This is a genomic window from Sorangiineae bacterium MSr11367 (assembly GCA_037157805.1).
GTDB classification, from domain to species: domain Bacteria; phylum Myxococcota_A; class Polyangia; order Polyangiales; family Polyangiaceae; genus Pendulispora; species Pendulispora rubella.
Genome location: CP089983.1, coordinates 13,295,588 through 13,520,851, shown reverse-complemented (window position 1 = coordinate 13,520,851; position 225,264 = coordinate 13,295,588). Strand labels below are relative to the sequence as shown.

Sequence of the window (225,264 nt, the reverse complement as noted above, 5' to 3'; positions counted from 1 at the left end):
CGGATCGACCACGCAAAGCTCGGTCCGATGGGAGCGGTAGCGAATGTACCGCCCGATGGTCGCCGAGGTGCCGCCCGTGCCCGCCCCGCACACGATGTAGCGCGGCACCGGGTGCGGCTCGCGCGAGAGCTGCTCGAAAATGGATTCGGCAATGTTGTTGTTCCCTCGCCAATCCGTCGCCCGCTCGGCATACATGAATTGATCCATGAAGTGACCGCCGCATTCGTGCGCGAGCCGCTCGGCGGAATCATGCATCTGGCTCGCGTCCTCCACGAAATGACACCGTGCACCGTACGACTCGATGAGGGCGATCTTTTCGGGCGAGGTCCCCCGCGTCATCACCGCCACGAAGGGCAGGCCGAGCAACCGAGCGAAATACGCCTCGGAGATCGCAGTGCTTCCGGACGAAGCTTCGATCACCGTGCTGCCCTCTTGGATCCAGGCGTTGGCGATTCCATAGAGGAACAGCGAGCGCGCCAGCCGATGTTTGAGGCTCCCGGTGATGTGGGTCGACTCGTCCTTCAGATAAAGCTGCACGCCTTCGAAGTGCGGCAGATCGATTTTCAGCAGGTGGGTGTCCGAGGACCGATTGAAATCGGCCTCCAGTTTGGCCATCGCCGCATACTGCCAGCTGGTACAGGCGCGTCTCGATCGTACGGGTTCGTCCATGCGATGTATTTTTGCAACAAAGTTACCGAACTGGCAATTGGGCAGTGATTGCACGTGGTTGGGCAGCCTTTGCTCAAGACGATTTCGCGGGACAATGCTGGGGATGGAAGCTAAGCCTCCGTCATGGTCAATCACAAATACGTATTCGCATTAGCCGCTTTGCTGGGTTGCAGCAGCGCCGATAGCGACGGTCCGCCCGCCAGTCCCGCGGCCGCGGGTGACGGTTCTCGACTCGGAGACGGCACCGGGGCGGGAACGCCGGACGTGGGAGCTCCCTCGGCGGACGCCGCAACGTGCAGTGGAAGCTGGAAAGAGGGCGTCAAGACCACCGCGGGCATTCCCGATCTGTCGGAGTCCTCCGGGCTCGCGGCGAGCAAAGACCACGCGGGCTGGGGATGGGTCATTCGCGATTCGGGCCGCCCCGCGAGCGTGTACGCCATCAAGGCGAATTCCAACGGTGTCTTCACCATCAACGAGCACAAGGTCGCAGGGGCCTCGAACAAGGACTGGGAAGACGTGGTCTACGGCGAAGAGAACGGCAAGGGCGTTCTCTACGTCCTCGATACGGGTGCCAAACTCGTTTACAAGCTCGCCGAGCCCGATCCCGACGGGTCGGCTGACGCCACGGTTCTTGCAAAATACAGCTATTCGTTCCCCGATTCGGCCAGCGGCACCTGCGGCCCCACCAACAATGCCGAATCGATGTTTCTCTTTCCACCGGTCACCGGCAAGCTTCACATCGTTCGCAAGAAGAGCAGCCCGGCGCAGGTTTACGTGCTCGACGACCCGTCCCCGAGCGGCGCCACGGCACTGAAAAAGGTGGGCGAGCTGGCCAACGCGAGCTGCATCTCGGTCGCGTCCATCACGCACGACGGCCTTTACATGGTGACCGCCGCGCACGAATCCACGCGCGTCCGCAAAGGCACGGGCTCGCTGGAAAGCCTGCTTTCCGGCCCCATCGTGTTCGAGTCCAAGGCTAGCGCCGGAGACAGCGTCGAAGGTGGCGACTTCTTCCCTTGGGGAAGCTGCGCCATCACCTTGGTAGCCGAGGGAAAGAACACCTTCGTGTTCAACCCCGCACCGTAACGCTACGGTCTAGGTTTACGTTTCGCGTCACACATAAGGTACGTCGCTCCGCGCATTTTCAGTAGGATCGAGGCATGGCGTCCTTGCCTCGAAGTGGTCTGGCGGGCTGGATTGCGGTGTACGTCGCCGCGGTGCTCGTCATTTGGCCGCTGCCGCTGGTGGTGGTCGCCGCGAGCTCCCAGGTGGGCGGGTCGCTCCACTTCTGGCAGCTGTTTCGAAATGGGGGCGTCTATTCGTACCTCTGTCTGGGCACGCACACGATCACGATGATCCTGCTCGGTGTGCTCGGCGCCTCGTACATCGCGGGGCGCCGCATACCGGGCTGGCTCCTGTACATCGTGGCGCTCGGCCCCTTTTTCGTGGGCGTCGCGGGGACGTCCGTGGGCCATCGCGCGACGCTGACCGTGCTGCAGGAGCAGGCGGTCCGCGGCTTTCAAGCGACGCGCATCTTCGCCGAGGGCATGGCCGAAGCTCGCTCGAGCACCATCCTGGGCAACACCATGACTGCGTTCGCGCTTACCTTGGTGGCGCTCGCCGCGCTCTTTCGCGTGGCCTCCCTCGACGGGCGCGCGATCGATCTGCGCAAGACGCGTCCCTCGGGTGCGGCCATGGGCATGGCGGGCGGCGTCGCCGTGTTCGGGTTGCTCGCGGGCCTCGGACTGCGCATCGCCTTGAAGGAGATCCATACGCTGCCCGGCATCCTCGTCTTGCTCGCGGCGGTGGCTGCCGCCATTCTTGCCGCCTTCCGCGCGCCGCTCGCAGCCCTCATGGACAGCGACATCGTGCCGACACTGCTCGTTCTCGCGCTCTCGACCAGCGCCGCGGCGCTCTTTCTCGCGAGCAGCGGAAGCTCGTTGGGCATCGCATCGAGCCTGCACGCCATCTCGGGCGAATCGGTCGACCCGGTTCAACGTGGCGCCATTCTGGCCCAGGGCGTCTCGGGTGCCGGCGCCTGCTGGACCATCGGCTTCGTCGATGCGTTGCTCCTGTTCGGGGCGCTGCTCGTTCCCGTGTTGTTCTCGGGCGCCGTACGTCGCGACCGCGCGCCAGGTGCGTTGGCGCTCTCGCTCGCGGCGTGGGCCGTGGCCATCCTCTTCCCCGTCGGGGCCACGGTGGCGTACGCCCATGCCTTCTCGCGGGACCTCGCCACGTATGCGCGGCCGAGAAACTTCGAAGCCATCGCCGGCTTGAAGCTCCCCACCGCGCGCGAGCGCTGGGAAAACGCCGACGGAGCTCCTGCGCTTTACATCACGCGCGACGGGCAGCTCGCCGTCGATGCCTCCGGCGGCTACGAGCCCCCGGTTCCCGCCAATGCCGATGTCCTCCAGCGCGCGTTCCGGCATGCCGACGACCACGCCGCGTTGATCGTCGACGCCGCAACGACGTACGCCGTTCTCCTTCGGACCCTGGCGCCGGTGCTCCAGGCGCAAAGCAAAGATGGCGGTTTTCGCGGCTACCGGCTCGTGCTCACCCCTCCCTCGCAAGAGCGCGCGACACGAAAGCTCCCCGCCCCATGGACGGGGCTCACCGGCGACGACCACGGCGCGATCGACCTGCAATTCGAACGCGCGGATGCACCGCAGCTCACCATCGTGCTGGAGGGAGCGTCGGCCCGTGCGCTCCGCCCCGACGGAAAGGGCCAGATCATGCCCACGGGTACGACGGATGCGGACGACCAACAGCGCCGCAACGTCTTCCGCGCACTCCTTCGCGGTGACGATCGCGTGACACGCCTCCTCGTCGTGCCGCGCGACGAGGATACGATGGCCACCGTGGTGCGCGTGCTGGATTCGAGCCACGATCTTCCGCGCTTCCTCTTCTCCGTGACCTTGGGCAAAGCGCCGCGCGCGGCCCCTCCGCCCGAGCCTCCTCCATCGCCGCCCACCAATGCCGCGAACGCAAATGCGAAACCGGTGGAGATGCACACGGGCAACATCGCCGTGAACGGCCGCCTTTCCGCGGAGGCCGTCCAGCGCGTCGCCCGTCAGGGTTATGGCCGCTTTCGTCTCTGCTTCGACAAAGGCCTGGCCGACAATCCCAAGTTGACCGGCAAGGTCGTGGTCAAATTCACGATTGCCGCCGACGGGGCCGTGTCGAACGCCTCCGACGCTGGCTCGGACCTCCCCAACGACGCCGTCGTTCAATGCATCGTGCGCAGCTTCAGCAGTCTGAACTTTCCCCAGCCGGAGGGCGGCGGCACGGTCACCGTCATCTACCCGATCCTCTTCTCCGCATCGAAATAGCTCTAGGGCGGAGGTTACATACTAGGCTGCCAGCTTCACTTGCTTGAACGCCTGAGTCACCGGCACGATGCGGTAACGCGCGCGCACCTGCTCGAGGGACTCGGGAAGTAGCGATTCCCAGTCGATGCCGAAAAGCGTTTTTGCGTACCGGCCCATTCCCCACCCCACACTGATCGCGTCCAGACGCCGCACCCGATCGTCCATGGCATAAATCGCGGTGTTCAACATTCCCGCGGACAGGATCGAAAGAGATAGCGCCGAACGCTGCTGCGCCAAATAGAACGCCTGCAGACCGAGCTCGCCCGCGACATCGATGTCGAAGCCCGTCAGCGCGTGCCAAAGGTCGTGCGTCTCGTACAAATGCGCGGCCACGTACTCGAATTCATCGTGCGCCGGGAGCGACGGCAGCGCCGCCGGATCGATGCCCGCCGCGCGCACGTGCTCGGCGAAGTGGCGTCCCAGCGAGCCCTCGGGAAGCGCGTCGAGCGCGGCGAAGTTCCACGGCGGCAGCCTGCGCAGGATCCGAAACGCGGTCCGAGCTTCCGCGCTTTGCGCCTTCAAGTCCGCAATCATCGGCGTGAGCATTTTCGGATTCGTGAACGATTCACGCAGCTGGAAAATCGGCTCCAGGCTGCTCGTGTCGCGGACCACGGTCACGAACGCACGAACCCCCTTGATGGTGGCCATCAGCTTCTTCATTCTTTCGAATATGCGAGTCTTCACTCGCATTTACTACTCGCATCCTGAACATCGATTTCCATGCCCAAGCGTCCCGCGATCGCCCCGAGAAAACAGCCAGTTCAAGCTCGATCCCACGCCACGGTCGAGGCCATCTTGCAGGCAACTGTTCGCGTTTTGGCCAAGGTCGGTTACGACCGCACGAGCACCAACAAGGTCGCCGAAGCCGCCGGCGTCAGCGTGGGCTCGCTGTATCAGTATTTTCCAAGCAAGGAGGCGCTCGCCGTGGCCCTGGCCGAGCGCTACCACGAGCGGCTCTTCACCGTGCTGTTCGAGCGCTTGCGCGAGGTGGCCACCTTGCCCATCCATGACGCGGTGCGCGCCGTCATCTGGGCCATCGTGGACGCGCACCGAGCCGATCCCGTGGTGCACCGCATCCTTTCCGAGCAGATCCCGCGCATCGGCAAGCTCGGCGAGATCCTCAAGGACATCGAGGTGCGTGCGACCCCCATCGTGCGGCAGTACCTCGAAGCGCGCCAACGCGAGATCCGCATCAAGGATCTCGATGCGGCCGCTTACGTCGTGGTCGTCACGGTGCAGGTTCTGGCCGACCGCATCTCCCACAACAAAGATCCGCTAGAGCTGTCACGTCGCGTCGATGCGACCTGCGAGCTTGTCAGCCGCTATCTCGTGGACGACAATGCCGAAAGGAAACGTTCCTGAAATACGTCGCGACTAGGATTAGCTAACAACAAGTGCGCTTCGATAACTACGACGCGGGCGGCTTCTACGACGAAATGTTCGAGGCTGGGGACCACCCACGGCCCGAAACGACGGTGCTAGCGAAGAAGCTAGAAACGTTGTCGCCAGAAAACCTACGTACGCGCCAAGTCGCGGCGGAGCGGGCGCTTTTGACGCGAGGCATTACCTTCAACGTGTACGGGAATGACGCGGGGCAAGAGAAGATCATGCCCTTCGACATCATTCCACGTGTGGTGCCCGCGGGAACGTGGGCCACCATCGAGAAGGGACTCAAACAGCGAGTCGTTGCGCTCAATAAGTTCGTGGCCGACGTGTATGGGGATCAGAAGATCCTCAAAGACGGCGTCGTTCCGGCCTCGCTGATTGCATCCGCCGCAGGCTACCTTCCTGCGTGCAAAGGTATCGTCCCGCCGCATGGCATCTACTGCCATATCGTGGGGACCGATCTGGTGCGCGATCGCGACGGGCAATTCTACGTGCTCGAGGACAATCTCCGCTGCCCCTCCGGCGTGTCGTACGTGCTGGAAAACCGCGCGGTGATGAAGAGGACCTTTCCGCAGGTCTTCAATCAATCGCGCGTCCGCCCGGTGGACATTTATCCGGGCAAGCTTCTGCAAACGCTGCAGCATTTGAGCAGCGCATCGTCGCCCACGGTGGTGGTGCTCACGCCGGGCGTGCACAATTCGGCGTACTTCGAGCACTCGTTCCTCGCGCAGCAGATGGGCGTCGAGCTGGTGGAGGGGCGCGATCTGGTGGTCCACGAGGGACGCGTGCACATGCGCACCACGAAGGGATTCCATCGGGTCGACGTCATCTACCGGCGCATCGACGATACGTTCCTCGACCCGCAGGCCTTCCGGCCGGATTCGCTCCTCGGTGTTCCCGGCATCATGGAGGTGTTCCGCAATGGCAAGGTGGCCTTGGCCAATGCACCGGGCAACGGTGTGGCGGACGACAAGGTCATCTACACGTACGTGCCGCGCATGATCGAGTACTACCTCGGTGAGCGCGCCATTCTGCCCAACGTGCCCACGTACCGCTGTGAAGATGCGCGCGACCGGCAGCACGTGCTGGAGAACATCGCGAACCTCGTGGTGAAGGCGGCCAACGAATCGGGCGGCTACGGCATGCTCATCGGGCCCAAGGCCAGCGCCGAGGAGCGTGAGGAGTTCAAGGGCCGCATCCAAAAGAACCCGCGCGAGTACATCGCACAGCCGGTGCTCGGTCTGTCGCGCGTGCCGACGATCATCGAGGACCGCATCGAGGGACGCCACGTCGACCTGCGGCCCTACGTGCTCTACGGCGAGGACATCTTCGTGCTGCCGGGCGGCCTCACCCGCGTGGCCTTGCGCGAGGGTTCGCTGGTGGTCAATTCGTCGCAAGGCGGCGGCAGCAAAGACACGTGGGTCATCTCCGACGAGAGCTCCCATTCTGCGCAGCAGATCCAGGGGGCTGGACACCAGTCGCAAACGCAAACGCAATCGCAATCAGGAACGGCCCTCCAAGCCGGGCCTGGGGCGCAGAACGGAAACCACTGAATGCTGAGCCGCGTTGCCGATGCGATCTACTGGATGAATCGCTACATCGAGCGCATGGAGAACGTCGCGCGCTTCGTCGACGTGAACCTGCACCTGGCGCTCGACTTCTCCGATGAAGACGCGCAATGGGAGCCGCTGGTGCGCACCACCGGCGATACCGAGTTGTTCGCGCAGCGCTACGGGGAACCTTCGCGCGACAACGTTCTGCGTTTTCTGACCTTCGACCGAGACAATCCCAATTCGATTCTCTCGTGTTTGAGCAAGGCGCGGGAAAACGCGCGCTCGGTGCGCGAGATCATCTCGTCGGAGATGTGGGAGCAGGTCAATCGGGCCTATTTGATGGTGCTCGATGCCGGCCGCGGCGACGCCGCGAGCGACGCACCGTACGAGTTTTTCGCGGCCGTGAAGCAGGCGGCGCATCTGTTCGTGGGCATCACCTACCTCACGATGAGCCACAACGAGGGATGGCACTTCGGGCGCATGGGCAGATTGCTCGAGCGCGCCGACAAGACGTCGCGCATCCTCGACGTGAAGTACTTCATTCTGCTTCCGTCGGCGGGCGACGTCGGCACCGCCGTGGACGAGTTGCAGTGGGTGGCCCTGCTTCGCTCGGCCAGCGCCTTCGAGATGTACCGCAAGAAGCACGGCGGCATCTCGCCCTCGAAGGTCGTCGACTTTCTCATGCTGAATCCCAAGTTCCCGCGCTCGGTGCGTTACTGCCTCAACAAGGCCGAGCGCTCGTTGCATGCCATCACCGGCGCGCCGCTGGGCACGTGGACGAACGCCGCCGAGCGCGAACTGGGACGCCTCACCGCAGAACTGGCCTACGCCGAGACCAAAGAGATCCTCGGGCGCGGCCTCCACGAGTACGTCGACGACCTGCAACAGCGACTCAACCACGTCAGCGACGCGGTGCACTTCACGTTCTTCACGATGAAGCCCCTCGCGGAGGAAGAGGAGCTGCTGCGCACCATGCCGCTTCCCCCGCTCTCGATGGCGAGACTCCCGGACCCCGAGTGACGCTCGATCATCGCGCGTCACGAAGTGAAGAAGAAACCGCCAGGACGCCAAAACAGAGGCGCCAGGATCGCCAGGTGAACCAACAATAAACCCACATTTGGTTTATTGCCGTTTCCCTCGGCTTCACTGGCGACCCTGGCGTCCTGGCGGTTTCCTCTTCATTCTCTCAGCGCACCTCGCCTTCGACCGTGTAGTGCGTGCCCTGCGCGTCGAGTTCGCGGAGAACTGCGGCGAGGATCTTCTTCTTTTCGGCGACGTCGAGCGGATCGTTTTCGTGGGGCGGATCCCATCCGCCGATGGCCGAGGCTTGAATGAGCCATCCCGGTGATCCCGGCACGTCCAAGTGCCCTTCGCCGGGAATCGTCAAACTGCGATTCCCCACTCGGACGAGGATTTGGCCCCGGGACATGCCGGCGATTCGAACGGTGGTCATAGCTTCGCTTTCAGGGTGTTTTGCTCTCGAATCCCGGCGGAATGCCGGGGGGATCCCCTGGCTTCCAGTAGGGAGTCTCTTTACCCGTCTTGGGATTGATGGCGATGATTTCCGTCACCTTGGGGTTCTTCTGCAGCTTCCCGAGCTCTTCGGTGTCCCAAATGTTGCCCTTCCGGCGGTTTTCCCCGAGCACGACGTAGACCTTCCCGGACGCCCCCGCAGCAAAGTTCTGCGACACATCCGTCCAAACTTTTACCGAGCCGGGCGACCCCCATGCCGGCATCTTGTTGTCTGGACTGTCGACGGGCTTTTTGTAGAGGCCCTTCCCCTCGAGGGTCGACTCCAACGTGTTCCCCCCGTTCTGTTGGGCATATTTCTTGGCGACGTCCTCACCGCCGACGCCGTCGGTGAACCCCGACCAAAAGTACGTCTTGTCCTTTGGGCTCGCGAGCGGGATGTTCGTCGCGTCCACCACTTTTCCGTCGGGTCCCAAGACGGCTCCCGAGGGGTGTTTCGTGTTGCCTCCGTTCCCGGGAGGAGACTTCGTATTGTCCGGTGGAGGCGACCTCGTACCGTCACCCCCTTTGCCGCCCTTCCCATTGTTGTTGCCCGGGCCACTATCTTTGCCCCCCTTGCCGTCTTTCCCGTTGCCCGAGCCGTCCTTGCCATCTTTCCCGTTGTTGTTGCCCGGGCCACTATCCTTGCCGCCTTTGCCGTCTTTGCCCCCCTTACCGCCCTTGCCACCCTTACCGCCTTTGCCCCCCTTACCGCCTTTGCCCCCGGGCAGTCCGCCGCCAGGTGAAAAATCACCCGGGTCGACGGGGCACTGGTTGTGGACCCACACGCCGGTGCGGCCCACGAAGTAGGTGTGGTCGGTCTCGACCTCGAGGTTGTAGACCATCGCCGACTGCGCAATGGGGACGACGCTCGCAACCTGCAGCTCGTGCCCTTGGCGATCGAGCAGCGCTTCGCTCGCAAACAGATCTCCCGCCGGCACCCAACCGCGATCGCGCGTGTAATACGGATGCTCGGGCGTCGAGCGAATCGTTTCCGCCGCCCCGTCCGCCGTGACGATGCGCACATCGACCAACGACGGTGCGCCCCGCGTGAACGTGCGAACGATGCGGCGCGGTGAGACCGTGTCATCCGCCTCGTTGCGCGCGAGAACGACATCGCCCGCTTCGAGGCTCTCGATGGAACGATCGCCGGAAGGCGTTGCCACGGGCGTGCCCGCGACGAAGCAGTTGCCTGGCCCGTTGCACCGGTGTGTTGCCGGATCGCACGAACTCGTGACATCCATGCCTTGCACGTCTTCTGCAGCTTCGAGCGCGGCGAGAGCCATGGCTCCACTGCTGACGTGACGACCATCGAAGAAGTACCCGATAGCCACCAGAAACAGCGTGGCCAAAAGGATGAACGGATACTTCCAACGGTTGAAAACCGAGCGAAGATCTCGGGCGAAGGGCACCATGGCATTGCTCCGTTGCGTGCTTCGTCTCGTACAAATCGAGGCCAGCGCAAACGATTGCACTGGCTTCGATTCATTCTTTAGCACGCCTCGAAAAGCTCACCGTAACAAACGGCTTTATTCGATAATCAAGTAGCGCAAAATACCGCAGAAGCTACCACACGCGCACACGAGCATTGGGCGCGAGGAAGAGCGCATCCGTCGGAGCAATCTCGAAGGCGGAATACCAAGCATCGATGTTTCGCACGGTAAATACGCGGTAGCGATCCGGTGCGTGCCCATCGGTCGTTAGGGCAATACGTAGGATTTCATCGCGATCTTTGCTTTGCCAACCCTGCGCATACGAAATGAAGAACTGTTGATCACCGGTCAGCCCGTCCTGGACAGGCGCAGGTTCACCTTTCAACGACGTGCGCCACGCATCGTAGGCCACGGCGAGTCCGGCCAAATCGGCGATGTTTTCGCTCAAGGTCAATTTGCCATCGATGGCTTTGTCCGGAAATGGCTTGTACGCGCTGAACTGCGTGGCGAGGGCCGCGCCCGACGCTTGAAAGTGGGACAGATCGTCGTGTGTCCACCAATCGACGAATCGGCCGCGCGCGTCGAACTGGGCGCCTTGATCGTCGAAGGAATGACTGATTTCGTGCCCGATGGTCATGCCGATGCTGCCGTAATTGGCCGCCGCCGTCGCGTTGGGATCGAAGAACGGTGGCACCAAGGTCGCCGCGGGGAAGTTCAAAGCATTGCGCACCGGCAGATTCACCGCATTGACCACGTGCGGAAGCATGGCCCACTCGTCCCGGTCAATGGGACGACCCAGTTTTTGCACATTGCGTCGGTATTCGAAAAGCAGTGCGCGGTCGAAATTGCCGAGCACGTCGCCGCGCACCACCGACAAACCGGAATAATCGCGCCACTTGTCCGGATACCCCACGCCCACCTTCAAGGTCGCGAGCTTCTCCTTGGCCTTGCGCTTGGTCTCGGGAGACATCCAGGTCAACGCATCGATGCGACGACCGAAAGCCTCGACCAGGTTGTGCACCAGGGTTTCGACCATGCGCTTCGTCTCCGGCGGAAAGTACTTTTCGACGTAGACCTTGCCCACCGCCTCACCGAGTGCCTCGTCGGTCGCGTGCGCCGCCCTCCGCCATCGCGGGGGCGGCGACTCGGTGCCGCGCAGCTCCTTCGCGTAAAAGGCGAAGCTTTCATCGACGAACGCCTTCGGAAGGTACATGGCCGCATGGTCGATGGCCCGCGCCGTGAGGTACTGCTTCCACGTCTCGAGCGATTGCGACTTCACCAACGCCGCGAGGCCGGTGAGCGCGCTCGGATGCCAAACGATGAACGAGGGCTGGCGATCGAGACCGGCCGCCGAGAGGAATGTGGTCCAATCCATTCCAGGTGCGCGCTTGTCGAATTCGGCACGCGGCCATGGATTGTTCGATTTGCCGACGTCCGCCGAATCTGCACGGCTTGCCTGCGATTCTGCGATTTTCTTTTCCAGCGCAAATACGTTCTTCGCCTTCGCCTCCGGATTGGCGATTCCGGCAAGACGGAAGTTCGCGGTCACGTGGCGCAGGTATGCCGCACGCAAAGCCTGCATGCGCGGCGCATCGTCCAGGTAATAGCTGCGATCGGGCATGCCCAGGCCACCCTGGAGCAAATACGGCGCATAATGCGAAGGATCGTTCAGATCCTGCTCCACGAAAAGGCCGAGGACCTGGTCGGTGTGAAAGTCGGTCGCATTCAACGGATCCACGTCCGCACGCAACGAGGCGCCGAGGTACGTCGCCAAGCTGCGCGCGTCACGAATCTTCGCGATGCGGTCGAACACGGGCGCGAGCGGGGTGACCCCCTGCTTCTCGATCGCGGCCTCGTCGAGGTAGCTGGCGTAATAGTCGCCAATCTTCTGCACCGCCGATCCGGGTGCGGCCCCCGGACGCGAGGCTTCCTCCAAAAGACCGCGCGACCGCTTCTCGATTTCTTCCGTGAGCCGGATGGAGACGCCCGCCGAGTTGCGATCCGGAGGGATCTGCGCCTTCGCATACCAACTGCCGTTCGCGTGGAGAAAGAAGTCCACGCCCGGTTTGACGGATCGATCCATCGCCTCGAGATCGATGGAGTAGCCCGAAACGGAGGGCGCGCTCGACATGGCGGACGCCGCGGACACGGGCGCAGGCGGCGCTTTCGGCGGAGCCCCATCCGAGGAGGCGCCAGAACCGCCGCAGGCAAGAAACGATAGGAGTGAGCCTAGAAGGACGAGACGACGCATCAATTCTTCCCCAATGTATTCGTGAGAGGACGCGGGTGTGGATCGGAGGGAAACGTGGATGCCGACAAAGTGGCGACATCCCGCGCGATGCGCTGGATCTCCTGGCGCGGGAGCTTGCCCGGGCCGATGACGCGATCGCAAAAGAAGGTGCGGCAGCCGAAGGGCCTCGAGGCATAGATGCGGCATCGCCCCGCGTCGGAAAGAAGCGGGCAGGCTCGCTCGGAGGCGGGAAACACGGGAAGGCGGCGCACCAGCGCGCGTTCGCCGCCGAGGGCGGCCACTGCGTGGTCGATTTCCGCACGCTCGACCGCCGTGGGGTACGGCTCACGGCCGGTGATGCCAAAGCGGCAACACTCCGTGCTCGCATCGCACGTGTACGCAGCGAGCAACGCATCGACCTCCGCATACAAGGCGAGGAGACGGGCGCGCGAGGCGTGGCTCTTCCAGTTGCTCGAACCGTTTACGATGCGCGGTCGTTTGGCAGGATGCCCCATGATGAATACCGTATACTCTGCTGCAACCTAATGAGCGAGATGGCCTTTCGACTCGAGGCGCTACTTCAAAAAAGAGGCGCGGAGAAGCCCCCCGAGTGGTCCAGCCGAGATCGCTTTCTCGCGGACTATTCGTCACTTTCGCGCAAACTCGGCAAAAAACCGCTCGCACTCGAGGAAAACGAGCGTGCCGTGCTACGCGCAAACGGCATTCCCTGGTCGCTCGAGGCCTGGGGCATCGACGAGTTGGGGCGGGTCGTCGCCCTCACACGCGCCGCGCGTGTCGTCGAAACGAACGACTTCCGCGAGCTCGTGGAGACGTGCTACGCGCAGGGCGACAATCGCGAACGCACCGCGGTGTTGCGCGCGCTCCCTTTTTTGCCAGACGGCGAGCTCTTCGTGCCCCTGGCCGTCGAGGCCTGTCGCTCCAGCGTGGATACGATCTTTCAGGCGATCTGCTGCGACAATCCCTTCCCCGCGCGGCATTTCCCCGAGGCGAACTATTGCCAGATGGTCATCAAAGCCCTCTTCACCGGCGCGACCGTGCCGCGCATCGTTGGATTGACGGAGCGCACTTCGAGCGAGCTCGTTCGAATGGCCAATGACTTCGCGTCGGAGCGGCGGGCCGCAGGGCGCGCCGTTCCGGACGATTTGGAGTACTTGCTCAACCTAGGCCGCGAGGTGAACCAGTGACGTTCTTCGATCCACACATCCACATGACGTCGCGGACGACCGACGACTACGAGTCCATGGCCGCAGCGGGCATCCGTGCCATCATCGAGCCGGCGTTTTGGCTCGGGCAGCCGCGCAACCACGTGGGCACCTTCGAAGACTATTTCACCGCGCTGATCGGCTGGGAGCGTTTCCGCGCCAGCCAATTCGGCATCGTGCACTATTGCACCTTGGCGTTGAATCCCAAGGAGGCCAACAATCCTCGCGTGGCCGACGACGTCATGGCCCTTTTGCCGAAGTATCTGGAAAAGGACGGCGTGGTCGCGATCGGCGAAATTGGATTCGACGATCAGACGCCGGCCGAGGAGAAATACTTCGCGCAGCACCTGGAGCTGGCCAAACGCTTCGACCTCCCCGTGCTCATTCACACCCCGCACCGCGACAAGAAGCGCGGCACGGAGCGGAGCTTGGCCCTGGTGCGCGAGCAACGTTTTCCAGAGGAGCTCGTGCTCATCGATCACAACACCGAGGAGACGCTCCCCCTGGTGCTGGATACGGGATGTTGGGCAGGGCATTCCATTTATCCCAATACGAAAATGGACGAAGTGCGCATGGCGGCGCTCGTCCAGAAATATGGCGCCGAGCGTATCCTGATCAACAGCGCGGCCGATTGGGGCATGAGCGACCCGCTGAAGGTGCCCAAGACGGCGGCGCACATGCGCAGCGTGGGCATCGCGGAAGAGGCCATCGCGCGCATCGTTTGGGCGAACCCCATTGCCTTCTTCGGGCAGACGGGGCGCATCGCCAAGGAAGATCTGGGCGAGCACCCTCTCGTCGATCAATCGAAGCTCTGGGAGGGTAACTCGGTGCTTCGCGGGCAGACGCCGCGGCGGGCATGAGCATGCGCCGAACCGTCGTGTTGGACGTGGTCGGCCTCGCGCGCGATCTCATCGGCGAGGCCACGCCGAACCTGGCGCGGCTCGCGCGCGACGTCGGCGTTCGTTCGCTCGAGACCGTGCTGCCGGCGGTCACCTGCTCCGTGCAATCGACGTTCACCACGGGGCTTTCGCCACGCGAGCATGGTTGCGTAGGCAACGGATGGTACTTTCGCGATTTGGCCGAAGTGTGGTTCTGGCGCCAATCGAATCATCTGGTGGGCGGTGAAAAGATCTGGGACGCCGCCAAAAAGCGGGACGCCGCGTTTTCCTGCGCCAAGCTGTTCTGGTGGTACAACATGTACAGCTCCGCGGATTTTGCGGTCACCCCGCGGCCGCTCTATCCGGCCGATGGCCGCAAGATTCCAGACATCTACACCGAGCCCGCCGAACTTCGCGAGGAGCTGAACGCACGCCTGGGAAATTTTCCCCTTTTCAACTTTTGGGGCCCCAAAGCGGGCATCGTCTCGAGTCAGTGGATTGCCGATTGTGCAAAACACGTTTTCGACACGAAGAAGCCGACGCTAACCCTCGTGTACCTGCCGCATCTGGACTACGATCTTCAGCGGCTGGGGCCGGACAATCCGCTCATGGCCAACGCGTTGCGCGAGATCGACGGCGTCGTAGGGGAACTGGTGGAGCACTTCCGGCGGCACGATGCGCGGGTCATCGTACTTTCCGAATATGCCATCACCAAGGTAAGGGGGCCGGTGCACATCAACCGCGTGCTGCGGAGCGCCGGGCTTCTGCGGGTGCGCGAGGAGCTCGGGCTGGAGAAGCTCGACGCGGGCGGTTCCGAAGCGTTCGCGGTGTCCGATCATCAAGTGGCCCACGTCTACGTGCGCCGCCAGGAGCGCATCGCCGAGGTGAAGCGCCTGCTGGAGGGCGTCGAGGGCATCGACCAGGTCCTGGGCGAGGAAGAGAAGCGCGCCGCCGGCCTCGACCACCCGCGCTCGGGCGAGTTGATTGCCTTATCGAAGCAAGATACCTGGTTTACCTATTACTATTGGCTCGACGATGGGCGGGCACCCGATTTCGCGCGCACCGTCGATATCCATCGCAAACCGGGATACGATCCGGCCGAATTGTTCGTCGATCCCGCGCTGCGGCTTCCCATGCTGCGTGTGGGGCGGCGTATCGCGCAGAAGGCGCTCGGCTTCCGCATGCTGATGGACGTCATTCCCCTGGACGCCAGCTTGGTCAAAGGCTCCCACGGCCGCATCACCACACAAGACCGCGCCCCGGTATTCCTCTCGACCGAGCCTTCGCTGGTTCCCGAAGGCCCGGTGCAAGCAGCCTCGGTCAAAGACCTGGTGCTGCGTCACATCTTTTCTTGATCGTCACGGCACGTAGGCGATGGCTTCCATCTCGACGAGCAACTCGGGCCGAACGAGCCGGAAGACCTGGACCAGGCTGCTGGCCGGCGCACGCCCCACGTCGATGTAGCGGTCGCGCACCTCGCGAAACACGGTGAGGGTCTCCGGCCGCACGTCGGTCATGAAGATGGTCAACTTGATGACGTGCCCAAAGTCGGTGCCGGCCGCGGCCAACGCCGCGCGGACGTTGGTGAAAACCTGCTCCACCTGCGCACGCATGTCCCCGACACCGACGACATTGCCCTTGGCATCGATGGAAATCTGGCCGGAAGTGTAAATCGTTCGGCCAGGCCCCACCTCCACCACATGGCTGTAACCGGGCGGCGTAACGAGCTCGGGCGGATTGATATGGCGTGCAGAAGACGCAGATGACGACATGGCCGAAGAGGTAGCAGGAACCGGCGCCGAAGCGCACCCCGCGACCCCAAGGAGCAACACGAAAGACCAAAGGCGCATACGGGTACTCTAGGAGAAATTCACAGGAAGACGGGAAGACGGGAAGTTTTTTTGTTTCAGTGACCTCACTGGGCCAACTGAAAACCCAAAACCAGCGTTCCGCGACGGGTCATGCCGTCAGTCCTTCCCGCCTTCCCGTCTTCCTGTGAATTCTCTCTCCTAGGGTATCGCGGGCTTAACTGGTCACTTGCAGGCGTCGTCGTTGCCGGTGTTCCACTGGCAGCCGTTGGCGCATTGCTTGATGACCGTGGTCGATACGCCGTCGGAGCCGCAGCGGTACAGTGTGTTGGCGTCGCCGTCGATCACGTCGCCGCCGCAGTAGGCGCTGCCGGCGACGCAGCGGCAGCTGTCGTCGGTCCCGGAGTTCACGCTGCAGCCGTGCGAGCAGGTTCGAATGAGGGTGGCCGATTTGCCGTCCGCATTGCACCGATACAGCTTGTTCGAATCGCCCGTGACTTTGTCGCCGCCGCAGTACCGCCCGCCGGAGACGCAGCTCGTCGAGCCCCCTCCCCCGCCGTTCTGCACGGCCTTCACGGCGTTGATTTCGGCATTGCTAATGGGGCAAATGTTGTCAATTGCGTTGTTCGCGAGACCATTTCGCTTTTGATAAAACGAATTGAGTTGGTTCTTCAGCGATTGCTTCAACACCGGAGTCCCCGCATACACCGCGTGGATATGCGCCCCGAACGCGGGCGGAACGCGCGACCATGCAGCGAAGCCCTCCATGCGGAGCTTGTGCACGCGCGTGCATGGCGCGGATGTCGACGTCACGTCGGTGGCCGCCGAATAGCCGGTTCCCGGCTCCGGGCAATGCGTGCCCACCGAGGCCTCGGCATCGCCGAACGTTTGAATGAGCTGCGAATCGGTCACGCCGGCCCGCTTGATGGCCGCATACGCCTTCGAATACATGTACGAAGGGGAACTCGAGTGTTTGCACGTATAGGGTGATGCACAGTAACACGTCGCCAGCGCACTCTCCCCCGTTGCCACGGCGTCGGCCTCGCCCATCTCTTCTTCCCCGTTTGCCGCGGGGTCGTTCTCATCGCGCGACGATGCACACCCCGCAGCCAGCGGGAAAGCGAGCAATGTCGCAACGACGCATGTCCAGATCTTCCTCATGGAATGTGGGTCCCTTCTCAGGTTCACGTCGGCCTCCGGCCTCCGCGGACCTCGGTGCTCGACTCGTGTAGGTGGAAGATGCTTATTCGCTGGCGCAATCAGCAGAATCCGCACCAAGCCGAGCAGAAGCGTGGGCCCACGCCATTTAGGACGTTAACGCCAACCGAGGGCACCGTACCTGGATCGTGCGTCCATCGAAATTTTGGTTCAATGGATCCAGGGATCGTGACGTTCTCTAGCGAAATTGGCTCCGCGATGAATCGCGATACCGTTCTACGTCGCGAGTAAGCAGGAATCGTGCGGGGCTTCGAGTCGCGCAACGTCGGAATGGTCCTCCAATGTCGGAATGAAACGTGCTCGTGCTAACTCCTACTTGCGATGCGGCACTGCTTCCTTGAAAGGACGATCCCACTCTCGCTCGCCGCCTTCGTGGTGCTGAGCGGCCGGTCGACCTACGCGCAGAACACCGTTTCGCTCGAGTGGAACGCGCCCCTCGCCGAGTGTGGAGATGGTGCCGCCGTCGAGGTGGAGGTGAATCGACTTCTCGGGGGTCAGCCCGTCGCCCCTGAAAAACGCGTTCGCGCGCGGGTGCGCATCGAGCGCGCGACCGATGGTGCGTGGCACGTCGATCTCGTCACGGAGCGAAGGGGCACGCGCGGGGAGCGGACGCTTTCGGCGGCGTCGTGCCGCGCGGCCGCCGATGCGACCGCGCTCATCTTGGCGCTGATCATCGATCCCACGCAGGTGGCGGCGACGCGCACGCCCACGGGCGCGGCCCCATCGTCGGACACGCCTGTCATGCCTGGGCGTGAAGCGCCGGCCACGGTGATGGAAACCTCCGCGGTCGAAGTGACACCCGCGCCATCGCCTCCCTCCGTTGCCGCGTCGGACCGCGCACCCCGGCCGCAAGCAACGGCGCCAAAAAAAGACGATACGACGGCGTTGGCGGCGGGCGTCTCTGGCCTCGGCGACCTCGGCGCACTGCCGACCGCCGCCGCGGGCATCGGGATCTTCGTCGCCTGGACGCCGGGACGCGCGCGCATCGAGGCTTCCGGCGTGGACTATCCCGATTCAACGACGCATGCGATGGGCGGGGGCGGCGGCAGCTTCCACCTGGCCACGGGCGCGCTCCGCGGATGTTACGCCGTCAACGTCCATTCGCCGTTCGAAAGCAGCCCCTGCGTCGGGTTCGAAGCCGGGGCCATGGGCGGCGACGGCTTCGGGGTGGCCACGCCGGGATCGGGTACGGCCTTTTGGGCAGCCAGCGTCGTGGGCGGCCTCTTCGCGTATCGCCTCACCCCCCACATCGCACTGCGCCTCGACACGGGCCTCTCGGTGGCCTTCGTCCGCCCGCGCTTCGTGCTCGACAACGCCGGCTTCGTGCACCGCCCTTCCGCCCTCGGCGGGCGCATGGCCTTCGGCATGGAAGTGCGATTTTGACCTCCGCCATCACAAAAGCCGAAAAGGCTGGCCACTCAGTCGAAGGAACACAGCATCGTATGCCGCTCAGTGTCACCGCGCCGCATTTGGTGGATGACCCATCGTTCCCGCCAGAACGTCGGGAACCGCAGGCGGCGATCCATTTCGACGGCGTCTATTCGGAGTACTTCGCATTCGTGTGGCGGAGCGCACGGCGGCTGGGCGTGAGCCCTTCGTCGATGGATGACGTGGTGCAGGAGATCTTTCTCGTCGTCCATCGCCGGCTGGGCGACTATCAGCACAAAGGTTCGATCAAGACGTGGCTGTTTGGCATCGTGCGGCGCATCGTCTCCCAACACCGGCGCACGGAGCGGAGAAAACCGTCGCACGCAGGAGCAAAGGAGGCGACCGATCTCGATGTCTTTCACGATCCAAAGTCGATCCCTCCCGATGCCTCGGCCGAACAGTCGCAGGCGATGCGCGTGCTCGATCGATTGCTCGACGAACTCGACGACGACAAACGCGAAGCGTTCGTCTTGTCGGAGCTCGAGGAGATGACCATCGCCGAAATCAGCGATGCGATCGACGTCAATCCGAACACCGTCGCATCGCGCATTCGGGCCGCGCGGCGCGCCTTCGAGGCTGCGCTCGAACGCTTCGAGCAAGGTGAGGCCCCGAGTCCGCGCAGCGAGCGGAGGCGCACGTGAGCAATCTGACGCCGAAGGCGCGCGCACTGCTCGAGCGCGCCGCCCGTGGCCACGAGCCCACGGACAACGATCGCGCACGGGTTCGTGCGCGGGTGGCGCGCAAAATTGCCCTCGGCACCTGCGTGGCGGGCGCCGCGTCGGCCACGTCCAAAACGCTGACCGCCGGCACGGGCGGGTTGTTGACGAAGACCGTCGTGTCCATCGCCATCGTGGGTACGGTGGGGGCGGGCGCCACGCACTGGGCCGCTTCCAGGCCGGAACCGAAAGCATGCGCCGTGGCCTCGGCGCCGCCATCGCATCCCGCGGCCGCGGCCGCGGCCGTCGCGAAACCGGTGAACAGGCCGGCCGAGGTGCCCGAGTTCCCCGCGGTGCCAGACGAGCCCGCGGTGCCAGACGTGCGCGCGGAAGCTGCGCCCGTGCCGCCGGCCCCCTCTTCTTCCGTCGTGATGACGCGAAAGCGCGCGGCGCCCGCCGCATCCGCGGCGCCCATGGCACCCGACATCGAGCCGGTGGTGGCGGCTCCGACGGAGCGCGCGGATCCGTTGGCCATGATCGACGAGGTGGATCTCTTGGCCCGCGCGCACGAAGCCTTGGCGCGGGGCGATGGATCGTTCGCCCTGCTCTTGGTGCAGGAGCACGGCCGCCGCTTCCCGAAGAGCGCGGTCGCGGAGGAGCGCGCAGCGGTGCGCGTGTTCGCTTTGTGCACGAGCGGGCGCGCGGCCGAGGCTGCACGCGAGGGTGCGCAGTTTCTCGAGCAACATCCGCGTTCGCCACTCGCCGAGCGCGTTCGCACCTCGTGCCCCGCGTCTTCAGGTACGTGGGGGGCTCCGCCGCCCCACACCCCCGAGAGGGGCGGCAATTTATGAGATGCATGGCGCTCACCTTCGCCTTGCTCGGATGCAGCGATCCCACTGTCTCCATCGGAAACGACACCGGACCGGTTCCCGTGGATCCGAGCACGGTCTCCGTGAGCGCCTCGCCCTGCCCCGGTGGCTACGAGCATGCGACCATCTGCTGCACGGGCGACAATGGGCAAAACGCCCCCGCGTGCATGCGCTACGTCGGCACGCCGTTTCATCCTTGCGCGGCCGGCTGGTCGACCTACCCCAACGAGAAGGTCTGCTGCTCGCTCGACAATCCGTCCGATTGCAGCACCGCCACCGGCCCAAAAAACACCAATGCCATCGTCGGCGCTGACGCGTGCGAGGGGCCACCGAAGTGCTCACCGGGAACGAGCCCGGACCCCTGGTGCGCGGGGTTCGGATGCTGGGCGTACGTGCCGGGCAGCAACGGAGAGCCGGCCACCCGCAAGGGCTTCTGCGACAGTGAAAAAACTCCGCCTTCCGCGCAGGACGGATTCCCCTCGTCGATTTGCGCGACCGACTGCCCGTCGATGTGGTTTCACTGGTCCGAACCGGGCGTGTGCTGCCGCCCGGACGACCAAGGCCGGGCGGAGATGTGCTTCGCGGCCACGCGCTACGTTCCACTCACGAAGCGCTGAAGCCACAGGGTGAGCGCGAAAGCCCCCACGGCAAGCGCGGCCGCGAACGACGGCCCCACGAGAACGGCATCGAGAAGCGAAATGCCTGCGATGAGCCGAACCACCGTGCGCGGAATGGCACCTGGAGCACCGCGACGTAGGTCCACCAAGGTAAAGACGATCCACGCCAGGAACGCGGCGTCGAGAAGCAACGCCGGTGCACTGCCAAAGGAACGGGGCAAGAGCGCGAAGAAGGGAATGAAGAGCAACGCCAGCGGCCAAAACCGGCGCAACGTGAACCGGGGCATTTTGCCCGCGAGGTACGCGCCCTCGTGCTTGGCCAAATACGTGAGCCCGATCAAATAGGACAAGAGGAGCGCCGCCCCCCCGAGCACCGGGGTCTCGCGGCGCAAGGTCACCGACAGCGCGGCGGTCACGTACACGAGAACGCGGCACACCCCCATGAGGATTGGGCCAATGGGATTTCCTTTGTGCCATGCATCGTAGAGAACGATGACCCCCGCCAGGGCCGCCGCCGACACGACGGGGAGCAGCCCCGCACCCGCCGCGAACGCATGCACCGCCACGGCGAGCACGCCTGCACCAAGCAAACCGAACCCGATGGTGAACACCTCGCGCGCCCCGATTTGGCCCGAGGGGATGGGCCGATCGGCGCGCTCGCGCGCGTCGATGTGACGGTCGAAGGCGTCGTTGAGAAACATGCCGCCGATGTACAGAAGCGAAAACGCGACCATGAGCACCACCACGCTGGCGGACGGCCACTCCGCTTCCGCGGCCTGCGCCAGGGCCACACCGGCCAAGGTGTTGCTCCAAACCGTGGGCAGGTTCGACACCCGCCCGAGACGCAGGTAAATCCGCCAGCTCACCGGCGCACGTCCAGCACGCCCAGCACCCAAAGCAACTCACGTGCAACGGCCTCGTCGACGTGCTCGTTTCGGTATTCGGGCGGGAGCACGTCCCAGGTGTACGTCTCCACCTCGAGGTGCGCGCTCACGGGCTGCTCGCGCTGGAGCAAAAGCAGCTCGCGCAGGTACGCTTGGGTGTTGCGAAATGGGCCGAGCGCCTCGCGGAAAATGGGAACATGAAAGTGCACGCGCAAATGGCGCGCCCCGGGCACCTTGGCCTCGAGCGCCTCGGGCAGGTCCAAATAGCGAATCAACCCGGTTTCACCGCGCTCGACGACTTGGTGCAAATACGTATCATCGACGAATCGCGCGAGCGCCAGCTTCGCCGGGTCCGCCTCACCGGAAAGCTGCACGTCCAATCCGGCGCTCAATTGGACTTTGTAGATGCCAATTCCCGCGTCGGCGAATTGCTGGGGCCCCACGCGTGGGTCTTCGAACTCCACGGCCATGTGGCACGCATCGAAACAGACGCCGACATGCTGGCGCACGGCCGCCTCCGCCTCGGAGGGCCCCAGCCGCGTCATCGTCCCGAACCGCGCGAGCGCATCGCGCGAGAGGACGTGCTCCTGGAAATACCGAATCGTCTCGTCCGTCGTTTCGAAATGGCAAAAAGGCTCCGGCTCTGCGGCCAGGCGCACCATTTTGCCCGTCGACGCGTGCAGCGCGTGGAACGACGCCGCCACGCGCAGCATATTGTTCGCCATCTGCGCGGCATCGGCCGACGAGGGCACGCGCGGCCGAAAGGCGCCCGGCACCGTGCTCACACTGCCGGTGACGCCCTCCGGAAGGAGTGCCGCGAGGATCTCCCCGAGCCGCTCGGTGTAACGAACCCGTTCCTCGTCGAACCAATCCGGCAGGTACACCGCTTCTTTGACGCGCGTGCCGTGGAATGGCCCGTAGGGAAAGCCGTTGATCGTAAAGACGTACGCGTCGTGTGCGCGCAGCCAGTCGCGAAAGGCGATGACCTCGTCGGGCCGGAGCGCGAGCTCCTCGGCAGCCTGCCCCGAAAGGCGCAAGCCCACCCCAAAGGCCCCCTCCCGCGCTACGCGCGCCTTCACCGCCAGAACATGTTCGACGACGTTGCGGCGGATCTCGCCCCATGTTTCGCCGGCATGGATGTTCGTGCAGTAGGTGAGGTGCGGCTCCCCCGTAATGGGCAGCTTCATCGGCGTGCCCGGGTTCGCAGGCGATCGAGCGAGGCGAGCATGCCCTCCTCGGAAATTTCGTGCACCTCCACCCCGTCGCCCGGGCCGCGTAGCAAGGTCACGCAAAGATCTCCGCCGAGGTGCTCGCGAAACTCGGCGAGGCCCTCGAACACGCGCAGCCGGCCGTCGGGCCCGACCATGGATAGGGCTTCGTCCCAAAGGGAAAAGCCCAATTGCTCGAGCAGTGCCAACACGGTTTCGGCAAGGCCCGGGGGCGCGAGGCCCACGTGCACCGAATACAAAGTATCGAGCGCCATGCCGATGGCCACGGCTTCCCCGTGGCGAAGGCGATACCCCGTTAGAGATTCCAATTTGTGCGCGGCCCAATGGCCAAAGTCCAGGGGGCGCGCGCTTCCTTTCTCGAAAGGGTCCCCCGATGTTGCGATATGGCGCAAATGCAATTCCGCACTTCGCCGCACGAGCTCCACCAGCGCCGCCGAGTCCCCCGCGCCCAGCGCGGCACCGTGCTCACGCATCCAGCTGAAAAATGCGGTATCGCGCACCAGGGCGACCTTGACCGCTTCGGCCATGCCGGCCACGCGATCGCGTGGCGACAACGTTGTCAGGAACTCCACATCGCAGAGGACACCATGCGGCGGGGCAAAGGTGCCGAGGAAGTTCTTTTTCCCAAAGGCATTGATTCCATTTTTCACGCCTACGCCGGAATCGGCCTGCCCGAGCACCGTCGTGGGAAAACGAATCAGGCGCACACCGCGATGGGCCACGGCGGCCGCATACCCCACCACGTCGAGCACGGCGCCGCCGCCAATGGCCAGCACGTACGAATGCCGATCGATGCGCAACTCGTGAATCTGGCGCAAAATGGCGCGGAACGTGGTCTCGTCGTTCTTGGCCGCCTCACCACCGGGCACGACCATGGGCGGAGCAATCAGTTCCAATCGATCGCCATGGGCCACGAAGTACGTCTCCATCGCGTGGGGGAGGTCGGGCCACGCCTCCATCACACCGCGATCGACGACCGCCCAGGCGCGACGGCGGCGAATGGCCGCGTCCGACTCGCCGGGGACTTCGCAAAGCATGGAACGTAGGAGCGGATTGTCGCTCGTGAAGACACGTTCCGTGAAGCAGACGCGATAGTCGAAGTGGACGTCAACGCGCTCTTCCATTTTCACCAGGAGTTTTACGCCCAAAGTGACCGAGGTCAAGCGTGGGAGAGGGTGCGCCACGTCACACGATCGTCACACGATGTTCACCCGGTCCCCTCCCGTGCTTCCCAAAGTGTGCGTCACACATGATCGCTTTAGCCCAGGCCAAGACGGAGCCTGCGAATGCATCCGTGAAGATGCGCGCGACCGACCTCTCCGTCCACTATGGATCGAAAAAGGCCATCGCTGGCGTGACGATCGACGTGCACGAGCATGAATCGCTCGCATTGATTGGACCGAGCGGGTGCGGAAAGAGCACCTTTTTGCGTTCCCTCAATCGGATGAACGACACGGTCGAAGGCATCCGAGTGGAAGGCACCGTCGAATTGGACGGCGAGCCCATCTACGCCGCCGACGTCGACCCGGTGCTTGTCCGGCGTCGCGTCGGAATGGTTTTTCAGCGTTCCACGCCATTCCCCAAGTCCATCTTCGAGAACGTTGCCTACGGGCTACGCATTGCGGGGCAGCAAAACGCCCGTGTCCTGGCCGAGAGCGTCGAGCGCGCCCTGCGCCGGGCGGCGCTTTGGGACGAGGTGAAAGATCGTCTCAGCGATTCCGGGATGGGACTCTCCGGCGGCCAACAGCAGCGACTCTGTATTGCGCGCGCGCTGGCCGTGGAGCCCGAGGTGCTCTTGATGGACGAGCCGTGCAGCGCGCTCGATCCGATTGCAACGGCCAAGGTCGAGGACCTCGTCTCCGACCTACGACATAGCGTGACCATCGTCATCGTCACGCACAACATGCAACAAGCCGCGCGCGTGTCGCAGAAGACCGGCTTCTTTTACATGGGGCGACTCGTCGAAGTGGGCGACACCTCCACCATCTTCACTCGGCCGCGGCATCGCGAGACCGAGGATTACATTACAGGGAGATTTGGCTGATGAATTCCATCGTGACGGCGCTCCGCACGGGCGTCCTTGGTACCTTGCCGCTTGCTTGTGCACTGCTTGGCGCGTGCGACAAATCGCAACCGCCCGCCCCTGCCGCTACCGCCGACGCATCCACGTCGACCAACAGCGCGGCCGTCGCCGACAAGAAGGAAGGGACCGTACGCGCGAGCGGGTCCAGCGCATTGCAGCCGCTGGTCAATGCCGCCAAGGAGAAGTACGAGACCGAGAACAAGGGCGCCAGCGTGGAAGTGTCCGCGGGCGGCTCGAAAAAGGGCTTGGCCGACGTCGCCTCCGGCGCCGTTCATATCGGCAACAGCGATATCTTCGCGCCCGATGATTTGAAATCCGGCCTGGTCGATCACAAGGTCGCCACCGTTGGATTCGCCGCCATGGCCAACAAAGGCCCCTACTCGGAAAAGATTGCCTCGCTCAGCGTGCAAGACCTGGCGAAAATCTTCTCCGGTGCGGTGAAGAACTGGAAAGAAGTGGGCGGTGAGTCGCAGCCCATCGTGGTCATCAACCGCGCCGCCGGCTCCGGTACGCGCACCGTGTTCGGCAACATCGTGCTCGGTGGCGACAAGTTCGTCGAGTCGCAGACGGAAGACAACTCCGGCGCGCTGGTCGCGAAACTCAAGCAAACCAAGGGCGCCATCAGCTATCTGGCGCTGTCCTTCAAGGACGACGAGCTGAAGACGTTCTCCCTCAAGGGCGACGGCGGCGTGGTGGAGCCCAACGCGGCGAACATCACCAGCGGCGCCTACCCGATCTGGTCGTACGAGCACATGTACACCAAGGGTGAGGCTGCCGGCTCGACCAAGGCCTTCCTCGATTACATTCTCTCGCCCGCTTTCCAAGACAACGTGCTCCCCAACGTGAAGGGCTTCATCGCCATCACGCAAATGAAGGTCTCGCGCGAAAAGGATTGAAGCGTGGCATCCAAGACCGCACTCGCTGCCGAAATTCCGCCATTCGTGCCCGCCGAGCGGTTGCGCGCGTCCGCGCGCCCTCGGTGGGGTGAAATTGCCATTCGCGGCTTCATCGCAGCGTGCGGCCTCTTCGTGGTGGTGGCGACGGCCGCCGTCATCATGTTCATTGCCCGGGCTGGCGTTCGCGGTATCCGCGACGTCGGCCTCGGTGCGCTTCTCAGCGGGGAAATCTGGAAGCCCGAGGCCAACGTCTTCGGCGGCTACCCGCTGATCTTCGGCACCGCCATCAGCGCGCTCGGTGCGGCGCTGGTGGGGGCTATTCCCGCGTTGCTCGCGGCCGTGTGGGTCTCCGAGCTCACCCCGAAGGGCGCGCGCTCGATCTACCGCCGCACCATGGAGGTCGCGGCGGCCGTTCCCAGCGTCGTGTACGGCTGGCTCGCGCTGGTGCACTTGGTGCCCCAGGCGGAATGGGTCGCGCACGCCCTGCACGGTGAAGACGTGCAGGTCAGCGGCGAGGGCCTCGCCTCCAGCGCGGTGCTCCTTGGCATCATGATCGCGCCCACGGTCTTTTTGCTCTCGCTGGATGCGCTTTCGCGCGTGCCGGGAACCTTGCGCGAAGCCAGTGCGGCGCTCGGCGCCTCGTCCTGGCAGACGGCGTTTCGCATTTGCCTTCCCGGGGCCGGGCGCAGCCTCTTCACCGCCGTGTTTTTCGGCTTCGCGCGCGCCGCGGGTGAAACCATGGCCGTGCAGATGGTCATCGGCGGCGCGCGACGCGTGCCGGCGAATCTGTTCTCGCCGACCACGACCATCTCGACGCAAATCGTCATGGATATGCAGAATGCGACGCCCAACACGACGGCGAGCAACGTTCTCTTTTCGATGTCGCTGGTGCTCTTGGTGCTGTCCGCAGGTGTGGTGCTGATTTCGCGCGTCGTCGGGCGCTGGGGGTCCAAGGCATGAGCACCCTGGCGGAGCTTCAGCGAACGCGCAGGCGGCATCGCCTCGTCGAAACGGTGCTCGAGCGCGGCCTGGCCACGGGCGCGCTCGGCCTGGCAGGCCTCTACATTTTGGGCCTCGTGGTGCTCGTCTTCCGCGGCGGGCACAAGGTCACGAGCTTCACGGTATTCCCCTCCCCGCTCCTCGACGTGCAGGGCGAGGACGTGGTGCGCTTCGTCATGGCGGCCTCGATCTTCGGGAGCCTCGCTTGGGGCATCACGGCGCTGGCGCGGCGTCTTTTTGCCACGGCGCTCGCGGCGCATCGAAGCAAACTGCGCATCGGCGTCGTGGTGGTGGCCGTCGCCTGTGCGGCGCTCTTCCGCGATCACCTGCCACGGTTCCTCATCGCGCTGCCGAGCGACACCACGGCGGGCGGTGGCGTCGGGCCGGAGATCTTCAACACGCTGTACGCGGCGGTTCTCAGCACGGCGATCACGCTTCCCGTCGGCATCGGCGCGGCCGTGTATCTGGCGCGTTTCGCCGGCGGCGGGAAGTTCGTGGCGGTGGTGCGGATGGCGCTCGATACGCTCGCGTCGCTTCCGAGCATCGTCTACGGCCTCTTTGGATTTCTCGTGTTCGTGGTGGAGATGCGCGCCGGCTATTCGCTGCTCGCGGGCGCGTTCGTCCTGGCGCTGCTCAATCTGCCGCTGGTCGTGGGCGTCGCCGAAGAGAGCATCCGCTCCGTTCCGGGAGAACTGGAAGATGCCAGCCTAGCCCTGGGGGCGACGCGCGTTCAGACGACGCTGCGTGTCACCATTCCCTATGCGTGGCCGGGCATTCTCAGTGCGCTCGTGCTGTCCATCGGCCGCGTGTTCGCGGAAAGTGCCCCGCTGGTCATGACGGCGGGAACCACCATTTCACGGGCCGACGCGTATTCGCTCAACCCGATGCGCGGCGGTGAAACGCTCGCGGTGCACCTCTGGTACGTGAATTCCGCGGGTCTCAGCCCCGACCGGGCCGATGTGAGCGCCGGCACCGCGGCCGTGCTCATCGTTCTGATTGGCGCTACGAACTTTCTGGCCTCGCGTCTGGCCCATTTTGGTGGAAGAAAATGAGTGTACCTTCCGTACCCCCTCTGAAGATGCACAGCTCACACACCAGCCGCGATTTCGAGGCCGAGCTCCGGGAGCTTCGGGCGCATACGCTCGCCATGGGCGCGCGGTGCGAGCGTAGTTTGCGCCTGGCGCTGGAGGCCTTCTGGGAAAACTCGATGAAGCTCGCCGCGGAGGTCGAGGAAATCGACCGCCACATCGACCGCGACGAGATGGAGATCGACGCGTTGGTTCTGCGCGTGCTCGCGCTGCGCCAGCCCGTCGCCTACGACCTGCGCTTCCTGGCGACGGCCCTCAAGCTGGTCACCGACTTGGAGCGGGTGGGCGACGAAGCGGTGAACATCGCCGAGCGCGCGAAAGAAGGGCACGGCGTGGCGAAGGATCAAGTGCGCGTCGCCCTGAAAGAGATGGCCGATCAAGCGCAGCAAATGCTCCGCGACGCGCTCGATGCCTTCGTCGAGGGCGAGGCCACCCGCGCCGCCCAGGTGCTCGAACGCGACGACACGGTGGACAACCTTTACGGCGGCATCCTGGGCTCGATGATGGAGTTCATGGCCACCAACCCCGCCGAGATCCCCGCGGCCATCCGCGTCATCAAGGTGGCCAAGTACCTCGAGCGGGTCGCCGACCACGCGACGAACATCGCCGAAGAGGTCATCTTCATGGTGCGCGGCGAAGACGTCCGCCACGTGCGCACGCATCCGCCGCCGAATGCGCGGTAGCGGCTAGTCCGAGCTGTTGAAAAGGAGAGCGACCTCGAGCTCCACTTCGTCGAAGGGCTCAGCGCGCACTTTCTGGCCACGCCCGGCGGTGAGCGCAACGAAGTAGCCTTCGTGCCCCCATCGGTGAACCATCAGCACTTGATGCTCGATATCGATGATCCAGTAGTGCGACACGCCGGCGCGGTGGTACCCGAATAGCTTTTCGTGAAGGTCTCGGTGCGCGTTCGACTTGGAGAGCACCTCCGCGACCCAATCGGGACGGATGCGCACGGGTCTTCCGGGGGGCATCTTCGGAACACGGTCTTTGCGCCAGCCGGCGAGGTCGGGACGGTACATTTCCTGGGTCTCGAGCTCGATGTCGATCTCGGCTCCGATCCACCATCCGCCGGGACCGCCACGCCCTCGCTGATACGGGCCTTTGAAGATCTCGATAACGGTCGTCTGTGCGTCGCCGTGCTCCCAAGTCGGAGCCGCCTTCTGCACGACCTCGCCGCCGACAATCTCGAGCCGATCCTCCTCGGGCCGATCTGCGATGTCCGCCCAGGTCGCCCCGTGAGTCCGCCGTCCCGCCGTGCTCATGGTGCTATCTTACCGCAACGTGGTTCTGCGCGCCCCAATCGGAGGTGCGGAGCTGCACCGTGAAGGTGGAGCCCTTTCCAATCTGGCTCTCCACGGAGATCTTGCCGCCGAGGGCCTCGGTCAGATGCTTCACGATGGAGAGGCCCAGGCCGGTGCCGCCGAGCTCGCGCGAGCGGCTCGCGTCGACGCGGTAGAAGCGCTCGAAGAGGCGCGGCAAATGTTTCTCGCCGATGCCCGGGCCCGTGTCCTCCACGGCGATGCGAACCATCTCGCCCTTCGTCTCCGCACAAAGCGTGACGGAAGAACCGGCGGGGCAGTATTTGACGGCGTTCTCCACCAGGTTCGACAGGATTTGTTCCAATGCACGTCCATCCGTTTCCAAGGTGGGAGCCGGATGGGAAATGCGCATTTCCAGTCGAATCTGTTTGCGCTCGGCGCGATCGCGGAAGAGCCCCACCACGATGTGGAACAAGCTCGTGATGTCGACCCGCTCGCGCTTGATGCGAAATTCCTTGGATTCGATGCGCGACAAATGCAGCAAATCCTCGATGAGGCTTTGCAGGCGCTGCGCGTTGCGCTCGATCATGTCGATGAAGCGGACCGCCGCATTCGGATCGGACACCGCCCCGCGGAGCGTCTCCGCCGCCGAACGAACCGCCGCCACCGGCGTGCGCAACTCGTGCGAGACGTTGGCCACGAAGTCGCGACGCAGCGATTCGAGCCGGCGCACGTCCGTCACGTCCACGATGACGGCGATCATGCCCTCGTCGCCCTCGTCGTGAAGTGCCGTCGCACCCACGAGAAGGCGCCGCGGCTTGATGCCCGGGAGCTCGAGCTCCCCGGACGATTGCCCATCCGCGCGTGCCATTTCCAGCAGCATGTGCAGCTCGGCGTGGCGCACCACCTCGACCAGCATTTTGCCGACGGCGTCGGCGGGCAGAAGCAGCATCTCGCGCAACGCATGGTTCATGGTGACCACGCGCGCCTCGGCATCGAGAACGAGGACGCCCTCGTGCATGCCCTCCAGAATGCGCCGCTGCAGATCGCGCTCCGTCCGCAGCTCGGCCAGCGTATTTTCCAGGCTTCCCGCGAGCTGGTCGAGCGCGTGCCCCAGCTCCGCGAGCTCGTCGGAGCCGGAGATGTGCGTGCGCACGTCGAGATCGCCCGATTTCATGCGGCGTGCGGTCTCGGTGAGGCTTCGCACCACGGCGGACATGCGCTGCGCGGCGGCGCTCGAGAGGAACACCGCAAGGGCCAGCGCGATGATGAAGGCGAAGAGCACGATGCGGTGCACGGCGCCGATGGCCTCGTCCACCATGCGCAGCGGCTTGGCCACGCGGGCGACACCGGCCTCGCGCCCATCGCGCGCGAAGAACGGAACGGCCGCGTACATCATGCGTTCGCGCACGGTGGCGCTCAGGCGTGTGCTGCGTCCGTGGCCATTGGCGAGCGCGGTGGCCACCTCCTCGCGCGTCGCATGGTTCTCGAGCGCGGAGATCTTCGCCGCGTCCACCTCTGAATCACCGAGAACGCGCCCGTCGCTGGCCACCAAGGTCACGCGGCCATCGGCCACGCCTCCGAAGCGGTCTGCGAGATGGTCCCACGCTTCGAGATCCCCCTCGGCAATCGAGGCATTGCCCGCCTCCAATGCGACGAGCTTGGCGCGGACGAACAGATCCTGCTCGATGTCGTTGGTGAGGTACCGATCGATGGCATGCGTGAGGTACGCATCCCCAATCGTCACGGAAATGGCGATGACGGCAAACGAGGCGAGAAATAGCTTGAGGCGAACCCCTAGCCTCAATGCTCCGCTTCGGGGAACTCGGAGAACCGGTATCCCACGCCCCGCACGGTCTCGATGTACTGCCCGGCGTCACCCAGCTTCTCGCGAAGGCGCTTCACGTGGGTGTCCACCGTGCGAGACATGATTTCGGCTTCGATGCCCCACACGTCGCTCAGCAGCACCGAGCGAGTCTGGACACGATTCTTGCGATCGAAGAGCGCCACCAGGAGCTTGAACTCGAGGGCGGTGAGCGTGACCTCTTCTTCGCCGACCCACACGCGGTGTGCGTGGCGATCGATGCGCAGCACGCCGAAGTGGCTATGTGGAACCGTCGCCGTGTCGGTGCGGCGGAGGACCGCCTGCACGCGCAGGAGAAGCTCCCGCACGCTGAACGGCTTGGTCACGTAATCGTCGACGCCGAGCTCGAAGCCCAGCACGCGATCGATCTCTTCGGATTTGGCGGTGACCATGATGACCCGCACGTCTTGCGTGGAGGGCATCTTCTTCATTGTCTTGCAAACCTCGATGCCCGACACGTCGGGAAGCATCAGGTCCAGCAGAACCAAATCGGGTGGGGTGGAGCGCACGGAGCGCAGGCCTTCGGCGCCTGTTGCGGCAACCTCCACCGAATGCCCCGCCTGAGCGAGGTTGTACTCGAGGATGTCGCGCAAATCGGCTTCGTCTTCGACGACTAGAACACGGGCCATAGGGTTGACCTCGAGTACAGATGGGAGAAGTCGGGATGATGCGGGCCGTGTGACAGTTGCGTGACAGTCTGTTCTATAAGACCTTTCATCACACGAAGCGAGCTCCTGAGCGAGGGGTGGATCTTCGCGCTTCCGTCTTCGTAGAATGAAAAAACCCGATGCACCATCGTCGATTGCTTTCTCTTCTCTTCTTGGCCCTGGTCGCAACCGGCTGCGGTGCAGCCCGATCGAGCGAGGCCCCTGCCCCCATGGCCACGGCCCCAGCCGAACCGGAGCCCACCACGTTGCAGGAAGCGCAGGCCCAGTTGGAGCGCGCGAAAGCTCAGCTCGGCGTGGCCAACGCTCCGTCGGCCGATGCGAGCGGGGCCAGCGCCGCACGCGCGCCGTCGTCGGCCCCGCCCCCGCCTCCGTCGCCGCAACCCGCACAGGCTCCCGCGCCGAAGGCCGCGCAGCCGTTGGAGTCGAAGGGTGGGGCCGCCGCGCAGTCCTACAAGGCCGAGGAAGCCGCGGTCGATCCCTGCGCCGATTCCTGCCGCGCCCTTGCATCGATGCGCCGCGCGGTGGCCGCCATCTGCCGCATCGCCGGCGATTCCGACGCGCGCTGCACCGACGCCAAGGCCACCCTGGCCACCGGCGAACAGCGCGTTTCGACGTGCCGTTGTCCTTAATCCGGCAAGAGCCGCATCGAGAGGTAGCGGACGTAGCGTTCGCGGGCGGAGGCCGTGGGCAGTTGGTCCGGGGCGATGCGCGCCATTTGGACCAGGCCCAGGTACGCGGAATAGGCGAGGAGCGCCGCGGAGCGGGCGTCGGCCGGGGTGAGTCCCGTGCGCCGGTAGGTGTCGACCAGGTATTCGAGCCGGCGCGATGCGACGCGTGCCACCACGGGTGCGACGGCAGGGTGCTCGGCGGCGGCGAGAACGGCCATCTCGATGGGCGCGTACGTCTCGTTCTCGGAGAACACCGTCATGAGCAACTGCTGCAGCCGATCGCGCGGGCGCTCCAGTGCCTCGAGCCGCTCGATGATGGCCTGGGTGCAGATCTCTTCCCACCGCTCGAGCGCCGCCCGGACCAGCGCGAGCCGATCTTCGAAGTGCCAGTAAAAGCTGCCCTTGGTCACGCCAAGCGTGCGCGCCACCTCGTCGATGGTCACCGCGGCGAGGCCGCTCTTGCCGATGGCCCATAACGCGGCATCGGCCCAATCGCGCGGGGAAAGGGCGCGGTTTTCGGGACGGCCGGGACGGCGGCTCGGAGCTCGAAGGGGAGCGGTGGCGGCGGAGGCTCGGGCGCGTCGAGGCATGGCGTTGTCACGGCTTGGGGGGAACGAGTTCGGCACCGGGCGTGTCGAACGTGTTCGACGCTCCGCCCGAGGTCACCACGTAGTCTTTGCCGTTGATGTCGACCACGTCGACGATCACCTCGACGGAAACGTTGCCCGCCTCGTACGTGCGCAACCCGAGGTCGAAGCCGACCATCGCAGGGATCGTTTTCGGAATGAGGGGCGAGACCACCGGGTCGAACACGCTGGAGCGGTTCTGCAGGTTGAAGATGCGGTTGATGATCCCGTTCACGTTGGCGCCAGCAGGCGGCGCCGCAATCACGGCCTGGGCGGTGGCCAGGTCCGTAGCCAATTCGACGGTGTCGTCGGGCGTGATGATGCCCTCCACACGGGATTTCGGCCCCACGATGAAGAACTTGTCGAAGCCGCTGAAGTCGGGGGTCACCTGCTCCTCGTTGACCACCTGGATGCCCGGCTTGTAGCGAACGAATTCGTTCCACGGGTCGACGAGGAGCTCCACGCTGTGCTTTTGGTCGTCGAGGTTCGATATCGTAAATCGAATTTCGATCTGCAGGTCCCCCGCCACGATGCCCGACGCACGCCGTATCGGGAGACGAACCGGCGTGCCAACTTGGTAGATGCGGGACTCGCCGTCGTCGTAGAGCGGTGGGAGCTCGCGGGTCATTCCGACGACCACCGGCTCCACGACGACGTGATCGCCGCTGGCGCACGCCGCCGCCCCTAGCAAGAGGCCGAACGAGAGCTGGCGGCAAGAGAACGGGGCCCGAGGATTCACGATGGGCTATGGTAAGCGATCGACATGCCAGGGAACCAGCCGCCGCTCCTCGAAGCGAAAGATGTCCGCCTCGACGAGCAGGGTACGCCGCAGGTGGACGGGCTGTCCTTCGCTACGCAGGGAAATCACGTGGTGATCCTGGGCGCGCCGCGCGCCCTGTTCGAGGCGGCGGCGGGAATGCGGAGCCCCGCGTGCGGGGAGCTCTCCCTCCTGGGCACCCCCTGCGCGAACGCGCTGGCATCGCGGCATGTGGCCGGCGCCCCCCTCGATCCGGCGCTTCCCCCCAAGTGGACACCGCAGCGCTACGTGGAGTGGAGCGCGCGGCTTGCGGGGCATTCACGCTCCGAGGCACGCACACATGCGCAACAGGCCTTGCAGGCGCTGGAGCTCACGGCGCTGGCCCAGGCTCCACTAGGTCCCGCCCCGCTCGCAGCCCGGCGGGCCACGGTGCTGGCCGCGGCCATGGCGACGCAGGCGCACGTGCTCGTGTTCGAAGATCCCACGCTGGGATTGCCCGAGGCCGGCTATCGGGCGCTGAGCCGCATTCTCGCCCGGGCATTGCATTCGCGCCCGTGGTTGCTCTTCGCCGCCCGCGCCCCGCTGGACACGCCGCTTTGCCTCGACGCCGACGAAGCGGTGGTGCTTCTAGGTTCGCGCGTGGTGGCCCAGGGCCTCCCTTCCGAGCTCGCCGCACGCGGACGTACCTACGCCGTGCGCGTGGCCGGCGACGTGCCCACCTTCGCAAGCCTGGTCATGGCCCGCGGCGCACGCGTGGAGGCCTCCGGCTCCGAGCTCACCTTGGAACTGGGCGATTCACTCGGCACCCGCGATCTCCTCGAGCTCGCGAACCAAGCCCGCTCCATCATCGTCGAACTCCGCCCCCTCGCCCGCGCCTTTGCGTAGGGCTCGACGCGACGTAGGGCCGAGCGTACACTTTTGTACAGCCCGAACGAGGGAGACGGTATCGAGTGGGATGAGAAGCTCCTTCGGTACCACGAGCTCGGGGTTCGTGAGCTCATACGATTCGACCCCGAAGATCCAGCCGGGGCGCGCCTTCGCGCGTGGCTCTGCGCCTTCTCGATGCCGACGGGAATCTGGTGCTGAACGAACCCGAAACCGAAGGGCGAGGCGGCTGAAGTGGTAACGTAGGGGCATGGACCCCCTCTCGAAGGACAAGGAAGCTCCGGTGCGCCTCGTGGAAAAAGATGCGCTCGGTGCTGGGCGAATCGGCGTGTACACCGCCATTGGAGGGGGCATTGGCTTGGTGCCGCTGCCGTGGGTTCCCGATTCGATTGCGCGGCGCGTGCGCGGCGCGCTCGTGCAGGACGTGGCCGCGCGCCATGGATTGTCGATTACGCCGGAGGCGCGGGCGGCGCTGGCGGAGCCCGATGGGCCGGATGGCTCGCGCGGGATGCTCGCGCAGGCGATGAAGTTCGCCACGCAGAAGCTCCTGGTTCGGTTCATGCCCCTCGGCTTCTTGCCTCCGCTCCGCTCCGCGGCGACCACGTTCGCCCTGGGACACTTGTTCCATCGTTATTTGCAAAATGCGCGCAATGACATTTCGATCCGCATCGACGTCGATGAAGCGCGGCGGGTGCGCCGGGCCATCGATGCGTCCGTCTTCGCGGCCTTCCGCGTCGAGGTGCCCGATGGGGCAAGCCGCAAGATTGCGCCGGAGGACCTGCGCGACGACATCACGCAGTTCGTCGATGGCCTGATCATTGGCGCGGCGAGCCTTCCCGATCTGATCGTGCGCAGGCTCGACGCCGCGTTCGACGAATGCCTCAAACATGGCTGACCGCGACTTCATCAAACAAGCGAGACGTGTCGTCATCAAGCTGGGATCCAGCACGCTCGCGGGCGATCCCTCCGTTTATTCACGCCTCGTCGAGGCGGTCCACACCGCGCGCGAAGGTGGACGCGGCGTGCTGCTCGTCTCGAGCGGGGCGATTGCGCTGGGCACACGCAAATTGGGATTCCGTACCAAGCCCAAGGAAATGGCCAAGCTCCAGGCGGCGGCCGCCGCGGGCCAGAGTTTGCTCATGCGCTCCTACGAGGAGGCCTTCGCCGCGCGCGACATTGCGGTGGCCCAAGTGCTCCTCACGCATGCCGACCTCGCGGATCGCGTGCGCGGCAACAATGCGCGCGCGGCACTTGGAGCGCTGCTCGAAGCCGGGGCGGTGCCCATCCTCAACGAGAACGATTCGGTCAGCGTGGAGGAGATCAAGTTCGGCGACAACGACCAGCTCGCCGCGATGGTCACGTCGCTCGTCTCGGCGGATCTCCTGTTGCTGCTCTCGGACGTCGACGGATTGCTCGACGAAGCGGGGCAGCGCATCTCGCGGGTCGAGGATGTCGCGGACGCGATGCGCTACGTGCGCAAGTCGACCGCGGGCGTGGGCACCGGCGGCATGGGCAGCAAGCTGCAAGCCGCGCGGCTCGCCACCCTGGCCGGCGCCGACGTGGTGATTGCCGACGCACGCCGGCCCCAGGTCATCGAAGACGTTCTCTCCGGCGCCGACGTCGGCACGCACTTCATGGCCTCGGCGTCGCGACTGAGCGCGAAAAAGCACTGGATCGCCTTCACCCTCCGTCCCCGCGGCGACATCGTGCTCGATCCGGGCGCTGCCGTCGCCGTGCGCACGCGCGGCAAGAGCGTGCTCTCCATCGGAGTCCTCGGGATCCGCGGCGACTTCCGCTCCGGCGACGCCGTGCGCCTCCTCGAACACGACGGCACCGAAATCGGCCGCGCCCTCGTGCGCTGCGCCGCCGAAGACGCCGTCGTCGTCGCCGGCAAGGCCCAAGACGAACTCCCCGAGGCCCGTGCCGCACTCGCGGAGTTGATTCATCGGGATGACATGGTCATCTGGAAAACCTAGCCCACGCATTACTCTCAAACCTCAACCTCAAACCTCAACCTCAAACCTCATACTCTAAACTCGCACTCGCACTCGCACTCGCACTCGCACTCGCACTCGCACTCGCACTGAGCTGCGATCGACGGAACGAGGGCGGATGCGATGCTGGGAGATAGTTGGCCGGCAAGCGAACCCAATGAATGCGAGTGCGAGTGCGAGTGCGAGTAGGAGGCTAAGATCGAGGTTTGAGGTTTGAGGTTTGAGGTTTGAGGATTTGCGGAATTACCTCACCAAATTTCGCAGCGCTTGTCCCCGGTGCGGGACATGGGGCTGCCCTCGCGGCATGCGAAGGCACTGGCGAACTCGGTGAAGTTCGACAGGGGGCCGTTCACGCGGAATTTGGACGGCGCGTGCGGGTTCGTCGTCACCTGGAGGCGCAGCATCTCGGGGCGAATGTTTCCGCACCAGCTCTGTGCATAGGACAAGAAGAACTCCTGCTCGGCGGTATAAGCATGCGCGCCCTTGGGGATCTCCTTGCCCTTTTTCATGTTTTCAAAGGCGGCATAGGCCAGCTTGATTCCGCCGAGATCGGCAATGTTCTCGCCCAAGGTCAGCTTGCCGTTGACGTGTAGGTCGTCGACTGCGACATACCCGTCGAATTGCGAAACGACGCAGGCGGCGCGGCGGTCGAACTCCTTGCCCACGGTGGGGGACCACCACTCTTTCAAGTTGCCCGAAGCGTCGAATTCACGGCCCTCGTCGTCGAAGCCGTGGGTCAGCTCGTGCCCCATCACCATGCCGATAGCGCCGTAATTCAGTGCGGGAACGGCGTCGGAGGCAAAGAACGGATATGCCAGGATACCCGCGGGGAAGACCATCTCGTTCAGGGATGGATCGTAATATGCGTTTACCTCCGGCGGCGTCATTTGCCACTCTTTCTTGTCCACGGGCTTTCCAATCTTGGAGAGCTGCCGCTTCACCTCGAAGGCCCGCGCACGCAACGCATTGTCGAAATACGAATCACGCTGGACTTCGAGGCCATCGTAATTGCGCCACACGTCGGGATAGGCAATCTTGTTGTTGATCGCCATCAGCTTCTCCAGCGCCTTCTTGCGTGTCGCATCGTCCATCCACGAGAGCCTCTCCAGGCTGCCCTTCATCGCGGTTTCGATGCCCCCAATGAGCTCGAGCGCCTCGCCCTTTCCTTGCGCGCCCAACCGCGTTTTCACGAAGGGCTGCGCTAGCGCCTCACCCATCGCTCCGTCGGTGGCGCGCACGCACCGCTTCCAGCGCGGAAGAAGCTTGGGCGCACCGGTGAGGGCGCTGCGGAACTTGAAGTCCTCGTCGACGAAGCGCGCGGGCAGCATCGCGGCATCGCTATGCAGAATGTGCCATTTCAAATACGTGCGCCAGTCGACCAAGTTCTTCCCGCCCGCGCGTAAGCCCTTCGCCACTTGCCCCACGGCCTTGAAGAACTCGGGTTGGGCCACGTTGATGGCGGTCACCTGGGCAAAGCCCACCGCTTTCAAATAAGCGTCCCACTCGAAATCCGGGGCGAGCTTCTTCAGCCCCGCGAGCTCCAGGCGATGGTAAACCTTGTGCGGATCGCGGAGGTCCACCTTGGTCATCGACGCTTTGGCCAGCTCGATCTCCAGCCGCAAAACCGTTCTCGCCCCGGCCTTCGCCGCCTCCGGCGTCTCACCTGCAAGACGCAACATCTCGCCGATGTGCGCCTCGTACTTGTCGCGAATGCTTTTGCTCTTCGGGTCGTCCTTCAAATAGTAGTCGCGGTCGGGCATCCCCAGCCCGCCCTGCTGCACGGTGCCGATGACCTGCGTGGCGTCGGCGAAATCCTGCTCCGACGTGAATGCAAAGAGAGCCCGTTGCCCCGTTCCGTGCAGCGAGGCGATCACGTGCGCGAAGGTATTCGCATCTTTCACCGCCGCCACCTTGGCCAGCTGCGAGGAGAGCGACTTGTCGCCCGCGGCCTCGATGCCTTTTTCGTCCATGCAAGCGGCGTAATAATCGCCGAGCTGCTTCGAATACGCCTCGTTCGAGGGCGGGCTGCTACCATCGCGCACGAGGATCTCGCGCAGCAGCTTTTCGTTGTTCTCGGAGATGACGTCGAAGCTGCGATCCCACGCCGCTTGGTCGTCGGGAATCTTGGTTTCCTTCATCCAGCGCCCGCAGGCAAACTGATAAAAATCGTCGCAGGGCCGAACGCGTTCGTCGATGATCTTCGGGTCGATGGACACCCGCTCCGGCGCCGGTGCGGCGGCGTCGCTGCGCACGGGCGAGATGCCCACGGGTTGCGCGGGCGGCGCCTCGGCTTCGCCACCACCGCATGCCATCACCAAGGCCACACCGGAGATACCCACCGAAAGAGACAGAAGAGGCAAACGAGACAGACGCATGCCCCTATGTCGCACTCTTTTTTTCGCCGTGCAATTACGGTCCTTCGACCCGACCGCGCGCCGATGGGGGCACGTTCAAATCGGTTGGCGGCGCTGCGCGCGAGACGGTATCTGACGCCTGTGTAAGGATGTCCGGCTGCACGGCGACATCGACGGGGCGACCGCTCACCGAGCCGTGGCAGCCGCCGCAGAGACCATCGAAGAAGCCGCGCTTGAACGATTGATGCGCATACTCGCCCGGCGCGAACACCATGCTTTCGCGCTGCATGCGCGGAATCTGGCGAGCACGCGACGCCGCCGTTTCCGGCAGCTTGAACGCGATGGGCAGCCCTCCCGGCACCCGAAAATGCGCCGACCCGTCGGAGCCGAGCGGCACGGAGCCGAGAAGCCGGCGCTTCACGAAGACCTGGCCAAACGCATCCTTCGCCACATTGGCCCCGCCCACGCCGAAGCTGGTCATCTCGAGCGGCGGAGGGAGCTCTTCGAAGATCTCCACGCCGTTCAAGCCATCTTCGAGGCTGCGCCCGGTCGGCGTATTTTGAAATAAGAGCGAGGCCAGAAGCGGCATATCCAGCACGTGGATATCCGCCTCCAATTTGCCCGGAAGAATGCTGGTGAAGCCATTGGGCTCGTCCAAGGCCGAGCCGAAGATCCCCCGAGGCACGCGGCCGAACACCGCCACCGCGTCGACCTCCGCCACCCCCGCATCGCCGAACAGCTTCCGTTTCGCGCCGGTGGCCGGATCGAGCTCGTACACGTCGTAATCGCCGCCGAACGTCGCCGCATCCGACGCCGCGCCGAAGCTGACGAGCATCTTTCCGTGGGGCAGCGCCGACGGCGAGGTAAACAATCCGCTGGTGGGCGCGTTTCCATGCGCGTTCACGCCCGGATCGACGAAGCCCAGCGAACGCAAAAAGAACGAGGGCTCCGGCGAGGCGGGCGCCGCCGGGTCGATGACCGAAGCATCGATGGGATAGTCCGCCGCGTTCGGGCTGGTGAAATCGACACCGAGGGATCGATTGAACACGCCCAAAGCTCCGCCGCCGTGGGTCGCCGCCGGATCGCTGAAGATGGCCGCGAAGTTCTTGTCGGCGAGCTCCACGACCTGCGTGGCCTCGCGGTAGCCAATGCTCCCACGCTGCGCGAACAAGGGATGGTAATCACCGCCATCGAGGTTGATACGCCGCAGCGCCAATTGATAAAAGTCCGCGGCGCGCTTTTCGGCCGTAAAAATGATGCGGCCGTCCTGCATGAAACTCGGATACCGCTCGAGGTTCAAATGGTACGTCAATTGGCGAATTTGCCCATCGGGTGCGAAGTCGTACAAGTTCGCATTGGGCTTCGCGGGATTGGCCGGCGTGCGCTGCGGGCCGCTGTAATCGTAGGCACCGCCATTCAAATTGCCGCGCGTCGATGCGAAGACGAGGTGCACGCGCCCGGCACCGTCGGGCGGGCTGTAGGCCGGGTCGAAGTTGTGAATCAAGAGCCCATTCTGGCTCGCAGGCCCGCCGTTGATGGCCGCGTGCTTCTGGCATCCGCCCCCGTCGGCGTTCATCTCGTAGATCTGCAGTGGCTCGCCCGCCGAGCTGCGGGCCGCAAAGGCCACACGCTTTCCGTCCCACGACACCGCCGGCCGGCGAATGTCCGCCGTGGCCCGCGTCAGGCCGCAGCCTGCACCGAGCGCGGTATCACCCGACACCGAGAGCTCGCCCGCCGCGCTCAAGCTGGCCTTGGCCAGGTGGATCTCCACACCGGGTGCGTACACGTCGAAATCCTGAGCCCGATCCGGCCCCGTGCCCGGCGTGCGCTGCACGTACACGATGCCCTCGAGCGGAGCGGGGGCCCGGGCCGCACGCTCGCGGCGATGCCACTCGCGCACCATGCAATACGCGGGAACCTTGTCGACGGGATCCGTATCGTATTGGTACTTGCCATCGTCGCAGGCCTGGCTCGACGCCGGCGCGGATTGGAAATCCTCGAAAAGCGGACCGCCGCGGTGGGCAATGCCCGGTGAGCCGGGGATGATCTCGCGCCGGTACAAATTCTTGCGCACCAGGCGGCTCGCCTGGACGTCTTCGCTCTCCAGGGCCAATTGTGCCAACGAAAAGTCGTAATTCCGGCGCGTGGCCACGAAGGAAAAGCTCCCGCCGGAACCACCGCGAAGTCGGTAGTCGTGAAACTGCGCCGCCGAATGGCACGAGAGCATCATGCAGCCTTTTTTCACCAGCACCGGCTGCACGCGGTGGGCGAAAAATGCAAAATTCGGGTCGATGGTGCCAAAGTCCGGCGGCCCATGTTGGCGTGCCCAATCTAGCAACGCGGCGTAATCCGTATCGGAGGCACTCTGAAATACGACGCCGCCTTCGTGGAACGAGCCACCCTGCGACGGGGCCAGCGGGCGCCGCGCCAACTCGCTCTGCTCGGGCGTCTGAGCCAAATACTGCGAGGCCGCAAAATAGTTCCACCGCACCTGCTCGGGGCTGTCGCCGCAGGTCAAATAGAGATCGTTCGCCGTCGTTCCATGGCAATTGCCCGCCGCGCAATTGCGCCGCACGGCAGGGTTCACGCGATCGCGGAACGTCGCAAAATCGGCCCGTGCGGGGTCCGCCGCCAGGTCGAAGTTCGGTGCCGCCGGCACGAACGTGGAACACGGCAACCGCACCGACGACGCGGGCGCGGGGCCGGTGTTGTTGCGGGTCGCGCCGTTTTGAATCCAGCGGCGCAAGGTTTGGTAGGCGCCCGCGGCCGGATCCAGAATTGGCCCGCCAGCGTGCTTGATGTCCGTGGTCACCGCCGTGCGCTGGCCATCGAACGAGCGCACCTCGACCTGGAAATCGGGGATGTTCTTCACCAGAAACGACGCCTGCCCGTACGGCCCGTAGTCGGCGAGCAAGTCACGCCGGCGGTTCACGCCGTCGAAGCTCGACGTGTCCAAGTTGCCGAAGGCATTCCCCTTGGGCGTGGCCACGTGACAGCCGGCCCCCGTGTTCGTGCGCACGCACGACGTCGTCAGAATGGGCGAGATGGTTCGATCGAAATACGACGACTCCGCAGGGTCCTCCTTGGAGCACCCCGCCACGAGCACCGCGATCGCGAAAGCCGTTACCGTGCGCACGATGGCAGATTACAACCGCCGGAGGGCGATGCGCGCTTGATCGCGCACGAAGGTGCTCGAATCGCTCGCCGCGATTTCCTCGAGCACCGGTCGCGCCACCGCATCGTGGAAGGTCCCCAGTGCGTGGCACGCGGAAAGGCGCACCTCGGGATCCGGGTCCGACTTGGCCAGCAAAACGACGCTGGCCACGCTCTCTTTGGCCTGCAAGGTGTCCAGCACCTGCACCGCCCGGCGGCGCACGAGCGCATCCGCGTCCGTCGTCAACTTGGCCACCGCCGGTGTGCCCGTCCACCCGTTGATGCGCGGCGCCGCACCGAGCACCGCGATCTTCACGCGCGCATCGGCATCGCCCAACGCCTTGCCCAGCGCACCGCCCGCGTCATCGTGAAGCCGCCCGAGCGCCCCGGCAGCCGCTGCGCGCACCGTCGGATCCGAATCGCCCGTGAGCGCCGCACCGCAGGCGGCGATGCCCGGTTTGGCCAAAAATTCGCCGAGGGCCTCCGCCGCGTAGGCGCGCCGTTTCGGATCGGCATCGCCCTGGAGCGTCTTCAAGGTCTGCTCGTACACCTCGCCCGGGCCGAACACGCCGAAGATGCGCCGGCGCAGCCACCACGCGGCGATTTCACGCGTCTCGGCGTTCCGGTCGTAAAGCAGCGGCGCGATGGATGAAATGCACTCGAGGCACTCCACCTTTTCGCCGTGCTCCAGCGTCTCCCAAATGGCCGCCGGCGAACCCGAGGAGGCGATGCTCTTGATGCGCTCGGGCGACGAGAGAAACTCGATCTGATCGGGCGGGATGTTCCCGTACACGGTCGCCGCATTGGCCGGACCGGGCGAGGCGTCGCTTCGCGCATCGCGCCCGCTCATCAACGCCGCGCACGCGACGAAGGCGCCCAACATGGTCGCGAGGATTTTCGGTCGCATCGTCATCCCCTAGTACTTGGTGCCCGGCGCGACCGGGTTGCCCGAGGTGAAAGGTACGAATCCCGTGTTTTGCCGCGCGAAGTATTGCCCACCGAGATCCATGCTCAAAATGAGCACCCGGCGCTCCTCGTCGGTGAGCGTGGTGCCCTTGTCCTCCGGGTGCAACGGCGTCGGCCACGCGGTCGAGCCATCCTTGGCCTTCACGTTGATCTTCGCGATCAGCTGGGACTCGCGGGCGCTGCCCGGAACGCCCCACATTTTCGGCACCTGCCCCTTCACGGTGACGCGCCCCATCTCCATGGCCGAAGGATAGAAAATGGACACGTACGACGCGTTCCACTCCTTCACTTGCTGATCGTAATACGCGGTAATCTTGGTATCGCTCAAATCCAACACCGGTATCTTGTACGGCGTCGTCTGTCCCGTCCCGGGATCGGTTCGCGATACTTCGTAATACGTCGTCGTGGACGCATTGTGGCAGCTCGCGCATTTGGCGCTCAGAATCTGCTGCACGTAAGGCTTCGACGCCGTCTCGTTCTTGTCCCACGGGAGCTCGAAGCGGTCGCCCACCGCTTGCACGAAGTTCAGCGCCTGGCGCTGCTCGGCAATGGTCGGGTTCTGCCCGTTGCGCGGCACGCCCTGGCCCGTGCGGCTCTCGTGGCATCCCACGCAGCGCCGATCTTCGCCGGGCACGCCCTGGATCCAAAGGCCCTGCGAGCGAATCGACATGCCAAATTTGTCGACGGGCTGCACGTGCACCGGAATGTACGGCGGCACGTTCGCGAGCCAGCTCCCATCCTGGTAAACCGGCGCCTCGCCCAGCACGGCGGCGCCCTCGTGCATGGTGAGCCCGAACATGGTGACCCCCTTGGCCGCCTCGCTCGAGAATCCCTCGATGATGCGCACGGCCACGGCATCCTTCAGCGCCGTGCGCAGGGGCGTATCCTTGAATTGGCCGCCGGAGACTTTGTCCTCCAGGCTCGTTTGCGTCACGTCAATCGACCCCATACGCACCGGCAAGGACGTATCTTGCCGCCCGGCCAAGTCCCCAATCACGGGGGGTTCCGCCCGCGCCACCACGGGCACGGCTCCGAGATCCCACGTGGCGCGGTCGTTGTACAAAAGCTGATTCCGCCCCGACGCGGCATCGTAAAGGTAAATCCCGAAATCCGGCGGCGTCTCCGATTGCTCGGACAGGTCGTTCACCGGCCCGTCGGCCCACGAAACGAGGAATCGCCCGTCGGGGAGCACCGTCGGTTCGCGGTAGCGGCCTGCCGGCGACGGTGTGCTCATGGTGGGAACGTCGGGCGTGAGAACCGTGTAGATTACATGTTCCTCGTCGAGGCACGCGTGACCGGCTTGGTTGGCCTTCGCATCGAGGCACACGGGATCGGCCTGGTTGCGCGCGTCGATCTTGATCAGGGCCCCTGCGTGGATGGTGCGGTTTCGCGTGGTGGCGACACCGATCATCACGTTCGGCTGGTACTCGCGGACGTTGATGAGCGAATTGGATGGCTTTCCGTGCTCGCCGGCGATGGCAATCATGTTGGTGCCATCGGGGTTCGCCGTGAAAAGCTTCACGTCGTTCACCGCGCCCAAATGCTCCCAGCGCGAATACCCCAATTTGCCGTCGTGGCGGAGGAAGGGGGAAACCGTATGCGACAGGTTCTGCGAAAAGAGCCTCCGGTCGGCATCGCCGCCGTCCACGGAAATGGTGGCCAGCTGGGTCACCACGCGCGCATGCTCGTATTCGTCGGAGCGCGTTCCCATTTCCGTGTACATCTGATTGGTCACGAAGGCGATGCGCCGGCCGGCCAGATAAATGGGATTGATATCGTCGTAGTCGCCCGCGGTAAGTTGGTGAATTTCGTAGTTCTCCCCCTCGGAGAGCTGCGCGGTATAGAGGTGATACCGGTCGTCCTTGTCCTTCTTCATCGAGAAGACGGCCTGGCGCGCATCGAACGAGACATCGACCCCGTTGAGGTCGGCCTGGGGGAAGGCGGCGGTCAGGTTCACCAGCTTGCCGTCCGCGCGCGGGGGCGTGAGAAGGGCGAGGCTGCCGCCGGGCTCGTAGCGCTCGTAGTCGATGACTTGGCCGTTGCCGCCGGAGACGTTGATGCGCACGCCCTGCCCGTCCGCCACGGTGTGCACGCGCTTCATGAAGACGATGGCACCGACGCCGGTGTCCGACTTCGAATCGCTGGTCGACGTGCAGGCGCTCGTCCCCAACGGAGATAGGCTCGCGGCCAAGGCCACGAGGGCGAAAAATCTTAAGCGGGGTGAAGGCATGCGTTTCCGATTTTATCGTGGAGCATGCTTCGGGCCAACCGGACGCGCCTCGCTTTTGTAGGCCTTTTTCTCGAGAAACCGGGGGCGTCCGGCGTCATTTGGGGGCCGCACCCCCTAATGGGATGCGCGTGCCCCGTACCAGCCGACTTTCGGCGGTGACGAGGATGAGCTCGACGCTCTTGGCCGCCTCCAGGTCGGTGATCTCCGCGTACACCATGACGTCGTGGTGGCCCGAGAGCGGCGAGATCGAACCGTCGTTGTGGTTCAAACGCTGACCGTTCTCCGTCAAAACGAGGCCCGGCGTGCTGTCGCCGTGGCTCGAATAGAGGCCAGAGCCCTCGGGGAACTTGTCCGAGCCCGTCAGGGTGTCCCATTGGCCAATCGGCTTGCCGTTCGCATCGTTTGCAAGGAGCACGACGCCGATGGCCGGACCGTCGATGCCCACATCGAACACGGCGTCGGGGATGCCGTCCGGATCGAGCGAGCCATCGCTGCCGCCTACCTTGTCGACCTTGAAGGCATCCGGCGCCAACGCGAACCGCGTCACACGCGTGCTGCCATCACCACCCGGCGAAGCCGCCGGCTTTCCACCACCACACGCCACCAGTGTGGCCATCGAATAGGCGAGTACGAGGACCGCTCTCATGCAAAACGCAGCCTAGCGACTGCCCGCCGCGAATGGTATTCGTTTTGACGCAATGCCTTCCCTCGATCCCGAACAGCTCGATCCCTATACGTTCGGAGAGTCCCAGCCTTGTTTCGGGTGCAGCCCGAATCATCCCATCGGGTTTCGGCTGCGTTTTTCCAAGATTGGCGACGATACGGTCCAAACGACGTTTCTGCCGGGCGAGGTGCATCAAGGGCCGCCCGGCATCATGCACGGCGGCCTCGTCACCACCTTGGCCGACGAGATTGCGGCGTGGGCGGTGATCGGCTGTCTGGGCAAGTTCGGTTTCACGGCCAACCTGCAGGGCAAGTTCCACCATCCCGTGCGCATTGGCGCGCCCATCGAGGGGACCGGGCGCATCGTGCGCAATGGCCATCGGGTCATCGTGGTCGACGTCGAGCTCGCGCAATCGGGGCTGAAGCCGTACACCGGGCAGTTCACCTTCGCGGTGCTCGACAAGGCGGGTACGGAGCGCCTTCTGCAGCGGCCCCTGCCCGACGGCTGGGAGAAGTTCGGCCGCTAGGACGCCATTTTTGGCCATTGTGCGCGCATCTCGTACCCTATGAAGGATGCGCGGCCGGGAGTATGCCGTCGTTTTTCTCGTGCTATCGGCCTGCGGCGCGCACACGCGCCATGCGGTGCCGCGCATTCCACGTGACGTAGGGCCTGCCCCACGCGGGGACGCGCTCCACGCCGCCGCCATCGTCGCAGGGCGCGAGCATGCCTGCGCGCGCACGGCGGAGGGGAAAGTCGTGTGCTGGGGGGCGAACACCTCCGGGCAGCTCGGCGATGGCACGCGCACGATGCGGCCCCGTCCCGTAGCCGTCGTAGGGCTGGACGACGCGGACATGTTGGTCGCCGGCGACGAGCACACCTGCGCCCGGCGCGCGCGGGATCAATCGCTGCTCTGCTGGGGGCAGAACGCGCACGGAGAGCTGGGCGACGGCACCACCGAGGGGCGACCCACGCCGGCCGTCGTCACCGATCTCCACGCGGTCCTCTCCGTCAGCGCGGGCGGCCACATGACGTGCGCGCGAAAGCCGAATCGCTATGTCCTCTGCTGGGGCGAGGTGCACGATCCGGGGTCGGCCGTCAAAGCCCCCACCCCGGTGTTCGGCATGACCGAGACCGAGGAAGTCGCCACCGGCGCCCTGCACGCGTGCGCGCGCCTGTCCGAGCCGGCGTCGGGCCGCAATGTCCGCTGCTGGGGCTCGAACCGACTTCGCCAACTGGGCGTGCCCCACGTCGTCGATCGCGGTCTCCCGGTCGACGTGCCCCACCTGGAGACGGCAACGCAGCTCGCCCTGGGCCACGAGCATAGCTGCGCGCGCACGGAACAGGGCGCGGTGCGCTGCTGGGGTGGCGGTCTGCGCTGCGTCCCGGGCGAATGGTTCGAGGGCAAGCGCGTCGCCGTGAAGCCCGGGGCCATCCCGGGCATGGAGAACGTCCGCCTCGTCGCCGCCGGCGGCGATCAGGCATGCGCCATCTTGCCCGACGGCACCGTCGCCTGCGCCCGCGAAAAATCCGCCACCGGGGACCGAAGCTGCGTCTCCGCCCCCGTCGCAGGCCTCACCTCGGTCACCGCCCTCGCCCTCGGCGAAGCCTTTTCCTGCGCCCTGAAGGACGACGGCACCGTCTGGTGCTGGGACAAAAACGAGCCCCCCACGCCGGTGCTCCGATGATACCCGCGTCGATCGCCAAAGCTGGAAGCCGAGAAAATTGAACAGGGAGGGGGGGAGGCGGGGAGGGAAACGACGCGAATCCCACCGCGTGCCTAGGCTTTTTTGGGTTTCAGTTGGCTCACGGGGCGAACTGAAAACCAAAAAACTGCCCGCCTCCCCGTTCAATCCTCTCGGAAGGCTAGAACGAGACGAACGCGTCGGGCAGAAGTGCGGAAAGCGAGGTGTCGCGGCGCACTTCGTGGCCGTCGTCGGTCACCGAGACAAGGATGACGGGCATGTCGCGGGCGAATTCGACGAGCACCTGGCGACAGATGCCGCAGGGGGAGCCAGGGCTCGCACCGCCGGTGGCGACGGCGCAGGCGACGGGCTTATCGTCGCCCAAGGCGATCATCTGGGCGATGGCGGAACGCTCGGCGCAGATGGTGGCGCCGTACGAGGCGTTTTCGACGTTGCAGCCGGTGTAGATGCGGCCCGTCGCCGTCGCGAGCGCGGCCCCCACGCTGTACTTCGAATAGGGCGCGTACGCGCGGGCGCGCACCAGCTTTGCCTCGGCCACGAGCTGGTCCAGCAACGCGGGCGACACCGGCAACACCGACGATGCTGGCGTCACGAGAGGCGCCCCGCGGCTTCGATCCAACCTTCGAGCATCGTTTGGAGCTCTCCGCGCTTGGCGCGGGCGGTCTCCTCCACCTCCAGGTGGTTCGGCGGATTCCCCTCCGTGCCGCCAGCCACGTTGGTGATGCAGCTCAACGCCCCCACGCGCACCCGCATGTGCCGGAGCGCGATGCACTCTTGCACCGTGCTCATGCCGGCGACGTGCGCGCCGAGGATCTGCAGCATGCGCACCTCCGCGGGGGTCTCGAAACACGGGCCGGTCAGCCCCCCGTAGACGCCCTCGCGCAAGGTGATGCCCTTGTCCCTCGCGATCTGGTGCGCGGCCGCGCGGAGCTCGGGGTCGTACGCTTGGCTCATCTCGGGAAAACGCGTGCCCAGCGACTCGTCGTTCGGTCCGATGAGCACGTTCTGACCGGTGAGGTTCAAATGGTCCGACACGACCATCAGATCGCCCACGCCCCACGTCGGAACCAGGCCGCCCACCGCGTTGGTGAGCAGCACCGCCGACACCCCGAGACGCGCCATCGTGCGCACCCCGTGCACGACGGAATCGAGCGAGTGCCCTTCGTAGAAGTGCGCACGCCCCTGCATGCACACCACCTCGACCCCGCGCGCCTTGCCGAAGCAAAGGTTGCCCGCGTGCCCGAGCACGCGCGACGCCGGCAGGTGCGGCAACTCGGAGTACGAAATCTTCTGCAGCCCCTCCAGCGTGTCCGCGAACGGCCCCAGGCCGCTCCCGAGCACCACGCCCACGCGCGGTTTCGTCGAAACGCGCTTCAAAATCGCATTCTTCGTTTCTTCCAACCGCGCGGAGACCGTCATGCTTTTTTCCCGTACTTCCCCTTGAGGGCGTCGACAACCACCGCGGGAGCATATCGGCTCACGTCGCCACCGTGGCTCGCGATTTCGCGGATGAGCGACGCGGCCACGAAGCTATGTTTCGTGCGCGACGGCAAAAAAACCGTGTCAATGGTCGGGCAGAGGTCCGCGTTCGCGTGGGCGATCTGCAGCTCGTACTCGAAGTCCGTCACGGCGCGCAGACCGCGCACGATGACCCGCGCGCCCACCTGCTGGCAGTAGTCGATGAGCAACCCGTCGAACGACTCCACCCGCACGTTGGGCAGGTGGCTCGAGACCCTGCGGATCAAATCCATCCGCTCCTCGAGCGAGAAGAGCGGATGGCGGGTCGGATGCACGCCCAAACCCACGATGACATCGCTGAAGAGCGCCGAGGAGCGCTCGATCAAATCGAGATGACCGAAGGAAACGGGATCGAAGCTGCCCGCGTAAACCGCGAGGCGTGCCACGGCAGGATGGGACGTGCTCATGTCGTGCTCATTTCTTGCCTCATTTTTTATCAGCTGAGGCGGGTTTGGCCGGTTGTCCGGGCACCTTGGCGGCGTCCGGTTTTCCTCCCCCCGGTGCTACGCCTTTGGGAGGCGTCAGCTTGAACGGCTTGTCCGCGGGCTTGTCGCCCGGCTTGGTCACGGGCGGCGCCGGCGGCGCGCCTTCCGGCGGTGGTGCGGAGGGCGGAGGTCCCGCCTTCTGCGCATTCGGGTTCATCGCCGGATCCGGCTCGAGCCACGCGTAGCGGCCCTCGTCGCTGAACGTGACGCGGAAGACCGCGATGAGCCCTGCACCGAGCACGCCGCCGAGGTCCACGTCCGTGGCGCCCTTCGTCGAGTCGTTCGGGATGCCCTGCACGGCGGGCAGCATGGGCAGGTCGAACGTGCCCAACCGGAACACCGGCAACGAGCCGGTCTTCATGTTCTGCAGCTCCGGCTCGGGGCGGATCGTCTTGGCGTCCACATTGGCTTTTTGCCACGCGGGGTTGTTCAACGCCACGAGGTACGACTGCGACGAGTCCACCAACAGCAGCGCGTTGCCATCTTCCTTGGGCGACACGGTGGCGCGCATCAGAAGCCCGCCATCGGGCACGTACCAAAGCGGCACGCGGGCCGAATCGGGCGGCGCCGTGGCCTCGTGCCGGCGCACGACGAACTGGTCGCCGCGCCGATCGAAGGTCGCGTGGGCGTGGCGCAGAAGGTTCGAACCGAGCAGCGCCTTGATGGGCGCCCCGAGCTGCCGCGAAAGCCCGCTCAAGTCCTGCGTACGCGCGGGCACGTCCTTGATGTCGACGCCGTCGAAGGAGAGATTCACCCACGCGGGCTCGCGGCGCGACGTCGAGTCGACCACCACCTCGCCGTTGGCCGTGGCCACCATCGCCAGAATCTGCTCGCCCTCGAGCTCGCACGGCACGATGAGCGCCGAGCCCGCGCGCGGCATCTCCACCTTGCCGATCAAGTTTCCATCGAGCGAATACGGGTGGCGTCCCATCCCGCGACGCGCCAGCGACGCCACGTCGCGTGCCCACGGATCCTTGACCGCAGGATCGCGCAGCGCCGTCTCGAGATCGTCCGCCGCGGCCTCCAGGTTTCCTGCGTACCAGTTCGCGCGACCGCGAAGGCCGGCCGCCTCGGTCCCCGCCACGCCCTGAAGCATCTTGAGGGCCTCGGGGTAGTCGAGCCGCATGAGCGCGATGCGCGCGGCGAGCACACGGACCTCGGTATCGTTCGGCGCCTCTTTCAGCGCGGATGCGGCCGACTGGCGCGCATCGTCGAAGTCTCCGTTCTTGTAGCTCACCTTGGCCCGCTGGAACCATTTGTCGGCCATCGGGGCCCGTGCGGACTCTTGCGCACCTCCGCAACCGGTCGCCCCCACAGACGACATCGTTCCGAGGGACAAGGCCAGCAACGTGAGGGCACTTCGCAATCGCATAGTCAAAATCTCCATCATGAAGTCGCGGTATCTGCCGGAGCGGGATCGATTCGAAGGATGCGATCGGCCCGAAGCTCGCGCCGGCCGCGGCCCGGAAGCTGATAGCCGATCACCCGCGGCGGGTCGAGATCGGCACGTATTTCCGTCAAGACCATGAGCAGGGGCTCGGGCTTACGACGGCTGGGTCGGTAGGTCAAAAGTACCGTATTTTCATGGAGAACGGCCTCTTCGCACGCCGCCACGATGGCACTTCGCGCCCGACGGGCCGCGACGCGCACCTCCCACAAATCGCGCGCGCTCACCGGAGCGAGCTCGGCGACACACTTCTCGAACACGCGGCGCATGGCCCGCACGTCCGGCCCGGCACGATGCGCCTGCCCGTGGTCGATGCCCAGCGACACCGCGAGGTTCTTCAGCGAGTAGCTCTGAAGCGCGAGCGCCCGCCGCGCGAGGATCAAAGTGTCGACGGGGTGCATCAGTGACACAGGCGACGGCCGGCCCGCGCGTTCCAGCTCCATCTCGAGGAAGGCCACGTCCCACTCCGCCGCGTGGGCCACCACCACGGCGCCGTCGAGCAGCTCGATCGCGCGCTCCGCGATGGCATCGAACGACGGGGCCCCCGCGAGGGCTTCGGCGTCGATGCCGTGAATGTGGACATTTCCAGGCGTAAAATCGCTGGGCAGGACGAGCGTCTCCAGCACGCCCTCGGGCTCGGAGTCCGCGTCGATGCCGCGCACGCGCTCGATGCAGATCTCGAGCACGCGATCGCGCGACGGATTGAGACCGGTCATCTCCAGGTCGACGAACGCCCAGGGAACTTCTTGCGGCGGCAGATCCCAGGGCGGCCCGGGCGGCGGGGCAAGAAGGGGATGGTTATTTCGCGTGAGCGACACCGTCCTGCCAAACGTAGAATCCTTCGCCAGTCTTCTTACCGAGCTTGCCCGCGCGCACCATCGTGCGCAAAAGCGCCGGGGGCCGGAATTGCTCCCCCACCTCTTTGTGCAGGTGCTCGAGGATCGCCAGGCGCACGTCGAGGCCGACCAAGTCGGTCAGCTTCAGCGGGCCCATGGGATGGCGGTAGCCGAGCTCCATGCCGCGGTCGATGTCGGCCGCACTCGCGACGCCGGTTTCCAGCATGCGGATCGCTTCCGCGCCGAGCAGCACGCCCAGGCGGCTGGTGGCGAAACCCGGGGAATCGCGCACGACGATGGGCGTCTTGCCCAGGTGCTTGGCCAAGTCGAGCGCGTGCGAGAGCGTCTCGTCCGAGGTGCCGATGCCGCGCACGATCTCGAGCAGCTCCATCACCGGCGGTGGGTTGAAGAAGTGCAGGCCGATGACCCGCTCCGGCGCACCGACCTTGGCCCCAAGCTCCGTGAGCGAAAGCGACGACGTGTTGGAACCGAGCAGCGCGTTCGGTGCAACGTCGAGCACCTCGCGAAAAAGGGCGACCTTCAGCGCGATGTCCTCCGGCGCCGCCTCGATGACCACGTTGCAACCGGCACATGCCTCGCGAAGATCGGTGGCGGGCGTGAGGGACTCGATGGCGCGCTCGCGGGCCGCCTCGGTCAATTTGCCCTTGGTGACGAGCTTCTCGAGCTGCGCGACGATGTTCGTGCGCGCTTGCTGCGCGCGGGCCGGCGCCGCATCGTAGATGCGCACGCGGTAGCCATTTTGCGCGGCCACCTGCGCGATGCCCTGCCCCATCGTTCCTGCGCCGAGCACCGCGACGATGCCGGGCATGGCGCCGGCAGGAAGGGTGGGCGAGACCAGCGAATCCGGACGCATCGTCATGCGGACTTCTCCTTCATTTGCGGCATGGGGGCGCCACACGCGCATTTCTTGGGGACGTAATCCTTGTGATAGACACGCTCACAGCGCGTGCAGATGCGCGCGTCGGGCTCGTAGGCGATGGTCCGGTTGCTGGCCGCACATCGCTTGCCGACGACCTGCAGCGCATCCATGGCTTGGATGTCCGTAGGGTCGTCGATGGCCTCCGGCACGGAGACATCTTCCGGCACCGAGACGAGATCGGCGATGCGCTCCCGCGCCTCTTTGAGGATCCACGCGGCGGCCTGCGGCTGCGAGGCTACGCGGGCGGCCACGGTGAATTCCTGGTCGGCCTCGTCGCGACCTTTGACGACGACGCTCTTTTTCTCGGAATCCCAGGTGATGCCCGTCACAGCGTGCCAAGCGATGCGGCGGATGGTGCCGCGATCGGTTCCCACGCCGCCGTCACCGACGCGCAGCACGGAATCGCCGCTGGTGCCGAACCAGATGGCGAAACCAAAGAGCCCCGCCCCCGCCGCCAGCAGCCACGGCGTGGCCTTGAAGGGCTCCGTCGCAAAGAGTTGTCCCCACGCTCCCGCGCCGAGCGCCATCGCCCCCACGCCGCCGATGACGCGGACCAGGACGGGGTTGGCCGAGCTCTGGGGAAAGAAGCGGCGTTCGTGCCGTGCCGCCTGCCGTAAGCGTTTTTTCGCCATGGCTCCTTATAGTGCGGGGTCCAGGCGGAAGAAAAGCCGGGGGATATTTTGCCTATTTGGCCAAAAGGGCGAGCGCTTCTCGGACGACCTCGGTCAGGGGGGCCTTGTCGGCCTTGTCACCCAGGGCATTGACGGCGCGCTCGGCCTCCGTTTGCTTGTACCCCATGCGGGTCAGCGCCGAGATGGTGAGCTCGGCGGTGCTCAGCGCGGGGGCGGCCTGCGGTGCGCGGCCTGCCGTCGGGGCGCCGTCGGTCGGGGGGACGACGCCCGCCAGCGCGATCTTGTCGCGCAGTTCGAGCAGGAGGCGCTCGGCGGTCTTTTTGCCGATGCCCGGCACCGACGTGAGCTTGCTCACATCCTTCGCCGAGATGGCCCGCGCCAGATCCGGCGCGGGGAGCGCACCGAGAACCGCGATGGCCGTTTTGGGACCCACGCTCGATACGCCGATGAGGGTCCGAAAGGCGACGCGATCGCCGATGGTCGCAAAGCCGAAGAGGACCAACTGATCCTCCCGCGCGTGGGTGTGGACGTACAGGGTCGTTCGTCCCGTGTCGTCCGTCGACGCGCGCCCCACGGTTCCGAGGGGCACCGTCACTTCGTACCCGACGCCCGCGACATCGACGACGATCGCGCCGTCTTCCTCGTGTGCGAGCACTTTGCCGGTGAGCCGTCCAATCATCCTAAGGGTGCGGATGTATCACGGCTCACGGCGAGAGTTCGCATTCTTCGCAAGAAGAGCGCTACCTCCCTACGGACTTGATCCACTCGTCCACTTGGCGCTCGGCTTCGTCCTTCTTGTAGCCGTAACGCTGCTGCAAGCGTCCGAGGAACTCGTCACGCTGCCCTGCGATCTGCTCCAAATCGTCGTCGGTGAGCTTGCCCCACTTTTGACGAACTTGGCCCTTGAGAACCTTCCAGTCACCTTTCAGGCTATCCCAATTCATTGTTTCCTCTCCTTTTTCTCGGGTTTGATTCATTCGGGCCTGAGGCCCTCATGGCCTCATCGGCCATCGCCTACTCAGTCTGCGCTCGGTTCGCCGGCGAGTTGGTAGGCCCTCGTGCAGTGGGCGTGCCGACGCAGTGAGCCAATTTCCGCGTACTTGGAACCGGGCGAGACGGCGCGGATTGCCCCGCCGTGGCGATCAGGATGCAAATCTCGAGTGCTTCAGGGCGCGATGGCGATCCCGGCGCGCAAACCGACGAAAAGTCCATCGGGACGGGCCACGACGCGCTGATCGGCGGTCGCGATGAGACCGCGCGCGTAGCCGGCATCGGCGTCGAAGGTTGCCCAAGCAACGTCGCCGATCCGAACGCGCGCCTCGAACCCGAGGGCAGCGTCGAGGTAAGGCTCGCGCGAGCTTCGGCCCGTGGCGCGGGCGTTGGCCGTGGCGTCGGCGGCAATCACGCCGGCGGATGCGCGTGGGGCGAGGACGAACTCGAATCGCCCGGCGGAGAGCCGCCATACTTCGAAGCCGAGGCTTCCGTAGACCAGGGTGAGATCGGTGCGTCCGAGTGCATCGCCAGCGCTGCCGCGCAGGAGAGCGATACCGCCGCGCACACGGTGGAAGCGTCCGCCGAGGCTCGCCCCGAAGAGCGCCGTGGGCGCCACGAGAAAGACGCGCCCCTCCGCCGCCGCACGCACGTCCCACGTGATGGTACGCGTTCTCGTCGGAGGAGCATCCACCTTCGCGGGCGCTGGCGAAGGTGGCGAAGGTGGCGGTGGAGGCGGCGGCTCCTCGGGCTTCGGTGGTGGGGCGGGCGCGTCATGGCCGCTTCGCGCCGAGCGCACCAATTCCGCGGCCACCACGGCGATGCCGCGCGGCCTTGCCCCGGTGGGCAAATCGCCGATGTCCATCCTGCGCACGGCCGCACCGCGCACGCGGATTTGCACATGGCTTGCGCCTTCGCATGGCATGTCCACGTCGACGGTGCTCTCCGCGGTGCCGACAACCACGGGATCCGGCGCCAATTCGACGCGCAGCACCTCGGTGAACTCCTCGTAGTCGAACGGCGCCGTAGCACACGATGGCAACCGCACGCGCACTTCGTTCGTCTGCGCCACCCCGGCCGTCCCCCACAGCGTCACCGCGAGCCACGCGGCAAGCCCTCGTTTCAAGGACGCGCCCAGCGCCGAACCTCCTCCCCGCGCGTTCCCTCGGGAAAACGGCGCTCGTATTCCGCCGCGGCCGCCCGAGCTTTCTCGGGATCGCCTGCCCGCGCGTAGGCTTCCACGCACCGCGCGCGAACGTCCTCCTCGAGCCCGCGGGGAACGCCCGCATCGAGCATCGCCGCCAACGCTGCCGCCGCCGCACGCGGATCGTCCTCCATGGTGAGCCGCGCCAGCGAAAACGCGGCAAACGCTGCACGCGGATCCCCATGCGCCTCGCGCACCACTTTGTGAAGAACCTCCGCCGCGCGCTTCTTGTCCCCCGCCTTCTGCGCTCGATCCGCCTCGCGCAGCATCCCCCCGACCTCGTCCACCACCGGCGCCACCTGCTCGTGCTCGTTCACCTGCCCGTGTTCGTGCTCGTGCTCGTCGACGTGCGCGGGCTCGGGCTCGGGCTCGAAGCGCCGCACGGTCATCTTCATCTCGAAGCCTCCCCCATCCTCGGCCGCACCGGCATCCACCGCTTCCTCTTCCGCAGTCGCCGCAACCCGGATCCGCTCCCCCGCCGTCAACCTCCGCTCGCGGCCCGGAACCAGCTCCCCGCGCACCGACACGATGCCGCGCTCCACCACCACGTCGACCTTGTCCCCATCGCGCTGAATCGAAAACGCCGTCCCCACCACCTCCACGGTCGCGAGCCCGCACTCGATCACCCACCGCCGCGAGCCACCCGGCTTCACGTCGAAGCTGCTGCGCCCCCGCCGCAGCGCCGTCACGAACGCATCCCCGCTGTTCTCGAGCACCTCCAGGTGCGTATTCGGCGCAAGCGTCACCCGCGAGCCATCCGACAACTCCGTGCGCACGGTCTGGCCCGCCCCGGATGCAGCAAGCTCGCCGGGAAGCGGCCCCGCCGCCAACCGCAGCGGCCCCGCCGACGTCCACCGCACGCCCGAAACCCACAACACGAGCACCGCCACACCCACCACCGCCACCGCGGCAAAGGCCATCGACCAGGTCGATCGCTTTGACCTGAGCTCCTGATGCACCAGGCGCCGTTGCACACCGCGCCAGTTCCGTTGCACGTCGGCCTCGTCGAAGCCGTCCTCGAGGTGTTTCCGAAGGGGAGTCTTGAGATCCGCCACGTTACGCCTCCTCCATCTTTACGTGCTTTCGAACCTCGTCTTCCGCCGCCACGATGCGCCGTTTGACCGTGGCCAGCGAACAACTGCATGCCGCCGCGACCTCCTCGAGCGAGCCCCCTTCCACGTAACGAAGCATCCATGCGATGCGTTGGGCCGGAGCTAGACGCGCCAGCACCCGATCGACCTTTTCCAACTCGGCGCGCACCTCCGGCGACGTTCCTTCGTGGGCGAGCAGCTCGAGCGAGGCGTCGTCGATGCTGCGGTCGAGCCCCAAGAGACGCCGCAGTTTGCGTCGCCGAAAGCGCCGGTGGGTCTGGCGCACGGCAATTTGCATCAGCCAGGCGCCGACGGCCTCGGGGCGCCGCAGGCTCTCGAATTCCGTCAGCGCGATGGCGAACGTGTCTTGCACCACGTCCTCGGCATCCGCGCGGTTGCCCAAGAGCCGGAGCACCACGGCCCAGATCCCGCCGAAATACTTGCGATAGAGCGCTTCCTTGGCCCAGCTGTCGCCTGTGCGGATGCGTTCGACCAACTCGCCATCGCTGGGCGTGGCCACCACGGGCACCTCGTAGCGCGAGCCGAAACTCGCAGACTCATCGGATTCGTGACGGGTGGCGCGGCGCATCCTCTCCGAAAAGAGCCTCGACCCTGCCGAACCGGCTCACAATAGATAAAAATGTGTGAGCTCTTTTGCCGCCGAGGCGGCTCTCCCCCTCGATGACCCGTCTGGCGCGCGTTGCCGCTCTGCTCTTCGCAACCTCCGCCGCTGCGGCGGGATGCAGCCCCGAGCGTGAAATTCTGTCCACGCTCGACGAGAAGGAAAAGCCGCAAGAGCCGTTGCCGCAGAAGCCGGACGGCGAGGCCCCTCCGTCACCAGCCGCGTGCAAGACGCACGAGACGTGCGCGTTGGGCACGCTCTGTACCCAGGCCCCCGATGAGAAGTTTGCGACGTGCAAGCCCTGCGCGAAGATGGATCCCTCGGAGGGCTGCAAAACCTGCCCGCCCAACGCGAGCAAGGTGTCCGACAACGTGAACGGCTGCACGGTGTGCAGCTGCGGGCTACCCAGCTCGTGCTTCGAGGACGCGCAATGCAACAAGGGGGAACGCTGTTACATGGGCCAGACGTGCGACCCCGGGTGCACGAGCAGCCCAAAATGCTGCCATGGCAACTTATGCGCTGCCACGGGTTGCACCGATACGACGGGCCTCGATTGCACCTTGGTGGGTTGCCCGACCGGGCTCGTATGCGACAGCAATTGCTCGCCGCCGAAATGCTTTTGCGACGCCACATCGAAACAGTGGAAATGCGATGGCGGCTGCAAAGCCACCTGCGTCTATCCCAAATAGACCCGAACGGCTGCAGTCCATTCGGGTCCACAATCAAGATTCGACGCGAGGCTAAGGCTTGCCCGGAATCGGCTTGGGCTCGGTGGGCTTGGGATCGCCCGGCTTGGGCTCGGTGGGCTTGCCCGGGCCCGGCTCCGCGACGGTTACACAACTGTAATAGCCGTCGAGGCCATCGCTCGGTACGGGCTTGCCGGGCGGCTCCTTGCCAGGATCTTTTCCTGGATCCTTGCCAGGATCTTTTCCTGGATCCTTGCCAGGGTCTTTCCCGGGATCCTTCCCAGGGTCTTTCCCGGGATCCTTGTCCGGAATCGGCTTCGGATCGGTGGGTTTATCCGGTGGCTGTGATACGTCGCCGAAAACGATCCTGCACGGCTTACCGCGGGCGGGCTCGTTGGGAGACTCATCGCCCTTCCCCCCGCCTGATTTAGGATCTTTCGGGTCGACGGGAACGGGTTTGTCGTCACTGGGAAAGCATCCGCAGACGAGGCGGTAATCGGGTTTCGTCGGCGGCTTGCCTTTCCCCTCGTTCACAGCGGCTTCGGTCGACGTGGTCGGCGTATCCTTTGTATCCTCCGTGCTAACCGGATCTCGCGAAGTACCGTTGTCGTCACTGGAATTGCCATTGCTGCCGGCGCATCCGGACAAAACCATGATGGCTACGATGGCCCATTTTCGCATGTGCATCCTCCAAGTCGACCGCGCGCGGCGCGGAATCGCGCGACGCTGTGCCGTCGTTTTCTGAGAGGGCCCTCAGCATCTCATTTCGGCTCACACCAACATGCGATTTCGCACCTGCAGCGAAGATGGAAACATCTTAGCCGAACATACAAGTTACGAAGTCGCCCCACCTAAATGACTTACGGATGACGTTTCGCCCCGCAGGGTCGCGAAGCTCGGCAATTAGGGTGGTGGGAACCCTCATTTCCGGGAGGTATCGATCCATGCACAAGAGCCTCGTGATCATTTTTGCCGTCGTTGGATTGTCGGGCACCGCCTTCGCTTCCGAGGATTCGGACGATGCGGCCAGTGCCTTTCTCGGGCATTGGACCTTCCAGTCGGGCAGCAAGGTCACGTCACCCTGTAGTTCGGATGTCATCGATCAAACGGGAAAGACGTTCGATGTCACGGCAGGCGCCGCCGCCGGCGAAATCCTCACCAAAGTGCAAGACTGCCCACTGACCTACATCCAAACCGACGCCACCCACGCGAAACTCAAAGAGTCGACCGCGTGCACGCTCTCGGGCGGAAGCTCGCCCATCAACGTGACCTTCACCTCGGCCACCATGGTCCTCAACGGCACGACGTTGACGACGGAACTCACCGGCCGCAGCGGCCTTTGCACCGTGACCCTGAAGGGCACCGCCCTGAAGTAACCGACTCCATGGACCGTTGAACACCCGCAGAAGAAGGTAATCGCCAAGAGCGCCAGGGATCGCCAGGATCGCCAGCGGGAAACGATTTTTTGTTTGTCACTTCGCCAGTGTTGCGAATTGAAAACCAAAAAAATCAGGGCCCAGAACCGTTTCCGTTGGCCCCCCCTGGCGACCCTGGCGTCCTGGCGGTTTCCTTCTTCGGTTCTATTTCACCGTGACATTGTCGACGTAGTCGCGGAATTGGCCCGTGCTTTCCGGCTGGTCGTACGCGATCAGAATGCGATCGATCGTCTTGCCGGCGGCCACCGTGCCAATCACGGACTGGATGTGCGTCCATGCGTTGAGCGCCAGGTGGCCGCCGCGACCCTGTGAGGTGGGGTGGAGCTGCACGCCGAATTGGTCCACGGCGCCCGAGTCGCGCAGGCTCGAGCCGTCGGTGAAGATCAGGTCGATGGCCACGAAGGTGCCATTCTGCTGCTGCGGAAAAATATCGTACGAAAGCGTGGTCGTCGAAAAGACAGGGATCGAGACGTCGAATACCTTGTTGTACGTGTACGAGATGCTCGCCGAGTCATCGTTGCCCGAGAACATCAGCGCGCCCACGCCGGACTGCGCAGTCCCTTGTCGAATCGAGGAGAGGGCCTGGCTCACGTTCGAACTCCAGTCGACGGTATCGACCCACGTTGGCGGCGTGTCCGCCGCTTCGAACCCCGAGCTGAACATCACACCGCCCGCGGGAAACAACTGGCTCGCCGGCACCACCGCGCGCGCAGCCGAGGGCGGGGTCCATTCCAACTTGGCCGCGGCCGCGGCCTGGTCCTGGAAGTACTCCAGCTCGATCGCGTAGCGCTGGCCTTTGCTCAGTAAGACGTCCGCGCTCTTCGTCGTGGTGCCCTGAACGACCCAATTGTCGATCAGCAATTGCCCATCGACCCGAAGGCGCACGCCGTCGCTGGCCGTCGTATGAAAGGTGTGTCGCCCGGTGGCTTGCGCAAGCAATTGCCCTTGCCATCGCGCCGAATAGGTCGTCGCCGCCATCGACGCATCCGGGGAGCGCCCCGTCCAATCGAAGTCGATCGTGGGATCCGTCCGGGTCACCTTGAGCGCGCTCAAATCCGCGTTGTCGTAATACTGCCCGCGCAACCCCGTTCCATTGCTCGGCGGGTTGGCGCTGGTGTCCACGGCAATTCGAACTTGGGCACCGTTGGCCGAAAGGCCGTCCACCGTGATATGAATACCGCTCAGCGAATCGTCGAACGTCTGCCCCGCGGCGAGCGTCGCGTCGGCGAAGTTGCGCTTGCCCTCGGAGGTCTGCGTCGTCGGCGTCGTGTCGATGAGACGCGGCTTTTCGTTGCCCTGCAGGTGATCCTGCGCCAGGCGAATCGTCACGCCGTTCACCACCGGATCGGTGGCCGCGAAGTTGTCCCAGTGCCCGTACGGCCGGCGGTATTCGAGGTAGTAATACCAGGCCACACCGCCCAGCACTTCTTTGAGAATGCGCAGCGACTGCGAACCATTCGCATCGGACGACGGTGAAAGCGTGAAGGTGCCGCTCTGCTCCACCGTGGAGATGGCCGCCGAACGCAAATAGCCGAGGCGAGCCTTGCTCCACACACTGGGAAGATGCCCCGGACCGCCCATGATGTCGAAGGCGTCGCCATATTCCCAATCACCACCGTGCTCGCATCGATTGGAAATCGATACCCATTGGCCCGCATCGTCCGTGCACGCGTACGCGCTCGCGTGGTTCAAACCGAAGTTGTGCCCCAGCTCGTGGTACGACGCTGGAAGGTACCAGCCCGCAGGAAGCCAAGTCTTCTGGCCGCCAACCTCACCCCAGGCGGCACCGCATTCGGCGGCGAACACGAAGGAGATGTGATCGTACCCCGAAAGATCGACCCCTGCGGCTTGGGCGCGCGCCAGGGTTTTGTCGCCCCAGCTCGCGAAGTTGGCGCCGCAATCGGTATTCGGTACATCGAGCGTGTAATACCCGTACACGTCGCCCGAAGGGTCGACTTTGCCAATCAGCTCGTCGTAACCGAACGAGGCCTCTTTCCAAAAGGCATTGGCGGAATCCGCCCCCGTGAAGAAGCCCGCCTTCGCGGCGGCGACGGTCACCGGCGTGTCCGACGGGTTGTTGGAAAAATTGGCCAGGAGGACCGCGGTCTTGCGGGAACGATGCACCGGATCGGCATCCAGCGCGCGCGTGGTGAGGCGGCGCTGCGCATCGAGCGACGTCACGGAGAATTGCTGGTCACCCGACCACGTGCCGCGCACGGTCACGGGGACGCCCGACGTCCACGCTTCGCTGTCCGACGTGCGGGGCAGATGAAGTCGAATTCGCCCCTGCGGGGTCACCATGAAATACTCTTCGCCCGAGCGGCGATTCTGGAAATCGTCGTAGTGGACCACTTCCAGTGTGCCGCGGAGCTCGCTCGTGGCGCCAGTTTGGCGCGGTGTCGAAGCGTCGCTGCAGGCCGAGAGGAGAAATGTGCCGGCCAAAAGCCCAAGACCTACTCGGCGAAGGATATCCATGCGTCGCTGGTTAATACGATAACCGGAGGGCGACTATTAAGCCCGACGCATCGCCGGCTTGCGCAGTCCGGCAACGGCCAGGATGCAAAGCACCGGTGTAACCACCATGTGATACCGATCTTCGCCGAAGAAAACGGCGTGGGCGAAGACGGTTGTCGCCAGAAGAGATACCGGCAAAAGCAAGGCGCTCGACCATTCGGAGCGGCCCGGTATCGGAAGCCATGGCACGAGAGCGCAGGCGACGGCCAGCGGCCAGAACGTCGGCGACGGGGAAGTCACGGCCACGTAGACCAGCAAGGCGGAAAGCGCGGCCAGCAGGCCCTGCGCGAACACGGGCCGCCGGCCCTTGCGCACGAAGGCGATGCACCCGAGCAGCGCGGCGATGAGCAGAAAGCGATGCACGGCGGTGAGAAGCTCGCGCGCGGCAACGCGGCGGGTCTCGGGCCAATCGTGAGGCCTGGCCTCGCGCAGGTATTCGACGGGAAAGGACTCATGGTCGAACGTGAATCCGAGTTTCGCCGGAACGAGGGAAAGCCAATGAATCGGGTGTTCGCGGATTTGCTCCAATCCGTAATGAAGCCAGCACCGGTCCTGTTGCACTTGGCCGGTGACCTCGCGGCATCCATCGCTCGCGCGCAGCGTCTCGAAGCGCCCCGTCGCGCGGGGGAAGGCGCCAATGGCCAGGTTCCAGCCCGCGTTGGTGCTGACTAAGGCGCAGCCGTCCATCACGCGGCAATTGCGCGCCGTCCAGGGAAGCACGGGAACCAGCGCGAGGGCGCACGCGAGCACGGCGGCCACGAGAAGCTTGCCCCATACGCGCCATTCCCCGATTCGGAAAGGGGTTGGCGTTCGGGCGTCCCAAAGGCGCAATGCCAAAAAGGGGGCCACCAGGAGCGCTTGCGGGCGCACCAATGCGCCGACGCCCAGCATGAGCGCCCCCAACGCGATACCTCGTTTCGCATGGGGATCGCGCACGGTGATCCAAAAGGCCATCAAGGTCGCCAAGGCTGCCAGAGGCTCGGTCATCACCAGCGCGGAGTACAGAATGAGCCCCGGGTGAATCGCCACCAGCGCACCGGCAATCCGCGCCCGCGTTTCGCTCAGGCCCTCGCGCGCAAGCGCCCAGGTGAACACCGGCAGCAGCGACGATACCGCGGCATTGACCACGTTCGGCACCCATGCCCGCTCGCCAAATACGAAATAGAAGAACCCCAGGAATGCGCTGTAGCCAACGGGGTAATGGCACCACGGGTGCCACACCGGCGCGCCGCCGACGTGCACGTCATCGGAATAACCGAGTCCTTGCGCGATGCGGTGCGCACCAAAATCGTAATAGTGCCCGTCCCAAACCGGCTCGCCTGCCAGGAAATGCGCAATGAGAATGCGCGGAAGGAAGGCGGCGACGAAGAGAACGAGCGCCGTTCTCACCCCGTGCCTTTGCCGCTCGAGATCGCCAAGGCCTCGCGCACGCGGCGCAAATACGTCTTTTGGACCTGCGCGGGATCCAACTTCAGATATTTGGCCAGCTCGGCCACGAAGCCGCGCACGTACACGATGGCGGGCAGCAAACCGAAGTTCTCTTCTTCGATGGCAATCAAGTGCGCTTTGGCAATCTTGGTGCGTGCGCTGATCTCGGCAATTTCGATGGCCTGCGATTCACGAACCTTGCGCAGCAGCGCACCGGTGAACTCCGTCTCCGGGCCAATTTCGCGCGCGAGCTCGTTCTGCAGCATGATCTGCTCGGCCGCCAACGCCGGGCGCGTCGCGCGGGCCGCCAGCGCATCGGGCTCCTCGTTGTCGGGGAACGTCGACAGGTCGTACGCGCGCCGGCGCACGGGATCGAGCAAGGTGTCGTACGCCTCGTCGAGCCGCGCGCGCTCGGCCTTGAGTTGCTCCTCGCTCAGCAGCGACGCCGTCGCCAGGCCGCCCTGGGCGTAGATCTCCTTCTGGCGCTTGTACGCACGGCGCACTTCTTCGTCGCTGGCCGTGCGCGTGATGCCCAAGCCTGCATAAAGCGTGGGCATTTCCAGGGGAAATGTCGGCGGCGACCCGCCCTTTTCGTTCCGCGCGGCCAGCAGCGCCACCACGCGTCGGGCGATGCGCTCCAAGTTGCGTGCGGCTTTGCAGGTGGGGCTGTCGATGAGCAGCGGCTTGTTGCGCCGCACCGTGAGCCACACCGTGTCGTCGTGCTCGATGTAGCCCAGCTCGTCGAGCGGCACGCCGTAGTGGCGCGCCGAGAGACCGCTCATCCACGTGCCGAGCTCCAAGTCGGTGCGGACGCGCGTCTGATTGACGATGAGTTGCAGATGCATCCGGTGTGCTTCCACCCAGGCCATGGTGGCCAGGGCGCGGTCGGTGCGGATGACCGAGCGCACCAGATCGAGCGGCCCGGGAAGGCCGCCCAAGTCGTTCAGGGCGCGCTGCAGAATCGGCAACCGGAAGCGGTCGCGAAAGAGAGCGCGCCGCAAACGCCGGACGAAAGCGGCCCGGACGAATCGATAGGTCGCCTCGATGGCGGGCGGCTCGGGAACCGTCACCACGATGCCCACGTCGGAGGCGAGCATGACATCGAGCGCGAAATGGCCGTGCCCAGGCCCCACGTCGATGACCACGAATTCCACGGGCAAGGTGCGAACCTTGGCGATCCACCGCCCCTTGCGCCCTGGGCGCTGGATGGAGGGCGTCTCCATGGAATCGTGCGTGGCGGGCAGGAGGCTGAGGCCCGGCACGCTGGTCGGGATCAACGCACGCTGGAAGCTTTTGACGTCGTTGGGGTCCAGCGAAGGCTCGCGCTGCGCGGCCGCAAGACCGAAGTGTGCGTGCAGGTTGGCCCCCGTGGCATCGGCGTCCACCAGCACGACGGCCTTACCGAGCTGGGCCAGGTAAATGGCCAAATTCTGCGCGAGCAAGCTCTTGCCAACGCCACCGCGCCCGCCGCCCACCGTAATGAGGCGCAGGGGGGCACGCTGCGGCTTTTGGGACTCGCTTTGCTCTTCGTCGGAATTCATCGAGGTTCGGTGCTCTTCTAGGGGCTCTTCCAGGGATCTTCCCGTGCGCGGGTCCTGGGCGGGCGCCGGCGGACTATATAGCCCCTACGATTTTGCTGCGACAGCGACTAAGCTGCCCGCCGCCTATGACTTTCGCACATTTTAAGGCAGGCCTTCTTCTCGTGGCGGCGCTCGGTTCGGTGATGCGGACGTCCGCATGCCATGGGCAGCAGTCGGCGGGTGGTGGTGGCGAAGCGGCCAAGGATCCGCAGACCCCCGCGAACGTCGACCTGCCGGGCGTCGACACGAGCGTCCTCACCCCGCGCGAGAAGACGGAGTGGTCCACGTACGTGAACGAGTTTCTCTCGCCGTGCGCCGACACGCCCGTTCCCATCGCGCAATGCGTGAAGGAGAAGCGCGCCTGCACCAAGTGCGCACCGGCCGCGAAGTTTCTGGTCAAAGGTGTCCGCGATGGGCAATCGCGCGATCAGATCGAGAAAGCGTACAAGAACCGCTTCGATGCGACGGCCATCAAGAACGTGCCGCTCGAAGGCTCGCCGTCGCGCGGGCCGGAGTCGGCGCCGGTGACCATCATCGAGTTCGCGGACTTCGAGTGCCCGTTCTGCGCGATGTTCGCCCCCATCCTCGACAAGACGGTGGAGGAGAACTCGAGCAAGGTTCGCTTCGTGTACAAGTTCCTCCCGCTCTCCGGGCACCCCCACGGCGAAATCGCCGCGCGCGCGGGCTTTGCCGCGTTCAAGCAGGGCAAGTTCTGGGAGATGGACAAGAAGATGTTCGCCAACCGCGAGCACCTCGAGCAGAGCGACTTGGATAGCTACGCCAAGGAGCTCGGGCTCGACATGGCCAAGTTCAAGGCCGACTCGAACTCCGCCGCCGCCACCGAGCGCATCACCGCCGACAAGAAGCTGGCCGACCAGCTCCAGGTGAAGGGCACGCCGACGATCTACATCAACGGGCGCGAGTTCGATGCGCGCACCGCCGAATCGGGCCTGAAGGAGTGGATCGCGCTGGAGCTCTCCATCGCCGGCGTCGAGCCCAGCAAGGCTACCGCCGCCCCGGCGCCGTCCGCATCCGCAGCAGGACTCGACGCTTCGCGAGACGCCAAGAAATGAGGCTCGCCACATGAGGACAGTCGCCGACGGGTGCGGCTGCTTTCCCACCGGACGACACTACGCGGGCATCGCGCACCTACTTCGCGCGGTCGTGCGCGGCCTCGCGGAGGAATTCGCGGGCGACGTCGATTGGTCCGAGATCCCCGTGGCCTGCGTCGACGTGGAAACGACGGGGCGCGACGCCTCGGTGGATCGCGTGGTGGAGGTGGGCGTGGTCGTCGGCCGGCATGGCGACGTGATCGCCCGCTACAATTGGCTGATCAACCCGGGCATCCCCATCCCGGAAGAAGCGCGGAACGTTCACCACATCAGCGACGACGACGTGAAGGACTCGCCGCGCTTTCACGAGATTGCGCACGAGATCGCCGCGTCGCTCGCCGGCTGCATTCCCGCGGCGTACAACGCAGCCTTCGACCGCGCCTTCCTCGTCAACGAGTTCGGGCGCGCCGGGCAGCAGCCGGCGGCCGACGCGAAGCCGTGCCCCGCCCTCCGGCGCGACGTCGACTGGATCGATCCGCTGGTCTGGGCGCGCGAGATTCATAAAGAGGAGAAGTCGAAGGCCCTCGGCGAGGTTGCGCAGCGCCTCGGCGTGGCCTTGGAAAATGCGCACCGTGCGAACGACGACGCGGAGGCCGCGCTTCGCGTTCTCTACCGGCTCGCCGCCGATCCGCGCGTGCCGAAAGCGTACGGCGCGGTGATGCAGGAGCAGCGGCGCCTCGCCTTGCTGCAGTCCGACGAACGGCGCTTCTGGAAGAACTAGCGTCGGATGTGGAAGCACGTCGTTTGCGCATCGGTCGTGTGCCTCATGGCCTCGCCGCATCTGGCGTGGGGCGCGGACAATGCACCGCATGAAACCGCGCGATTGACGTACGAGACGGGCGACACCACCGGCTGCCCCGACGAGACGTCGTTCCACAATTTGGTGGCGGCGCGACTGGGCTACGATCCCTTTCGCGCCGATGGGCAGCATGCGGTGAGCGTCTCTTTCCGCAAGGAGCGCGGGAAAACGCGCGCGCGTGCCGAGGTGCAACGCGGAGGCCCCGCCGCCGGCACACGCGAGTTCACCGGCGAGGGGTGCGAGCCGCTCGCCGCGGCGCTGGCGACGACGGTGGCCATGGCGCTGGATCCGCTGCATGTGAGCGCGCCCGCCTCCGAGCCGCCAGTGCCCGCGCCGGCGCCGCGGGCGGAATCGTTGCCGACGTTGCCAGGCGAACCTGCGCCCGCACCCCCTCCGCAGGTCGTCTTCGTCGAACGGCGCACCAGCAGCCCGGCCCCCACGCGCACGAGCGAACCCTCGGAGCCCGTCGCCTTCCTCGGATCCGTGGGCGGCGTGGCCTCGTTCGCGCTCGCGCCCACGATGACCCTGGGCGGTGCGATGGAGGTCGGCTTTCGCTACGGCGTCTTCTCGCTGTCGGCCGAGGGGCGCGCCGAAATCACGCCCACCACGACGCGCGTCGATTCGGGCGATCGCGTCAATGCCACGGTGTACTCGGGGGCGCTCGTTCCGTGCCTTCACTTCGGTTCGTGGCTCGCGTGCGGGGTGGGTCGCGTCGGCGCCTTTCAAGGTCGCGCGCCCGATGTCGTGCATCCGAGCCTGGGCACGTCCGCCTTTGGCTCCGTGGGGCTTCGCGGCGGTTACATGATTCCGCTGACCAAGGTTTTGTCCGTCCGAGCTTCAGTCGAAGGCGCCGTTCCCTTGGTGCGGACGACGCTGGTCATCGACAAAGACGAGGTGTGGACAGCACCGCCCGTCACGGCTGGGCTGGACTTCGCGTTCGTCGTGACGCTGAAATGAAGGCGGTGCAACCCCCGGAGGCTTCGGTACTCGCTCCCTCGTTTCGGAGCCTGTTCGAGGCGGAGTTCGGCTTCGTATGCCGATCGCTCCGGAGGCTCGGCGTTCGCGAAGCCGATCTGCAGGACGTCGCGCAGGAGCTGTTCGTGACCGTCCATCAACGGCACGCCGAGTACGATCCCTCGCGGCCCCTGCGCACGTGGCTCTTCTCGTTCTCGCTGCGCTTCGCGGCCAACTACCGCCGCCTCGCCCGGGTGCGCGGCCACGTCTCCGACGACGTTCTCGAACGGCGCGGCGCCTCGAAGAACCCCAACGCCGAGGCGCGCGACTTGGTTCTACGCGGGCTCGAGGCGCTCGACTTCGACCGGCGCACGGTCATCGTCATGTGCGATCTCGAAGGCTTCGCCGCCCCCGAGGTCGCCGAGCAACTCGGCATCCCCGTGAACACCGTGTACTCGCGCCTTCGCCTGGCACGCGAGGACTTCCGCCGCGCCGTCGCGGCGCTCGACACGCCGCAGCCTGCCCCGGTCGCGCAGAAAGCAGGAGGTGCGCGATGAGCGACTTCGAGCCCCTGCCGCCGGATCTCGCGGCGCTCTTCGAGCGCGAGAAGCAGTCCTACGACGACGACGCCGGGCTCAAGGCCCGCGTGCTCTCCCACGTCGAATGGGCCGTCGCCCTCGGCGGGCCTCCTGGCGGTGGTGGAGGCGGCGGAGATCCCAGCGGCGGCGCGGGTCATGGCGGCGGCGACGCGCCTGCCACCGGAGACGGAGGTGCGAGCCTCGCGAGCGGCGGAGCCCACGCCGCGGGGGCCATGCACGCCGCAGGCGCGGCCTTCGGCTTGAAAACCGTGGTCGCCGCCACGGTGTCGGCCTTCGTCGCCGGAGGCGCCGTCGGCGGCACCGTCGTCAAGACGGTCGCCCCATCCCTCGAGCCCCACGTCGCCGTCTCCGCGCCCGCGCCCTCGGACTTCCGCGGTGCGCCGCGACCGACCTTCATCGCACCACCGCCCATCGCCACGCTGGAGCAGCCCGAGGAGCCCGCGGACCTGCCCCCGCTGGATCCCGAGCCTGCCCCCAAGGCCTCCTCCAACGCACACCTGGAACACCCCGGCGACATCACCCGCGAGCGCGAGGTTCTCGATGCGGCGCGCGCGGCACTGGCTCGAGGACGCCCCGAGGATGCCATCGCCGCCGCCGAGCGCCACGCGCAGAAATGGCCCCGCGGCTACCTCGTCGAAGAGCGCGAGGCCGTGCTCATTCAGGCCCTGGCCCTGGGCGGCCGCCGCGACGAAGCGGAACGACGCGCCAACACCTTCCGCAAAGCGTACCCGCAGAGCATCCTGCTCCCCGCCATCGACGCCGCCCTCACCTCCCCGTGACGGATCGCGACGGCCGGCGACAATGCGAGGGCAGAGATCCTCTTCCCTTGGCGTAATAGGATAAACCGACCCATGAAACGAACCTGGCTGGCTGGCCTGGCCGTCGCACTTTTTCTCGTGCAGGCCGCATCGTGCACGACGCAACAAGACCTCGGCGATCGCCCCGGCGGAGACGGCGATGGCGGCCCGCCCAATGGAGACGGCGGCGGCGATGGGCAGCAACCCGCCGCGCCCATGCGCGTCTTCGTGACCAAGTCGACCTACACGGGCAACCTTCGCGAGGCCGCCCGACGCCCCGGTGGCCTTGAAGCCGCCGATGCGCTTTGCCAACTCTCGGCCGACGGCGCGACCCTCGGAGGGCATTGGGCTGCGTGGCTCTCCGACAGGAACATGGACGCCATCGATCGCATCGACAACGATGGCCCGTGGGTCAGCCTCCCGAGTCGGTACGGCAACGGCAAGAAGAAGATCTTTCTCGACCGTGCCGGCATCGGCGCAGGCCCCATCGAATCCTTCACCGACGAATACGGAAACGACGGAGCGGGCTACGCCGGCAGCTACCGAACCGGCTCCTCCCCCAGCGGGCGCGCGGACGGAAACGACTGCGCGTCGTGGAGCTTGGCCAGCACGGGCACCTACGATGTCTGTGCCCTCGACAAACTCCTTTGCCTCGAGCAGAAGGTCGCCGGATACCGCAAACGCGTGTTCGTCACCTCGAAGAGCTTCGCGGCGGACTTTGCAATCGGTCACTACCCCTTCGAGTCCGCGGATGGCCTCTGCGGAGATGCGGCAAAGGCAGCCAATCTCGGAGGGAAATGGCGCGCGTGGATTTCCAGCTATTCGAGCGGGACATTTCGCGCGTTCGATCGGCTCGGGGGCCGCGCCGACTCGTGGACCCTCGTCGATGGATCGACCGTCGCCTTTTCGTCGCGCGCCCAACTCGCGACGGGCCCCGAACATGGGATCGATCGCGACGAGTTCAATCACGCCGTCGATGCCGCGTCGCCCGTCTGGACAGGCACCCCTGCGCAAGGCACCACGTCGACGTCGTCGAATACCTGCTCCGACTTCGATTCCAAGTCGAACGGCATCTTCGGCATCGTTGGCATCGTTGGGGAAACGTCCGCCAAATGGACGGAGTCCACACCGCTCACGTGCGACAAGACCGCGCGACTTTATTGCTTCGAGCAGTGAAGGATCGCGCGACCTGAGCACAACCCGAGGGCATGAGCTTTCGTGCCCTCTTCGTTTCGCTTCCTCTCGTCGCCATCGCCTCCAGCTACGCATCGTCGGCAAGCGCGGACAGCGCCTGCTTTCCCGCCTGCCGCAGCGGCTACCTCTGCTCGGCCCAAGGCACGTGCGTGAGTCGCTGCAACCCGCCGTGCGGCCAGGGCGAGAGGTGCCTCGCCAACGGCGAATGCGAGGTCGCGTCTTCCTCGGCTTCCTTGGCTCCCTCTTCTTCCTCCTCGGACGAAGAACCCACCACGAAGCTCTCCCTCCACGGCGGCGCGCTCTTTCAAAGCAGCAACTCGCGAAGCGCCGCGGGCTTCCTCACCGCCTTCCAAGTCCTCATCGGAACGCAGCACGCGGCCGTCCTCGGGGCGCGGTTCGGAGTCCTCTTTTACGAAGGCCACACGACCCCGGAGGTCGGGCTCGACCTCGGCTACCGCGCCCGCTTCGGCAGCGGCGACCTTCGCGGAGGTCCTATGATCCTCGCGCAACCGCAATTGTGGTTCGGAGATGGCGCGACCGCGATCCACCTCGGAGGGGCGGTTGGCGGCTTCATCGAATACAAGCAGCTGATCGTCCAGATTCCCGTCGGCGGAGGCGCCGTGCGCTCGACCGCGTACAACGGGCAGTGGAACGGGGTCTTTACGGTGGCCCCGACCCTAGGTGTGCGTTTCTAGGAGCGGTTACGCCTGGCGCTCGTTTAAGCTTTTCACTATGCTCCTGACGCGATAGGTCATTGCTGCGCGCGTGCCGGAGTCGAATATGGCGCGACGCCTTAACCACCGGAGGCCGCCGTGTCCGAGAAGGTCGAACTCAAGGTTAGCGACACAGTGAAGTTCGAAGCCCCCATCGTGGTGGGGAGCGAAAACGAGAAGGCGATCGACATCGCCAATCTGCGAGCCAAAACGGGACTGGTCACGATCGATCCCGCGTTCATGAACACGGCCTCGACCAAGAGTGCCATCACGTACCTCGACGGCGAACAGGGAATATTACGCTACCGCGGCATACCTATCGAACAGCTCGCTGAGAAGTCCACCTTCGTGGAAACCAGCTATTTGCTGATCTACGGGCACCTTCCCGACAAGGCTGAGCTGACCCGCTTTTCTACGTTGCTCACCCGCCACTCGCTCATCCACGAGGACATGAAGCACTTCTTCGACGGCTTCCCGTCGACGGCGCACCCGATGGCGGTGCTCTCCTCGATGGTGTGCTCGCTGTCGAGCTACTACCCGGACGCGTTGGACGTCGACAACAAAGACCTCATCGACATCACCATCGCGCGCCTTCTGGCCAAGGTCCGCACGATTGCGGCGTTTGCCTACAAGAAGTCCATCGGCCAGCCGTTCGTCTACCCGCGAAACTCGCTCCGGTACTGCGCGAACTTCCTCAACATGATGTTCAGCGTCCCGGCCGAGCCTTACGAGATCGATCCGGAGATCGAGAAGGTGCTGAACATCCTTCTCATCCTGCACGCCGACCACGAGCAAAACTGTTCGACATCGACCGTGCGCCTCGTGGGCAGCTCCAAGGCGAACCTCTTTGCCTCGATTTCCGCGGGTATTTGCGCCCTCTGGGGTCCGCTCCACGGCGGCGCGAACCAGGAAGTCATCCAGATGCTGGATGCCATCCAGCGCGACGGCGGCGACGTCAGCAAGTACGTGGCGATGGCCAAGGACAAGACGTCCAACTTCCGCCTCATGGGCTTCGGCCACCGCGTGTACAAGAACTTCGACCCGCGGGCGAAGATCATCAAGGCCTGCGCCGACCAGGTCCTGGCCAAGAAAGGCCACGATCCGCTGCTCGACATCGCCAAGGGCCTCGAGGAAGCGGCGCTCAAGGACAGCTACTTCGTCGAGCGCAAGCTGTACCCGAACGTCGACTTCTACTCGGGCATCATCTACCGCGCCCTCGGCTTCCCGACGAACATGTTCACCGTCCTCTTCGCCTTGGGCCGCCTCCCCGGCTGGATTGCCCACTGGAAGGAGATGATGGACGATCCGCAGACCAAGATCGGCCGTCCGCGCCAGGTCTACACGGGACCGACGCTGCAGAACTACGTCCCGCTCGATCAACGCTCGGCCAAGTAGGCCAACGTCAGTACTCCGGGGATATCCAAGCCAAGAGGATATCCCCGAGGAACAGATACTCGAGGATCCCCAGGATCAAAAAGGGCCCGAAGGCGATCGGCGATTGGCCGATCCCCTCGGGCTCTTTGCCGAGGGGGTCTTCGTCGAGGAGCTTTTTTGCCTCCTCATCGCCCTCGTCGGCGGCGCGCATGAGCTCTTCGCGATCTTGCCGCACCGCCTCGGGCTCCTCGATTTTGCCGCGCACCAGGTAGACGATGCCCGCCCAAACCGAGGCCTGGATGGCGCCGGCGAACAGCACGAAAAGCGTCGTCGGCGCGCCGAACCATGCGCCGGCCAGTGCGAGCAGCTTGGCGTCACCGAGCCCCATGCCGGAGCGACCGCGCACCAGCTTGTAGATCACCGTGAAGGGCAGCCACGCCAGGAGAAAGCCGGCGACGGCGCCGATGCCCGAGGAGAGGTACGGCAGGCCGTGAAGCGGCGCGCTGACGAGCGCGAGCGCGGTGCCCCCCAAGGTGACGGCATCGGGGAGATACATGTATTCCGCATCGATGAAGGCCGCCGCCAGGAGCCCCAGGCAGAGCGTGAGGTCCACCAGGTACACGGCGCTCGCGTGCAAAAGCGAGGTGTCCGCGGGAAGGGTGCGCACCACCAGCTCGAAAATGGCGAGCGAAAGCGCCCCGGCGAGGGCTTCCACGAGCGGATAGCGCGGGCTGATCTTCGCCCCGCAGCAGCGCGCGCGACCACGTAGGACGAGATACGACAGCACCGGCACGTTGTCGTAGGCGGCGATGGGCTTTTCGCACTCGGGGCAACGCGAGCCCGGACGCACCACGCTGAGCTCGCGCGGAACGCGGTGGATGACGACGTTGAGAAAGCTGCCCCAGAGCAGGCCGAATGAAATGACCGACGCCCGGGAGAACCACAGAGGGATTTCGTTCAACGTCATCCGCTTACATGCTTATCATGCGCCGCGATGTTGCTCGAGATCAGCCCCGACCATCCAGAGCCGCGCAAGATCCGGCGCGCCGTCGAAGCGCTGGAGGCCGGCGAGGTCATCGCCTACCCCACCGACACGGTGTACGGCCTCGGGTGCGACTTAATGAACAAGCGCGCGGTGGAGAAGCTTTATTCCATCAAGCAAATGGACGCGACGCACAAGCTCGCCTTCGTCTGTCCCGACTTGAGTGAGATTGCGCGCTACGCCGTCGTGGAAAATCAGGCGTATCGCATCCTTCGGCACTATTTGCCGGGGCCGTACTGTTTCATTTTGGACGCGACCCGCGAGGTGCCCAAGCTGATTCAATCGAAGCGGAAGACGGTGGGCATTCGCGTGCCGAACCACGAGGTCATTCGCGCGATCACCCGCGAGCTGGGACGCCCGGTCATCTCCACCACCGCGCAGCGCGAGGGGGAAGATCCGCACATCGACGCGCGGGAGATCCGCGATACCTTTCACGGCCTGGCCTTGGTGATCGACTCGGGCGCGGGCGGGATGGTGCCCAGCACGGTCATCGACTTGACCAAGCTGCCACCGGAGATTTTGCGCGAGGGCGCCGGCTCGATCGAGGACTTCGTCTGACGGTCGACGTTCCAGGTCTGCAGGAGCGCGGCCGCGTGGGCGCGCTTGGCCCAGCGCACCGCCTCGATGATTTCGCGGTTTTCCGGCGCAATGCCGCGTGATTTGGCGGCCAGGCGGCCCGCCACGAGGGACGCGAGCACACAACCGCCGCCATGCAGGACGAGGCCGGGGATGCGGCGCATCGGAAAGAGATGCACCTTGCCGTCGATGGCCAGGACGTCGACGGCCTCGGGCCCTTCGAGGTGACCGCCCTTCACGAGGGCCGCCCGCGCGCCCATGGCGCAGATCGCGTGGGCGGCTTGCGTGGCGTCGTCGAGATCGCGGATGCGGGTGCCGACGAGGGCCTCCGCCTCGGGGACGTTCGGCGTGACCAGGACCGCGCGCGGCACGAGAACGCGGCGCAACGCATCCAAGGCGGCGGGGTCGAGCAGGCGCGGGCGGCCGCGGGTGGCAATCATCACCGGGTCGACCACCGCCGGGATGTTCGGGTGCCGCAGAAAGAAGCGGCCGACGGCGCGGACGTTCTCCACGCTGCCGAGGGCGCCCGTTTTGAAGGCGCGCACGCTCTGATGTTGGGCGACCTCGCGGGCTTGGGCGATGACCTCTTTGGCATCGAGCGGGCGGGCCCCGCGAAGGCCGGCCGTCGATTGGATCGTGATGACCGCGATGGCGGCGCAGCCCATGACGTCGGCGGCGACGAAGGCGCGGAGATCGGCCGCGAGGCCGGCGCCCCCACCGGGGTCGAGCCCCCCGATGGCCAGGGCACATGGTCGATGCGTAAAAACCTGAGGGCGACGAGCGCGCATGGGGCGCGAGATTGACACCTTCGCGGCCGTCCTGCTACCTCAGGATCGAACATGCGCGCGGGGACCGGAAGTGCGGTGAGCCTCCTGTCCATGCTCGTCGTGACGAGCGCCGTGGTGAGTATCGGCGGGGAAGCCCGCGCCCAGTCTCAATGCGTCGACGACGAGCTGAAAGCGGAGCTCGTCGGTGGCCGGCACTACCGCGGGGTGCAGGACCGGCTCTTCACGAAGGCCTTCCGGCACGAGTTTTCCGGCATGGCAGGATATTACGCAGCCGACCTGTACTCCTCGAACTGGGTCGCCGGCGGGGCGTACACCTTTCACTTCTCGGAAGACCTGGCCCTCGAGGCGAGCGTCGCCTTCACACGCTTCCGCACGGACGTGACGGACAGCTACGAGCGCCGCTACCCGCAGGTCCAGGTGCAGGACCGCAGCGACAAGCCGGGACGGCTCTACTTCGGGCACCTCCTATGGTCCTTCGCCTACGGCAAGGTGCGATGGGCCGGGGGCGGCATCACCCGGTTCGACTTCAACGCCGCACTCGGCGCAGGCATCACCGACGATACGACGTCACGGGGCATCACAGGGAGCTTCGGATTCGGCACGAAGTGGTACTTTGGAAAGTGGTTTGCCATCCGCCTCGACGTTCGCGATCACATTTTGAGGGAGGTGCTCGTGGGTGAGGAGCATCTGGTCAATGACATCATCGTCACCGTGGGCCCGAGCATTTTCTTTCCGTTCGGGGGATAGATGCACACGGGGCGGTGGATCGCGGGGCTCGTCGTGTTGGCCACGTGCAGTGCGGCGTGGGGGCAACCTGCACCCAAAGCGTCTCCGCTCAATCCGCCGGCCAACGAGTTCGCCGGGGCCACGCCGGCGGCCGCGAATCTGGATGCGTTGACCGGAGAGCTGGCGCTGCTGCGCGCGCGAACGAGTCCCTTTCCGAAGACGGTGCCGGTGCAGTGGCGGCTCGAGGACGTGCGGATGCGCGCGGCCGAGGGCGAGGAGCTGCTTTACGCCGGCCGCATCGACGAGGCCATTGCGCGGCTGATGCCGGTGGTGGAGCACCCACGTTTCAGCGCCTTCGAGGCCGACGACGCGGGGCGGGCGGCGGTTTATTTGCTCGGCGACGCGTTTGCGACCGCGGGGGCGTATGCGCCGGCGCGTGCGTATTTGACCCGGGTGCTGAAGACGCGCGGGACCTGGAACGACCGCGGCACGTACGCGCGGCGGGCGGTGCGCCGGCTGGTGGAGATGGCCATCGAGTCGCAGCGGTATGCGGCCTTCGCGGAGGATCTGCGGGAGGTGCCGCCGCAGGCACCGGAGGAGACGCGCGGTGAGGTGTGGTACCTGACCGCGCGGGCCAGAGAGGCCGCGGGCGATACGGAGGGTGCGCTGGCCGCGTACGCGCACGTGACGCAGCGGTCGCGCTTTTGGGCGCAGGCGACGTACCTGCAAGGGCTCATCCAGGTCGAGCGGGGACGGTACAAGGAGGGCGAGAACTTCTTTTGCAAAGTGGCCGATCCGTCGCGGCAGTCGAACACGACGCCGGTGTTCGCGGACGAGCGCTACTTCGCGGTGCGGGATTTGGCACGTCTGGCCTTGGGGCGCATCGCGCACGAGCAATACCGGTTCGACGACTCGCGGTATTATTACTATTTGGTGCCACGCGACAGCGATCGGCTGGCAGAGGCGCTCTACGAGGGTGCGACGGGGCGCTACGAGAAAAAGGACTACGAGGGCGCGCGCGAGCTCTTGGACGAATTGAAAGCGCTGCGCGTGCACCACGCCTACGAGGACGAGGCGTGGATTCTCGATGCGTACGTGGACCTCGCGCAGTGCAAGTTCGCGACGGCGGATGAAAAGCTCATCGCGTTCGTGCGGCGTTACGAGCCGGTGCGCGAGGTCGCGCGGCGGGCGATGGTGGACCCGGGCGGAATGCAGTCGCTGCTGGCAGCCACACGCTCCGGGGCGGCCACGGACGCGCAGCGCACGATTGCAACGTTGTTGCGGTTGGACAATGGCTACGGCATCGTGTCCCGGCAGCGGGCGGTGCTCGAGCGTCAGGCGGAGGGGCTTCGCATGGACGCTGCGCTCGTCGGCCGCGTCGATGCTGCTCGCCGCGAGCTTGGCGACGCGGAGACGCGCCTGGCGAAGGACTCGCTCGCCCGACTCGATCTGCGGTTGTCCCGTTTGCTCCGCCGCGCGCGCCTTGCGCGCATCGAGTCCGTGCTCGGAAGAAAGCGCGCGCTGGAAGTGGAAATCGAGGCGATTCAAAGCGGAATTCTGCCCGCGGGCGCGCTCGATTCGCTCGACGCCGCGCGTTACCTGAAAGACAGCGAAGAATACTGGCCCTTCGAAGGAGACGACTGGCCCGACGAATTCGTCGGCAGCGAAGGCGCCCGATGAGGATTCGTTGTCTCGGGGTGGGGGGGAGTCTGCTGCTCCTCATTGCACTTCATGCAGATGCAGCTCCACGCGAAGGCGTAAAGCCCGCCGCCGAACGAACCGTGGTCGTTCGAACCTCCCCCACCCCAACCCCGACGACCCGCCGGGAGCCGGGACGTCCCGTCATAAGGGGTACCAGGGTGCCGGAGGCGATGCGGGCGCAGTTGCATGCGCAAATGGAGGCACGCATCGATCGCAACTTGGCGCAGATCAAATCGCTGCGCGAGGAGGCGGTGCGCCTTTTGACGACCTTCGTCAAAGAATCGCCGCGCGAGTCGCCCGAAATGCCCGAGGCGCTGTTGCGCCTGGGCGAGCTCACCTGGGAAACGGAACGTGACACCTTCATCGGACGGTTCAAAACCTGGGAAACCCGCCCGCCGGACCAACGCGGCCCCGTCCCGCAGCCGAATTATCAAGTTGCGCGCGACCTCTTCGGACGCGTGCTGCGCGACTACCCTCGTTATTCGGATTACGACCTCGCCCTGTACGTCGACGGCTTCCTCGCCACCGAACAGGGCAAATCCGACGAAGCCGTCGCACGCTTCGAGCGCATTCTCAAAGAATGGCCCCGATCCCGATTCACGCCCGACGCCCACATGGCCAAGGCCGAATCCATCTTCTACGGCAAATACGATTATCCGGCGGCGCTCGTCGAATACGAACAGGTCCTCCGCTTCAAGGACAGTGATCTCTACGGCCTCGCCCTCTTCAAGAGCGCGTGGTGCTACTGGCGCATGGGCAACAGCGACGAGGCGGCACGCCGGTTCGTCAGTGTCTTCGAGGTCACCGACAAACGCGGAAAGGCTGCCACCACCGCGCAGCGCAAACAGCTCGACGAGCTGCAAGGCGAGGCGCTCAAGTACCTCGTCGAGGTCTTCACCGAGGACGAGCGCAATACCGCCGCCGACGTGCACGGATTCCTCACGAAAATCGGCGGTGAACGCTTCGCCGGAAAAGTCGTGCGCGCTCTGGCCGAGACCTTCTTCGATCAGGCCCATTACGAACGGAGCATCGAAGCCTACGAGCTCCTTCTCAAGCTCGAACCCACGAGCCGCGAGACCGGCGGCTGGGTCCTACGCATTGCCAGCTGTTACAGCATCCTCGAGGATTACCCCAAGCTCCGCGCCACCTACGAGCGCGCCCTCGCCGGCTATCCGTCCGAATCGGCGGCCATCGAAAAGCAACTTCGCGAGCACGCCGTCAACCTTCACGGCAAAGCACAACGGGACAAAACGAGCCGCGCCGAATTCGAAGGTGCGGCGGCCCTTTACGAGGTTTACCTCTCCCGATACGCGACCGCCCCGGCCGCATACCAGATTCACTTTTACCTGGGCGACATCTATTTTTATCACCTCGACAAGAACACCAACGCGGCCACGCACTACATGTTCGCCGCGCGCAAGATCCCGGACGCGGAGGCCGCCCGTGAGCCGCTGAAGACGATGCGCCACGATGCCATTTACAATGCGCTCGCGGCCCTCGAGCGGGTTCGATACGCGAAGAAATCCGGCGGCGCAGCCCAAGAAACCGAGGCCGACAAGAAGTTCGCCGAGGCGCTCGACCTCTATGCGCAGCTCTATCCCAACGATCCGGCGTTGCCCGAGCTCTTCTTCCGGCAAGGGAAGCTGTATTACGACGATGGCAACTTCAACCCCGCAGTGAAGATATGGGGTGCGCTGCTGGAGCGCTTTCCGCGCAGCCCTTCGGCGCACGATGCGGGGGAACTCATTTTGGATTCCTTCAATCGATCGAAGGATTACGAAAACATCGAAACATGGGCGCGCCGGCTCAAAGCGGCGCCCGCGTTTCAGGATGCGCAGACGCAGAAGAAGCTCGATGCCCTCATCGTGCAGGCCGTGTTCAAACAGGGCGAGCAGAAGGTCGCGGTCGGGGACCACGCCGGCGCCGCCAAGGCGTACCTGCGTGCTGCGCGGGAATTTCCGCGAGATCCGCGCGCTGCGCAAGCGTGCGTCAATGCGGAGTTGGCCGCGCAGAAGGCGGGCGACTTCGCCACCTTGAAGGAAGCGGCGGTGCTGGTCACCGGGCGTGACTACAAGGACAAGCCCGGGTCGCCGCTGGGCGCATGGACGGCGGCAACCACGTTTCAATCGATGGGGCTCTATTCGGAGGCGGCGGAGTTCGACGAGGTGATTGCCAATTCCAACACGCGCGAATATCCACATTACCAACGCTTCGACCACGCCAAAGATGCCGCGCACAATGCCGTCGTGCTCCGCGCTGCGCTCGGTGAGAACGACAAAGCCGTCGCCAACGGGAATCGCTTTTTGAATCAGTACCCTACGGCGGCCGGTTCGGAAGAAATCGTGTTTCTCACGGCGCAGGCCCATCAAAATGCGGGGCGCCACCGCGAGGCGGCGGGGCTCTACCAGCGGTATTTGGCGAAGTCGAAGAACAAGGACCGGCGCGTTCAGGGGTACGTGCTGCTCGCGCTCGCGCAGATACAAGCCAATGAGCGCGGTAGCCTCCCCTCGGGGGACGAAAGCGGCGCGGAGAAGTCGCTGAAGGAAGCGGTCACCCTCGGAAAACGTTACCGCGGGGAGCTCGGGCCCGATGGACGCTATGCGGCGGCGCGTGCGCGGTACCTCGAGGGGGAACGCATTTTGAGCCGCTTCGACAAGATTCAGATTCAGGGTGATACGAAGCAGCTGTCCGCGCGCTTGAAGGAAAAAGCGGAGCTTCTAAAGCAAGCCTCGACGGTCTTTCTCGATACGGTGTCCCTCGGCGTCGCGGAGTGGACGACGGCGGCCCTTTACCAAATTGGCCACGCGTACGAAGCCTTTGCCAAGGCCCTGCGCGAAGCACCGGTGCCTCCACGTCTCACGGGGGCCGACAAAGAAGCGTACAGCCAAAAGATCGAAGAGTTCGTCGTGCCGATGGAGGAGCGAAGCATCGACAGCTACGAAAACGGCTGGAAGAAGGCGCTCGAATTGGGCATCTACAATCGGTGGACGGCGAAGATGCGCGAGGCCCTCGGGCGTCTGAATGGCGAATTGTATCCACCGCTCCGTGAAACGGGTTTGGACGTGCGCACCGCTTCGCCGTCGCCCCTTCCGCCGCTGTTCGAGGCTCCTCGGCGGGGTGACAAATGACCAAGCGCGGCATCGTTTGTTTGGCACTCGCCATCCTGCCCGCCTGCGGGGGCGGCGGCGGCGCCTCCAAGCCCGTCGCGACCGCCGCCACGCCGAAAGCCGCTCCGCCGCAGTCGTCGGCGGTGACCAAAATGGTGCAGGGTACCTTGGCCGCCAAAGAGGCCAATGGCCGCGAGCGCGCGATTCAGCTCTTTCGCGAGGCCGTTTCGCTCGACCCGAACCTGTGGGAGGCGCACTACGATCTGGGCGTGGTGCTCGCGCTCACCGGCGATCTCGCGGGTGCCGAGGACGCGCTTCGCAAGGCGCAGCGGCTTTCGCCGGACACCCTCGAGGTGGTGATGGCCCTGGCCGAGGTCGCGGCGCGGCGCGGGGAGAACAAGGAAGGCGCCGAGATCCTCGGGGACTACCTGCGGCGCCATCCGCAGGCGGCCGACGTGCAGGCGCGGTACGTCGCGGCGCTGCGCGATTCGGGGCAGGTGGACAAAGCCATGGCCCAATCGCGGGAGCTTCTCGCCAAGCGCCCCGGCGATGCTTCCGCGCTGGCCGAGCTCGCGCTCTGCCACCTGGCCAAGGGCGAGCGCGACATGGCATCGTTGCTTGCGCAACAAGCGCGGACGGCCAACCCGAAGAGCGCCATCGCGGAGCGCATCACCGGGCTCGTTCTTCTGGCGGCGGGCGACGACGCGCGCGCGTTCGGCGCCTTCGCGAAGGCCGCGCAGCTCGATCCGCAGGACACCACGGCGCGCCTCAACATGGGCAGCGTTCTGCTCCGCGCGGGCGCGTACCCAAAGGCCGAAGAGCAGTACCGCGCGATCCTCGCGGTCTCGCCCGAGGACGGCGACGCGAAAATCGGGCTTGCCGCCGCACTGCGCGGCCAGGGCAGCCGCGAGCGTGCGGAGAAATGGAACGACGCGCGCACCGTGCTGGAGGGCCTGCTCGCGCGCGAGCCGCACAACGTGGCGGCCCTGTTCAACCTCGCGGTGCTGCATGTCGAGTTTTTGAAACGGCCGGCCGACGCGCGCCCGCTTCTCACGCGGTTCCTCGCCGATGCACCGGGCGATCACCCGGCGCGGGCCGACGCCGAACGCTACCTCGCGACCTTGAAGGAGACGCCGAAATGAGACGCGGCACCAGATGGGCGCTCTGGGCGATGCTCACCGTCGCCATCGCGCTTTCGAGCCTTGCGCTCGCGGCGGGCCCCAAGCCCAAGGGAGGCGGCAAGGCGGGCGGCGGCAAAGCGCGACCACGCGTCGCCGTGAAAGACGCCGGCGCCGGGCCCACCGCGAGCGATGCAGCTTCGGATCTTTCCGCTGGCGATGGCGGAAGCGGATCGCCAGGACCAGCGGCGGATGTCAAAACGCTGGATTCGGGTGCGCGTGTGCTTCGATTTGGCGAATTGGAGATCGAGGGGCGCCTCCGCAGCCCGCAAATCGTCTATTTTCTAAGGCGCGTGCGCGCCGAATTCGCCGCGGAAGATCTGGGACATCGGACGTTTTTACGCGAGCTTTCGGAAACGCGAAAGGAACCGAATTTCTAATCGCTCTTTGCTATTCTTGAGAGCCTCGACGAATATGGCAGTAGCGACAATTCCCCAGCATCTGCGCGTATCTCTTACATGGGGTACGACCGTTCTCTCGGTGAAAACGTTGGCGCTGGGCCAATCGTTCGAACCCACGGAGATCCCCGACGGGCTCGAGATGAGCGCCGTGCCCGTGCGCGGTGTGCCCAGCGGTTGGGAAATCGATGCGCGCGGCGCGCGCTCGGGCTTCGTGAGGCTGCGCGGACGCGACGAAGACGCGCTGTCCATCGCCCGAAGCGGAGTGCCCATTCCCATCGTGCCGGGCGACTATGGCGTCCTGCAGTACGGGCTTTTTGCGCTCTTCTTTCAATACACCGACGCGCCCGCCAAACGCATCAAGGGCGGTTGGGGCGTCGAAGCACTGGTGCTGCTCGCCATCTTCTCCAGCGTGGTGCTGCACGCGGGCGGCATCGGCTTGGTGCGCGCGCTCACCACGCCGCCGCCCATCGCGAAGCCCATCGAGCTGACGAGCCCCGAGGAACTCGCGGCCCGCTTCGGATTGCGGCGCGCACTGCAAGCCGAGGCTGCGCCCTCGCCATCTGCGGCGGACTCGGGCGGCGCATCGGGTGTCAAAGATCCGGGCGCGCACGACAAGAAGAGCCAGGGCGGTGGACGCAAGATCGCGGGCACCGAGGGAAAGTTCGGAAAGAAGGGCCCGAGCGATCGCACGGAGTTGGACGGCGAGGTGCACCCGCGCGCGAACTTCGGTGGCTTGAGCGAGGTGCTCTCGTCGGACACCGGCGAGGAGATCAAGCGCACGCTGAAAACGATCAACACGGTCTCCGACGCGCTCTCCGGCTTGAATGCGAGCAACGTCCAGCTGGGCGGCGGAACGGGAACGAACCTGAAAGGCACGGGCGGCGGCGGTGGTGGCTATGCCGCCGCGGGCACGTTGTTCGGCGCGGGCACGCTCAACACCGGCTTCGGCGTGGGCAACGGCGGCGGCGCAGGCCCGGGCGGTGGCGGCGCGGGGGGCGCAGGGGCGGGCGGACGCGGTCCCGGCGGACAAGGGCGCGGTGCGGGTGCGGGCCCCGGCGCGGGCGCGGGTGGCGGCGGCGGAGAAGCGCGCGTCGCATCGGGTGGCAACGTCGCCTCGCACGGAGGCCTATCCCCCGAGCAAGTGCGGCGCGTCGTGGAGGCGCACATGGGCGCGCTGCGTGCGTGCTATGAGAGCGAGGCGCAGCGCAATCCCAACTTGCGCGGCGGGCTGTCCGTCTCCTGGCAGATCGATCCCACCGGCGCCGTGCCGAGCGCTTCGGTGGCCTCGACCACGCTCAGCAACGCGCGGGTCGAAGGCTGCGTGGTGCGGCAGGTCCGCGCGTGGAAGTTCCCCACCAACGATTCCCCGACCAACGTGAGCTATCCGTTCAAATTCGGCGTCGGCGGCTGAGGATGTGTACTACAACCGTGCCGCATTGAGCACGGTTGGAACGAACAGGGATCTGCGCCGGGTTGCGCTCGTGGGGCACGGCATCATGGGCCGGCGCCATGTGCGGGCGCTTTTGGCCTTCCCCGATAGGGCGACGCTCGCCGGCATCTATGATCCGGATCCCGCGGCCGCCTCGAACGCCGGAAGCCTGCGTTGCTACGCGTCGGAGGCCGAGGCCATCGCCGATGCGGACGTCGTGTTCGTGGCATCCCCGATCGCCGCCCACATGTCCACGGTGCTGCGGGCCCTGCGGGCGCGGCGCGATGTCTTCGTCGAGAAGCCCATCGGCGCCACCGGCGACGAATCCGCCGCGATGGTGGAGGCGGCCGAGCGCAGCGGGCGACAGCTCTTCGTGGGCCACTCCGAGCGCTTCAACCCGGTGGTTCGTGCCCTGCGCCGTGTGCTCGACCCCACGCGCATCCGCACCATTTCGTTCTGCCGCGTCGGCGCCCCGCGGGCAGGAGGCTCGGCCGCCCAAAGCGGCGGACCTCGACCGCGCGCACGCGACGTACTGCTCAACCTGGGCGTGCACGATCTCGACCTCGCGTCGTACCTGACTGCCTCGCGCGCCCACGTGCACGCGGCATTCGGGCGCGAGGACAACACGGACGTGCTCCTCTCCACCGGTCGATGCCCGGCGCGCGTGCGGGTTTCACGCGAAGGAGAGCGCGAACGGCGCATCCTCGTCACCACGGACGACGCGCGCTACGAGGGCGATCTGCTGGGTTTCCGCCTCACCGTCGACGAACGCGAAGACATCGCGCTCGACACGGAGGAGCCCATCATCGCGCAGGCGCGCGCGGTGTTCGACGCGCTCGACGGCCTTCCCTCGGACATCGCCAAAGGCCACGAGGGCGCCCACGCCGTCCGCCTCGCGGAAAAGTCGCTGGCCCTCCTGCGAAAGCCGCTCACGCACCCCACGCTGACGGAATACGTCGACTCCGCCGAGTAAAGCCGGCTGTCAGCGCTTGCGCACGCCGCCGCGCGACAGGTGGGCAATCGCCTCGCCGAGGCCGTCCAGCGTCATTTGGTACATGGGAAAGATCTGCGAGAGCGCTTCCGCCGTGCCGCCCTTCCAATATTGCGGCGGATCCGGATTGAGCCACGCGCTCTTGCGGAAGTGGTCCGCCACGAGCTGCATCCAGCGGATGCCGGGCATCGATTTCTCGCTCGGGTGGCTCGAGTAGTACGACCAATCGCCACCGCCGAGCAGCTCGCCCGGGTGCATCGCGGCGTCGCCCACGATGACCAGCTTGTAGTCCGCGTGGCACTGATCGAGCACGTCGCGCACGCGGATCGGGTCCACGAATCGCTCCGTCGCGTACAAATTGCCGTAAATGCAATTGTGGAAATAGTACGTCTTCAGCTCGCGGATGTTCGACGCCCGCTTGGCCGCGGAGAACAGCAGCGACACCGTGTGGGCGTGCGGATCCATCGAGCCGCCCACGTCCATCAAGAGCAACACGCGCACGTTGGAGCGCTTCGGCGGGCGAAGCACCAACTCCAGCTCGCCCGCGTTTTTCGCCGTCTCGGCGATGGTCTCGTCCAGGTCGAGCTCCAGCGCGTCCCCTTCCCGCGCGAACGCGCGCAGCTTGCGCAGCGCCACCTCGATCTGACGGACGTCGAGCACCAAGTCGGATCGGTACGGCTTGTAGCGCCGCGCATCGGCGATGCCCAGGGCACTGCGCCCGCCACCCATCGGCCCCACGCGCAGCCCCGACGGATGCGCGCCCTGCGCACCGAAGGGACTCGTCCCGCCGGTGCCGATCCAGCGATTGCCGCCGTCGTGCCGCTCTTTCTGCTGCCGCATGCGCTCTTCGAAGAGCTTTCGCAGCTCCTCCATGTCGAGCGACTTCAGAAGCGCGAGCTCCTCCTCGGACAATTCGCGGCGCTCCCGCGCATCTTTGAGCCACTCTTCGAGCTCGTCGAGCAGCTTCACGCTCGCCGTTTCGATGCCGCGAAAATGCGAGAGAAAAGCCTGATCGAACGCGTCCAAATCGCCCTCGCGGTGAACGCAGACCGCGCGGGCCACATGGTAGAAGCCATCGAGCGAGCTGTCGTGCAGCCCCATGGCGAGGGCGCGCGCCAGGGACATGGCCTCCTGGGCGCCAATTTTCACTTTGCGCGCGCGTAGCTCGAAGAGGAAGGGGACGAACATGGCTTGCCGTTACTTAGTCGTACGCTTGGATTGAACCTCGGCAAGCTCGCGCAGCAACGCGTCGTGGATTTTGCCGTTGGTGGCCACCAAATCGCCGCGCATGGCGTTGAACGGCTCTCCGCCGTACGTCGAAAGCCGGCCGCCCGCACCGAGGACGATGGCCGCCCCGCCGGTGATGTCCCACGCGTTGAGTTTCTTTTCCCAATAGCCGTCGTAGGTGCCTTCGGCGACGAAGCAGAGATCCAACGCGGCCGACCCGCAACGGCGCACGGCCTGGCACTTCTTCTTGATGGCCACGAAGGCGTCGAAGTTGTTGTCGTCGCTGATGCGCCGATCGTACGGGAACCCCGTGGCCAACAAGGCCGCGCTGAACTCGGTCGCCGTGCTCACGTGGCAAGGTTCGCCGTTGCGCGTGGCGAATTTCCCCGCGATACCGGTGAACTCGTAGCGCAGGGCGGGCGCCACGATGGCACCGAGCAGCGGCTGGCCGTTGGCGAGCAAGCCCACGGAGACGCAAAAGAAGGGATGGCCGTGCACGAAGTTCGTCGTGCCGTCGATGGGATCGACGTACCACTTCGCCTCGTCGGACGCGCGACTCAAGTCGGCGCCGCCTTCTTCGCCCACCACGGTGAACGGCGTGCGCGCATGAAGCCGGTCGCGTGCGAGTTCTTCGCTCGCGCGATCGAAGTCCGTCACCAGATCGACCGGGCCCTTGAGATCGACGGTGAACTTCTTTCGCCAGCCCGAGAGCACGAGCTCGGAAGCCTCCCGAGCTACGTCCAGCGCGATGGCGAGGAGCGCGCGTTGATCATTTTCTGCGTGAACGTCGAACGACCGTGTCATGGACCGAACCTTCCGAGCAGACGTCTGTGAAGCCCCCCGAAAGCACCATTGGAAAGCAGGACGATGGTGTCACCCGGGCGCGCCTCGGAGGCAAGCTGCTCGAGGATGGAGTCGATGCTGGGCATCGCCTGGGCTCGCTCGCCGATCGCGCGGGCGAGAAGCTCGAGGTCGAGTCGCTCACCCTCGGGCACGTTGGAGCGACCAAGCGGCGCGAACAGGACGCGATCGGCCGCGCCGAAGGCGGAGGCGTACGCCTTTTGATGGAGAGCTCGGCACGCGGTGGCGCTGCGCGGTTCGAAGACGGCCCAGAGCCGACCCTCGCGGTGCTTCGCACGAAGCGCGGCGAGCGTCTCGTGGACCGCCGTCGGGTGGTGCGCGAAGTCGTCGTACACGCGGACACCGCCCGGGGTGCCGAGCAAGTCCTGCCGGCGGCGCACGCCCTCGAAGCTCGCGAGCGCGGCGCGTGCGCGCAAGACGGGCACGCCGAATCCGTCGGCGCAGGCACAAAGCGCCGCCACGGCATTGCGCACGTTATGGGCGCCCGGGGTGTGCATGGTGAAACGCCCGCAGGACATGCCGCCGACGAACAGGTCGAACGGCTGCATGCCGCCCAGGTCGATGGGCGCATACGCCGCGAGCCAGGTGGGCGTGATGTCGCCCGTGTCGTCACCCTCGAGCGCGTAGAACGCGACCCGCGCCCGAGCATTTTCCGCGATGGCTCGCGCGGCCGCGCGCTGGCTGGCGTCGCACACGATGAGGCCCGAGGCGGGCACCTTGCGGGCCAGCGCCTCGAACTGCGCGACGTAGGTTTTCTCGTCGGGGTAGATGTCCACGTGGTCGTGCTCGACCCCCGTCACGATGACAACGTCGTCGTCCCCCACGCCGACGTAGTCGAAAAACTTGGGCTGCTTATGCCAATACACCGCGTCGTACTCGTCCCCCTCGACGACGAACGGCGTCGGCGGTGCGGTGGCGCCCACGATTTTCCGGCGCAACGAGCCGACGGCGGCGCCCGACGGCAGGTTCTTCGGCAGGCCACCGATGAAGTACCCCGGCTCGAGCTCGGCGCTGCGCAGGAGCCACGCGCACATGGCGCTGGTCGTCGTCTTGCCGTGGGTGCCGGTGACCACCAGCGGGCGCCGGCCGGCGAGGAAAAACTCGCGCAACGCGCCCGACATGGAGAGCGCACGCACGCCGCTCTCCGCCACCGCGAGGGCCTCCGGGTTGTCACGCCGGATGGCGTTGCCCACGACGATGAAGTCCAAATCGCGGGTGATGTGCTCTGCGGAAAAACCGCGCAAGCACCTCACACCGGCCGCCTCGAGCGCCGGCCCAATCGGCGGATCGAAGCTCGCGTCCGAGCCCTGAACGTCGTACCCGATTTCGCGGAGGAGAATCGCGAGGGCCCCCATGCCCGTACCGGATACGCCAACCATGTGTACACGACGAGACATCCGCGTTAACCCTTTTCGAAGACGAACTCGTCCCCCTTCACATCGACCTTCACCACGCTGCCCGAGGCATATCCACCGGCCAGAATCTGCTCGGCCAGCGGGTCCTGCAGCCGCTTCAGAATGGCCCTGCGCAGCGGCCGCGCGCCAAATGCAGGCTCGTAGCCTAGCTCGACCAGGTTCATCTTCGCGGCCTCGGTCAAATCGAGTTTGATCTCCCGATCGGCCATCAGCTTTTCCAACCTGCGTAGTTGGATATCGACGATGCCGCGCAAATCCGTTTTGCTGAGCGGACGGAACACGACGATGTCGTCGATGCGGTTCAAGAACTCGGGCCGCAAGAAGTTGCGCAGCTCCTCGCGAAGCACGTCGCGCAGGGCATCGCGTCCTTCCTCGGTCTCGAACAGGTTCGGCGACGTCTCCAGGATGCGCTTCGACCCGATGTTGCTGGTCATGATGACGACGGTGTTGGAGAAGTCCGCCGTGCGCCCGCGCCCGTCGGTGAGCCGCCCATCGTCGAGCACCTGCAGGAGCAGGTTGAACACGTCGGCGTGGGCCTTTTCGACCTCGTCGAAGAGCAGCACGCTGTACGGACGGCGGCGCACGGCCTCGGTCAAGAAGCCGCCTTGTTCACTGTCGACGTAGCCCGGCGGCGCGCCCACGAGGCGCTGGGCCATGTGCTTCTCCATGAATTCGCTCATGTCGAGGCGGGTCATCGATTGCTCGTCGTCGAAGAGGAACTCGGCCAGCGCCTTCGCGAGCTCGGTTTTTCCAACGCCGCTCGGGCCGAGGTACAGGAAGGAGCCAATGGGCTTGCCCGGATCGCGCAGGCCCACACGCCCGCGGCGCACCGCCCGCGAGACCGCGCGCACCGCCTCGGTTTGCCCGACGACGCGCTGGCCGAGGCGCTCTTCCATTTTGAGGAGCTTGTCGCTCTCGGCCTCGAGCATCTTCGCGACGGGGATGCCCGTCCAATCGCCCAGCACGATGGCGACGTCCTCCTCGGTCACCACGTTCGAGGTGCGGCCGCCGTCGTCGCGTTTCATCGCGGTCTCCGCCGCGTCGAGGCGGCGCTTCACGTCGGGGATGGACACGTGTTCCAGCTCACCGAGCCGCGCGAAATCCTGCCGGCCCCGCGCCTCGTTCAATTGCTGCTCCAGCCGGTCGCGCTCCGCACGCAAGGCGTTGACCGCGGCCAGTGCACCGCGGCGCGAATCGAGCCGCGCTCGCAGGTCGATGACCTGGGGCTCGAGCGCGGTCATCTCTTTTTCGAGCCGTTCGCGCGTCTTGATGCTCATGGCATCGTCGTCGTCGAGCAGCGACTGGTGCTGCGCTTTGACGGAGGCGAGCCGGCGGATGGCATTGTCGATTTCGGCGGGGACGCCATCGAGCTCGACCCGCTTGCGCGCCGCCGCCTCGTCGAGAAGGTCGATGGCCGTATCGGGGAGCGCACGATCCTGCAGGTAGCGCTTGGCCAGGTGCACCGCGCCGACGACCGCGGGGTCGCCGATTTGCACTTTGTGATGCGCCTCGAACTTCGTCGCGAGGCCGCGCAGCATCTCGATGGCCTGCTCGGGCGGCGGCGCATCGATGGTGAGGATGCGGAAGCGACGCAGCAAGCCCGGATCGCGCTCCTGCATCTTGCGCAGGCCGTCCGGCGTGGTCGATGCGAGCAGACGCACCTCGCCGCGGGCGAGCATCGGCTTGAGGAGATCGCCCACGCCGCTGCCGGCGGCCCCCTGGCCGAGGAGCGAGTCGATGCCGCTGATGTAGAGCACGCGCTCGCTGCCGGCGTTGCCCTTCATGGCACCGATGACTTGTTTCAAGCGCTCCTCGATTTCGCCACGCAAGCGCGCACCGGCCACGAGCGCGCCGGTTTCCAATTCGAGGATCGAGAGCTGCGCCAGGTTCTGCGGCACCTCTTTGGCGGCGATGCGCATGCAGAGCGCGCCGACGATGGCGGTCTTTCCGACACCGGGATCGCCCACCAGGAGCGGGTGGTTCTTGTGGCGCCGCTCGAGGATCTGCAGGAGGCGGCGGACCTCGGCATCGCGCCCGATGACCGGATCGAAGCCGCCTTGGCGGGCGCGTTCGACCAGATCCTGGGTGAACCGGCCGCCGTTGTCGCCCCCGACCGTAGACGGGGAGGCCGCGGCCCCGGGCGGATCGCGCGGAACGCTGCGAAGGGCGGCCATGTGCGGGCGAAACGAACCGGGCCCAAGGGCAAAAGCCTGAAGAACCACGGCCGCCGCGCCGCGGATTTCCTGCGAGAGGGCGTTGAGGAGGTGTTCGACCTGGACGGTGCTGCCCGTGGCTTCTTTTTCCGCGCGGCGGAGCAACTCGAGCATCGCGTTGGAGAGGTACGCGAGGCCGCTGGTCGTCTTTCCGATGCGAGAAAGTGCTGACTCCGCCTCGACGGCCACATCGGACGGGTCCGCTCCGGCTTTGCGGAAGACCTCGGCCACGCCCCGATCGCGGTCGATCGCCCGGGCGAGAAGGTGGATGGGCTCGACTTGAGCGTGTTTGCGCTCGTCCGCGAGCGTTTGGGCCCCTGCAACGAGCGCCTTGGCGTCCGCCGCGTAGCGCTCGAGGTGAATGGTTTGCTCGGCTGCCATCGGCTGGCCAAGGTAACATCCCCCGAGGCTCTTCGCTTGCGCCGGTCCGCCCCTGACCCTACTTTCCGCGCAGTACGATGACCACTCCCTCCGCCGTCCAAGTCTACACGACGAACTACTGCCCCTACTGCACCCGCGCCAAGCAGCTCCTGACCAAGCGGGGCATCGCCTTCGAGGAGATCGACGTCAGCGAGGACGACGAAAAGCGAGCCTGGCTGGTCAAGACCACGGGCCAGCGCACCGTCCCCCAAATCTTCATCAACGGCACGCCCATCGGCGGCTCCGACGAACTGCACCAATTGGACCGCAGCGGCGAACTAGCCAAACGCCTCGCCGCCGCCTGATCCGCCTCGTTGCTCAGAACTCGAAGGCCAGTCCCGTGACCCAGGTGCTCGTTCCCACCCAGAGGACGTTGGACTGGCCAATGCCGCGGTAGTTCGCGAACATCCACTCGCCATAGAGATACGAGTGGTTGATCCCGAGGGTCTGGTCGAGGTTCTTCGCGGTGTAGCGATCGATGACGTCCAATTGAAACGCCAGGCCGACGGCCAGGTGAAGTCCCCACGTTTGGCCTTTGCCGTGGACGGTGCCGTCGGGGGTCTCGGAATAGGAAGTACCGCCCTCGGTGAATGTGCGCCAGGGCACGTAGCCGATTCCCGCTTTGCCATACGGCACGAAGGGAATCCCCATTTCGCGCATGAAGACGTCGGCGCGCAAAACGGCGATGGCGTACATCGGGAAGAGCTCGAGGGTCGTGTTCGAACCCGAGGGCTCGTTGTTCAGCGGGGCAGCCGGATCGAGCTTCGGCGCCTTCGCGCTCATACGCGTGTAGCCGATGGACGCGCCGGCCCCGACGGTCCCTATGTACGGGAGACGGAAGATTTGCCAGTCGAATTCGAGGGCAGCTAGGAGCCGTGCGTTGTCACGGAATGTGTCCTTCCATGGCGTATTGCTAACGCCCAGATCGGGATTCGCGTGCAACGCCGGGTCGTCGTCGATTTGCGGTTTGTAGGGCGCAAAGCGAAGCTCCAAGTAGAAGTGCTGCGGCGACTCGAATTGCTTGTGGCGCGGCCTCAGGATCAAGTCGTCGTCGGCAGCGGAGGCCGTGGTCGACGCCAACCCGATTGCAGCAAACGCGAAGACAGCGCACGCGGGTGCGAGTCTCATGAACGCTTTCCTTTCCGACGCCGTCGCACGAGCGCAAGTACTGCGGCTGTTGCGCCGCCAATCATGACTCCGTCCGTCAGAGGAGCGCCTTCGAGGGCACATCCTCCAGCAGGTCCACCTGCCTCGCGGTACCGCCAGAAAAAGTCCTTCACCGGCCCCGGCATCGCGCACGCCGCCTTGGAAAGCTCGCCCGGGTTTCGGCCTTTGTCGTAGGCGGCCACCGCACACGCGTATTCGACGCCGTTCGTCAAACCATCCACGGTCGTGCCATCCGAAACCGAACTGCCGACACTTCTGACGATGGGGGCGTCGAGTCCGGGCGAGGGGCAGTCGCTGGGTTGTCCGCCATCCGGTACGTTGGGAACCTGCGTGCAGCCACCGTCGATGGGCTGACCCGGGATGGGGTTACCGGCATCGTCGACGCCCCCATCCGTGAACCCACCGTCCTGACACTCCGGGTGCGTTCCGGCATCGCCGGCATCGACCGGAGGAGGGGCCGCGTCGAGCCCGTCCTTCGGAGCGCAATACACGGTGTAGCCGCTGATGTCGGAACCCGAGCTCGATTGGGGGCTCCATTTCATCACGATCACGCGATCGCCGTCTCCGGCCGTGACGTTGGTCGGTCCAGCCGGACCTTTCGTGTCCCAGTTGATCGCTTGTTGGACGTTGGAATCCGAATTGTTTCCGGGTACGCCGTACAGGAAGTAGACATTGATGGCGCTGGCGCCCACCGTCGGCTGCGAGCTGCAGGTATCGAGCGAACCTGTCTGGACGCCTGGCTGCTTCGTTGCGTTCCCCAACTGGCTGGCGATGGTTTGAGCGGGGATATCCACGACGATGGTGCCGTTGCGGACCGTTTGATTTCCCGCGATTTGCCAACACGTGGCCCCGGCCGTGCCGTTCTGTCGGCTCGTGATCTGCGTGCAGTCGCCACCGGTCGACGCCCAAACGTCCAAATTGCGGCCCGAATCCACGGTTCCCGTCACCGTCAACGAGAAGCGCTCGATGACATTGGCCACGCAATCGGCACGGGTGATGTCGGTGGTCTTGAGCCCGTTAGGCCGATTTGGCAGACCGCCCGAGCCCTTGATCCGATCGACCTTGGCAATGGCCAGCGTCAGCGACTGCGCGTGCGCGGTGCCCGAGTAGCTCCACAAAAAGCCGCCGAGGCACACGGCGAGGGTGGTGCGAAGAAGTAAGGAAAAGAACGTAGGCATACGATGGTCACCTTGCGGCATGGGGCCGCTCGCGGGGTCCGGAGCATAGTACATGCCATGCGGATTTTCGCGGATCGATGATGGGAAGGCGGACCAAAGTCGGCCAAGCTGGCACCTGTTCGGGGCTTCACCCTACGCGCCACTGACAAAGTGGCATACAAACCTGCGAGCCCCTTCCCCACCAACCCCTGCGCCTCGGAGACGCCGTGATCCACCTGATCCCTTCGCACCGCAACCGACCGTCCGATGACCCCATTTTTTCGCTGCATCGTGAGGCGACCGCACGCAAGGCGAAGGGGGATCGCATCATCAACGCCACCATTGGCGTCTTGCTCGACGACGAGGGCGCCCTTGCCGTGTTGCCCACGGCGGCGCGCGTGGTCCACGAGACGAAGGTCGACGACTGGGCGGCGTACGCCCCCATCGCGGGACACCCGGCGTTTCTCCAGGCGGTGCAGAACGACCTTCTCGGCGGCGAGCCGCGACTTCGGGCCACCAGCATCGCGGTTGCCACCCCCGGAGGCTCGGGCGCGCTGCGCCATGCCATCGTCAATTTCCTCGAGGCCGGGCAGGCGCTCCTCACCACGAGCTACTTCTGGGCGCCCTATTCGACCCTCGCGGACGAGGCGGAGCGGAAGGTCGCCACGTTCTCGATGTTCACCAGCGACGGCAAGCTCGACCTCGATGCGCTCGACCAGGCCGTGGCCACCCAAATCCAGGATCAGGGACGCGTTCTGCTCTTCATCAACGATCCCTGTCACAACCCCACCGGCTACTCGATGCACCGTGACGAGTGGAAAGCCCTCGTGGCGCGGCTCCTGCCGCACGCGGAACGTGCACCGCTCACGTTGCTGGTCGATGTCGCGTACGCCGCCTACAGCGCGGGCCCGCCGTGGGATCACCTGCCCGAGCTGGTGCCGCTCCTCGGCAAGGCCGGCCTTCTGTTTGCGTGGAGCGCGTCGAAGACGTTCACGCACTACGGCCTGCGCGTGGGCGCGCTCGTGGCGTGCATCCCCGAAGAAAAAGAACGCGCCGCCACCGACAACGCCCTTTCCTACTCGTCGCGCGGCACGTGGTCCAACTGCAACGCCGGCGGCCTGCGCGCCATCACGCAGCTGCTCACCGATCCGGCCTTGAAAGCGGCCGCCGACGCCGAGCGCGAGGTCACGCGCAAGCTCCTCGCCCACCGCGTGAACATCTTCAACGAGCTCGCCCACGCGAAAAATCTCCGCTACCCGCGCTACGACGGCGGCTTCTTCGTCTCCGTCTTCACCGACGAAGCCGCCGAAAAAGCCGCCCGCATGCGCGATCGCGGCGTCTACGTCGTCCCCATTCGCGGCGCCCTCCGCGTCGGCCTCTGCGCCGTCGCCGAACAAGACATCCCCGCCCTGGTCGACGCCCTGGCCACGACCTGACGACCTGTCCAATGCATCATAGACTGTGCATTATCTTCGATAGTGCCCACTTTATGATGCCTGATCACTCCATCATCGCCACGAGCTTCTGCACGGTGTTCCAGTTGCGCATGGTGCTCGTGGTGGCGAGTTTCGCGTCGAAGTAGGCGTTGGACAGCTTCGTCTGGCCAACGCCGTTCGGGCAAAGCAGAAAGATCTCGCGGCCCAGCACCGCGAAGGAATCGGGCGGGGAGCGCTTGGCGTCCAAGGAGCTCACCCGCGCGGAGTCAGGCTCCGCTGCCAAAAAGGCGACGTGCAAGGTCTTCCCGTCCGTACCGCGATCCAAGAACGGGTTCACCCGCAGCACTTGGCGCAGCTCCGCCTCCGTGCGCAAGATCACCGGGACGTCGTAGCCGAAGTCGGGGGCGATGTGCTTCGCGATCCGCGCGGAAAGGCGCGCGGCCACCGTGGCGAGCGCGCGAAAGACGATGTTGCCGCTTTGGATGTAGTGGCGCACGTCCGCACAACCCGCGGCCTCGAACATGGCCACCAACGCCGGCATGGGCAGCCGATTCGAGCTGCCCAAGTTGATTCCGCGCAGCAAGGCCACGCGGAACTCACCGGCGCGCGCCGTCACGAAGGGCGCGCACCCAGAATGCCGAACACCGAGCCTTCCGTATCGCGCACCAGGGCGAAGCGGCCCACCGTGGGAAGGTCGCGCGGAGCGGCCACGATCTGGCCGCCCATCACCGCGGCGATGCGCGCGGCCCAGTCGCAGTCGCGCACCGAGAAATACGCAATCCACGACGGCGGCGTCCGCGGGGCGGGCTTCTTCACCAAGCCGCCCACCGCCTGCGCGCCCACGCGAAACTCCGTGTACTCGCGCCCGAGCTCGTGCGACGTACGCGCGCGCCAGCCGAACAACTCCGTGTAGAACTGCTGCGCGTCCGCCGGATCGTCCGCCGACAACTCGTGCCAACAGGCCGTGGACACCTCGCCCGCCGGCCGCGCGCGCAGGGTGGCCGGGAGCGCCTGCGATTGCCACACGCCGAACGTCGCACCGTCGCGATCCTCGATGGTGGCCATGCGCCCGAGATTCAACAGGTCGTTCGGCGCCGAACGCACGCGCCCGCCGAGACGCGTGGCACGCTGCACGGCGGTGTCGACGTTGTGAACCGAAATGCAGAGCGTCCACCCTGCCTCGCGACCCACTTGCCGAAACGCGGCCACCTCGCGGCCACGCACGCGACAGCGCGTGTACACGTCGCCGGCCGGCAGCCGCACGTCGTCGAACGTCCAGCCAAACAGCTCGTTGTAGAAGATCTTCGCGCGCTGCACGTCGCGCGTTGCAAGTTGGCTAGGACAAAACGTGGTGGGCTGGTGCTGGTCGATCTCGGGCATCGCTCTTCTCGCCTCCCCGCTAAAACGTTCCAAAAGGGTTGTCGAGCGTACTACGGAGCGGTGCGGCCGGGGTCCGCCGTGTGAGGCCGCACGGTCAAAACTGTCGCGTCGAGACGCGCGACGGTGCGGTCCAGCAGATCCATGGCTTCGCCATGACTGAACGTCAGTTCCTCGTTCGTGAGCTTCTCGTAAAGCTCGGGCGCAATGTAGTGGAACGCACGTCGCGCCAGCGCGAGCACATCGCGCGAGCCGCCCCCCACGCGCACGATGGCACCGAGCACGCTGAAGCGCGCCGCGCTCTCGCTTCCCACCGGGCACCATCGCCCTTCGCGATCTTGCGCGAAGCCGCGGGGGATCCACCGGTCCTCGCTCGAGATGAGCGCGCGCGCCTGCCGCAGCGTCCGCACCAACGTCGTCGGAGTGAACGGCGTCGTCACCAGCGTGCGCAAGGTGCTCGGACGCCGCGCCGAAACCGGGTTGCCCTCGCGGGTCTCGTCGACGCCCCACACGTACACGCGATCGCGCCCGGCATTCTTCGCGCGGTAGAGCGCCACGTCGGCGCGCGCGAAGAGATCTTGCCCGAGGAACGACTCGTTCGGAAGCACCGCCGCGACACCGCCGCTGAACGGCACCGGATCGGTCGTGCCATCGGAGAAACGAAACGGGTGCTGCTGCAGATGCAGCCGCATCCGCGATGCCACGTCCCGCGCGCGGTTCGCATCGCACGCGCGTAGAAGCAGAACGAACTCGTCGCCGCCGTAGCGAAAGGCCACGTCCTCGCCGCGCGAGATCGTCTTCAACGCGCCGGCGAAGTGCGCGAGCAAACGGTCGCCCTCCTCATGGCCGAATCGGTCGTTGATCGTCTTGAACCGATCCAGATCGAGGAGCAGCACCGCGAACGGCTCCTTGTGGCGCTTGGCGTAGGCGCTCTCTTCGAGGATGCGCCCCTCGAACCCGCGCCGGTTTCCCAGCCCCGTGAGCTCGTCCACCGTGGCGTTTTTCTGGGCAAATTCGAGCTCTTTTTGCAGTTTGCGCACGAGCTTGACCTGCTCGCCCGCGGCGCGAAGCTTCGCAGCCAGCGCCGTCGGCGACGAGGGCATCGGCACGAAATCCGTCACGCCGTGCTCGACGGCGCGCTGCACCTCGGTCTCGGTCAGCGGGCGCCACGCGAAGGCGAAGATCGGAATGTGCGACGTCGATTCGGCGCGGCGCAGACGTCGGGTCATCTCCAGGGTCGACGGCCGCGCCTGCGACACGTCGAGCACCAGCAGATCGAACATGGTGTCCGCCGCGTCCATTTTGGCGAGCGCTTCCCACGCGTCGGCCGCTTCGACGACGCGAAACATCCCGGGTGGCAAAGCGCGGCGCAGGTTCGCGCGTGTCTCCTTGTCACCGTCCACGATCAACACGGAGCCTTTGGGCGCCTCGCGGACCATCATGCTTCGTCCCTCATCGATTCCTCGGAGGGCTAAGCAAAAAGCGGGCTCGTAAAAACCCGCCGTCTGAGCGCTACCGCTCGTCGCAAATGCGCATCGTGTCGCTCGAAGCCGAGGCAAAACGTCACAGATGGCCATCAAGCGCGCGCAACCGCACGCCGACCTATTTCACGCGGGCACGCGCTAGGACGACCGGCCCACCGCGAGGTAGACGATCTCGTAGCGCGTGGCGTCCACCTTCTCGTCGCGCATCGCCTCGCTCACCAGGTTCTGCATCTTCTCGAGCGCCTGCTGCCGCGAACGCGCGACACACGTGCAGCCAGGCAGCATCAAGCATTCGGCCTCGTAGGTGCCGTCGTCTTTCGGACGAAGCATGACCGGGATGTTGCGCGATGCGTTCACCCAGGCATTGTCTCCCTGCCCGAGCCACCGTCAATGCTGCTGGGGTGCATTTCGCGGTTATGGCCGCTCAGTGATGCCGATGTGACGCGGCTGTGACCGCACCCGTTCGAGCCATGCGAGCACGTGAGGGTAGAGCGAGAGGTCGAATTCGCCTTCCCGCGCCACGTGCGTGTAGGCGTACAGCGCGATGTCCGCGATGGAATACGTGCCCGCGAAAAAATCGTTGGCGCGCAAATGTTCATCCATGACGGAGAGCGTCTTGCGCCCCTTCTCCTGGCGCTCGCGCAACTCTCCTTCTTTGCCGCGCGGGATCCCCGCGTAGCTGACCCAGTTGCGGGCGACGGCGATGTAGGGCTCGTGATCGTACTGCTCGAAACTCATCCACTGCAGCACACGCGCGCGTTGCAGCCGATCGCCAGGAAGGTATGGCGTGCCCTCGGCGAAGTACCAGAGGATGGCCGGCGACTCGGGAAGGAACGCGCCGTCGTCGAGCTCGAGGGTCGGGATGCGGCCGATCGGATTGATCTTGCGATAAGCCGGCGTGCGCGTCTCCCCACCCAGGTAATCGACATCGACGAGCTCGACCGGGATGTCCAAGTGGTGCAGGAGCAACCTGATCTTGTAACAGTTGCCCGATGGGTGAAATTGATGGAGGCGCATCCTCCCCTTATCGCACGCTCGCTTACGAGTGTGTGCCCTCGAATGACAGCGCAACCTTTCCAAAGTGGCCGCCCTTGTCCAAGTGACGAAGCGCCTCCCTTAGCTCCGTGAAGTGGAAGGTGCGATCGATCACCGGGCGGATCTCGCGGTGCAACTCTGTCGAGCGCGCGAGTGCCTCGAGGCTCGCGCGGTGCCCTCCCGAGACCGCTTGCAGGCGCACGCGTTTCGTGATGGCCGGGAGCAGCGCGAAGTTTGCGTTCAGGCCCGCCACGAAGCCCGTGACGTACACGGTTCCGGCGATGCGCGCGGCCTTGATGGATCGCGTGAGCTCCTCGCCGCCGGCCACGTCGATCACGTGATCGGCACCGCGGCCGCGCGTGATCTCGCGAACGCGCACGTCCCAGTCCGGCGTCGTGCGGTAGTTGATGACGTGGTGCGCGCCCAGTGCTTTCGCCCGAGCGAGTTTCTCGTCGCTGCCCGAGGTGACGATGACCTCGGCCCCCGCAGCGCGGGCCAGCATCAACGCGAAGAGCGACACGCCGCCCGTGCCCTGCACGACGACCGATTCGCCGAGGCGCAAATGGCCATGGGCGAACAACATGTGCCACGCCGTGAGCCCGGCCACGGGCAAGGTCGCGGCCTCGACGTCGGAGAGATGCGCCGGTGCGTGCACGGCGCCGTCTTCCTGGATGACGACGTACTCGGCGAAGGTGCCGTCGAGCGGACCGCCGAGGCGGCGCATGTTCTCTTCGGGCGGCGCGCCGTCGATCCAATTGGTGATGTACAGGAGCAGGACGCGATCGCCGAGGGCGAACTTGGTCACGCCCGCGCCGACGGCGACCACCTCCCCCACGCCGTCCGAGCCCATGATGACCGGCAGCGGCAAGGACGCGTACTCGCCGCGAAGGACGCTGAGGTCGCGGTAATTGAGCGCCGCGGCGCGCATGCGCAGAAGGAGCTGCCCCGGGCCGGGTGAAGGCTGGGGGCGCTCGGCGAGGCGCAGACCGTCGTAGCCGTACTGCGCGAGTTCGAAGGCTTTCATGTCCCCAAAGGTGAGGCTTTCGCTGCCCGTGCAGAAGTACCCATGGTTGCATGTTCGTCGTGCAAGAATGCAGGGCATGGTCTGGGACGATCTCCGCATCTTTCTGGCACTGCGCCGGCAAGGGACGCATGCCGCCGCGGCGCGCTCGCTGGGCGTGGATGCCACCACGGTGGGGCGAAGGCTCGCGGCGCTGGAAGCGACATTGCGCGTGCGGCTCTTCGAGCGGACGCCGGCGGGGCTCGTGCTCACCGAGGCGGGGCGTACCCTCGTTCCGCGCGCCGAGCGCATCGAGGGCGAGGTCGTTCACGCGGAGCGAGAGCTCGGCGGGGCCGATGCACGCCTCGAGGGCACGGTGCGGCTCACCGCGGGCGACGGGCTGCTGACGTTCCTCGTGGTGCCGCGCCTGGCGGGCTTTCGCGAGCGGCATCCGGGCATCGACCTGGAGCTGGTCGGCGAGACGCGCGAGCTCGACGTGCTACGTCGCGAGGCCGATGTGGCCCTGCGCCTCTCGCGCCCGCGCGAGTCCTCGCTGGTCGCGCGCCGGGTGGGGCGCTACGACTATGGCATCTACGCGGGGCAGTCCTACATCGGTCGGCGTCCGCCACCGCGCAGCCTACGCGAGCTCGCCGCGCACGAGTGGCTCACCTACGACACGTCACTGGACCACATTCCGGAGGCGCGCTGGCTTCGCGAACATGCGCCGCGACCCCGCTTTGCCTTGCGGACGAACCGAACGGTAACGCTGGTGGCGGCCTGCGCCTCGGGGCACGGGCTTGCGATCTTGCCAACCGCATTCGAGGCCGCCGACCCTCGCCTGGTTCGCGTCCTGCCGCGCACCCCCCTTCCCACACGCGACGCTTGGATGGTCTTCCACCGTGACCTTCGCACCAACGCGCGGGTAAACGCGTTGGGCGCATGGCTCACGGAACTCTTCGCAACTTAGTCAGCCCTCGACGGCGGGCTCGCAAACGGGCGGGCCCTCGCGCCAGGGATCTTCCTCTTGGTACGAAGAGATTTCAGCGTCCATCTTGATCTCGATGGCCGTCGGCTTTTCCCACGTCACGGATGTCGAAGTCGTCATGTTCTCTCGCTCCTTTTTGCTTCGTGGACTTGGTTAGCTCGCCGAAAACATATCGCAAGCGCGAGCGATGTATTTAGTAAACATTCTTAACAAAGGCCAGTACGGATAGTATCGGTCGGAATGATGCGGCTCACAGTACTTGGTTCGGCCGCCGGCGGCGGCTTTCCGCAATGGAATTGTGGTTGTCCCCAATGTGTTGCAGTTCGGGGAAACCACGCAGACTTTCAAGGACGCACACAAGACTCCGTCGCGGTCACGCGCGATGGGGAATCGTATGTCGTCGTTAATGCATCGCCCGACGTGCTCGAGCAGATCAAACGCACACGCGCCCTCTGGCCGCGGGCGCCGCGTCATTCTCCGATTCGAGCCATCGTGCTCACCAACGGGGACATGGACCATGTGCTCGGGCTCTTTGCGTTGCGGGAATCGTACCCGTTCGCGCTCTATGCGACCGAGGCCGTGTGGCGCGGGCTCGAGGCCAATGCGTTCCTGCGGACGCTGCAACGCTTCGAGGGGCACGTGGTCTGGCGCCGGCTCGAGATCGGGCACGACATGGAAATTCGCGACGCCGCGGGCGAAAGCACGGGCGTTCACCTTCGTGCATTCGCGGCGCCGGGCAAGCTGCCCGTGCACTTGATGGGCGGCACGCCGAGCCCGGAGGACAACGTCGGCCTCGTGTTCCACGACGGTAGCGCACCGCGGCGAAGCGCAGTCTACCTAACGGCGTGCGCGCACCTCGAGACGCGGAGTGACTTGGAAGGACACGCAGCACTCCTGTTCGACGGGACGTTCTACCGGGAGGACGAGCTCGTTCGACTCGGCCTGTCGCAGGCGGTGGCCAAGGACATGGCGCACGTGCCCATCACGGTAGACGATGGCCGAGGCAGCCTTGCGCGGCTATCGTCGTTGCCCGGTCGTAAAATCTATACGCACATCAACAACACGAACCCCATCCTCTCGAAGTCGTCCGAAGAGCGGCGCATCGTGGAGGCGGCGGGATTCGAAATCGCTTTCGACGGAATGGACATCACGTTATGAGCGCACTCTCCAAAGACGACTTCGTGGCGCGGCTGCGGCAGGAAGGCGAAAAGCGCTATCACGATCATCATCCGTTTCACGTGCGTATGCACGCGGGGGAGCTTTCGCGCACGCAGATTCAAGCCTGGGTGCTGAATCGGTATTACTATCAGACGCGAATACCGATTAAAGACGCCATCATCTTGTCCAAATCGGACGATCCGGCGTTTCGCCGCTCGTGGATGCAGCGCATCGTCGACCACGATGGGAAGGCCGAGGGCGAGGGCGGCCTGGCGCAGTGGCAGCGGCTGGCGGCGGGGGTGGGGCTCGACGTCGAGGAGGTGAAGAGCCTTTCGCGCGTGCTGCCCGGTGTGCGCTTCGCATGCGATGCGTACGTGCAGCTGGTGCGCGAGCGTCCGCTGGTCGAGGCGGTGGCGTCGTCGCTGACCGAATTTTTCTCGCCGGACATCATGACGCGCCGGATCGCCGCGTGGGAGACGCACTATCCCTGGGTGGATGGCGCCACCTTGGCGTACTTCCGTGGCCGGGTGACGCGCGCTCGGGACGATTCGCGGCAGGCCATCGACTACGTGCTCGCGCACGCGACGGGCCGCGAGCAGCAGGAGCGGTGCATCGAGGCGCTCATCACCAAGTGCCACATTTTGTGGGCGCTGCTCGACGCGGTGAGCAAGGAATTTCCGGCATGATCTCCGCGACCTCCGTTCCCAAGCTGGCGAAGAAGGCGCGGCTTCGTTTCGATCGGCACCAGGGGCAGCACATGCTGCTCTATCCGGAGCGGGGTCTTCTCTTGAGCGCCTCGGCGGCGGCCATTGCGGAGCGGTGCGATGGAACGCGCACGGTGAGCGAGATCGTGCAGCAGCTCGCCGCGGCCACCGAGGGGGCCTCGGCGGAGCGCATCGAGCGCGACGTGGTCGAGTTCCTGGAGGATCTCGCCGCGCGGGGCCTTTTGGAGCCGCAGCCGTGAGTGCGCCGCGGCCGTACACCCTCATCGCCGAGCTGACGTACCGGTGCGCGCTCAAGTGCCCCTATTGCTCCAACCCGACGGCGCTGCGCGATCACCGCGACGAGATGAGCACCGAGCAATGGCTCCGCGTCCTGACGGAGGCGGAGGAGCTCGGCGTGATGCAGGTGCATTTCACCGGCGGCGAGCCGCTCGCGCGCAAGGATCTCGAACCCATCGTGCGGCGCGCGCGCGAGCTCGGGCTCTATTCGAACCTGGTGACCAGCACGGTGCCGCTCACGCGCGAGCGCCTGGTCGGGCTGAAGGAAGCGGGCATCGACCATGTGCAGGTGAGCATGCAGAGCACGCGCCCCGAGCGCGCCGACGACATCGCCGGCTACGAAGGGCACGCGCACAAGCTCACGGCGGCGCGCTGGGTGAAAGAGCTCGAGCTGCCGCTGACCATCAATGTGGTGCTGCACCGGGCGAATCTCGACGAGGTGGAGGACATCGTCGCGCTGGCCGAGGAGCTGGGCGCCGACCGCGTGGAGCTCGCGAACACGCAATACCACGCGTGGGCACTGCTCAATCGCGACACGCTGTTGCCGACCCGGGAGCAACTCGAGCGCGCGTCGGTGGTGGCGGCGAAGGCCAAGGCGCGTCTTCGCGGCAAGATGGATGTGCTCTTCGTGAAACCGGATTACTTCTCGACGAAGCCAAAAGCCTGCATGGATGGATGGGCGCGGCGATTCGTGCACATGACGCCCGGCGGTTTCGTTCTGCCGTGCCATGCCGCGATGCAGATCACGGGGCTCTCGTTCGACAGCGCACGCGATCGCGCGCTGGGCGACATCTGGGAAAACTCGCCGGCCTTGCGCGCGTATCGGGGGGATGCCTGGATGCCCGAGCCCTGCCGCAGCTGCGAGCGCAAGGAGGTGGACTTCGGCGGGTGCCGCTGCCAAGCCTTCGCGCTCACGGGCGATGCATCGGCAACCGATCCCGTGTGTTCGCTGTCGCCGCAGCACCATTTGATCCGCGACGCTCGGACCACCGCCGCGCCGAAGCGATACCTTTACCGTGGCTGACGCGCGGCTGCGCACCCGCACGGTGATCGCATGCGGCGTGGGCTCCTTCATGGCGGCCCTCGGTACGAACCTGGTGAACATCTCGGCGCCGGTCATCGCGCGCGAGTTCGGGCTCGGGCCGGGGGAGATCAGCCCGATCTTCACGGTGTACCTGCTGGTCATCACGGTGCTCTTGCCCGTGTTCGGGCGGGTGGGCGATACCTTCGGCGCGAAAAAGGTGTTCGTCGCGGGGTTCTCCGGGTTCGGAGTGACGTCGTTTCTCTGCGCGCACACGCATTCTCTGGCGGCGCTCGTCGGGGCCCGGGCCCTTCAGGGCGTCTGCGCCGCGATGCTCATGTCGATGGGGCCGGCCATCGTGCTCGGCGTCTTCCCGCCCACGCACCGCGCGCGGGCGCTCGGCCTTCAGCTTTCGCTCACGTACCTCGGTCTGGTCATCGGTCCGACCTTGGGCGGGCTTCTCGTGGGCTCGCTCGGTTGGCGGTCCATCTTCCTCGCGCTGTGCGCGGTCGCCTTCGTGGGAACGGCGCTGGCCAGCGTGTGGCTCTCGAGCGGCGTCGGCTCCATCACCCGCCGGGGAAGGGCTGGGGAGGGGGAGCGTCCTCTCCTACGGCACCCGCCGTTCCTCCTGGGCCTGGCCGGGGCCCTGCTCCTCTACACGACGACGTTCATGCTGTCGTTCTCCCTGCCCTTTCAGCTCCAGCATGCGCGCGGCATGTCCGCCCGTGATGCGGGCCTGCTCCTCACGCCGCAACCGGCCATGATGGCCATCGTTGCCCCCATCGGGGGATGGCTCTCGGATCGCTTCGGCACGCGTTGGCCGTGCGCGCTCGGCATGGTCGCCATTGCGGGCGGCTGCGTGCTCCTCGCGTACGTCGCGGACGGTTCGCCCATGGCGATGGCGCCGGTGGTTGCCCTCATCGGTCTCGGCGCCGGGGCGTTCATCGCTCCGAACAACGCCTCCATCATGGGGGCCGCGCCCAAAGACCGCCAAGGCGCGGCGGCGGCGGCGGCGGCCATGGCGCGCAACATCGGCATGACGTGCGGGGTCGGCCTCGCCGGCGCCCTGCTTCACCGCGCCGGCAGCTTCACGGCCGTCATGTTCGCCGCCGCCACCCTGGCGCTCAGTGGGGCCTCGCTTGCGTTACTGCGCCGTTGAGCGAGGCCATCGGGCGTGGAGCAGGAGCGGGTGCGGGGATTTCGAGGGCGGGATTTGGTTGGTGGGATTTGGGATTTGGTTATTGGGATTTGGTGGGTTAGAGCCAGCCGTTCTCGCGGTACCACTTCACCGTGAGTCGGGTACCCTGTACCCAGTCGATTTCGGGCTTCCAGCCCAACTCGGCAATCGCGTCGTCCGTCGTGCAGACCCAGTAGGGCATGCCCAGCATGTTCGCTTTTTCGCGCGTGAGCATCACGGCTTTGTTGGCGACCTTGCCGTAGGTCTCCACGCCGAAGGCCACGGCGCTAATGATGCCGAGGGGCAAGCCTTTGCGCACCAGGGCGCGTTTGCCGATGGCGCGTTCTACTTCTTCCATGGCTTCGCGCTGCACGTAGACCTTGCCGTCGGTGATGAAGTAGGTGCGGCCGCTCGGGATGTCCGCCAAGATGGCGCGGATGACGGCCTTGGCGCAGTCCGTTGCGTAGGTGAACGTGACCTTCGAGCTGCCGTCGCCCGTGATGGGAAGCACGCGGCGTTGCACGGCCTTGAAGACCTCGAAGATCTCGATGTCGCGGGGGCCGTAGATGCCCGTGGGACGCAACGTCACGACGGGGATCTCGTCCTTGATGGCCAAGATGGCCTTTTCGGCGGCCAGCTTCGAGCGGCCGTACGCGGTGACCGGGTTCTCCTGATCCACGCGGACCGGCGTGTCCGTTTCCGACGGGCCGCACGCCTCGAGGCTCGAGATGTACACCAAGCGGCGAATGCTCTTTGCGCGCTTCTTCGCGGCGGCGATCACGTTCACCGTGCCGCCCAGGTTGATCTTCTGGAACTCCTCGCTGCTTCGCGCCTTGACGATGCCCGCGGCGTGCACGATGGCGTCCACGCCCTCGACGGCGGCGTCCACCTTGTCGGCTTCTTCGACGGCACCGTAGGCCAGCTCCACGTTGGGCAGCGACTCCAAGAATTTGCGATTGGAGCTCTTTCGCACCAGCGCGCGCACCTGATGGCCCGCGAGCGACAGTTGTTCGGCCACATGGCTCCCGAGAAAGCCGCTGGCTCCGGTGATCAGTACTTTCATGTCCCCAGGCTCTTTTCGTAAATCCGGTACGTCTTGTAGTTCTTCCCGCCCATGACCTTGATCCCGGCGTTCACCGCGCCGTTGTCCTCCAAGGTCCACCCAAGCTCTCCCCACTCGATGCCGATGCGCTTCCCCGACAGCGCCAGCTCGCCATACAAGAACGCCGACAGCCCGGCGTATTTGCGCACGTTCCGGTACTTGCGCCGCACGCCCAGAATGATCAGGCGCGCGCTGCGCGGGCCTTGCACCTTGAGGCGATACAAAAGCTTGGCCCACCCGAACGGGAACAGGCTGCCGCGCAAATCGGGAATCATCTCGTTGAGGTTCGGCAAGGTCACCGCCACCGCCGCCGGCTCCCCGTCGATGGATACGATGCGGGTGATCTCCGGCTGCAGGATCAATTTGAAGTCCGCCGCCATCTTGCGCACTTCGTTGCGCGTAAAGGGAACGAAGCCCCAGTTGTCCGACCAGGCGTCGTTGAAGACGTCCACGAAGATGCCCACGTCGCGCTCGATGTCCTTGAGCGATCCCATGCGCGAGGTGACCTCGGGCAGTGCGCGGATCTCGTCGTGGCCGCGCTTCACGCGCGGGGTCATGTCCGAGACCATGTACTTCCACCCGAACAGATCTTTCGCCTTCGCGTAACCGGCCTGCTCGATGAGGCCTCCCTGGTACGGGCGGTGGTGCGAGCACAGGAACACGGGCGGCGTGTCGAAACCTTTGACCAGACAGCCCGACTCCTCGTTGATGCTCAGCGAGAAGGGACCGCGTGCGCGCTTGATGCCGCGGGCCTTGAGCCACGATTCGGCCTTGTCGATCAGCGCACGCGCCACGTCGGGATCGTCGATGGTGTCGAGGAAGCCGAAGAAGCCGGTGTCGTCCTTGTAGCGATCGAGGTGCTCACGATCGATGCTCGCCGAGATGCGGCCCACGCACTCGCCATGGCGGTGCGCCGTGAAGAACGCCGCCTCGCCATGCTCGAAGAAGGGGTTCTTCTTCGTATTGAGCTGGTCTTTCACGAACATGTCCAGCGGGCGGATGTACTGCGGGTCGCCCGCGTAGATGGAATCCACCACGTTGAGAAAGTCGGAAAGGTTGCCCCCCTCGCCGATCTGTCGAACCTCGATCATGCGGCAACGGGTACCCCGCGGCACCGCCACCGTCAATTCCCCCCGCAGGGGGAGCCGTCAAAGTTACTTCTTCAACGCCGCGTAAAACGACGATTCCCGCCGCTTCACGCGAAGAAGAAGCTGCCCATCGGCGGCGGCCTGCTGCACCTGCGACGAGGTAGGCTCGGAGGTGCCGTCCACCTCGACGATGACGTCACCCACCTTGAGGCCCGCACGATCGGCCGAAGATCCGGGGGAAATGCCCGTAATGAGGGGCAACGCCTTGGACGGCAGACCGGCTTGGCTCGCTTGCTGCGGGGTCAGATCCCGCACGGTGAGGCCAAGCCCCGGCTGCGGGACGCCTTGCTGCTGCACCGGGATGGGGGGCACGGCCGGCTCCGGGCGCGCCGCCAAGGTCACCTTCGTGCCATAGCGCTTTCCGTCGCGAAGGACCTCGAGCTCCAGGGTCTGCCCCACGTCGTGGGACAGGACCTCCCGGGTCAAATCGTGCGAATCGTGAATCGGCCGCGCGGCCACCGCCGCGATGACGTCGCCCGGTTTGATCTGCGCGCGCTTGGCGGGCGAGTTGTCCCCCACCGCGTTGACCAGGGCGCCCGCCCGCGGATCGACCTTCATCACCGTCGCCAGCTCCGGGGAGAGATCCTGCGCGCCCACGCCGATCCATGCGCGCTCGACGCGCCCGCTCTTGAGGATTTGCTCCGCCGCGCGGCGGGCCATGTTCGACGGCACCGCGAAGCCGATGCCGCTGCCGCGACCCACGATCATCGTGTTGATGCCGACCACGCGGCCCTCGAGATCGCAGAGCGGGCCGCCCGAGTTGCCCGGGTTGATGCTCGCGTCGGTCTGGAGGTAATCCTCGATGAGGTTCATCCCGAGCTGCCCGCGACCTTTGGCGCTGAGCACGCCGGTGGTGACCGTGTAGCCGAGGCCGAACGGCGAGCCGATGGCCACGACCCACTCGCCGACCTTCATCGCATCGCTGTCGGCGAACTTCGCGGCCACGAGGCCCTGCGTGTCCACCTTGATGACCGCGAGATCCGTCGCGGGATCGCGGCCGACGAGGCGGGCGGGCAAGAAGCGCCCGTCGCGCAGGTGGACGTTGATGGTGAGCGCGCCCTCGATGACGTGGTTGTTCGTCAGGATGGCCCCGTCGGGCGTGAAGACGACGCCCGAACCGGTGCCGCGCGCGACCGGGGAGTCGCTGCTGCCGCGCCCGATCCAGCGCAAAATTTGGTCGGCGTTCTCGTCACGGGCGGTGACGTCGATCTGGACGACGCTGGGGCTCACCCGCTCGGCCACGTTGACGAAGGCATCGGACAGCTTGCGCGCCTCGGCCTGGGAAGCTTGCACCTGCGCAGGCGATGGCCCCTGCGCTTGCGCGCTCACCTTCTCCTTCTGGGCTTGCGCCAACGCGGGCGCGGACAATCCGAGGCAGGCCAGGACAACCAAAGAGCGAAGGGTAAGGGGACGCATCTCTGCAACAGATTTCCACAATGCCGCGGTTCAAGCCAATCTTGTGACGATGCGCGACCACGGGTGCGCGCCAAGGCTCAGGGTGGCGTCGTAAAGCGGGGTGCCCGGAAGGGTCAGATCGGTCAGCTCCATGGTGGGAGCTTCCGCTGCGATCGCAAATCGGCACGCGAGCGCGATGAGCGGGGCCAGCACGGGAAGAGGTTCGCGCGCCGGGTCGATGGCGAAGCGGCCGAGAATGGTACGCCGCGTCCGCGCAAATGGCGGATCCAGGGGCGAAATGACCAGGCTTGCCGCCGCCCGGACGTCGCCGCGCGCATCGACGGTGACGAGTTCGTGCGGCTCGCTGGCATCACGATGCCGGCGCCCGAGGTGGGCGGCGATGGCCCCGACCAAGGTGGCATCGATGGCCCGTGGCCGGTCGAACCGCTCGTCGTGGGCGGCGCGCCTTCGGGCGGCCAGCATCGACTCCAAGACGGCCAGGGCCAGCGCATCCTGCGGCTCGGCGGGCCGGGCCACGAACTCGCCCGCGCGCACCCGAGGCTCGTGCGAGACGACCATGCGCGAGCTCCAGGCCACGGGCCGGTACCCGAGCCGCTCGTAAAAGCCGTGCGCCGGGTTGGGCTCGAGCACCTCGGCGGCCAACACCGACGGGGCGCCCCGCGCAAGCTCGTGGGACATGCGCGCCAAATTCGTCAGCAGCGCCTTCCCCGCACCGAGCACCCGCGCCCGGGGGTGCACGATGAGCGAGCGCACCTCGCACGTGTACGGCGTGCGCGCCTCGGCACCGTGGCGTTCGAACCAGCCTTCCACCTGGCCGCAAACTTGGCCATGGATGGCCGCCACCAGGTGAATGTGACGCCCGAGCACCGGCTGCCCGCCGCGAACGCGCGCGTCCTCGTCGAGCCGGTTGGCCAGCCGCGCGTAAACCCGCTCGTCGCGCGTGCCCGGGTAGCCTCCCCAGCGCTCGTGCGCATCCCAGAGCTCACGCCACAATCCCGCGATTTGGATGCCCTCCCCCGGGGAGGGCGCTCGTACCAGTATGCGCTCACGAACGGTTACTGCGGCCATGGCTCCCCGACCATTTCACTAGGTAGGAGAAGATCGATCGACTCGAGCGTCAAGCCATGGCCGGGTGCCGTCGCACCAGAAAGACGCCGGTCGCGCCCCTCCAGCGCGCGGGCGATGGTCCCCTCGGGCAACTGCCCACGGGCCACGTCCACCAAGGTGCCCACCAAAATGCGCACCATGTTGTGGAGAAAGGCGTTTCCCTCGATGACGATGCTCAGGATCCGCCCGTGCAGGTCGAGCCCATGCAGGTCGTCCGGCTCGATGGCCACACGCGTCACCGTGCGCACCGTTTCCTGCCGCTCGTCGTGGGCCGAGCGAAAGGCTGCGAAGTCGTGTGTCCCCACGATGGACTGCGCCTCGCGGCGCAGCTTGTCGAGGTCCAGCTCGAAGCCGATGCGCCACGCCCGGTGCATCACCAGCGGGTCGCGGATGCGGTCGAGCACGAGCCGGTAGCGATAGCGCTTTCCCTTCGCGGCAAACCTCGGCACGTACCCGGGCGGGATCAGCCGCGCGGCGCGGACGCACACGTCATCGGGCAAATGCTGGTTGATCGCGAGCACCCAGCCGCGCGGCGGCAAGGGCAAGGTCGCGTCGAAGGCCACCATCTGCGCCTCGGCGTGGACGCCGCTGTCGGTGCGGCTCGTTCCGCGCGGGGCACTCGCACGGGCATCGACCGCCATGATGGCCCCCTTGAGCGTCTCCTCGATGGTGCGCTCCCCGCCCTTTTGTGCGGCCCAACCCCGGAAATGCGTGCCGTCGTAGGCCACCTTGAGAAGTACACCACCGGGATGCTCGGACATGTCGTTCCCGAGACTTTACACGAGCAAACGCCCCGAGCGGACCAGGGGCACACCGTCGAGGTCGACATCCGACGTGCTCGCGGCCGCCGTGATCTGGGCCCTCCCACTCCACGTCGCGCCCGTGTGCTCGGGGTACGTGGCGCCGAATCCCAAGTGAATCCCTGGCAAATTCTGGTCCGAGGTGACCTCGCCGGTGGCCGCATGGATGCCGATGTTCGTGCCCAAAATGGCCAGCCCCACTCGGTCCAGGCTGGCCTCGCGGCGCATGAAATCCATGAGGTGTCGGTCCAGCGAGCGGTCGTCGCAGCGCACGGCGCGGCAGAGGCCTTGGTCGATTTCGAAGCGCACCGGCGCCTTGTCGAGCAGCCCGACGTTGGCCCCGGCCTCGGTGCCGATGGAAGCATCGGCCACGAACACGCCAGAAACCGATGAGGGACTCGTCACCAGGCTGCCCGACGGAAGATGCTCCCAGCGCCCCGGGCGCAGCACCCCGACGAACTCCGCCCAGCGGAGCGAGGGCGCGCACCGCACCTCCAGATCGCTCCCGGCCACGCTGCGCACGCGCAGCACCGACTCGGGCCGCAGCCGCATCCGCACCGCCCGCGTCGCATCCAGGATGCGCGAGGGGTCCACGGAAAAGCCGCCAATCATGGACTTCCGCGAGATGCCAACCATGTGCGCGTGGCGCAAATTGAGATGGCGCACGCGCGCGAGAAGCTCGTAGCGCAGGGCCATCTCACCGTCGTCGAAGCCCGCCAGGAAGACGCTCGCCTGGGCGTCGGTCAGAGCCTCCTGAAGCGACGACGGGATGTGCCGCATGGGGCGGTCGCCGTATTCCTCCAGCGAGAAAATCGCGGCCCGCGCCCCGATGTTCCGGGCCGCATCGGCCAGCGAAAGACCGATGTCCCGCCGCGCGCGATCCACGAGAACCACCACGCGCTCGCCGGGAACGACGCCGAGCGCGCCCTCGAGGATGCGCCGCGCGGCCCCCATCAGGTCGAAGTCGATGCCCGACAATCGAAACGCCGTGGAGAGCTGCGGCGGTCGCGTCGAACGGGCTGGCGCACCCGTTCGGGACGATGGCGGAACTTCGCTTGGCCGCGAGGGCCGCGAACTCGGGGGTGCACTGCTCCCTCGCTTCTTCGGATCCTCGTCGGCCATAGCACCCGGTTGGATGTCGCCCGCTCGGGCGGGGAGGTGGGTAACGAACGCGGCTAGACGAGACTACCGGCCGCCGGGGACGAACGAGATGGGGACCGCCGTGTCGACGCAACCGCCCTTGGGCGCGGGGAAGTGCCCGGTGGACTTGAAGTACCCGGCAACGCATTGCGCAACGGCGGGGGTGCCCATGTCATTGGCGGTCACGCCGGCCGAGCACACGCCTCCGCTCGGGGCGATGCGCAGGGTGATCTGCACCTTGCCCTGAAGCGTGTTGTCCTGCGTGAGGGCCTGGTCGTAGCAGCGATGGGCCTGCTTGGCGCGAAACGCCAGCGCCGTCTCCAGATCGGACGTGATGCTACCGGCGCACGTTTTCACCTCGCAGCCGGCCAGCGAATTGTTGGTCGACGCCACTTTTCGCGGCGGACCTGCATCGGGCTCGGGCGGAGGAGGCGGCGGCACCTCGTCCACCTGGGATTGGCTGAACGTGGTGGCGGGGGGGGCGCTTCCGGGTGGCGGAGGCGCAACGGCCGCGGGGGCGGGCTTGTCGAGAACCATCTTCCACACGAAGAGGCCAACGATTCCGAACAAGAAGAGAAGCCCTAAGGCGATATACTTGCCGTTCCCATGGGTGGGCGGCGGGGGTGTGCTCGCGCTCATCGACCGTTGGCTCACTCGGCTGGACGCCGCGCGCCGAATATACATGCTCTAGAGATTGCGGGGAGACAACATGTCATATTCTGCTCCGGTAGAGGTACAGGCTAAGGGTGGTGTCGCCGTAACGCCGTGACTCGAGCAGCTCGAGATCGCTGACGCTTGGTGGCGGATCGGCACTCGCGTGTTCGACCACCACCGTTGCGTCTGACGCAAGACCGCCCGAGTGTACAATCGGCGTGAAGCTCTGCACAAATTCCCCACCCTGGATCAGTTTGTATGGCGGGTCGGCGAACACCAATGTGTAGCGTTCCCCCTCCGGTGTGCGCACCAGCGTACCAGCTGCGCGTTCGACCGACATCGGCAACACTGTCGTCTGCGCCCCGACATCGAGCTGCTCGATGTTGAACCGCAACGCCGCAAGCGCATCGCGTCCCTGCTCCACGAACGTCGCATGCTCGGCACCGCGCGAGAGCGCCTCGAGTGCCAGCGCACCGGTGCCAGCGTAAAGGTCCAACACGCGGTCGCCCGAGACATCTCTCAAGATGGAGAACAACGCCTCGCGCACGCGATCGGAGGTGGGGCGTGTGCGATCCCCCTTTGGGGCGCGAAGCGAACGCGAACGATGGCTACCTCCGGTGATGCGCACAGGATAATCTCTTGGGCATGCGTCTAGCCTATGTGTGGCTTCTCGCGACGACGATCCTGGTTTTCGTATCGCTTTTTACTCGCAGCGCGCAGGCGCAAGGGGCACGGAGCGGCTTGCCGCTGCACGTGCTGCCGCTCGACTCGGAGGATGCCGACGAGCAAGCGGAAGCCCTCGGCGTAGCGCTGCGCTCGCGAGCGCGCGAAAAATTGAGCCCGGTGGCCGATACGTCACCGTCGCTCGGGATGTTGCTCGCGGCCCTGCGTTGCCCATCGCGACCCGACACGACATGCCTTCAGAAGATCGCCGATCAGTTGAAGACGGACCGCTTCATCTACGGGCACGTCTCGAAGATGGGGCCGAGCGCACGCGGACAGCTGACGGCGGAGATCCATCTCTTCGTGCGCGGTAAGCCCGATGCGTCGGTCAAAGAAGTCTTCAGCGACAATCTGAAAGATCAGAACGACGAGTACCTGCGCCGCATGGCCGCACGCATCGTCGATCGCCTCACCGGCACGGCCCCGCAGAATGCGACCATCACGCTGCGCGCCGGGCGCGCGGACGGCGAAGTCTGGGTCGATGGCACCGAGAAAGGGCGCCTCGAGAACGGACGCGCGAGCTTGGACCTGGCCGCGGGCCGCCATGTCATCGAGGTGCGCGCATCGGGGTATGCGACGGCACGCAAAGAGGTCACCGTGGTCGGAGGCGTCGATGCCGACGTCGTCGTGCCGCTTGCCGTCGAAAGCGAGACGGCGCCGAGCTCCACGGAAGGCGGCGGCTCGAACACGCGGGCCATTGCGGGTTGGGCGCTCGTGGGCGTGGGCGCGGTGGCGGGGGGCTTCGCGATCTACGAAGGTGTCCACTTCCTGAGCCTGAAGTCAGAGACGGAAGACTTTCGCGACGCCCATCAGATCGACGGGCAGAAGCCGAGCAAGGAAGCCATCTGCCAAGCGGGCCGCGGTGAGCCGGCGCCGTGGGCGGGCTCCGATGCGGGGGCCGCGCAGGGCATCTGTGACAACTACGATTCGGCGAAGACCGCCTCGCTGCTCGGACTCGTGGGCGGTGCCGTGGCCGCGGTCAGCATCGGCGTGGGGACGTACTTGCTTCTCACCGATACCTCCACGAAAAAGGACGCGCCCACATCCGCCCGAGCACCGCGCCCGCCGCGTCGAGCGAGCCTGCAATTTTTGCCGCACTTTGCGCCCCGCGAAGGCGGTATGCGCGCCGGTTTCGACGTACGCGTCGTTTTCTGATGCAGTTTTGGCCCCCTTCTGATGCAAAGTTACGGTCCTTGAACCCCACACGCCGCTCCCTCGCCCCTTTCGCTTTGCTCCTCGGACTCGCGTTGCCTGCAACGGCGTCGGCGCAGACACCCTTGGGACCTGCGACCACGCAGCCCGCACCGCAGGTGAGGCCCGCGCCCCCGCCGGCCGCATCGGGATCTGCGACCACTGTGCGCACGGTGCACGTTCTGGGGTTCGATTCGGACAATGCCGACGATCAGGTCGAGGCGCTCACCACGACGCTTCGCACCCGCGTGCGTGCGATGTCGAATTGGACGCTCGGCGGCGTCAGCACGTCACTCTCGATGGTGACGGCGGCGCTCAAGTGCCCGCAGCGCCCCGACACGGCGTGCACCCAACGCATGGGCGACGAGTTCAAGGCCGATCGCGTGATGTACGGCTGGGTGAATCGCACCAGCCCGCGCGAGGTCACGGCGGAAGTGCACCTGTGGGTGCGCGGCGACCGCGAAATCGTGGCCAACGAGACGTACCCGGACACGCTGACCGACGCCAAGGATCCCAAGCTGCAGGCCGTGGCCGATCGTCTGCTGGAAAAGCTGCTCGGCGAGCGGCCGCCGCCGCCGGTGGTCGCGCGCCCGAAAGAGCCGGTGATCGAGAAGAAGAAGGAAGAAGAGCCGAAGCCGCCCCCGTCGCGCGGCGTGTCGGCGCGCACGGTGATCGGCTGGTCGCTCATCGGCCTGGGCGCGGGTGCCGGAATCTTCGGTGCGGTCGAGGGCGTGCGCTTTCTCTCGCTCCAGTCGGACAACAAGGACGACGCCGCAGCGCCCGGCGCCCCGGCGGACTTCTGCAATCCGCGAAGGCCTCAGTGCGACAAGCTCGAGGATGCGAAGACAGCGCGCACCCTGGAGTTCATCGGCATCGGCGCCGGGGTGGCCTTGGTGGGCACCGGCGTGATCCTTCTTCTGACGGACCACAGCAAAGAGGCGCCGCGGGAAAGCGCCGCGAGCAAGAGCAGTGCACGCAAATGGCAGGTCGCGCCGAGCGTGGGCCCGCGCGGCGGCAGCGTGAACTTGAATATGGCGTGGTAGCCCAGACCTAGGGGACCGCGCTGCCGACGAGATGCTCCATGCCGTAGTGGCCGGGGGGCTGCGTGGCGAGCCACTTGGCCGCGCGCAAGGCGCCGCGGGCGAAGAGATCGCGGTTCGTGGCGCGGTGGGTGAGCTCGAGGCGTTCGCCGTCTCCGAGCAAATACAGCGTGTGATCGCCGATGACGTCGCCCCCGCGGATGGCGTGCATGCCGATGTCGCCGGGCGAACGCGCCTCGCGCACTTCGGGACGCCGCCCGTGAACGAGCGATGTGCCGGCCCTTGCGGCCTGCGCGATGGAGGCGAGCTTCAACGCGGTACCGCTCGGCGCATCGACCTTGCGGCGGTGGTGCGCTTCCACGAGCTCCATATCGAAGCCCGGACCGAGCATCGCAATGGCGCGCTCGATGAGGACCCCGAGCACGTGCACGCCGATGCTCATGTTGGCGGCGGTGAAGACGGGCACCGTGCGGCTTGCCGCGTCGAGGGCGCGCACCGCCACATCGTCCAGGCCCGTGGTGCCGCTCACGATGGAGACGCCCGCGCTGGGTGCGATCTCCGCCAATGCACGCGTGCCCGCCGGGCTGGAAAACTCGATGGCCACCGCGCCGGGAAACGCGGCGAGCGCACTCATCGCGTCGCCCTGATCGAGGACGGCGACCAACTCGCACTCGGGATCCTCGTTGGCGAGACGCACCAACGTTTGCCCCATTTTTCCGGCCGACCCGACGATGGCCACGCGCGTCCGCGGCGCGCTGGTCATGCCGCGGATTCCCGGAGGTAGGCGTCGATGGTGGCGACGACGGTGGCGCGCGTGCTCTCGCCCACCGGTGCGAGCGGGCTGCGAACCACCTCTTTGATCTTCCCGCGTGCGGCGAGGGCCGCTTTCACGGGGCCGGGGTTCGCCTCGATGAACATCGACTCGTGCACGGGCAGAAGCGCGAGGTGCGCCGCACGTGCCCGGGCCAGATCGCCCGACAGCGCGAGCGACGTCGCCTGCGCGACTTCGCGCGGGAGCACGTTGGAGGTGACGCTGATGACGCCCCGGCCACCGGCCGCGATGATCGGCAGGGTGAGCGCGTCGTCGCCGCTGAGGATGGCGAAGCGCGGCCCCAGGCGGCGGGCCAACTCCTGCGTGCGGAGCACGTTGCCGGTCGCTTCCTTCGCGCCGATCACGTTGGAGGCTTCCGAGGCGATGCGCACCATCGTATCGGCGCTCAGGTCGATGCCCGTGCGTGACGGGATGTTGTAGATGATGAGCGGCACCGAGACCGCCTTGGCCAGTGCGAGGAAGTGGCGGCGGAGCCCTTCCTGCGTGGGCTTGTTGTAGTAGGGCACGACGCCCATCACCACGTCGACCCCCGCGCGTTCGGCGGCACGCGCGAGGTCGATCGCCTCGCGGGTCGAGTTGGAGCCGACGCCGGCAATCACCTGCGCACGTCCGCGGGCGCGCTGCACGGTGCGGGCGATGACTTGCTCGTGCTCGTGGTGCGAAAGCGTGGGGCTTTCCCCGGTGGTGCCGCAGGGCACGAGCCCCTGAACGCCGCCCGCGATCTGCGCTTCGATCAGCTCGTCGTACGCCGCCCAGTCGATCGACTGCTCTTCGTCGTCTTTGAAGGGCGTAATTACAGCCGTGTACGTGCCCGAAAGTTCGATTGTGGCCATCTTCTTGTCTCTCTCAGTCGAATGCCGATCTTAAGGTGTCGCTCTCGAGCTGGTGGAAAAAATTGTCGCGAGCCGACACATCCGACAGCCACGCGGCATCCGCACCCTCGATCACACCGGTCTGAACCAGGTGCCCCAAACGACGCAGCCGGTGCACGTGCGAGCGGATGCGCGATTCCGCGTACTTCAGCGACGTGCCCGTCTTGATGATGAAGTTCCAATCGCTCGATTGGAGCAGCAAGAGCTCCTGAATCGTCTGGTCGAGCGCGCGGCCCCGCTCACCGTCCACGTTACGGTGGTTGCGCACGAGCCACGATACGTAGCGGGTCGCATGGTGGACATGACGCCACGACCACGCCGCCTCGGGCCCGACCCACACTTCGCCGTAGCCGCCTGCGCCCCACGAGGACGCCGCCGGGGTGGCCTGCACCGACACGGGATGCCGCTCGAGGTAGCCACGCAAGGTGATCGCCTCCACCTCGCCACGCGTGTTCGGCAGTTGCCGGAACACCGATTCGAGGAAGCGCGGCCCTTCGTACCACCAGTGGCCATAAAGCTCGGCGTCGTACGGCGCCACGATGATCGGCGCGGGGATGCGCGCCGACAGGTGCTGCAGCTGCAACGCGCGGTTGAAGACGAAGTTGCCCGCGTGCTCCCAGGCGATCTGCTTCGCGATGCGGGGATCGTACGGCTCTTTGTGCGGAGTCTTGCCGGTGATGCGGTGGTACTTGATGCCGGTCATCAAGCGCGAGCCGTCGCCGGCAACCTCGCCCATCAACTCGCTTTCCGGCAGGTCGAAGCCGATGTCGCGGTAGAAGTCGCGGTAGTGCGGATCGCCGGGGTAGCCCTCTTCGCGTGACCACACCTGACGGCTCGACTCGGCGTCGCGTGCGAAGAAGGCGACGCCCGACGGCGAGACGATGGGCGCGTGCACACCGAAGGCGGGGCGCGGACGCGCGAACGTCACGCCGTGCGTGTCGACCAAGGTGAAGCCAATGCCCGCGGCGGCGATCTCGTCGTCGAAGCTCGGGTGGTAGGCGCACTCCGCCAGCCACATGCCCGTGGGCTTTCGCCCGACGAGCTTCTCGAAGCCGCGCACGCCCAATTCGAGCTGCGGGCGGATGCCTTCGCGCGCCGGAAGCATGCCCGGCAGGTAGCAATGCGTCGCGGCGCACGTGATGAGCTCGATGCGTCCCGCGTCCCAGTGCCGCACGAGCCCGCCGATGACGTCGCCGCGGTGGCGGTCCCACACGCCGCGAATGCGGGTGAGCTCCTCACGGTAGAAGGTGGCGACGTGGGCGAAGCGTTCGTCGCCCCAAAGCCGCTTCATCTCCCGATCGGTGAGCGCTTCGAGGCGCGAGAGATGGCCTTCGAAGCGCTCGCAGAGCAGCGGGTCGCGCAGCATCGAGGCCAGCGGCGGCGTGACGCTCATGGTGAGCGCGAAGTGCACGCCGTCGTCGGCCATGCGGTCGAACGCGTCGAGCAACGGCAGGTAACATTCGATCAGCGCTTCGTAAAACCAGCGCTCCTCGAGATGCCGAGCGTGCTCGGGATGTCGGACGAATGGGAGGTGCGCGTGCAGTACCAGCGCGAGGTATCCGTTCGGCATGGCTCTGCGATGACGAGTAGCACGCCCGGGCGCGCATTTGTGGGACTACGGCGCGATCCACACCTTCTTGGTCGAGCCGCCACCATGGCAGTTGCCAGCCTTCGAGCAGGCGCCATCCGCGTTGGAGAGTTGGTTGGACATGGGGCTGACTCCCTTGCCGTTGCGAATGGAGACGTAGGCTTGCGCCGGGAACGTGTCGTTGCCGAGCTTGATCCGGAAGTTCCCGTACTGATCGGTGTATGTGGATTTTGCGTAGGAACCGTCGAGGCTTCGAATCCGAACCTCCACACCAGCCCCTGCGGGGTTCACGCCCTGGTCATTCTGGTAAATCGTGCCCCCGATCGCAAAGGTGGGGCCGTTGCCGCCAGCGCCGTGGCATGGGCCGTTGAAGCAATTCTCTCCGACGGGATTGTTCCCCTGCAACGTGGAGTGCCCGCCCGGGCGGATCGAACTATCGCCGTCTATCTTCGTGTAGGCGGGCTGATCCGCGAAAGGATCGGTGGACCCTTGCGAGCCGCCATCGCCTCCCGGGCCAGCATCGGGGCGGGGCCCCGGTTGCCCAGCATCAAATTTCCCCCCCGGTGGCTTGTCTGGATCGGTGTTACCAAGCTCCCCTGGATCGGGCGCGCTGCAGGCCCAACCAGCGAGCCCGGCCGCCGCAACCGCCATTCCGAGAGGGAAAATCTTCGAGAAGAGACGCATTTTCATATCGTTCTCGCCGAGTTAGAGGAGGTTTCCCGACCTCATGAGCAAGGCTCGGGCCGGCCTGAGCGGGCTTCCTTTTTCGCGAGCACGACGTTGCTTTACAAAGGGACGTCCATCCGTATACTCCCGCGTCCCCCAATCCCCCGCCGCTGTCCGCCCCTTCTGCTCGTCGCAAAAGGGACCAGGATCGTCGGCTTTTCAAGAGGGCTACAGCATGTATGCGGTGATCAAGACAGGCGGAAAGCAGTACAAAGTCGCCCCCGGCGACAAGCTCCGCGTGGAGAAACTCCTGGGCGAAGTCGGCGACACGGTGACGTTCGACGAAGTGCTGCTCATCGGCGGCGAAGCCCTCAAAATCGGCCAGCCGCGCGTCGAAGGTGCGAAGGTCGAGGCGAAGATCACGGCGCAGGATCGCGCCAAGAAGATCATCATCTTCAAGTTCCGCCGTCGGAAGAACTATCGGCGCAAGTCCGGCCATCGCCAGCCGTTCACCGCTTTGGAAATCACTGGAATCACGGGAGGCTGAGAGACCGCCATGGCACACAAAAAAGGCGCAGGCAGCACGCGCAACGGGCGCGACTCCAACTCGCAACGGCGCGGCACCAAGGTCTACGGTGGTGAGAAGGTGACCGCCGGCAGCATCCTCGTTCGCCAGGTCGGCACGACCATCGCCGCGGGCAAGAACGTGGGCGTGGGCAAGGACTACACCCTCTTTTCGCTCATCGATGGCGTGGTGAAGTACGAGTTCCGCACCAACACGCAGAAAAAGGTTTCCGTCTATCCCGCGGCCGCCGCCGCGGAGTGAAATCTTCGCCGAAGCTCATCGCCGTCGACCTCGACGGCACCCTCCTGGACGCGCACGGGAATCCGCATCCGCGTGATGCCGATGCTCTCCGTGCGCTCGTCGAGCGAGGAACCCACGTCAGCATCATCACCGGGCGCCTGTACTCAGGCACCCGGGCGAGCGTGCTCACCCTCGGGCTCTCCGGTCCTACCGGATGCGTCGATGGCAGTCACATGGTGAGCGCAGCTACGCACACGACGCTGATGCATCACGGCATCCATGGCCCGCACTGCGAGTCATTGCGGCGCATTTTCGAGCGCGCCGCCCCGGCGACCTTCGTGTTTGCGCGCGATGCCATCGTGTACGACGAAACGGGCGATCCATACCTGGGGTATGTCGCCACCTGGTCGAGCGATGTCCAGCGTTCCGTGCGCGTCGTGGAGCACGCGGTGTGGGAAGAGCGTGAGGGCATCACCGCGGTCGTGGCCGTGGGTACCGCCGACCAGATTTCGGAGGCGGCTTCGGGCATTCAAGACGAGCTGCGGGACGTTGCCCAGGTGGCGATGTTTCCGATTCGGCGCATTTTGGGCGCCTGGGGCCTCATCGTGCGGGCCCTCGGCGGGAACAAGGGTTCTGCGCTGGAGTGGATCGCCGAACATCACGGGATCTCGATCGAAGAGACCGTGAGCGTCGGGGACTGGTTGAACGACATTCCGATGCTCACCAAGGCGGGCCGGTCGTTTGCCATGGGGCAGGCCCCCGACGAAGTGAAAAATGCCGCCACCGACGTGCTCCCCGAGACGAGCGACGAAGGCGGCGGGGTGGCGCGCGTGGTCGAAGAGGTCTTCGGCGTTCGCGTCTGAGGCAATGGCCTCGGGCACGGTCACCTGACGTAAGGTAGACTCGAGGCTCATGTCCGAAGATTCATTCGGGCCTCGCGGCCCTCATAGGCCTCATCTGCCATCGAGTCCTCAGTCTGCGGCCGGTTCATCCGGCGCACCGAAGCCACCGCTCCGCGGCACCGTGGCCATGCCCGCGCAACCGGGCCAGCCGCAGTATTCGCAACAGCAGCACCAGCAGCAAGGCTACGCGCCGCAGGGTTACCCGCAGCAACAACAAGGGTACTACCCGCCGCAGCAGGGTTACGCGCAGCAGCCGCCGTACGGGCAAGCGCCGCAGCAGAGCTACCCGCAGCAGCAGGCCTATGGGCAACCGCAGTACGGACAGCCGCCGTACGTGCAGCAGCCGTATCCGCAGCAACAGGGTTACGACGCCTACGCCCAGCAAGGCTATGGCGCGGCGTATCCGCAGCAAGCGCCGTATCCGCAGCCGGGTTATGGCGCCCAGCCATACCCTGGATCGCAGGCGCACGCGATGCACCCGTACCGAGAGCACGGGAGCAGCGACTTGCTCCCTTGCCCTGCATGCGGACAGCCGTCGAACAGCATCAAGCGGTACACGTACGCCAATTGGTTCGTGTTTCTCTTCGTCTTCTTCTACATGCAGCGCCGTACGGGCATCGCATGCCCGCCCTGCACGCGCAAAGAGCTGCTGACCCGCGCGGCGATGAACATCGTTCCGGCCAACTTCGTGTGGCCCTTCATCGTGCTCCCGTGGCACCTGGTGCTCTTTTGCGCCTCGTACGCCAAGGGCCACTCGGCGGGCGTGCAGAATCACTTTGCCGCCACCGCACAAAATCCGCCGCCGATGCAGCCATAATCGCCTACGGTTTTGGCGATGAGCAACGCGCCGCCGACCCCTTTCGACACGATCCCCGATCTCACGGAGGCCACCACCGATCCGCTCGATCGAGCGCTCGCACGCGAGCCCGTGCTGCGCGATCTTCCGTCGGTGCTCCGCGACCCCATCAAGGACGCGCTGAAGACCTTGGACGAAACCCTGCTGGCCCACGCCATCGATGCACTCGATACGGATGCCGAAGCCAAGCCGGCCATCACCACGGCCGCCATCGCGCTCCTCAAGCTGCTGAAGGGCGAGGGTCCCGCCTACCCCATCCCCTCCCCCTTCGAAATGCCGCCCTCCGTGGCCCCGCCCAACCCCGTGGCGCCGGGCGAGACGCTCCTCACGCTGCCCCCGATCAAGTTTTGATTAGCTGCCCGTGAAGAAGATGCCGCTGATCTGGTAGACGAGGAACGCGGCCGCGTAGGCGATGGCGTACGTGTAGCCGATGACGAACAGCGGCCAGCGCAGGCTCTTGGTTTCGCGGCGGATGGCGGCGACGGTGCTCATGCACTGGCAGGCGAAGAGGAAGAACGCGAGCAGCGCGAGACCCGTGCGGACCGTGTAGGCGGGGGCGCCGTCGGGCTTTTTCGCAGTGCGCATGCGCTCGGAGAGCGGCGCGGGATCGTCGCTCACGTCCTCGATGCCGTAGATGATGCCCATCGTGCTGACCATGAGCTCGCGCGCACCGAAAGAGCCGATGAGCCCTGCGTTGACGCGCCAATCGAAGCCCAGCGGCGACGTGATGGGCTCCAGGCTGCGGCCCACCATCGCGCCGACGCTGTGCTCGAGCGTCATCGTGCGCGCCGGCACCGACGGATCCTCCACCGCGGCACCGCGGGGGCCGAAGGGAGCGGGCACGGTGAGCAAAACCCAGAGCACCGCAGAGGCGGCCAGGATCGTGGTTCCCACCTCTTTGAGGAAGCGGCCCGACGCGCGCACCGTCTGACGGAGCAGCACGCGCGGCTGCGGCGCGCGGTAGGCGGGCATCTCGAGCACCAACGGCAAGGTGCGGCCGCTCGTGGCCGTGCGGCGCAGCACCAGCGAGGCCACCAGGCCGGAGAAGATGCCCGCGAAGTACAGCCCCACGAAGATGCACGCCTTGAAGAGGGCGCTGCCCCCGGGGAAAAACGTGGTCAGCACCAGCGCGTATGTCGGAATGCGCGCCGAGCATGTCATGAGCGGCAACACGAGGATCGTCGTCAGCCGCTCGCGCGGATCGCGCACGATGCGCGTCGCGGAGATGGCGGGGACGGCGCACGCGTGGCCCATGAGCAGCGGCACGAACGAGCGACCGCTCAACCCGAGAAGGCGCAGCAGCCGGTCCACGAGAAACGCGCCCCGCGCGAGGTAGCCCGTCGCCTCGAGCAGCTCCATCGCCACGGTGAGGATCACGATCTGCGGCATGAACGCCAGCACCGTGCCCGCACCGCCCAACACGCCGTCGGCCACGAACGACGCGAGAAGCCCTTCGCCCAGTAGCTTCGACGTGCGCGCCCCGAGGGCGCCCATCGCCGCATCGAGCAAGTTGGTCGTGGGATCGGCCACGAGGAAGACCGAGGCGAACACCAGCGCCATGATCGACAGAAAAAGGACGGGCCCCAGCACCGGGTGCAGCAGCCAATGATCGGCACGGGAGGTGAACTCACGCCGCCGGCGCGCCGCCGCGCTCGCGGACTTCACGTCGGAGACCGCCTTGGAGGCGACCGCGTCGGGCTCCCACGATGGCTTGCCCCGCCATGCCCCGTCGCCATCGCGCTCCAGCTCCTTGGCCGCGGCCTCGCGGACCTTCGCCGACGTCGCAGGATCGCGCGCGCTAACCGCGAGCACCGGCAGCCCGATGGCCTCGGAGAGCGCGTGCACGTCGAGCGTGCGGCCTTGGGCATCGAGGACGTCGCTCTGGGAGACCACCACGAGAAGACGGAAGGGGCGCGCGGAAAGCTCGCGTGTCAGCCGCAGGCCCAAGGCGAGCTGCGTGGCGTCGATCACCTGCACCACGAGCAGGTGCCGCTCGTCGGCCGCGGCGCGATCGAGAACGCGGCGTGCGATGCCCTCGTCGGTCGCCGGGTCGATGACCGATTCGAGCGTGTAAAACCCGGGAAGATCGGCCATGGACACGGCGAGGCCGCCGGGAAGCGTGATGTCGGCCTCCAGAATGTCCACGGTGATGCCTGGAAAATTGCCGACGTGGGCCCGGGCACCGGTCACCGCATTGTAGAGCGACGACTTGCCCGAGTTCGGCCGGCCCACCAGCGCGACCAACGGCTTGCCGTGCGCCGCGGCGGTCGCGTCCTTGGAGCCCACGGCCTCACCGTGGCAAGAGGACTGCGTTGAAAGTCGGCCGTCGCGAGCGACGGGCCTCCGGGCGCTCATGGCTGCGCCTCCTCGACGCGGATCGAATGCGCGAGCTGCCGGTTCAACGCGAACTCACCCCCGGCGCCGGTGCGCACGTGAATGGGGCCGCCGAACAGAGCGCGGCGCAGCACGGTCACGAGGACGCCCTCGTGGATGCCCACGGCGCGAAGCCACTCGACGAAGTCGTGCTCCAGGTCCAACGCGACGACCCGTACCGTCACGCCCACGTGAGTCTCGCCGAGAAATAGGGGGGGTGCGACCGTCATGGGAGGCTGTTGAAAACCGCTTTCAATAGCAAAAAGGTAGTCCCGCGGTCCTATCACGGCAAGGTCGTCGAGGCATCTAGCGACGACTCTTCTACTGTTCGCACTCTTCGCCGAGGAAGGCCTGCAGCGGGACGACGGGGAGCTGCGCGTCGGTGATGGCGGCCAGCACCGCAGGCAGGGCTTTCACGCCGGCCGGTTCGTGGGTGCCCCGCTCTGATGCGTCGTGCAAAAGAACGATGGCACCGTCACGCAGCCCACGACGGATGCGGCGAACGACCTGCTCGGCATCGGCCCGCGCGAGCCCGTCGTGTCCGCTCACGCTCCATCCAACGACGGTGAGATCCATGGCGTCGGCCACGCGCGCGATGATGGGGTTCGTATGGCCAATCGGCGGACGAAACAGCATGGGGGACTCGCCGAGGATGTCGGCGAGCACTTGCATGGAGTGCGCGAGATCGTCGCGCACGTGCCGCTCACTGCGCAGGGAAAACAGGCGGTCGTGCGCGTAGGAGTGCAGCCCCACCGAGTGCCCGCGCGCGAGGATCTCGCGCACCAGTTGGGGGTGCTGCTCGGCTTTCTTGCCGATGACGAAGAACGTCGCCACCGCGTTCGAGCGCTCGAGCATGTCGAGCACGCGCGGCGTCCAATCCGGATCGGGCCCATCGTCGAAGGTGAGCACCACACCGCGTGCACCCGGAGGGCCGTCGATGATCGCGTCCACGTACGCGCGCAAGCGCAAGACGAAGACGCCGCCGAGGATCAATCCGACGTACGTGAGCGCGAGGCACGCCGAGACCCAGAGCGGGGGGGTGGCGATGAGCACGGCGCGCACCGAGAACAGCACCGCGCCGAGGCTCGCCGCGTAGAGAAGAAGCCGAAACGGCGGCATCAGAGGCACTCCGGCTTGACGCGCCGGATGCCGTTGGCGTCGATGGTGAACATGGGATCGCAATCTGGCGACCTCTCGGGTCGCGGTGCGGCGCTCGCCGAAGGGCGCATGCGCGGCGGCAACGCCGAAGGAGGTGGCACCGCTTTGGCGGGTGCCGTCGGCGCTTCCGCGTCGGGGGTGCGCGCAGGCACCGGGTCATGCGGCGGCGGGGCCTGCGGGGCGGATGCCGTGAGCACGGGGGCCGATGCCGCCGCGGTGGCGGGCGGATTCGACTCGCGCGAGACGGGGCGATCTCGCAGCGCGAAGGTCGAGATGCCCACAATGCCCAACACCGCGACCGAAACGATGGCGATGGTGCGCCCGCGCTTGGGTTTGCTCTCGGCGGGCGGCGGCTCGAACAGCGGCGTCTGCGCCGGCGGCGAGTGCACCGTTTGGGTGCCCGCCGTCTCGGAGACGACGGGGGATGACACGGCGGGCACGCCCGCGTCCGCCCCCGCGTCCTCGATTTGCGCAATGCGGGCCGCGCGATCGCGAAGCAGATTCCCCGCGTGCTCGCGCACGTACTCGGCCACGGCCTCCGGCTCCGCCGGCGGCAGAACGGCGCGAAGGGCCGAAGACATTTCCCCGCACGAGGGGAACCGCTCGTCCGGATCGCGCGAGAGCCCGCGCAGCACGAGGGCCTCCAGCTCCGGCCCGATCGCGGACGAGAAGCGACTTGGCGCGATCACCACGCCCTCGAGAACCTTGGCCACGATGGCGCCTTCGCTCGAGGCATCGAAGAGGCGCTGCCCGGTGAGAAGCTCCCAGAGCACCACGGACGCGGCGTATACGTCGGTCCGAGGGGAGACGCTCTGGTTCAACACCTGTTCCGGCGCCATGTACCGGAGCTTGCCCTTCACCCTGCCCTCACGCGTCGTTTGCAGGCGCACGGCCGCCTTCGCGATGCCGAAATCCAGCACGCGCGAGCGGCCATCGTCGCCCACGATGACGTTTTGTGGAGAGACATCGCGGTGGACGATGAATAAAGGCTCGCCTTCTTCGTCCGTGGCATCGTGGGCAGCCTGAAGGCCATCGAGCACGTCGATCAAAATCGTGCTCACCATGGACAAAGGGATCCTCGAGTCGGCGTCGCGGACGCGCGACTCGAGAAAGGACAGGGAGACGCCGTGCACATACTCCATGACCAAGAGCAGCTCGTGCCCGTGCTGGGCCGCGGCCAATGTCGTGACGATGTTCCGATGGCGAACTCGTGCGCTCAGGCGCGCTTCGTCCCTGAACATGTTGAGCGCCCCGCTCATCTCCACCACGTGCGGGTGAAGCCGCTTGATGGCCACCGTGCGCAAAAGACCATTTTCCTCGACCATTTGGCCGAGGTACACGGATGCCATCCCGCCGGAGGCGATCTTTTCATGGAGCACGTACCGGTCGATACGCCTCACAATTGGTACCCTATCACGCCATGAGCCAATCGACGACGCTCACCCTTCTCGACCGCCGGCGGGCCAGCCTGCCGTCGCTCGTCTTGGTGGCCAACATGGCGAGCACGCAGGAAGTGTCGCGTCCGTTCGGCCTGGCACCCATTGTCGTAGGGACTGGGAACGATTGCGATCTCATTGTGACCGATCCTGCGGTGTCCCGGCGTCACTGTCTCTTCCGCATAACGCCGCAGGGCATACTCGTCCGCGATCTCCAAAGCAAGAACGGGACATTCGTCAGCAACATCCGCGTGCAGGAAGCCCACGTGGCACCGGGCCACGTGCTGCAGATCGGCGGTGTGAGCCTGCGCATCCGCGTCACGGGCGAGCCATCGGAAATTCCGCTCTGGCCCGAAGCGAGCTTCGGCGGCGCGCTCGGGGGTTCGACGGTGATGCGCGCGCTCTTTCATCGGCTCCATCAAGCCGCGCAGTCGCCGGAGGTGGTGCTGTTGCGCGGTGAGTCGGGGACGGGCAAAGAGCTCCTGGCGCGGGCCATCCACGACGCGAGCCCCCGCGCGGATGGGCCGTTCGTCATCTTCGACGCGGCAGCGATCACGCCGGCGCTCTTCGAGGCGGAGCTCTTCGGTCATGTGCGCGGAGCCTTCACCGGCGCCGATGCCGACCGCACGGGCATGCTCGCCACCGCCGACGGCGGCACGCTTTTCCTCGACGAAATTGGCGAACTTCCGCTCGATCAGCAGCCCAAGCTGCTCCGGGTCCTCGAGTCGAAACAGTACCGTCCCGTCGGTTCCAATGAATGGCGAAGCTTCGATGCCCGGATCGTTGCAGCGACCCATCGCGATCTTCACGCGGCCACCGCCGCCGGCGAGTTTCGGCAGGACCTGTACTTTCGCCTTGCGGTGTTCGAATGCGTCGTGCCCCCGCTGCGCGAACGCAGCGACGACATCGAGCTGCTCGTGGAGCGATTTCTCGCGTCGGACATTCCGCCGCGCACTGTGCTCGACCTGCCGCACGGTGCCTTGGAAATGCTGGCCAGCCATCATTGGCCCGGCAATGTGCGCGAGCTGAGAAACACGGTGTCGCGGCTCCTGCTCTTTCCGCACATGCGCGAACGGGCGCTGGAGTTTCACGGGGTGGAGGGCGAAGCGCGGCGCGACTTCGACGCGCTGCTCGGGCTGTCGTGGCGTGATGCACGCGAACGCGTGATCGATCGGTTCGAGGCGAGCTACCTGCGCGAAAAGCTGCACGCGCACGACGGCAACGTGGCCAAGGCGGCCACGGACATGGGCATCTCGCGTCAGTTGGTGCACCGCTTGATGGTGCGCCACGGGATTCGGTGACTCAGCGAAACGGAACGGTGAGCGCAACGGACGGCTCACGCGGCCAGAGGACGATGGCCACGCCGATGGAGGTCGCGCCGGCCACGGCCACGCCGGCGGCGACCCACCACAACGTGCGGATCGAGTCGATGTCCGATTGTTCGCAGGTGGGCGCGCACGAGTCGCGCAAGGATGCGCGGTCGGCGTAGCCTTTGAGGGCGAGCCCGCCGGCCGTGGCCAATGCGGCCAGGCCGATGCCACCGAGCACGTACGACGGCGTGCGGCTCGCGCGCGGAGCAGGCCGCGGCGCCGCCCCGAAGCTCGTGCGCGCGGCCGAGGCCTGGACGGGCGCGATGGAGGCAAGGACCACGTGCACCACGTGATCGCGTTCCCCGACGTGGAACTCGGAGCGCACCTCCGCAGGGAAATAGCCTTGGCGCTCGAACCGAAACACGTGCCGCCCCGGCTCCACGAGCACCGAGGCTTCGTCGGCGGCGCCGTCGATGGCATGCCCATCGACCGCGACACGAACGCCTCCAAGCGGCCGTCCCTCGGCATCGCGCACGAAAAAGCGCGCCGTCGGCATGAGGTGCGCGAGCTCGCCGCGCCACTTCGCGCAATCCTCGGCGAGCTTCTCCGGGCACGTCTCCTCGCAGACGAGAAGCTCCGCCCGGGCCGCGGAAAGCCGCTCTTCGCGGCGCAACATCTGGGCGGCTTCGTACGACGCGGCACACCGCGCTTTGGCGGCATCGCCCGGCTCCGCGGCGCGAGCGACCGGCGCGGCGGGAAACGACGCCAGGATCGCTCCGACGCACACGCTCCACCTGCCGACGCCCGCTCGCATTGAGCCGGGCATCCTAGAGCAGTGCTCGGACCCGACTCTATCGTTTCGTGCGCTTTCCCGGCAGAACGTCGGCGGCGTCGTCCTCGTCGTCCTCGCTGGAGGCCACGCGCATCTTGTTGCCGGCGCCCTCTTTCTTTGCAGCCAGGCGGGGCTTCGACTCCGTCTTGCCATCGCCCGCGGCCTCCGGTGTGTTGTCCGCCGAATAGAAACCGGCCAGGACGGCGGCGATGAGCGGGAGCGACGTGGCAGGCAGCTCGGACAGCGACCCGGCGCCCGCCCCGAAGGAGGAAAGGTCCACGTCGAGCTGAAGCCACCTGCGCATGGCGTACATGAGGCCCGCGGCGACCAAAGCGCCAAAACCGGCCTTGAGGCCCGCCTCGATCTGACCTCCCTGCGCCCAGATGGGCTTGCCCGCCACGAGCCCGACGATGACGCCGGTCGCCGCGGCGAAGACGTACGCCAGCGCCGGCGAAAACGAGGTCAAACCGAGCCCCTTCACCACCACGGCGGCGACGAGCGAGCCCATCACGAGCCCGAGGACGAGGCCGACCAAGAGGCGTTTGATCATGGCGATTCTCAGCGTGACCAGCGTTGGCCGGTGCGTCAACCGCGAAGACGCGCCTGGAGGCGCGTTCGGCGTTCTCCGCGGCGATCTTCGGCCAGCGCGAGCGAAAGCGCGCGCGGATCATGCACCAGAACGACGAGGCGTTTGCCACGGGTGACCGCTGTGTAAAGAAGATTGCGCGACAACATGACGAAATGCGCGGTGACGAAGGGCAAAACCACCGCCGGATATTCGCTCCCCTGCGATTTGTGGATGCTCACGGCATACGCCAGCGCGAGCTCGTCGAGATCGCCGGCTTCGTATACGACTTTGCGCTCCTCGTCGTAACGGACGGTGAGGGTCTCTTGTTCCGCGTTGACCTCGATGACGATGCCGACGTCGCCATTGTACACTTCGCGGTCGTAGTCATTGCGCAACTGCATGACTTTGTCATGCAACCGGTACGTGCGGGCACCGCGCGTGAGTTGCGGCCCGCTCGGATTGAGCGCCGCCTGCAGGGCCTCGTTCAGGACGATGGTGCCCGCCGGCCCGCGGTGCATCGGCGTCAGCACCTGCACGTCGTGGCGCGGATCCATGCCGAAGCGCCGCGGAATGTGCTCGGTGAGCAGTTTGACGATGGTGTCGCGCGCCGCCTCCGCCGAGCTGCGCTCGACGAGGAAAAAATCCGCGTCGGGGCGGTTCGAGGCGACGGGGGGCTCCCCCATGTTGATGCGGTGGGCGCTCTGCACGATGAGGCTTTGCTCGGCCTGGCGGAAGATCTGCGTGAGCCGGACGCAGGGCACCGCGCCCGAGGCGATGACATCGCGCAGGACGGCGCCGGGGCCCACGCTGGGGAGCTGATCGACGTCGCCCACGAGGATCAAACGCGTCCCGTCGGCCAGCGCCTGCGTGATGGCATCGGCCATGGGCAAGTCGATCATCGAGGCTTCGTCGACGACGAGCGCGTCGCACTCCAGCGGGGTGGCGCGGTTTCGCTTGAACTCGCCGCGTTTCGGTTCGAACTCGAGCAGGCGATGCACCGTGGAGGCGCGCTGCCCGGTGGATTCCGCGAGGCGCTTGGCCGCGCGGCCGGTGGGGGCGCACAGGTGCACGTCGAGTTTTTCGCGATCGAGCACCGATAGGATCGCACGCACGATGGTCGTCTTGCCCACGCCGGGGCCCCCGGTGACCACGAGCACGGGGTTTTCGGCGGCGCGCGACACGGCATCGCGCTGCTCGGGCGCGAGCTCGACATCGGCAGCGCGCTCGAACTCGGTCATGGCCTGCGCGGCACCGCCGAGCCCGCGCGCGTTGGCCCGCGTGAGCTCGAGCAGGCGCCGCGCCACGCGCACCTCGGCGGCGTGCATCTTGGTGAGGAACACGAGCGGCTCGCCGTCTGCGAGCTCGGCCACCGCATAGCGCCCGCGCACCAAGGCACGCAGCGCCTCGCGCACGTGCTCGGCCATCGACGCGTCGTCGGGATCGAACCCGAGGAGCTGCATCGCTCGCCCGACGGCTTCATCCACCGTCACGCACGTGTGGCCCGCCTCGAGGGCGTCGTTCAAGGTCTGCAGGAGACCGGCCTGCATGCGCGCGGGCGAGTTGCTCCCCACCCCGAGCTCTTGGGCGATGCGATCGGCCGTCTTGAAGCCGATGCCCCACACGTCCATCGCGAGGCGGTACGGCTCGGTGGAGACGATGCGCACGGCATCGGCGCCGTAGCGCTTGTAAATGCGGCCCGCGAGCGCGCCCGAGGCGCCGTGGGCCTGCAGAAAGACCATCACGTCGCGCACCGCACGCTGTTCGCGCCAGGCCGTGGCCACCGTCTGCGAGCGCTTCTTGCCAAGGCCGTCGACCTCCGCCAGGCGGTCCGGCTCTTCGTCGAGCACGCGCAAGGTATCCATCCCGAAGTGCGCGACGATCTTCTTCGCGTACCCTTCGCCGATGCCCTTGATGAGGCCGGAGCCGAGGTAGCGTTCGACACCGACCAAGGTCGTGGGCAGCAGCTCGGTGACGGAAAGCGCGCGCAGCTGCTCGCCATGTTTGCGATCGCGCTCGAAGCGGCCGCGCACGCGAACGCGGGTGCCGGGCGTGACCTGCGGGAAGGTGCCCACGACCGTGAGCGGTTCCGCCCCCTCCCGCGCGAGCTTGACCACGCGAAAGCCGGAGTCCTGGCTCTCGAAGGTGACGCGGTCGATATCGCCTTCGAGGGTGACTTCGTCGCCTCCGCCGTGCGATGCGGTCAGCGCTGCGCCACGCGCTCGAAGCGGCATCGTCACGGGTTTCGCCACGCCTTCATCTTCGGCGAAATGCCGGGGCTTTGACGAGACTTCGTCTACGGGGGTGCATTTTTTCAGACTTGGCACTATTTGAGGCGGCGTGGCGCTCGCGACCTATGCTTTGCTCTGTTTCGGGTCGCTCTTTTCCATCATCGACCCCTTCGCGGCGCTCCCGGTGTTTCTCGCGCTCGTGGGCGGCCAATCGCCCGAGGCCCAGCGCCGCACGGCGCTTCGTGCATCGCTCACGCTGCTCGTCCTGCTCGTGACGTTCGGGCTCGCCGGGACGCTCATTTTCAAGTTTTTCGGCATCACGCTTTCGGCCTTCAAGATAGCCGGCGGCATCGTGCTCTTCGGCCTCGGCCTGGAGATGATGCACGCCAAGGATTCGGACTTGCGCAGCACGGAAGAAGAGCGCACCGAAGCCGAGACGAAGGCCGACGTCGGCGTCATCCCCCTGGGCATTCCGCTCTTGTCCGGCCCGGGCGCCATCGCCACGACGATGGTCCTGGTGGGCAAAGCCGAAGGCCTTGCGCAGCACGCGGCCATCTTCATCGCCATCGGTGCGGTGGCGCTCATCACCTTTTTGGTCCTTCGCTCGGCCCCCGTGGTGGCGCGCGTCCTCGGGCGCACCGGCATCAATTTGATTGGCCGCATCATGGGCCTCATCCTCGCGGCGCTGGCCATGCAGTTCATTCTCGACGGCCTCCGGGAAGCGTTTCCGAAAATCCTGGGGTAGCCGCCCCTATGTCCGGGCGGTTCGTTCGTTCCATGCTTTGTGAATCTCGTGGCGCTGGAACGAATCGACGTGGACCTCTGGAACGAGCTCATCGCGAGCCACGATCGGTCCGTCTTTCTGGCGCTTCTCGCGATGGGCTTGGCGCCCGATCGGGCGCGTGACCTCGCCCAGCGCACCTGGCTGACGCTCATGGAGCGGCATCGCGAGGGCAAGTTGGCGAGCCTGGAGCTCCCAGGCCTCGCGATCCGACAGGCGCAGTTCCTGGCGCGCGACGAGGGCCGGCAGCAGGTGCGCCAGCGGACATTGCTGCGCGACTGGCCGGGCCCCGAAGGCTACGAGGACGAGCCGCGCGTGCTGGCCCGCGAGGACGTGCGCACCGTCGAACGGGCGCTGCGTGGGTGCGCACCGGCGGCGCGGCGCATCTTTCTCGCAGTCTACGAGGAGTCGGCGACGCCGCATGCCGAGATGGCGCGGCGCCTGGGGATCTCGCTGCAGCATCTGCGGCAGACGCTGTGCGACGTACGCCGCGTGCTTCGCGCGGCCTTGGAGGATGGCCATGATTGAGGCCCATGTCACGGCGGAGGAGCTGATGGACTTCGTCCAAGGTCAACTCGCGCCGGTCGAGGAACGACGCATCGAGCAGCACGCGAACGGATGCAGCGCCTGCGCAAAACGGCTTTCCGCCGAGGCGTACCTGGAGCTCGCGATCCAAGGGGCCACGGTGAATCTGCGCCAGAAACGAGCGCGCGGGCCCTGGCCGTGGCTCGCGGCGGCGGCGATGGTCGCCGTGGTGGGCGGCGGCGCGATGTGGAAGGTCGCCGGCGGGCCGGAGGCGATTCGAGCCGAGTCCGAGCTCGGCGCGGCAACGAAGAATCCGTGGCACCTCCTCTACACGGACGCGGACGGCGCAACGCGTTTTGCGACGGCGACGGATCCCACGGTGCTCTTCCGGGGTTCGCCGAGCCGCGTGCTTCGTGGGGAGCCATCGGCACGCAGCGACGGCGCACGCCTGGCGCAGAGGTTTCAGGCGACGAAGTACCTCGGCAAGCGGGTGCGACTTTCGGCATGGCTTCGAACCGAAGGTGTTACGTACGGCGCCGGCCTCAGCGTCCAAGCGCAGAAACTCGGCGAGACATGGGACAAGGCCAAGTTTCGAGGCGCGGAAGGCATACCGCCGGAACGCGCGATCAAAGGAACGACCGACTGGGCTCCCTATGAGCTCACCTTCGACGTCTCGGCCGACGCGAGCATCGTCATTGTCGACGTCTTTCTCGACGGCGGCGGCCGCGTATGGGTCGCCGAGCCAATGTTCGAGATCGTCGGCCCAACCTCGACGCAGCAAACCAGCGAGGTCCCGGGTCCGGTCGATCCGAGCCTTCCGGACGATTTTCGTCGCTAGGGCACGGCGCGCGGATCGCGGAGGATGGCCTCCGTGAAGCTCGGGCGCAGGTAAAAACCACGCGGGACGGTCGCAATCGGCTCGCCGTCGGGGCCGTGCGCGATGGTGCGCGCCCGACCATTGGCCGCCTTCGGACGCACCTGGAGCCAGCGACCGATCCGCGCCGTGAGTTGCTCGATTCCCCCGCTGGCGATGATCCCCATGACGTCGTCGAAGTCGCCTTGGAAAACGGCATCTTGCTCGCGCGAGGGGCGCCAGAAGACCGGCTCGAGCACGACGCGCTCGTTCCACGCCGCGTGCTCGCGCGTGAGGATCGGCAGCCAGAGCACGTGCGAGAGCTTCGTGCGCACCCACGAGCCGCGCCACTCCATGGCATCCGCGTGCCCGAGTGGAAGGGCGCACACGAAGGTGGACTCACGCGGCCGCCCGCGTTCGTCCACCGGCACCGTTTTCAGCTCGATGCCGAGGTGCGGAAAATCGAGCAAGCTCCGAGGATCCCCATTGGAAGGCGGCCCCGCCACCGCACCGGCACCGAGCGCCCGCTCCACGAGCTCCCCCGCTTTTCCCTTGGTATGCAACGCCGCCTGCCCCAACGCGAAGCGCAGCTCCCGCGCGAGATCGCCCAAGGTGCGCCCCGTCAGACAATGCGCCCGCACACGCAGATCGTGTTCGTCACGCGGAGGCGGCACGGGAGACGGGGGCATGCGTGCGACTATGGATCAGACGTACGATTTCTGGACGGCGAATCGACCAACCCCGCACGAAGTTGCGCGAGAAAGCGCACAAAATCATCGATGCCAACCGGTGGCATAGCACGACGCGGGTGTCAGAGTCCGACGACTCGAGAAAGCTTTCAGCGTCTCGAATCACGACGCGGCACACGAGGTGCACTCTTCTCAACCGCATCACGAGAAAACGAAATGACGCACTCTTTAGCTTCCTTAACCTGCACGTTCTTTATGAGCGGGACGTTTCTCCTCGTCGCAGGCTGCTCGAGCCACGACGATGCCCGTAGAGCGCCGTCGCTCGAAAACCCCGGCGAGACATCCACCAGAGGCGAGGCGCCGCCTATCCAACCACCGCCAGGTCCGGACGACGTCGTGGGCCTGGTGCGAACGCGAAGGGATGGGCCGGTCGCCGGCGCGACCATCTCGAGCGGCGAAATCGTCACCACGACCGATACGTGGGGTCGTTTCGTTCTGCGAAACGTTCCACCGAAGTATGACCTGATGTCCACGCAAGACGGTCGAGCCCAAATCTTTCATGGTCTCACGACACGAAGGCCGACGATTCAGAATCACAGAAACGATGGGTGGTTCAATACCACCCCCGTTCATATCGACTATTCCGACGCCACGACGATCGGCTCCGAGCGCATCACCTTTGCCGTGCGCGACGACCTCGGCACGGAAGAGATCTTTTATGGGGCAATGGGCCCCAACACCTTGGATTCGACGATCTTCTGGGCGGGGCCGACATCCGAGCTGACGGGGACGTTCCTGTCCCTGGAATACGAGAGACCAAATCGGTACGGGCCGCCACATTATCTCGGTATCGCGACCGCGCCTATGCGTCTATTGCCGGACCAGAAAGCCAACTTCCACCCCATCTATTCGCCCATTGCAAAGACGACGACGATCACGGGCGTCGCGAGAGCCGCTCCCGGAACGACGATTTACAATAGCTACTTGCGACTTAGCTTTGGCGGCCTTTACTCCATCCTCGACCGGACCCACTCGATTTACACGCAACCCGAGCAGTTCATCGTGCCCGAGATCGCAGGAGCCTCGTGGGCGATCGAGTACGAGGCCTATACAACAGGAGCGCCCGACTCGAGTGGTGGCGCGCGCTCGGCCATGATCGTACCCGTTGGCGCGGACGGCTCGGTGCCGGAAGTTGACCTGCCAGCACCGCCTCGAATCATTTCGCCCGCCGAGGGTACCACGGACTTCGGCGTCGGCTCCGAAATCGTATGGCAAGGCGAAGGCGCGTGCACCGTGAGCATGGGTGATACCGACTACAAGCACTCCGTCAGCTTCACCACGCTCGAATCCCATCTCACGATGCCTGATCTTTCGGCCGCGGGCATGCCACTCGAACACGGCCGGCAATACCGCATTTTCGTGTGGTGCCATCGCCGATCCAACCGCGCGCCGAGCGATGATCCGGTGCTGGATTTCACGGACTACTACCTCGGGAGCCCCGCCGGGACCTCAGGGTATGCCCGCAACTTCGTCGTCACGGCCCGCTGACCGCTCGACGCTCAGGTACATGCTCATCAACCTCGGAAATCGCGCCATGACGTTCTCGAACATCACACGGACGACACTCGCATTGGGCGGAGCCCTCCTCCTCGCCGGCTGCTCGGCCCACGACGATGGGGCTTCCAGCGACCGTGATCCAGCCACGAAAACCCCAGCCGGAAAGCCCTCCGGGAATGAATCCCCCCCCACCGAGGCCCCTCCCATCGATCCACCACCCGGCCCCAACGACGTGGTGGGCGTGGTTCAGGGTCGCCTGGGCGGACCGGTCCCCGGCGCGACCATTGCCAGCGGCGACGTCATCATCAAGACCGACGCATGGGGGCGCTTCGTGCTGCGAAACCTGCCGCCGAAGTACGATCTGCAGTGCGGGATCGATGGCCAGGGGGAAGTTTATTATGGCCTAACGACCCGAAACCCCACGATTCAGAGTTATGCCAATGGCTGGTACAACCGCGCACCGATTCATCTCGACTACTCCGAAGCGACGTCGACGAATTCGCGACGGCGGTCTTTCACGGTAGGGGACGATGGCTCCACGAGAAACATCCTGGCCCCGAGCGCCCCACCCGATGCAGTCGACACATCGCTCTATTGGGCCGGACCGACCCCTGCTCTCACGGGCAGGTTTTTCTCGTTGGAGCATGACACGTCGACGTCTGGGCCACCCACACGCTACCTCGGTTACGCGTTCTCTCCGATGCGCCTCTTACCGTCGAATCGAGAGACGACGACCTTCAAGCCGACATACTTGCCAATCACCACGACGTCGACGGTTACGGGTGTCGCTCGGCCGCCGCCAGGGGTAAGCGGTTACGAGACGTATTTGCTCGTTCACTTCGGTGGCCAGTACGACATCGTCAATTTGGATCATCCTAGTCACGCGGTCCCCGCGGAGTTCGTCGTGCCCGAGGTTCCGGGGGCCTCCTGGGCGCTCCAGTATCGGGTCTATGGGCCCGGACTTGGATTCGAGGGCGCAAGCTCGAGTGTCATCGTCCCCATTTCGACGGACGGGTCCGTCCCGGATGTCGATATTCCCGTCGCTCCGAAGATCATCTCGCCGGCCGACGGCGCAGCGGACTTTGGCGTAGGTTCCGAAATCGCATGGGAAGGCGGCGAAGGCGCATGCACCGTAAACGTGTTCTTCAAGGGAGTTTCTTGGGCAATTAGCCTGACGACGCTTACGTCTCGGTTCACGATGCCCGATCTGTCGGCGGTGGGCGTTCCCATCGCGCGTAGATTCCAATACACGATCAACGTGCAGTGCAGCCAGCGAGCCAATCGACCACCGGATGCCGACCCCGTGCTCGATGCCGCGCGGTACATTGGCGGGCAGTACAATCTCGGAACTTCCGCGAAGAGCCGCAACGTCTCAGTCACTTCGCCGTGATCCTCACGGGCACGTGCTCATCGATGTGATCCAGCCGTCGATGAGCTTCGTGCCCTCCGTGTGAACGACCTGGGTGGCCAGCGGTGGCATGCGGATGCCCAAATCCGTCGCGTGCATGCGCAGCGAGACGATGGACTTCGACGGATCGCCCGGGATGAGCAGCTTGGCGCCTCGAATGTCCAGGTCCCCGGAGAAGGGCTCGGCGTTGCAAAACCCGGCGGCGCCGGCGGTTTGCGAAAAGCGGAAGTCCATGGGACCGACGCCGCCGCCCTCGGGACGATGGCAATGGGAGCAATTGATATGCAAATAGGCGCGCGCGCGAAGTTCGATGTTCTCGGTGCCATCGGGCCGCGGGTAGCGCGGAAGTGAAGCCATCTCGCCGAGCGGCGCGGCGAACATGCCAATGTGCTCGAGGGTGGCGAGCTGGTTCGCCGTTCGCTGCGTGCTCGGATAGAACATGTCGCCATTGAGCTGCGCATTCTCCAGCCCCAAGGAGCGGCCGGCCGCCGCCGTGTGGCACTGCAGGCAGTGCGTGCGACCCGGAATGGTCCATTCCTGCGTGCCGACGGTCTTCGTCTTGATGGCCGGCAGCAACGTCGCATCCGACTGCGTATCGTTCCACTCGTACGTGTAACCGGCCCAATCACCATCTTGGTGTCGGACGAAGAGCCGCGTTTCGACGAGCTTGTCCCCCAAGGCAAATTGCTTCATCAGCACGGTGCCATTGGGAAAGTCCCAATCGCCGTCTTGCTGCACGGTGATCTTCGAACCGTCGGGGATGGCCAACCACCGCTTTTTGCTCGCCCCGTCCGACCAGAGCGGCGCATTGACGTCGAAGGGAACGAGGCCCGCCGCGGGCTCCTTCGGATTCGACGCGTTCACGCACCCTGTCGCGGACAGCGTCTGCGGAAACGGCTGCGAGCCGCCCGGCGCGGCGTCGATGCGGAAAAGCTGCCCGTGCAAATAATCGATGACGTAGAGCTCACCGTCCGCACCTTCGGCGAGCGAAGACACGTTGAAGCCCGCCATGGCCAAGTCTTCGATGGCCCGGGTCTCCATGTTCATCCGCGAAATGCGGCCCGACGACAGATCCGCGAAGACGTACGACCCCACGAGAAACGGGATGTTCTTCCCGCGGTACACGTACCCGCCAATGATGCCGCGGTCCCCATTGCCATGCTTGTATTCGGCATACGGATCGACCAGCCCCGGCTGCGGGCAAGGGTATCTACCCGTGCAGTGTGAGCCTTCTTTGATGCGCCACCCGTAATTCCCCCCGCCCTCGATCTTGTCGATCTCCTCGTACGTATCGTCCCCCACGTCGCCCGCCCAGAGCACGCCGGTTTCACGATCGAAGCTGAATCGCCACGGATTGCGAAAACCACGGGCCCACATCTCCTTGAGATCGCCGTTGGTATTGTGGGCCCAGGGATTGTCGTCGGGGATGAGGTACTGCTCGGTATCGGTGGGCTTGATGCGGAGAATCTTGGAGAAGAAGCCTTTCGTATCCTGGCCTTTCTCACCGCTCTCTTCGCCGCCGTCGCCGAATCCAATGTAGAGATAACCCTGCTTGTCGAACACCATCGCCGAGTTCTTGTGTTCGATCGCCGGCGCATCGAAATCGAGCGGCTTGCCCTCGGGGGACACCAAAGTCCGCTCCGTGGTGCGATCCAGCTCGTTCACGTTCTCCTTGCGCTTGATGCGCCTGACCACCGACTTCATATCGACGGGGCTGGAAGCGCTGTGCGTGGTGTACGAGAGGTACGCCGTGCGATTGATGGCATAATTGGGATCGAAGGCAAATCCCAATAGCCCGCCCTCGTTGGAGGGTAAACCCGAGGTGACCTCGTTGGGCTCGAATCGAATGAAATCCTTTTTGGCGGCGACGTCTTGCCGATTGTCGAATACCTGAATGGACGCAGCCGGCCCACCGTCCAATCCCTGCTCCACGACGTACCATTTGCTCGCGTCGCCAGGTGCTTGCACCATGAACAGCGGAAGCTCGAAGTCGAGGTCGGGAAAGGCCCTGGTGAGCTTGATGGTCCCCGCGGGTCGGTCCGGGGCCAAGCACGTCGTGTTCGACGGGCGCGCATCGAGCCCGAAGGGACCGGGAAGGCCTCCCGCATCGGGCGAAGAAGAGGAAGAACTGGAGCAGTCGGTGGCGCCCGCGGCCACGAGCAAGATGGCCGCGGGTGTCAGGCGCCGAAGGGCATGCATCACATCCGTTGTATACGCGACCTCCGGTCGTGGTGGATATTTACATTAGTGTCTCGACGGATATTTCCACCAAGCAGAAGCGTTCTCTATCGGCGCAAACGCCGAAGCCGTCGTGCCGCGAACAGCGCCACCATCATGATGCCCGTGCCGGTCGTCCAACTCGAGCCGCGCGCCATCGCACATCCACTGCCCGACGGCGCGCCATCCGTAGCAGCCTCGATCGTACCGCTGCGGAGCGACACGCGTTTGGCGCGCGCCACAGGACAGGCCTGCGCGGGGCCTTCGCCGCTGGCCATCAGCGCCAGGTGGTTGCCCACGGTGCGCTCACGCCCGTCCGTTGGATAATTGAGCACGCCTTCGCCTTCGAGCCACATGGTCGAGGAGCCGCCGCCATCCAGATTGAGCGCGTCGTGGGCACCGAGGTCTTGCATGAGCTCCCCCAGCTCGGTGCACGTCATGCCCACGCGCGTGGTCGCACGGCCATCGACCACCGCGATGAAGAGCGTGCGCCGATCCTCGGACAACCCGATGGCCGTGCGCGGATTGCGTTTGCACAACGTCGCATGGCCCGAGGTATCGGGAATGGCCCCTTCGCGGAGCACCGTGGGCCTGCCGCCCACGACCTCGTGCATCCAATCCTCCGTTTCCTGAACGACCCAATCGGGAATGAGCTCCAGGCGGTTTTCACCAATGGCCACTTGGCCCGTGCTCGGGTCGTCCGGGATGTTCGACGGCGGCCACGGCTCACCATCGCCCACGGCGATTCCTCGTTCCAGACCGAAGCCTGACACGAAGAAGTCACCGTTGACGGCGGCTTGGGCCTCCACCGAAGAGCCAAAGTCGGACGTGCGCTGCCCGCGCTCATCGAACTTCGTCGCACGGAACGAAATACCGTCTTGGCAGAGGTCGACCTCCAGTACATGGATATTTTGATTCGGCTCCGTCGTCACCCGATGCAGGTGGCGAACGCCGGGAAACGGATCCGTCCAGGTGTCTTCCGCGGCAGCGGTCCCAGCCGACGCAAGGCCAACGGCGACGAGGGCGGGGATGATTAGGTATTTCACGGTACACCTCCCTGTGAAGGCGCCCGATAATAGGACATGCGCAGAGCGCGGGTGTTGGCGGTGATGATCCTTTTTGCATCGTGCCGGCGCACACCCGCCCCGCAAGGTGCACCGCCGGAGGTGCCGGTCGACGCGGAAGCGATCGCGGATGCCGGCGATGCGGGGACGGACGCCACTGCGGAAGACGCCACCACTGGCGCATCGGATCCCATGCAGCTCCATCGCGAGACGCAGGACGAGCTGCTCGCCTTGTTCGACCTCCGGCGCCTCACGCCGGCGGAGAAGCGGCACATCCAGCCGGACCGCTTTCTGCGCAGCGAAATCGGCACCGATGGCCCGAGCCGGATGAACCAAGGCAACAAGGCCATCGCGAGCCATCTCATTTCACGCGAGCAGTGCCTCGCGGGCCTCCGTGGCATCACCCTTCAAACCGAAAAGCAGCACGCGACGTGCGGCGCGGAGAACATGGTGCCGATTTGGAAAAAGGGAAAAGCGCCGTCGTTCTGCATCGACGTGTTCGAGTTTCCGAACAAGGCGTGCGAGCTTCCCTTCGTGTGGGCGCCGCCCACCTCGGCGAAGAAGGTGTGCGAGCTGCAGGGCAAGCGTCTGTGCTCGGACACCGAGTGGAACATGGCCTGCCGCGGCGATCCCGAGGGCGGCGAAGACTGGCGCTACGCCTACGGCTCGAAGCTCGACCTCGACGTGTGCAACGATCAGAAAGGGCACATCCGCACGTGCATCGTGCGCGATGCGAAGACGGCGTGGGCCACCTGCGCCACGGAAACGGAGCCCTCGGGCTCGTACCCACGTTGCCGTTCACGCTTCGGGGTCTTCGACCAACACGGCAATGTGGCCGAGGTGATGATGCGCCACCAAGGCGATCACGTGGTGACGCAACTCAAAGGGAGCGCCTGGTACTACAACGAGCTCGCGAAGGAACCGCGCGAGCCCCCTCCGGCCTCCACGCCCAACAAGCGAGACGCCTACCCGGATCATTGCAACTTCGACCCACGCTGGCACGTGGAGCCGATCGACAGTGCGTACCATGTGAATTACCACCTCGGGTTTCGCTGCTGTAAGAGCGTCACTCCAAGTAGCTCTGCAAAAGAGCGGCACGGCGGGTGAGCTCGTCGACCTCGCGGTGTTCCGGATCGAAGAGGAAGCGGGAGAGCTTCGCGGGGCCTTGGCGGTAGGGTGAAATATGGAATCGGCCATCGAGGGTGGCATTTTCCTGGCCGTGGCAACCGTCGCAGGTCCCCGCCGCGAAAGCGTGGCGCAGAGGCTCGTCGATCCCAGGCAGGGTCCACGGGCCCGCTCCGAGCTCGATGCGATCGGCCAGCATGTCCGTGGGAAGCTCGTAGCGATCCTCGAGGATGGCCTGGCGGTGCGCGGAGACGAAATCGCGAAGGGCCGTGCTTCCGTCCATCGCGTGCGCCGGCGTGCGCCGTAGACCGGCCGGCATCAAACGAGGGGACGCGGACGATGGGTCGATGTGGAACTCGCGCACTACCGGAGGATCGGAGCGGGCATCCTGAAGGCGCACTTGCGCTAGGTGCTCGGGGCGGACGAAGTCGTCGATGAGCGCGGAAAGGCTTTTCATGTAGTCTGCATCGAACGATGGGTGCGCGCCGAGGGCATGCCATCGAGCCGCCCATTCCGCTCGTGACCCGGGGAGACGAAACTCGAGAATGAGCGTGACGGGCCGATCGGCGGCGCCGAAAACGAGGCGGCCTTCGCCCGCACCGGCGGCTTGCTCCGAGAGATCGATGCGGTTGGCCACGGCCAGCGGGCGCATGGCGCCTCCCAGCGTGTCGTCGGGCTCCAGGCCGAGGCGATCCATCACGTGCTCGAAGGCGAACACGGGGTGGGTCATCACGGTCTCGTCCACGATGAGCAGCTCCTTGAAGGGGTCCACCGGAGGCTTGTCGCCCTCGGTGCCCGACGTGATAGGGCCGCAGGCCGCCGCGGCGAGAACGAGCGCACGAAGCGCCTTCACAGGGCCCGCACGACGCCGAGGGTGAACGCGAAGGGCGGGCCGCCGATCCACTCGGACCCCGCGGGGCGGACTCCGCGCAAGATGAGCATCGCGTCGGCGAATACGGTGGTTCGGTCGAACACGGAGATGGCACCGCCTGCGCCTACGGTGTTCCAGATACCCCATGGGGTATCGCGCTCCACGACGCGTCGATTGTTGTACGTGACGACCATCTCACCGCGCTCGTCGCGCGAGGGAAGCCCCAGTGCCGCAATGGCCCCTGCCCCGACCTGCGCATAGAACGACTCACCGAAGCGGCGCTCGAGACGAAGGCCCGGCTGCGCGAGAAACCACGGGGGACCACTGCCGAAAAAGCCTTCGCCCGTGGGGTAATAGAGGAGCGGCGTGACCAGCGACACACGGGTGCCCGAGGCATCGAGCGGAAGCCCCACGCGCGGACGCAGACCGGCGCCGAATACGAACGGCGTGATGCCGACGATGGCCCCGATGGCAAATCCCTCCGTGGGCGCATAGGCCAGCTCGCCCATGCCGACGAAAGGAACCCCCGTCGCAACGCCCACCGAGCCATGGTGTGCACCGGGGAAGACCGGATCGGCGGCGGAGGCACGCCCCGGTGTCAAAAGCGAAAGAGAAACGAATGCAATGGGAACGATAAGGAACCGCATACGTGCTTGCCGGAGCACGCGTCATTCCATGCGAGAAATACGGAGTATCGGCTATTTCGCCGGAGACGATTGTGCAATGCGCTTCACAAGCGGCACGAATCTGCGCAACCCAATGAGCGTTGCGCTATTGGCAATTCTCGGTCACGGTCGTCGAGAAGGGTGTCCGCGAAACGGAGCCCGTGCACGAGGCCGCGCGCTTCTTTCCGGAGAAACGATAGGCAAACGGCCCTTGCAAGGTGACCTTGACGTCCCAGAGGCCGCGCTCGGCGAGTTCCGCGCGCACGGCGGCATCGTTCCCCGTGATGAAGAAGACCACGCCCGCCGCAGCCGCGACGAGGCCAATGACGTAACCGGCCAGGGTGACGAACCACGGCCGTCCGCCCCATGTCGTCGTCCGGCGTATCTTGAGGGTGATCTCCGGCTGTTCCTTGGCGGGGGCCGGGGGAAGCGAGGTGCGTTCTGCGTCGTCCATGAAACCTGGCGCGGGGTATTGCAGCCGACGTGCCGACGACATCGCGCAGGAATCACACGATTTTCAGCGAGAATTGGCGCACGAGCGCGGAAAGATCACTGGTACACCCCGCGTTCGTGCTGGTACACGGACGGTACGGCTGTCTCGAATGCCTCCGCCAGTTCCCGCTTCGGCCTCTCATGGCGACCCCTTGCCGGATGTCATCGCGCACGAGCTCGATGTCTTGTTCGTGGGCATCAACCCGGGGTTTGCATCCGCGCGGGCAGGGCATCACTTCGCCAATCCCGCGAACGGCTTTTGGCGCTTGCTGCACGAGAGCGGTTTCACGCCGAGGCGGTTCGTGCCCAGCGAACAACGCGAGCTTCTCACGCTCGGCATTGGCATCACGAACGTGGTTTCGCGCGTGACGGCGGGCGTGAAAGACGTCACACGCGAAGACTTTGCCGAGGGTCGTCTTGCATTGGCGCAGAAGATTGCGCACTGGAAGCCCAAGTCCGTCGTCTTCGTGGGCGTGACCGCCTACCGCGCATTTCGAGGCACACGGGGCCCCATCGCTTGCGGCGAGCAAGCGGAAGGCTTGGGCCGTGCGCGCGTATTCGTGTTGCCCAATCCCAGCGGGCGAAATGCGCATTACAGCTACGCCGACATGCTCGAGCTCTATCGCGGTGTCGCGCGGGCGCTCGAATGACCCGAGCACAAGCGGGCGATTGCTCGATGCTCATCCGATTCGGTCCTGCCCTCCCGCCGAGAACGAACGTACGATCCACGCCATGCTGGTCGGTCATCGCGATCCTGGGTGGCAATTGCTCCACGATTGCCTGTCCGATCTCGCGGGCGCCTGCCGCGGGAGGGCGGCCGCCGTCGTCGACGAAGGCAACGGCCTCTGGTGCGTGGCCTGTGCGAAAGGCCGTCATGCGGGCGCCGCGGAAGACTACGCGGCGGACCGCTTCTACCACGTAGAGATCGCGCCACATGCCAAGGAGATGCGCCGCGGGATGCACCTCTCCATCGAGAGCCGCAACGGCGATGATCTCTACGTCGGCGAATCGTTCGCGGCGCTCTACGTCCTCGTCGTGTGGTTCGACGCTCCTTTCGCGCCCGAGTTGGTGCACGCCCGCCTGCGCCGGGCACTCCCGAAGGTCGAAGCCCTGACGCTTTCCCTTCCTCCCGAGAGCGTGGTTTAGACAAAAAAGAAAAGCCCCGAGCGGTGACCGCCAGGGGCTCTCTTTTTTTCAGTTCACGTCAGACTTCGATCAGAAGTCGCCGTGGCCGTGACCCGCGTGACCGCCGCCCGCCGGAGCCTTCTCCTCCTTCGGACGCTCGGCAACGAGGCACTCGGTCGTGAGCATGAGGCTCGCAACGGAGGCCGCGTTCTGCAGCGCGGTGCGGACGACCTTGACCGGATCGATGACACCCTCGGAGAGGAGGTTGCCGTACGTGTCGGTCGCGGCGTTGTAGCCGAAGTCGTCTTTGCCTTCCTTGACCTTCTGCACGACGATCGAGCCTTCGAGGCCCGCGTTCGCCACGATCTGGCGGAGGGGCTCCTCGATGGCGCGACGGATGATGTTCACGCCGAACTTCTGCTCGTCGCTCACCTTGATGCCGTCGAGGATGGCCTGGGCGCGAACGAGCGGCACGCCGCCGCCGGCCACGATGCCCTCTTCCACGGCCGCGCGGGTCGCGTGGAGCGCGTCTTCGACGCGGGCCTTCTTCTCCTTCATCTCGGTCTCGGTCGCAGCGCCGACCTTGACCACCGCAACGCCGCCAACCAGCTTGGCGAGGCGCTCCTGGAGCTTCTCGCGGTCGTAGTCGGACGTGGTGTTCTCGATCTGGCCACGGATCTCGGCGATACGGCCCTTGATCTTGTCCTTGTTGCCGGCGCCGTCGACGATGGTCGTGTTGTCCTTGTCGAGCGTGACGCGCTTGGCGCGGCCGAGGTCACTGATGGTGACGTTCTCGAGCTTGAGGCCGAGATCTTCCGCGATGACCTGACCGCCGGTGAGGGTCGCGATGTCCTTGAGCATCTCCTTGCGGCGATCGCCGAAGCCGGGGGCCTTGGCGGCGGCGCAATGGAGCGTGCCACGGAGCTTGTTGACGACGAGCGTCGCGAGAGCCTCGCCCTCGATGTCCTCGGAGAGGATGACGAGCGGCTTCTGCTGACGGGCAATCGCCTCGAGAACGGGGAGAAGATCCTTCATGTTGGAGATCTTCTTCTCGCTGATGAGGATGTACGGATCGTCGAGGACCGCTTCCATGCGCTCCGGATCCGTGACGAAGTACGGCGAGAGGTAGCCGCGGTCGAACTGCATGCCTTCCACGACGTCGAGCGTCGTCTCGGCGGTGCGGCTCTCCTCGACGGTGATGACGCCTTCCTTGCCGACCTTCTCCATGGCCTCGGCGAGCTTGTCGCCGATTTCCTTGTCGCCGTTCGCGCTGATGGCGCCGACCTGGGCGATCTCTTTCGGATCCTTGGTCTGCTTCGCCTGCTTCTTGAGCGCGTCGACGATCGCCTCGACCGCCTTGTCGATGCCGCGCTTGATCTCCATCGGGTTGTGGCCCGCGGCGACGAGCTTGCTGCCCTCGCGGTAGATCGCTTGCGCGAGCACGGTGGCCGTGGTGGTGCCGTCGCCGGCCACGTCGCTCGTCTTCGAAGCGACTTCACGGACCATCTGCGCGCCCATGTTCTCGAAGCGGTTCTCGAGCTCGATTTCCTTCGCAACCGTGACGCCGTCCTTGGTCACCGTCGGCGAGCCGAAGCTCTTCTCGATGACGACGTTGCGCCCCTTCGGTCCGAGGGTCACCTTCACCGCGTCCGCGAGTGCGTTGACGCCCGCGAGAATGAGGTTCCGCGCCTGCTCGGTGTAAACGATTTCTTTCGCTGCCATTTTTAGCCTCTTCGTATCTTTTCAGAGAATTTTCGGTGAACCCGCGGTCACTTCTCGATCACGCCGAGGACGTCGTCCTCGCGGATGATGAGGCGGTCTTCGCCGTCGATCTTGACCTCGGTGCCGCTGTACTTGCCGAAGAGCACGCGGTCGCCAACCTTCACGTCGAGGGGCTGCAGCTTGCCGTCGTCGAGACGCTTGCCGTTGCCCACCGCGACCACCTCGCCCTCAATCGGCTTCTCTTTGGCGGTGTCCGGGATGATGATCCCGCCCTTGGTCTTCTCTTCTTCCTTCACGCGCTTGATGAGAATGCGATCCTGGAGCGGACGAATGTTCGACATGATGATCTCCGTTGGTGTTTCAGGTAGACGGGGGCTACACCTACCCCGCCGAAACTGCTGGGCCGGTCGATTGCTGGCACTCGTCTGAGGTGAGTGCTAACGGGCCGCGCGCAAGATAATCGCGCTCCCCATTGGGTCAAGGTCCATGCGGCTCGAAATGAGTGGGCCCCCAAAAATGCGCTACATGCCTGAGATTCAAGTACATTTGGGGATGAGCCGCTGGGCCCGTCGGTGTCGCCATGTGTAACACAGTGTGAGCTGTCACACTACCCCGGCGAGTGCTTGTTTCCGCTAGAAGTCTCGACCATGCGCATCACCATGAAATGGCACGACTTCTTGGCGGAAGTTAGCTTTCAGGTATGTCCATCGTGGCAACCGTTTCCATCTCGGGCTTCTTCCACCAGATCGTAGAAGAGGCGATTCGGACACGGGGGGTAACCGTCACCGCGGGTGCGACGACCTACGTCGTCGGGCTGCTCGCGGACTTCGCCAGGCCGGATGGCCGCGCCGAGGAGACCATGGATCGGCCTCTGGCGTTCCTCCTCGACGAAGCTCTGCACACGGCGGCGCCCGCCGAACGGTTCGAGCGGCTGCGCACGCTGGGGGACGGGGTGCTCTACGCGAGTGGATTTTTCGGAGACCACTTCGAGGCGCGCGGTGTGGAGCAGAGCTACCTCATCGGCATCGGGAAGACCGCCTACGGAACGGCGAGCTCGATGCTCCACCGAGGCCCGGCGGCCACCGACACCAAGAAGGACGCGCCGCCGGACATCTTCGGCGAGCTGTCCGACAAGTTCGCGACCTTGGTGACCATCATCGGCGAGGTCGCCGACGATACGATTGCCAAGGGCGCGGCGGGGTCGAAGGGCCTCCTCAAGTTGTACGAGCGCTGGCTCAAGACGGGCAGCGGCAAGCTCGCCCAGGCTCTCAGCTCCCAAGGGCTCGTGCCCACGCGCGGCCCCAAAGGGGTTCTTCAGTGAGCGAGCGGCAGCTCGTTGGCAACGGCGTCGATCTGGTGAGGGAACGGGCACTCGCGCGTACGGTGCAGCGCGCACTGGAGCGCCTTTACCAGATCGAGGACGGACCCGACGTGCACGCGTTCGTGCAGCCGGTGTGCGAAGGCGAGCGCGAGTCCTTGCGCCTTCGGCAGGGCGAAGACGGCGTGCTCGAGATCGCGCTGCACCTGCCCTCATTGACGTCATCGCTCGATGCGCTCTGCCAGCTGATCGAGGGCGTGAGCCACTTCGTCTACGTCGCAGAGCGGGCGCGTGTGAACCGCGGGACGACGCAACTCGAGCTCGAGCTCCAGGCCGAGATCGACAAATACGTCGTGCTGCTCGCCGGGACGCCGTCCGTGGCGCACAGCGAGTCGCTGCGCGAGCGCTTGTACGAGCATGTTCGCTTCCAGCACGCGCCGGGCAGCGAGCCTGGAGATCGCTACCGCGTCGCGAATGCCACCGCGGCCAAGTTCGCGCGGCGGCTCGAACGCGAATTCATCGCGCCACGCCGACTTTTGCCGATGCGGGACGAGCTTCGTCGCTTCTTTCGTATGGGACAGGCGGACAAACTTCGCTTCGCGACGGCCTCGTAGGGGGCAATTGCTCGAAGGACTCGAGTGCGGCCACCGGCACGTGGTACTTGCGCGCGATGAAGCGCTCTCGGTAGGCGATGGCCGCGGTGCGGGCCACACCGCGCATGAACCAGGCATTGTACACGGCCGCGCCGATGGCCATGACGACCGGGCTCGCGCGCACCTTCTTCGACTGCAGCACCTTGCGAACCGCGCCGCGGACCATGTCGAAGACGCCGGCAAACCGTGAGACGCGCTTCGCCGCGTTCGTCACCGCCGATAGATGGTCCGGCCCCGCATCGCGCGGCAACAAGCGCGGGCACAGCGACGCGACGAAGATCTGCGTCGCGAAGGTGCGCTCGTGCGGATCGCTCAGGTCGAACCCGTAGCGCCGGCCATACTCGCTGATCTGGCGCATCGCGAGCCACGTCACGAGCGGCTTGCCGACCATGAGCCCGCGAAGCCCGAAACCCGCGGTGCCGATCCCGAGCAGCGCCCCCATGATCGCGTACTTCGACTCGAGCCATCGCGCCGTCTCGTCGACCTCCCACAGATCGAGCCGTGCGATGTCCGCGACCGAACGCATCGGCCGCATGGCCAGACGGCGCAGGTCACGCAGCCGCTCGCTCGGGACGGTGCGCGACGCCAAGTCGGTGGCGGCCGCGAGGAAGCGCCATATGCCGCGGGCCATCATGTCGGGCTCGGAGTCCGACACGGGTCCGTTCAGCACGTGCACCAACGTCGAGATCGGCGTTCGGTACGGCGACAGCGACGCAGCGACGACGTCGTCGAGCGCGGACTGTTCGTAGGGCGTGAGCTGCGATCCCGAGGGAGGCGGGAAATCGTGCGGTGAGTTCACGGCGTTCTCGATTCGTTGGAGGGGGACGAAACTTCAAGCAGCCGGAAGAGGGAGCTCGGGAGGCGTCGGCAAGAACGACCCTCGCTCCGCATGCGCCGAGGCGACGCGAACCGTGCGACCGAGGTGGAGCGCCTCGCTGGCCGCGATGCGCTTCATATCGACGATGGTTTCATGGGTAGTGCTGCGGTCAGCCGCAAGCAGCAGCTTTCCTTGAGGGCGCGCCGCACGCGCGAGCGTCTGCACGAGCGTGCGTGCGAGGGTGGCGCGAGCGCGCTCGCTGTGCTCGTCGATGCGGCGCGATGCCACGAAGAAGACCGTGGGCGGAAGCCGCTTCACCAAGGCCAGCGCGGCGGTGCGTTCGCGCACGCGCTGGGCAAAGTTCGACGGCGACTCGTGCGAGCGCTGGATGATGACAGCAAGCGACACCCCTGCATCGGCGAGTCCGCTCATCCATCGAGCCCAGCGGGTGCCATGCTCCGCCACGAGCAACACGTCACAAGGGCGCGGCGGATGGACCTGGCTTGTCATGCCCGTAGAGGCAGCAAGACGCACGCCAATACCTACATAGAAGCCTTATATCGCCGAATGAGAGGCGAACACACTGGGGGTCGGACGATCCGTCTTTCCCGATCCCGTTTCCGAGCTCCGGCGCAGCCACGCTGGCCATGTATCTCTCTGTGACACGGGGAAAATCGCCACGCGCTCGTCGGGCGCGATCTTGCACCGCATTCCCCTTCCGCACGAAGCCCGTTGTGCGGAGCACTCGCTCACCGCGTCAATGGCAGTACGGGCATGTGGCTTGCTGAACGAGATCGTAGAACGATGTCCCGAGATAACGCCTCGTGCCGACTACGTTTTTTGCGCAGTCGTCGCGATGACGCAACAAGATCACCTGCTACTGTAAAGAGGATGCGCTGCATCGTTGCCATGGCAGCAGCCATACTCGGCCTCAGCACCGTCGCCAGCGAGGCGCGAGCTGAACCGGGGGATCTCGGCCGCGGATTCGATCTAGGCAAGCTGATCGATCAAGGCGTCCACCTCTTTTACCAGTCGACACAAACGCGCGGCACCAACACGCCGAGCGATGTCACCACGCGACTACGAGCGCCCTCCCTGGTCGAGCTCGAAGCGATGTTTCCATCGCGCGATCCCGCCGTTCGGGACGGATTGGTTCGAGCGGGTACACTCGAATTTGCACACGTCGGAACCATGGGGACGCCCGCCGGCGTCGACAAGGGGACATCGAACGAACACGATCCCAAGAAGAGTGCGTTTCAGCCCGCGCTGAGGCTGTCACTCATCGCGCGCGACTGGAAGGGGGCCATCTCCCTGGTGGGTCGAGGGGCGGTGCCTTCGGATCAGATTCGCCTGACACGCTCGAGCCGCATGCTCATCGGTCGCGTCACTGTCGGAACCGGACCGCTCGTGCCGTTCGTGCACGTCGGGGCGGGCGAGTGGCGCTACGACCCGGATTTGCAGCCGTTTACTCCGCGCAACCAGGAGTTCGCGACCCAGTTCGGTGCCGGCGTCGCGGTGCGAATCTCGAAGCACATGTCCTTCGCGTGGGAGACCGATTACGTCATCCTCTGCCGTGAGCGGCGCGAACCGCAGAACGTACCCAATCCGTACATCATCGGTTCGTTCGGCGTTTTGAACGTCGAGTACTAGGCGTACGTTCTAAGCGTACCGGTCTAGACGTACTCACCTCCGGGAGGGATCTCCATGCGATCATTCGTACCGCTTCTTGCGTTGTGCGCTCTGACGTTGATGGCGTGCTCGAAGGAAGAAGAGAAACCCAAGGCATCGACGACGACGGCATCGAGCGCGCCCGTGGCGCCGCCGCCCGCGCCCGAGCCTCCGCCGCCAACCCCACCACCCGCGCCCGCGGAAGTCGAGACCAGCCCCGAGATGAAGGAGTTTCTCGCGGGACTCGACGGCACGCCTGCCGGCACGAAGAAGGCGCTCACGAAGCACGGCGGCAAGACCGTGCAGGCCAACCCCATCGCGACGTTGGGGCTCAAGGATCCGAAGGTCACCAAGTCGGAAAAGCTCGGCACCCTGCAGTGCTACAACGTGGAAAGCACCGCGGGGGCGACGAAGCACGACAGCCGATTCTGCTGGGATTCGGCCGGGAAGATCGCGCAGATCACGGACAAGAAGGAGTAAGCCATGAGCGACACCATTCACGAGTCCGAGAAGTTCGGTCGCATCGATCTCGCCACGACCGCGGGCGTTCAGACCGCGCTCAGTTTCCTCAGCTTCGATCCGGGCGAGGTCGATGGCCTCGACGGTCCCAAGACACGCGCCGCGCTGAAGTCCTTTCAGGAATCGGTGGGCATCGCCGCCGATGGCCTCATCGGGCCCAACTCACGGCGCGAGCTGCTCAGCGCCCTGCAGACGGCGGCGTCTGTCGCGTAGCCGTAGCTACTCGTGCAGCGCCGTGAAGAGCGCCTGCAGCATACGCCACGTGAGACCCCAAACGACGCGCTCCCCCACGCGGTAACCGGGGAAGGTCAGCATGGTGTCCTCGTGCAGGTACTCGAACGTCGTCACCGTTTCCCCACGCGCCAGCGGACCGAGAGGCGTCCAGATGGCCTCGGCGACTTCGACGTTGGACACCAGGTTCGTGAGGTTCGTTTCGGCGCGCGGGAGCTCGAAGACGAAGGCCGCCACCGTGAGATCGGTGATCTTGCCCCGCGCGGTGGCGGCGCGGTTGGGAAGGCGATGAAGCACGGTGCCGTGCGCGGCGAGGTCGAGACCGACCTCCTCGCGCGTCTCGCGGATGGCCGTGTCCACGATGGTGCGATCCACCACTTCGCGGCGACCCCCGGGAAAGGCCATGTGGCCCGACCACGGATCCCGCAGCCGCTCGGCGCGCCGAATCAGCAGGATTTCCGCGTCTTCGCCGTCGGGCCCGTCACGCAAAATGGCCGCGACGGCCGCCATGCGACCCTCGGTTTCGGCATTCATGGGACCGTGGGGATGCCGGGCAAGTCGCTCTCGAACGGTGGGGAGATCGTAGGAATCTAACATCGGGTAGGCGATGCAAGTAGTAGCATCGCTCGGCATGAAGCGGCGGGCGGCGTTCGGCATGGCGGCGGGCATTCTCATGACCCTTGGGGTGGCGCCCGGCTGCGGCGATCCCAAGGTGGCCATGGGGCCGGGCACCCGCGAATACGTCGCGTCGGACTATCCGCAGGTGCTCAAGCGCTGGACGCGCAACGCCAGCCTCATCGTGCTCTCGGAGCTGGACGACCTGCTCACGGTGACCGCCACGTACCAGTCGTGGGACTTCCGCTGGGCGTACGTCATCCGCTACGCGCAGGACTTCCGCCTCACGGTCGACCAGCGGCGCACGCTCCTGGAGACGACGCTGAACGAGACGCGGGAGACGCATTCGTTCTACATCGCGCTCTACGGCAGCAACCGGCGCTGGACGGATCTGACGAAGCCGAACAGCGCGTGGATCGTGCGTCTCATCGACGACCAAGGCAACGAGACGGCACCGGTGAACATCGAGTTGATCCCCAAGCCGGGCGCGCTGGAGCGGACGTATTTCCCGTACACCACGGTGTGGCGGCAGGCATTCCGCATCAAGTTCCCGCGCTATTACGGAAACGGGCGGCCATCGATCGCGCCCGATGCGAAGTGGTTCGGTCTGCGTTTCGCCGGCGCCGAAGGGAATGAAGAGCTGCATTGGGACATCGACCCCAACGCGCCGCAGACCGCCTTCGGCGACGGCCACGTGGTGAAGTTCTGATGCGCCGAGGTGTGTGCGCTTTGGTGGCGGCCGTGGGGCTTTTGGCAACGCAGCCGGCGAATGCGCAGCAACCCGATACGGTGACGGCGCAGGCGCTTTTCGACGACGCCAAAGGCTTGATGAAGCAAGGGCGCTACGCCGATGCGTGCGCGAAGTTCGAGAGCAGCCACCGCATCGATCCGAAGGTGGGCACGGTGCTGAACCTGGCCCATTGCTACGAGCAGACCGGGCAGACCGCGAGTGCGTGGGCGCGCTACGTGGAGGCCGCAGAGCTGGCGATGCGCGCGCAGCAACGCGAGCGGCAGGAGTACGCGCGCGAGCGGGCACGTGTGCTTTCGCAGCAGCTGGCGCGGCTGACCATCAAGGCGGAGAGCTTGCCGGCAGGTGCCATCGTTCATCGCGACGGCTTGACCGTGGACCGCACGGTGCTGGGCGCGGCGGTGCCGATCGATCCGGGTGAGCACGCGCTGGAGGTGGTGCTGGGCGACAAGCCGCTATGGTCGACCCACGTGACGGTGGCGCCCAGCAAGAGCATCGAGGTGGTGATCCCCGCGTCGTCCTTGCAGCGTGCGGCGGCGGGAGAAGCGCCGGTGGAGCAACCGCCGATCGTGACGCCGCTGCCGGTGAAGCAGGAGCAGGCGCCTCCCCCCTCGGAATCGGGCCGCGAGAACGCGTGGTCGGGGCGGAAGACGCTGGCGGTGGTGGCGGCCGGCGTGGGCGTGGTGGGCCTTGGGGTCGGTACGGTGTTCGGGCTGAAGGCGATCTCGAACTGGTCCGATGCCAAGGACAAGTGCACCCCCGACGGATGCCCCGACGACGCCATCGAACAGGGTCGCGACGTGAAAACCGAGGGAGCCATCTCCACGGTGGCCTTCATCGCCGGCGGCGCCGCCCTGGTGGGGGCCGGCATCCTCTGGTTCACCGCCCCCCGTTCCTCGACGCCGTCGCAAACCCGATGGCAAGTGGTCCCCTCGGCCGATCCGCGCTCGGGCAGCGCATGGCTCACGGCCAAGGGAACGTTCTAGTGCGGGCGAAGTGGGCAGTCCTTGGGACGACCGCGGTCAGTGCCCTGGCCTGCTCGTCATTGTTGGACGTAAAGGATCTTCCCGCCCTATCGAAGGACGCCGGCGTGGATGCGCCTCCGCCGCCACCGAGCTTCTGTCAGAAGTTGCCAGCCCCCGTCACGTTCTGCCGCGACTTCGACGACGGGAAGTTGTTTTACGAAGACTTCACCCGAGTATCGGACTCGCCAAACCGACTCACGGTCGATGAGACGAATGTCGTGTCCCCGCCATTCGCGCTTCTATCCGAAGTTTCGGCCCCGGCAGACGAACGCTCGGTGATGGTCCGGAAATTTCAAGGCTTGCTGCCGAAGGAGCTCCGTCTCTCGTTCGAGCTCTTCATCGAAAAGGGCCCCGTCAGCCCCGTAAACGCGTCCATCGCGCACCTCGACTTCGCACCGGACACTGCGAATCACCACAGCCTCGAGTTCAAAGTGACCACCAACTCCGGCGAGGTGTCGGAGTATCTAGGCACGGCGGGCTATGCAAACTCGCCCTTCACCGGCCCCCAACCCGTAGCGGGCAAATGGCAGCACTACGACATTCATGTCGATGTCGAGAAGCGCCATCTCACCATAGCCCTCGATGGTACGACCACCGTCGATACGAACCTCGAGGGCCCGTGGCCCAAGTCCGAGGTTTGGCTGAGCGTGGGCATCTTTTGGGTGAAGGAACAGAACGTCAACGTGATCGTTCGCCACGACAACGTCGTTCTCGATTTGAAATAGCTCACTGACGCGTTTCGAGAAGGCTGCCCACTGAGGGGGGCTCCTTCTTTCCGCCGTCGGGCGATCGGGCGCGGCCCGATGTCGAGGTGGTGGGCTTCGTCGTCGGCTTTGTCGACGGCACGGCAGGCGCCGTGGCGGAAGGGGGCGCGGGCGCACGGATCGTTGCGACGGGGAGGGCTGCGGACGTCGAGGGTGCAGGCTCCGAGGCGACGGGCTTGGGCTCGGGGGGAGCCTGCGTGCGGTGACGCATGGATACGATGGCGCCGCCGGCGCCGGCGAGAAGCAGCGCGCCGAGGATGAGAAGCCGACGGCGCGATGAGCGGCGTCCCCTGTCGATGCTCGTCGTATCTTGGCCGAGAAGGCTCACCGCGCGCTCGGCGCACGAGGTCCATTGGCCGGTACCGAGGGGGGTCAGGGCGACGGCGAGATCGGCCACCGAGGGAAAGCGCTCCTCGGGCTTCTTGCGCAAGCAACGGGAGACCACCGCCTCGAGTGCCGAGGGGATCTCCGGCCGCAGCGATCGCATCGGAGCAGGATCGTGCTCCAGCACCGCAGCGAAAACCTCGGCCTCGGAGCCGCCCCGAAAGGGACGACGTCCCGTGAGCAGCTCGTAGAGTACCGCACCAAGGGACCAGATATCGCTTCGCGCATCCACGTACTTCGGCGAGCGACACTGTTCGGGCGATGCGTAGGCGGGCGAGCCGAGAAAGGCCGACGTCACCGTGATGCCGGGGCGATCGGGATCGTCGGTCACGTCTTGGAACTTGGAAATCCCGAAGTCCAATAGCTTGATGATCGGCTCGCCCGATTCACGCTTCGTCAGAAAGAGATTCGCCGGCTTCAAGTCGCGGTGCACGATGCCGTGCTTGTGCGCCTCGGCGACCGCGTCGATCGCTTGGAGAAGGTAGTCGACGGCGCGCGGAACCGGCAACGGCCCGTCGTCGGCGATCAGCTGCTTCAAGTCGTTGCCCTCGAGGAGCTCCATCACGATGTAGGGCGAGCCGAAATCGACGCGCCCCACATCGATCACCTTCGCAACGTGCTCGCTTCTGAGCTTGCCCGCGGCCCTCGCCTCGCGCGTGAAGCGCTCGACCGAGCTCGGACTGCGCTGGCTCTCCGACGTCAGAAACTTGAGCGCCACCCGCTGGTCGATGGCGAGGTTCAATGCGGCCACCACCACGCCCATTCCGCCACGACCGAGGATGCTCTCGATCCTGTACTTTTGCATCAGGACGATGCCTGGCTTCAGCGACTCGAGGGCAACGCCGGCGAACGACACCCGGCGCTCCACCTCGAGGGTTCCCGAATCACGCGATTCCGGATCGCTCACATCCCCGCCAAAACTTCGAGCAGGGGAGGACACGTGAGCAGCAGTTCGTGCGCCACCATGCGCTCGCCAAAGAGAACGATGGTGCCTTCCGACGAAGCGCGCGCCGTTGCAGGTGCGGCGCCGCCTCCCAGGATCGAACTCGAGAAGAGGAACTGGCCCGCCGAAATGCGTTCGATGACGGTGCCATCGTCGCGCACCACTTCCAAGTAACCGGTGCCCACCAGCACCACACCGGGTACGGGCTGGCCTTTCGCGACCAGCACGTCACCCGGTTCGAGCGGGCGCACGTCGAGGCGGTCCGTGATCTGCTTGCGAAGCATCGCATCGAGACGCTCGCCGAGAGGCCCCATCGTCGCGCCCACGAGCGCGTGCGTGCGGTTCGCGGCGGCGCACAGATCGTTCTCGACCCATGGGCACGTGCGGAATGCTTCCTCGACGGCGTCGATGTTCCACGTGGCCACCTTGGCGCGCTCCGACGCGCACACGAAGCGTGCCGGTACGTCGGGCCCCACCGAGCCGCGCATCCGGAGCACGGCCCCCGCACCGAGGCGTTCGCCCGAGGCTTCGGCGATGGTTGCGCATACATCGACTTCGCCGTCGATGACGACGGCCAGGGCGAAGCCGGCGGCCTCGTCGTCCGCGTGAAGCTCGTGAACGTAGGCCGCGGCCGCAAAGGCCTCGCGCGCATCGTCGGGCAAATCGGCAAATGCCTCCAGCGACGACAGATCGATCGGCGGGGGCGCCGTTTCGGCCACCGCGAGCTCCGGCCCCGAGGGCAACGATGGAGCGGGCGGCAACGAGGCCGCGGGGATGGCCGGCGATGGCGGTGGCACGTTGTCATCGGCCACCGAGCGGCGCGCCGACACGTCGAGTGCGCGCAGGTCGGCCTTGATCTTCTGCGTCACGCTGTCGAACACCGCAGCGTCCGTCGGCAGGTCCGGGTCGGGCTCTGGCTCCGCCTCGGGCTCGGACTCCGTCTCCGGTACGGGTGCCGGCAGGAAGGTCAGCGCGGAGGAAGGGGCGGGCTCCGCCTCCGACTCGGGTTCCGGCTCCAACGAGGGAACCAGCGCGGGCTGGAACGCGGCCGGACGGCGCGGTGCTTCTTGCGTCGGGACGGACTCGATCTCCTCGTCCTCGTCCTCGATCAGCTTCAAGTTGGCGCTTGGCAGAAGCTCCTCTTCCTCGACATTGATGGTCGGCTCCGGCAAACGCGGGAGGACCGGAGGGGGAGGCGGCGGCGGCGGTCGGCGCGGAGGAAGAGGAGGCGGTGCGGCCCGACGCTGCGTCGACGATGGCGTGCCCACGCGCTTTGGTAACTCCAGGCGCTCGCGTTCTTGGGAAGCGCCTGGATTGTTCGCATTGTTCACCCCGAACCCGCTTGCAGGGGCGCTGGGATGAGACACGGTGGCCGCGCGCAGCTCGGCGGGGACGAGCACTTCTCCGCTGATGGCCGCAAGCGACCGGGCGCTCGCCACGCGGGAGTTGGTGACCACCTCGTCGTCGAACTGAATGGGCTCTACCTCCTCGGCCGCGAGCTCGTCCGTTTCGGGGCGGCTCGCCTGGCGAGGTGGTGACGGATTGCGGGCAATGAACTCCGAAAGCTCGGCAGCCGATCGCGCGAGGCTCAGGGCCCGATCATCGTTGTGCGATTCGGCAGCGGCTTGCGCTGCCCTTCGCAACCACACGATGGCGTCGACCCTCTCGTGCCGCTTCCAGAGAGCGTCGGCCGTCTGGAGGGCCCAAACGACGTCCTCCGCGTCGGTTTTTGCGGCAGGCGGGATGCCGTCCATGACTGACACGTTACCTTCTGATACGCGCTAATGCGCAGGGGCGGCAAGTAGGTACACCATTCCATCATCGGATGGGACGACGAGCGACCCGTCCCGCAGCAGCGTGAGCGGTGCATCCACGTCCGCTCCCGTTACAAAACGCCAGCGTGGTTTACCAGAGCGGTCCACCGCGTAGGCCGCATCGTCCTGTCCACCGAAATAGAGGGTGCCATCGTCATCCTCCAAGGCGCCGCCGTGGACCCCGAAGTCGCGCGCGCCCGTCCCCGCCACGTCGAAGGCTCCGAGCAGCTTGCCGCTGGCCGCCGCCACACGCACCTGACGCGGCAACGGCCCGTAGACGCCCGCGAGCACGTCACCATCTCGACCGATCGAAAGACCACCGCGCACGTAGCCGCCCACGCGGGCCCGCCAGACGATTTCTCCTTTGACGCCAAGCCGCACGATCTCGTCGGCGTCCGTCCCGAAGTACACGGCGCCGTCGTCCCCGATGGCCGGTGCCCCGTCGACATCGGCCCCGAGATCGACGGACCAGCGGACTGTACCGTTTGGCGCCAGTGCGTACGCACGGTGATCCTGGGCGCCCACGTAGATGGTTCCATCCTCGGCGACGGCAGGGGCGGTGAACACTTTTCCCTTGGCCCGGAAGCGCCAGGCGATGCTCCCCGCGGAGCCTACCGCGTAGACGGTGCGGCCCGAGGCAAAGACGATCGTGCCATTGGGGGCGAGGGCCGGCCCGGTGTCGGCGTCGGACTCGGTGTCGAGCTTCCAGCGCACGGTGCCGGTCGGTGACACGGCGTAGAAGGTTCGGGCGTCGCTGCCGACGTACACGGACCCGTCGTTGCCGACGCAAGGTGTACTGTACACGCGTCCGTTCAGGTCGACCTTCCACGCGATGCGGCCGTCGCGGCCAAGGGCGGTCAGTGTTCCGCCGAGGGAGGCGACGTACAGCGTCGATTCATCCGCCGATGCGACGACCTGCGCCTGGATGGGTCCACCGACCGGCGTCTTCCACACGACCTTCGGTTCGACCGGGCCATGCCCATGCGCGCGGTGCGTGCGACGTGCATCGCCGTGGTGCATGCGCGCGGTCTGTTCCGGCACCCGCGCCGTTGCCGCGGAAAGCGGCACAGCCTGCAGCGAGTGCCCCTCATCGAGCGAGGCGTCGGCGGCCTGCGACGCCTTCGTTGGCGCGGTCGCACTCCCCGTGCCGACGCGGCGAAGGCGCACGAGCACGAGTGTGGTCACCAAGGTGACCATCAGCATGAGAGGAACGGCGGAAAGCGCTGGCCGCCGCCCGCTCGGCCTGGATGCGATCAGCGGCTCCGACGGCGGGCAATCCGAAGAGTCGACTTCGGAGATGCCTGCGTCTCGGGCCCGCAGTCCCGCTCGGGGGACCGATCAGGACAGAGCTCTTTCACGGCGGTCACGAGCCGCCGCTCGGACTCGCGCGCCTCGGCAACGCCCAGCGCGTGCGGCTTCTCACCGGGCATGCGCCGCGCGAGCCAGCCGATCAGCGTGAGGCCGGCAGTTCGGGTACTTTCCGGCGTCGCCGGCTCCCGAATCACACGCGAAATTTCACCGATGAGCCTCGTGCGATCAGCTTCGTCAGCCACTCGCCATCCTCCGATTGCACCGCTGCGGCGGAGCTGCGCGTTTTGGGGGTCCTGCTCGTACGCGACAGCGTTTTTCATGCTCATTGCCATGTCGGTCACAAACGCCGGCAGAGTCTAGCGTCTTTTTTCCACCCGTCGAGGGTTTCGAAGGGTGTCTTTACAATTTTTGTAGACGTCGGGCGAATTTTTTACTAGGGAGGGCGACTTATCGCGCCGTCCCGTTGAGCATATGGCCGGGTGGCGCAGGTTTCCCACACGCATCTCATCATCGTCGACCAGGTACAGCCTTCACACTGGCGATGGCTTCGTCAAATGGGATCGATGAGGACTTCGCGGTCTTTTGCGCCGTTGGCCGGACCGACCAGACCGCGCCGCTCCATCATCTCCACGATGCGGGCCGCGCGGTTGTAGCCAAGGCCGAGTTTGCGCTGAAGCCATGACGTGGAGCACCGGCGGGTATCGGCCACCATGCGCACGGCGTCGTCGTACATCGCGTCCTGCTCGGCGTCCTCGACTTCCTCGCCGCCACCCTCGTCGTCGCGCGGCTTGAGGATGTTCTCGTCGTAGACCGGCTCACCCTGCAGGCGCAGAAAGTCCGTGATCGCCTGGACTTCTTCCTCGGTGATCATCGGGCACTGGACGCGCTTGGTCTCGTTCGTGCCATTGAGCTTGATGAGCATGTCGCCGCGGCCGAGGAGATGCTCGGCGCCTTGCTCGTCCAAGATGGTGCGGCTGTCGACCTTTTGGGCGACGCGAAACGCAATACGCGTCGGGAAGTTGGCCTTGATCATGCCCGTGATGACGTCGACGCTCGGACGCTGCGTCGCCAGGATGACGTGCATGCCCGCGGCGCGCGCCTTTTGCGCCAGACGCGCGACCGCGGCCTCCACATCTTTGCCTTGCTGCATCATCAAGTCGGCAAATTCGTCGACCACGATGACGATGAGCGGCAACTTTTCGGGAAGCGGGGCCTCCCCCTGCTCGCCGCTGGTGAAGTCGGGGTTGATGGCCTCGGGCAAGCCATTGTGGTCCTTGGCGATGACCACTTTGGGGGCCGGGTTGCGAGCCTCGCCGCGGTGCACGCGGTCGACCCATGCATTGAAGGTGCCGATGTTCTTCGTGCCCGCGTCGGCGAATAACTGATAGCGGCGTTCCATTTCGTCGACGGCCCACTTCAGGGCCGTCGCGGCTTGCTTCATGTCAGTGACCACTGGCAGGAGCATGTGCGGAATCCGATCGAACGGCGCGAGCTCGACGACCTTGGGGTCGATCATCAGCAGGCGCAGCTCCTCGGGCGTGCGCCGATAGAGGAGCGACGAGAGCATGACGTTGAGCCCGACGCTCTTACCGGCGCCGGTGGCACCGGCCACGATGACGTGGGGCATGCTCGCCAAGTCGGCGTAAACGGGAGCGCCGAGGATGTCGCGACCGAGGACGACGGGCAGCGGTGCATCGAGCGTTTGGAAGCGGCGATCCTCGACGAGGTCGCGCAGGCTGACGGGGATGCGGCGCTCGTTGGGGAGCTCGAAGCCGATGCGGTTCTTGCCCGGGATGGGCGCGACGATGCGGACCTTGCGGGCAAGGGCCAGCGCCAGGTCGTCGGCGAGCGAAGCGACCTTGGAGACTTTGGTGCCGGCGGCGGGGGAGACTTCGAAGGTGGTGACGGTGGGGCCCGGGAGAATGTCCTCCACCTTGCCGCTCACGCCGTAGTCGCCCAGGGTCTTCACCAGGAGCTCGGCGTTCTTGAGCAAGGTCTCGTGATCGATCGCCAGGCTCGGGTCCTGCTTGGAGGCGATGAGGAAATCGATCGAGGGCAGGCGGAAGCCGGATCCAAAGGCCGGAACGAGCTTCGGCGGCTTGGGGGCAGCCGGCGGCGGGGCCGTCGGGGCTGGGGGGACGATCGTGGGCTCTTTCTCTTTGGGCTTCGCGGCGGCCGCCGGAGACGGCGCGGGCGAGACAGGAGCGGGTGCCGGAGAAGCCTCGAGCTCGGGAACGGGGGCTTCGCGGGCGAGGGCCGCGGAGGTGTCGACGATGGTGGGGCCGGCAGATGGTTGTTCGGCCCCCCTCCCCTGCCCTCCTCCGGGGGGGGAGGGAGCTCGCTTTCGGCGCGAGCCCTTCGTCTCGATGTTCTCGACGACTTCCGCATCATCGCTGTCGACGTTCGTCTCGACCGCGCTGATCTTGTCGTCGGCGACGGCCGTCGGCCCCCTCCCCCGACGCCGGAGGTCCGCTTGCGGCCGACTTTCCCCTCCGAGGGTTGGGGTGGGGGAGCTTTCGGCCTCCACAGCACCCGCAGCGGCGACCTTCGGTGCGCGCGGCTTGCGCTGGCGGCGCTTCGGGGCCTCGGCGGGGTCGATGGTCATCGCCTCGCCAATGTCGAGTTCCGCAGGCAACGCGGGCTCGCTCGAATCGGCGGCCGGCTCGATGCCCTCGTCGTCCTCCGCCTCCTCGGGCAACACGGCGATGGTCGCCTCGGCCTCCGCCGCAGCGCCGATGCGCGGAAGTTCCGCGAGGCGCGCCTTCTCGGTTTTTTCGCGCTCGATCTGGCGGGCCGTTTGCCAGGCCTCTGCCACGCTCTTGGCACCCGAGGCCGTACCGCGCGCGCTCTTTTCGCCAAGACGGACCAGCCACCGAATGAGCGCGATGAACGAGAACGACGCGCGCCCGATCAAGATGAGCCCGAGGAAGGCGAACCCCACCAAGAACGAGCCAATGGTCGAGAACAGCGACCGAGAGAGTTCGCCGAACAACTCGCCCACCACGCCGCCGGCCACGTGATGGCCAAACGCAAGACGCCCGGGCCACCCCACTTGAATCATCGCCGCGGCGGTCAACGCGATGAGCGCGTCACCGGCCAGGCGCGCTGGCGTGATCGTGCTCTTCTGCCCGCGCACGAACGGGATGCCGAGCAACGCGGCCTCGAGCGGAACGGTCCATGCCACCAGGCCGATGAGGGTCACCAAGCCATGGGCGCACGCCGCACCGACGGGGCCGACCCAGTCCTCACCGGTGCTCTGACCCGTGGCCGGATCGTGCTCGTACGAGGCAAGCCCCAGTACGAGGAACACGGCGGTGGTCCATAGAAGGAGGGCCGAGACTTCCCGCCAGCGTGGCTGAAGCACCGCGTCCCTCCCCAGGAACGAGGACGCACGCGTGTTTTCGGGTAACCCGGTCGAGCCTGCGCGTCGCGGAGCGAAAAGAGGGAGCGCCATTTCCGTACGTCAGCCTACAGGTAACCCAATGAGGGCCTAGGTGTCCAGAAGCCGTGTGACCCCTAGGATCTTTGCCCCCACTGGATTAGCATCCACGCCGGACCGTAGCTTTCTCATGGAGCGCTGGCTTCTGGCTGGCGGGACGAGGCGGGATGCCGAGGACCGGAAGAATGAAAAAGTGGGTCGCGTCGTGGGCGCTCGTTGCGGTCGCGGCCGGTGTAGGCCTTTCGGGGTGCGCAGTCAGCGAAAGCGACGTGCACCGTTGGGAAGGCACGGAACAGGGACCGCGCAAGCTCTACGCCGTGGCAACCCACGCGAAGTACGCGTGGCCACTGCGCGTCGAGGCCGCGCTTTCCCTCATCAAGATGAAGCCCCGCGGGGGCAAGCTCTGGGCGATCCCGTACCTGGTCGACGGCTACGTCGACGAGAACGGCGAAGGCCGCGAGGGCGCCATCGTGGCGCTCAACGCGGAAGAACGCAAAAAGATGCTGGAATCGATGGTGCCGGAGCTGGTCAACCAGATCAAGCAGCCGCTCCCCTCGAAAAAAGAAGACGGGACGACCCCGGCCGATCCCAGCGTTCCCTTCAAAGACGTGGCGTTTGCCCTGCTCTCGCACGATCCCCCGCTGGTGACGGATGACGCCGTGCGCGCGCAGCTGGCGGGCGCCCTCACGGAGTGGGCCACGTCCAACCTGGAGGCCCGCCTCGATTACACCGTGCAGCAGTACGGCATCGAGCAGATGTTCCGCTACCTGGGCGCCAACTCGGTGAAGACTTTGCCGGGCTTGCTCAAAGAGGAGTCGTCCAAGACCGACCGCATCGCGGGCCTCATCGCCGATCTCGGCGACGCCGAGACGAAGCAGAAGGCCAGCGTGCAGCTCGTCACCATCGCCAAGCAGATCGACTCGCAGGCGTGGATCAACAAGCAAACGCCGCTCGTCGAGGAAGCCAACAAGCGCGCCAAGGCGAACGTCAGCAAAGAAGCGCAGACCGAGCAGGTCAAGAAGTACCAGGAGCAAGAGCTCATCAAGGTCTTCACCGCGATGAAGAAGGTGGGCGGCCGGCCCATCATCGACTACGCGCTTGGGTTTGCGGCGAAGGGCGACAACAGCGAGGAGCGGCGCAAGGCCGCGCTGGCGGCACTCGAGGGGCGGGTCGACAAGAACAACACGGCGGACATCGAGAAGCTGTTCGACATCGCCAAGAACGACGACACGCCGGACGCGGTGCGGGATCTCGCGTTCACCCGCTTGGGCGAGCTGCCCAAGGAAATCGCGGTCCCGAAGATGTACGCGCTCTTCGACGCCTCCAAGAAGTGGAAGGTGCGCTGGGTCGCGGCCTCGCTCGTCCTTCGCACGATGACGACGAAGGATCTTCCCGAGTTCATGAATCGGCTGCCCAAGAACCCCGGGCAGAAGATGGGGATGACCGAACCGATCTCCTACGGTGGCCTCATCACCAAACTCGATGCCCCCGCCGGCGAGAAAAAGCCGCGTGAGGCCATTACTCCATATCTGAAGAGCAACGAGCTTGGGGCCAAGCTGTCGGCACTCGGATTCTTCTACGGAGGGAAGAAGGCCGACGTGGCGACGGTGGCGGCGCTCGAAGGCGACAACCAAGCCGTCCCCAAGTGCGACAAAGACGACGAGTGCGGGTGGTCTTGCGATGTTGCCAAGGCACCCGGTTCGGCGGAGAAGGAATCGAAAGAGATCCACACCGTCGGCGAGTTTGTAAAATTCTGCATCGTTCCCTCGATGGAGGGCGGCGGCTCCTAAATGCTAAATTGTCCGGCTCCCTATGCATACACGCCCCTCCACCCTAGGAGTGGGTTAGGATGCGGGGGCCGGAGGACTACGGGAACGTTGTCATGAGCTCGGATCCGAACAAGAAGAGCGGCCGAACCTTCCAATGCCGCGACGTGCTTTGGGAGACTTTCGAGCAGATGGCGCGCGAGCTCGAGTGCAGCGTCGATTACCTCATCAACGAGGCGATGAAGCAGTACGCGCGGCAGCGCAGCTATGGAACGGGAGCGCGCCCGCAGTTTTCGAGCACGCCCAGCGGCTCGCCCACGTCCGAGCGCGGAGGCTATCCGCCGCCGCCTCCCCCACCGCGTGCGGGAGGTCTGCCGCCCCCGCCGGCGCGTCCGTCGCGTCAGACACCGGGACCGCTTCCGCCGCCCCCTGCCCGCACGCAGGGTGGCATGCACGGGCTACCCGCACCGCCCCCGCGCGGTCCGAGCGGGCAAATGCCTGCGGTCCCGCGCTCCGTGCCGCCGCCGGCCCGCAGCGTACCGCCGCCGATTCCCCGCGGTGGGCCGCCACCCATGCAGGGGCACCAGATGCCCATGGGGCCGGGCGGGCATATGCAGCAGCCGATGGCGTCCAACGGCTACCCGCCGCAAGTTCACGCCGGGCCGCAGCTCTGCGTCATGTACCAGGGCGAGAAGATCCCCATCAACAAGGACCGCTTCGTCATCGGCCGCGGCAAGCAGTCGAGCGATCTGACCCTGAAGGACCCCAACGTCTCGCGGCAGCACGCGATGATCGAGTTCCAGAACGGGATCTACTTCATGGTCGACATGGGCTCGACCAACGGGGTCGAGTTCAACGGCCAGCGCATCGCCCGCAAGCAAATCGCCGAGGGCGATCTCTTCAAAATTTGCGACCACGATCTGCGCTTCACGTACCGCTGAGGCCCTGATGGGATAAGTTCGGGGGGGTTGGCCTTGCACGTTGCCATCGTCGGCGCGGGTTCGCTCGGGTCGGTCTTCGGGGTCCGCCTGGCGTGCGGGAAAGATCCCGTGCGCGTGTCGTTCGTCACGCGCTCCCTGCCCGAAACGGTGAATCCGCTGCGCATCGAGAAGGTCGACGGCGCCGGCGGGACGCTGCTTCTGGAGGAGCCGGTGCGGGTGACGTCGGTTCCGCAGAATGCGGACATCGTTCTCGTGTGCGTGCGCTTCGAGCAGATCGACGCGCGGCTGGTCGCGCTGCTCGCATCGGTGAAGGCGCCGGTGGTGACGATGACGCCGATTTTTCCTCAGCATCGGGCCTATTTGGATGGGGCGCTGGGTCCGGGGAGGCTTTTTCCAGGCATGCCTGGGGTGGTGGCCTACGAGCGGGAGGGGACGTTCCGCTATTGGCTCCCGCGGATGGCGGCGACGTTGATTGAGCAGCCGGAGCGCCGGGTGCCGGTGATCGACAAGCTGGCGCAGGCGTTCGAGGCGGCGGGCATCGGCAGCCGCGCGCAAGCTGGGGTGCATGCGACCAACGTGGCGACGACGTTCACGTTCGTGCCCGTCATGATGGGCATCGACGTGATGGGCACCATCGACGAGCTGCTCGCCGACAAAGACGCGCTCGATCTGGTGCTGCGCGCGGCCGACGAAGCGCGGCAACTCGGGCACGCGTATGGGAAGCCCACGATTTGGGCGGAGTGGTTCGTGCGCTTCACGTCGCGATCGATGCTGGGTTCGTGGGCACCGAAGAGCATGGTGGCCAATTCCCTGAAGATGGCGGTCGCGTTTGCGCGGCGGCGATCGCCGGAGGGGGTGGCGTACGTGGAGGAGCACTTCGGCCGAAAGCTGCGTGCGCAGAATTTGGACATGGCCGAAAAGATGGTGGAGCTCTTTCGGGAGAGGGAACGGCCGCACGAGGCGATGGCGGAGCTGCGCGATCGACTGCGCTCGGCCGGTTCGGTGGCATGATGCGCCGTAACCGATGAAACGACGACCCGATCAGCGGCCGATGAAAGCGCTGCCCCTGCTGGAAGCGCAGCGCGGGGCGCTCGAGAACTGCGTGTTCTGCCCGAAGTTGTGCCGGAGCGCCTGCCCGGTGTCCAACGCGGAGCCGCGCGAGACGCTCACGCCGTGGGGCAAAATGTCGATGGCCTACTTCGCCGCGCATGGCGACGTCCCGCGCGAAGCCTCCTATGCCGCCCCGGCGTGGGCCTGCACCGGATGCTACGGGTGCCGCGAGTCGTGCGATCACCGCAACGACGTGACGTCGGGACTCCACGCCGCGCGGGCGGCATGGTCCGCGTACCGGATCGCGCCCGAGGGGGCGGTGCGCACGGTGGCACGGTTCGAGGAGCACGAGGCGCGCACGCGCGCGGCGGCGGCGCGCCTGGGGAATGGACGCCATGGGGCGCGCACGGGATTGCTTGTAGGGTGCACCTATTTGCACAAGGCGGGGGACGAGGCGCGCGACGCGCTCGAGGTCGCGCGGGGCCTGGCCGGGGAAGACGTGGGCGTGGTCGACGGTTGCTGTGGAATGCCGCTGCTCATGGCCGGAGATGCACCGGGCTTCGCGCGCGTGGCGGCCGAGATGGGCGAGCGATTGCGGCGCTTCGAGCGCGTCACCGTGGTGGATGCAGGGTGCGGGGCTGCGCTGCGGATGCACTACCCGGAGATCGGCGTGCGGGTCGAGCCGAAGGTCGCGCTGCTCGTGGAGTGGGCGGCGCGGGAAGCGACGCGCTTTGCCACCTTGGGGAAGCCTGCCACCGAATCAGTGCGATGGCACGACCCCTGTAAACTGGGACGGGGGCTTGGGATCTACGAGGCTCCGCGCACGGTGCTCACGCGCATTTTGGGCGAGGCCCCCGCGGAGTTCGACACGCGGCGCGAGCGCGCCACGTGCGCAGGCGCCGGTGGGCTCTTGCCGGTGACCATGCCGGAGCCGGCGCGCATCATCGCGAAGACGCGGCTCGAGGAGCATGCGCGCGCGGGCGGCGGGCGCGTGGTCACCGGCTGCGCCTCGAGCCTGCATGCGCTGCGGCGCGCCGGAAGCGGCGATGCGGCGGTGGACGACATCGTCACGTGGATGGCGCGCAGCCTGCGGGCGGCGCAAAAGGGACCTGCGTGATTCGGAAGAGCGTCGCCCCGCCCCGCAAGACGATCGCGACACGCGTGCTCGCGTCCTTCGCGGTGACGGTGGTGGCTTTCGCCGTCACCGTGGGGTGGAGCGTGGTCGCCCAACGCCGTGCAGCGCTCGACAGCGAGGAGCTCGCACGCGGGTACCTGCCCGCGGCGCTCGCGCTGGGGCAGCTCCGCGCGAACCAGGGAACCTTGGCGGCGTTGCTCGACAGCATTCCCGACGAGCGCAATCCGCTATCCGCCCGCGAGATGCTGCGGGTTCTCTCGAATGCACGCCCGCAGGCCTTCGCCAAAGCACGCGAGGGGCTCGCCGTGGGACTCGCCGGCGTGGGGAGCCCGAGCTCGCAGGCGCTCGCCGCCTCGTTGACGGCGACCTTGGACTCCATCGAGGCGGATCTCGAGGACGACAAAGAGCAGTTCTCGCAGTTGTTTGCGGCGCTCGATTCGGGGGACAAAGATGCCATCAATCGCATCCTGGTCGAGACGGGCCCCCGCGAGCACACCGCCGAGCGGCACGTGCGCGATATCTCCGAGCGGGTGCGCGTCTCGATGGACCATATCTCCGAGGACGCGCAACGCCGCGAGCAGCGGGCCATCTACGCGCTCATCGCGCTCGCAGTGCTGACCCTGGGCGTGGGCGTCGCGGTGTCGATCCACACGCGGCGCTTGCTCGCGCCCCTGGCGCGCGTGACCGAGCGGGCCCAAGCCGTGGCCCATGGAGATCTCACGCCGCAGGAGGTGGTCCCCACCGAGGACGAGATCGGCGACCTGGCGATGGCCTTCGAGCGCATGGTCGGCGCCGTCGCGAGCGCGCAGGCGCAGGCGCTTTCCAACGAGCGCCTCGCGGCGATCGGCAAGATGGCGGCGCACGTCACACACGAGATCCGCAATCCGTTGTCCTCGATCGGTCTGAACATCGAGCTCCTGGAAGAGGAACTCGCTTCCCGCGCCGATGCCCGCGGTGAGTCGCGCGCGCTGCTCCAGGCGATTGCGCGCGAGGTGCAGCGGCTCGAGCATCTGTCCGAGGAGTACCTGCGCCTGGCGCGCCTCCCCTCCCCGCGCATGGAGGCCGAGGACATCGCCGGCGCGGTGAACGAGGTGGTGAGCTTCTCCCGCGCCGAGAACGAACGCGCCGATTGCCACGTGCGGGTCGACATCGCCGACAAGCTGCCACCGGCGTTGTTCGACGAGGCCCAAATCCGGCAAGCGCTGTTGAACCTACTGCGCAATGCGCGCGAGGCGATGCCCCAGGGCGGCAACATCGACGTGGTCGTGCGCGCCGAGGGGTTGAGCGTGGTCGTTCGGGTGAACGACCGCGGCGGTGGCATCCCCGACGAGATCCGTCCCCGCGTGTTCGATCCGTTCTTCTCGACCAAGGGCGAGGGCACCGGTCTGGGCTTGGCCATCACGCGCCAGATCGTGGTCGCCCACGGCGGCGCCATCACCGCCGAACCGCGCGATGGGGGTGGCACCAGCTTCCGCATCGCGCTTCCGATTGCACCGGCCCACGCCTCCGAGCCGCGCGGCAACCGCGGCCGGGCTCAATTGATTTCGAAATAGCGAATACGTATCTTGTCGCATTCGTCGCAGACGACGCGCGCCGACGTGATGGTGCGCCCGTCGAACAAGACGGCGCTCCACGAGCTGTCGGGAAGGGGCCCGGTGAACCGCGCACCGCAATGGCACTTGGGACCGAGGACGAGCTTTTCCGCTGCGCTGCGCGAGAGGACCCACGTGGCCGTCGCCGCGGTGTCACCATCGCCGCTGCGCCGCTCGCGGGGCTCCGCGCTACGAGGACCGCGCGACCAGCGCGTTCGCAGCCAAGAGAGCGAGCCGTGGCGAATCATGACGATGAGGCCGACGATGCCGAAGAGGGCACCGATGGCCGAAAGCAATGTCAGTGGTGTGGACGTGCCTTTGCGGGGCTTGTTCGAGGGGGTGAACGAAAAATAGGTGGCGTCGCGAATGCGGTCGACCAGGGCCATGTGCTCGGCGACCTCGTTCGGCGGGACGAAATCGCGGAGGGTGCGCACTTCGAAGTCGAGGATGGCCCTCTTGTCGTGCGTCTCGGAGCGAACCGTGAAGATGAGTGCCGAATCTTGAAAGGTGTCGTCGGGTGGATCGGGGAAACGGATCCCATCGTCCGTGTAGAGCTCGATCTGGTGATGTTCGAACGCCGGATACTCGATGCCGAGGGGCGCGTTGCGCTTGGCCGACTGGGTCGCTCCGACGATGTCGGCGATGCCGTGGGCGCGCACCGAGAAATCGCCCTCCTTCACGACCTTGAGCATCACGTAGTGCTCCCGAAGGACGACGGCGTCCTCGTCGGGCCGGTCTTCCACCGTCATCTCTTCACGCACTTCGATGGTCGGATACATGGTGGCGTATTCATCGAGGTAGCGCTTTTGAATCTTGGCCCGCGGTACTCCGGCAAGGCGATGGCGAATGGCCCGCGCGTCGGCGTCGCGGAAGGTACGCACCACGTCGAGGCGCCCGTCGGTATCGCCGAATCGAAAGGACTCGAACGTCACGACGGTGGGGTCTCGGGGAAAGGGCGCCTCGATGGTGGAGAGGGCGTTGGTGTCACGCGCCGCGACCAACGCTTTTCCGTACCGCAACGGCGCAGCCCCGAGGGGACCACGTTCCAAGGAGCGCGTCGGGTCGACCCAGATGGGTTTCCCCTCGAGGAGGATGCGCACGACGGCGTGGTTGAAGGCATACGGCGAGGGCAGCTCGTTTTCGACGTGCTCGCCGAGGACCGTGTCGACCAGGACGGCGTGGGCTTCGATGCCCAGCGCGGTGAGCAAGGCGATCAGCAGGACCGACTTGTCTTTGCAATCGCCGAATCGCTGTTTCAATACGTCGCTCGCCGGGTGGGGCCGATGCGAATTCGCCCCCATCTCGATGCCAAGGTAGCGAACGTCGTCCTGCACGAACCGCAACGCGGCAAGCGCACGCGCCGCCGGGGTGGCATGCTTTTGCGCGATGTCGTTGGCCGCCGCGGTGACCTCCACGGTGGGACGTCCGGCCTCTTCGAAAAGCGGCACGGACCACGCAGCGACGCTGCGCCACGAGTCGAACTCGCTCACGGTGAGCCTGGGGCGCTGGAAATACCAGCTTGGCGCGCCCCGCTCGTAGACGGGTTCGGGCACGTCGCGCCGCTCCCACGTGAGCTCGCGCATGCCATCGGCCGTGCGGGTAACCGGCTCGAGCGTCATCCCGGAGGTACGCGATGCGAGCGTCCGCGATGGCGGTGCGAGAATGCGCACCCGAAGGTACTCCGTGGGATGGGAGGTCGCCAGCGGCTCGATGGTGACGAAGCGTCCCCCCAAGACGGGATTCTGCCCTTCGACGGTGTAGTCGTAATCGACGACGTCACCGACGCGCAAATCGTGAATGAGCACGTGGGCCGAGCGTCGACCATTGTACACGCGCTGATCGGCCTCACTCTCCACATCGGTCACGCGAACGGTCGCCATCGTCAACGCGTCGATGCTGGCCGCACCGCGAAGGATGCTCACATGGTGCAGGGTCAGGTGCTCGTAAATCGGGTCGAATTCGATCTGCACCTGCCCGACTTCATCGACCCCCGCCGCCGAGACGATGCGCTTCACGCGGTGCGCATAGTGTTCCACACTGGCGTCCACCCGATATTGATCATCGACGACCTCGTCGATCACGCCCCCCTGCTCTGCCACCTCGTTGCCCGGCGCATGCTCCCGCCGTTCCACAGCGGACACCCATGACGGAGCCTTCGCCACAGGCACCGTACGCTCGGCATCGGCCTGCGCGTTCTGCGCGAACCCGAGAACGGCCGTAGTGACCATGAGCGCGAGGAGGAGCGGACGCCCCTGGTAGGTCGCTGGCCTGAATCGATGGTGTTCGACAAGCATCAGCGTCCGCCTTTCATTGGGGCGCAATATGAAACTGGAACGTGTACGTCACATCGACAGGAGCGCCGTCGAACATGGCAGGGCTGTAGCGTCGCGCGTAGAGGTTCTCGAGTATGGCTTTGTCCGCGATTGGATGCGAGCAAACGAAATTGCAATCGGAGATATAGCCTTCCTTGTGCAATGTGCACCGTGCGACGATGTAGAGCTCCAAACGACGGACGAGCACCTCCCTGGGAAGGATAGGCGTCGCGCTTCCAGCAATGAGCGTAGGCCGCGTCATGGGCTTGTTCGGATTGGGCGGCGCCCCCTCGGGGTGCGGCACCAACAATGGCAAGTTCGATAGCTTGGCAAAGCACTCCGGTTTGGCGCCCGGCGTCGTGACGAGGCCCGAGGTTCCCGGAAGAGGCTCGGGCAGCGGTGCGGCCGAAAGTAGCGGAGGGGCGGTTGCCGTTTCGCCTCCGCAAGCCGCGAGCGCAATGAAGACAGTGAGAGTGAAGATCCGCCGTCGGTGCATCAGCGCCCCGCCTCTCATGGGGCACTCGTAATATGAAACTGGAACGTATATGTCACATCCACCGGAGCGCCGTCATAGATGGCGGGACTGTACCGCCGCCCGTAGAGGTTCTCGAGTACCGCCTTGTCCGCGATTGGATACGAGCAAACGAAGTTGCAATCGGAGATATAGCCTTCCTTGTGCAACATGCACCGTGGGACGATGTAGAGCTCCAACGAGCGCACCATCACCTCCCTGGGAAGGATAGGCATCTCGCTTCCGGCGATGAGCCTAGGCGGCGTCACGGGCTTATTCGGATTCGGCAGCTCACCGTCGGCGCGCGGCACAAGCTTTGGCAAATTGGATAGCTTGGCAAAGCACTCCGGTTTGACCCCCCGCCTCGTGACGAGGCCCGAGGTTCCCGGAAGGGGCTCGGGCAGCGGTTCGGCCGTTGCCGAGGGCGGGACGCGCTCCCATCGAAGTACATACAGGGTGGGCGGGGGGGCGGTTCCCGTTTCTCCCGCGCAGGCGGCCAGCGGGAGGAGAACGGCGAGAATGCGGGCGGCGCGTTTCATGGTCCGAGAAGGCGGTAGGTGAAGGTGGAGACGAGTTCGATGGGGCGGCCTCGATAGGTCGCGGGCACGTAACGCTGGGTGCTCAGCTTTTCGAGGACGAGCGCATCGTAGCCAGGATGAGAGCAGATCATGGTGCAGTCCGAGGCGGTGCCGTCGGTGTGGATGGTGCAGCGGGCGGCGAGGTAGACGGGGCCCTCGGGTAGCGCGGCAGGAAGCGTCGACTTCATCACGCGCGTAAGGGCGGGGACCTCACGCGGCGGCGTGATCTCGTTTGCAGGAATCTCCTCGCCCGACTCGGTTCGAGGCTCTGGGTGCGGGGGCGCATTGGCCAAGCACGCCCAAGGGCGCGTCGAAGGGGGCGGGGCGGTGGCGGTTTCTCCGGCGCACGCGGCCGACGCGGCAGCGAAAGCCAAGGCGGCGGCGACGCGGTGGCTCGATTTTTCGGTTCCCATGGCCCTTGGCGTCTTATTCGGCACGGCGTGCGGGGCGGTTGCGCGAAATCGTGTGGCGCCGGGTCGTGCCTACGTAGGTGCTCGTGCGACAGGGCGGTGTCGGCGATGGACGCGGGGCGCGTGGCTCGCTAAGTAGGGGCCATGCGACCCGATGCTCGTGCGCTCGATGCGCTTCGCCCCGTGGAAATGGTTCTCGGTTTTCATCGTCCTTCGGAAGGGTCGGTGCTCTACCGCGCGGGGGGCACGATTGTGCTGTGCACGGCCTCGGTCGAGCCGAAGGTGCCCGCTTTTCTCGAGGGCAAAGGCAAAGGATGGCTCACGGCCGAGTACCAGATGCACCCGCGCGCCAATCCGCCGCGGCGCGAAAACCGCGATGGACGCGGCAAGGCGCCGAGCGGAAGGACGCAGGAGATTCAGCGCCTGGTCGGGCGAGCCCTGCGTGCGGCCGTCCTTCTAGAGAAACTCGGCGAGCTGACCATCACCGTCGACTGCGACGTGCTCGAGGCCGACGGCGGCACGCGCACCGCCTCCGTCACGGGTGGATTCGTGGCGCTGGCACTGGCCGTCGCCAAGTTGCGCGAGCGCGGAACCTTGAGCGGCCCCGTTTTGCGCGAACCGGTGGCGGCGACCAGCGTGGGGTTGCTCAAGAATGACCAGCTCGCGCTCGACCTGATGTACCTCGAGGACTCCGCCGCGGAGGTCGACCTCAATGTCGTGGCCACCGCGTCGGGCGCGATCATCGAGGTGCAAGGGACCGCCGAGGGTGCACCGGCACCGCGGGCGCGCATCGATGCGATGCTCGACATGGCGCTCACCGGCGTGGCCGAGCTCACGCGGCTGCAGCGTGCGGCACTGGCCGGCGCGGGTGTTTCGCTCGATGCGTTGATCGTGGGCGGCCGGTGAGGCCGTGAAGCACACGCTCGTCTTGGCAACCCACAATCGCAACAAGGTGGAAGAGCTCCGCGGGCTTCTGGCGGGGCTTCCGCTCGACATTGTTGCGCTACCCGACGTGCTGCCGCAGGCGCTGCCCGTCGTGGAAGACGGGCGGACCTTCGTCGAGAACGCGGTGAAGAAGGCGCGCGCGGCGGCGCATGCCACGATGATGCTGGCCCTTGCCGACGACTCGGGGTTGGAGGTCGATGCGCTCGACGGACGACCCGGCGTGTATTCCGCACGCTTCGCGCATGAGCGCGCGACCGACTCGGAGAACAATGCGGCGTTGCTCGACGAGCTGGAGGCGCTGGGCGATCCGGTGTCGGCCGCGCAAAACAAGAGCTACGTGGCGCGCTTTCGGTGTGCGCTGGCGTTGGTGGACCCGTTTGCGAAAGATGGGGAGCCGAAGGTGGTCGAGGGAGCCTGCGAAGGGCGAATCACCAGCATCCCGCGCGGGTCGGGCGGGTTCGGCTACGATCCCCTGTTCGTGCTCGCCGGCATGGACAAGACGATGGCCGAGCTCACCGAGGACGAGAAGAATCGGGTGAGCCATCGGTCGAAGGCGTTTGCAGCGATGCGACCCGTGATTTCGGAGCTGATCGTCGCGCGCGAGCAGCAAATTCGCGGAATTTGCGAGTAAACCGCGGAGCCTTAACGGCGGATGCCGGCGGTGGCGAAGGTGGCCATGGAGAGTTGGAGTTCGACGGCGGTGCGAACGAGATCGACGGCGAGAACCGCGCCGGTGCCTTCGCCGAGGCGCATGCCGAGGTCGAGGAGGGGCGTTTTGCCGAGGGCGGCGGTGGCCAGGGACGCGCCTTTCTCCGCGGAGACGTGGGACGCGAGAAGGTAGGGCGTGACCCCAGCGTCGAATGCGGCGGCAACGACGGCGGAGACGGTGGCGAGAAAACCATCGAGGACGACGGGGATGCGGCGGCGGGCGGCGGCGAGAAGGAAGCCCGCCATGGCCGCGAGCTCCAGGCCACCGACGGCGGCAAGGACGCCGAGGGGATCGGCGGCATCGGGCGCGTGAAGGCGCAGGGCCGCCTCGACGATGGAGACTTTGTGAAGGCGGGTCGAATCGGAGATGCCGGTTCCCACGCCGACGGCATCCGAGGGTGACGCGCCGGTGAAGGCACAGAGAAGCGCCGCGGCGGACGTGGTGTTGCCGATGCCGACTTCACCGACCGCGAGCAGCTGGTAGTCGTCGGAGGCGGCACGATGGGCGAGCTGCTCGCCCACGTCCATGGCCTCGCGCGCCTGGGCGCGTGTCATCGCGGGCTCGCGGGCGAAATTGGCCGTGCCCGCACGCACGGACGCGCGGTGCAATGCAAAGAGCGGGTTCGTGGGGACGGCGGAGAGATCGCCCGAGACACCGACGTCGACGAGCGAAAGGTGAATATCGAGACGGTGGGCCATCACGCTGATGGCGGCGCCGCCGGCCATGATGTTCGCGACCATGCCGGCGGTCACCGAGGAGGGGTAGGCGCTCACACCTTCGACGGTGACGCCGTGGTCGGCGCAGAAGACGGCGACCAGTGGGCGTTCGGGACGGGGCGGGGGAAAGCGGCCGTGGGCGCCGGCGTACCAGGCGGCGATTTCTTCGAGGCGGCCAAGGCTGCCGTGGGGCTTGGTGAGGAGAAGCTGGTGTTCGAGGGATGCGCGCTGGGCGACTTCGCAGAAAGGGGGGATGCTGAGGCCTTCCCTTTCCCTTTCCTTCCCCAACCCTCCCTCTGCGTTGAAAGTCGGCCGCGGCAAGCCGCGGACCTCCGAGGGGGAGGGAGCTGGAACGGCGGGGTCCGAGGAGGGCCAGCGGTCGCGGTGGATGACGGAGGCGCGGCGGGGGCGCCAGCCGTTTTCCTCGAGGAGCGGGCGCTCGCGGAATTCTTCGGCGTGGCCGACGCAGAGGTAGGCGATGGGCTCGACACCGCGCGGAAGGGCGAGCTCTTCGCGCAAGACGGAGGGCTCGACGATGCTGACCCAACCAATGCCGATGCCCTCGGCCCGTGCGGCGAGCCAGAGATTCTGCACGGCGCAGCACACGCTCGCGCGCACCGATTCGGGTTGCACGGTCGTGCCGAGGATCGCTTCGTCGCGCGGACGCAGGTCGGCGAGCACGCAGACGTTGAGCGTCGATTCTTCGATGCCCTCGAGCTTGAACTCCAGGTACGTCTCCCGGCGGTCCGCGGGAAAGCGCGTGGCCTCCGCCTCGCGGCAGCGGAGAAAACTCTGACGGATGCGCGCGCGAATCGCAGGGTCGCGAAGGACGATGAAGGCCCAGGGCTGCGAAAAGCCCACGCTCGGCGCAAGCTCCGCGGCACCGAGGATGCGCGCGAGCACGTCGTCGTCGATGTCGCCGGGACGGAAATGACGAATGTCGCGACGCAGCTCCATGATGCGGTACAGGGCCGCACGTGCGTCTTCGTCGAAGCGCACCGGAATCATGATTGAACCAGCTTCTCGAGAAGGTCCATGTTCACGTGCTGGCGAACCACGTCGGCGAGGCGGTCGTACTCGTCCCTCGGTCCGACGGTGGTCTCGGGCGGCGGGGCGGAAAGGCCTTTCGCGCGGCGAAGATGCGTCAACAAGGTGCGGCGCACGGAGGCATTCTCGAAGAGACCGTGAATCATCGTGCCCACGACGGTGCCGTCCTCGGAGACGTCGCCATCGAGCTCGTGAACTTCGGCGCCGTTGCGCGCGAGGATGCGAAAGCTCGACGAGGCATGGGCGTGCCGTTCGAGGCGCCCCATGTGAATCTCGTAGCCGAAGAGCGTCTCCTCGGCGGCCGCCGCGTCGGTGAGAAAGCTCGCGCGGGCACTGCGGGCGCGCACTTGGCATGTGCGCTTTTCCGGCCCGAACCGCGTCTGGAACGCGAGCAGCCCCAGCCCGGGTGCAAACTGCTGCGTGGACTCCACACCGTGCGGATCCTCGATGCTCTCGCCGAGCATCTGGCAGCCGCCGCAGATGCCCAGCACCGGCAGGGCGCGGGATGCACGGGCGGCGATGGCGTCGGCGAAACCCGTCGCGTGCAGCCATTCGAGATCGGCCATGGTGGCCTTGGTCCCGGGCAAAATGACCAAATCGGCGCCTTCGATGGCGTCCGCGTGCTCCACGAAGCGCACCACGACGTCGGGCTCGTATTCGAGCGGCTGAAAGTCGTCGTAGTTCGAGATGCGCGGAAGGCGCACCACGGCAATGTCGATCTGGTTCGCCGCTGCCCGCGGCCGCCCGCGCCGCTCCTCCAGCGAGACGGAGTCCTCGTCGGCCACGCGAAGCTGTTTCACGTAGGGCAGCACCCCCAGCACCGGCACCTGGGTGCGATCCTCGAGAAAGCGCAGGCCGGGCTCGAGAAGCTTCACATCGCCGCGAAACTTGTTCACCAGGAACGCCCCGACGCGGGCGCGCTCGTGCGGCTCGAGCAACTCCATGGTCCCGACGAAGGCCGCGAAGACGCCTCCACGGTCGATGTCACCGACCAGGACCACCGGCGCTTCGGCGATATGTGCAACATACATGTTCACGATGTCGCGATCCTTGAGGTTGATCTCGGCCGGACTGCCCGCGCCCTCGATGATGACCAGGTCGTGCGTGGCGCGCAGCCGGTCGAGCGAGGCGTGGACCATCGTGCGGAGCTCGGGCTTGCGCATGTGGTACTCGGCGGCGCCCAAGCTGCCGATGCTCTTGCCCAGCACGATGACCTGCGAGCGGGCGTCGCCCTCGGGCTTGAGCAGGATGGGGTTCATATCCACGGTGGGCACCACGCGCGCGGCCTCGGCCTGCACCGCCTGGGCGCGGCCGATTTCGCCGCCGTCGGGCGTGACGAAGGCGTTGAGCGCCATGTTTTGCGACTTGAAGGGCGCAACGCGAAGGCCCCGCTGCCGAAAGAGCCGGCAGAGCGCCGCACAGACGATGCTCTTTCCGACGGAGGAGGCGGTTCCTTGAATCATCAGGGTGCGGGCGGTCATGGGCGAAGCTCTTGGCGAAGGGCGGAGACGAGCAGTTCCGCATCGGGTTGCGGGCGGGCGGCCAGGCGGATGTGCCCGGGCAACCCGAAGGAGGTGGCATCGCGCACCAGGACGGCATGCCGCTCGAGCAAGGTGCGGCGCAATGGCGTGGCGAGGCGGCGGCCCCCGAGATCGACGAGCACGTAGACGGTGTCGCTCGGATGCGTGCGCACGTCGAGGTGGTGAAGCCGGGCTTCGAGCGCAGCGCGATCCTGGAGAAGCCGAACGCGGCTCTCGTCGACGAAGCGGCGCGCCTCGGGCTCGAAGGCGGCAAGGATCGCGGCTTGCGCGGGCGCGCCGATCGACCATGGCGGCCGCTCGGCCTCCATGCGCGCGACCAGAGACTCGGGGGCCGCGGCGTAACCAATGCGCAGGCCCGGCAGCGCATGATCCTTCGTGAGCGAGCAGACCCACGCGATGCGGCGCGAACGGCGCACGGCGGCGTGGTGCGTGCTGAGCGAGAGGAACGAGACGTCGCACACGAACAAGGTGTCCGGGTGGCGCTCGGCCAGGTCTTCGAGGGCCTCGAAGGGCGTGAAAACGCCCACGGGATTGGAGGGGGTGCAGACGTAAACGAGCCGCGGGCGGGCATCGCGAAGCTGCGCATCGAGCGCGGTGATGTCGATGGCGAAGTCGTCGCACGGGGAGGTCCGGTGCTCGAGGATGCGTGCCCCGGCCTGCATGGCCGCACGCTGCATTTCGGAGAAGGTCGGCTCGACGGCCAGGGCGAGGTCGCCGGGGCGCAGCCACGTGCGGGCGAGGAGCCAGAGGAGATCGACGGCGCCGTTTCCGAGGATGATCCGGCCCTCGGGTTCGTCGAGGCGGGCTGCGAGCGCACGGCGCGTGGGTGCCGCTGAAGGGTCCGGGTAACGGTCCAGCGGAGCCTCGGCGATGGCGCGCACCACGCTCGGGCATGGTCCATAGGGATTGACGTTGACGCTGAAGTCGAGCACGTCGCCGGCGCGCAGACCGAGTGCGGCCAGCTCGTCGTCGACGGGACCACCGTGCGCGGGGCTATCCATGGAGGTACCTGCTCAAGAGTGCGCTGGTGACGAGAGAACCGAACGCCGCCAACGAGGCGATGCGCCATGCCGCGGTGATGTGCGACGGCGCGAGGGCGTGCACGGCGTCGCCCAGGGCGTAGTGACCGGCCTTGGTGAGGCGCACGCCGAGCAGCCCGGCCATGGTGGCCATGGGCCAGCCCGCGTTGGGGCTCTCGGTGCGGGAGCCATCGCGTCGGAGGATGGCGATGCCGCGCCCCACGCGCGCTCCGGTGAGTGCGCCGGCGAGCAGCAAGAGCCACGCGGTGAAGCGGGCGGGCACGAGGTTCGCGAGATCGTCGAGGCGCGCAGCGGCTTTTCCGGCGTATTCGAGGTGCCCGTGGTAGCCCATCATCGCGTCGAGCGTGTTGACGGCGCGGTAGAAGACCGCGCCCTCCAAGCCGAAACACGCGAAGAAGAGCAGCGGTGCGACGACGCTGTCGGAGATGTTCTCCGCGATGGACTCGACGGTCGCGGCGACGAGGGCCTCGTGCTCCAGGTCGTCCGCCTTGCGGCTGCAAAGGCTGCCCAGGCCGCGGCGCGCCGATGCGAGATCCCCGCGCTCCAGGGCGTCGCGCACGGCGTAGGCGGCATCGCGCAGTGCGCGTACGGCGAACATCGGCTTGAGCAAGAGCGCGGTGCCCACGGCCCCGAGCCAGGTGGAGGGCCCGAGCGCGCCGACGAGGACGTGGGCCGCGACGGCAAAGGCCGCAGGGATGGCCAACGCCACGACGGCCCCGCGGGCGAGCTGGCCCCAGCGACCCGCGCGCGTTTCATCCGAGCCCAACGCCCAGCGGCGCGCGCGGGTGATGACGCTGCCCATCCACGCCACCGGGTGGAGCCGGTTCGGCGGCTCACCGAAGGCGCTGTCCAAGGCATACGCCGCCGCGAGCGCGAGGGGCGCCATCATGGCTCCGCGAGCTCCACGGGCCCAGGGCGCAGACGCAACACCATGCCGAGCGCGGCGAGGTACACCTCCGAGGCGGAGCGTGCGAGCCGCTGGTGGGCGCGCCCGCTGATGTCGCGGAAGGCGCGCCCGAGCGGCGTTTCGGGAACGAGGCCCATGCCCACTTCATTGGTCACGAGCCAGGTGTGAAACGGAGCCGACGCGAGAACCTCCGCCAATGCGTCCACGCGGCGCTCGATGGCCTCGTGGGGCAGATCGGCCAGGAGCAGATTCGAGAGCCACAGCGTGAGGCAATCGACGACGACCACGTCGGGCCGTGTGGGGGGGAGGGCCAATCGTCGCATCACCTCGTCGAGATCGTGCGGGGCCTCCAACGTCGTGAAGTCGCTCCCGCGCTCGGCGATGTGTCGGTCGATGCGCGCCCGCATCTCGTCGTCGAAGGCCTGCGCGGTGGCGATGAAGATCCGCTCCGGTCCGCGCTGGAGCGCGCGACGAAGTGCAAACGCGCTCTTGCCGGAGCGGGCGCCGCCTCCGATGAGGGAAAAGCTCATCGCATGGCCTCGTTCCAGCGGCGTACGCCCTCGACGATGGCGCTTTCGACGGCGCCTCCCACGACGGAGCCAATGGCCGTGTGCTTGCCAGCGTACGGCGCGCCGCGCCCGTTGGAGCGCGCGCAGGCCACCACGGTGCAGTCGGTGCCCGTCCCCGTCGCGGGGCGATCGCTCAACCGGCTGCGGACGCCCGCTTCCAGGACGGCCGCACACTTGGCCTCCGTCGCGATGGCGCTGGCCTCGAGCAAGGCTTCGTCGGTGAGCGGCGTGTCGACGTAGACCATCGTGTTGATGGTGCCGACGCGGCACGCGAGCCAGGGCGGATCGCCAGCGCGAAGGGCGTTGCCCAGGCCGACGGTGGCCAGGCACCGCGCGGTCACGCCGCCGTGTTCGGCCGTGCAATCGATGTATTGTGCAATATTGGCGCTGGTGAGGAGGCCGACGGCGAAATGGAGGCCGCGCGCGTGAAGGCGCTCGGTGAGCATGCGGGCGGGGTCGACGGAGGGGCGAAGATCGCCATTGCGCACCTCGAGCCAGGCGACGTGCTGCACGTCCACGAAGCCACCGCCAACGATGGCCCAACTGCAGGCGCGCACGGTCTCGGGAAACGATGCAATGAGCCAGCGATCGCGCACGGTGAGGGTGAGCGTCACCTCCGGGGAAGCGCCGAGGCATCGGGCCGGGGAATTCATGGCGTGCGCGCCTTCCGATGCGAGGCGCAGCTTTCGACGAAGGATGCGGCGATGCGCGGGTTGGAGGCCCAGTGCGCGTGGACGTACGACGCGACCACGTTGCCGATGCGAAAGCCTTCGCGCGTGGTCTCGTCGCCTCTCCGACGGCGGAGAGAATACACGCGCTCGATGCTCGGCGGTGGCTCGGGGTCGAGCTCGGAGTAGCGAAATTGGTGACCGCGGAAGCGGGAGCCGGCGCCGCCGAGGATGGTCTTCGTTTGCGTTTCGACTTCCACGTACCCCAGGGCCTGCAGCTTGCCGCACATGCGGGCCTCGGTTGGAACGAGGCCCACCATGGGGTGGCGATGGCCGTCGGTGGTGACGATGGCCTGCGTGAGGTACATGAGCCCTCCGCATTCGGCGTAGATGGGGCCTCCGGCCTGGGCAAAGGCGGCGATGGCTCCGCGCATGGCGGCATTGGCCGAGAGGGCCGCGGCGTGGACTTCGGGGTAGCCTCCGCCGAGGTAAACGCCGTCGGCATCCGGCAAAGCGGTCTCGCTCACCGGAGAGAACGGGACGAGTTCGGCGCCAAGCGACTCGAGGCGGCGAAGGTTGTCGGCGTAGTAGAAGTGGAAGGCGGCATCGCGCGCGATGGCGATGCGGGGACCGGCGCTCGCGCCCACCCTCGCCGCCCCTCCCCCACGAATCTCTGATTCTATCGTCAAACTGGGAGCACTCGTCGCGAGCGCCAGAAGCGCGTCGAGGGAGAACCACTCGGAGGCCTGTTCGGCCCAGTGATCCAAGAGGGAGGACGGCAGGGAGCTGTCGTCGGCGGTGCGGAGGCCGAGGTGGCGTTCGGCGAAGGCGTGCTCGGGATCGCGGGGAAAGCCGCCCAGGATGGGGGGTGTGCGCAGGGCCCGGCGCAGAAGATCGAGGTGCCCGCGGCTGCCGACCCGATTGGCGACGGCGGCGGCGACGTGCAGCTTCGGATCGAACGACGCGTAGCCGCCCACGAGTGCGGCGATGCTGCGGGCCATTCCGCCGGCGTCGACCACGAGGACCACCGGGGCGTCGAGCCACTTGGCGATTTCGGCGGTGGAGCCTTCCTCGCCCGTGGGGCTGGCGCCATCGTAGAGGCCCATCACGCCTTCGATGAGCGAGATGTCCGCGTCGCGCGCAGCGTGGGCGAAGGTTGCGCGTACCGCATCGTGGCCCATCATCCAGCCATCGAGGTTCTGGGAAGGCGCGTCGATGGCCCGCGCGTGGTACGTCGGATCGAGGTAGTCGGGCCCGCACTTGAAGAGCGCCACCCGAAGACCGCGCGCGCGCAGGGCACGCGCCAACGCCACGGTCACGGTGGTCTTGCCCACGCCACTCGACGTGCCGGCGATCACGAGGCGCGGAAATGCAAGGTCGCTCATGTCAGAAGTCCACGCCAATCTGCGCCTTCACGCCCGCGGTGAACGGATGCTTCACGGCGACCATCTCACTCACCAGGTCGGCCATCTCGAGCAGCGCCTCGGGGGCGTTGCGTCCGGTGATCACCACGTGCACGTGCGCGGGGCGCGTGCGCAAAGCCTCGAGCACCTCCTCCAGCGGCAGGAAGTCGTAATGGAACGTGTACGTGAGCTCGTCGAGCACCACCAGATCGCGTTCGCCCGAGGCGATTTCCTCCCGCGCCGTTTCCCACGCCGCGCGCGCCGCGGCCTTGTCGCGCGCGAGGTCGTCGCTTTCCCAGGTGAAGCCGAGGCCCATCACGTGAAACCGCAGTTGGGGCAGGGTCTCGGCAAAGAGGCGCTCACCGGTTTTCCATTTGCCCTTGATGAACTGCACCACCGTCACGCGAAGGCCGCGCCCCAGGGCGCGAAAGACCATGCCCAAGGCCGCCGTGGTCTTGCCCTTGCCGTGCCCGGTGTAGACCACGAGCAGGCCACGCGGCGGTTGTTTTTGCTCCGTCACGAGGTACCTCCGCTAGTAGGGCGCACGGCACGGCGAAAGCGGTGGCTGAACTCGGGATCGTAGAGTTTCGAATTGGCGAAGTGCGTGGCCGTGAGCACGTGCCCCACGAGGATCATCGATTGCGACTTGATGCCGGCCGCACGCACCTTCTCGCGAATGTCGGAGAGGGTGCCTCGCACGATCTGCTGATCGGGGCAGCTGGCCTTGTGCACCACAGCCACCGGGCAGTCGGCGCCGTAGGAGGGGATCAGCGACTCGGTCACGTCGCGCAGTAGGGTGATGCTCAAGAAGAGGCACAGCGTGGCGCGGTGGGCCGCGAGCTCCTGGAGCTTCTCGCGATCGGGCATGGGGGTGCGCCCTTCGGCGCGCGTGAGGATTACAGTTTGCGAGAGCTCCGGCAGGGTGAGCTCGCGCCCCAAGGCCGCCGCCGCCGCGGTGAACGAGGAGACCCCAGGGATGATCTCGTAGGCGATGCCAAGTTCCTCCATCTTGCGCATCTGTTCGGCGGTGGAGCCGAAGATGGCCGGATCGCCCGTGTGCACGCGCGCCACGTCATGACCGGCGTCGCGGGCTTCGACGATGACCTCGAGGATCTGGTCGAGGGTCATGCCCGAGGAATCGAGCACCTTGGCCTCGGGGCCCGCCATGGCGACGACCTCCTTGGGCACGAGGGAGCCCGTGTACAAGACCACGGGGCACCGCGCGATGAGCTCTGCGCCGCGAAGGGTGATGAGCTTGGGATCGCCGGGGCCGGCACCAATGATGTAAACGCGCATGGCTAGGGTTTAGGGGTTAGGGGTTAGGGGTCAGAGGCAACGGAGGACGGTGTCGCGGACGATTTGCCAGAGGGGGGCCGGGATTTCGCCGAGCCAGCGAGCGTCGATGTCGGCGTCCGGGATGCCCTCGGCGTCGGCGTCGCCGCGGTGAAGGACGAGACGCCAGAGGCGCTCGCTCACCGAGCCGTTTCGCTCGATGAGGAAGCGTTGGGCCAGGGCTTGGGCGAGGGGTTCGCCTTCGAGATTCATGGTCAAAGCTCCCCCACCCCGACCCTCCCCCAGAGGGGGAGGGGGCCGTAACGGCGAGAGTCGAATGTAAGGATGCTTTAGGGGATCGAGCTCGCCCGGATGCTCGAAGCCGGCGGCGGCCCAGTCGCAGGGGGACTTCGTGTTTCCAATCAGGAAATATTCCCCGTTGGACTCGGCCAGGAGGGCGCCGGAAAGACGCGTGACGCGCGCCATTACTCGCCCTCCGGCAGCACCAACGACCGCCCCGGGGTTTGCCCCGCGATGGCGTTGCCATCCCACGTGTACTTGTTCGTGTACCCGCGCGGGGTCACCATGTAGCCCTCGAAGACGAAGGTGTTGCTCGAGCCGACGAGCACCGTGGTCAGCATCCCGATCTCGAACTCCAGGAAGTGATCGAGGTCCGTCAGCACGGCGTTCTCGAGCTTCCGGTATGCGCTCTTTACCAAGGCGACGGGGGTGTTCCCGGGGCGGTAGCGCGCGATGATGTCGTGCGCCTCCACGATCTGGCGCGTGCGCCGGCCGCTCGCAGGGTTGTAAAGCCCGATGACGAAGTCCGCGGAGGCGGCGGCCTCGATGCGGCGGGTGATGACCGGCCAGGGCGTGAGCAGGTCCGAAAGCGAGATGGCGCAAAAGTCGTGACCGAGCGGTGCCCCCACCAGCGAGGCGCACGAGTTGAGCGCGGTCATGCCCGGGATGATGCGCAGCTCGGGCGAGTCGCCGCGCTTCCAACCGATCTCCTGGAGCACCTGGAAAACGAGGCCCGCCATGCCGTACACGCCCGCGTCGCCCGAGGAAATGATGGCCACCTTGGCACCGTCACGGGCGCGCTCGACGGCGGCGCGCGCGCGGCCGATCTCCTCGGTCATACCGGTGCGCACCACGTCCTTGCCCTCGATGAGGTGGCGCACCAACTTGATGTAGGTGATGTAGCCGACCACTACCTCGGCCGATGAAATGGCCTCCAGGGCAGCGGGCGAAGTGTGCTGCGATGCGCCGGGCCCGATGCCGACGATCGAGAGCACGCCTTTTGCTGGAGTATCACCAATGACATCACTCATGACTCGATCTCCTTCCGCTGCGAGAACGGAATGCGCGCGACGGCGAAGGTCATCGACCTCCCGGCGCCTTCTTCGGTGTACGTCTGCTTGGGCACCAACAGCTTCTCCGCCCCCGCGGCGAGCAGGGCAGCCGGCTCGGCCACACCGCGTGCGCCCACATAGCGTTTCACGGTCTCCGAAGGGTTCTCGATGCCAGGAACGACGTCGAGCTCCTCGGGGGTGAAAATGCGGAGCGGCCACTGGCGGCGTTCGCTGAGGGCGAGAAAGGCCTCTTCGTCGCCCTTCTTGTCGATGGTGGCGATGGCCTTCACCGACTTGGGCGACAGGCCGTGCTCCTTCAAGAGCGCGTCCACCCCGCGCTCCACCATGTCGATCGACGCACCGCGATCGCAACCGAGGCCCACGACGAGGCTCTTGGGCCGGTACACGACGGAGTTCTCCCACGCCGCAGGGTCGATGCGCGTGCGATCGCTCGCGATGAGCAAGATTTCCCAGGCTGCGGGATCGACGCCCTCGAGGCTCGTCGCGTAGCGGACACCCTCGGGCAGCGCGCGGTCGAGGGGCCACCAATTGGGCTCCCCCGTTTCCTGGACGAAGAGCACCGGGGTGGCATTCACCACGGCCGCGCAGCCGCGGGTGACGTTGCGATCCATGTCGTCGAGCGTCCAGCCCAGGTCGCGACCGAGGATGTCGACGGTGAGGGTACCGATGGCGTCGGACGCGGTGGTCACCACGGGCGCGGCGCCCAGAATGGAGGCCACGCGCTCGGTGAAGACGTTTCCACGTCCCACGTGGCCGGAGAGCACGCAGATGGAAAAACGGGCCGCGTCGTCGACGCACACGATGGCCGGGTCGACCTTCTTGTTCTCCAGGAGCGGCGCAACCATGCGCACCACCGCACCGACGCTGATGATGAAAATGTGCGCGTCGTACGCGGTGAACGTCTCCTTGAGCAGCGGTCCCATGGGAAGGGAAAAAAGCTTCGCCGTCGAAGGTGCGAGGGATGCCAGCTTGGCGGAGACGAAGAGGTCGGCCTCGGGAAGGGCAGCCATGAGGCGTTGCGCGATGGCGATGCCATGGCGTGTGATGGCGTAGACGGCAAAGGGGCGGCGTGTGGCAATCATGATTCGCTCCCAAGAAGCACACCGCTGCGATCGCGGCGTTTGACGATGAGCATCGAGAAGCAGCCGCCGTGCTCGTCGCGTACCTTGCGCACGTCGGGCTCGAAGCGCTGTTCGGCCATGGTGGCCTTGTGGACGAAGAAGGCGCGGTCGGTGAGGCCCGTCTGCTCCAAGGCGGCGAGGATGATGGGCATCTCCGCGCCAAGCTTCATGAGCACCACCGTGTCGAAGCGGTGAAGCAAGTCGACCAAGTCATCGACCCCGTAGGTCGCGGGCACGATGGCGACGCGCTCGTGCCCATCGGCGAGCGGCACACCGCCGATGGACGCCACCGCCGTGATGGAGGTGACCCCGGGCACGACCTCGACCCGCAGCTCGGGCCATCGTTTTTGCGCTTCCTGCCGCACGTAGCCGAAGGTGCTAAAGACGGAAGGGTCGCCCTCCGTCACGAAGGCAACGGAGCGCCCCTCCACCAAGTACGCGCCGATGGCCTTCACCGCGGCTTCGACATGAGGCCGCACGCGCGCTGGGTCTTTGCTCATGGGAAACGTGAGCCGCAGGCGCGTTTGCGACGGCGGAAGTTCGCCCAGCACGGGCGCGATGATCTCCCACGCGACGGAGGCGCCGTAGTCGGAGCTTCGCGGAAGGGCGAGAACGTCGGCCGATTTCAGGACGTTCACGGCACGCAAGGTGAGCAGGTCGGGCGAGCCCGGGCCTGCGCCCACGCCGTAGAGGGTTCCCAGCGTGGTCATGGTTTTTGCACCGCCATGATGTGGATTGGGTTGAGGGCTTCGTAGCGGCGGTAGCGCGCGAGTGGGACGCCGCGGGAGATCTGCACCAGGGTGACGTCGGGATCGAGCTCGCGGGCGCGCAGCACTGCGTATGCCTCGGCGACGTTCTCCAAGGTGACGGCGTTGACCACCAGGCGGCCGCCCGGGCGAAGCGCATCGAGCGACGCAATGACGATGTCGGCCATGCTTCCCTTGCTGCCGCCAACGAACACGGCGTCGGGCGCGGGTAGGCCCACGAGCACCTCGGGCGCCCTTCCCTCGATGACATGCACGTTGTCCGTGCCGTGCGTGCGCACGTTGTCGAGGCAGATGGCCACGCCCTCGGGGTCGACCTCGATGGCATAGACGGCACCGCGCGGTGCGAGCATCGCCGCCTCGATCGAGACGGAGCCCGAGCCGGCGCCGATGTCCCACACGACGGCATCGGGCGTGATGGCCAGCGACGCGAGCGAGAGCAAGCGCACTTCACGCTTCGTGATGAGCCCATTCTTGGGCATCCGCTTGGCGAAGGCGTCCTCGTGCAGGTACGGAATGGCCGGCGGCGTGCGCCATGCCTCGTCGCTGCGGACGAGCAAGAGCACGTTCAGTGGGTCGATGTCCGTCTCCGCCGCGAGATCGCCCAAGGTGAATCGGCGCACGCGCTCCTCGGGGCCCGAGAGGCGCTCGCACACCCACGCGTTCCACGCGCTGTCGCCGTGCTCGATGAGCCGCGCGGCCAGCCGCGCCGGCGTGTTCTCGGCGTCGGTGAGCACGGCCACCTTGGCGCTGCGGCGAAGGCGCGCCACGAAGCCATCGAGGCTGCGGCCGTGCACCGACACGATGTCGGCGTCCTCCCAGGCGATGCCGGTGCGCGCGAAGGCCCACTGGATGGAGCTCGGCGCGGGGAGAAACTCCACGTGCTCCGTCCCGAGCCGCTTGGCAATCATCGGCCCCACACCGAAAAAGAGCGGATCGCCCGAGGCAAGCACGCACACGTGGTGCTCCTCGGCGAGCTGCGCGGCGCGATCCAGTGCAGCCCCGAGGCCGCCCTTCAGCGCGATGCGCTCCCCCGTGAACTGCGGAAAGAACGCCAGGTGGCGCTCCCCGCCCACGAGCACTTGCGCACGCGCCACCGCATTGGCCGCGCGGCTGGTCAAGCCGGCGCACCCGTCATCCCCCATGCCGATCACGGTCACGGCGCGTTGCTTCACGACGTCCCCTCCCCTTGCGCGGAGAGCAACAACAAAGCATGCACGATGGCCACCGCGATGGGGCTCCCGCCCTTGCGTCCGCTGGCCGCGATGAAGGGTACCCCCTCGGACGCGATGAGAGCGTCCTTCGACTCGGCCGCGGACACGAACCCCACGGGCACGCCGATGACCAACGCGGGGCGGGCACCTTCCTCGCGCACGAGCCGCAACACCTCGAGCAACGCGGTCGGCGCATTGCCGATGGCCACGATGGCGCCGTCGAGAACGCCGTTCGCGTGAGCCTTGCGCATCGACTCGATGGCGCGGGTCGAGTTGTTCGCCTTGGCGGTGGCGATGACGTCTTCGTCGGAGATGAACGAGTGCACCTGGCAGCCATACGAGGCGAGGCGCTGCTCGTTGAGGCCGACGGCGATCATCTTCACGTCGACCACCAGCGGGCACCCCGCGCGAAGGGCGCGCACGCCCGATGCGATGGCGTCGCTGCTGAGGCGCATCAGCGTGCGAAACTCGAAGTCCGCGGTGGCGTGGATGACCCGCCGCACGACTTGCCATTCGGCGTCGGGGAAATCGTGGGCGCCGACCTCGGCGTCGATGATGGCGAAGCTCTTGTCCTCGATGCCGCGTCCGAGCGCGGTCATCTGTCGCATGTCCGTCATGAAGCCTCCGAAACATCGGGCGGATATCGCCCGAGCACCGTCCCGTTGAAATCGACCAGCACCGCGTGAACCTGAATGGCGCCGCCGGCGTGCCGCCCCAGGTGCCCGACGACGCGCTCGCAAATGGCGGTGCACACGGTGGTGATGCCCTCACGCGCGGCGATCTCGAGGACATGGCGCGCGGTGTTCGCGCCGCGGATCTCCTCGACGATGGCGTCTTTCGCACCGAGATCGCGCGCAATGCCAGCGAGCAGCTCCATGTTCACCTCGGAGCCCGCGGCGTGGGTCATCGTTTTGCCGTCGGCCATCTTGGAGAGCTTGCCGATCATCCCGACGACCACCGCGCGAAGCGCCCCGCGGCGCGCGCAATGCCTTACGCCCACGCCGACGAAGTCGCCCACCTGCACGAAGGCTTCCTCGGCGAAATCCGGATAGAGGCGCATGGCATACGCCTCCGACTTGCCGCCGGTGGTGAGCACCAAGACGTCGATGCCGCGCTCGCGGGCGACGTCGATGGCCTGCACCACGCTGGCCTTGTAGGCGGCCGTCGAATACGGCTTCACGATGCCGGAGGTGCCCAGGATGGAAATACCGCCGATGAGCCCCAGGCGCGCGTTGATCGTCTGCTTCGCCAGCTCTTCGCCGCCGGGCACGGAAATGGTGACCACGGCGCCGCGAAAGGCGCTGCCCGCGATTTCCTCGAGCACCATCTGCGTGATGTTGCGGCGGGGTACGGGGTTGATGGCCGGTCCGCCGACCTCGAGCCCGAGGCCGGGTTTCATCACCTGTGCCACGCCTTCGCCGCCGCGCAGCTCGATGCCCGGCTCCGCGCGAAGGGTCACCCGGGCCACGATTTCGGCGCCGTGGGTGCAATCGGGGTCGTCGCCGGCATCCTTGACGATGCTGCAGCACGCAACGTCACCCTCGCACTCGCACCGCTCGAGCACGAAGGTGTGACGCTGACCATTGGGCAAGGTCGTTTCGATGTCCACCAAGTCCCCGCCACGGAGCAAGAGACGCGCAGCGGCCTTGGCCGCGGCGGCCGCGCACGCACCCGTGGTGAAGCCTTCGCGCTGTCCCTTCGGATTGCGCGGGGGAACGACCGTGCGGAGCGTGCGGGGGGCTTCCGTCATGAGCTCAGGCGATTTTCTTCTCCGGGTTGTGGAAGAAGCACTCGACGCGAACTTCGCGCACCGCGGGCACCAAGCGCGTGCGCAGCGGATGGATGATGGCGCCGTCGCCCGACGCCAGCACGACCTCCGCCCCGGTTTCGGCGACACGCGCTTCGACGTGCGCCCACGCTTCGTTCACGCGCGCGGGATCGCTCGCCGGCAAAATGGTTGCGCACACATATTTCACCCCGGCCGCTTCGATGCGGTGGCGCACGTCGTCGACGTCCAAGAACGTCTCGCCCTCGCCGCGGAGCCAGAGCACCTCCACCACGCGGCACGTCGACAGCGTGCTCGCCTGCGTGGCCAGCCCGATGGCCGTGGTGATGCCCGTATCGGTGGCCACCACCAAGGTTCGCGGCGGCTCACCCGGCTCGGGCAAAAGCTTGCCCCACGGCCCGCTGAAGGAGAACTCCGCGCCCAGCGGCGCCTCGTGCAGCGCGCTCGAACCGGCGCCGAGCTTCTTCACGATGAGGCGCGCGCGATGAGCCTCCCCGTAGGCCGACGTCAGCGAATACGCGCGCTTGACCGGCTTGTCGCCCGCCATCACCCCCGTGTTGACGATGATGTACTTGCCCGCCACGGGCGTGAGCGGACTCGCATCGACGGTCTCGATCTCGAGCACGCGCGCGCAGTCGCCCTCCGAATGGGCCGCCACGACGCGCAGGGTCTTCGGGTTTGCGGCCATAGGTTATTCCGCCGGAAAGAGCTCGTGCACGAGATCGTGCATCTCTTCGAGCTCGCGGTTCATGCGGCCCAGGCCCTCCACATGGGCGCGCAACTCCAGCTCGACCTTCTTCGTGAGCACGACCAAGCTTCGCAAATACGGCAGCTTGGGATCGCCGGCGGGCGTGCGCGAGACCTTCTCGTTCAAGTCGACCAGCGACGTGGAAAAGAGCTTCACCAGCCCGTCCAGGTCCGAGGCCACGGTCAGCGAGGCAAGCGGTCCTGGGGTGCGCGCAGCCTCGCCCAGCTCCGCGAGCTCATGCGCCTTTTCGGCTTCGTCATCGATGCCGAGGATGTTCATCAGTCCCAGACGAAGTGCTGCAATCTCGTGGCAAGCCATCGTATTTCCTATCGGGTTTGGGTTTTTCGAATCGAGAACCGGCGAACGAGGCGGGACAACAAGAGGCCCGCACCGCTCATGGCCGCCATGGCGGCGAGGAAGCCGACGATGCGTAGCGGCCAATGCGCCGGACTATGACGGTCGACGTAGCCGAGTACGTGGATGGACCAGAGGACGTCGAACGCGCGCCATGTTCCGTTGCGCCACCACGCGATGTCGCCGGTGGTCGCGTCCACGGCCACGTCGGTGGCGCGTGCATCGTCGAGGTGCACGACCCAGACGGCCTTGCCGTCGTCGTCTTGGCGCTCGATGCCGCGCGCGTGCGCATCCCCACGGTAAGCTTTGGCCGCGATGCGCGAGGCGCGGGCCTCGTCGATGGAGACCGCGGTGCCGTCGGCCGCGTCGATCAGCCGCGGCTCACCGGCGACGCTGACCTCGTACACCGGACGCGCGTCGAGCATCTTCAGGCGCACCGATTGAACGTCACGCGCGTCGGGGACGAGTTCGCCCGGGCGCAGACGCACCGAGGCGAAGTCGAGCGCCACCACGGGCGCGCGATCGTCCGTGCCTCGCACCACGCGGAAGTCGAACAAGGTAAAGGCAAACCCGGTGAGCGCCCAAGCTACGAGCTGCACACCGAGAATGGCCGTCGCCATGAAATGAAGCTTCCGCGTGTACAAGACGAACCGCGACATGACCGGCGCCTCAGTGGCAGTAGTTCTGGCCCTGGGGAATGGTCACCGTCCAGGGGTAGTTGCCGACGTTGTCGAACGTCTTCACCACGGCGTTGGTCACCGCATCGATGACCACCACGCGGTTGGCGCTGCTCACCGCGGCGATGACGTACTTGCCGTCGGCCGTGGTGGACGCCGTCTCGGTGTTGCCACCGACGGGGATGGTCGCGGTGCGCTTCTTCGTGCGCGTGTCGATGACCGCGATTTCCTCGCGCATGCGGTTCATGACGAAGGCCTTCCCCGGATCGAGGGGCGTGTAGTTCACGCCGTACGACTCCGGTTCCTCGGTGACGATGGTGTCCGCCGACGCGGTCTGCAGCTGGTGCAGAAGCGACACGCTGCGATCGCGATGGTTCGGAACGATGCGCGCCTCGATCCCCTTGAACGGGTGCTCGGCGTACACGATCCACGGGTTCTCTCCGGCGCGGATCTCGGGCAGCTTGGTCCGCGTCTTCGTATCGTAGAGAAGCACTTGCCCGGTGCCGGCATGCGCCGCCCAGAGCACGCCGTTCTCGTCGATTTGCGCGTCGGCAAAGCCGAACTCCTCCTTGCCGGCTGGCGCCACCGGCGGGCCCGCGTGACCGTCGAGCGCGATCTCCCCGTCGATGGCCAGCGACGGCAGGTCGACGCGCGTGATGTGGTACGCGCCCATGTTGGCGACGTACGCGTGGCGGTTGTCCGCGGAGAAACGCACGAAGTGCGGCGTGTAGAAGCCGGAGAGGCGCTTGACCTCGACGTCGGTCTTCGGGTCGATGAACGACACGGCGTTGTCCTTCTCGTCGACGACCGCGATGAGCGATCCATCGCGGCTCAAGCTCAGATGCGACGGATCGGCACCGACGGAGATGCGCTTGCTGACGTTCAAGGAGCGCGCGTTGAGGACGTCGATTTTGCCGTTGTCCGTGCTGGACGCGTAAATCTTGGTGAAGTCCGCGCTGAGCTCGGCCATGTGGTAGCCGCGGCTGCACGTGTTGGCGGAGCCCACGATTTCGAGCGTGTCGAGGTCGATGACCGTGATGTTGCCCGAGTCACGGCTCGCGACGTACGCGCGGTTCTTCAAGTTGCCCGTGTTGCCCTGCGACGTGACCGTGTAGCTCTCCTGGCACCCCGGCCCCGGATCCGACGAGCTGCTGCAGCCGGCCAACGTGGACAGAATCGCTGTGGTGACCACCCCTAGAATCGTTTTCATGATGTCGCTCCCGTTGGAATTCACTGCAAAATGTCGTCGACCAGCCGCCCAACCAGCCGATCGTTGAGAAGGTGCTCGTGCACCATTTCTGCGGCGTCGGTGTCGCGCACGCCGCGGTACCAAACACCGTCGGGGTAGACGGCCACCGTCGGCCCCTCCCCGCAGCGGCCCATGCACGACGTGCGCGTGACCTTGATCTCGCGCGCGCGTCCACAAAGCTTCACCTCGCGCCGCAAGGCCGCGAGCACGGCGGTGCTTCCGCGATCGACGCAGTCGGCGTTGAGGCACACGAGCACGTGCTTCTTCAGCGGACGGTGCACGTGCACCGGCATCGACGCCTGCGCATGCGTGAGCGTGTGCCGCACGCTGTAGAGCAGCGCCCGCAGCCCGCCCACCTGCTGCTCCAACCCGGGAAGCGCCGTCCGGTATTGGCAGGTGTCGCAGGGCAACAACGACTCGCCCGCAAGCGCCTGACGGGCGCGCTCGTCGATCAACGCGAGCAACCGCTCGTCGTATCCGAGGTGAGGCGCCAAGGATGCGCGGATCCATGGATGGCGCGTCGCAAAGGCCTCGACCTGCGCCGCGAGCCGCTCCACCAGGCGCCCCGCGAAGAGCAGGTAGGGCAACACCACCAGCCGCTCGGGCCGCACGCGCGCCACGCGATCGAGCGCGGTCTCCACGCTCGGGCCCGTGATGCCCATGAAGCAAGGCTGCACGTCGAACAGCCCGCGACCTTCCCCGAGAAGCCGCGCCAGCTTGCAAAATTCCCCGTTGGCATCGGGATCGCTCGAACCGCGCCCGACCACGAGCAACAAGGTCTTCGCCCGCGTGGCCGCATCCTCCCCGAGCTGCGGTGCGGCGCGATCGTAGGCCATGGCGACCAACGACGGATGCACCCCCAGGTGCGGCGCCACCGCGATTTGCACCGATGGGAAGCGGAGGCGCGCTTCCGCGATGGCCAGGGGGAGATCGTTTTTAACGTGCCCCGCCGCAAACAAGAAAAGCGGAACCAACGCCACGCGCCGCGCCGATTGGGCGGCCAAGGCGAGGGCGTCGGACACGAGCGGTCGGGCCAGCTCGATGTAGCCAACCTGCACATGCCGCCCCGTCGCGCGGTACACCTCGGCCAGCGATTCGAACTCGACGTTCGCCTCGGGATTTCGGCTTCCATGGCCGACGAGCAAAACGCACGTGTCGATCGACGGGTCGGTGGCCCGGGTGAGATCCGCACCCGAACGCCACGCAGTAGAGTGCATGGCGCACCTCTCGCGTGAAACCCCGGGTAGGTCTCCTGGCTCGTGGGTTCAGCAGCTGTTCGAAGGCTGCAGCGCCGTGCTCCCCTTCCCCGTTCTCAATAGCGAGATCGAGTGGCTTCGAAGCACGACTCCCCACATACAGTGGCGGCACCGCGCCGGCTTGTCACCGGCTTCCCTGTTGTGCCCTTGCGGGCACCCGAGGCGATTCAATTGTCAACGGCGCGCATGCTCGTCGATGCGCGCGTCCGATGTCAAGTGTGCCCCAAGCGAAACGGGACCCACGCGAGATGCTCGACGGCACGCCCCATCGCATCGGGCCACGGGCAGCCCTCGAGCACGACATACAGCGCGCGCACGACGCCGGCATGGGCCACGAGCCCATGCGATCGCTCCGGCTGCTCCATCGACAGCGACGTCAACCACGTCCGCACGCGCCGCTCCATGTCCTGCGGGGCCTCGCCACCGGGCGGTGCGACGTGCTCCCACTCGCGCATCCAGCGCGCATACGCCGCGTCATCCCGCGCGCGGATGTCCGTCCACGGGACGCCGTCCCACGCGCCGAAGTCCATTTCGTACAGCGCCGCGTCCACGCGAAACGCCGCACCAAAGTGCCCGGCGAGGTGTTCGGCCACCGCCGCGCACCTCGACACGGGGGACGTCCACACCGTGTTCGGCCGTGGTTCACCCGAGGGAAACGACTCGGCCAAGAGCGCCGCCGCGCGATCATGCGGAACGGTGACCGCGACATCGGTGCGGCCGTAACAGCGCTCTCCGGGGCTCGCGATCGGCGCGTGCCGGGCAACCCATAGGCGCCGCGTCAGCCCCTCGGTCACGGTGGGCCGCCGCGCACGATGGCCAAGGTCAGCAGCATCGCGCACTCGCTCAATTGTTCGGCGGCACCGAGGAAATCGCCGGTGATGCCGCCCACGCGGGCCTGAAAGCGAAAGGCGCAGAACATGCCCACCGTGGCTGCCGCCGCCAAGGCCGAGACGACCTCGAAGACGTTGAGCGCGTCCATCAAGCAGAGCGCGGAGCCCACGATGAGCACCCACCCCGTGGCAACCGCCACCTGCACGCGCCCCGCGGCCACGATGGATCGGCTCTTGGCCACCGACTCGTCGGTGACATACGGCAAGGTCGCCATGAGCCACACCGGCACGAGACGCGCCGCGCCGTGCGTGAAGACCAGCGCGATCGGCGCCATGAGCCCGAGTCGCTCGAGCAGGGCCACGCGCAACAGCAAGGTCACGGTCAGCGCCGCCGCGCCGAAGGCCCCGATGCGGCTGTCCTTCAGGATCGCGAGCACCCGCTCCCGCGTCGTGCCCCCGCCCAGCGCATCGGCGGTGTCGGCCAATCCATCTTCGTGCATCGCCCCGGTGATGAAGAGCGAGACGCCCACGGCCATGACGGCGGCCACCAAAAGCCCCGCGCGCACGGTGAGGATCCACACACCGGAAAGCAGGGCCCCCAGCATGGTGCCCACAAGCGGCAGGTACGCGGCGGACCAGCGCCAATCCGCATCCGAATAGGGAAACCCGCCGACGGGAACCCGCGTGAGAACCGTCACCGCGGCCCGAATGCCTCGCAGCCACGAAGGAGCGTTCCCCAACCCATCAACGCCGACCGCTGTCGACATGGGTTTGCTCTAATTCATTTTCCGAAAATATCAAAGTGAGCTCCGCAGCCAATACCGACTACGACATAGCTCCTTCCCGATTGGATATTTTGGCCGTCGACGAACGTCGGATGAAACGGTGGCCGAATGTTCGAATTCGAAGCTGCCGCGGCCGCATAATCGCGCGAGCCGTTGGCGCTGAAGGTCACGCTTCCATCGCTATCGTTCATCGCGCCGCTGGAGATGTGGGCCATCGGTGAAATGGTAAACAACTTCGAAAATCGGATTTCCGCACCGAGGCCGAGGCGAAAAAGCTCCCACGTCGACATTTTGAAGGTCTCGTTGCCGTTCTTCACGGTCACGGTGCGCAGACCGATGGATAGTTCGGAGAGAAAACTCGCGCGATCCACGTTGCCGGCGGCGTAGCGAAATCCGAGGCCTACGAGGTCACTCGACGAGGTGGCATCGGTTCCGTCGAATCGATGACCTTGTCGCATGAACCCGTGTTCCCAAAAGAGGAATGGGATGTAGTGCCTGCCGAGCCGCGCGCCCACGTCCACTTCGACGGCGGCGCCTGGACCGAGGAAGTTACCGGTCGTCTCCTCGCGGCCGAGCTCGTTCGTATAGAAATAGCCACCAAAGCCCAACGCGCGCAGCGAGGCGCCCGTGTAGAGGGAATAGTTTGGCGCGTGAACGGGCTCAGGCGCGGGCTCGTATTCGATCATCGGCGGGGGCGGCGGAATGTCCTGCGAGATGTACGGGCCGCCGGGGGTCGGCGCCGGCTGCGGCGATCGCGGCGGGGGCGCCGGTTGCTGGGCCGGCTGCCCCGGGTACACGTACGGCGGCGGAGCCGCGGCAGGTTGTTGCGGCGTGGGTGCCGGCAGTGGAGGCAGCGGCCCCGCGGGTTGTTGCTGCTGCGCCGAGGCCAAGGTCGATGTCAGCGCAACAGTAAGAAAGACACCGATTTCAAGCTTGGGCATACCGCGCATGATAGAGCCCGCCGCTTCGGGCTGCCTGTGAAAAGTCCGGGCGTCGTGGAGCGCCGGCGTCGGCTAGAATGTCGTACACGTGAAGCAGTTCGGACGATATGCCGCGGTCGGGTTCGAGTTTTTCGCGCTCATTGCCGCGGGCTTTCTCGGAGGGCGTTTCCTCGACGGACGCCTCGGCACGGGCTACCTCGTGTGGATCGGCCTGATGGTCGGCACGTTCGCGGGCTTCCGCTCCCTCTTCCGCATGGCCCAACTCGAACAGCGCGCACTCGAAAAAGAAGACCGAGAGAACGAAGAAAGGGATCGCCATGGCCACGGATGAAAAGGACGGCTCGCGCATCCCTGCGCTGCGTCCCGTTCTGATCGTGGGCGCGGTGTTCACCTTGGCCGCGGCCATCTTGTTCGGTGTTCACGCCTCTGTGTCGACGGCCGCAGGGGTCGCCGTCGCGGTGCTCGACCTTTGGGTGATCACCCGCATGGTCAGCCTCATGACGGGCATCGATCCGTCGCAGCAGGGCTCCCGCTGGGCCCCCATCGTCCTCGTTAAGTTCCTGGTCCTCTTCAGCGGGGTCATCATTCTTTTGTCGCTGAAAGTCATCCTTCCCCTGCCGTTTTTGACGGGACTTGGGGCCCTGCCCCTGGGCATCGTCATCCAGGGTCTCTTTCGCGGGTGAAATTGTTCTCTCCTTAGTGTAGAGGGGAGGCCGACATGCCGGAGCACACCTCCTTTTTCACCTACCTGATCGCGAAACTGCCCTTCTTCAAGGACTTCGCCCACGCCCTGGGCCACACGGCAACCGGGCAGGAGGTGACGACGCACACGATCGAGCCGTTCGTCGTGAGCGTTTTCATCGTGATCCTGCTTTCGCTGGTGGCATTTGCGGCCAAAGCCAAGATCGTGGCGCCGAAGGGCATCGCGGACGAGGCGATCGTTCCGGAAGACAAGCTGACCTCGCGCACCTTCCTCGAGCTGTTCGTGGGCTACGTCTACGACACGATGAAGGACGCCATGGGGCCGAAGCGCGCCAAGAAGTACTTCCCCGTGGTGGGCACGGCGGCCATCTTCATCTTCTTCGGCAACCTGCTGGGCCTCATCCCGGGGTTCGCGCCCCCCACCTCGTCGTGGAACATCACGCTCGGGTGCTCGCTCGTCGTCTTCTTCGCCTTCAATTACTACGGCTTGAAGGAGAACGGCTTCGCCTACATCAAGCACCTGGCCGGTCCGGTCTGGTGGCTCGCCTTCCTCATCTTCCCGCTCGAGGTGATGAGCCTGATCATCCGGCCGATCACCTTGTCGGTTCGTTTGATGCTCAACATGTCCGTCGACCATCTCCTGGTCGGCATCTTCCACACCCTCGTGGCGCTGGTGGTGCCGGTGGCGGTCATGCTGCTCGGTACCTTGGTCATCGCCGTCCAGGCCTACGTCTTCACCCTGCTGGCCACCGTTTACATTTCCTTGGCGACGGAACACGACGAGCACATCGAGGACCATCAGCCCGGAAAAAAACATGACATCACCCGGGTTCCCGTGCAGCCCCCCGCGTGATAAAGGCCCCCTCGCTGCGCGCCTGCTCTCCCCTGCTCAAAAGACGCTCTTGCGCGGACCGGGTGATTCCGACTAAACGGCTCGCTCGCAAACGCACTCACACCGCTGACCACCGTTTTGCCCCCGCAATCCCGCGGGGAACCTCCTAAAGGAGCCCCAGAAGATGTCGACCTCGAAGAAGCTCGCTCCCGTACTCGCCGCCCTGGCGACGCTACTCATCTCCTCCGCCGCCTTTGCCGCCGAGACCGCTGACAAGTACGCCGTCGATGGCGACGTCCGGAAGTGGGGCACGATCGGCGCCGGCGTCGCGATCGGACTCGCGGTGCTCGGTGGCGGTCTCGGTCAGGGTCGCGCTGCCAGTGCAGCCCTCGAAGGCATCGCCCGCAACCCGGGTGCAGCTGCCCGTATCCAGACCCCGATGATTCTTGGTCTGGCGCTCATCGAGTCGCTGGTTCTCTTCTCGCTCGTCGTCTCGCTGTTCATCCTCGGGAAGATCTGAGCCCCGCGTCTCGCGCGCTGCATCTGCCAGCCGCGAGGCACCAAGACTTTCACCCCCCAGTCTTTCACCCGTGGTGCGTGAATCACGTGCCGCGGGTGCTTATTTGTTTAAAGCTTCTTCGGACCGCGCCACAGATCGAGCACGGTGTGGGCGAGCCACACCACGCCGGCGACGACGAGCATCGCTTGGGCGAACACTTCGTGGACGCCGCGCGAGAGCAGCAAGGAACCGCTGGTGATGAGCGCAGCGAGGATGGCGCCGGTGAAGATGCGCCGCCCCAGGCGATCCGTCGCGCGCGGCATCTCCGGGTCGATGGTGCGCAGGGCGAGGCGTCCGAGGCGGAGATCTTCGAGCACCTCGCCGACCTGCATCGGCATGTCGTAACCGGTGCGCGAGAGCTGGCCCACGCCGCGGAGCAATTCGCTGCCGAGCTTCTGCGGTGAATAGCGAAGGCGCAGAATCTCGATGAAGTGCGGGCCTGCGCTGCCGAAGACGTCGAGATCCGGATCGAGCTGCTTGCCGATACCCTCGATGGTCATCAGCGCTTTGCCGACGAGCATGAAGTCGGTGGGGATCTCGATGCCGTACTTCATGGCGCCCTGCACGAGGTCGCGGATCATCGCGGACATCTCGATTTCGCGGAGCGGGCGGCCCAGGTACTTCTCGGCGAGCATGGCCGCTTCGGCGCGGTACTCGCGCATGTCGACCTTCTTCGTGGGGCGCCCGATTTTGTAGAGCGCGTCGGCCACGCCGTAGGAGTCTTTGCGGTACGCGGCGACCATGAGGTCGACGGTGTAATCGCGCAGCTCGGGCGAGAGGCGGCCGACCATGCCGACGTCGATGAGCCCGATGATGGGCTGCTCGGGCGTGCCCATCACGATGACGTTGCCCGGGTGCGGATCGGCGTGGAAAAAGCCGTCCTCGAAGGCCATTTTGATGACCACGGCGAGCGCTTCCTTCGCGATGCGCGGGCCGTCGAAGCCATCGGTGACGGCCTTGTCGACTTTGCGACCGTCGAAGAACTCGAGGGTGAGCACCGTCTTCGAGCTCACGTGCTTGTACACGCGCGGAAAGCGCGCCATGGGCTTGGAGGCGAAGTTCTGCGCGAAACGCTCCGCGTTGTCCGCCTCCACCATGTAATTGAGTTCGTTGGTGATGGAGCGATCGAACTGCTGCACCAAGCCGATGGGCGAATAGATGCGCGTCTCGGGAATGGCTCGCTCGACGGCGGCAGCCATGATGTGGAGCAGCTCGAGATCGCGCGCGACGGTGGCGGCGACGCCGGGACGCTGAACTTTGACGACGACGTCCACGTTGCGGGTGATGCCGTTTTCCGTGCTCTCGAGCACCGCCCGGTGCACCTGACCGATCGACGCGGTGGCGAGCGGCCGCTCGTCGAAGGAGACGAAGAGGTTCTCGAGCGGCGAGGAAAGGCTCGTCTCGATGGCCGTCTTGATGTCCGAGAACGGGATGGGAGGAACCTCGTCCTGGAGCTTCTTCAGCTCCGTGATGAGCTCCTCCGGGAGGATGTCGCCGCGGGTGGAGACGATCTGCCCCAGCTTGATGAACGAGGGGCCAAGGTCCTGCAGCACCAGGCGCAGGCGTTCGGAGGTGGAGATGCGCTTCTTCTCCTCCTCACCGCGAAGCAACTCGGCATCGGGGATCTCCTCCGCGGTGCCCTCGGCAAGCGGGGAAACCTGGGAGCTGCCGTTGCCGTCGGTGACCGCAGCGTCCTCGCGCGGCCGCTTCTTGCCGCCGCCGAAGCCGGCACGGGTGACGATTTCGCCGAAGCCGTGGCGAACGAGCACGGTGGAGATCTCGCGCAGGCGGCCTAGATCGCGGATAGCGGAGACGACGCCGATCACCCCCGTACGGTATCCCGATTCGTGCTCAACGCAAAAGTCGATTGATTCGTGGCAAGCGCGCGAGTCATTTGCTGGCGAGCAGCGGCAGCGGGACAACCCCGGCGAGGCCGGCGCCCTCGTCCATTCCTGGCGTGAGGATCGTCAAAGGTCACGGCGATCCTGATTTTCTGGCGCCATGCATCGCGCCGGTCCCGCCGGTTCATCACGCTGCCGCGGTTCTTGCAGAACGAAATGCCGAACGGACACGTTTCATTCGGCCATGACCTCTAGCAGCAAAGTCGCACGTGCGCCTTCCTCGGTGCGGTCGACCTCGGGGGTCGCCTTTCCCGTCGCGAGGAGATTCACGATGATGAGCGACTGATTGAAGTCGTTGATGCCGCAGGCCAGGGCGCGCGCGTAGAGCTGGCGATAATTGCCCAGGATGTAGCGATGGAGGAAGTCGATGGATACGGACTGCCCGTGTGCATCGGAATAGAACTCACGCTTTTGCCGCCCATCGCAAGGGCGGAGGTCCAAGCCCGATACGAAAAGATATACTGGCTTATCTTTTTGTATCATTTCACCAGGGTTGCAAAATTCGCAACGTCGCCGAAATATCGCCGCCGAAAACCATGAGATGGCTCGTTCGCACGTTGGCCGCATGCGCGGTCGTTCCCTTCCTCGCTTGCAGTGATTCCGAACCGGCCCCGGCGCCTCCTCCGGAGCCCGTGGACATCGCGCCTTTTGCCGAAGGCGATTGGCACGCAGGGGTGGCACTTCGCCGTGTGGGCACCGCCTATCAAGAGAAGGTGCAGCGTTTGGTCGCACTCCCCAGCGGCGGCGTCGCGGTAGTGCGCTTTTCGAAGGCCGCGCGAAATCAGCTGGACGCGACGAGCATCGTCGAGACGTTCGACTCCGCCGGGGCACGCCTTGCAAGCCTTGCCGTGCCCGAGAAAACGGCGGTGGTCGACCTCACCGTGCATCCGAGCGGCGAACTGACCCTCGTCGAGGCACGCATGGGTGAAAAGTGGGGATACGGGCAAGTGTGGCTACGTCGCCTCGCCCCCGATCTGCGCGTCCTTGCGGAGGCTCCCCTCCGGGATCGCCCCTCGGAACACGAGCGCCTTCTTTACCGGTTCGCGAGGCAACCCAATGGCGGCCTCGAGGTCATCGACAAAGTCGAAACGATGACCGTCCCCGAGGACGGCATCGTCCCCACCTGGTATGGCGCCTGGCACAACGGGCATTTCCTGCTGGCGCCGCAGGGCGAGGACATCGTTCTCAGCGCCTGGAGCTATGGGACGAAGGTCTATGCACTCGGTGCGGACCTTGGGGTGCGTTGGTCGCGCCAAGTGATGCCGGAGCACTCGTGGATGACGACCGGCTCCCCCTCCGAGGGCCTGGTCGTCGATCGAGCGGGAGGCGTCACGGTGGCCGTCCCCATTGATGCGGAGACCGTCCAAGCCTACGACCGACACTTCGGCCGCGCGCCCGTCGTATGGTCCGGCTCCAAGTTTCAAACCTTGGTCACCCGCATCGCCCCGGACGGACGCGAATCGACGGCACGCATCTTCGGCCACACCGAAAATGGACATTGGTCCGCCGCGGGAATCGGAGTGCACGGCGACGACGTCATCCTGTGCGGGTCGCTGCGCATGGGCGACAAGTTCAAGGAGCCGAATCACACCATGGAATGGGACCTCGGCTGGTTCCGCGGAAACATGACCGACGGCACCGTCGAGGCGCACGTCATCGATTTGCAGCGAGACGATCTCGCCAATGCGTGCAAGGTGGATGCAGACGGGAATATCGTTTTTGCGGGGGTCAACGATTTCGTCCAAGTAGACACGAACAGTTGGGTACAATTCGGCCAGGCCTTCTTGTATGCCATCGATTCGGGCGGAAACGAGATTTCGCGCCACATCCTTCGTGGCCCGCGACATACGGGAATCGAGGCCTTCGATGGGAACGTCCAGGGCAAGGTCTATTTCGGCGGAAGCTACGACGGGCCCATCACCCACACACCGGATACGGAATGGGCGTACAAGGCCATGCTGGGCGTCGTTTCGATTCGCTGAATGGGACTCAATCGAGTGCGTCGGTGAGGCGCGTGTAGCCGGCTCGCAATGGGATAAAGGCTTCCGCGGCGCCGTAGCCCGCTTCGCGTCCGCGGAATAGTTCCATTTGCTCGTGGTCGCGTTTGTAGAGCTTCATGGGGTCTTGGCTCTCGTGGGCCATCAGGGCTTTGACCTTATCGGCGCGGACGGCCGTGATATCCACGTAGACGGAGGGGTCGAACGCCATGGTTTGGCGTCCGTGCTCGACCTCGAAAAAGTACATTTCCGGCAGTGCGTCGAGCCCCTGGGCGGCGCGGAAGGCGAGGAGCGCCGCCATCTGGTGGTCTGGGTGCGAATCCATCGACCAGTGCGCGAAGATCATTTCGGGGTCTGCCTTCTTCAAGTCGGCAACGAGCGTCGGGAGCCAGGGGGTGTCGAGTTTCGAAGTGCCATTTTCATCGAATAGAAAAATAGGCTCCGCCCCCATGAGATGGCATGCGTGCTTCGCTTCCTCGCGCCGCGTCTCGACGACTTCCCTGCCACGCTTGCCGGGAATGCCCCCGGCGAACGTGTAAATGACTTTGACATGATAACCGGATCTCACGAGGCGAATGAGCGTCCCGCCGCAGCCGGATTCCGCATCGTCCGGGTGCGCGCAGATGCAAACCACCGTGCCCGAGCCCCGACCTCCCGGCCCCGGCGGCGGCGAGCAAGCCGCCGCAAAGAGCCCCACCATTCCAAGCAAAACGTTTCTTCGCGTCGTCACGGGTTTCCCATCCGCGCAAGTGCGCAATGAATCTGCGCGCTATCGAGAAGCAATCCATCCCACCAAACGGGATAAACACCGAGTGTGTTTCTATTCTTGAGAGTGTCCACACGACCCCCGTGGGATCGGAAAATCGACGCGCGTGTCGAAATCCGTGCTCGGCACGTGGGGCGAATGCCCGCGGCCCGCGCTCACCCCGCTACGCGGCGCCTAGAAGGTCACGTCGAGGGTCGTCGAAACCATGGTGAGCGGTTGCCCCCACGCGGCTTTGTCGCCCTCCGCCTTTAGAATGGTGCGCGGCAAGCCTTGGCCGACCAGAATGCCCGCGTTCCAATGGATATTCGCCACGAGGCGCAAACCCGCTTCGAGCTGCACGAAGGGCATGATCACGGGCCCGCGGGGTGACACCTCGTGGCCGCCTTCGTGGACCGCGCCACGGAATTGAAGGCCGGCGACGGCGAGGCCGAAGCCGGCGCGCACGGCCCAGAGCTCCTCCTTCGAGTGCCACATCAAAACGGGTCCGGCGCCCCCGAGCCACGCGCGAATATCCGTCGATTTGTCGGACGCATACCACCTCGAAGGCGCCAGCGGCATTCCGAAGAACGCCGCAATCCCGAGGGTCGGTTTGAACTCGTAACGAGCCTCGAAACGAAGGTTCCATCCCAGCGACATGCCCCCATACGGCATCGCCAACATGGACGCCCCCACGCCCAATGCGAATTTGCGCGGCGTGGAGGGCCTGGCGCTGGGCTCGGTGGCGCGCGTGGTCGGTCGATACTCCACGGCCGCGCGAACGACCTCCGCCGAGCGCAGGGCGGTGATGTCCTCCGCGGGCGTCTGCAGCACTTCGACGGGACGCGCATGGCCGGCGGCGTCGATGACCCACACGTGAAGGGCCGACTCATCGTCGATCTCGACGAGGGCGATCGCGCGAAATTCGCGGGCCGTGGCCTCGAGCTCCGCGCGCGAGGGGGCCATGCCTGCGTGGTCGGCCCGCGGACGCGGGGAGAAGACTTGCCACCCCAGCGACTCGAGCTCCGCGCGCATGCGTGCGAGGAAGCTCGCATTGGGCCGGCCGAACACCACGACCCGCACCGGATCATCGGCCTGCCCGTCGTGCGCCTCGGCCTTCGAAGCGGGAAGACCGACGACGAACGCGACGGCGTATGCCAAGAAAGTCCGCACTGCACTCTCTAGAGTGCTCGGGCCCTCTGCCCAGGGCTCAACATTCGACCGGCGGTCGCGATCTAGCGCACGCGCACCATCGTGCCCGGCTCCAGCACCGTGGGAAACACCGCGCTCCAGCCCGCAGGCAGATGCGGTCCCGTCCAGTTGAAGAGCCATTCGGCATCGATGGGTGCCAAATTGACGCATCCGTGGCTATGAACGCGGCCGAAGTCTTTGTGCCAAAAGGCACCGTGGAGGGCGACGCCCTTGTCGAAGAATTGGACGTAGGGAACGTCCTCGATCGAATAACGACGATCGGCGTCTTCGCGCTCCAAGTTGTCCATCGTCGTCGTCGTCAGCTTGACCCAAATGCGGTGTGCGCCCTTGGGGGTCGCCGTTTCGACGTCGCCCTTGTTCGGGCGTCCCGTCGAGACCAACGTGGCGTACACCGGATGGTTGCCCACGTAGGCGACCAGCGTCTGCGTCGCCAAATCGACGTCGATCCATCGCTCGTCGGCCGCGACATCGGTGGGCCGCTCCGAGGGCGTCGGGTGCGCGAGATCGCGCGCGAGCATCCATTCCTCGGGGCTCGCGCCATCCTCGGAAATGCGCACCATGGCGCCGCCGGCGGCCGCGCGCTCCTCTTTCCAGAGGACGCGCGTGAGGCGCGGGCGCGTGCCCACGACGGCCTCCGTGGCCCGGGCGCCGCGGCGGACTTTCGCATTGTCGGCAACGACCCAGGCCACGTCGACGGCGCGAGCCTCGTCGGCGATTTTCTCGCCGTGGAAGCCCGCAGGGCTGATCGGCGAGAGCTCACGCAGCGCAATCCAGCGGCGGCGCGGCGTGCGGATCCAGCGGGCGCCGCCCACGGCGCGCTCTTCGGCGCCCGCGACGATGAATCCAGCTTCGTACTCCTGCGCCGGTGCATCGTCCTCGGCGCGCGCAGGGTCCTCGTAACCGAAGGCACCGTTTTGCCCGACCAGGTAATAGCGGAACGGCAGACCGTCGTTCGTCGGTGCGCTCGCCCAGCGTTCGCGATCTTTCGCCGACCACGCGGGCTCGGGCGATGGGTCGGCCACGTCGGAGCACACCCACGCGAGCGGCCCCACGAGAAGCCAGCGCCCGCTGCAATTCGCTCCGCGTTTGGCCCCGTACAGAGGCAAGCGCGCGTTGGGCAGCATCGTCCCGCGGCGGGTGTCCAGCTTTCCCGGCACGGAAAAAATGGCCGGCTCCCCCCGCGTCGTCACGATGGATCGCATCCACGACGACAGCGGAAGGTCGTTGGGCTCGGTCCATGGCGGCACTTCGTGGCGCACGCGATCGGCGTGCGCGGGCGAAACGACGGCGCTCGCGGCAAGCGCCATGGCAGCCGCCCACGAGACACGAGTGATACGTGCAACCTGCATCTTTTGAGTCGCCATGGAACGAGGGCCCTCTACTTCTGCGGAAGGCGTAGCTTGAACGTGGCGCCGCGGTTCGTCGAGTGCACGGTGATGGATCCGCCGTGTTCCTCGATGCTCTTCTTCACGATGGCCAGCCCGAGGCCCGTGCCGCCTTTTTTCCCACTGGTGACGAACGACTCGAAGAGCCGGTGCTCGATTTCTTTGGGAATACCCGGGCCGGTGTCCGAACAGGTGATAACCACGGCATTGTCCGGCAATTTTTCCCGCGACACTTTGATCGACAAGCGCCCGCCCTTGTCCGCCATCGCCTCCTCGGCGTTGCGCGCCAAGTTGTGGATGACGCGCAGCAGCTTGCCCTCGTCGAAGCGCGCCGTGCCTTTGTCGTTCAGTTCGATGACCAGCTCCAGGCCACGCCGCTGGAACTCCGGCTCGAGCTGCGCCTTCAGCGAATCGAAGAACTCCTTCAAGTACACCTTGCGAATGAGCACCGTGCGCTCGCCGCGGGCGAACTCGAGCACGTCGCGGGTCATCGAGCTCAGATGCTCGAATTGCTTCAGCGCATGCTCGGCGTAGGACTCACGCGTCTCGGCGCGATCTTCCTTCTGCATCATCTGCAGGTACCCGCGGATGACGGTCAGCGGCGTCTTCAAGTCGTGGATCATGCCGGACATGAGCCGGCCGATGGTCGTGAGCCGCTCCTCGCGCTCGCGCGATTCGCGTGCGAGTTGCAATTGGATCGCCGTCGATGCATTCGCCGTGATCAGCTGCAAAAGGCCGCGATCTTCGTCGGTGAACTGCTTCTCGTGGCGCTTGTTGTACAGAACGACGGCGCCCATCGGGACGCCCTCCTCGCCCTCGAGCGGGACCCCCAAGGCCGACTGGCACGGGAAGCCGAGTTTGTCGTCGAGGAGCTTGCTCGCGCGCTTGTCCCCGTCGGCGCGCACGAGGACGACGTCGTTGCGGCGCATGACCGTGCCCACGAGGCCCTGGCCTTCGTCGAGCACGACCCGGCGAAGACGCGTGTGCTTGTCGTCCACCAAGTGAATCGCGACTTCCCCCGAGACGGGATCGCGCAGGGCCACACCGGCGGCGCGCGCCTCGCACGAGCGCATCGCCTCGCCGAGGACCGCGAAAAAGAGCTCCTCGAGCGAGGAGGCCCGGGCCATCGCGCTTTCGAGGCCGAAGAGCAGCTTCAAATCGCGCACCCGGCGCTCGAGTTGCTCCTTGGTCTCGATGAGCTGCATGTTCTTCTGGATGGTCGCCAGGAACAGGCGTGAATTGTCGATCGAAACCGCTGCCTGGGTGGCGAGCGCCGCCAGAAGGGCCGCATCGTCGGTGGTGAAGTCGCCGCGCCGCTTGTTCAGCACCTGAATCACGCCGATGGTCCGACCCAGGTGGTTTTTCATGGGGCCGGCCAGAATCGACCGGGTGCGGTAGCCCGAGAGCTGGTCGAACTCGGGGCTGAAGCGCGGATCTTTGTACGCGTCCTTGACGTGGAGGGGTTTTCCTGTCCGGGCCACATGTCCCGAGATCCCCTGGCCGACTTTGAGGCGGATGGATCGGACCTCGTCGCCCAGCACGATGCGGGAGATCAGCTCGTCTTTGGCCTCGTCCAGCAGGTACAGGGTGGCGCGGTCGGCATCGAGGGCGTCAGTGATTTTCTCGAGAATCAGCTCGAGAACCTGGTCGAGATCGTGGGTGGTGCCGAGCGCCAGGCCCACCTCGCGCAGAGCGTTGGTGACGCGCACCTCGCGGGCGAGTGCCTCTTCGAGCTCGGCCACGCGGGATTCCAGGCCCACGCGCCGCGGGCTCGAGGGAATCGGCACCGGACTCTTCACGCTCACCGCACCATTCTACTGGTTTGACCTGGTGACGAGGAGAGGCTACGAGCAGGAGTCCCGACGAGGCAGCCTCCGGGGGACGCCGTTACGTTCACCCCGCCCTGCACCTGCAGCGGGAACCGCCGACCCATCGCTAGAGAGCCATGAAACGGACCCTTATCGTCACGCCTACTTACAACGAAAAGGACAATCTTCCTCGGTTCATCGATGCCGTCCGGAACGCGGCACCCGAGGCGGACATCATGGTGGTGGACGACAATTCCCCGGATGGGACAGGCGACATCGCCGATGCCATCGCCTCCAAGGACAAGAAGGTGCGTGTGCTCCACCGCGCCGGCAAGCTCGGGCTGGGCACCGCCTACATCCAGGCCTTCTTGCAGGGCCTGGCCGAGGGGTACGACCAGTTCTTCGAGATGGATGCGGATCTGTCCCACGACGTGAAGTACCTCCCCGCATTTTTCCAGGCACTCGACGACGGCGCGGACGTGGTGATCGGCTCGCGCAATATCCCCGGCGGCGACGTGGAAGGCTGGGGGCTCGGCCGGCACTTCATCTCCAAAGGCGGGTCCATCTATTCGCGCACGATTTTGGGCCTCGGCGTGAAGGATCTGACCAGCGGCTACAAAGCCTTTTCGCGCCGCGCGCTGGAAGCGATCCAGTTGGGCGCGGTGCACTCCAACGGGTACTCCTTCCAGATCGAGATGACCTACCGTGCCCTTCGCCGCGGCATGAAGGTGAAGGAAGTGCCCATCGTCTTCGTCGACCGCACCTTGGGCGCGTCCAAAATGAGCCGCAAGATCTTCGTCGAAGCCATCGGCGTCGTCTGGCGCCTCCGCTACGAATCGCTCACCGGGCGAATCTAGAAGAATGGGGGGATTGAACAGGAAGACGGGAAGACGGGAAGGGAACCGGCACAGCACGCCGCAGAAGGCTTTTTTTGGTTTTTCAGTTGGCCCATTGCGCGAACTGAAAATCTAAAAACCTTCCCGCCTTCCCGTCTTCCTGTTCAATCCCCCCATTCTTCTAGCCGCTAAAGCTTCGTCGCGGCGATGACGACGTGCGGGTATGGGAGCACGTCGGGGACGCGGACGATGCGGACTTTGAAGCCGAGGGACGTGAGCATCCCGCCCCAGTCTTGGTGGTGGCGGTACGCGAGCGGCTCTTTCCAGCCGACCATGAGCCGGTCGAGGACTTCGGTGAAGAGGAGACCGAAACGCGGCTCGGTGGTGATGTCCTTGATGAGGAGCACGCCGCCCGGAACGAGCAGATCGCGCAGGCGCTCGAGCACGGGGAGCTGATCTTCCGCGGGGATGTGGTGCATGACGTCGAGCACGTAGGCCGCGTCGAAACTGCCCTGCAGCGGAACATCGCGCACGTCGCCCACGTGAAAGCGGTGGGCGGTGCAACCGAGGGACTTGGCGACCTCGCGCGCCATGTCGATGCGACGGGCGTTCGGGTCGATGCCGACGATGGAGCGCTTTGGTTGCGTCTGGCCGAAGTAGGCGGCGAAAAGGCCGAAGCCACAGCCCACGTCGAGGATGCGCCCCTCGTCGGTGAGCATCAGGTCCATGACGCTGAGAAGCTTGGGACGAAGGATGGAGAAGCGAACGCTGGCGTAGGCGCGCTCCACGAAGGGCAACGCGCGGGCAATGTTCGCGATGGCCTTGCTGCCGTAAACTTCCGGCGCGGAAAAATGCGTCTCCGAGGCGATGCTCAAGCGCGGCAAAACGCGCCTCCGGCTGGCCGGCGGACGATGGGACGAATCATGTAGGGAAGAAGCCGCGTTCGACACCGGCGCGACGGTAGCACTGCTTGGCGCGCCTGTCGCGTTCCGACGGCCCCACCTGACCAGCACGCCTGAGGTCATTTCGCTACAGCTCGAGCTCGAGCCGCACGAAGGCGGAGCGTCCTTGCCCGGGCATGCGGCCATTGCTGTAGCTGACGCTACGGAAATAGTAGCGCGAGTCGAGCAGGTTGTTCACCGCCAAGGCGAGGCGCACCTTCGTCGGGCCTACGTCGAATTGCCGCGTCACCTGCGTGTTCCACAGCCAATAATCGGGGATGGGGCCCTTGGTGCCGTCGGGCGTCTCGACGTGGGTGTTCTCGCCGTCGGAGAAGGCGCTGCTTTGGTACGTGCCGCTGACGACCCACGTGAAGTTGCGAACGGCGTAGCGCGCACGAACCGACAATTGGTGGTGCGAGGCATACGGAAGCTCGTTGCCCGGGAACTTGCCGCCGAGCTGCTCCGTGTCGAGGTACGTGTACCCCGCTTCGACGGCATATTGCTTCGACAGCGCCGCCTTGACGGTGGTTTCCACCCCGAGGTGGCGCGCCCGCCCCAAATTGCGAAAGCCGATGTTCGTGCCCTGGAACTCGAGCTTGTCTCGGAAATCGATGCCGAAGCCCGTGACGTTCACCGTCAAGTCGGGGATAGGGCTTATTCGCGTGCCCACCTCGTAGTTGATCGCCGATTCGGGCCGCAGCTCGCCGCCGTAGGTAATCTGTGTAAACTGCACGGGCCGGAACGACTTGTTGTAGTTCGCGTAGAGAAATACTGGTTCGGCAACGCGGTATCCGAGGCTGATTCCCGGCAGAACGTCGTTGGTCACGTTGGTCGTGCCCTTGCCGGTCTGTTGGTCGCGGTAGCTCAAACCGAGGGACTCGACACGGACGCCCGGCGTGATCTCGAGCCGGTTGTCCAGCATGCCCAGGGTGTCGCTCACGTAGGCGGCGAGCGCATTGTCGTGAAAGTCCCAGAGATTATCGACCAGGTATTGCCCGGTGGCGAAGGTCGAGACGTCGCTCTTGTAGCCGAGTTGCTCGTGGACGTAACGGGCGCCCACCGTCAACTTGTGGTGCACGGCCGCGTCGAACACGACGGTGTAGCGAGGCTCCGAGCCGACGACGAAAAAATGCCGCGGCGAGGTGGAGCGGGCGGTAACGGGCACGCCGGCGGTGATCGGGCTGCCGAATTCGAACGAGCGGTAACTCTGATTGACGAAATTCGTCCAGGTGAACTCGTGATCGCCCGAGGAGAGCGTCCACGACGCCGAGCCGCGGAGGGTGTCCCCTTCGAAGCGGTCGAACGGCCGCTGCGATTGGTTCGGGTTGGATTCGTACGCGGCGGGCGTGAGCGCGCCCGGAAGATCGGTATCGGCTTTGTAATATTGGAAACGCCCCGTCAGGCGATTCTCCTTCGAGGGTTTCCAATCGGCGTCGAGGATGACGTTGTCGACGCGGGTGCCGGAGCGGGGACGGTAGCCGGTGCCGGCCTCTTCGACGAGTTGGGCTTGCAGGCCGAGATTTTCGAGGACATATCCGCCCGCACGCGCGTACGTGGCGCTGAGCAAGCGGCCGTCGGCGCCCATGTGCACCGTTTCGCCGACGCCCAGGGTGAGCTTCTTGGGAATGCGCCGCGTGTGAATGTTGATGACGCCGCCGACGTTGTTCGGTCCATAGCGTACGGCGATACCTCCGCGCGCCACGTCGACGGATTCGATACTTTCCAATGTAACCGGGAACAGCGACAGCCCGGTTTGACCGTAGGGGGCCACATTGATGGGAATCCCATCGACCAGGATGAGCACCTGCTCGCTGCGCTGCGGGGACAGGCCGCGGATGCCAATGTTGGGCAGAATGCCCAATCCGCTTTCATCGTGAACACGCACTCCGGGTACCGCGCGCAGGGCATCTTCCACCGATCGCGCACCGGACTTGTGAAGTGCCGTTTCATCGAGAACGGTGCGTGCACCGGGGTACGACTTGATCCGCTTGTCCGTCGCATCGCCGAGCCAATCTCCGCGCACGGAGACTTCCTGCACGGGTTCCGCTTTTGCCGGTTCGGGCTTTGCCGGTTCGGGCTGCGACGCAGGCGCGGGGTCGGGCTGCGCAGGCGCAGGGTCGGACTGCGGCGGCTCGGGTGCTGGCGGGTTGTTTTGCTCTTGCGCGAACGCGAAATGGGCGTTCGAAAGCGCAAATAGAAAAGCGATCAACGCACACGCGCGGACTCCACCTCTCCGGCGCGTCCGGGGACATTGGTTCATGATTGTGAATGTCATTTTCACCTCAGCCGCTCGGTGTCAAGCGTTTGCATCACCTCCCGCGGCGAGGTCATCGTTCGAATCTTGTAGGATTCGCAACATGTCGAACCCCGAGCTCCCCATCATCGATCTCGAGGGGCTGCGTCCGAAGGTCGCGTCGGCTCTTCGCATGGCATGCGAGCGCGATGGATTTTTCTACGTGCGAAACCATGGCGTGTCCGAGTCGCTGCAGGGCGAGCTCGAGTCGCAGGCGCGGACGTTTTTCGCGCGGCCGCTGGAAGAGAAAATGGGCATGGCCATGGAGCACGGCGGGCGGGCGTGGCGTGGCTATTTTCCGGTCGGTGGTGAATTGACGTCCGGCGTTCCGGATTCCAAAGAGGGCATCTACTTCGGCGCGGAACTGGGTGCCACGGACCCGCGCGTGCAGGCAGGCCTGCCACTCCACGGGCCGAATCTTTTTCCGGCGCTCGATGGCTTTCGCGAGGCCGTCCTTTCGTACATGGCGGCCATGACGAAGCTCGGGCACCGGTTGATGGCGGGCATGGCCGAGAGCCTCGATCTCGCGCCAGGGGACGTTTCCGAAAGCCTACTCCGGGAGCCGCTCACACTGTTTCGTATTTTCAATTATCCCGCCGAGCGGGCGGAAACACCGCGATGGGGTGTGGGCGAGCACACCGATTACGGTCTTCTCACCATCTTGAAGCAAAGCGACGAAAGTGGATTGCAGGTGCGCACGGCCCACGGCTGGATCGATGCGCCGCCGTTGCCGGGGACCTTCCTCTGCAACATCGGCGACATGCTCGAGCGAATGACCTACGGCCGATACCGCTCGACACCGCACCGTGTGAAGAACACGAGCACGCGCGATCGGCTCTCGCTCCCCTTCTTTTTCGACCCGAGCTTCGACGCCGAGGTGCGCCCGCTCGTGCCGCGTGCCTCCGTCGAGGAGCCACCGCGCTGGGATGGGCGCAGCGTGTTCGATTTTCGCGGAACCTACGGCGAGTACCTACTCGAGAAAGTCTCCAAGGTCTTTCCGCACTTGGCCACGCGTCAACTCGGCGGAAGGTGATCGAGGATCTCGTAGGCGACGGGTCTCGGGGGACCGCCGTTGCACGATGGGGCGGGGCACGCGGTCAGCGCGATGGCGAGATCCATCTCTGCGCGAAAATAGATGGCGTCGGCCGCGCGCGAGCACGGAGCTTCGATGGTGATCCGCCCATCCGGCGCCACCTTGGCGTTCATGAAGAAATTGAACGCGGTGGGCACCATGTGCGGCTTCACACGGAGGTGCTGGAGGGCATTGCAAATGTTGTCGATGCAGTTCGAATGGTATCCTTCGATGCCATATTGAATGCGAAACATCTCGATGCTGCACGATGTGAATAGGAAATCGTGCCGCCCCACATCGTCGCGGACAATGGTGAGCATGGGTTGGCTCTTGTTCGAATACAAAACGTCGCCGGTGGAGAAGTAGATTTTGGCCCCGTAATCGAAGCTACGGCCATTCGAGAGCCATTCCGTCACATCGCCGGCGCGGAATGCAACGAGATCGCCGCTCTGGCCGCCCTCCGGATCGATGACCCGCAGGATTTTCCCTCGTTCGAGAGGTATGTGGGTGCCGTGGCCGGCAGGAATGGTCTCGAGGGGCATGGTTCACTCCGATGCGCGGCCGATGGTATCCCATTCGTCGGAGCCGAGGCGGCGGAATACCTCCCGAATCGATGCTCCGCCGGTGGGGGTCCGGCGCGACGTTTTCACCCCTTGGAGAACGGCGTCGCCGGCCTGCATCACGGCCCCGAGCAGGAGTACCGGTAGAATGGCGATGCGGTATCCCATCGATTCGACGTCGCGCAGATCGGAAATCGGCGTTTTTCCGCCGCCAACGACATTGAGCAAGCAAGGGCCGCGCACCCGCCGCGGGATGGCCGCGATATCGTCCAATTGCGTCGGCGCTTCGACGAAGGCCACGTCCGCCCCGGCGTCCAACGCGGCGTTGGCGCGATCGATCGCGTCGTCGAGGCCGTGAACGGCGACGGCGTCCGTGCGGGCCACCAGGACGAAGTCCGCGTTCGAGCGGGCGGCAACGGCCGCCCGAATCTTCGAGACGAAGGCGTCGCGCGGGACGACGTCTTTGCCGTCCAGGTGCCCGCACCGCTTGGGCGATACTTGATCTTCCAGGTGAATGCCGGCCACACCGCGTGATTCGAATTCGCGCACGGTGCGCGTGACATTGAGCTCGTTGCCGTATCCCGTGTCGGCATCGGCCAAAACGGGCACGGAAACGGAGCGCGCGAGGATCCCCGCGTTGTCGGCCATTTCCGTGAGCGTGAGCAGCCCATAGTCCGGGTAGCCGCGTGCAACCGAAGTCCCCGCCCCCGTCATGTAGACGAGCGGAAAGCCTGCCTGCTCGATGAGCCGGGCCGTGATTCCATCGTAGGCACCGGGTGCGACGGCGAGGTCCGTACCTTCGAGCAAGCGTCGAAAGGCACGTGCGGGCGTCATGGAATTCGACATGGTGTTCTTGTAGAACAATTTAGGTTGCCGTGGACAGGTCCTGGCGCATGATCCAAACGGGAGAGCCGGAGCTAGGAACGATTTCGTGTGCAACGACGTGAAAGCCCAAATGTCGGTACATCGGCACGTTGCGGGGTTGGTCGGTCTTCAACATGCACGTCCGAAACTGGGGAGCCATGTCGCGGAGGGCACGAACGATGATCGCCTTGCCGAGACCGCGGCCGGCTGCTTCGGGCGCGACCCCTACGATATAGAGATAGGCCGCATCGCGGGGCGCGCTGGCACACACCAGGTCGACGGCTTGCTCCTCGTGCTTGCCCATCGCGAGGAGTGGGCCCCACGACCACGAAGCGGGCAAAGTCCAGATGCCGCAGCGGACCTGATCGATCAAGGACATATGCGCGCTGGCCAACGGGAGCCAAGCGAGCACGGCGGACTCCTCGTCCATCACGGTTCCATATCGATGGGCGTGACGAAGCACGCATCGAAACAGCGACGGCAACGCCCGCCGGCGTCGTTCGGGTGGCGGGTCGACTCGAACGTGGAGCGGATCATCCTGGAACGCGCGGGCGAGTATCCGGGCGGGTTTGGAAAAAGACGGTGTCGCCATGCTCGAAACGGTGGCGACGCGGGGGTGTCCCTGCTTGTCCCGGCGCGCCCGAATTTTGTCCGGCTGCGACAATCCGCCATGGCGCCGACCTGATGCCCTTTCCGGTGACGTCGGCGATCGCGATGCTCGAGGGCTTCGGGATGCTTGGCCTCGATGCCGGAACCATCCGCGCACATGCCGGCATCGCGCTGCGGGATCTGGCCGATACGACGGCCCATCTCTCGGACGAGAAGTTCGCGCGGATGTGGGGCCACGCCTTCGAGCTCACGGGCCGCGATTCGCTGAGCATCGAGGTGGCCCAACGACTGCCATTGGGTTCCTTTGGATTGTTCGATTACCTCGTTGCATCGGCCGCTTCGATCGGTGAGGCGCTCGATGCGCTCGCGCGCTACTTCGACCTCGTGGGGGAAGGGATGCTTCTCGAGATCGACCGGAGCAGGCGAGGTCGCGTTTGGGTTCGCGTCCACAATGCCAGGATCTTCGAGGGGCTCGAGGTCAGCGATGAATTCACACTGGCGGCGATACTCTTGCGTTTGCAAACATTGGCCGTGGAGCCGATTCCGACGATTCAGGTGAATCTCGTGCGCCGCTCGGTAACGGATAGAGGCCATTGGGAGAAGCTATGGGGCACGAAGGTGCGCTTCCGAAGTCCGAGCTCGAGCCTTTGCCTCGCCGACACCGCATGCGCGATTCCCCTGCGAACCGCCGATCCTCGTCTGCAGCGCGTTCTCCGACGCACCGTCCACGAGGCACGTGCGCTTCCTCCCTCGTTGCTCCTCGTGGCCCGCACTACCTTGCGCAATCTGCTGCGGGGCTCGACGTTGAGCGAAGCCCAATTGGCGCGCAGCCTATCGATGTCCGTTCGCTCCCTGCAGCGACGCCTCCGAGACGTGGGAACGAGCTACCGCCTGCTGCTCGATGAGGTGCGCCACGAGGAAGCCATTCGCATGCTGGAGTCCACACCGACTCCGCTCGCCCAGGTCGCCCTCGCACTTGGATTTCGCGAACAGGCTTCGTTCACCCGCGCCTTCCGCCGCTGGACCGGACATTCCCCGCGCGCGTGGATTCACGATAACCCGAGGCGCTACGACAGGTGACGCCCGCCACGACGGCCGCAACCACCCCCCATTTCCACTCCTGATCCGACGGTACTTCCTTCATGCGCCCCGGCTTAGCAGCTGCCGTACCAATGCAACCTCGAGGCATTCGGCACGAAAACCAGGGAAACCGAGAGCATCGGTTCACAGCGGTGTGACCGTCCAATTACGTTTGGCGCGGTCCCGCAGGTACGTTGGCGCACAATTCGGCGCGCAATACTGCTTTGATGGCGGGAATCGAGGATGGCGCCATCGAGAGCTCCGCGATCCCCAGGGCTACGAGGCGGCGGGCAAACTCCGGCTTGGCAGCGATTTCTCCGCATACGGCCACTTTTCTCCCGGCCGCGGATTGCACCAGCCCCTCCAGCGTGCGCCATATCGCCGGGTGATCGGGCTGATACCAATTCGCGACGCTCGCGTTGGTTCGCTCCGCCGCCATCATGTATTGCACGAGATCGTTGGTCCCCACGCTGACGAAATCGACGTGGGCGGCCATCGAATCGAACGCGACCGCACAGGCCGGCACTTCGACCATGATCCCAATATGGTCGGGGCGGCGATGCGGCTGGCCCTCCAGGCTTCGCGCGGCATCGGCGACGGCGGCACGAAAGGCGAGGACGTCGTCCGCCGTCGTCACCATGGGGGCCATGACGGAAAGGGTTCCCTTCCACGAGGCGGCGGCACGCAGAATGGCGCGCAATTGAATACGAAGTATCTCGGGATGCGCCAGGGAGTGGCGCAAGCCGCGTAACCCGAGAAAACCGTGGATCACCGCATCGAGGCCGAGGGCGGGAATGTCCTTGTCGCCGCCCACGTCGAGGGTGCGAATGGTGACCTCACGCTCCGGGAAGGCCGCAAGGATGCCCGCGAGCTGCGCCATCTGCTCGTCCTCGGTGGGCAAATTCGCCTTGTCCACGAAGAACAATTCCGTGCGCAAGAGCCCGATGGCGTCCGCACCGCGCTCGCGGGCCAGGTGGGCTTCGGCCAAGGAGGCCACGTTGGCCGCCACCACGATGGTGCGACCATCGCGTGCGGTCACCGGGGCGTGCGCGGTTTCCAGCGCGACCATATGTGCGGCGACGGCGGCCAGCTGTCGGGCACGCGCTTCGGCCAGCAGGTCGGATGCAGGGGTCACGACGAGGGCTCCGCGATCTCCGTCCAAAATGGCCATGGCCCCATCGGGCACGCCGGCCAGCTCGCCCATGCGCACGAGCATGGGCAGCCCCCGTCCGCGCGCCACGACGACGGAATGGGCCGTCGCCCCGCCCTGCGCCAGTACGATGCCCGCCACGCCGGCATCGGCCAGCTGCCCCACCATCGACGGCGTGAGATCGTCCGCAAGGACGATGGCCGATTGGAAATCCGTTGCATCGACCTTCACGGTATCGGGCGTGAGCTGCGCCAAAACGCGCAGCCCCACGTCCACCACGTCCATGGCGCGGCCGGCCACGAGCGTGTCGGTGCTTTGCAGGAGGCCATTGCGTGCATGTTGCACGGATCGCCACCAAGCCGGTGCGGCGGCCAACCCCGACGCGATCGCCGTTTGCGTGGCGGTGAGCAGCTCCGGATCGGAAAGGAGCAAACGATGCGCCTCGGCGAGATCCGTGTGCTCGCGGCCGAGTTCGCGCCCCACGTGCGCGAGCGCTCGTTCGAAGGCCTTGGCCTCCGTCGCCGGATCGCCCGACACCTCGGGCACGATGGGCTCGGCCGCGCGGAGGCGCCGAATCGGCCCGATGGCCAATCCCGGCACCGCCGCGTGGGTGGACGACGGCCGCGCCACGGGCGCGTCGCCAAAGCCATCGCGAACCGCGACTTCGATGGCCGAAAGCGCGGCGGCGGCTTTCTCGCCCTCGGCTTCGATCCGCATCGTGGCACCCCCGCGAAGGCCGAGCGCCACGACGGCGAGGATCGAACGCGCATCCACGAGCCCCCCGCCTTCGGGCCCCACGCGAAGGGCAACACCGTGCTCGGACGCGATGCGTGCGAGGCGCGCTGCGGGTCGGGCGTGCAGGCCAAGCGGGTTTTGCAAGGTGAAGACGCGCGCGGTGGCCAATGCCACGGGCGCGCGCGCGGGCTCGGCTTGCGCAGGTCCACCTGCGGACGCGGCCACCGCATCGATGTCCGCGCCGCCCTGGGCGGTGACCGCGGCGGCCATCGTCCCTTCGACGAGCGGAGCATCGACGACGCGGACGCCGTCTTCCATCTCGGCCACGAGGTCCGCGCTCATTTTCGCGCTTCCCAGATCGTACAAGATGACGACCCCCGCGCCGCCGTTGGCGTTCGTCGCCGCCGCGAGGATCTTGTCGAAGCTCGTCCCGATGCCGCCTTCCTCCGTCCCGCCGGCGGGATGAATCGCGACGTCGGGCGCCATTTGTGCAGCCATTTCGCATACGCCCTCGGCGAGGCGTGCGCTATGCGAGACGACGACGATGCCGACCCTCATGAGGCGGCCGTGGCCTTCGCGAGGGCGCGAAACATCAGGGCCGTGGACGTGGCGCCGGGATCCTGATGACCGACGCTTCGCGGCCCCAAGTACGACGCGCGACCTTTCCGCGCCTGCAACGACGCGGTCGCCCGCGCCCCCTCCTCCGCGGCATCGGCCGCGCGTGCCGCCGCCGCGACCGCGGTTTCACCCTGCTTCAGCGCCTCCTCGAACGCTGCGAGCGCCGGTGCATAAGCGTCCACCATCGTCTTGTCCCCCGGCACTGCGGCCCCCAGCCGCTGAATGGCCGCCAGCCCGTCGGCCAGCGCCCCGCGCAACTGCTCGGCCGAAGGAGACGGCTCCCGCAGCGCTTTGCCGATGGCGCGGAAGGCACTCCCGTACAGAGGCCCGGAGGCGCCGCCGACACTCGAAATGAGCGTACCGCCGACCTTCATCAACAGATCTCCCGCGGTTTCGGCGGAAAAGCCATTCAACGCCGTCAGGACCGCCCCGAAACCGCGGCGCATGTTGGCACCGTGGTCGGCATCGCCAATCGCCGAATCGAGTTGGGTCAGATAATCCGTTTGCTCTTCGATGGCGGCGGCCAATGCCTGCATCCACGCGAGTGCCCATGCGGTATTCATCGTCACACTCCCCATCGCAGCCCGGGCGTGTTCACCGGTGCGTCCCATAATTCGATGAGTTGCGAATCTGCTTTGCATACGGTGATGGATGCACCAGCCATGTCGAGGCTCGTGATGTAATTGCCCACCAAGTTGCGTGCAATGACGATGCCCTTGCTGCGAAGGGTGGCGGCGACCTCGCCAAAGAGCACATAAAGCTCGATCAATGGCGTGCCGCCCAATCCGTTCACCATGACGATGGTCGAATCGCCCGCCGCGAAGGGAAGGTCGGACAGAATGGCCTCCATCGCCGTGGCCACGATGTCCTTGGCGCTGCACATTTTTTCGCGGCGGCGCCCCGGTTCGCCGTGAATGCCGACGCCGACCTCCATTTCCTCGGCGGGAAGCTCGAATCCCGGCTTGCCCGCGGCGGGCGTGGTACACGCCGTGAGGGCTACGGCAAAAGAGCGCGAGGACGCGTTGACCTTGCGGCCCACCTCGGCCACTTCGGCGAGGCCCGCACCGCGTTCGGCGAGGGCGCCGGCGATCTTCTCCACGAAGACGGTGGCGCCGGTGCCGCGGCGGCCGGCGGTCCACGTCGAGTCTTTGACGGCGACATCGTCGTTGACCAATACGGTCTCGACCTTGATATCGGCATCGCCCGCGAGCTCGGCGGCGATTTGGAAGTTCATCACGTCGCCGGTGTAATTCTTGACGATGTACACGACGCCGCTGCCGCCGTTCACCGCCGTGGTGGCGGCCACGATTTGGTCCGGCACGGGTGAGGTGAATACTTCGCCCGGGACGGCCGCATCGAGCATGCCGGTTCCAACGAATCCACCGTGCAGAGGCTCGTGCCCGGAGCCGCCACCCGAGACCAACCCGACCTTGCCACGCCGCGGGCCTCCGGCTCGGGTGATGATTTTCTGCTGCAGGTCCACCTGCAATTCGGGGTGCGCGGCCGCCAACCCGAGCAGGGCGTCGGCCATCACGGTCTCGGCACTGTTGAGAAATTTCTTCATCGGACCCTTTCCCTACCCTTCTTGAACTTCTTGAACTTCTTGGCCTTCTTGCCTTGCTGAGCTTTCCTGATCCTGAACACGGGACGTAGCGTCGAGCCTCGCATACGCGAGGCCTGCGAGCACGGCTCCGACGATCTCGGCGCACACGTAGACCGGTAGCTGTTCCCAATGGACGGTACCACCGTAGGCCTGGCCGACCACCATCGGCCCGAGGGCCCGCGCCGGGTTGATGGCCGCGCATGTCACCGGCCCCACGGGAAGAATGATGGCGAACACCGCCAATCCGATGACCAGCCCCGCGAAGCCGGATGGCGCTCGACGATCGATGGCGCCGAAGACGACGAAGGCGAGCAAGAAGGTCCCGATGGCCTCCGCGAAAAAGGCCTGCGAGGCGTGGACGCCCGCGCCGTAGGTCACGATGCCCAATCCCGCGCGGACCGCCTCGCGCCCGAGCACGCCCACGATGGCCACGGCGCCCACGGTCGCGCCGACGGCTTGCGCCGCGATGTATCCGGGTACTTGCCGCCACCGCATCCTGCGTGTGACGGCAAAGGCCAGGGTGATGGCGGGATTGATGTGGCACCCCGAGATGTGGCCAATCGAGTGAACCATGGCCACGACGGCCATGCCGAAGGCCAGCGAGATCATCCCGAGCTCGGCCATGGTGAACGGCGCGGAGCCTCCCACGATCGACGTGGCCGGCACCGAGCCAACGCCGATGAAGACCAATGCGGCGGTGCCCAACGCCTCCGCGAGGAGCTTCTGAGCGTACGTGTTCTCGTCGGCCATCACGTCCTCCTACCGAATGTCGTTCGTTATTACCGAACGGTGTTCAGAAACGTACCGTGAGCTCCGCTACTGTCAAGGCATCGATGGCGGGCGTGGAGCGCTTTACGCGCTGCGTTGCGATGGGTTGCGTGGGGCGCCGAGATCGCGCGAGAGGTTGCGTGCGACCTCGCGCACGGCGAGGGCGTGCTCCTCGCGCGCGGGCTCGGCGAGCAATCGCTCCACGGGGCCGACGATGCCCATGGCGCCGACGACGCGGCCCGATCGATCGAAGACGGGCGCCGCGATGCCGGCGTCGCCGAGCGCCGACTCTTGATCCTCGAAGGCGCACCCCACGCGGCGAACCTGCTCGAGCTGCGCGCGCAGCTTCTTTCGATCGGCGATGCTCGCGCCGGTGAGGACGGGCAGCTCCGCTTTGAGCAGCCGCTCGGTCTCAGTAGGCGCCGCGAACGCCACAATGGCTTTTCCGAGCGCGCACGTGCTCCACGGGATGCTCGCGCCGACGTCCAGAATTTGCACCGCCCCCTCGGGACGAAACGCGTGGTGCACGACCAACACGCGGTCGCCCGTCAGGATCGCGACCCAAACCGCTTCCCGGGTGCGCTGGGCCAGGGCATCGGCCCACGTGAGCGAACGCCCACGGAGTTCCTGCGTTTCGAGGTACGCATTGCCCAGCCGGAGCAGCGCGGGCCCAAGCAGGTATTTCCCCGTCTCGGGATCTTGCACGACCAAACCGTCCGCCTCCAAGGTGCGCAGCAACGCGTGCATCGTCGGCTTGGCCACGCCCACGCGCTCCGCCAGCTCGGTGACCCCCATGCGCGGCCCCGCGGTCGCAAGCTCCTGAAGAATCTTCGTGGCGCGGCGGACGGATTGAACGAGCATGGTGAAGGTCTTTCGGTGTTCCTGAACGGTGTTCCGAGTCTAGCCGAAAACCCGGGCGCGAGCTGGCTCGATCCGTTCCGACGGGAGATTTCGCCCGGAGCCCGCCCTTCGTGCGTCGTGGTCGCTCGGAGGCATCCGCCATGGACGAAGCGCGCCAGATGCATATCCAATCAGCGATGTGAGTTCATCACGTTCGTCGTTATGGATATTGATTGTTGATTGGATTTCAAAATCGATTCATAGGTACGAATAGCGATTCTTACTTTCCCTCTCCAGGAGGTCTGCCATGTCAAAGAGGATACTCGGTTCACTTTCCGTGGGCGCCTTTGCCGTCGTTGCTGTACTGGCCGTCGACGCGCCGGCCATGGCGGAATCGGTACCAAGTGAACGCGACACGATACGAACCGCAGCCGCGGAACCTGGTGTCGATCGCATTGCCATGTGGGACGTGGAGGTCGACTTGGCCGCGCGGACATTCAGTTTCAACACCTCGGAACGATTTGGAGGTCCGCTCGAGCACGTGGTCGCCACGTGGACCGGGGACGATCGCGGCTTCGATTACGCCATCGAAAGCCTGCGCGAGCACCCGGAGCTATTCCACGTTTTCCGTTTGTACGATTGGAAGAACGGAAAAGCGAAGTGCAAATATTATTATCACACCGCAGGCTGATCCATCGTTCACGGCTTTGGCAAAAGGGCTCGAAGCTTTCGGGCGGCCTGCTCCAGCTCTTTTTCGGAGTGCGCGCCGAAGCCGAGCACGATGCCCCTGCGCCGCGCGGTGGAGCAATCGGATAGGGGCAATGCCTCGATGCCGTGGCGCGCGCAAGCTCGAAGGAGAGCGCGGTCGTCGACCGTCGCGGGCAGTTCCAACGTGAGCACGGAGCCGGCGTGCGGGACGTACAGCGTCTCGCCGTCGGCGCGTGCCGCTCGAAGCGCTCCAACGAGGGCATCGCGACGGCGGCGGGTCGCCTGTTTGATGCGGCGCAGGTGGCGCGCATAGTGGCCCTCCTCGATGAACTGCGCCAGCGCCGCTTGCAGAAGGTACGGCGGCGAGCGCGTGGTGGCCGCGCGCATGCGCGCAAAGGCCGGGACGAGCGAGCGCGGAACCACGAGAAATCCCAGGCGCAGCGCAGGGAACGTGGATCGGCTGAACGACCCCATGTGCAGCACCCGCCCGCCGTGCTCGAGACTCAGAGATTGCAACGCGGGGATCGGTGAACCTTCGAAACGCAGCTCGCCTTCGTAGTCGTTCTCTAGGACCAGCGCCCCCGCCCAACGCGCCCAGGACAAGAGCTCCAACCGGCGCGCCAGCGTAAGGCGCACGCCCAGCGGAAACGCGTACGAGGGCGAGACGATGGCCAACTTCGCGCGCGGAGCCATGCGGCGGCCTCGCGCCACGCACACACCGTCTTCGTCCACGGGAACATCGGCGATCCGCGCCCCCAGCGCCAACAATGCCGCGCGCGTGGAGGGAGCGCACGGGTCCTCGAGCCACGCGAGGTCTCCGGGATCGAGCAGGGTTCGGCAACAGAGATCCAGCGCCCCTTGCGAGCCCTCGGTGATGAACACCTGCTCGACGGATGCCCGCACACCGCGGGCAACGGCGAGGTGTCGAAGCAGCGCGCGGCGCAGTGCGAGGTTGCCCCGCGGGTCGGCGCCAAGGCTGTCGAGCGGTGTGAGGGCACGCCAGCATCGAACCAGGATGCGTTCGAAGACGTTCCACGGAAAGAGGGATAAATCCGGCTCACCGACGCGAAACGGCCGCGCGCGGGATGCCGCCGACGAGAGCGCGTCGAGGCGCTCGTCGGAGATGAAGGACGCGAGGCGTGCCGCGCTCGTCGAGATGCGAAAGTGCGGGTCGTCGTCGGAGGGTCCCAGGGCTACGCCGCGGATGGCGCTCGCGACATCGGCCACGGTGGGTGCGCGGCGGGCGGCCACGAGAATCGTTCCGTCGGCTTCGAGGGCCTCGTAGGCTGCGATGACCGTATTGCGCGAGATCCCCAGATCGCGCGCGAGGGCGCGCGACGATGGCAGGGCGTGCCCGGAAGGAAGCGTGCCCTCGAGAACGGCGCGGCGGATCTGGTCCACCAATTGCGCCGTCAACGTCGTCGTGTTCCGCCGGTCGAGCCGAAGTTGCGCTGGTACCATCACGTAGGCCCGATCTGAACCTAGTCGAGGTGCCAGGCTATCGCCATACTTCACGGTGAAGGAGTCCCGCGATGTCCGCCGTCGACCATCCCCCTCGAGTCCCTGAAACCGCACTGGATACGACCTCGCGGCTGGCCGCGCGCATCGCCGAGCGGGTTTCGGGCTTGCCGGGACCGCCGCGCATCGACGAGCTCTTGGCCCGCACACTGCGCGGGAACGAATTCACCACGCTGCTTCTGCACGGGCTGCGGCAGCGTGCGCGGCAACGCACGTTCGGTGACGTTCGCGAACAGGCTCTGCGCTCGCCCATGGTTCAGGCCTCGGCGGTCGATGCGCGGCGGATGCATGCCCTCGACGGGGTCCTCCTCGAGTGCGCACGCGACTACGAGGCCGTGGAGCTCGCACCTGTGGAGCCGTTGGGAAATGCCGCTTGCGTCGGCATCGATCCGAACAACGTGCTCGGGACTGCGCGTTTCGCGGAGGTCGCGTCGGATCCTTCGATGGGGCTCGCCTTGCATGCGGCGTGTGTGCGGCGTCGCGAACCATCGCGGGGAAGCGAGGCGTTGCGCTGGTGCGCCAGCCAGCGGGTGCTGCGGTTGCAGCCCTTCGATCGGCCCGGGTACTCGCCGCATTTTCGCCTCTTCGCACTGGCAACGTCCGCGCGTTCGTCGCAGGCGGCGGGCGACGATGCGACGGAGCGTCGAAGCCTTCTCGAGCACCTCACGGTCTGGGCCGAGCTCGCACACCGGCTACCTGGCGCGGGATTCGACGTGGCGGGGGCGCGCGTGGTTCTTTCGGATACGCGTCTCGTGGCAGCGTATTTGCGGGCACGCTCACCGGGGGTCGACG

The 225,264-nt window shown here is 66.0% G+C and carries 221 protein-coding genes, 1 pseudogene and 1 riboswitch (2 of these 223 only partly in view); of the genes and pseudogenes, 90 read left to right on the top strand and 132 right to left on the bottom strand.

From position 1 onward, the window contains the following. Positions 1-669, bottom strand: the 5' portion of a protein-coding gene (locus LVJ94_52900; protein ID WXB05583.1) for a PLP-dependent cysteine synthase family protein. 453 nt of this gene lie to the left of the window's left edge; the window shows 669 of its 1,122 coding nt (coding positions 1-669); it begins with the start codon at positions 667-669; its stop codon lies beyond the left edge, outside the window. A 123-nt stretch (positions 670-792) separates the two neighbouring features. Between LVJ94_52900 and LVJ94_52895 the strand changes: the two genes are divergently transcribed. Together LVJ94_52895 and LVJ94_52890 are read left to right on the top strand one after the other, a co-directional pair. Then, positions 793-1,755, top strand: a complete 963-nt coding sequence (locus LVJ94_52895; GenBank protein WXB05582.1) for a hypothetical protein — start codon at positions 793-795, stop codon at positions 1,753-1,755. Between the two features lie 74 nt (positions 1,756-1,829). Continuing rightward, positions 1,830-3,998, top strand: coding sequence for an AgmX/PglI C-terminal domain-containing protein (locus LVJ94_52890; protein WXB05581.1), 2,169 nt, complete (start codon positions 1,830-1,832; stop codon positions 3,996-3,998). Between the two features lie 21 nt (positions 3,999-4,019). Here LVJ94_52890 and LVJ94_52885 read toward each other — a convergent pair whose 3' ends face one another. Then, positions 4,020-4,685, bottom strand: coding sequence for a Coq4 family protein (locus tag LVJ94_52885; protein ID WXB05580.1), 666 nt, complete (start codon positions 4,683-4,685; stop codon positions 4,020-4,022). 147 nt (positions 4,686-4,832) lie between these two features. Between LVJ94_52885 and LVJ94_52880 the strand changes: the two genes are divergently transcribed. Genes LVJ94_52880 through LVJ94_52870 form a run of 3 tightly spaced genes read left to right on the top strand, consistent with a single transcriptional unit; the run spans position 4,833 to position 7,996 of the window. Beyond that, on the top strand, positions 4,833-5,399 hold the full coding sequence (locus LVJ94_52880; GenBank protein WXB05579.1) for a TetR/AcrR family transcriptional regulator: 567 nt from the start codon (positions 4,833-4,835) through the stop codon (positions 5,397-5,399). 32 nt (positions 5,400-5,431) lie between these two features. Further along, a complete protein-coding gene (locus LVJ94_52875; GenBank protein ID WXB05578.1) occupies positions 5,432-6,976 on the top strand; it encodes a circularly permuted type 2 ATP-grasp protein in 1,545 nt (514 codons plus the stop codon). Beyond that, complete coding sequence (locus LVJ94_52870) at positions 6,977-7,996, top strand: alpha-E domain-containing protein (GenBank protein WXB05577.1); 1,020 nt, start codon at positions 6,977-6,979, stop codon at positions 7,994-7,996. A gap of 166 nt (positions 7,997-8,162) precedes the next feature. Here the strand turns inward: LVJ94_52870 and LVJ94_52865 are convergent, their stop codons facing one another. The 4 genes from LVJ94_52865 to LVJ94_52850 all read right to left on the bottom strand — a co-directional run bounded on the left by LVJ94_52865 (position 8,163) and on the right by LVJ94_52850 (position 12,663). After that, positions 8,163-8,429 (bottom strand): immunity 74 family protein, encoded by a 267-nt coding sequence (locus tag LVJ94_52865; protein WXB05576.1) that lies wholly within the window; start codon positions 8,427-8,429, stop codon positions 8,163-8,165. 10 nt (positions 8,430-8,439) lie between these two features. Next, entirely contained in the window at positions 8,440-9,900 is a 1,461-nt protein-coding gene (locus LVJ94_52860) for a Hint domain-containing protein (protein WXB05575.1), read from the bottom strand. A 151-nt stretch (positions 9,901-10,051) separates the two neighbouring features. Continuing rightward, the gene (locus LVJ94_52855) at positions 10,052-12,049 is read right to left on the bottom strand and encodes a M13 family metallopeptidase (GenBank protein WXB05574.1); all 1,998 of its coding nucleotides are present in this window, start codon (positions 12,047-12,049) and stop codon (positions 10,052-10,054) included. Positions 12,050-12,168: 119 nt separating this feature from the next. Then, entirely contained in the window at positions 12,169-12,663 is a 495-nt protein-coding gene (locus tag LVJ94_52850) for a YkgJ family cysteine cluster protein (GenBank protein WXB05573.1), read from the bottom strand. A gap of 30 nt (positions 12,664-12,693) precedes the next feature. On the opposite strand from LVJ94_52850, the gene LVJ94_52845 reads away from it, so the two are divergent. The 3 genes from LVJ94_52845 to LVJ94_52835 are packed head-to-tail and all read left to right on the top strand — an operon-like array spanning position 12,694 to position 15,604. Then, entirely contained in the window at positions 12,694-13,353 is a 660-nt protein-coding gene (locus LVJ94_52845) for an EboA domain-containing protein (GenBank protein ID WXB05572.1), read from the top strand. Continuing rightward, positions 13,350-14,231, top strand: coding sequence for a TatD family hydrolase (locus LVJ94_52840; protein ID WXB05571.1), 882 nt, complete (start codon positions 13,350-13,352; stop codon positions 14,229-14,231). The genes LVJ94_52845 and LVJ94_52840 overlap by 4 nt, the downstream gene beginning before the upstream one ends. Beyond that, positions 14,228-15,604 carry an alkaline phosphatase family protein gene (locus LVJ94_52835; GenBank protein ID WXB05570.1) on the top strand — a complete coding sequence of 459 codons (1,377 nt, stop codon included), beginning with the start codon at positions 14,228-14,230 and terminating at the stop codon, positions 15,602-15,604. Before LVJ94_52840 ends, LVJ94_52835 begins: the two co-directional genes overlap by 4 nt. 3 nt (positions 15,605-15,607) lie before the next feature. Here LVJ94_52835 and LVJ94_52830 read toward each other — a convergent pair whose 3' ends face one another. Further along, a complete protein-coding gene (locus LVJ94_52830) occupies positions 15,608-16,021 on the bottom strand; it encodes a RidA family protein (GenBank protein WXB05569.1) in 414 nt (137 codons plus the stop codon). 261 nt (positions 16,022-16,282) lie between these two features. Continuing rightward, complete coding sequence (locus tag LVJ94_52825; GenBank protein ID WXB05568.1) at positions 16,283-17,218, bottom strand: hypothetical protein; 936 nt, start codon at positions 17,216-17,218, stop codon at positions 16,283-16,285. A 378-nt stretch (positions 17,219-17,596) separates the two neighbouring features. Here LVJ94_52825 and LVJ94_52820 point away from each other — a divergent pair, with 378 nt between their 5' ends. The 4 genes from LVJ94_52820 to LVJ94_52805 are packed head-to-tail and all read left to right on the top strand — an operon-like array spanning position 17,597 to position 20,845. Next, the gene (locus LVJ94_52820) at positions 17,597-18,658 is read left to right on the top strand and encodes a hypothetical protein (protein ID WXB05567.1); all 1,062 of its coding nucleotides are present in this window, start codon (positions 17,597-17,599) and stop codon (positions 18,656-18,658) included. Between the two features lie 59 nt (positions 18,659-18,717). Next, the gene (locus LVJ94_52815) at positions 18,718-19,344 is read left to right on the top strand and encodes a sigma-70 family RNA polymerase sigma factor (GenBank protein WXB05566.1); all 627 of its coding nucleotides are present in this window, start codon (positions 18,718-18,720) and stop codon (positions 19,342-19,344) included. After that, entirely contained in the window at positions 19,341-20,210 is an 870-nt protein-coding gene (locus LVJ94_52810; GenBank protein ID WXB05565.1) for a hypothetical protein, read from the top strand. The genes LVJ94_52815 and LVJ94_52810 overlap by 4 nt, the downstream gene beginning before the upstream one ends. A gap of 5 nt (positions 20,211-20,215) precedes the next feature. Then, positions 20,216-20,845, top strand: coding sequence for a hypothetical protein (locus tag LVJ94_52805; GenBank protein WXB05564.1), 630 nt, complete (start codon positions 20,216-20,218; stop codon positions 20,843-20,845). On the opposite strand, the gene LVJ94_52800 is transcribed toward LVJ94_52805, so the two are convergent. Genes LVJ94_52800 through LVJ94_52790 form a run of 3 tightly spaced genes read right to left on the bottom strand, consistent with a single transcriptional unit; the run spans position 20,821 to position 24,082 of the window. Further along, positions 20,821-21,711 carry a UbiA family prenyltransferase gene (locus LVJ94_52800; protein ID WXB05563.1) on the bottom strand — a complete coding sequence of 297 codons (891 nt, stop codon included), beginning with the start codon at positions 21,709-21,711 and terminating at the stop codon, positions 20,821-20,823. The two genes, LVJ94_52805 and LVJ94_52800, sit on opposite strands and share 25 nt — an antisense overlap. Then, the gene (gene eboE, locus LVJ94_52795; GenBank protein WXB05562.1) at positions 21,708-22,916 is read right to left on the bottom strand and encodes a metabolite traffic protein EboE; all 1,209 of its coding nucleotides are present in this window, start codon (positions 22,914-22,916) and stop codon (positions 21,708-21,710) included. Before eboE ends, LVJ94_52800 begins: the two co-directional genes overlap by 4 nt. Beyond that, positions 22,913-24,082, bottom strand: coding sequence for a 3-dehydroquinate synthase (locus tag LVJ94_52790; protein ID WXB05561.1), 1,170 nt, complete (start codon positions 24,080-24,082; stop codon positions 22,913-22,915). Before LVJ94_52790 ends, eboE begins: the two co-directional genes overlap by 4 nt. A gap of 176 nt (positions 24,083-24,258) precedes the next feature. Here LVJ94_52790 and pstB point away from each other — a divergent pair, with 176 nt between their 5' ends. From pstB to phoU, 5 genes are read left to right on the top strand one after another with little or no spacing between them, the layout of a single operon-like run. Continuing rightward, positions 24,259-25,002 carry a phosphate ABC transporter ATP-binding protein PstB gene (pstB, locus tag LVJ94_52785; protein ID WXB10828.1) on the top strand — a complete coding sequence of 248 codons (744 nt, stop codon included), beginning with the start codon at positions 24,259-24,261 and terminating at the stop codon, positions 25,000-25,002. Continuing rightward, positions 25,002-25,937 carry a phosphate ABC transporter substrate-binding protein gene (locus LVJ94_52780; GenBank protein ID WXB05560.1) on the top strand — a complete coding sequence of 312 codons (936 nt, stop codon included), beginning with the start codon at positions 25,002-25,004 and terminating at the stop codon, positions 25,935-25,937. The genes pstB and LVJ94_52780 overlap by 1 nt, the downstream gene beginning before the upstream one ends. 3 nt (positions 25,938-25,940) lie before the next feature. After that, on the top strand, positions 25,941-26,897 hold the full coding sequence (pstC, locus tag LVJ94_52775) for a phosphate ABC transporter permease subunit PstC (protein WXB05559.1): 957 nt from the start codon (positions 25,941-25,943) through the stop codon (positions 26,895-26,897). Further along, positions 26,894-27,988, top strand: coding sequence for a phosphate ABC transporter permease PstA (gene pstA / locus LVJ94_52770; GenBank protein ID WXB05558.1), 1,095 nt, complete (start codon positions 26,894-26,896; stop codon positions 27,986-27,988). The genes pstC and pstA overlap by 4 nt, the downstream gene beginning before the upstream one ends. A gap of 26 nt (positions 27,989-28,014) precedes the next feature. Further along, positions 28,015-28,707 carry a phosphate signaling complex protein PhoU gene (phoU, locus tag LVJ94_52765; protein WXB05557.1) on the top strand — a complete coding sequence of 231 codons (693 nt, stop codon included), beginning with the start codon at positions 28,015-28,017 and terminating at the stop codon, positions 28,705-28,707. Positions 28,708-28,710: 3 nt separating this feature from the next. Here phoU and LVJ94_52760 read toward each other — a convergent pair whose 3' ends face one another. Genes LVJ94_52760 through LVJ94_52750 form a run of 3 tightly spaced genes read right to left on the bottom strand, consistent with a single transcriptional unit; the run spans position 28,711 to position 31,776 of the window. Further along, on the bottom strand, positions 28,711-29,286 hold the full coding sequence (locus tag LVJ94_52760) for a Uma2 family endonuclease (GenBank protein WXB05556.1): 576 nt from the start codon (positions 29,284-29,286) through the stop codon (positions 28,711-28,713). A gap of 4 nt (positions 29,287-29,290) precedes the next feature. Further along, positions 29,291-31,090, bottom strand: a complete 1,800-nt coding sequence (locus LVJ94_52755) for a cell wall metabolism sensor histidine kinase WalK (GenBank protein ID WXB05555.1) — start codon at positions 31,088-31,090, stop codon at positions 29,291-29,293. Beyond that, the gene (locus LVJ94_52750) at positions 31,087-31,776 is read right to left on the bottom strand and encodes a response regulator transcription factor (protein ID WXB05554.1); all 690 of its coding nucleotides are present in this window, start codon (positions 31,774-31,776) and stop codon (positions 31,087-31,089) included. The genes LVJ94_52755 and LVJ94_52750 overlap by 4 nt, the downstream gene beginning before the upstream one ends. Positions 31,777-31,934: 158 nt before the next feature. On the opposite strand from LVJ94_52750, the gene LVJ94_52745 reads away from it, so the two are divergent. Beyond that, a complete protein-coding gene (locus LVJ94_52745) occupies positions 31,935-32,444 on the top strand; it encodes a hypothetical protein (protein ID WXB05553.1) in 510 nt (169 codons plus the stop codon). On the opposite strand, the gene LVJ94_52740 is transcribed toward LVJ94_52745, so the two are convergent. Both LVJ94_52740 and LVJ94_52735 read right to left on the bottom strand, forming a co-directional pair. Then, positions 32,441-33,073, bottom strand: coding sequence for a TetR/AcrR family transcriptional regulator (locus tag LVJ94_52740; protein WXB05552.1), 633 nt, complete (start codon positions 33,071-33,073; stop codon positions 32,441-32,443). The genes LVJ94_52745 and LVJ94_52740 overlap by 4 nt on opposite strands. Before the next feature lie 7 nt (positions 33,074-33,080). Further along, positions 33,081-33,848, bottom strand: a complete 768-nt coding sequence (locus LVJ94_52735; GenBank protein ID WXB05551.1) for a hypothetical protein — start codon at positions 33,846-33,848, stop codon at positions 33,081-33,083. Between the two features lie 24 nt (positions 33,849-33,872). On the opposite strand from LVJ94_52735, the gene LVJ94_52730 reads away from it, so the two are divergent. The 3 genes from LVJ94_52730 (at position 33,873) to proB (ending at position 36,727) form a co-directional block, all read left to right on the top strand. Next, positions 33,873-34,751, top strand: coding sequence for a hypothetical protein (locus tag LVJ94_52730; protein WXB05550.1), 879 nt, complete (start codon positions 33,873-33,875; stop codon positions 34,749-34,751). A 250-nt stretch (positions 34,752-35,001) separates the two neighbouring features. Further along, a complete protein-coding gene (locus LVJ94_52725) occupies positions 35,002-35,646 on the top strand; it encodes a hypothetical protein (GenBank protein ID WXB05549.1) in 645 nt (214 codons plus the stop codon). Then, positions 35,639-36,727, top strand: coding sequence for a glutamate 5-kinase (gene proB / locus LVJ94_52720; GenBank protein WXB05548.1), 1,089 nt, complete (start codon positions 35,639-35,641; stop codon positions 36,725-36,727). Before LVJ94_52725 ends, proB begins: the two co-directional genes overlap by 8 nt. A 266-nt stretch (positions 36,728-36,993) precedes the next feature. Here the strand turns inward: proB and LVJ94_52715 are convergent, their stop codons facing one another. The 5 genes from LVJ94_52715 to LVJ94_52695 all read right to left on the bottom strand — a co-directional run bounded on the left by LVJ94_52715 (position 36,994) and on the right by LVJ94_52695 (position 46,094). Then, positions 36,994-39,120, bottom strand: a complete 2,127-nt coding sequence (locus LVJ94_52715; protein ID WXB05547.1) for a M13 family metallopeptidase — start codon at positions 39,118-39,120, stop codon at positions 36,994-36,996. A 34-nt stretch (positions 39,121-39,154) separates the two neighbouring features. Continuing rightward, positions 39,155-42,235 (bottom strand): hypothetical protein, encoded by a 3,081-nt coding sequence (locus tag LVJ94_52710; GenBank protein ID WXB05546.1) that lies wholly within the window; start codon positions 42,233-42,235, stop codon positions 39,155-39,157. A gap of 9 nt (positions 42,236-42,244) precedes the next feature. Then, positions 42,245-43,159 carry a HEAT repeat domain-containing protein gene (locus LVJ94_52705; protein WXB05545.1) on the bottom strand — a complete coding sequence of 305 codons (915 nt, stop codon included), beginning with the start codon at positions 43,157-43,159 and terminating at the stop codon, positions 42,245-42,247. A gap of 9 nt (positions 43,160-43,168) precedes the next feature. Further along, on the bottom strand, positions 43,169-45,448 hold the full coding sequence (locus tag LVJ94_52700) for a hypothetical protein (GenBank protein ID WXB05544.1): 2,280 nt from the start codon (positions 45,446-45,448) through the stop codon (positions 43,169-43,171). A gap of 94 nt (positions 45,449-45,542) precedes the next feature. After that, complete coding sequence (locus tag LVJ94_52695) at positions 45,543-46,094, bottom strand: hypothetical protein (GenBank protein ID WXB05543.1); 552 nt, start codon at positions 46,092-46,094, stop codon at positions 45,543-45,545. Positions 46,095-46,146: 52 nt separating this feature from the next. Here LVJ94_52695 and LVJ94_52690 point away from each other — a divergent pair, with 52 nt between their 5' ends. Together LVJ94_52690 and LVJ94_52685 are read left to right on the top strand one after the other, a co-directional pair. Then, positions 46,147-46,638, top strand: coding sequence for a PaaI family thioesterase (locus tag LVJ94_52690; protein WXB05542.1), 492 nt, complete (start codon positions 46,147-46,149; stop codon positions 46,636-46,638). A 46-nt stretch (positions 46,639-46,684) separates the two neighbouring features. Further along, complete coding sequence (locus LVJ94_52685; protein ID WXB05541.1) at positions 46,685-47,797, top strand: hypothetical protein; 1,113 nt, start codon at positions 46,685-46,687, stop codon at positions 47,795-47,797. 178 nt (positions 47,798-47,975) lie between these two features. Here the strand turns inward: LVJ94_52685 and cdd are convergent, their stop codons facing one another. The 12 genes from cdd to LVJ94_52625 form a co-directional block, all read right to left on the bottom strand. Beyond that, positions 47,976-48,407 carry a cytidine deaminase gene (gene cdd, locus LVJ94_52680; GenBank protein ID WXB05540.1) on the bottom strand — a complete coding sequence of 144 codons (432 nt, stop codon included), beginning with the start codon at positions 48,405-48,407 and terminating at the stop codon, positions 47,976-47,978. Further along, complete coding sequence (locus tag LVJ94_52675; GenBank protein ID WXB05539.1) at positions 48,404-49,234, bottom strand: purine-nucleoside phosphorylase; 831 nt, start codon at positions 49,232-49,234, stop codon at positions 48,404-48,406. Before LVJ94_52675 ends, cdd begins: the two co-directional genes overlap by 4 nt. Further along, on the bottom strand, positions 49,231-49,740 hold the full coding sequence (gene coaD, locus LVJ94_52670) for a pantetheine-phosphate adenylyltransferase (GenBank protein WXB05538.1): 510 nt from the start codon (positions 49,738-49,740) through the stop codon (positions 49,231-49,233). The genes LVJ94_52675 and coaD overlap by 4 nt, the downstream gene beginning before the upstream one ends. 19 nt (positions 49,741-49,759) lie before the next feature. Then, positions 49,760-51,190, bottom strand: a complete 1,431-nt coding sequence (locus LVJ94_52665) for a tetratricopeptide repeat protein (GenBank protein ID WXB05537.1) — start codon at positions 51,188-51,190, stop codon at positions 49,760-49,762. Between the two features lie 14 nt (positions 51,191-51,204). Next, complete coding sequence (locus LVJ94_52660; protein WXB05536.1) at positions 51,205-52,083, bottom strand: 3'-5' exonuclease; 879 nt, start codon at positions 52,081-52,083, stop codon at positions 51,205-51,207. Next, positions 52,064-52,975 carry a 3-hydroxyacyl-CoA dehydrogenase family protein gene (locus LVJ94_52655; GenBank protein WXB10827.1) on the bottom strand — a complete coding sequence of 304 codons (912 nt, stop codon included), beginning with the start codon at positions 52,973-52,975 and terminating at the stop codon, positions 52,064-52,066. The genes LVJ94_52660 and LVJ94_52655 overlap by 20 nt, the downstream gene beginning before the upstream one ends. 2 nt (positions 52,976-52,977) lie before the next feature. Continuing rightward, positions 52,978-53,673: a hypothetical protein gene (locus LVJ94_52650; protein WXB05535.1), complete on the bottom strand. Its 696-nt coding sequence runs from the start codon at positions 53,671-53,673 to the stop codon at positions 52,978-52,980. A 52-nt stretch (positions 53,674-53,725) separates the two neighbouring features. Further along, complete coding sequence (ruvA, locus tag LVJ94_52645; GenBank protein ID WXB05534.1) at positions 53,726-54,352, bottom strand: Holliday junction branch migration protein RuvA; 627 nt, start codon at positions 54,350-54,352, stop codon at positions 53,726-53,728. A gap of 61 nt (positions 54,353-54,413) precedes the next feature. Beyond that, on the bottom strand, positions 54,414-54,617 hold the full coding sequence (locus LVJ94_52640) for a CsbD family protein (GenBank protein WXB05533.1): 204 nt from the start codon (positions 54,615-54,617) through the stop codon (positions 54,414-54,416). Positions 54,618-54,838: 221 nt separating this feature from the next. Beyond that, complete coding sequence (locus tag LVJ94_52635) at positions 54,839-55,789, bottom strand: hypothetical protein (GenBank protein ID WXB05532.1); 951 nt, start codon at positions 55,787-55,789, stop codon at positions 54,839-54,841. Further along, the gene (locus tag LVJ94_52630; GenBank protein WXB05531.1) at positions 55,786-56,922 is read right to left on the bottom strand and encodes a FecR domain-containing protein; all 1,137 of its coding nucleotides are present in this window, start codon (positions 56,920-56,922) and stop codon (positions 55,786-55,788) included. The genes LVJ94_52635 and LVJ94_52630 overlap by 4 nt, the downstream gene beginning before the upstream one ends. 1 nt (position 56,923) lies before the next feature. Continuing rightward, positions 56,924-57,547 carry an RNA polymerase sigma factor gene (locus tag LVJ94_52625; protein WXB05530.1) on the bottom strand — a complete coding sequence of 208 codons (624 nt, stop codon included), beginning with the start codon at positions 57,545-57,547 and terminating at the stop codon, positions 56,924-56,926. Between the two features lie 92 nt (positions 57,548-57,639). On the opposite strand from LVJ94_52625, the gene LVJ94_52620 reads away from it, so the two are divergent. After that, positions 57,640-58,269: a hypothetical protein gene (locus tag LVJ94_52620; protein WXB05529.1), complete on the top strand. Its 630-nt coding sequence runs from the start codon at positions 57,640-57,642 to the stop codon at positions 58,267-58,269. 51 nt (positions 58,270-58,320) lie between these two features. Here LVJ94_52620 and LVJ94_52615 read toward each other — a convergent pair whose 3' ends face one another. Next, positions 58,321-58,800, bottom strand: a complete 480-nt coding sequence (locus LVJ94_52615; protein ID WXB05528.1) for a hypothetical protein — start codon at positions 58,798-58,800, stop codon at positions 58,321-58,323. Between the two features lie 410 nt (positions 58,801-59,210). Here LVJ94_52615 and LVJ94_52610 point away from each other — a divergent pair, with 410 nt between their 5' ends. Next, on the top strand, positions 59,211-59,642 hold the full coding sequence (locus LVJ94_52610) for a hypothetical protein (protein WXB05527.1): 432 nt from the start codon (positions 59,211-59,213) through the stop codon (positions 59,640-59,642). Between the two features lie 204 nt (positions 59,643-59,846). Here the strand turns inward: LVJ94_52610 and LVJ94_52605 are convergent, their stop codons facing one another. Genes LVJ94_52605 through LVJ94_52595 form a run of 3 tightly spaced genes read right to left on the bottom strand, consistent with a single transcriptional unit; the run spans position 59,847 to position 65,185 of the window. After that, a complete protein-coding gene (locus LVJ94_52605) occupies positions 59,847-62,177 on the bottom strand; it encodes a PA14 domain-containing protein (protein ID WXB05526.1) in 2,331 nt (776 codons plus the stop codon). Positions 62,178-62,213: 36 nt separating this feature from the next. After that, positions 62,214-63,605: a glycosyltransferase family 39 protein gene (locus LVJ94_52600; protein WXB05525.1), complete on the bottom strand. Its 1,392-nt coding sequence runs from the start codon at positions 63,603-63,605 to the stop codon at positions 62,214-62,216. Further along, positions 63,602-65,185: a helix-turn-helix domain-containing protein gene (locus LVJ94_52595; protein WXB05524.1), complete on the bottom strand. Its 1,584-nt coding sequence runs from the start codon at positions 65,183-65,185 to the stop codon at positions 63,602-63,604. Before LVJ94_52595 ends, LVJ94_52600 begins: the two co-directional genes overlap by 4 nt. 125 nt (positions 65,186-65,310) lie before the next feature. Here LVJ94_52595 and LVJ94_52590 point away from each other — a divergent pair, with 125 nt between their 5' ends. From LVJ94_52590 to LVJ94_52555, 8 genes are all read left to right on the top strand, one after another. Next, complete coding sequence (locus LVJ94_52590; GenBank protein ID WXB05523.1) at positions 65,311-66,297, top strand: DsbA family protein; 987 nt, start codon at positions 65,311-65,313, stop codon at positions 66,295-66,297. Positions 66,298-66,307: 10 nt separating this feature from the next. Next, positions 66,308-67,057: a 3'-5' exonuclease gene (locus LVJ94_52585; protein WXB05522.1), complete on the top strand. Its 750-nt coding sequence runs from the start codon at positions 66,308-66,310 to the stop codon at positions 67,055-67,057. Between the two features lie 6 nt (positions 67,058-67,063). Beyond that, on the top strand, positions 67,064-68,092 hold the full coding sequence (locus LVJ94_52580) for a hypothetical protein (protein ID WXB05521.1): 1,029 nt from the start codon (positions 67,064-67,066) through the stop codon (positions 68,090-68,092). Beyond that, the gene (locus LVJ94_52575; protein ID WXB05520.1) at positions 68,089-68,646 is read left to right on the top strand and encodes a sigma-70 family RNA polymerase sigma factor; all 558 of its coding nucleotides are present in this window, start codon (positions 68,089-68,091) and stop codon (positions 68,644-68,646) included. The genes LVJ94_52580 and LVJ94_52575 overlap by 4 nt, the downstream gene beginning before the upstream one ends. After that, complete coding sequence (locus LVJ94_52570) at positions 68,643-69,467, top strand: hypothetical protein (protein WXB05519.1); 825 nt, start codon at positions 68,643-68,645, stop codon at positions 69,465-69,467. Before LVJ94_52575 ends, LVJ94_52570 begins: the two co-directional genes overlap by 4 nt. Before the next feature lie 72 nt (positions 69,468-69,539). After that, positions 69,540-70,661, top strand: a complete 1,122-nt coding sequence (locus LVJ94_52565; protein WXB05518.1) for a hypothetical protein — start codon at positions 69,540-69,542, stop codon at positions 70,659-70,661. A gap of 32 nt (positions 70,662-70,693) precedes the next feature. Next, positions 70,694-71,374: a hypothetical protein gene (locus LVJ94_52560; protein WXB05517.1), complete on the top strand. Its 681-nt coding sequence runs from the start codon at positions 70,694-70,696 to the stop codon at positions 71,372-71,374. A gap of 117 nt (positions 71,375-71,491) precedes the next feature. Next, a complete protein-coding gene (locus LVJ94_52555; protein ID WXB05516.1) occupies positions 71,492-72,787 on the top strand; it encodes a citrate synthase in 1,296 nt (431 codons plus the stop codon). Positions 72,788-72,794: 7 nt separating this feature from the next. Here LVJ94_52555 and LVJ94_52550 read toward each other — a convergent pair whose 3' ends face one another. After that, positions 72,795-73,733, bottom strand: a complete 939-nt coding sequence (locus LVJ94_52550) for a prepilin peptidase (GenBank protein ID WXB05515.1) — start codon at positions 73,731-73,733, stop codon at positions 72,795-72,797. A 27-nt stretch (positions 73,734-73,760) separates the two neighbouring features. On the opposite strand from LVJ94_52550, the gene LVJ94_52545 reads away from it, so the two are divergent. Continuing rightward, positions 73,761-74,366 carry a threonylcarbamoyl-AMP synthase gene (locus tag LVJ94_52545; protein WXB05514.1) on the top strand — a complete coding sequence of 202 codons (606 nt, stop codon included), beginning with the start codon at positions 73,761-73,763 and terminating at the stop codon, positions 74,364-74,366. Between the two features lie 56 nt (positions 74,367-74,422). Here LVJ94_52545 and LVJ94_52540 read toward each other — a convergent pair. Further along, positions 74,423-75,049, bottom strand: a pseudogene (locus LVJ94_52540) (hydroxymethylpyrimidine/phosphomethylpyrimidine kinase). A gap of 174 nt (positions 75,050-75,223) precedes the next feature. Between LVJ94_52540 and LVJ94_52535 the strand changes: the two are divergent. The 7 genes from LVJ94_52535 to LVJ94_52505 all read left to right on the top strand — a co-directional run bounded on the left by LVJ94_52535 (position 75,224) and on the right by LVJ94_52505 (position 84,687). Then, positions 75,224-75,919, top strand: a complete 696-nt coding sequence (locus LVJ94_52535) for an outer membrane beta-barrel domain-containing protein (protein WXB05513.1) — start codon at positions 75,224-75,226, stop codon at positions 75,917-75,919. Continuing rightward, positions 75,920-77,578 (top strand): hypothetical protein, encoded by a 1,659-nt coding sequence (locus LVJ94_52530; protein WXB05512.1) that lies wholly within the window; start codon positions 75,920-75,922, stop codon positions 77,576-77,578. Between the two features lie 179 nt (positions 77,579-77,757). After that, on the top strand, positions 77,758-80,727 hold the full coding sequence (locus LVJ94_52525; protein WXB05511.1) for a tetratricopeptide repeat protein: 2,970 nt from the start codon (positions 77,758-77,760) through the stop codon (positions 80,725-80,727). Then, positions 80,724-81,848, top strand: a complete 1,125-nt coding sequence (locus LVJ94_52520; protein WXB05510.1) for a tetratricopeptide repeat protein — start codon at positions 80,724-80,726, stop codon at positions 81,846-81,848. The genes LVJ94_52525 and LVJ94_52520 overlap by 4 nt, the downstream gene beginning before the upstream one ends. After that, a complete protein-coding gene (locus LVJ94_52515; protein WXB05509.1) occupies positions 81,845-82,264 on the top strand; it encodes a hypothetical protein in 420 nt (139 codons plus the stop codon). The genes LVJ94_52520 and LVJ94_52515 overlap by 4 nt, the downstream gene beginning before the upstream one ends. 34 nt (positions 82,265-82,298) lie before the next feature. Next, a complete protein-coding gene (locus LVJ94_52510) occupies positions 82,299-83,696 on the top strand; it encodes an AgmX/PglI C-terminal domain-containing protein (protein ID WXB05508.1) in 1,398 nt (465 codons plus the stop codon). Positions 83,697-83,721: 25 nt separating this feature from the next. Next, positions 83,722-84,687, top strand: a complete 966-nt coding sequence (locus LVJ94_52505; GenBank protein ID WXB05507.1) for a Gfo/Idh/MocA family oxidoreductase — start codon at positions 83,722-83,724, stop codon at positions 84,685-84,687. 9 nt (positions 84,688-84,696) lie between these two features. Here LVJ94_52505 and LVJ94_52500 read toward each other — a convergent pair whose 3' ends face one another. Genes LVJ94_52500 through LVJ94_52485 form a run of 4 tightly spaced genes read right to left on the bottom strand, consistent with a single transcriptional unit; the run spans position 84,697 to position 90,802 of the window. Further along, positions 84,697-85,893 (bottom strand): VWA domain-containing protein, encoded by a 1,197-nt coding sequence (locus LVJ94_52500; GenBank protein WXB05506.1) that lies wholly within the window; start codon positions 85,891-85,893, stop codon positions 84,697-84,699. Between the two features lie 9 nt (positions 85,894-85,902). Further along, entirely contained in the window at positions 85,903-86,736 is an 834-nt protein-coding gene (locus LVJ94_52495) for an inositol monophosphatase (GenBank protein WXB05505.1), read from the bottom strand. Next, complete coding sequence (locus LVJ94_52490; protein ID WXB05504.1) at positions 86,733-88,190, bottom strand: Mur ligase domain-containing protein; 1,458 nt, start codon at positions 88,188-88,190, stop codon at positions 86,733-86,735. The genes LVJ94_52495 and LVJ94_52490 overlap by 4 nt, the downstream gene beginning before the upstream one ends. Positions 88,191-88,195: 5 nt before the next feature. Next, complete coding sequence (locus LVJ94_52485) at positions 88,196-90,802, bottom strand: AAA family ATPase (protein ID WXB05503.1); 2,607 nt, start codon at positions 90,800-90,802, stop codon at positions 88,196-88,198. Between the two features lie 77 nt (positions 90,803-90,879). On the opposite strand from LVJ94_52485, the gene grxC reads away from it, so the two are divergent. Then, entirely contained in the window at positions 90,880-91,146 is a 267-nt protein-coding gene (gene grxC, locus LVJ94_52480) for a glutaredoxin 3 (GenBank protein WXB05502.1), read from the top strand. Between the two features lie 13 nt (positions 91,147-91,159). Here grxC and LVJ94_52475 read toward each other — a convergent pair whose 3' ends face one another. Further along, complete coding sequence (locus LVJ94_52475) at positions 91,160-91,969, bottom strand: MXAN_2562 family outer membrane beta-barrel protein (GenBank protein ID WXB05501.1); 810 nt, start codon at positions 91,967-91,969, stop codon at positions 91,160-91,162. Beyond that, positions 91,966-93,186, bottom strand: coding sequence for a fibronectin type III domain-containing protein (locus tag LVJ94_52470; GenBank protein WXB05500.1), 1,221 nt, complete (start codon positions 93,184-93,186; stop codon positions 91,966-91,968). Before LVJ94_52470 ends, LVJ94_52475 begins: the two co-directional genes overlap by 4 nt. Positions 93,187-93,392: 206 nt before the next feature. On the opposite strand from LVJ94_52470, the gene LVJ94_52465 reads away from it, so the two are divergent. Next, on the top strand, positions 93,393-94,601 hold the full coding sequence (locus LVJ94_52465; protein ID WXB05499.1) for an aminotransferase class I/II-fold pyridoxal phosphate-dependent enzyme: 1,209 nt from the start codon (positions 93,393-93,395) through the stop codon (positions 94,599-94,601). A 64-nt stretch (positions 94,602-94,665) separates the two neighbouring features. Here the strand turns inward: LVJ94_52465 and LVJ94_52460 are convergent, their stop codons facing one another. From LVJ94_52460 to LVJ94_52435, 6 genes are all read right to left on the bottom strand, one after another. Then, positions 94,666-95,217 (bottom strand): DUF1697 domain-containing protein, encoded by a 552-nt coding sequence (locus LVJ94_52460; protein ID WXB05498.1) that lies wholly within the window; start codon positions 95,215-95,217, stop codon positions 94,666-94,668. Next, a complete protein-coding gene (locus LVJ94_52455; GenBank protein WXB05497.1) occupies positions 95,214-95,981 on the bottom strand; it encodes a VOC family protein in 768 nt (255 codons plus the stop codon). Before LVJ94_52455 ends, LVJ94_52460 begins: the two co-directional genes overlap by 4 nt. A gap of 50 nt (positions 95,982-96,031) precedes the next feature. After that, positions 96,032-97,420 carry a diguanylate cyclase gene (locus LVJ94_52450; GenBank protein WXB05496.1) on the bottom strand — a complete coding sequence of 463 codons (1,389 nt, stop codon included), beginning with the start codon at positions 97,418-97,420 and terminating at the stop codon, positions 96,032-96,034. A 180-nt stretch (positions 97,421-97,600) separates the two neighbouring features. Next, positions 97,601-97,792, bottom strand: coding sequence for a hypothetical protein (locus tag LVJ94_52445; GenBank protein ID WXB05495.1), 192 nt, complete (start codon positions 97,790-97,792; stop codon positions 97,601-97,603). Between the two features lie 84 nt (positions 97,793-97,876). Then, entirely contained in the window at positions 97,877-98,479 is a 603-nt protein-coding gene (locus tag LVJ94_52440; protein WXB05494.1) for a glutathione S-transferase family protein, read from the bottom strand. 22 nt (positions 98,480-98,501) lie between these two features. Then, a complete protein-coding gene (locus LVJ94_52435) occupies positions 98,502-99,521 on the bottom strand; it encodes an NAD(P)-dependent alcohol dehydrogenase (protein ID WXB05493.1) in 1,020 nt (339 codons plus the stop codon). A gap of 76 nt (positions 99,522-99,597) precedes the next feature. On the opposite strand from LVJ94_52435, the gene LVJ94_52430 reads away from it, so the two are divergent. Continuing rightward, positions 99,598-100,464: a LysR family transcriptional regulator gene (locus LVJ94_52430; protein ID WXB05492.1), complete on the top strand. Its 867-nt coding sequence runs from the start codon at positions 99,598-99,600 to the stop codon at positions 100,462-100,464. Here LVJ94_52430 and LVJ94_52425 read toward each other — a convergent pair whose 3' ends face one another. Continuing rightward, a complete protein-coding gene (locus LVJ94_52425) occupies positions 100,465-100,602 on the bottom strand; it encodes a hypothetical protein (protein WXB05491.1) in 138 nt (45 codons plus the stop codon). A gap of 123 nt (positions 100,603-100,725) precedes the next feature. On the opposite strand from LVJ94_52425, the gene pqqB reads away from it, so the two are divergent. The 5 genes from pqqB to LVJ94_52400 are packed head-to-tail and all read left to right on the top strand — an operon-like array spanning position 100,726 to position 104,821. Beyond that, positions 100,726-101,640 carry a pyrroloquinoline quinone biosynthesis protein PqqB gene (gene pqqB / locus LVJ94_52420; GenBank protein WXB10826.1) on the top strand — a complete coding sequence of 305 codons (915 nt, stop codon included), beginning with the start codon at positions 100,726-100,728 and terminating at the stop codon, positions 101,638-101,640. Continuing rightward, positions 101,637-102,326: a pyrroloquinoline-quinone synthase PqqC gene (pqqC, locus tag LVJ94_52415; protein ID WXB05490.1), complete on the top strand. Its 690-nt coding sequence runs from the start codon at positions 101,637-101,639 to the stop codon at positions 102,324-102,326. The genes pqqB and pqqC overlap by 4 nt, the downstream gene beginning before the upstream one ends. Beyond that, positions 102,323-102,604 (top strand): pyrroloquinoline quinone biosynthesis peptide chaperone PqqD, encoded by a 282-nt coding sequence (gene pqqD / locus LVJ94_52410; GenBank protein ID WXB05489.1) that lies wholly within the window; start codon positions 102,323-102,325, stop codon positions 102,602-102,604. Before pqqC ends, pqqD begins: the two co-directional genes overlap by 4 nt. Continuing rightward, positions 102,601-103,665, top strand: coding sequence for a pyrroloquinoline quinone biosynthesis protein PqqE (gene pqqE / locus LVJ94_52405; GenBank protein ID WXB05488.1), 1,065 nt, complete (start codon positions 102,601-102,603; stop codon positions 103,663-103,665). Before pqqD ends, pqqE begins: the two co-directional genes overlap by 4 nt. Continuing rightward, positions 103,658-104,821, top strand: a complete 1,164-nt coding sequence (locus tag LVJ94_52400) for an MFS transporter (protein WXB05487.1) — start codon at positions 103,658-103,660, stop codon at positions 104,819-104,821. The genes pqqE and LVJ94_52400 overlap by 8 nt, the downstream gene beginning before the upstream one ends. A 97-nt stretch (positions 104,822-104,918) precedes the next feature. Here LVJ94_52400 and LVJ94_52395 read toward each other — a convergent pair whose 3' ends face one another. From LVJ94_52395 to rsmD, 8 genes are all read right to left on the bottom strand, one after another. Then, positions 104,919-105,902, bottom strand: coding sequence for an NAD(P)-dependent oxidoreductase (locus tag LVJ94_52395; GenBank protein ID WXB05486.1), 984 nt, complete (start codon positions 105,900-105,902; stop codon positions 104,919-104,921). Continuing rightward, entirely contained in the window at positions 105,899-107,032 is a 1,134-nt protein-coding gene (locus LVJ94_52390; protein WXB05485.1) for a hypothetical protein, read from the bottom strand. Before LVJ94_52390 ends, LVJ94_52395 begins: the two co-directional genes overlap by 4 nt. 63 nt (positions 107,033-107,095) lie before the next feature. After that, positions 107,096-108,505: a trypsin-like peptidase domain-containing protein gene (locus LVJ94_52385; protein WXB05484.1), complete on the bottom strand. Its 1,410-nt coding sequence runs from the start codon at positions 108,503-108,505 to the stop codon at positions 107,096-107,098. A 30-nt stretch (positions 108,506-108,535) separates the two neighbouring features. Further along, positions 108,536-109,573, bottom strand: a complete 1,038-nt coding sequence (locus LVJ94_52380; GenBank protein ID WXB05483.1) for a GNAT family N-acetyltransferase — start codon at positions 109,571-109,573, stop codon at positions 108,536-108,538. Continuing rightward, positions 109,561-110,373 (bottom strand): tRNA pseudouridine(38-40) synthase TruA, encoded by an 813-nt coding sequence (gene truA / locus LVJ94_52375; protein ID WXB05482.1) that lies wholly within the window; start codon positions 110,371-110,373, stop codon positions 109,561-109,563. Before truA ends, LVJ94_52380 begins: the two co-directional genes overlap by 13 nt. A gap of 15 nt (positions 110,374-110,388) precedes the next feature. Further along, the gene (locus LVJ94_52370; GenBank protein WXB05481.1) at positions 110,389-111,390 is read right to left on the bottom strand and encodes a hypothetical protein; all 1,002 of its coding nucleotides are present in this window, start codon (positions 111,388-111,390) and stop codon (positions 110,389-110,391) included. 207 nt (positions 111,391-111,597) lie between these two features. Beyond that, positions 111,598-112,191 (bottom strand): AgmX/PglI C-terminal domain-containing protein, encoded by a 594-nt coding sequence (locus LVJ94_52365; GenBank protein WXB05480.1) that lies wholly within the window; start codon positions 112,189-112,191, stop codon positions 111,598-111,600. Positions 112,192-112,264: 73 nt separating this feature from the next. Next, positions 112,265-112,834, bottom strand: coding sequence for a 16S rRNA (guanine(966)-N(2))-methyltransferase RsmD (rsmD, locus tag LVJ94_52360; GenBank protein WXB05479.1), 570 nt, complete (start codon positions 112,832-112,834; stop codon positions 112,265-112,267). 17 nt (positions 112,835-112,851) lie between these two features. Here rsmD and LVJ94_52355 point away from each other — a divergent pair, with 17 nt between their 5' ends. Together LVJ94_52355 and LVJ94_52350 are read left to right on the top strand one after the other, a co-directional pair. Then, complete coding sequence (locus LVJ94_52355) at positions 112,852-114,084, top strand: PEGA domain-containing protein (protein WXB05478.1); 1,233 nt, start codon at positions 112,852-112,854, stop codon at positions 114,082-114,084. A 38-nt stretch (positions 114,085-114,122) separates the two neighbouring features. Beyond that, complete coding sequence (locus tag LVJ94_52350; GenBank protein ID WXB05477.1) at positions 114,123-115,163, top strand: hypothetical protein; 1,041 nt, start codon at positions 114,123-114,125, stop codon at positions 115,161-115,163. A 7-nt stretch (positions 115,164-115,170) separates the two neighbouring features. Here LVJ94_52350 and dapB read toward each other — a convergent pair whose 3' ends face one another. From dapB to LVJ94_52330, 4 genes are read right to left on the bottom strand one after another with little or no spacing between them, the layout of a single operon-like run. Further along, positions 115,171-115,923 carry a 4-hydroxy-tetrahydrodipicolinate reductase gene (gene dapB / locus LVJ94_52345; GenBank protein WXB05476.1) on the bottom strand — a complete coding sequence of 251 codons (753 nt, stop codon included), beginning with the start codon at positions 115,921-115,923 and terminating at the stop codon, positions 115,171-115,173. Further along, the gene (gene dapA, locus LVJ94_52340) at positions 115,920-116,825 is read right to left on the bottom strand and encodes a 4-hydroxy-tetrahydrodipicolinate synthase (protein ID WXB05475.1); all 906 of its coding nucleotides are present in this window, start codon (positions 116,823-116,825) and stop codon (positions 115,920-115,922) included. Before dapA ends, dapB begins: the two co-directional genes overlap by 4 nt. 13 nt (positions 116,826-116,838) lie before the next feature. After that, positions 116,839-118,434 carry a DUF1957 domain-containing protein gene (locus LVJ94_52335; GenBank protein WXB05474.1) on the bottom strand — a complete coding sequence of 532 codons (1,596 nt, stop codon included), beginning with the start codon at positions 118,432-118,434 and terminating at the stop codon, positions 116,839-116,841. A gap of 45 nt (positions 118,435-118,479) precedes the next feature. Further along, positions 118,480-119,142, bottom strand: coding sequence for a hypothetical protein (locus LVJ94_52330; protein ID WXB05473.1), 663 nt, complete (start codon positions 119,140-119,142; stop codon positions 118,480-118,482). A gap of 211 nt (positions 119,143-119,353) precedes the next feature. On the opposite strand from LVJ94_52330, the gene rplU reads away from it, so the two are divergent. The 5 genes from rplU (at position 119,354) to LVJ94_52305 (ending at position 122,032) form a co-directional block, all read left to right on the top strand. Then, the gene (gene rplU / locus LVJ94_52325; protein WXB05472.1) at positions 119,354-119,665 is read left to right on the top strand and encodes a 50S ribosomal protein L21; all 312 of its coding nucleotides are present in this window, start codon (positions 119,354-119,356) and stop codon (positions 119,663-119,665) included. Between the two features lie 9 nt (positions 119,666-119,674). After that, positions 119,675-119,944 (top strand): 50S ribosomal protein L27, encoded by a 270-nt coding sequence (gene rpmA, locus LVJ94_52320; GenBank protein ID WXB05471.1) that lies wholly within the window; start codon positions 119,675-119,677, stop codon positions 119,942-119,944. After that, positions 119,941-120,786, top strand: coding sequence for an HAD hydrolase family protein (locus LVJ94_52315; protein WXB05470.1), 846 nt, complete (start codon positions 119,941-119,943; stop codon positions 120,784-120,786). Before rpmA ends, LVJ94_52315 begins: the two co-directional genes overlap by 4 nt. Positions 120,787-120,946: 160 nt before the next feature. Then, complete coding sequence (locus LVJ94_52310) at positions 120,947-121,642, top strand: hypothetical protein (GenBank protein WXB05469.1); 696 nt, start codon at positions 120,947-120,949, stop codon at positions 121,640-121,642. Positions 121,643-121,660: 18 nt separating this feature from the next. Beyond that, positions 121,661-122,032, top strand: coding sequence for a hypothetical protein (locus LVJ94_52305; protein ID WXB05468.1), 372 nt, complete (start codon positions 121,661-121,663; stop codon positions 122,030-122,032). On the opposite strand, the gene LVJ94_52300 is transcribed toward LVJ94_52305, so the two are convergent. The 4 genes from LVJ94_52300 to LVJ94_52285 all read right to left on the bottom strand — a co-directional run bounded on the left by LVJ94_52300 (position 122,033) and on the right by LVJ94_52285 (position 126,612). Beyond that, complete coding sequence (locus LVJ94_52300; protein WXB05467.1) at positions 122,033-124,036, bottom strand: ferrous iron transporter B; 2,004 nt, start codon at positions 124,034-124,036, stop codon at positions 122,033-122,035. It lies immediately after the preceding gene. Beyond that, complete coding sequence (locus LVJ94_52295) at positions 124,033-124,284, bottom strand: FeoA domain-containing protein (protein WXB05466.1); 252 nt, start codon at positions 124,282-124,284, stop codon at positions 124,033-124,035. Before LVJ94_52295 ends, LVJ94_52300 begins: the two co-directional genes overlap by 4 nt. Before the next feature lie 91 nt (positions 124,285-124,375). Continuing rightward, complete coding sequence (locus LVJ94_52290; GenBank protein ID WXB05465.1) at positions 124,376-125,173, bottom strand: polysaccharide deacetylase family protein; 798 nt, start codon at positions 125,171-125,173, stop codon at positions 124,376-124,378. Continuing rightward, the gene (locus LVJ94_52285) at positions 125,173-126,612 is read right to left on the bottom strand and encodes a protein kinase (protein ID WXB05464.1); all 1,440 of its coding nucleotides are present in this window, start codon (positions 126,610-126,612) and stop codon (positions 125,173-125,175) included. Before LVJ94_52285 ends, LVJ94_52290 begins: the two co-directional genes overlap by 1 nt. Positions 126,613-126,632: 20 nt before the next feature. On the opposite strand from LVJ94_52285, the gene LVJ94_52280 reads away from it, so the two are divergent. Beyond that, positions 126,633-127,949 (top strand): sigma 54-interacting transcriptional regulator, encoded by a 1,317-nt coding sequence (locus LVJ94_52280; GenBank protein WXB05463.1) that lies wholly within the window; start codon positions 126,633-126,635, stop codon positions 127,947-127,949. A gap of 1 nt (position 127,950) precedes the next feature. Here the strand turns inward: LVJ94_52280 and LVJ94_52275 are convergent, their stop codons facing one another. From LVJ94_52275 to LVJ94_52265, 3 genes are read right to left on the bottom strand one after another with little or no spacing between them, the layout of a single operon-like run. Then, positions 127,951-128,772 (bottom strand): hypothetical protein, encoded by an 822-nt coding sequence (locus tag LVJ94_52275; GenBank protein WXB05462.1) that lies wholly within the window; start codon positions 128,770-128,772, stop codon positions 127,951-127,953. A gap of 37 nt (positions 128,773-128,809) precedes the next feature. Continuing rightward, entirely contained in the window at positions 128,810-129,340 is a 531-nt protein-coding gene (locus LVJ94_52270; protein ID WXB05461.1) for a hypothetical protein, read from the bottom strand. A 35-nt stretch (positions 129,341-129,375) separates the two neighbouring features. Then, the gene (locus LVJ94_52265; protein WXB05460.1) at positions 129,376-131,607 is read right to left on the bottom strand and encodes an ATP-dependent RecD-like DNA helicase; all 2,232 of its coding nucleotides are present in this window, start codon (positions 131,605-131,607) and stop codon (positions 129,376-129,378) included. 88 nt (positions 131,608-131,695) lie between these two features. Here LVJ94_52265 and LVJ94_52260 point away from each other — a divergent pair, with 88 nt between their 5' ends. Genes LVJ94_52260 through LVJ94_52250 form a run of 3 tightly spaced genes read left to right on the top strand, consistent with a single transcriptional unit; the run spans position 131,696 to position 133,730 of the window. Next, complete coding sequence (locus tag LVJ94_52260; GenBank protein ID WXB05459.1) at positions 131,696-132,331, top strand: MarC family protein; 636 nt, start codon at positions 131,696-131,698, stop codon at positions 132,329-132,331. Between the two features lie 48 nt (positions 132,332-132,379). Further along, positions 132,380-132,895 (top strand): hypothetical protein, encoded by a 516-nt coding sequence (locus LVJ94_52255; protein WXB05458.1) that lies wholly within the window; start codon positions 132,380-132,382, stop codon positions 132,893-132,895. Next, entirely contained in the window at positions 132,888-133,730 is an 843-nt protein-coding gene (locus tag LVJ94_52250) for a zf-HC2 domain-containing protein (GenBank protein ID WXB05457.1), read from the top strand. The genes LVJ94_52255 and LVJ94_52250 overlap by 8 nt, the downstream gene beginning before the upstream one ends. Here LVJ94_52250 and LVJ94_52245 read toward each other — a convergent pair. Then, positions 133,727-134,434 (bottom strand): DNA mismatch repair protein MutH, encoded by a 708-nt coding sequence (locus LVJ94_52245; protein WXB05456.1) that lies wholly within the window; start codon positions 134,432-134,434, stop codon positions 133,727-133,729. The two genes, LVJ94_52250 and LVJ94_52245, sit on opposite strands and share 4 nt — an antisense overlap. A gap of 405 nt (positions 134,435-134,839) precedes the next feature. On the opposite strand from LVJ94_52245, the gene LVJ94_52240 reads away from it, so the two are divergent. Both LVJ94_52240 and LVJ94_52235 read left to right on the top strand, forming a co-directional pair. Beyond that, complete coding sequence (locus LVJ94_52240; protein ID WXB05455.1) at positions 134,840-135,982, top strand: hypothetical protein; 1,143 nt, start codon at positions 134,840-134,842, stop codon at positions 135,980-135,982. A gap of 46 nt (positions 135,983-136,028) precedes the next feature. After that, the gene (locus tag LVJ94_52235; GenBank protein ID WXB05454.1) at positions 136,029-137,381 is read left to right on the top strand and encodes a hypothetical protein; all 1,353 of its coding nucleotides are present in this window, start codon (positions 136,029-136,031) and stop codon (positions 137,379-137,381) included. Positions 137,382-137,384: 3 nt separating this feature from the next. Here LVJ94_52235 and LVJ94_52230 read toward each other — a convergent pair whose 3' ends face one another. Both LVJ94_52230 and LVJ94_52225 read right to left on the bottom strand, forming a co-directional pair. After that, entirely contained in the window at positions 137,385-139,598 is a 2,214-nt protein-coding gene (locus LVJ94_52230) for a PQQ-dependent sugar dehydrogenase (protein WXB05453.1), read from the bottom strand. Positions 139,599-139,684: 86 nt separating this feature from the next. Then, positions 139,685-140,662, bottom strand: a complete 978-nt coding sequence (locus LVJ94_52225) for a phosphodiester glycosidase family protein (protein ID WXB05452.1) — start codon at positions 140,660-140,662, stop codon at positions 139,685-139,687. A gap of 36 nt (positions 140,663-140,698) precedes the next feature. Between LVJ94_52225 and LVJ94_52220 the strand changes: the two genes are divergently transcribed. Beyond that, positions 140,699-141,787: an SUMF1/EgtB/PvdO family nonheme iron enzyme gene (locus tag LVJ94_52220; protein WXB05451.1), complete on the top strand. Its 1,089-nt coding sequence runs from the start codon at positions 140,699-140,701 to the stop codon at positions 141,785-141,787. Here LVJ94_52220 and LVJ94_52215 read toward each other — a convergent pair. The 3 genes from LVJ94_52215 to LVJ94_52205 all read right to left on the bottom strand — a co-directional run bounded on the left by LVJ94_52215 (position 141,747) and on the right by LVJ94_52205 (position 143,837). Then, positions 141,747-142,658, bottom strand: a complete 912-nt coding sequence (locus LVJ94_52215; GenBank protein WXB05450.1) for a hypothetical protein — start codon at positions 142,656-142,658, stop codon at positions 141,747-141,749. The genes LVJ94_52220 and LVJ94_52215 overlap by 41 nt on opposite strands. Further along, positions 142,655-143,323: a hypothetical protein gene (locus tag LVJ94_52210; protein WXB05449.1), complete on the bottom strand. Its 669-nt coding sequence runs from the start codon at positions 143,321-143,323 to the stop codon at positions 142,655-142,657. The genes LVJ94_52215 and LVJ94_52210 overlap by 4 nt, the downstream gene beginning before the upstream one ends. Positions 143,324-143,447: 124 nt before the next feature. Further along, positions 143,448-143,837, bottom strand: a complete 390-nt coding sequence (locus LVJ94_52205; protein ID WXB05448.1) for a hypothetical protein — start codon at positions 143,835-143,837, stop codon at positions 143,448-143,450. Positions 143,838-143,985: 148 nt separating this feature from the next. Here LVJ94_52205 and LVJ94_52200 point away from each other — a divergent pair, with 148 nt between their 5' ends. Continuing rightward, positions 143,986-144,483, top strand: a complete 498-nt coding sequence (locus LVJ94_52200; protein WXB05447.1) for a mismatch-specific DNA-glycosylase — start codon at positions 143,986-143,988, stop codon at positions 144,481-144,483. An 82-nt stretch (positions 144,484-144,565) separates the two neighbouring features. After that, positions 144,566-144,979 carry a hypothetical protein gene (locus LVJ94_52195; protein WXB05446.1) on the top strand — a complete coding sequence of 138 codons (414 nt, stop codon included), beginning with the start codon at positions 144,566-144,568 and terminating at the stop codon, positions 144,977-144,979. Between the two features lie 69 nt (positions 144,980-145,048). Here the strand turns inward: LVJ94_52195 and groL are convergent, their stop codons facing one another. Beyond that, on the bottom strand, positions 145,049-146,680 hold the full coding sequence (gene groL / locus LVJ94_52190; GenBank protein WXB05445.1) for a chaperonin GroEL: 1,632 nt from the start codon (positions 146,678-146,680) through the stop codon (positions 145,049-145,051). 47 nt (positions 146,681-146,727) lie between these two features. Beyond that, positions 146,728-147,021, bottom strand: coding sequence for a co-chaperone GroES (gene groES / locus LVJ94_52185; GenBank protein ID WXB05444.1), 294 nt, complete (start codon positions 147,019-147,021; stop codon positions 146,728-146,730). 359 nt (positions 147,022-147,380) lie between these two features. Between groES and LVJ94_52180 the strand changes: the two genes are divergently transcribed. Next, complete coding sequence (locus LVJ94_52180; GenBank protein WXB05443.1) at positions 147,381-148,001, top strand: hypothetical protein; 621 nt, start codon at positions 147,381-147,383, stop codon at positions 147,999-148,001. Continuing rightward, on the top strand, positions 147,998-148,612 hold the full coding sequence (locus LVJ94_52175) for a hypothetical protein (protein ID WXB05442.1): 615 nt from the start codon (positions 147,998-148,000) through the stop codon (positions 148,610-148,612). Before LVJ94_52180 ends, LVJ94_52175 begins: the two co-directional genes overlap by 4 nt. Here the strand turns inward: LVJ94_52175 and LVJ94_52170 are convergent. Next, positions 148,515-149,450 (bottom strand): EcsC family protein, encoded by a 936-nt coding sequence (locus LVJ94_52170; protein ID WXB05441.1) that lies wholly within the window; start codon positions 149,448-149,450, stop codon positions 148,515-148,517. The two genes, LVJ94_52175 and LVJ94_52170, sit on opposite strands and share 98 nt — an antisense overlap. Positions 149,451-149,483: 33 nt before the next feature. Beyond that, a complete protein-coding gene (locus LVJ94_52165; protein WXB05440.1) occupies positions 149,484-149,978 on the bottom strand; it encodes a hypothetical protein in 495 nt (164 codons plus the stop codon). A gap of 381 nt (positions 149,979-150,359) precedes the next feature. Here LVJ94_52165 and LVJ94_52160 point away from each other — a divergent pair, with 381 nt between their 5' ends. The 3 genes from LVJ94_52160 to LVJ94_52150 are packed head-to-tail and all read left to right on the top strand — an operon-like array spanning position 150,360 to position 151,868. After that, positions 150,360-151,118 carry a hypothetical protein gene (locus LVJ94_52160; protein WXB05439.1) on the top strand — a complete coding sequence of 253 codons (759 nt, stop codon included), beginning with the start codon at positions 150,360-150,362 and terminating at the stop codon, positions 151,116-151,118. 54 nt (positions 151,119-151,172) lie between these two features. Next, positions 151,173-151,616: a hypothetical protein gene (locus tag LVJ94_52155; GenBank protein ID WXB05438.1), complete on the top strand. Its 444-nt coding sequence runs from the start codon at positions 151,173-151,175 to the stop codon at positions 151,614-151,616. 3 nt (positions 151,617-151,619) lie between these two features. Then, positions 151,620-151,868, top strand: coding sequence for a peptidoglycan-binding protein (locus LVJ94_52150; GenBank protein WXB05437.1), 249 nt, complete (start codon positions 151,620-151,622; stop codon positions 151,866-151,868). 6 nt (positions 151,869-151,874) lie between these two features. Here LVJ94_52150 and LVJ94_52145 read toward each other — a convergent pair whose 3' ends face one another. Next, entirely contained in the window at positions 151,875-152,420 is a 546-nt protein-coding gene (locus LVJ94_52145; protein ID WXB05436.1) for a CoA pyrophosphatase, read from the bottom strand. Between the two features lie 73 nt (positions 152,421-152,493). Between LVJ94_52145 and LVJ94_52140 the strand changes: the two genes are divergently transcribed. Genes LVJ94_52140 through LVJ94_52130 form a run of 3 tightly spaced genes read left to right on the top strand, consistent with a single transcriptional unit; the run spans position 152,494 to position 154,999 of the window. Next, on the top strand, positions 152,494-153,210 hold the full coding sequence (locus LVJ94_52140; GenBank protein ID WXB05435.1) for a hypothetical protein: 717 nt from the start codon (positions 152,494-152,496) through the stop codon (positions 153,208-153,210). After that, on the top strand, positions 153,210-154,235 hold the full coding sequence (locus LVJ94_52135) for a hypothetical protein (GenBank protein WXB05434.1): 1,026 nt from the start codon (positions 153,210-153,212) through the stop codon (positions 154,233-154,235). Before LVJ94_52140 ends, LVJ94_52135 begins: the two co-directional genes overlap by 1 nt. Continuing rightward, a complete protein-coding gene (locus LVJ94_52130; GenBank protein ID WXB05433.1) occupies positions 154,235-154,999 on the top strand; it encodes a DUF1080 domain-containing protein in 765 nt (254 codons plus the stop codon). The genes LVJ94_52135 and LVJ94_52130 overlap by 1 nt, the downstream gene beginning before the upstream one ends. Before the next feature lies 1 nt (position 155,000). On the opposite strand, the gene LVJ94_52125 is transcribed toward LVJ94_52130, so the two are convergent. The 5 genes from LVJ94_52125 to LVJ94_52105 all read right to left on the bottom strand — a co-directional run bounded on the left by LVJ94_52125 (position 155,001) and on the right by LVJ94_52105 (position 162,854). After that, a complete protein-coding gene (locus LVJ94_52125) occupies positions 155,001-156,329 on the bottom strand; it encodes a serine/threonine protein kinase (protein WXB05432.1) in 1,329 nt (442 codons plus the stop codon). Beyond that, entirely contained in the window at positions 156,326-158,119 is a 1,794-nt protein-coding gene (locus tag LVJ94_52120; GenBank protein ID WXB05431.1) for a cyclic nucleotide-binding domain-containing protein, read from the bottom strand. The genes LVJ94_52125 and LVJ94_52120 overlap by 4 nt, the downstream gene beginning before the upstream one ends. A gap of 27 nt (positions 158,120-158,146) precedes the next feature. Then, the gene (locus LVJ94_52115; GenBank protein WXB05430.1) at positions 158,147-159,382 is read right to left on the bottom strand and encodes a PQQ-binding-like beta-propeller repeat protein; all 1,236 of its coding nucleotides are present in this window, start codon (positions 159,380-159,382) and stop codon (positions 158,147-158,149) included. A gap of 50 nt (positions 159,383-159,432) precedes the next feature. Further along, entirely contained in the window at positions 159,433-159,732 is a 300-nt protein-coding gene (locus LVJ94_52110; protein WXB05429.1) for a hypothetical protein, read from the bottom strand. Between the two features lie 308 nt (positions 159,733-160,040). Continuing rightward, positions 160,041-162,854: a DNA translocase FtsK 4TM domain-containing protein gene (locus LVJ94_52105; protein ID WXB05428.1), complete on the bottom strand. Its 2,814-nt coding sequence runs from the start codon at positions 162,852-162,854 to the stop codon at positions 160,041-160,043. A gap of 260 nt (positions 162,855-163,114) precedes the next feature. Between LVJ94_52105 and LVJ94_52100 the strand changes: the two genes are divergently transcribed. The 5 genes from LVJ94_52100 (at position 163,115) to LVJ94_52080 (ending at position 169,374) form a co-directional block, all read left to right on the top strand. Then, positions 163,115-164,719 carry a hypothetical protein gene (locus tag LVJ94_52100; GenBank protein ID WXB05427.1) on the top strand — a complete coding sequence of 535 codons (1,605 nt, stop codon included), beginning with the start codon at positions 163,115-163,117 and terminating at the stop codon, positions 164,717-164,719. Between the two features lie 92 nt (positions 164,720-164,811). After that, positions 164,812-165,636 carry an FHA domain-containing protein gene (locus LVJ94_52095; GenBank protein ID WXB05426.1) on the top strand — a complete coding sequence of 275 codons (825 nt, stop codon included), beginning with the start codon at positions 164,812-164,814 and terminating at the stop codon, positions 165,634-165,636. Between the two features lie 27 nt (positions 165,637-165,663). Then, complete coding sequence (locus tag LVJ94_52090) at positions 165,664-166,647, top strand: hypothetical protein (protein WXB05425.1); 984 nt, start codon at positions 165,664-165,666, stop codon at positions 166,645-166,647. A 13-nt stretch (positions 166,648-166,660) separates the two neighbouring features. Beyond that, positions 166,661-167,803, top strand: coding sequence for a (Fe-S)-binding protein (locus tag LVJ94_52085; GenBank protein WXB05424.1), 1,143 nt, complete (start codon positions 166,661-166,663; stop codon positions 167,801-167,803). Then, on the top strand, positions 167,800-169,374 hold the full coding sequence (locus tag LVJ94_52080) for an ATP-binding protein (protein WXB05423.1): 1,575 nt from the start codon (positions 167,800-167,802) through the stop codon (positions 169,372-169,374). Before LVJ94_52085 ends, LVJ94_52080 begins: the two co-directional genes overlap by 4 nt. On the opposite strand, the gene LVJ94_52075 is transcribed toward LVJ94_52080, so the two are convergent. The 4 genes from LVJ94_52075 to LVJ94_52060 are packed head-to-tail and all read right to left on the bottom strand — an operon-like array spanning position 169,356 to position 173,227. Continuing rightward, positions 169,356-171,707 (bottom strand): DUF3857 domain-containing protein, encoded by a 2,352-nt coding sequence (locus LVJ94_52075; GenBank protein WXB05422.1) that lies wholly within the window; start codon positions 171,705-171,707, stop codon positions 169,356-169,358. The genes LVJ94_52080 and LVJ94_52075 overlap by 19 nt on opposite strands. A 13-nt stretch (positions 171,708-171,720) precedes the next feature. Next, positions 171,721-172,239: an energy transducer TonB gene (locus LVJ94_52070; GenBank protein WXB05421.1), complete on the bottom strand. Its 519-nt coding sequence runs from the start codon at positions 172,237-172,239 to the stop codon at positions 171,721-171,723. Continuing rightward, positions 172,236-172,775, bottom strand: a complete 540-nt coding sequence (locus tag LVJ94_52065) for an energy transducer TonB (GenBank protein WXB05420.1) — start codon at positions 172,773-172,775, stop codon at positions 172,236-172,238. The genes LVJ94_52070 and LVJ94_52065 overlap by 4 nt, the downstream gene beginning before the upstream one ends. Continuing rightward, positions 172,772-173,227, bottom strand: coding sequence for an energy transducer TonB (locus LVJ94_52060; protein WXB05419.1), 456 nt, complete (start codon positions 173,225-173,227; stop codon positions 172,772-172,774). Before LVJ94_52060 ends, LVJ94_52065 begins: the two co-directional genes overlap by 4 nt. Positions 173,228-173,368: 141 nt before the next feature. On the opposite strand from LVJ94_52060, the gene rph reads away from it, so the two are divergent. Both rph and rdgB read left to right on the top strand, forming a co-directional pair. Next, positions 173,369-174,130, top strand: a complete 762-nt coding sequence (rph, locus tag LVJ94_52055; GenBank protein ID WXB05418.1) for a ribonuclease PH — start codon at positions 173,369-173,371, stop codon at positions 174,128-174,130. A 4-nt stretch (positions 174,131-174,134) separates the two neighbouring features. Beyond that, positions 174,135-174,800: an RdgB/HAM1 family non-canonical purine NTP pyrophosphatase gene (gene rdgB, locus LVJ94_52050; GenBank protein ID WXB05417.1), complete on the top strand. Its 666-nt coding sequence runs from the start codon at positions 174,135-174,137 to the stop codon at positions 174,798-174,800. 11 nt (positions 174,801-174,811) lie between these two features. Here the strand turns inward: rdgB and cobT are convergent, their stop codons facing one another. The 24 genes from cobT to LVJ94_51930 all read right to left on the bottom strand — a co-directional run bounded on the left by cobT (position 174,812) and on the right by LVJ94_51930 (position 197,139). Beyond that, the gene (gene cobT / locus LVJ94_52045) at positions 174,812-176,602 is read right to left on the bottom strand and encodes a nicotinate-nucleotide--dimethylbenzimidazole phosphoribosyltransferase (GenBank protein WXB05416.1); all 1,791 of its coding nucleotides are present in this window, start codon (positions 176,600-176,602) and stop codon (positions 174,812-174,814) included. Beyond that, positions 176,599-178,122: a cobyric acid synthase gene (locus LVJ94_52040; protein ID WXB05415.1), complete on the bottom strand. Its 1,524-nt coding sequence runs from the start codon at positions 178,120-178,122 to the stop codon at positions 176,599-176,601. The genes cobT and LVJ94_52040 overlap by 4 nt, the downstream gene beginning before the upstream one ends. After that, the gene (locus LVJ94_52035) at positions 178,119-179,183 is read right to left on the bottom strand and encodes a histidinol-phosphate aminotransferase family protein (GenBank protein ID WXB05414.1); all 1,065 of its coding nucleotides are present in this window, start codon (positions 179,181-179,183) and stop codon (positions 178,119-178,121) included. Before LVJ94_52035 ends, LVJ94_52040 begins: the two co-directional genes overlap by 4 nt. Further along, complete coding sequence (cbiB, locus tag LVJ94_52030) at positions 179,176-180,111, bottom strand: adenosylcobinamide-phosphate synthase CbiB (GenBank protein ID WXB05413.1); 936 nt, start codon at positions 180,109-180,111, stop codon at positions 179,176-179,178. The genes LVJ94_52035 and cbiB overlap by 8 nt, the downstream gene beginning before the upstream one ends. Next, a complete protein-coding gene (gene cobU / locus LVJ94_52025) occupies positions 180,108-180,659 on the bottom strand; it encodes a bifunctional adenosylcobinamide kinase/adenosylcobinamide-phosphate guanylyltransferase (GenBank protein ID WXB05412.1) in 552 nt (183 codons plus the stop codon). Before cobU ends, cbiB begins: the two co-directional genes overlap by 4 nt. Beyond that, positions 180,656-181,351, bottom strand: a complete 696-nt coding sequence (locus LVJ94_52020) for an adenosylcobinamide amidohydrolase (protein ID WXB05411.1) — start codon at positions 181,349-181,351, stop codon at positions 180,656-180,658. Before LVJ94_52020 ends, cobU begins: the two co-directional genes overlap by 4 nt. Continuing rightward, positions 181,348-182,751, bottom strand: coding sequence for a cobyrinate a,c-diamide synthase (locus LVJ94_52015; GenBank protein ID WXB05410.1), 1,404 nt, complete (start codon positions 182,749-182,751; stop codon positions 181,348-181,350). Before LVJ94_52015 ends, LVJ94_52020 begins: the two co-directional genes overlap by 4 nt. A 1-nt stretch (position 182,752) precedes the next feature. Beyond that, complete coding sequence (cobO, locus tag LVJ94_52010) at positions 182,753-183,289, bottom strand: cob(I)yrinic acid a,c-diamide adenosyltransferase (protein ID WXB05409.1); 537 nt, start codon at positions 183,287-183,289, stop codon at positions 182,753-182,755. Continuing rightward, on the bottom strand, positions 183,286-184,065 hold the full coding sequence (cobM, locus tag LVJ94_52005) for a precorrin-4 C(11)-methyltransferase (GenBank protein WXB05408.1): 780 nt from the start codon (positions 184,063-184,065) through the stop codon (positions 183,286-183,288). The genes cobO and cobM overlap by 4 nt, the downstream gene beginning before the upstream one ends. A gap of 30 nt (positions 184,066-184,095) precedes the next feature. After that, entirely contained in the window at positions 184,096-184,527 is a 432-nt protein-coding gene (locus LVJ94_52000; GenBank protein WXB05407.1) for a precorrin-3B C(17)-methyltransferase, read from the bottom strand. Then, the gene (gene cobJ / locus LVJ94_51995) at positions 184,527-185,372 is read right to left on the bottom strand and encodes a precorrin-3B C(17)-methyltransferase (GenBank protein ID WXB05406.1); all 846 of its coding nucleotides are present in this window, start codon (positions 185,370-185,372) and stop codon (positions 184,527-184,529) included. The genes LVJ94_52000 and cobJ overlap by 1 nt, the downstream gene beginning before the upstream one ends. Beyond that, complete coding sequence (locus LVJ94_51990; GenBank protein WXB05405.1) at positions 185,369-186,496, bottom strand: cobalamin biosynthesis protein; 1,128 nt, start codon at positions 186,494-186,496, stop codon at positions 185,369-185,371. Before LVJ94_51990 ends, cobJ begins: the two co-directional genes overlap by 4 nt. Continuing rightward, positions 186,493-187,245 (bottom strand): precorrin-2 C(20)-methyltransferase, encoded by a 753-nt coding sequence (cobI, locus tag LVJ94_51985; protein WXB05404.1) that lies wholly within the window; start codon positions 187,243-187,245, stop codon positions 186,493-186,495. Before cobI ends, LVJ94_51990 begins: the two co-directional genes overlap by 4 nt. Next, complete coding sequence (cbiE, locus tag LVJ94_51980) at positions 187,242-188,474, bottom strand: precorrin-6y C5,15-methyltransferase (decarboxylating) subunit CbiE (protein ID WXB05403.1); 1,233 nt, start codon at positions 188,472-188,474, stop codon at positions 187,242-187,244. The genes cobI and cbiE overlap by 4 nt, the downstream gene beginning before the upstream one ends. Next, positions 188,471-189,121 carry a precorrin-8X methylmutase gene (locus tag LVJ94_51975; protein ID WXB10825.1) on the bottom strand — a complete coding sequence of 217 codons (651 nt, stop codon included), beginning with the start codon at positions 189,119-189,121 and terminating at the stop codon, positions 188,471-188,473. The genes cbiE and LVJ94_51975 overlap by 4 nt, the downstream gene beginning before the upstream one ends. 5 nt (positions 189,122-189,126) lie before the next feature. After that, positions 189,127-190,263 (bottom strand): cobalt-precorrin-5B (C(1))-methyltransferase, encoded by a 1,137-nt coding sequence (locus tag LVJ94_51970; GenBank protein WXB05402.1) that lies wholly within the window; start codon positions 190,261-190,263, stop codon positions 189,127-189,129. 4 nt (positions 190,264-190,267) lie between these two features. Then, a complete protein-coding gene (locus LVJ94_51965; GenBank protein WXB05401.1) occupies positions 190,268-190,987 on the bottom strand; it encodes an FAD-binding oxidoreductase in 720 nt (239 codons plus the stop codon). 3 nt (positions 190,988-190,990) lie between these two features. Further along, positions 190,991-191,365, bottom strand: a complete 375-nt coding sequence (locus tag LVJ94_51960) for a DUF3209 family protein (protein WXB05400.1) — start codon at positions 191,363-191,365, stop codon at positions 190,991-190,993. An 8-nt stretch (positions 191,366-191,373) separates the two neighbouring features. Beyond that, the gene (locus LVJ94_51955) at positions 191,374-192,060 is read right to left on the bottom strand and encodes a PepSY domain-containing protein (protein WXB05399.1); all 687 of its coding nucleotides are present in this window, start codon (positions 192,058-192,060) and stop codon (positions 191,374-191,376) included. A gap of 10 nt (positions 192,061-192,070) precedes the next feature. Next, positions 192,071-193,288, bottom strand: coding sequence for a YncE family protein (locus LVJ94_51950; GenBank protein ID WXB05398.1), 1,218 nt, complete (start codon positions 193,286-193,288; stop codon positions 192,071-192,073). Positions 193,289-193,308: 20 nt separating this feature from the next. Next, complete coding sequence (locus tag LVJ94_51945) at positions 193,309-194,544, bottom strand: sirohydrochlorin cobaltochelatase (GenBank protein WXB05397.1); 1,236 nt, start codon at positions 194,542-194,544, stop codon at positions 193,309-193,311. A 7-nt stretch (positions 194,545-194,551) separates the two neighbouring features. Further along, a riboswitch (cobalamin riboswitch) is annotated at positions 194,552-194,759 on the bottom strand. Positions 194,760-194,795: 36 nt separating this feature from the next. After that, on the bottom strand, positions 194,796-195,377 hold the full coding sequence (locus LVJ94_51940) for a histidine phosphatase family protein (GenBank protein ID WXB05396.1): 582 nt from the start codon (positions 195,375-195,377) through the stop codon (positions 194,796-194,798). After that, entirely contained in the window at positions 195,374-196,180 is an 807-nt protein-coding gene (locus LVJ94_51935; GenBank protein WXB05395.1) for an adenosylcobinamide-GDP ribazoletransferase, read from the bottom strand. Before LVJ94_51935 ends, LVJ94_51940 begins: the two co-directional genes overlap by 4 nt. Before the next feature lie 14 nt (positions 196,181-196,194). Beyond that, complete coding sequence (locus LVJ94_51930) at positions 196,195-197,139, bottom strand: hypothetical protein (GenBank protein ID WXB05394.1); 945 nt, start codon at positions 197,137-197,139, stop codon at positions 196,195-196,197. Positions 197,140-197,227: 88 nt separating this feature from the next. Here LVJ94_51930 and LVJ94_51925 point away from each other — a divergent pair, with 88 nt between their 5' ends. The 4 genes from LVJ94_51925 to LVJ94_51910 all read left to right on the top strand — a co-directional run bounded on the left by LVJ94_51925 (position 197,228) and on the right by LVJ94_51910 (position 199,193). Beyond that, positions 197,228-197,470 (top strand): AtpZ/AtpI family protein, encoded by a 243-nt coding sequence (locus tag LVJ94_51925; protein WXB05393.1) that lies wholly within the window; start codon positions 197,228-197,230, stop codon positions 197,468-197,470. Next, a complete protein-coding gene (locus LVJ94_51920; GenBank protein ID WXB05392.1) occupies positions 197,457-197,822 on the top strand; it encodes a hypothetical protein in 366 nt (121 codons plus the stop codon). The genes LVJ94_51925 and LVJ94_51920 overlap by 14 nt, the downstream gene beginning before the upstream one ends. Before the next feature lie 35 nt (positions 197,823-197,857). Continuing rightward, a complete protein-coding gene (atpB, locus tag LVJ94_51915; protein WXB05391.1) occupies positions 197,858-198,694 on the top strand; it encodes a F0F1 ATP synthase subunit A in 837 nt (278 codons plus the stop codon). Between the two features lie 163 nt (positions 198,695-198,857). Continuing rightward, complete coding sequence (locus tag LVJ94_51910) at positions 198,858-199,193, top strand: ATP synthase F0 subunit C (GenBank protein ID WXB05390.1); 336 nt, start codon at positions 198,858-198,860, stop codon at positions 199,191-199,193. Positions 199,194-199,300: 107 nt separating this feature from the next. Here LVJ94_51910 and LVJ94_51905 read toward each other — a convergent pair whose 3' ends face one another. Beyond that, positions 199,301-201,058 carry an AarF/UbiB family protein gene (locus LVJ94_51905; protein WXB05389.1) on the bottom strand — a complete coding sequence of 586 codons (1,758 nt, stop codon included), beginning with the start codon at positions 201,056-201,058 and terminating at the stop codon, positions 199,301-199,303. A gap of 249 nt (positions 201,059-201,307) precedes the next feature. Beyond that, positions 201,308-201,574: a hypothetical protein gene (locus LVJ94_51900; GenBank protein WXB10844.1), complete on the bottom strand. Its 267-nt coding sequence runs from the start codon at positions 201,572-201,574 to the stop codon at positions 201,308-201,310. 95 nt (positions 201,575-201,669) lie between these two features. Here LVJ94_51900 and LVJ94_51895 point away from each other — a divergent pair, with 95 nt between their 5' ends. Then, the gene (locus LVJ94_51895; protein ID WXB05388.1) at positions 201,670-203,115 is read left to right on the top strand and encodes a hypothetical protein; all 1,446 of its coding nucleotides are present in this window, start codon (positions 201,670-201,672) and stop codon (positions 203,113-203,115) included. A 7-nt stretch (positions 203,116-203,122) separates the two neighbouring features. Here LVJ94_51895 and LVJ94_51890 read toward each other — a convergent pair whose 3' ends face one another. The 4 genes from LVJ94_51890 to LVJ94_51875 all read right to left on the bottom strand — a co-directional run bounded on the left by LVJ94_51890 (position 203,123) and on the right by LVJ94_51875 (position 208,274). Further along, on the bottom strand, positions 203,123-203,860 hold the full coding sequence (locus tag LVJ94_51890; protein ID WXB05387.1) for a PIG-L family deacetylase: 738 nt from the start codon (positions 203,858-203,860) through the stop codon (positions 203,123-203,125). Positions 203,861-204,070: 210 nt separating this feature from the next. Further along, positions 204,071-205,033 carry a hypothetical protein gene (locus LVJ94_51885; GenBank protein ID WXB05386.1) on the bottom strand — a complete coding sequence of 321 codons (963 nt, stop codon included), beginning with the start codon at positions 205,031-205,033 and terminating at the stop codon, positions 204,071-204,073. Between the two features lie 74 nt (positions 205,034-205,107). Further along, entirely contained in the window at positions 205,108-206,391 is a 1,284-nt protein-coding gene (locus tag LVJ94_51880; GenBank protein ID WXB05385.1) for a L,D-transpeptidase, read from the bottom strand. A gap of 71 nt (positions 206,392-206,462) precedes the next feature. Next, positions 206,463-208,274 (bottom strand): GAF domain-containing sensor histidine kinase, encoded by a 1,812-nt coding sequence (locus tag LVJ94_51875; GenBank protein ID WXB05384.1) that lies wholly within the window; start codon positions 208,272-208,274, stop codon positions 206,463-206,465. A gap of 140 nt (positions 208,275-208,414) precedes the next feature. Between LVJ94_51875 and LVJ94_51870 the strand changes: the two genes are divergently transcribed. After that, the gene (locus LVJ94_51870) at positions 208,415-209,134 is read left to right on the top strand and encodes a polyprenol monophosphomannose synthase (GenBank protein ID WXB05383.1); all 720 of its coding nucleotides are present in this window, start codon (positions 208,415-208,417) and stop codon (positions 209,132-209,134) included. Positions 209,135-209,301: 167 nt separating this feature from the next. Here LVJ94_51870 and LVJ94_51865 read toward each other — a convergent pair whose 3' ends face one another. Next, complete coding sequence (locus LVJ94_51865) at positions 209,302-209,988, bottom strand: class I SAM-dependent methyltransferase (GenBank protein WXB05382.1); 687 nt, start codon at positions 209,986-209,988, stop codon at positions 209,302-209,304. Between the two features lie 154 nt (positions 209,989-210,142). After that, complete coding sequence (locus tag LVJ94_51860; GenBank protein ID WXB05381.1) at positions 210,143-212,263, bottom strand: TonB-dependent receptor; 2,121 nt, start codon at positions 212,261-212,263, stop codon at positions 210,143-210,145. Between the two features lie 148 nt (positions 212,264-212,411). Here LVJ94_51860 and LVJ94_51855 point away from each other — a divergent pair, with 148 nt between their 5' ends. Continuing rightward, entirely contained in the window at positions 212,412-213,380 is a 969-nt protein-coding gene (locus LVJ94_51855; GenBank protein WXB05380.1) for an isopenicillin N synthase family oxygenase, read from the top strand. Here LVJ94_51855 and LVJ94_51850 read toward each other — a convergent pair. The 3 genes from LVJ94_51850 to LVJ94_51840 are packed head-to-tail and all read right to left on the bottom strand — an operon-like array spanning position 213,362 to position 215,273. After that, positions 213,362-213,961 (bottom strand): urea carboxylase-associated family protein, encoded by a 600-nt coding sequence (locus LVJ94_51850; protein WXB05379.1) that lies wholly within the window; start codon positions 213,959-213,961, stop codon positions 213,362-213,364. The two genes, LVJ94_51855 and LVJ94_51850, sit on opposite strands and share 19 nt — an antisense overlap. Positions 213,962-213,964: 3 nt before the next feature. Then, positions 213,965-214,825: an isocitrate lyase/PEP mutase family protein gene (locus tag LVJ94_51845; GenBank protein WXB05378.1), complete on the bottom strand. Its 861-nt coding sequence runs from the start codon at positions 214,823-214,825 to the stop codon at positions 213,965-213,967. 19 nt (positions 214,826-214,844) lie between these two features. Next, positions 214,845-215,273, bottom strand: a complete 429-nt coding sequence (locus tag LVJ94_51840; GenBank protein ID WXB05377.1) for a GNAT family N-acetyltransferase — start codon at positions 215,271-215,273, stop codon at positions 214,845-214,847. A 254-nt stretch (positions 215,274-215,527) separates the two neighbouring features. Here LVJ94_51840 and LVJ94_51835 point away from each other — a divergent pair, with 254 nt between their 5' ends. Beyond that, positions 215,528-216,532 (top strand): AraC family transcriptional regulator, encoded by a 1,005-nt coding sequence (locus LVJ94_51835; GenBank protein ID WXB05376.1) that lies wholly within the window; start codon positions 215,528-215,530, stop codon positions 216,530-216,532. A 166-nt stretch (positions 216,533-216,698) separates the two neighbouring features. Here the strand turns inward: LVJ94_51835 and ptsP are convergent, their stop codons facing one another. The 5 genes from ptsP to LVJ94_51810 form a co-directional block, all read right to left on the bottom strand. After that, a complete protein-coding gene (ptsP, locus tag LVJ94_51830; GenBank protein WXB05375.1) occupies positions 216,699-218,975 on the bottom strand; it encodes a phosphoenolpyruvate--protein phosphotransferase in 2,277 nt (758 codons plus the stop codon). Beyond that, entirely contained in the window at positions 218,972-219,598 is a 627-nt protein-coding gene (dhaL, locus tag LVJ94_51825; protein WXB05374.1) for a dihydroxyacetone kinase subunit L, read from the bottom strand. The genes ptsP and dhaL overlap by 4 nt, the downstream gene beginning before the upstream one ends. A 2-nt stretch (positions 219,599-219,600) precedes the next feature. Continuing rightward, complete coding sequence (gene dhaK / locus LVJ94_51820; GenBank protein ID WXB05373.1) at positions 219,601-220,599, bottom strand: dihydroxyacetone kinase subunit DhaK; 999 nt, start codon at positions 220,597-220,599, stop codon at positions 219,601-219,603. 12 nt (positions 220,600-220,611) lie between these two features. Then, complete coding sequence (locus tag LVJ94_51815; GenBank protein ID WXB05372.1) at positions 220,612-221,388, bottom strand: aquaporin; 777 nt, start codon at positions 221,386-221,388, stop codon at positions 220,612-220,614. A gap of 102 nt (positions 221,389-221,490) precedes the next feature. After that, a complete protein-coding gene (locus LVJ94_51810; protein ID WXB05371.1) occupies positions 221,491-222,267 on the bottom strand; it encodes an IclR family transcriptional regulator in 777 nt (258 codons plus the stop codon). A 286-nt stretch (positions 222,268-222,553) separates the two neighbouring features. Between LVJ94_51810 and LVJ94_51805 the strand changes: the two genes are divergently transcribed. Further along, complete coding sequence (locus LVJ94_51805) at positions 222,554-222,937, top strand: hypothetical protein (protein WXB05370.1); 384 nt, start codon at positions 222,554-222,556, stop codon at positions 222,935-222,937. An 8-nt stretch (positions 222,938-222,945) separates the two neighbouring features. On the opposite strand, the gene LVJ94_51800 is transcribed toward LVJ94_51805, so the two are convergent. After that, a complete protein-coding gene (locus tag LVJ94_51800) occupies positions 222,946-224,415 on the bottom strand; it encodes a PLP-dependent aminotransferase family protein (protein ID WXB10824.1) in 1,470 nt (489 codons plus the stop codon). A 71-nt stretch (positions 224,416-224,486) separates the two neighbouring features. Here LVJ94_51800 and LVJ94_51795 point away from each other — a divergent pair, with 71 nt between their 5' ends. Further along, on the top strand, positions 224,487-225,264 hold the 5' portion of the coding sequence (locus tag LVJ94_51795) for a hypothetical protein (GenBank protein ID WXB05369.1). The gene runs 431 nt beyond the window's last position; only the first 778 of its 1,209 coding nucleotides appear in the window; it begins with the start codon at positions 224,487-224,489; its stop codon lies off the right edge, out of view.

What these genes read in the sequence shown, in the direction of transcription:
- LVJ94_52895 (WXB05582.1), top strand. Translation starts at nt 793, where the DNA reads ATGGTCAATCACAAATACGTATTCGCATTAGCCGCTTTGCTGGGTTGC.
- LVJ94_52890 (WXB05581.1), top strand. Translation starts at nt 1,830, where the DNA reads ATGGCGTCCTTGCCTCGAAGTGGTCTGGCGGGCTGGATTGCGGTGTAC.
- LVJ94_52885 (WXB05580.1), bottom strand. Translation starts at nt 4,685, where the DNA reads ATGGCCACCATCAAGGGGGTTCGTGCGTTCGTGACCGTGGTCCGCGAC.
- LVJ94_52870 (WXB05577.1), top strand. Translation starts at nt 6,977, where the DNA reads ATGCTGAGCCGCGTTGCCGATGCGATCTACTGGATGAATCGCTACATC.
- LVJ94_52865 (WXB05576.1), bottom strand. Translation starts at nt 8,429, where the DNA reads ATGACCACCGTTCGAATCGCCGGCATGTCCCGGGGCCAAATCCTCGTC.
- LVJ94_52860 (WXB05575.1), bottom strand. Translation starts at nt 9,900, where the DNA reads ATGGTGCCCTTCGCCCGAGATCTTCGCTCGGTTTTCAACCGTTGGAAG.
- LVJ94_52855 (WXB05574.1), bottom strand. Translation starts at nt 12,049, where the DNA reads ATGTCGAGCGCGCCCTCCGTTTCGGGCTACTCCATCGATCTCGAGGCG.
- LVJ94_52850 (WXB05573.1), bottom strand. Translation starts at nt 12,663, where the DNA reads ATGGGGCATCCTGCCAAACGACCGCGCATCGTAAACGGTTCGAGCAAC.
- LVJ94_52845 (WXB05572.1), top strand. Translation starts at nt 12,694, where the DNA reads ATGAGCGAGATGGCCTTTCGACTCGAGGCGCTACTTCAAAAAAGAGGC.
- LVJ94_52835 (WXB05570.1), top strand. Translation starts at nt 14,228, where the DNA reads ATGAGCATGCGCCGAACCGTCGTGTTGGACGTGGTCGGCCTCGCGCGC.
- LVJ94_52830 (WXB05569.1), bottom strand. Translation starts at nt 16,021, where the DNA reads ATGTCGTCATCTGCGTCTTCTGCACGCCATATCAATCCGCCCGAGCTC.
- LVJ94_52825 (WXB05568.1), bottom strand. Translation starts at nt 17,218, where the DNA reads ATGAGGAAGATCTGGACATGCGTCGTTGCGACATTGCTCGCTTTCCCG.
- LVJ94_52820 (WXB05567.1), top strand. Translation starts at nt 17,597, where the DNA reads ATGCGGCACTGCTTCCTTGAAAGGACGATCCCACTCTCGCTCGCCGCC.
- LVJ94_52815 (WXB05566.1), top strand. Translation starts at nt 18,718, where the DNA reads ATGCCGCTCAGTGTCACCGCGCCGCATTTGGTGGATGACCCATCGTTC.
- LVJ94_52805 (WXB05564.1), top strand. Translation starts at nt 20,216, where the DNA reads ATGGCGCTCACCTTCGCCTTGCTCGGATGCAGCGATCCCACTGTCTCC.
- eboE (WXB05562.1), bottom strand. Translation starts at nt 22,916, where the DNA reads ATGAAGCTGCCCATTACGGGGGAGCCGCACCTCACCTACTGCACGAAC.
- LVJ94_52790 (WXB05561.1), bottom strand. Translation starts at nt 24,082, where the DNA reads ATGGAAGAGCGCGTTGACGTCCACTTCGACTATCGCGTCTGCTTCACG.
- pstB (WXB10828.1), top strand. Translation starts at nt 24,259, where the DNA reads ATGCGCGCGACCGACCTCTCCGTCCACTATGGATCGAAAAAGGCCATC.
- LVJ94_52780 (WXB05560.1), top strand. Translation starts at nt 25,002, where the DNA reads ATGAATTCCATCGTGACGGCGCTCCGCACGGGCGTCCTTGGTACCTTG.
- pstA (WXB05558.1), top strand. Translation starts at nt 26,894, where the DNA reads ATGAGCACCCTGGCGGAGCTTCAGCGAACGCGCAGGCGGCATCGCCTC.
- phoU (WXB05557.1), top strand. Translation starts at nt 28,015, where the DNA reads ATGCACAGCTCACACACCAGCCGCGATTTCGAGGCCGAGCTCCGGGAG.
- LVJ94_52760 (WXB05556.1), bottom strand. Translation starts at nt 29,286, where the DNA reads ATGAGCACGGCGGGACGGCGGACTCACGGGGCGACCTGGGCGGACATC.
- LVJ94_52750 (WXB05554.1), bottom strand. Translation starts at nt 31,776, where the DNA reads ATGGCCCGTGTTCTAGTCGTCGAAGACGAAGCCGATTTGCGCGACATC.
- LVJ94_52745 (WXB05553.1), top strand. Translation starts at nt 31,935, where the DNA reads ATGCACCATCGTCGATTGCTTTCTCTTCTCTTCTTGGCCCTGGTCGCA.
- LVJ94_52740 (WXB05552.1), bottom strand. Translation starts at nt 33,073, where the DNA reads ATGCCTCGACGCGCCCGAGCCTCCGCCGCCACCGCTCCCCTTCGAGCT.
- LVJ94_52730 (WXB05550.1), top strand. Translation starts at nt 33,873, where the DNA reads ATGCCAGGGAACCAGCCGCCGCTCCTCGAAGCGAAAGATGTCCGCCTC.
- LVJ94_52725 (WXB05549.1), top strand. Translation starts at nt 35,002, where the DNA reads ATGGACCCCCTCTCGAAGGACAAGGAAGCTCCGGTGCGCCTCGTGGAA.
- proB (WXB05548.1), top strand. Translation starts at nt 35,639, where the DNA reads ATGGCTGACCGCGACTTCATCAAACAAGCGAGACGTGTCGTCATCAAG.
- LVJ94_52715 (WXB05547.1), bottom strand. Translation starts at nt 39,120, where the DNA reads ATGCGTCTGTCTCGTTTGCCTCTTCTGTCTCTTTCGGTGGGTATCTCC.
- LVJ94_52705 (WXB05545.1), bottom strand. Translation starts at nt 43,159, where the DNA reads ATGCGACCGAAAATCCTCGCGACCATGTTGGGCGCCTTCGTCGCGTGC.
- LVJ94_52700 (WXB05544.1), bottom strand. Translation starts at nt 45,448, where the DNA reads ATGCCTTCACCCCGCTTAAGATTTTTCGCCCTCGTGGCCTTGGCCGCG.
- LVJ94_52695 (WXB05543.1), bottom strand. Translation starts at nt 46,094, where the DNA reads ATGAGAGCGGTCCTCGTACTCGCCTATTCGATGGCCACACTGGTGGCG.
- LVJ94_52690 (WXB05542.1), top strand. Translation starts at nt 46,147, where the DNA reads ATGCCTTCCCTCGATCCCGAACAGCTCGATCCCTATACGTTCGGAGAG.
- LVJ94_52685 (WXB05541.1), top strand. Translation starts at nt 46,685, where the DNA reads ATGCGCGGCCGGGAGTATGCCGTCGTTTTTCTCGTGCTATCGGCCTGC.
- LVJ94_52675 (WXB05539.1), bottom strand. Translation starts at nt 49,234, where the DNA reads ATGACGGTCTCCGCGCGGTTGGAAGAAACGAAGAATGCGATTTTGAAG.
- coaD (WXB05538.1), bottom strand. Translation starts at nt 49,740, where the DNA reads ATGAGCACGTCCCATCCTGCCGTGGCACGCCTCGCGGTTTACGCGGGC.
- LVJ94_52665 (WXB05537.1), bottom strand. Translation starts at nt 51,190, where the DNA reads ATGCGATTGCGAAGTGCCCTCACGTTGCTGGCCTTGTCCCTCGGAACG.
- LVJ94_52655 (WXB10827.1), bottom strand. Translation starts at nt 52,975, where the DNA reads ATGCGTCCGGATTCGCTGGTCTCGCCCACCCTTCCTGCCGGCGCCATG.
- LVJ94_52650 (WXB05535.1), bottom strand. Translation starts at nt 53,673, where the DNA reads ATGGCGAAAAAACGCTTACGGCAGGCGGCACGGCACGAACGCCGCTTC.
- ruvA (WXB05534.1), bottom strand. Translation starts at nt 54,352, where the DNA reads ATGATTGGACGGCTCACCGGCAAAGTGCTCGCACACGAGGAAGACGGC.
- LVJ94_52640 (WXB05533.1), bottom strand. Translation starts at nt 54,617, where the DNA reads ATGAATTGGGATAGCCTGAAAGGTGACTGGAAGGTTCTCAAGGGCCAA.
- LVJ94_52625 (WXB05530.1), bottom strand. Translation starts at nt 57,547, where the DNA reads ATGCGCCGCGCCACCCGTCACGAATCCGATGAGTCTGCGAGTTTCGGC.
- LVJ94_52620 (WXB05529.1), top strand. Translation starts at nt 57,640, where the DNA reads ATGACCCGTCTGGCGCGCGTTGCCGCTCTGCTCTTCGCAACCTCCGCC.
- LVJ94_52610 (WXB05527.1), top strand. Translation starts at nt 59,211, where the DNA reads ATGCACAAGAGCCTCGTGATCATTTTTGCCGTCGTTGGATTGTCGGGC.
- LVJ94_52605 (WXB05526.1), bottom strand. Translation starts at nt 62,177, where the DNA reads ATGGATATCCTTCGCCGAGTAGGTCTTGGGCTTTTGGCCGGCACATTT.
- LVJ94_52595 (WXB05524.1), bottom strand. Translation starts at nt 65,185, where the DNA reads ATGAATTCCGACGAAGAGCAAAGCGAGTCCCAAAAGCCGCAGCGTGCC.
- LVJ94_52590 (WXB05523.1), top strand. Translation starts at nt 65,311, where the DNA reads ATGACTTTCGCACATTTTAAGGCAGGCCTTCTTCTCGTGGCGGCGCTC.
- LVJ94_52585 (WXB05522.1), top strand. Translation starts at nt 66,308, where the DNA reads ATGAGGACAGTCGCCGACGGGTGCGGCTGCTTTCCCACCGGACGACAC.
- LVJ94_52580 (WXB05521.1), top strand. Translation starts at nt 67,064, where the DNA reads ATGTGGAAGCACGTCGTTTGCGCATCGGTCGTGTGCCTCATGGCCTCG.
- LVJ94_52575 (WXB05520.1), top strand. Translation starts at nt 68,089, where the DNA reads ATGAAGGCGGTGCAACCCCCGGAGGCTTCGGTACTCGCTCCCTCGTTT.
- LVJ94_52570 (WXB05519.1), top strand. Translation starts at nt 68,643, where the DNA reads ATGAGCGACTTCGAGCCCCTGCCGCCGGATCTCGCGGCGCTCTTCGAG.
- LVJ94_52565 (WXB05518.1), top strand. Translation starts at nt 69,540, where the DNA reads ATGAAACGAACCTGGCTGGCTGGCCTGGCCGTCGCACTTTTTCTCGTG.
- LVJ94_52560 (WXB05517.1), top strand. Translation starts at nt 70,694, where the DNA reads ATGAGCTTTCGTGCCCTCTTCGTTTCGCTTCCTCTCGTCGCCATCGCC.
- LVJ94_52550 (WXB05515.1), bottom strand. Translation starts at nt 73,733, where the DNA reads ATGACGTTGAACGAAATCCCTCTGTGGTTCTCCCGGGCGTCGGTCATT.
- LVJ94_52545 (WXB05514.1), top strand. Translation starts at nt 73,761, where the DNA reads ATGTTGCTCGAGATCAGCCCCGACCATCCAGAGCCGCGCAAGATCCGG.
- LVJ94_52535 (WXB05513.1), top strand. Translation starts at nt 75,224, where the DNA reads ATGCGCGCGGGGACCGGAAGTGCGGTGAGCCTCCTGTCCATGCTCGTC.
- LVJ94_52530 (WXB05512.1), top strand. Translation starts at nt 75,920, where the DNA reads ATGCACACGGGGCGGTGGATCGCGGGGCTCGTCGTGTTGGCCACGTGC.
- LVJ94_52520 (WXB05510.1), top strand. Translation starts at nt 80,724, where the DNA reads ATGACCAAGCGCGGCATCGTTTGTTTGGCACTCGCCATCCTGCCCGCC.
- LVJ94_52515 (WXB05509.1), top strand. Translation starts at nt 81,845, where the DNA reads ATGAGACGCGGCACCAGATGGGCGCTCTGGGCGATGCTCACCGTCGCC.
- LVJ94_52510 (WXB05508.1), top strand. Translation starts at nt 82,299, where the DNA reads ATGGCAGTAGCGACAATTCCCCAGCATCTGCGCGTATCTCTTACATGG.
- LVJ94_52500 (WXB05506.1), bottom strand. Translation starts at nt 85,893, where the DNA reads ATGTTCGTCCCCTTCCTCTTCGAGCTACGCGCGCGCAAAGTGAAAATT.
- LVJ94_52495 (WXB05505.1), bottom strand. Translation starts at nt 86,736, where the DNA reads ATGACACGGTCGTTCGACGTTCACGCAGAAAATGATCAACGCGCGCTC.
- LVJ94_52490 (WXB05504.1), bottom strand. Translation starts at nt 88,190, where the DNA reads ATGTCTCGTCGTGTACACATGGTTGGCGTATCCGGTACGGGCATGGGG.
- LVJ94_52485 (WXB05503.1), bottom strand. Translation starts at nt 90,802, where the DNA reads ATGGCAGCCGAGCAAACCATTCACCTCGAGCGCTACGCGGCGGACGCC.
- grxC (WXB05502.1), top strand. Translation starts at nt 90,880, where the DNA reads ATGACCACTCCCTCCGCCGTCCAAGTCTACACGACGAACTACTGCCCC.
- LVJ94_52475 (WXB05501.1), bottom strand. Translation starts at nt 91,969, where the DNA reads ATGAGACTCGCACCCGCGTGCGCTGTCTTCGCGTTTGCTGCAATCGGG.
- LVJ94_52470 (WXB05500.1), bottom strand. Translation starts at nt 93,186, where the DNA reads ATGCCTACGTTCTTTTCCTTACTTCTTCGCACCACCCTCGCCGTGTGC.
- LVJ94_52455 (WXB05497.1), bottom strand. Translation starts at nt 95,981, where the DNA reads ATGCCCGAGATCGACCAGCACCAGCCCACCACGTTTTGTCCTAGCCAA.
- LVJ94_52450 (WXB05496.1), bottom strand. Translation starts at nt 97,420, where the DNA reads ATGATGGTCCGCGAGGCGCCCAAAGGCTCCGTGTTGATCGTGGACGGT.
- LVJ94_52445 (WXB05495.1), bottom strand. Translation starts at nt 97,792, where the DNA reads ATGCTTCGTCCGAAAGACGACGGCACCTACGAGGCCGAATGCTTGATG.
- LVJ94_52440 (WXB05494.1), bottom strand. Translation starts at nt 98,479, where the DNA reads ATGCGCCTCCATCAATTTCACCCATCGGGCAACTGTTACAAGATCAGG.
- LVJ94_52435 (WXB05493.1), bottom strand. Translation starts at nt 99,521, where the DNA reads ATGAAAGCCTTCGAACTCGCGCAGTACGGCTACGACGGTCTGCGCCTC.
- LVJ94_52430 (WXB05492.1), top strand. Translation starts at nt 99,598, where the DNA reads ATGGTCTGGGACGATCTCCGCATCTTTCTGGCACTGCGCCGGCAAGGG.
- LVJ94_52425 (WXB05491.1), bottom strand. Translation starts at nt 100,602, where the DNA reads ATGACGACTTCGACATCCGTGACGTGGGAAAAGCCGACGGCCATCGAG.
- pqqB (WXB10826.1), top strand. Translation starts at nt 100,726, where the DNA reads ATGCGGCTCACAGTACTTGGTTCGGCCGCCGGCGGCGGCTTTCCGCAA.
- pqqC (WXB05490.1), top strand. Translation starts at nt 101,637, where the DNA reads ATGAGCGCACTCTCCAAAGACGACTTCGTGGCGCGGCTGCGGCAGGAA.
- pqqD (WXB05489.1), top strand. Translation starts at nt 102,323, where the DNA reads ATGATCTCCGCGACCTCCGTTCCCAAGCTGGCGAAGAAGGCGCGGCTT.
- LVJ94_52395 (WXB05486.1), bottom strand. Translation starts at nt 105,902, where the DNA reads ATGAAAGTACTGATCACCGGAGCCAGCGGCTTTCTCGGGAGCCATGTG.
- LVJ94_52390 (WXB05485.1), bottom strand. Translation starts at nt 107,032, where the DNA reads ATGATCGAGGTTCGACAGATCGGCGAGGGGGGCAACCTTTCCGACTTT.
- LVJ94_52385 (WXB05484.1), bottom strand. Translation starts at nt 108,505, where the DNA reads ATGCGTCCCCTTACCCTTCGCTCTTTGGTTGTCCTGGCCTGCCTCGGA.
- LVJ94_52380 (WXB05483.1), bottom strand. Translation starts at nt 109,573, where the DNA reads ATGGCCGCAGTAACCGTTCGTGAGCGCATACTGGTACGAGCGCCCTCC.
- truA (WXB05482.1), bottom strand. Translation starts at nt 110,373, where the DNA reads ATGTCCGAGCATCCCGGTGGTGTACTTCTCAAGGTGGCCTACGACGGC.
- LVJ94_52365 (WXB05480.1), bottom strand. Translation starts at nt 112,191, where the DNA reads ATGAGCGCGAGCACACCCCCGCCGCCCACCCATGGGAACGGCAAGTAT.
- LVJ94_52355 (WXB05478.1), top strand. Translation starts at nt 112,852, where the DNA reads ATGCGTCTAGCCTATGTGTGGCTTCTCGCGACGACGATCCTGGTTTTC.
- dapB (WXB05476.1), bottom strand. Translation starts at nt 115,923, where the DNA reads ATGACCAGCGCGCCGCGGACGCGCGTGGCCATCGTCGGGTCGGCCGGA.
- dapA (WXB05475.1), bottom strand. Translation starts at nt 116,825, where the DNA reads ATGGCCACAATCGAACTTTCGGGCACGTACACGGCTGTAATTACGCCC.
- LVJ94_52335 (WXB05474.1), bottom strand. Translation starts at nt 118,434, where the DNA reads ATGCCGAACGGATACCTCGCGCTGGTACTGCACGCGCACCTCCCATTC.
- LVJ94_52330 (WXB05473.1), bottom strand. Translation starts at nt 119,142, where the DNA reads ATGAAAATGCGTCTCTTCTCGAAGATTTTCCCTCTCGGAATGGCGGTT.
- rplU (WXB05472.1), top strand. Translation starts at nt 119,354, where the DNA reads ATGTATGCGGTGATCAAGACAGGCGGAAAGCAGTACAAAGTCGCCCCC.
- rpmA (WXB05471.1), top strand. Translation starts at nt 119,675, where the DNA reads ATGGCACACAAAAAAGGCGCAGGCAGCACGCGCAACGGGCGCGACTCC.
- LVJ94_52305 (WXB05468.1), top strand. Translation starts at nt 121,661, where the DNA reads ATGAGCAACGCGCCGCCGACCCCTTTCGACACGATCCCCGATCTCACG.
- LVJ94_52300 (WXB05467.1), bottom strand. Translation starts at nt 124,036, where the DNA reads ATGAGCGCCCGGAGGCCCGTCGCTCGCGACGGCCGACTTTCAACGCAG.
- LVJ94_52295 (WXB05466.1), bottom strand. Translation starts at nt 124,284, where the DNA reads ATGACGGTCGCACCCCCCCTATTTCTCGGCGAGACTCACGTGGGCGTG.
- LVJ94_52290 (WXB05465.1), bottom strand. Translation starts at nt 125,173, where the DNA reads ATGCCGCCGTTTCGGCTTCTTCTCTACGCGGCGAGCCTCGGCGCGGTG.
- LVJ94_52280 (WXB05463.1), top strand. Translation starts at nt 126,633, where the DNA reads ATGAGCCAATCGACGACGCTCACCCTTCTCGACCGCCGGCGGGCCAGC.
- LVJ94_52275 (WXB05462.1), bottom strand. Translation starts at nt 128,772, where the DNA reads ATGCGAGCGGGCGTCGGCAGGTGGAGCGTGTGCGTCGGAGCGATCCTG.
- LVJ94_52270 (WXB05461.1), bottom strand. Translation starts at nt 129,340, where the DNA reads ATGATCAAACGCCTCTTGGTCGGCCTCGTCCTCGGGCTCGTGATGGGC.
- LVJ94_52250 (WXB05457.1), top strand. Translation starts at nt 132,888, where the DNA reads ATGATTGAGGCCCATGTCACGGCGGAGGAGCTGATGGACTTCGTCCAA.
- LVJ94_52245 (WXB05456.1), bottom strand. Translation starts at nt 134,434, where the DNA reads ATGCCCCCGTCTCCCGTGCCGCCTCCGCGTGACGAACACGATCTGCGT.
- LVJ94_52235 (WXB05454.1), top strand. Translation starts at nt 136,029, where the DNA reads ATGACGTTCTCGAACATCACACGGACGACACTCGCATTGGGCGGAGCC.
- LVJ94_52230 (WXB05453.1), bottom strand. Translation starts at nt 139,598, where the DNA reads ATGCATGCCCTTCGGCGCCTGACACCCGCGGCCATCTTGCTCGTGGCC.
- LVJ94_52220 (WXB05451.1), top strand. Translation starts at nt 140,699, where the DNA reads ATGCGCAGAGCGCGGGTGTTGGCGGTGATGATCCTTTTTGCATCGTGC.
- LVJ94_52210 (WXB05449.1), bottom strand. Translation starts at nt 143,323, where the DNA reads ATGCGGTTCCTTATCGTTCCCATTGCATTCGTTTCTCTTTCGCTTTTG.
- LVJ94_52205 (WXB05448.1), bottom strand. Translation starts at nt 143,837, where the DNA reads ATGTCGTCGGCACGTCGGCTGCAATACCCCGCGCCAGGTTTCATGGAC.
- LVJ94_52195 (WXB05446.1), top strand. Translation starts at nt 144,566, where the DNA reads ATGCTGGTCGGTCATCGCGATCCTGGGTGGCAATTGCTCCACGATTGC.
- groL (WXB05445.1), bottom strand. Translation starts at nt 146,680, where the DNA reads ATGGCAGCGAAAGAAATCGTTTACACCGAGCAGGCGCGGAACCTCATT.
- groES (WXB05444.1), bottom strand. Translation starts at nt 147,021, where the DNA reads ATGTCGAACATTCGTCCGCTCCAGGATCGCATTCTCATCAAGCGCGTG.
- LVJ94_52180 (WXB05443.1), top strand. Translation starts at nt 147,381, where the DNA reads ATGTCCATCGTGGCAACCGTTTCCATCTCGGGCTTCTTCCACCAGATC.
- LVJ94_52165 (WXB05440.1), bottom strand. Translation starts at nt 149,978, where the DNA reads ATGACAAGCCAGGTCCATCCGCCGCGCCCTTGTGACGTGTTGCTCGTG.
- LVJ94_52160 (WXB05439.1), top strand. Translation starts at nt 150,360, where the DNA reads ATGCGCTGCATCGTTGCCATGGCAGCAGCCATACTCGGCCTCAGCACC.
- LVJ94_52155 (WXB05438.1), top strand. Translation starts at nt 151,173, where the DNA reads ATGCGATCATTCGTACCGCTTCTTGCGTTGTGCGCTCTGACGTTGATG.
- LVJ94_52150 (WXB05437.1), top strand. Translation starts at nt 151,620, where the DNA reads ATGAGCGACACCATTCACGAGTCCGAGAAGTTCGGTCGCATCGATCTC.
- LVJ94_52145 (WXB05436.1), bottom strand. Translation starts at nt 152,420, where the DNA reads ATGAATGCCGAAACCGAGGGTCGCATGGCGGCCGTCGCGGCCATTTTG.
- LVJ94_52140 (WXB05435.1), top strand. Translation starts at nt 152,494, where the DNA reads ATGCAAGTAGTAGCATCGCTCGGCATGAAGCGGCGGGCGGCGTTCGGC.
- LVJ94_52135 (WXB05434.1), top strand. Translation starts at nt 153,210, where the DNA reads ATGCGCCGAGGTGTGTGCGCTTTGGTGGCGGCCGTGGGGCTTTTGGCA.
- LVJ94_52120 (WXB05431.1), bottom strand. Translation starts at nt 158,119, where the DNA reads ATGGACGGCATCCCGCCTGCCGCAAAAACCGACGCGGAGGACGTCGTT.
- LVJ94_52115 (WXB05430.1), bottom strand. Translation starts at nt 159,382, where the DNA reads ATGCTGATGGTCACCTTGGTGACCACACTCGTGCTCGTGCGCCTTCGC.
- LVJ94_52100 (WXB05427.1), top strand. Translation starts at nt 163,115, where the DNA reads ATGAAAAAGTGGGTCGCGTCGTGGGCGCTCGTTGCGGTCGCGGCCGGT.
- LVJ94_52095 (WXB05426.1), top strand. Translation starts at nt 164,812, where the DNA reads ATGAGCTCGGATCCGAACAAGAAGAGCGGCCGAACCTTCCAATGCCGC.
- LVJ94_52085 (WXB05424.1), top strand. Translation starts at nt 166,661, where the DNA reads ATGAAACGACGACCCGATCAGCGGCCGATGAAAGCGCTGCCCCTGCTG.
- LVJ94_52075 (WXB05422.1), bottom strand. Translation starts at nt 171,707, where the DNA reads ATGCTTGTCGAACACCATCGATTCAGGCCAGCGACCTACCAGGGGCGT.
- LVJ94_52070 (WXB05421.1), bottom strand. Translation starts at nt 172,239, where the DNA reads ATGAGAGGCGGGGCGCTGATGCACCGACGGCGGATCTTCACTCTCACT.
- LVJ94_52065 (WXB05420.1), bottom strand. Translation starts at nt 172,775, where the DNA reads ATGAAACGCGCCGCCCGCATTCTCGCCGTTCTCCTCCCGCTGGCCGCC.
- LVJ94_52060 (WXB05419.1), bottom strand. Translation starts at nt 173,227, where the DNA reads ATGGGAACCGAAAAATCGAGCCACCGCGTCGCCGCCGCCTTGGCTTTC.
- rph (WXB05418.1), top strand. Translation starts at nt 173,369, where the DNA reads ATGCGACCCGATGCTCGTGCGCTCGATGCGCTTCGCCCCGTGGAAATG.
- cobT (WXB05416.1), bottom strand. Translation starts at nt 176,602, where the DNA reads ATGATTCCGGTGCGCTTCGACGAAGACGCACGTGCGGCCCTGTACCGC.
- LVJ94_52040 (WXB05415.1), bottom strand. Translation starts at nt 178,122, where the DNA reads ATGACCGCCCGCACCCTGATGATTCAAGGAACCGCCTCCTCCGTCGGA.
- LVJ94_52035 (WXB05414.1), bottom strand. Translation starts at nt 179,183, where the DNA reads ATGGATAGCCCCGCGCACGGTGGTCCCGTCGACGACGAGCTGGCCGCA.
- cbiB (WXB05413.1), bottom strand. Translation starts at nt 180,111, where the DNA reads ATGATGGCGCCCCTCGCGCTCGCGGCGGCGTATGCCTTGGACAGCGCC.
- cobU (WXB05412.1), bottom strand. Translation starts at nt 180,659, where the DNA reads ATGAGCTTTTCCCTCATCGGAGGCGGCGCCCGCTCCGGCAAGAGCGCG.
- LVJ94_52020 (WXB05411.1), bottom strand. Translation starts at nt 181,351, where the DNA reads ATGAATTCCCCGGCCCGATGCCTCGGCGCTTCCCCGGAGGTGACGCTC.
- LVJ94_52015 (WXB05410.1), bottom strand. Translation starts at nt 182,751, where the DNA reads ATGAGCGACCTTGCATTTCCGCGCCTCGTGATCGCCGGCACGTCGAGT.
- cobM (WXB05408.1), bottom strand. Translation starts at nt 184,065, where the DNA reads ATGCGCGTTTACATCATTGGTGCCGGCCCCGGCGATCCCAAGCTCATC.
- LVJ94_52000 (WXB05407.1), bottom strand. Translation starts at nt 184,527, where the DNA reads ATGGCGCGCGTCACGCGTCTTTCCGGCGCCCTCCTGGCCGAGTCCAAC.
- cobJ (WXB05406.1), bottom strand. Translation starts at nt 185,372, where the DNA reads ATGAGTGATGTCATTGGTGATACTCCAGCAAAAGGCGTGCTCTCGATC.
- LVJ94_51990 (WXB05405.1), bottom strand. Translation starts at nt 186,496, where the DNA reads ATGATTGCCACACGCCGCCCCTTTGCCGTCTACGCCATCACACGCCAT.
- cobI (WXB05404.1), bottom strand. Translation starts at nt 187,245, where the DNA reads ATGACCACGCTGGGAACCCTCTACGGCGTGGGCGCAGGCCCGGGCTCG.
- LVJ94_51975 (WXB10825.1), bottom strand. Translation starts at nt 189,121, where the DNA reads ATGCGACAGATGACCGCGCTCGGACGCGGCATCGAGGACAAGAGCTTC.
- LVJ94_51970 (WXB05402.1), bottom strand. Translation starts at nt 190,263, where the DNA reads ATGACGGAAGCCCCCCGCACGCTCCGCACGGTCGTTCCCCCGCGCAAT.
- LVJ94_51965 (WXB05401.1), bottom strand. Translation starts at nt 190,987, where the DNA reads ATGGCCGCAAACCCGAAGACCCTGCGCGTCGTGGCGGCCCATTCGGAG.
- LVJ94_51960 (WXB05400.1), bottom strand. Translation starts at nt 191,365, where the DNA reads ATGGCTTGCCACGAGATTGCAGCACTTCGTCTGGGACTGATGAACATC.
- LVJ94_51955 (WXB05399.1), bottom strand. Translation starts at nt 192,060, where the DNA reads ATGTCGCGGTTCGTCTTGTACACGCGGAAGCTTCATTTCATGGCGACG.
- LVJ94_51950 (WXB05398.1), bottom strand. Translation starts at nt 193,288, where the DNA reads ATGAAAACGATTCTAGGGGTGGTCACCACAGCGATTCTGTCCACGTTG.
- LVJ94_51945 (WXB05397.1), bottom strand. Translation starts at nt 194,544, where the DNA reads ATGCACTCTACTGCGTGGCGTTCGGGTGCGGATCTCACCCGGGCCACC.
- LVJ94_51935 (WXB05395.1), bottom strand. Translation starts at nt 196,180, where the DNA reads ATGTCGACAGCGGTCGGCGTTGATGGGTTGGGGAACGCTCCTTCGTGG.
- LVJ94_51930 (WXB05394.1), bottom strand. Translation starts at nt 197,139, where the DNA reads ATGCCCAAGCTTGAAATCGGTGTCTTTCTTACTGTTGCGCTGACATCG.
- LVJ94_51920 (WXB05392.1), top strand. Translation starts at nt 197,457, where the DNA reads ATGGCCACGGATGAAAAGGACGGCTCGCGCATCCCTGCGCTGCGTCCC.
- atpB (WXB05391.1), top strand. Translation starts at nt 197,858, where the DNA reads ATGCCGGAGCACACCTCCTTTTTCACCTACCTGATCGCGAAACTGCCC.
- LVJ94_51910 (WXB05390.1), top strand. Translation starts at nt 198,858, where the DNA reads ATGTCGACCTCGAAGAAGCTCGCTCCCGTACTCGCCGCCCTGGCGACG.
- LVJ94_51895 (WXB05388.1), top strand. Translation starts at nt 201,670, where the DNA reads ATGAGATGGCTCGTTCGCACGTTGGCCGCATGCGCGGTCGTTCCCTTC.
- LVJ94_51880 (WXB05385.1), bottom strand. Translation starts at nt 206,391, where the DNA reads ATGGCGCTTGCCGCGAGCGCCGTCGTTTCGCCCGCGCACGCCGATCGC.
- LVJ94_51870 (WXB05383.1), top strand. Translation starts at nt 208,415, where the DNA reads ATGAAACGGACCCTTATCGTCACGCCTACTTACAACGAAAAGGACAAT.
- LVJ94_51855 (WXB05380.1), top strand. Translation starts at nt 212,412, where the DNA reads ATGTCGAACCCCGAGCTCCCCATCATCGATCTCGAGGGGCTGCGTCCG.
- LVJ94_51850 (WXB05379.1), bottom strand. Translation starts at nt 213,961, where the DNA reads ATGCCCCTCGAGACCATTCCTGCCGGCCACGGCACCCACATACCTCTC.
- LVJ94_51845 (WXB05378.1), bottom strand. Translation starts at nt 214,825, where the DNA reads ATGTCGAATTCCATGACGCCCGCACGTGCCTTTCGACGCTTGCTCGAA.
- LVJ94_51840 (WXB05377.1), bottom strand. Translation starts at nt 215,273, where the DNA reads ATGGACGAGGAGTCCGCCGTGCTCGCTTGGCTCCCGTTGGCCAGCGCG.
- LVJ94_51835 (WXB05376.1), top strand. Translation starts at nt 215,528, where the DNA reads ATGCCCTTTCCGGTGACGTCGGCGATCGCGATGCTCGAGGGCTTCGGG.
- ptsP (WXB05375.1), bottom strand. Translation starts at nt 218,975, where the DNA reads ATGAGGGTCGGCATCGTCGTCGTCTCGCATAGCGCACGCCTCGCCGAG.
- dhaL (WXB05374.1), bottom strand. Translation starts at nt 219,598, where the DNA reads ATGAATACCGCATGGGCACTCGCGTGGATGCAGGCATTGGCCGCCGCC.
- dhaK (WXB05373.1), bottom strand. Translation starts at nt 220,599, where the DNA reads ATGAAGAAATTTCTCAACAGTGCCGAGACCGTGATGGCCGACGCCCTG.
- LVJ94_51815 (WXB05372.1), bottom strand. Translation starts at nt 221,388, where the DNA reads ATGGCCGACGAGAACACGTACGCTCAGAAGCTCCTCGCGGAGGCGTTG.
- LVJ94_51810 (WXB05371.1), bottom strand. Translation starts at nt 222,267, where the DNA reads ATGCTCGTTCAATCCGTCCGCCGCGCCACGAAGATTCTTCAGGAGCTT.
- LVJ94_51805 (WXB05370.1), top strand. Translation starts at nt 222,554, where the DNA reads ATGTCAAAGAGGATACTCGGTTCACTTTCCGTGGGCGCCTTTGCCGTC.
- LVJ94_51800 (WXB10824.1), bottom strand. Translation starts at nt 224,415, where the DNA reads ATGGTACCAGCGCAACTTCGGCTCGACCGGCGGAACACGACGACGTTG.